This is a genomic window from Streptomyces sp. NBC_01506, from assembly GCF_045040295.1.
Taxonomy (GTDB): Bacteria; Actinomycetota; Actinomycetes; order Streptomycetales; family Streptomycetaceae; genus Streptomyces.
This window is the reverse complement of sequence record NZ_CP109422.1, coordinates 3,112,130-3,338,388: the sequence shown is the minus strand read 5'-3', so window position 1 is coordinate 3,338,388 and position 226,259 is coordinate 3,112,130. Positions and strand designations below refer to the sequence as shown.

At 69.7% G+C, this 226,259-nt stretch carries 221 protein-coding genes and 2 pseudogenes (1 of these 223 cut by a window edge); 110 read left to right on the top strand and 113 right to left on the bottom strand.

Features of this window, described 5'->3' with window-relative positions; genetic code table 11:
* Window positions 1-744: the 3' portion of a hypothetical protein gene (locus OG329_RS14395; protein ID WP_405795438.1), read on the top strand. Its footprint begins 399 nt before the window's first position; only the last 744 of its 1,143 coding nucleotides appear in the window; its start codon lies off the left edge, out of view; its stop codon occupies window positions 742-744.
* A 237-nt stretch (window positions 745-981) separates the two neighbouring features.
* On the opposite strand, the gene OG329_RS14390 is transcribed toward OG329_RS14395, so the two are convergent.
* Window positions 982-1,920: a L,D-transpeptidase family protein gene (locus OG329_RS14390; protein WP_405795437.1), complete on the bottom strand. Its 939-nt coding sequence runs from the start codon at window positions 1,918-1,920 to the stop codon at window positions 982-984.
* A gap of 379 nt (window positions 1,921-2,299) precedes the next feature.
* Here OG329_RS14390 and OG329_RS14385 point away from each other — a divergent pair, with 379 nt between their 5' ends.
* Window positions 2,300-3,937 carry a methylmalonyl-CoA mutase gene (locus tag OG329_RS14385; protein WP_405795435.1) on the top strand — a complete coding sequence of 546 codons (1,638 nt, stop codon included), beginning with the start codon at window positions 2,300-2,302 and terminating at the stop codon, window positions 3,935-3,937.
* Window positions 3,938-4,023: 86 nt separating this feature from the next.
* Here OG329_RS14385 and OG329_RS14380 read toward each other — a convergent pair whose 3' ends face one another.
* The 3 genes from OG329_RS14380 to OG329_RS14370 form a co-directional block, all read right to left on the bottom strand.
* Window positions 4,024-5,001 carry an MIP/aquaporin family protein gene (locus OG329_RS14380; protein ID WP_405795434.1) on the bottom strand — a complete coding sequence of 326 codons (978 nt, stop codon included), beginning with the start codon at window positions 4,999-5,001 and terminating at the stop codon, window positions 4,024-4,026.
* Window positions 5,002-5,187: 186 nt separating this feature from the next.
* A complete protein-coding gene (locus OG329_RS14375; protein ID WP_405795432.1) occupies window positions 5,188-6,081 on the bottom strand; it encodes a hypothetical protein in 894 nt (297 codons plus the stop codon).
* 103 nt (window positions 6,082-6,184) lie between these two features.
* Window positions 6,185-6,598, bottom strand: a complete 414-nt coding sequence (locus OG329_RS14370; RefSeq protein ID WP_405795431.1) for an ATP-binding protein — start codon at window positions 6,596-6,598, stop codon at window positions 6,185-6,187.
* A 117-nt stretch (window positions 6,599-6,715) separates the two neighbouring features.
* On the opposite strand from OG329_RS14370, the gene OG329_RS14365 reads away from it, so the two are divergent.
* Window positions 6,716-7,540: a Scr1 family TA system antitoxin-like transcriptional regulator gene (locus OG329_RS14365; RefSeq protein ID WP_405795430.1), complete on the top strand. Its 825-nt coding sequence runs from the start codon at window positions 6,716-6,718 to the stop codon at window positions 7,538-7,540.
* Window positions 7,527-7,742 (top strand): DUF397 domain-containing protein, encoded by a 216-nt coding sequence (locus tag OG329_RS14360; RefSeq protein WP_405795428.1) that lies wholly within the window; start codon window positions 7,527-7,529, stop codon window positions 7,740-7,742. The genes OG329_RS14365 and OG329_RS14360 overlap by 14 nt, the downstream gene beginning before the upstream one ends.
* Window positions 7,743-7,759: 17 nt before the next feature.
* Here the strand turns inward: OG329_RS14360 and OG329_RS14355 are convergent, their stop codons facing one another.
* Window positions 7,760-8,776 (bottom strand): GlxA family transcriptional regulator, encoded by a 1,017-nt coding sequence (locus tag OG329_RS14355; protein ID WP_405795427.1) that lies wholly within the window; start codon window positions 8,774-8,776, stop codon window positions 7,760-7,762.
* Window positions 8,777-8,925: 149 nt separating this feature from the next.
* Between OG329_RS14355 and OG329_RS14350 the strand changes: the two genes are divergently transcribed.
* Together OG329_RS14350 and OG329_RS14345 are read left to right on the top strand one after the other, a co-directional pair.
* Entirely contained in the window at window positions 8,926-9,810 is an 885-nt protein-coding gene (locus OG329_RS14350) for an NAD(P)-dependent oxidoreductase (RefSeq protein WP_405795425.1), read from the top strand.
* A gap of 64 nt (window positions 9,811-9,874) precedes the next feature.
* The gene (locus OG329_RS14345; RefSeq protein WP_405795424.1) at window positions 9,875-10,414 is read left to right on the top strand and encodes a YcxB family protein; all 540 of its coding nucleotides are present in this window, start codon (window positions 9,875-9,877) and stop codon (window positions 10,412-10,414) included.
* 6 nt (window positions 10,415-10,420) lie between these two features.
* Here the strand turns inward: OG329_RS14345 and OG329_RS14340 are convergent, their stop codons facing one another.
* The 4 genes from OG329_RS14340 to OG329_RS14325 form a co-directional block, all read right to left on the bottom strand.
* Window positions 10,421-11,029 (bottom strand): SMI1/KNR4 family protein, encoded by a 609-nt coding sequence (locus OG329_RS14340; RefSeq protein ID WP_405795423.1) that lies wholly within the window; start codon window positions 11,027-11,029, stop codon window positions 10,421-10,423.
* Between the two features lies 1 nt (window position 11,030).
* Entirely contained in the window at window positions 11,031-11,873 is an 843-nt protein-coding gene (locus OG329_RS14335; RefSeq protein WP_405801832.1) for an STM4015 family protein, read from the bottom strand.
* A gap of 122 nt (window positions 11,874-11,995) precedes the next feature.
* A complete protein-coding gene (locus tag OG329_RS14330) occupies window positions 11,996-12,337 on the bottom strand; it encodes a hypothetical protein (protein ID WP_405795422.1) in 342 nt (113 codons plus the stop codon).
* An 86-nt stretch (window positions 12,338-12,423) separates the two neighbouring features.
* On the bottom strand, window positions 12,424-13,407 hold the full coding sequence (locus OG329_RS14325; RefSeq protein WP_405795421.1) for a radical SAM/SPASM domain-containing protein: 984 nt from the start codon (window positions 13,405-13,407) through the stop codon (window positions 12,424-12,426).
* 172 nt (window positions 13,408-13,579) lie between these two features.
* Here OG329_RS14325 and OG329_RS14320 point away from each other — a divergent pair, with 172 nt between their 5' ends.
* From OG329_RS14320 to OG329_RS14305, 4 genes are all read left to right on the top strand, one after another.
* Complete coding sequence (locus tag OG329_RS14320) at window positions 13,580-14,329, top strand: DUF6879 family protein (RefSeq protein ID WP_405795419.1); 750 nt, start codon at window positions 13,580-13,582, stop codon at window positions 14,327-14,329.
* An 11-nt stretch (window positions 14,330-14,340) separates the two neighbouring features.
* Window positions 14,341-15,177: a helix-turn-helix domain-containing protein gene (locus OG329_RS14315; protein WP_405795418.1), complete on the top strand. Its 837-nt coding sequence runs from the start codon at window positions 14,341-14,343 to the stop codon at window positions 15,175-15,177.
* A gap of 173 nt (window positions 15,178-15,350) precedes the next feature.
* A complete protein-coding gene (locus OG329_RS14310) occupies window positions 15,351-16,880 on the top strand; it encodes a hypothetical protein (protein WP_405795417.1) in 1,530 nt (509 codons plus the stop codon).
* Window positions 16,877-19,270 carry a glycosyltransferase gene (locus OG329_RS14305; protein ID WP_405795416.1) on the top strand — a complete coding sequence of 798 codons (2,394 nt, stop codon included), beginning with the start codon at window positions 16,877-16,879 and terminating at the stop codon, window positions 19,268-19,270. Before OG329_RS14310 ends, OG329_RS14305 begins: the two co-directional genes overlap by 4 nt.
* A 59-nt stretch (window positions 19,271-19,329) precedes the next feature.
* On the opposite strand, the gene OG329_RS14300 is transcribed toward OG329_RS14305, so the two are convergent.
* The 3 genes from OG329_RS14300 to OG329_RS14290 all read right to left on the bottom strand — a co-directional run bounded on the left by OG329_RS14300 (window position 19,330) and on the right by OG329_RS14290 (window position 22,828).
* Window positions 19,330-20,118: a hypothetical protein gene (locus OG329_RS14300; RefSeq protein ID WP_405795414.1), complete on the bottom strand. Its 789-nt coding sequence runs from the start codon at window positions 20,116-20,118 to the stop codon at window positions 19,330-19,332.
* 380 nt (window positions 20,119-20,498) lie between these two features.
* Window positions 20,499-21,848: a polysialyltransferase family glycosyltransferase gene (locus tag OG329_RS14295; RefSeq protein WP_405795412.1), complete on the bottom strand. Its 1,350-nt coding sequence runs from the start codon at window positions 21,846-21,848 to the stop codon at window positions 20,499-20,501.
* Entirely contained in the window at window positions 21,848-22,828 is a 981-nt protein-coding gene (locus OG329_RS14290) for a glycosyltransferase family 2 protein (RefSeq protein ID WP_405795410.1), read from the bottom strand. Before OG329_RS14290 ends, OG329_RS14295 begins: the two co-directional genes overlap by 1 nt.
* Before the next feature lie 187 nt (window positions 22,829-23,015).
* On the opposite strand from OG329_RS14290, the gene OG329_RS14285 reads away from it, so the two are divergent.
* The 4 genes from OG329_RS14285 (at window position 23,016) to OG329_RS14270 (ending at window position 27,912) form a co-directional block, all read left to right on the top strand.
* Entirely contained in the window at window positions 23,016-24,341 is a 1,326-nt protein-coding gene (locus OG329_RS14285) for a DUF6716 putative glycosyltransferase (RefSeq protein ID WP_405795408.1), read from the top strand.
* Window positions 24,342-24,673: 332 nt separating this feature from the next.
* Entirely contained in the window at window positions 24,674-25,894 is a 1,221-nt protein-coding gene (locus tag OG329_RS14280) for a cytidylyltransferase domain-containing protein (protein ID WP_405795407.1), read from the top strand.
* Between the two features lie 12 nt (window positions 25,895-25,906).
* Complete coding sequence (locus OG329_RS14275; RefSeq protein WP_405795406.1) at window positions 25,907-26,836, top strand: N-acetylneuraminate synthase family protein; 930 nt, start codon at window positions 25,907-25,909, stop codon at window positions 26,834-26,836.
* Between the two features lie 5 nt (window positions 26,837-26,841).
* Window positions 26,842-27,912, top strand: a complete 1,071-nt coding sequence (locus OG329_RS14270) for a hypothetical protein (RefSeq protein WP_405795405.1) — start codon at window positions 26,842-26,844, stop codon at window positions 27,910-27,912.
* Between the two features lie 28 nt (window positions 27,913-27,940).
* Here the strand turns inward: OG329_RS14270 and OG329_RS14265 are convergent, their stop codons facing one another.
* The 10 genes from OG329_RS14265 to OG329_RS14220 form a co-directional block, all read right to left on the bottom strand.
* A complete protein-coding gene (locus OG329_RS14265; protein WP_405795404.1) occupies window positions 27,941-28,603 on the bottom strand; it encodes a hypothetical protein in 663 nt (220 codons plus the stop codon).
* A gap of 31 nt (window positions 28,604-28,634) precedes the next feature.
* Window positions 28,635-29,309 carry a hypothetical protein gene (locus tag OG329_RS14260; RefSeq protein ID WP_405795402.1) on the bottom strand — a complete coding sequence of 225 codons (675 nt, stop codon included), beginning with the start codon at window positions 29,307-29,309 and terminating at the stop codon, window positions 28,635-28,637.
* Window positions 29,310-29,332: 23 nt separating this feature from the next.
* Entirely contained in the window at window positions 29,333-29,866 is a 534-nt protein-coding gene (locus tag OG329_RS14255; protein ID WP_405795401.1) for a hypothetical protein, read from the bottom strand.
* Between the two features lie 308 nt (window positions 29,867-30,174).
* Window positions 30,175-30,840, bottom strand: a complete 666-nt coding sequence (locus OG329_RS14250) for a hypothetical protein (RefSeq protein ID WP_405795399.1) — start codon at window positions 30,838-30,840, stop codon at window positions 30,175-30,177.
* 308 nt (window positions 30,841-31,148) lie between these two features.
* Window positions 31,149-31,799: a hypothetical protein gene (locus tag OG329_RS14245; RefSeq protein WP_405795398.1), complete on the bottom strand. Its 651-nt coding sequence runs from the start codon at window positions 31,797-31,799 to the stop codon at window positions 31,149-31,151.
* Complete coding sequence (locus OG329_RS14240; RefSeq protein ID WP_405795397.1) at window positions 31,799-32,986, bottom strand: hypothetical protein; 1,188 nt, start codon at window positions 32,984-32,986, stop codon at window positions 31,799-31,801. The genes OG329_RS14245 and OG329_RS14240 overlap by 1 nt, the downstream gene beginning before the upstream one ends.
* A gap of 147 nt (window positions 32,987-33,133) precedes the next feature.
* Window positions 33,134-33,661, bottom strand: coding sequence for a hypothetical protein (locus OG329_RS14235; protein ID WP_405795396.1), 528 nt, complete (start codon window positions 33,659-33,661; stop codon window positions 33,134-33,136).
* 173 nt (window positions 33,662-33,834) lie between these two features.
* The gene (locus OG329_RS14230; protein WP_405795394.1) at window positions 33,835-34,368 is read right to left on the bottom strand and encodes a hypothetical protein; all 534 of its coding nucleotides are present in this window, start codon (window positions 34,366-34,368) and stop codon (window positions 33,835-33,837) included.
* Complete coding sequence (locus OG329_RS14225) at window positions 34,365-36,659, bottom strand: hypothetical protein (protein WP_405795393.1); 2,295 nt, start codon at window positions 36,657-36,659, stop codon at window positions 34,365-34,367. Before OG329_RS14225 ends, OG329_RS14230 begins: the two co-directional genes overlap by 4 nt.
* Window positions 36,660-36,670: 11 nt before the next feature.
* A complete protein-coding gene (locus OG329_RS14220; protein WP_405795392.1) occupies window positions 36,671-37,141 on the bottom strand; it encodes a hypothetical protein in 471 nt (156 codons plus the stop codon).
* A 326-nt stretch (window positions 37,142-37,467) separates the two neighbouring features.
* Between OG329_RS14220 and OG329_RS14215 the strand changes: the two genes are divergently transcribed.
* The 8 genes from OG329_RS14215 to OG329_RS14180 all read left to right on the top strand — a co-directional run bounded on the left by OG329_RS14215 (window position 37,468) and on the right by OG329_RS14180 (window position 46,794).
* Window positions 37,468-38,718, top strand: coding sequence for an amidohydrolase (locus tag OG329_RS14215; RefSeq protein ID WP_405801831.1), 1,251 nt, complete (start codon window positions 37,468-37,470; stop codon window positions 38,716-38,718).
* A 157-nt stretch (window positions 38,719-38,875) separates the two neighbouring features.
* Window positions 38,876-39,925, top strand: a complete 1,050-nt coding sequence (locus tag OG329_RS14210; protein ID WP_405795390.1) for a BMP family protein — start codon at window positions 38,876-38,878, stop codon at window positions 39,923-39,925.
* A gap of 179 nt (window positions 39,926-40,104) precedes the next feature.
* Complete coding sequence (locus tag OG329_RS14205; RefSeq protein ID WP_405801830.1) at window positions 40,105-41,691, top strand: ABC transporter ATP-binding protein; 1,587 nt, start codon at window positions 40,105-40,107, stop codon at window positions 41,689-41,691.
* A gap of 23 nt (window positions 41,692-41,714) precedes the next feature.
* Entirely contained in the window at window positions 41,715-42,875 is a 1,161-nt protein-coding gene (locus tag OG329_RS14200) for an ABC transporter permease (protein WP_405801829.1), read from the top strand.
* Window positions 42,872-44,137 (top strand): ABC transporter permease, encoded by a 1,266-nt coding sequence (locus tag OG329_RS14195; RefSeq protein WP_405795389.1) that lies wholly within the window; start codon window positions 42,872-42,874, stop codon window positions 44,135-44,137. Before OG329_RS14200 ends, OG329_RS14195 begins: the two co-directional genes overlap by 4 nt.
* Window positions 44,134-44,559, top strand: coding sequence for a cytidine deaminase (locus OG329_RS14190; protein WP_405795387.1), 426 nt, complete (start codon window positions 44,134-44,136; stop codon window positions 44,557-44,559). The genes OG329_RS14195 and OG329_RS14190 overlap by 4 nt, the downstream gene beginning before the upstream one ends.
* 56 nt (window positions 44,560-44,615) lie before the next feature.
* A complete protein-coding gene (locus OG329_RS14185) occupies window positions 44,616-45,893 on the top strand; it encodes a thymidine phosphorylase (protein ID WP_405801828.1) in 1,278 nt (425 codons plus the stop codon).
* Window positions 45,894-46,437: 544 nt separating this feature from the next.
* Window positions 46,438-46,794, top strand: a complete 357-nt coding sequence (locus tag OG329_RS14180; protein ID WP_405795386.1) for an STAS domain-containing protein — start codon at window positions 46,438-46,440, stop codon at window positions 46,792-46,794.
* On the opposite strand, the gene OG329_RS14175 is transcribed toward OG329_RS14180, so the two are convergent.
* From OG329_RS14175 to OG329_RS14165, 3 genes are all read right to left on the bottom strand, one after another.
* Window positions 46,781-49,276, bottom strand: a complete 2,496-nt coding sequence (locus tag OG329_RS14175) for a SpoIIE family protein phosphatase (protein WP_405795384.1) — start codon at window positions 49,274-49,276, stop codon at window positions 46,781-46,783. The two genes, OG329_RS14180 and OG329_RS14175, sit on opposite strands and share 14 nt — an antisense overlap.
* 96 nt (window positions 49,277-49,372) lie before the next feature.
* Window positions 49,373-50,368 (bottom strand): sigma-70 family RNA polymerase sigma factor, encoded by a 996-nt coding sequence (locus tag OG329_RS14170; protein ID WP_405795382.1) that lies wholly within the window; start codon window positions 50,366-50,368, stop codon window positions 49,373-49,375.
* A gap of 158 nt (window positions 50,369-50,526) precedes the next feature.
* A complete protein-coding gene (locus OG329_RS14165) occupies window positions 50,527-51,816 on the bottom strand; it encodes an MFS transporter (RefSeq protein ID WP_405795380.1) in 1,290 nt (429 codons plus the stop codon).
* Between the two features lie 62 nt (window positions 51,817-51,878).
* Here OG329_RS14165 and OG329_RS14160 point away from each other — a divergent pair, with 62 nt between their 5' ends.
* Window positions 51,879-52,880, top strand: a complete 1,002-nt coding sequence (locus tag OG329_RS14160; RefSeq protein ID WP_405795378.1) for a LysR family transcriptional regulator — start codon at window positions 51,879-51,881, stop codon at window positions 52,878-52,880.
* Window positions 52,881-52,907: 27 nt separating this feature from the next.
* Here OG329_RS14160 and OG329_RS14155 read toward each other — a convergent pair whose 3' ends face one another.
* Window positions 52,908-53,726 carry an alpha/beta hydrolase gene (locus tag OG329_RS14155; RefSeq protein WP_405795377.1) on the bottom strand — a complete coding sequence of 273 codons (819 nt, stop codon included), beginning with the start codon at window positions 53,724-53,726 and terminating at the stop codon, window positions 52,908-52,910.
* A gap of 103 nt (window positions 53,727-53,829) precedes the next feature.
* On the opposite strand from OG329_RS14155, the gene OG329_RS14150 reads away from it, so the two are divergent.
* Together OG329_RS14150 and OG329_RS14145 are read left to right on the top strand one after the other, a co-directional pair.
* A complete protein-coding gene (locus OG329_RS14150) occupies window positions 53,830-54,975 on the top strand; it encodes an adenosine deaminase (protein ID WP_405795376.1) in 1,146 nt (381 codons plus the stop codon).
* Window positions 54,976-55,119: 144 nt separating this feature from the next.
* Entirely contained in the window at window positions 55,120-55,452 is a 333-nt protein-coding gene (locus OG329_RS14145) for an ATP-binding protein (protein WP_405795375.1), read from the top strand.
* Between the two features lie 67 nt (window positions 55,453-55,519).
* On the opposite strand, the gene OG329_RS14140 is transcribed toward OG329_RS14145, so the two are convergent.
* From OG329_RS14140 to afsQ1, 5 genes are all read right to left on the bottom strand, one after another.
* Window positions 55,520-55,726 carry a PspC domain-containing protein gene (locus OG329_RS14140; protein ID WP_405795373.1) on the bottom strand — a complete coding sequence of 69 codons (207 nt, stop codon included), beginning with the start codon at window positions 55,724-55,726 and terminating at the stop codon, window positions 55,520-55,522.
* A gap of 91 nt (window positions 55,727-55,817) precedes the next feature.
* Entirely contained in the window at window positions 55,818-56,516 is a 699-nt protein-coding gene (locus OG329_RS14135; RefSeq protein WP_405801827.1) for a VanZ family protein, read from the bottom strand.
* A 136-nt stretch (window positions 56,517-56,652) separates the two neighbouring features.
* Window positions 56,653-57,273, bottom strand: a complete 621-nt coding sequence (locus OG329_RS14130; protein WP_405795371.1) for a hypothetical protein — start codon at window positions 57,271-57,273, stop codon at window positions 56,653-56,655.
* Entirely contained in the window at window positions 57,270-58,835 is a 1,566-nt protein-coding gene (locus OG329_RS14125) for an ATP-binding protein (RefSeq protein ID WP_405795370.1), read from the bottom strand. Before OG329_RS14125 ends, OG329_RS14130 begins: the two co-directional genes overlap by 4 nt.
* On the bottom strand, window positions 58,832-59,509 hold the full coding sequence (afsQ1, locus tag OG329_RS14120) for a two-component system response regulator AfsQ1 (RefSeq protein ID WP_405801826.1): 678 nt from the start codon (window positions 59,507-59,509) through the stop codon (window positions 58,832-58,834). The genes OG329_RS14125 and afsQ1 overlap by 4 nt, the downstream gene beginning before the upstream one ends.
* Window positions 59,510-59,712: 203 nt before the next feature.
* Between afsQ1 and OG329_RS14115 the strand changes: the two genes are divergently transcribed.
* On the top strand, window positions 59,713-60,510 hold the full coding sequence (locus OG329_RS14115; protein WP_405795369.1) for a SigE family RNA polymerase sigma factor: 798 nt from the start codon (window positions 59,713-59,715) through the stop codon (window positions 60,508-60,510).
* A 201-nt stretch (window positions 60,511-60,711) separates the two neighbouring features.
* Here the strand turns inward: OG329_RS14115 and OG329_RS14110 are convergent.
* Window positions 60,712-61,466, bottom strand: a pseudogene (locus tag OG329_RS14110) (uridine kinase).
* A gap of 60 nt (window positions 61,467-61,526) precedes the next feature.
* On the opposite strand from OG329_RS14110, the gene OG329_RS14105 reads away from it, so the two are divergent.
* Window positions 61,527-61,943 carry a hypothetical protein gene (locus OG329_RS14105; RefSeq protein ID WP_405795368.1) on the top strand — a complete coding sequence of 139 codons (417 nt, stop codon included), beginning with the start codon at window positions 61,527-61,529 and terminating at the stop codon, window positions 61,941-61,943.
* 92 nt (window positions 61,944-62,035) lie between these two features.
* Here the strand turns inward: OG329_RS14105 and OG329_RS14100 are convergent, their stop codons facing one another.
* Genes OG329_RS14100 through deoC form a run of 3 tightly spaced genes read right to left on the bottom strand, consistent with a single transcriptional unit; the run spans window position 62,036 to window position 65,345 of the window.
* Complete coding sequence (locus OG329_RS14100) at window positions 62,036-62,938, bottom strand: aldehyde dehydrogenase family protein (RefSeq protein ID WP_405795366.1); 903 nt, start codon at window positions 62,936-62,938, stop codon at window positions 62,036-62,038.
* Window positions 62,931-64,361 carry an aldehyde dehydrogenase family protein gene (locus OG329_RS14095; RefSeq protein ID WP_405795365.1) on the bottom strand — a complete coding sequence of 477 codons (1,431 nt, stop codon included), beginning with the start codon at window positions 64,359-64,361 and terminating at the stop codon, window positions 62,931-62,933. The genes OG329_RS14100 and OG329_RS14095 overlap by 8 nt, the downstream gene beginning before the upstream one ends.
* 6 nt (window positions 64,362-64,367) lie before the next feature.
* Entirely contained in the window at window positions 64,368-65,345 is a 978-nt protein-coding gene (gene deoC, locus OG329_RS14090; RefSeq protein ID WP_405801825.1) for a deoxyribose-phosphate aldolase, read from the bottom strand.
* Window positions 65,346-65,504: 159 nt separating this feature from the next.
* On the opposite strand from deoC, the gene OG329_RS14085 reads away from it, so the two are divergent.
* The gene (locus OG329_RS14085; protein WP_405795364.1) at window positions 65,505-66,140 is read left to right on the top strand and encodes a PH domain-containing protein; all 636 of its coding nucleotides are present in this window, start codon (window positions 65,505-65,507) and stop codon (window positions 66,138-66,140) included.
* Window positions 66,141-66,211: 71 nt separating this feature from the next.
* Here the strand turns inward: OG329_RS14085 and OG329_RS14080 are convergent, their stop codons facing one another.
* Both OG329_RS14080 and OG329_RS14075 read right to left on the bottom strand, forming a co-directional pair.
* Window positions 66,212-66,742 carry an NUDIX domain-containing protein gene (locus tag OG329_RS14080; RefSeq protein WP_405795362.1) on the bottom strand — a complete coding sequence of 177 codons (531 nt, stop codon included), beginning with the start codon at window positions 66,740-66,742 and terminating at the stop codon, window positions 66,212-66,214.
* Between the two features lies 1 nt (window position 66,743).
* Window positions 66,744-67,178, bottom strand: coding sequence for an ATP-binding protein (locus OG329_RS14075; protein ID WP_405795360.1), 435 nt, complete (start codon window positions 67,176-67,178; stop codon window positions 66,744-66,746).
* A 5-nt stretch (window positions 67,179-67,183) separates the two neighbouring features.
* Between OG329_RS14075 and OG329_RS14070 the strand changes: the two genes are divergently transcribed.
* On the top strand, window positions 67,184-67,867 hold the full coding sequence (locus OG329_RS14070) for a Scr1 family TA system antitoxin-like transcriptional regulator (RefSeq protein WP_405795359.1): 684 nt from the start codon (window positions 67,184-67,186) through the stop codon (window positions 67,865-67,867).
* On the opposite strand, the gene tgmC (OG329_RS14065) is transcribed toward OG329_RS14070, so the two are convergent.
* From tgmC (OG329_RS14065) to OG329_RS14025, 9 genes are all read right to left on the bottom strand, one after another.
* Window positions 67,785-68,978, bottom strand: coding sequence for an ATP-grasp peptide maturase system methyltransferase (tgmC, locus tag OG329_RS14065; protein ID WP_405795357.1), 1,194 nt, complete (start codon window positions 68,976-68,978; stop codon window positions 67,785-67,787). The two genes, OG329_RS14070 and tgmC (OG329_RS14065), sit on opposite strands and share 83 nt — an antisense overlap.
* A complete protein-coding gene (gene tgmB / locus OG329_RS14060; protein ID WP_405795355.1) occupies window positions 68,975-69,937 on the bottom strand; it encodes an ATP-grasp ribosomal peptide maturase in 963 nt (320 codons plus the stop codon). Before tgmB (OG329_RS14060) ends, tgmC (OG329_RS14065) begins: the two co-directional genes overlap by 4 nt.
* Complete coding sequence (tgmA, locus tag OG329_RS14055) at window positions 69,937-70,197, bottom strand: putative ATP-grasp-modified RiPP (protein ID WP_405795353.1); 261 nt, start codon at window positions 70,195-70,197, stop codon at window positions 69,937-69,939. Before tgmA (OG329_RS14055) ends, tgmB (OG329_RS14060) begins: the two co-directional genes overlap by 1 nt.
* A gap of 255 nt (window positions 70,198-70,452) precedes the next feature.
* Window positions 70,453-71,301 carry a helix-turn-helix domain-containing protein gene (locus OG329_RS14050; RefSeq protein ID WP_405795352.1) on the bottom strand — a complete coding sequence of 283 codons (849 nt, stop codon included), beginning with the start codon at window positions 71,299-71,301 and terminating at the stop codon, window positions 70,453-70,455.
* A 6-nt stretch (window positions 71,302-71,307) separates the two neighbouring features.
* A complete protein-coding gene (locus OG329_RS14045; RefSeq protein ID WP_405795351.1) occupies window positions 71,308-71,826 on the bottom strand; it encodes a DUF6879 family protein in 519 nt (172 codons plus the stop codon).
* Window positions 71,807-72,070: a hypothetical protein gene (locus OG329_RS14040; RefSeq protein ID WP_405801824.1), complete on the bottom strand. Its 264-nt coding sequence runs from the start codon at window positions 72,068-72,070 to the stop codon at window positions 71,807-71,809. Before OG329_RS14040 ends, OG329_RS14045 begins: the two co-directional genes overlap by 20 nt.
* Before the next feature lie 585 nt (window positions 72,071-72,655).
* A complete protein-coding gene (locus OG329_RS14035; RefSeq protein WP_405795350.1) occupies window positions 72,656-74,317 on the bottom strand; it encodes a phospho-sugar mutase in 1,662 nt (553 codons plus the stop codon).
* Between the two features lie 66 nt (window positions 74,318-74,383).
* Entirely contained in the window at window positions 74,384-75,214 is an 831-nt protein-coding gene (locus OG329_RS14030) for a purine-nucleoside phosphorylase (RefSeq protein WP_405795349.1), read from the bottom strand.
* Window positions 75,215-75,352: 138 nt separating this feature from the next.
* Window positions 75,353-75,790 (bottom strand): gamma-glutamylcyclotransferase, encoded by a 438-nt coding sequence (locus tag OG329_RS14025; RefSeq protein WP_031229841.1) that lies wholly within the window; start codon window positions 75,788-75,790, stop codon window positions 75,353-75,355.
* Between the two features lie 223 nt (window positions 75,791-76,013).
* On the opposite strand from OG329_RS14025, the gene OG329_RS14020 reads away from it, so the two are divergent.
* Both OG329_RS14020 and OG329_RS14015 read left to right on the top strand, forming a co-directional pair.
* Window positions 76,014-77,453, top strand: coding sequence for an NAD(P)H-quinone dehydrogenase (locus OG329_RS14020; protein ID WP_405795348.1), 1,440 nt, complete (start codon window positions 76,014-76,016; stop codon window positions 77,451-77,453).
* A 199-nt stretch (window positions 77,454-77,652) separates the two neighbouring features.
* Entirely contained in the window at window positions 77,653-78,600 is a 948-nt protein-coding gene (locus OG329_RS14015) for a DeoR/GlpR family DNA-binding transcription regulator (RefSeq protein ID WP_405795347.1), read from the top strand.
* A 25-nt stretch (window positions 78,601-78,625) separates the two neighbouring features.
* Here OG329_RS14015 and OG329_RS14010 read toward each other — a convergent pair whose 3' ends face one another.
* A complete protein-coding gene (locus tag OG329_RS14010; protein ID WP_405795346.1) occupies window positions 78,626-79,216 on the bottom strand; it encodes a TetR/AcrR family transcriptional regulator in 591 nt (196 codons plus the stop codon).
* Between the two features lie 241 nt (window positions 79,217-79,457).
* A complete protein-coding gene (locus tag OG329_RS14005) occupies window positions 79,458-81,212 on the bottom strand; it encodes an acetyl/propionyl/methylcrotonyl-CoA carboxylase subunit alpha (RefSeq protein WP_405795345.1) in 1,755 nt (584 codons plus the stop codon).
* A 348-nt stretch (window positions 81,213-81,560) separates the two neighbouring features.
* Here OG329_RS14005 and OG329_RS14000 point away from each other — a divergent pair, with 348 nt between their 5' ends.
* Window positions 81,561-82,004 carry a hypothetical protein gene (locus OG329_RS14000; RefSeq protein ID WP_405795343.1) on the top strand — a complete coding sequence of 148 codons (444 nt, stop codon included), beginning with the start codon at window positions 81,561-81,563 and terminating at the stop codon, window positions 82,002-82,004.
* Window positions 82,005-82,023: 19 nt separating this feature from the next.
* Here OG329_RS14000 and OG329_RS13995 read toward each other — a convergent pair whose 3' ends face one another.
* The gene (locus tag OG329_RS13995; RefSeq protein WP_405795341.1) at window positions 82,024-82,629 is read right to left on the bottom strand and encodes a Maf family protein; all 606 of its coding nucleotides are present in this window, start codon (window positions 82,627-82,629) and stop codon (window positions 82,024-82,026) included.
* Between OG329_RS13995 and OG329_RS13990 the strand changes: the two genes are divergently transcribed.
* The gene (locus OG329_RS13990; protein WP_405795339.1) at window positions 82,628-82,933 is read left to right on the top strand and encodes a hypothetical protein; all 306 of its coding nucleotides are present in this window, start codon (window positions 82,628-82,630) and stop codon (window positions 82,931-82,933) included. The two genes, OG329_RS13995 and OG329_RS13990, sit on opposite strands and share 2 nt — an antisense overlap.
* A gap of 174 nt (window positions 82,934-83,107) precedes the next feature.
* Here the strand turns inward: OG329_RS13990 and mmpB are convergent, their stop codons facing one another.
* The 3 genes from mmpB to OG329_RS13975 form a co-directional block, all read right to left on the bottom strand.
* Window positions 83,108-83,236: a morphogenic membrane protein MmpB gene (mmpB, locus tag OG329_RS13985; protein ID WP_405795338.1), complete on the bottom strand. Its 129-nt coding sequence runs from the start codon at window positions 83,234-83,236 to the stop codon at window positions 83,108-83,110.
* A gap of 99 nt (window positions 83,237-83,335) precedes the next feature.
* On the bottom strand, window positions 83,336-83,542 hold the full coding sequence (locus tag OG329_RS13980; protein ID WP_405801822.1) for an acyl-CoA carboxylase epsilon subunit: 207 nt from the start codon (window positions 83,540-83,542) through the stop codon (window positions 83,336-83,338).
* Window positions 83,543-83,570: 28 nt separating this feature from the next.
* A complete protein-coding gene (locus OG329_RS13975; protein ID WP_405795337.1) occupies window positions 83,571-85,166 on the bottom strand; it encodes an acyl-CoA carboxylase subunit beta in 1,596 nt (531 codons plus the stop codon).
* A 125-nt stretch (window positions 85,167-85,291) separates the two neighbouring features.
* Here OG329_RS13975 and OG329_RS13970 point away from each other — a divergent pair, with 125 nt between their 5' ends.
* The 5 genes from OG329_RS13970 to hutH all read left to right on the top strand — a co-directional run bounded on the left by OG329_RS13970 (window position 85,292) and on the right by hutH (window position 92,686).
* Window positions 85,292-86,158, top strand: coding sequence for a biotin--[acetyl-CoA-carboxylase] ligase (locus OG329_RS13970; RefSeq protein ID WP_405795335.1), 867 nt, complete (start codon window positions 85,292-85,294; stop codon window positions 86,156-86,158).
* 602 nt (window positions 86,159-86,760) lie between these two features.
* On the top strand, window positions 86,761-87,921 hold the full coding sequence (locus OG329_RS13965; protein WP_405795334.1) for an adenylate/guanylate cyclase domain-containing protein: 1,161 nt from the start codon (window positions 86,761-86,763) through the stop codon (window positions 87,919-87,921).
* Between the two features lie 57 nt (window positions 87,922-87,978).
* A complete protein-coding gene (locus OG329_RS13960; protein WP_405795333.1) occupies window positions 87,979-88,782 on the top strand; it encodes an enoyl-CoA hydratase/isomerase family protein in 804 nt (267 codons plus the stop codon).
* 79 nt (window positions 88,783-88,861) lie between these two features.
* The gene (locus tag OG329_RS13955; RefSeq protein ID WP_405795331.1) at window positions 88,862-90,004 is read left to right on the top strand and encodes a diguanylate cyclase domain-containing protein; all 1,143 of its coding nucleotides are present in this window, start codon (window positions 88,862-88,864) and stop codon (window positions 90,002-90,004) included.
* A 1,140-nt stretch (window positions 90,005-91,144) separates the two neighbouring features.
* Window positions 91,145-92,686, top strand: a complete 1,542-nt coding sequence (hutH, locus tag OG329_RS13950; protein WP_405801820.1) for a histidine ammonia-lyase — start codon at window positions 91,145-91,147, stop codon at window positions 92,684-92,686.
* An 81-nt stretch (window positions 92,687-92,767) separates the two neighbouring features.
* Here the strand turns inward: hutH and OG329_RS13945 are convergent, their stop codons facing one another.
* Window positions 92,768-93,043, bottom strand: coding sequence for a hypothetical protein (locus OG329_RS13945; protein WP_405801819.1), 276 nt, complete (start codon window positions 93,041-93,043; stop codon window positions 92,768-92,770).
* A gap of 114 nt (window positions 93,044-93,157) precedes the next feature.
* On the opposite strand from OG329_RS13945, the gene OG329_RS13940 reads away from it, so the two are divergent.
* The 3 genes from OG329_RS13940 to OG329_RS13930 all read left to right on the top strand — a co-directional run bounded on the left by OG329_RS13940 (window position 93,158) and on the right by OG329_RS13930 (window position 96,244).
* On the top strand, window positions 93,158-93,565 hold the full coding sequence (locus tag OG329_RS13940) for a hypothetical protein (protein WP_405795330.1): 408 nt from the start codon (window positions 93,158-93,160) through the stop codon (window positions 93,563-93,565).
* A 179-nt stretch (window positions 93,566-93,744) separates the two neighbouring features.
* Window positions 93,745-95,016: an Ig-like domain-containing protein gene (locus OG329_RS13935; protein WP_405795328.1), complete on the top strand. Its 1,272-nt coding sequence runs from the start codon at window positions 93,745-93,747 to the stop codon at window positions 95,014-95,016.
* 214 nt (window positions 95,017-95,230) lie between these two features.
* Entirely contained in the window at window positions 95,231-96,244 is a 1,014-nt protein-coding gene (locus OG329_RS13930) for a GNAT family N-acetyltransferase (RefSeq protein ID WP_405795326.1), read from the top strand.
* A 37-nt stretch (window positions 96,245-96,281) separates the two neighbouring features.
* On the opposite strand, the gene abc-f is transcribed toward OG329_RS13930, so the two are convergent.
* From abc-f to OG329_RS13900, 6 genes are all read right to left on the bottom strand, one after another.
* Window positions 96,282-97,919, bottom strand: a complete 1,638-nt coding sequence (gene abc-f, locus OG329_RS13925) for a ribosomal protection-like ABC-F family protein (RefSeq protein ID WP_405795324.1) — start codon at window positions 97,917-97,919, stop codon at window positions 96,282-96,284.
* A 229-nt stretch (window positions 97,920-98,148) separates the two neighbouring features.
* A complete protein-coding gene (locus tag OG329_RS13920) occupies window positions 98,149-98,892 on the bottom strand; it encodes a phosphotransferase (protein WP_405795322.1) in 744 nt (247 codons plus the stop codon).
* 33 nt (window positions 98,893-98,925) lie between these two features.
* Window positions 98,926-99,279, bottom strand: a complete 354-nt coding sequence (locus tag OG329_RS13915) for a DUF6461 domain-containing protein (RefSeq protein WP_405795321.1) — start codon at window positions 99,277-99,279, stop codon at window positions 98,926-98,928.
* 75 nt (window positions 99,280-99,354) lie between these two features.
* Window positions 99,355-100,449, bottom strand: coding sequence for a hypothetical protein (locus OG329_RS13910; protein ID WP_405795320.1), 1,095 nt, complete (start codon window positions 100,447-100,449; stop codon window positions 99,355-99,357).
* Window positions 100,450-100,524: 75 nt separating this feature from the next.
* Window positions 100,525-100,917 carry a hypothetical protein gene (locus tag OG329_RS13905; protein WP_405802237.1) on the bottom strand — a complete coding sequence of 131 codons (393 nt, stop codon included), beginning with the start codon at window positions 100,915-100,917 and terminating at the stop codon, window positions 100,525-100,527.
* Window positions 100,836-101,072: a helix-turn-helix domain-containing protein gene (locus tag OG329_RS13900; protein ID WP_405795319.1), complete on the bottom strand. Its 237-nt coding sequence runs from the start codon at window positions 101,070-101,072 to the stop codon at window positions 100,836-100,838. Before OG329_RS13900 ends, OG329_RS13905 begins: the two co-directional genes overlap by 82 nt.
* A 14-nt stretch (window positions 101,073-101,086) precedes the next feature.
* Between OG329_RS13900 and OG329_RS13895 the strand changes: the two genes are divergently transcribed.
* Both OG329_RS13895 and OG329_RS13890 read left to right on the top strand, forming a co-directional pair.
* A complete protein-coding gene (locus OG329_RS13895; protein ID WP_405795318.1) occupies window positions 101,087-101,317 on the top strand; it encodes an alcohol dehydrogenase catalytic domain-containing protein in 231 nt (76 codons plus the stop codon).
* Window positions 101,268-101,687 (top strand): zinc-binding dehydrogenase, encoded by a 420-nt coding sequence (locus OG329_RS13890; RefSeq protein WP_405795316.1) that lies wholly within the window; start codon window positions 101,268-101,270, stop codon window positions 101,685-101,687. The genes OG329_RS13895 and OG329_RS13890 overlap by 50 nt, the downstream gene beginning before the upstream one ends.
* 68 nt (window positions 101,688-101,755) lie before the next feature.
* Here the strand turns inward: OG329_RS13890 and OG329_RS13885 are convergent, their stop codons facing one another.
* From OG329_RS13885 to OG329_RS13870, 4 genes are all read right to left on the bottom strand, one after another.
* Entirely contained in the window at window positions 101,756-102,682 is a 927-nt protein-coding gene (locus OG329_RS13885; RefSeq protein WP_405795315.1) for a serine hydrolase, read from the bottom strand.
* A 155-nt stretch (window positions 102,683-102,837) separates the two neighbouring features.
* Entirely contained in the window at window positions 102,838-103,386 is a 549-nt protein-coding gene (locus OG329_RS13880) for a GNAT family N-acetyltransferase (RefSeq protein WP_405795314.1), read from the bottom strand.
* Entirely contained in the window at window positions 103,383-103,544 is a 162-nt protein-coding gene (locus OG329_RS13875; RefSeq protein ID WP_405801817.1) for a Scr1 family TA system antitoxin-like transcriptional regulator, read from the bottom strand. The genes OG329_RS13880 and OG329_RS13875 overlap by 4 nt, the downstream gene beginning before the upstream one ends.
* Window positions 103,545-103,587: 43 nt before the next feature.
* Complete coding sequence (locus tag OG329_RS13870; protein ID WP_405795312.1) at window positions 103,588-104,694, bottom strand: hypothetical protein; 1,107 nt, start codon at window positions 104,692-104,694, stop codon at window positions 103,588-103,590.
* Between the two features lie 78 nt (window positions 104,695-104,772).
* Between OG329_RS13870 and OG329_RS13865 the strand changes: the two genes are divergently transcribed.
* On the top strand, window positions 104,773-105,918 hold the full coding sequence (locus OG329_RS13865) for a cystathionine gamma-synthase (RefSeq protein WP_405795310.1): 1,146 nt from the start codon (window positions 104,773-104,775) through the stop codon (window positions 105,916-105,918).
* A 16-nt stretch (window positions 105,919-105,934) separates the two neighbouring features.
* Here OG329_RS13865 and OG329_RS13860 read toward each other — a convergent pair whose 3' ends face one another.
* The 3 genes from OG329_RS13860 to OG329_RS13850 are packed head-to-tail and all read right to left on the bottom strand — an operon-like array spanning window position 105,935 to window position 107,372.
* The gene (locus OG329_RS13860; RefSeq protein WP_405795308.1) at window positions 105,935-106,186 is read right to left on the bottom strand and encodes a hypothetical protein; all 252 of its coding nucleotides are present in this window, start codon (window positions 106,184-106,186) and stop codon (window positions 105,935-105,937) included.
* A gap of 13 nt (window positions 106,187-106,199) precedes the next feature.
* A complete protein-coding gene (locus OG329_RS13855) occupies window positions 106,200-106,664 on the bottom strand; it encodes a sigma factor-like helix-turn-helix DNA-binding protein (RefSeq protein ID WP_405795306.1) in 465 nt (154 codons plus the stop codon).
* Between the two features lie 30 nt (window positions 106,665-106,694).
* Entirely contained in the window at window positions 106,695-107,372 is a 678-nt protein-coding gene (locus OG329_RS13850) for a MarR family winged helix-turn-helix transcriptional regulator (protein ID WP_405795304.1), read from the bottom strand.
* Window positions 107,373-107,634: 262 nt separating this feature from the next.
* Here OG329_RS13850 and ilvA point away from each other — a divergent pair, with 262 nt between their 5' ends.
* From ilvA to OG329_RS13835, 3 genes are all read left to right on the top strand, one after another.
* The gene (gene ilvA, locus OG329_RS13845; protein WP_405801815.1) at window positions 107,635-108,798 is read left to right on the top strand and encodes a threonine ammonia-lyase; all 1,164 of its coding nucleotides are present in this window, start codon (window positions 107,635-107,637) and stop codon (window positions 108,796-108,798) included.
* Window positions 108,799-108,998: 200 nt separating this feature from the next.
* Complete coding sequence (locus OG329_RS13840) at window positions 108,999-110,063, top strand: ATP-binding cassette domain-containing protein (protein ID WP_405795302.1); 1,065 nt, start codon at window positions 108,999-109,001, stop codon at window positions 110,061-110,063.
* Window positions 110,060-110,866: an ABC transporter permease gene (locus tag OG329_RS13835; protein ID WP_405795300.1), complete on the top strand. Its 807-nt coding sequence runs from the start codon at window positions 110,060-110,062 to the stop codon at window positions 110,864-110,866. Before OG329_RS13840 ends, OG329_RS13835 begins: the two co-directional genes overlap by 4 nt.
* 284 nt (window positions 110,867-111,150) lie before the next feature.
* Here OG329_RS13835 and greA read toward each other — a convergent pair whose 3' ends face one another.
* A complete protein-coding gene (gene greA / locus OG329_RS13830; protein ID WP_405795298.1) occupies window positions 111,151-111,648 on the bottom strand; it encodes a transcription elongation factor GreA in 498 nt (165 codons plus the stop codon).
* A gap of 263 nt (window positions 111,649-111,911) precedes the next feature.
* Window positions 111,912-112,322, bottom strand: a complete 411-nt coding sequence (locus OG329_RS13825) for a DUF4307 domain-containing protein (protein WP_405795296.1) — start codon at window positions 112,320-112,322, stop codon at window positions 111,912-111,914.
* Between the two features lie 84 nt (window positions 112,323-112,406).
* Between OG329_RS13825 and mca the strand changes: the two genes are divergently transcribed.
* A complete protein-coding gene (gene mca / locus OG329_RS13820; RefSeq protein WP_405795295.1) occupies window positions 112,407-113,288 on the top strand; it encodes a mycothiol conjugate amidase Mca in 882 nt (293 codons plus the stop codon).
* Entirely contained in the window at window positions 113,281-113,532 is a 252-nt protein-coding gene (locus OG329_RS13815) for a hypothetical protein (protein WP_405795293.1), read from the top strand. The genes mca and OG329_RS13815 overlap by 8 nt, the downstream gene beginning before the upstream one ends.
* A gap of 49 nt (window positions 113,533-113,581) precedes the next feature.
* On the opposite strand, the gene OG329_RS13810 is transcribed toward OG329_RS13815, so the two are convergent.
* From OG329_RS13810 to OG329_RS13800, 3 genes are all read right to left on the bottom strand, one after another.
* Window positions 113,582-114,808, bottom strand: a complete 1,227-nt coding sequence (locus OG329_RS13810) for an MFS transporter (RefSeq protein ID WP_405795291.1) — start codon at window positions 114,806-114,808, stop codon at window positions 113,582-113,584.
* Window positions 114,809-114,918: 110 nt separating this feature from the next.
* Window positions 114,919-115,515: a TetR/AcrR family transcriptional regulator gene (locus OG329_RS13805; RefSeq protein ID WP_405801814.1), complete on the bottom strand. Its 597-nt coding sequence runs from the start codon at window positions 115,513-115,515 to the stop codon at window positions 114,919-114,921.
* Window positions 115,516-115,577: 62 nt separating this feature from the next.
* Window positions 115,578-118,844, bottom strand: coding sequence for a tetratricopeptide repeat protein (locus OG329_RS13800; RefSeq protein ID WP_405795289.1), 3,267 nt, complete (start codon window positions 118,842-118,844; stop codon window positions 115,578-115,580).
* A gap of 308 nt (window positions 118,845-119,152) precedes the next feature.
* Here OG329_RS13800 and OG329_RS13795 point away from each other — a divergent pair, with 308 nt between their 5' ends.
* Window positions 119,153-119,563, top strand: coding sequence for a helix-turn-helix domain-containing protein (locus OG329_RS13795; protein ID WP_405795288.1), 411 nt, complete (start codon window positions 119,153-119,155; stop codon window positions 119,561-119,563).
* Window positions 119,564-119,615: 52 nt separating this feature from the next.
* On the opposite strand, the gene OG329_RS13790 is transcribed toward OG329_RS13795, so the two are convergent.
* Together OG329_RS13790 and OG329_RS13785 are read right to left on the bottom strand one after the other, a co-directional pair.
* Window positions 119,616-120,227, bottom strand: coding sequence for an ATP-dependent Clp protease proteolytic subunit (locus tag OG329_RS13790; RefSeq protein WP_405795287.1), 612 nt, complete (start codon window positions 120,225-120,227; stop codon window positions 119,616-119,618).
* Complete coding sequence (locus tag OG329_RS13785; protein WP_405795286.1) at window positions 120,224-120,883, bottom strand: ClpP family protease; 660 nt, start codon at window positions 120,881-120,883, stop codon at window positions 120,224-120,226. The genes OG329_RS13790 and OG329_RS13785 overlap by 4 nt, the downstream gene beginning before the upstream one ends.
* A 356-nt stretch (window positions 120,884-121,239) precedes the next feature.
* Between OG329_RS13785 and OG329_RS13780 the strand changes: the two genes are divergently transcribed.
* Together OG329_RS13780 and OG329_RS13775 are read left to right on the top strand one after the other, a co-directional pair.
* A complete protein-coding gene (locus OG329_RS13780) occupies window positions 121,240-121,749 on the top strand; it encodes a hypothetical protein (protein ID WP_405795285.1) in 510 nt (169 codons plus the stop codon).
* A 106-nt stretch (window positions 121,750-121,855) separates the two neighbouring features.
* Complete coding sequence (locus tag OG329_RS13775) at window positions 121,856-122,350, top strand: RICIN domain-containing protein (RefSeq protein WP_405795284.1); 495 nt, start codon at window positions 121,856-121,858, stop codon at window positions 122,348-122,350.
* Between the two features lie 277 nt (window positions 122,351-122,627).
* Here OG329_RS13775 and OG329_RS13770 read toward each other — a convergent pair whose 3' ends face one another.
* Both OG329_RS13770 and OG329_RS13765 read right to left on the bottom strand, forming a co-directional pair.
* A complete protein-coding gene (locus OG329_RS13770; protein ID WP_405795283.1) occupies window positions 122,628-123,962 on the bottom strand; it encodes a UDP-glucose dehydrogenase family protein in 1,335 nt (444 codons plus the stop codon).
* 98 nt (window positions 123,963-124,060) lie between these two features.
* Window positions 124,061-124,333, bottom strand: a complete 273-nt coding sequence (locus OG329_RS13765; RefSeq protein ID WP_405795282.1) for a hypothetical protein — start codon at window positions 124,331-124,333, stop codon at window positions 124,061-124,063.
* 119 nt (window positions 124,334-124,452) lie between these two features.
* On the opposite strand from OG329_RS13765, the gene OG329_RS13760 reads away from it, so the two are divergent.
* Window positions 124,453-124,683, top strand: coding sequence for a hypothetical protein (locus OG329_RS13760; RefSeq protein WP_405795281.1), 231 nt, complete (start codon window positions 124,453-124,455; stop codon window positions 124,681-124,683).
* 22 nt (window positions 124,684-124,705) lie between these two features.
* Here OG329_RS13760 and OG329_RS13755 read toward each other — a convergent pair.
* Window positions 124,706-124,890: pseudogene (locus tag OG329_RS13755) on the bottom strand (Uma2 family endonuclease); the annotation flags it as partial.
* A 22-nt stretch (window positions 124,891-124,912) separates the two neighbouring features.
* Window positions 124,913-126,382: a CBS domain-containing protein gene (locus tag OG329_RS13750; RefSeq protein WP_405795280.1), complete on the bottom strand. Its 1,470-nt coding sequence runs from the start codon at window positions 126,380-126,382 to the stop codon at window positions 124,913-124,915.
* A 173-nt stretch (window positions 126,383-126,555) separates the two neighbouring features.
* Here OG329_RS13750 and OG329_RS13745 point away from each other — a divergent pair, with 173 nt between their 5' ends.
* The 6 genes from OG329_RS13745 (at window position 126,556) to OG329_RS13720 (ending at window position 136,965) form a co-directional block, all read left to right on the top strand.
* On the top strand, window positions 126,556-128,646 hold the full coding sequence (locus tag OG329_RS13745; RefSeq protein WP_405795279.1) for a thioredoxin domain-containing protein: 2,091 nt from the start codon (window positions 126,556-126,558) through the stop codon (window positions 128,644-128,646).
* 217 nt (window positions 128,647-128,863) lie between these two features.
* Complete coding sequence (locus OG329_RS13740) at window positions 128,864-130,156, top strand: glycosyltransferase (protein ID WP_405795277.1); 1,293 nt, start codon at window positions 128,864-128,866, stop codon at window positions 130,154-130,156.
* Window positions 130,153-131,901 carry an ArnT family glycosyltransferase gene (locus OG329_RS13735; protein ID WP_405795276.1) on the top strand — a complete coding sequence of 583 codons (1,749 nt, stop codon included), beginning with the start codon at window positions 130,153-130,155 and terminating at the stop codon, window positions 131,899-131,901. Before OG329_RS13740 ends, OG329_RS13735 begins: the two co-directional genes overlap by 4 nt.
* Entirely contained in the window at window positions 131,898-133,163 is a 1,266-nt protein-coding gene (locus OG329_RS13730) for a glycosyltransferase (protein ID WP_405795274.1), read from the top strand. The genes OG329_RS13735 and OG329_RS13730 overlap by 4 nt, the downstream gene beginning before the upstream one ends.
* Complete coding sequence (locus OG329_RS13725; RefSeq protein ID WP_405795273.1) at window positions 133,160-135,613, top strand: galactose oxidase-like domain-containing protein; 2,454 nt, start codon at window positions 133,160-133,162, stop codon at window positions 135,611-135,613. The genes OG329_RS13730 and OG329_RS13725 overlap by 4 nt, the downstream gene beginning before the upstream one ends.
* A gap of 326 nt (window positions 135,614-135,939) precedes the next feature.
* Window positions 135,940-136,965, top strand: a complete 1,026-nt coding sequence (locus OG329_RS13720; RefSeq protein WP_405801813.1) for an IS630 family transposase — start codon at window positions 135,940-135,942, stop codon at window positions 136,963-136,965.
* Window positions 136,966-136,980: 15 nt separating this feature from the next.
* Here the strand turns inward: OG329_RS13720 and OG329_RS13715 are convergent, their stop codons facing one another.
* Window positions 136,981-139,674, bottom strand: a complete 2,694-nt coding sequence (locus OG329_RS13715; protein WP_405795272.1) for an SMI1/KNR4 family protein — start codon at window positions 139,672-139,674, stop codon at window positions 136,981-136,983.
* 18 nt (window positions 139,675-139,692) lie between these two features.
* Window positions 139,693-140,406, bottom strand: coding sequence for a hemolysin III family protein (locus OG329_RS13710; protein WP_405795271.1), 714 nt, complete (start codon window positions 140,404-140,406; stop codon window positions 139,693-139,695).
* A 283-nt stretch (window positions 140,407-140,689) separates the two neighbouring features.
* On the opposite strand from OG329_RS13710, the gene OG329_RS13705 reads away from it, so the two are divergent.
* Window positions 140,690-142,534, top strand: a complete 1,845-nt coding sequence (locus tag OG329_RS13705; RefSeq protein ID WP_405801812.1) for a phosphoenolpyruvate carboxykinase (GTP) — start codon at window positions 140,690-140,692, stop codon at window positions 142,532-142,534.
* Window positions 142,535-142,710: 176 nt separating this feature from the next.
* Here OG329_RS13705 and OG329_RS13700 read toward each other — a convergent pair whose 3' ends face one another.
* Both OG329_RS13700 and OG329_RS13695 read right to left on the bottom strand, forming a co-directional pair.
* Window positions 142,711-143,445 carry a TenA family transcriptional regulator gene (locus OG329_RS13700; RefSeq protein ID WP_405795270.1) on the bottom strand — a complete coding sequence of 245 codons (735 nt, stop codon included), beginning with the start codon at window positions 143,443-143,445 and terminating at the stop codon, window positions 142,711-142,713.
* Between the two features lie 40 nt (window positions 143,446-143,485).
* A complete protein-coding gene (locus tag OG329_RS13695) occupies window positions 143,486-144,043 on the bottom strand; it encodes an EF-hand domain-containing protein (RefSeq protein ID WP_405795268.1) in 558 nt (185 codons plus the stop codon).
* A 359-nt stretch (window positions 144,044-144,402) separates the two neighbouring features.
* Here OG329_RS13695 and OG329_RS13690 point away from each other — a divergent pair, with 359 nt between their 5' ends.
* A complete protein-coding gene (locus tag OG329_RS13690) occupies window positions 144,403-144,594 on the top strand; it encodes a VOC family protein (protein WP_405795267.1) in 192 nt (63 codons plus the stop codon).
* A 72-nt stretch (window positions 144,595-144,666) separates the two neighbouring features.
* Window positions 144,667-145,482 (top strand): nucleotidyltransferase, encoded by an 816-nt coding sequence (locus OG329_RS13685; RefSeq protein WP_405795266.1) that lies wholly within the window; start codon window positions 144,667-144,669, stop codon window positions 145,480-145,482.
* Between the two features lie 504 nt (window positions 145,483-145,986).
* Here OG329_RS13685 and OG329_RS13680 read toward each other — a convergent pair.
* The 4 genes from OG329_RS13680 to OG329_RS13665 form a co-directional block, all read right to left on the bottom strand.
* Window positions 145,987-147,048 (bottom strand): Rieske 2Fe-2S domain-containing protein, encoded by a 1,062-nt coding sequence (locus OG329_RS13680; RefSeq protein WP_405795265.1) that lies wholly within the window; start codon window positions 147,046-147,048, stop codon window positions 145,987-145,989.
* A gap of 534 nt (window positions 147,049-147,582) precedes the next feature.
* Window positions 147,583-148,392, bottom strand: a complete 810-nt coding sequence (locus OG329_RS13675) for a class I SAM-dependent methyltransferase (protein WP_405795263.1) — start codon at window positions 148,390-148,392, stop codon at window positions 147,583-147,585.
* Window positions 148,393-148,417: 25 nt separating this feature from the next.
* On the bottom strand, window positions 148,418-148,951 hold the full coding sequence (locus OG329_RS13670; protein WP_405795262.1) for a GNAT family N-acetyltransferase: 534 nt from the start codon (window positions 148,949-148,951) through the stop codon (window positions 148,418-148,420).
* Window positions 148,948-150,207 (bottom strand): helix-turn-helix transcriptional regulator, encoded by a 1,260-nt coding sequence (locus tag OG329_RS13665; RefSeq protein WP_405795260.1) that lies wholly within the window; start codon window positions 150,205-150,207, stop codon window positions 148,948-148,950. Before OG329_RS13665 ends, OG329_RS13670 begins: the two co-directional genes overlap by 4 nt.
* Before the next feature lie 175 nt (window positions 150,208-150,382).
* On the opposite strand from OG329_RS13665, the gene OG329_RS13660 reads away from it, so the two are divergent.
* The 5 genes from OG329_RS13660 to tgmC (OG329_RS13640) all read left to right on the top strand — a co-directional run bounded on the left by OG329_RS13660 (window position 150,383) and on the right by tgmC (OG329_RS13640) (window position 153,704).
* Window positions 150,383-150,805, top strand: a complete 423-nt coding sequence (locus OG329_RS13660; RefSeq protein WP_405795259.1) for an ATP-binding protein — start codon at window positions 150,383-150,385, stop codon at window positions 150,803-150,805.
* The gene (locus OG329_RS13655; protein ID WP_405795257.1) at window positions 150,802-151,224 is read left to right on the top strand and encodes a hypothetical protein; all 423 of its coding nucleotides are present in this window, start codon (window positions 150,802-150,804) and stop codon (window positions 151,222-151,224) included. Before OG329_RS13660 ends, OG329_RS13655 begins: the two co-directional genes overlap by 4 nt.
* Window positions 151,225-151,330: 106 nt before the next feature.
* Window positions 151,331-151,603, top strand: coding sequence for a putative ATP-grasp-modified RiPP (gene tgmA / locus OG329_RS13650; RefSeq protein ID WP_405795255.1), 273 nt, complete (start codon window positions 151,331-151,333; stop codon window positions 151,601-151,603).
* Window positions 151,603-152,565, top strand: coding sequence for an ATP-grasp ribosomal peptide maturase (gene tgmB / locus OG329_RS13645; protein ID WP_405795253.1), 963 nt, complete (start codon window positions 151,603-151,605; stop codon window positions 152,563-152,565). The genes tgmA (OG329_RS13650) and tgmB (OG329_RS13645) overlap by 1 nt, the downstream gene beginning before the upstream one ends.
* Complete coding sequence (gene tgmC, locus OG329_RS13640; protein ID WP_405795252.1) at window positions 152,562-153,704, top strand: ATP-grasp peptide maturase system methyltransferase; 1,143 nt, start codon at window positions 152,562-152,564, stop codon at window positions 153,702-153,704. Before tgmB (OG329_RS13645) ends, tgmC (OG329_RS13640) begins: the two co-directional genes overlap by 4 nt.
* Window positions 153,705-153,716: 12 nt before the next feature.
* Here the strand turns inward: tgmC (OG329_RS13640) and OG329_RS13635 are convergent, their stop codons facing one another.
* Together OG329_RS13635 and OG329_RS13630 are read right to left on the bottom strand one after the other, a co-directional pair.
* A complete protein-coding gene (locus tag OG329_RS13635; protein WP_405795250.1) occupies window positions 153,717-154,118 on the bottom strand; it encodes a hypothetical protein in 402 nt (133 codons plus the stop codon).
* An 80-nt stretch (window positions 154,119-154,198) separates the two neighbouring features.
* A complete protein-coding gene (locus OG329_RS13630; RefSeq protein WP_405795248.1) occupies window positions 154,199-155,410 on the bottom strand; it encodes a pyridoxal phosphate-dependent aminotransferase in 1,212 nt (403 codons plus the stop codon).
* A 182-nt stretch (window positions 155,411-155,592) separates the two neighbouring features.
* Here OG329_RS13630 and OG329_RS13625 point away from each other — a divergent pair, with 182 nt between their 5' ends.
* Window positions 155,593-157,236, top strand: coding sequence for a choice-of-anchor I family protein (locus OG329_RS13625; protein WP_405795247.1), 1,644 nt, complete (start codon window positions 155,593-155,595; stop codon window positions 157,234-157,236).
* A 46-nt stretch (window positions 157,237-157,282) separates the two neighbouring features.
* Here the strand turns inward: OG329_RS13625 and OG329_RS13620 are convergent, their stop codons facing one another.
* Window positions 157,283-158,143 (bottom strand): helix-turn-helix domain-containing protein, encoded by an 861-nt coding sequence (locus tag OG329_RS13620; protein ID WP_405795246.1) that lies wholly within the window; start codon window positions 158,141-158,143, stop codon window positions 157,283-157,285.
* 154 nt (window positions 158,144-158,297) lie between these two features.
* Between OG329_RS13620 and OG329_RS13615 the strand changes: the two genes are divergently transcribed.
* Window positions 158,298-158,645 (top strand): DoxX family protein, encoded by a 348-nt coding sequence (locus OG329_RS13615; RefSeq protein WP_405795244.1) that lies wholly within the window; start codon window positions 158,298-158,300, stop codon window positions 158,643-158,645.
* Here the strand turns inward: OG329_RS13615 and OG329_RS13610 are convergent.
* Together OG329_RS13610 and OG329_RS13605 are read right to left on the bottom strand one after the other, a co-directional pair.
* Window positions 158,642-160,279, bottom strand: a complete 1,638-nt coding sequence (locus tag OG329_RS13610) for an amidohydrolase family protein (RefSeq protein WP_405795243.1) — start codon at window positions 160,277-160,279, stop codon at window positions 158,642-158,644. The genes OG329_RS13615 and OG329_RS13610 overlap by 4 nt on opposite strands.
* Before the next feature lie 116 nt (window positions 160,280-160,395).
* Window positions 160,396-161,685, bottom strand: coding sequence for an amino acid deaminase (locus OG329_RS13605; protein WP_405795241.1), 1,290 nt, complete (start codon window positions 161,683-161,685; stop codon window positions 160,396-160,398).
* A 238-nt stretch (window positions 161,686-161,923) separates the two neighbouring features.
* Between OG329_RS13605 and OG329_RS13600 the strand changes: the two genes are divergently transcribed.
* The 6 genes from OG329_RS13600 (at window position 161,924) to OG329_RS13575 (ending at window position 167,710) form a co-directional block, all read left to right on the top strand.
* Window positions 161,924-162,964 carry a sugar kinase gene (locus OG329_RS13600; protein WP_405801810.1) on the top strand — a complete coding sequence of 347 codons (1,041 nt, stop codon included), beginning with the start codon at window positions 161,924-161,926 and terminating at the stop codon, window positions 162,962-162,964.
* Window positions 162,961-163,761 carry an IclR family transcriptional regulator gene (locus OG329_RS13595; protein ID WP_405795240.1) on the top strand — a complete coding sequence of 267 codons (801 nt, stop codon included), beginning with the start codon at window positions 162,961-162,963 and terminating at the stop codon, window positions 163,759-163,761. Before OG329_RS13600 ends, OG329_RS13595 begins: the two co-directional genes overlap by 4 nt.
* On the top strand, window positions 163,758-164,177 hold the full coding sequence (locus OG329_RS13590) for a RidA family protein (protein ID WP_405795239.1): 420 nt from the start codon (window positions 163,758-163,760) through the stop codon (window positions 164,175-164,177). The genes OG329_RS13595 and OG329_RS13590 overlap by 4 nt, the downstream gene beginning before the upstream one ends.
* A gap of 193 nt (window positions 164,178-164,370) precedes the next feature.
* Window positions 164,371-165,849 carry a GntP family permease gene (locus tag OG329_RS13585; RefSeq protein WP_405795238.1) on the top strand — a complete coding sequence of 493 codons (1,479 nt, stop codon included), beginning with the start codon at window positions 164,371-164,373 and terminating at the stop codon, window positions 165,847-165,849.
* A gap of 15 nt (window positions 165,850-165,864) precedes the next feature.
* Window positions 165,865-166,314, top strand: a complete 450-nt coding sequence (locus OG329_RS13580; RefSeq protein ID WP_405795237.1) for a hypothetical protein — start codon at window positions 165,865-165,867, stop codon at window positions 166,312-166,314.
* Window positions 166,315-166,402: 88 nt separating this feature from the next.
* A complete protein-coding gene (locus OG329_RS13575) occupies window positions 166,403-167,710 on the top strand; it encodes an Nramp family divalent metal transporter (protein ID WP_405795236.1) in 1,308 nt (435 codons plus the stop codon).
* A gap of 126 nt (window positions 167,711-167,836) precedes the next feature.
* Here OG329_RS13575 and OG329_RS13570 read toward each other — a convergent pair whose 3' ends face one another.
* From OG329_RS13570 to OG329_RS13540, 7 genes are all read right to left on the bottom strand, one after another.
* Complete coding sequence (locus tag OG329_RS13570; protein WP_405795235.1) at window positions 167,837-168,904, bottom strand: chitinase; 1,068 nt, start codon at window positions 168,902-168,904, stop codon at window positions 167,837-167,839.
* A 91-nt stretch (window positions 168,905-168,995) separates the two neighbouring features.
* Complete coding sequence (locus OG329_RS13565; RefSeq protein WP_405795233.1) at window positions 168,996-170,732, bottom strand: chitinase; 1,737 nt, start codon at window positions 170,730-170,732, stop codon at window positions 168,996-168,998.
* A gap of 202 nt (window positions 170,733-170,934) precedes the next feature.
* The gene (locus OG329_RS13560) at window positions 170,935-171,162 is read right to left on the bottom strand and encodes a hypothetical protein (protein WP_405795232.1); all 228 of its coding nucleotides are present in this window, start codon (window positions 171,160-171,162) and stop codon (window positions 170,935-170,937) included.
* A 287-nt stretch (window positions 171,163-171,449) separates the two neighbouring features.
* Window positions 171,450-172,094 carry a WbqC family protein gene (locus OG329_RS13555; RefSeq protein WP_405795231.1) on the bottom strand — a complete coding sequence of 215 codons (645 nt, stop codon included), beginning with the start codon at window positions 172,092-172,094 and terminating at the stop codon, window positions 171,450-171,452.
* Complete coding sequence (locus OG329_RS13550; RefSeq protein WP_405795229.1) at window positions 172,034-172,333, bottom strand: WbqC family protein; 300 nt, start codon at window positions 172,331-172,333, stop codon at window positions 172,034-172,036. The genes OG329_RS13555 and OG329_RS13550 overlap by 61 nt, the downstream gene beginning before the upstream one ends.
* Window positions 172,275-172,943, bottom strand: coding sequence for a YdcF family protein (locus OG329_RS13545; RefSeq protein WP_405795227.1), 669 nt, complete (start codon window positions 172,941-172,943; stop codon window positions 172,275-172,277). Before OG329_RS13545 ends, OG329_RS13550 begins: the two co-directional genes overlap by 59 nt.
* A 16-nt stretch (window positions 172,944-172,959) precedes the next feature.
* Entirely contained in the window at window positions 172,960-174,063 is a 1,104-nt protein-coding gene (locus OG329_RS13540; RefSeq protein WP_405795226.1) for a helix-turn-helix domain-containing protein, read from the bottom strand.
* Window positions 174,064-174,252: 189 nt separating this feature from the next.
* Here OG329_RS13540 and OG329_RS13535 point away from each other — a divergent pair, with 189 nt between their 5' ends.
* A complete protein-coding gene (locus tag OG329_RS13535) occupies window positions 174,253-174,696 on the top strand; it encodes a hypothetical protein (protein WP_405795224.1) in 444 nt (147 codons plus the stop codon).
* Between the two features lie 8 nt (window positions 174,697-174,704).
* On the top strand, window positions 174,705-175,103 hold the full coding sequence (locus OG329_RS13530; protein WP_405795223.1) for an ATP-binding protein: 399 nt from the start codon (window positions 174,705-174,707) through the stop codon (window positions 175,101-175,103).
* A 187-nt stretch (window positions 175,104-175,290) separates the two neighbouring features.
* Here the strand turns inward: OG329_RS13530 and OG329_RS13525 are convergent, their stop codons facing one another.
* The 4 genes from OG329_RS13525 to OG329_RS13510 all read right to left on the bottom strand — a co-directional run bounded on the left by OG329_RS13525 (window position 175,291) and on the right by OG329_RS13510 (window position 178,461).
* Window positions 175,291-175,734: a hypothetical protein gene (locus OG329_RS13525; RefSeq protein ID WP_405795222.1), complete on the bottom strand. Its 444-nt coding sequence runs from the start codon at window positions 175,732-175,734 to the stop codon at window positions 175,291-175,293.
* Window positions 175,735-175,798: 64 nt separating this feature from the next.
* Window positions 175,799-176,221, bottom strand: a complete 423-nt coding sequence (locus OG329_RS13520; protein ID WP_405795220.1) for a DUF3592 domain-containing protein — start codon at window positions 176,219-176,221, stop codon at window positions 175,799-175,801.
* Window positions 176,222-176,231: 10 nt separating this feature from the next.
* On the bottom strand, window positions 176,232-176,903 hold the full coding sequence (locus tag OG329_RS13515; protein WP_405795219.1) for a hypothetical protein: 672 nt from the start codon (window positions 176,901-176,903) through the stop codon (window positions 176,232-176,234).
* 25 nt (window positions 176,904-176,928) lie between these two features.
* Entirely contained in the window at window positions 176,929-178,461 is a 1,533-nt protein-coding gene (locus OG329_RS13510) for a hypothetical protein (RefSeq protein WP_405795217.1), read from the bottom strand.
* Between the two features lie 447 nt (window positions 178,462-178,908).
* Here OG329_RS13510 and OG329_RS13505 point away from each other — a divergent pair, with 447 nt between their 5' ends.
* From OG329_RS13505 to OG329_RS13410, 20 genes are all read left to right on the top strand, one after another.
* Entirely contained in the window at window positions 178,909-179,787 is an 879-nt protein-coding gene (locus OG329_RS13505; protein ID WP_405795216.1) for a hypothetical protein, read from the top strand.
* Between the two features lie 148 nt (window positions 179,788-179,935).
* Entirely contained in the window at window positions 179,936-180,646 is a 711-nt protein-coding gene (gene cpaB / locus OG329_RS13500; protein ID WP_405795214.1) for a Flp pilus assembly protein CpaB, read from the top strand.
* Window positions 180,647-180,653: 7 nt separating this feature from the next.
* Window positions 180,654-181,901, top strand: a complete 1,248-nt coding sequence (locus OG329_RS13495) for a CpaE family protein (protein WP_405795213.1) — start codon at window positions 180,654-180,656, stop codon at window positions 181,899-181,901.
* A gap of 146 nt (window positions 181,902-182,047) precedes the next feature.
* On the top strand, window positions 182,048-182,407 hold the full coding sequence (locus OG329_RS13490; RefSeq protein WP_405795212.1) for a TadE family protein: 360 nt from the start codon (window positions 182,048-182,050) through the stop codon (window positions 182,405-182,407).
* A gap of 3 nt (window positions 182,408-182,410) precedes the next feature.
* Window positions 182,411-182,800, top strand: a complete 390-nt coding sequence (locus OG329_RS13485) for a TadE family protein (protein ID WP_405795210.1) — start codon at window positions 182,411-182,413, stop codon at window positions 182,798-182,800.
* 88 nt (window positions 182,801-182,888) lie between these two features.
* The gene (locus OG329_RS13480) at window positions 182,889-184,229 is read left to right on the top strand and encodes a CpaF family protein (protein WP_405795209.1); all 1,341 of its coding nucleotides are present in this window, start codon (window positions 182,889-182,891) and stop codon (window positions 184,227-184,229) included.
* A gap of 57 nt (window positions 184,230-184,286) precedes the next feature.
* A complete protein-coding gene (locus tag OG329_RS13475) occupies window positions 184,287-185,225 on the top strand; it encodes a type II secretion system F family protein (RefSeq protein ID WP_405795207.1) in 939 nt (312 codons plus the stop codon).
* 16 nt (window positions 185,226-185,241) lie between these two features.
* Window positions 185,242-186,126 carry a DUF5936 domain-containing protein gene (locus OG329_RS13470; RefSeq protein ID WP_405795206.1) on the top strand — a complete coding sequence of 295 codons (885 nt, stop codon included), beginning with the start codon at window positions 185,242-185,244 and terminating at the stop codon, window positions 186,124-186,126.
* A gap of 72 nt (window positions 186,127-186,198) precedes the next feature.
* Window positions 186,199-187,533 (top strand): sensor histidine kinase, encoded by a 1,335-nt coding sequence (locus OG329_RS13465; protein ID WP_405795204.1) that lies wholly within the window; start codon window positions 186,199-186,201, stop codon window positions 187,531-187,533.
* A gap of 74 nt (window positions 187,534-187,607) precedes the next feature.
* Entirely contained in the window at window positions 187,608-188,705 is a 1,098-nt protein-coding gene (locus tag OG329_RS13460; RefSeq protein ID WP_405795203.1) for a response regulator, read from the top strand.
* Window positions 188,706-188,938: 233 nt separating this feature from the next.
* Window positions 188,939-189,172, top strand: coding sequence for a hypothetical protein (locus OG329_RS13455; RefSeq protein ID WP_405795202.1), 234 nt, complete (start codon window positions 188,939-188,941; stop codon window positions 189,170-189,172).
* Window positions 189,169-189,834: a pilus assembly protein TadG-related protein gene (locus OG329_RS13450; RefSeq protein WP_405801808.1), complete on the top strand. Its 666-nt coding sequence runs from the start codon at window positions 189,169-189,171 to the stop codon at window positions 189,832-189,834. Before OG329_RS13455 ends, OG329_RS13450 begins: the two co-directional genes overlap by 4 nt.
* Before the next feature lie 35 nt (window positions 189,835-189,869).
* A complete protein-coding gene (locus OG329_RS13445) occupies window positions 189,870-190,457 on the top strand; it encodes a hypothetical protein (RefSeq protein WP_405795200.1) in 588 nt (195 codons plus the stop codon).
* On the top strand, window positions 190,457-191,125 hold the full coding sequence (locus OG329_RS13440) for an OmpA family protein (protein WP_405795198.1): 669 nt from the start codon (window positions 190,457-190,459) through the stop codon (window positions 191,123-191,125). The genes OG329_RS13445 and OG329_RS13440 overlap by 1 nt, the downstream gene beginning before the upstream one ends.
* A 299-nt stretch (window positions 191,126-191,424) precedes the next feature.
* Window positions 191,425-191,661 (top strand): hypothetical protein, encoded by a 237-nt coding sequence (locus OG329_RS13435; protein ID WP_405795196.1) that lies wholly within the window; start codon window positions 191,425-191,427, stop codon window positions 191,659-191,661.
* Between the two features lie 323 nt (window positions 191,662-191,984).
* Window positions 191,985-193,463 carry a Hint domain-containing protein gene (locus OG329_RS13430; protein ID WP_405795194.1) on the top strand — a complete coding sequence of 493 codons (1,479 nt, stop codon included), beginning with the start codon at window positions 191,985-191,987 and terminating at the stop codon, window positions 193,461-193,463.
* On the top strand, window positions 193,463-193,855 hold the full coding sequence (locus tag OG329_RS13425) for a hypothetical protein (protein WP_405795192.1): 393 nt from the start codon (window positions 193,463-193,465) through the stop codon (window positions 193,853-193,855). Before OG329_RS13430 ends, OG329_RS13425 begins: the two co-directional genes overlap by 1 nt.
* A gap of 75 nt (window positions 193,856-193,930) precedes the next feature.
* The gene (locus OG329_RS13420) at window positions 193,931-195,442 is read left to right on the top strand and encodes a Hint domain-containing protein (protein WP_405795190.1); all 1,512 of its coding nucleotides are present in this window, start codon (window positions 193,931-193,933) and stop codon (window positions 195,440-195,442) included.
* The gene (locus OG329_RS13415; protein WP_405795188.1) at window positions 195,439-195,951 is read left to right on the top strand and encodes a hypothetical protein; all 513 of its coding nucleotides are present in this window, start codon (window positions 195,439-195,441) and stop codon (window positions 195,949-195,951) included. The genes OG329_RS13420 and OG329_RS13415 overlap by 4 nt, the downstream gene beginning before the upstream one ends.
* Window positions 195,952-196,060: 109 nt before the next feature.
* Window positions 196,061-196,888, top strand: coding sequence for a hypothetical protein (locus OG329_RS13410; RefSeq protein WP_405795186.1), 828 nt, complete (start codon window positions 196,061-196,063; stop codon window positions 196,886-196,888).
* Between the two features lie 17 nt (window positions 196,889-196,905).
* Here OG329_RS13410 and OG329_RS13405 read toward each other — a convergent pair whose 3' ends face one another.
* On the bottom strand, window positions 196,906-197,259 hold the full coding sequence (locus OG329_RS13405) for a DUF192 domain-containing protein (RefSeq protein ID WP_405795184.1): 354 nt from the start codon (window positions 197,257-197,259) through the stop codon (window positions 196,906-196,908).
* A gap of 125 nt (window positions 197,260-197,384) precedes the next feature.
* Between OG329_RS13405 and OG329_RS13400 the strand changes: the two genes are divergently transcribed.
* Window positions 197,385-198,347, top strand: coding sequence for a prepilin peptidase (locus OG329_RS13400; protein ID WP_405795182.1), 963 nt, complete (start codon window positions 197,385-197,387; stop codon window positions 198,345-198,347).
* 71 nt (window positions 198,348-198,418) lie between these two features.
* Window positions 198,419-199,177 carry a class I SAM-dependent methyltransferase gene (locus OG329_RS13395; RefSeq protein WP_405795180.1) on the top strand — a complete coding sequence of 253 codons (759 nt, stop codon included), beginning with the start codon at window positions 198,419-198,421 and terminating at the stop codon, window positions 199,175-199,177.
* 18 nt (window positions 199,178-199,195) lie between these two features.
* Here OG329_RS13395 and OG329_RS13390 read toward each other — a convergent pair whose 3' ends face one another.
* Window positions 199,196-200,377 carry a winged helix DNA-binding domain-containing protein gene (locus OG329_RS13390; protein ID WP_405795178.1) on the bottom strand — a complete coding sequence of 394 codons (1,182 nt, stop codon included), beginning with the start codon at window positions 200,375-200,377 and terminating at the stop codon, window positions 199,196-199,198.
* A 127-nt stretch (window positions 200,378-200,504) separates the two neighbouring features.
* Between OG329_RS13390 and OG329_RS13385 the strand changes: the two genes are divergently transcribed.
* Window positions 200,505-200,915, top strand: a complete 411-nt coding sequence (locus OG329_RS13385) for a winged helix-turn-helix transcriptional regulator (protein WP_405795176.1) — start codon at window positions 200,505-200,507, stop codon at window positions 200,913-200,915.
* A 265-nt stretch (window positions 200,916-201,180) separates the two neighbouring features.
* Here the strand turns inward: OG329_RS13385 and mgrA are convergent, their stop codons facing one another.
* Window positions 201,181-202,218, bottom strand: a complete 1,038-nt coding sequence (gene mgrA / locus OG329_RS13380) for an L-glyceraldehyde 3-phosphate reductase (RefSeq protein WP_405795174.1) — start codon at window positions 202,216-202,218, stop codon at window positions 201,181-201,183.
* Window positions 202,219-202,407: 189 nt separating this feature from the next.
* Here mgrA and OG329_RS13375 point away from each other — a divergent pair, with 189 nt between their 5' ends.
* From OG329_RS13375 to OG329_RS13355, 5 genes are all read left to right on the top strand, one after another.
* On the top strand, window positions 202,408-203,172 hold the full coding sequence (locus OG329_RS13375; protein WP_405795172.1) for an isoprenyl transferase: 765 nt from the start codon (window positions 202,408-202,410) through the stop codon (window positions 203,170-203,172).
* Window positions 203,173-203,593: 421 nt separating this feature from the next.
* A complete protein-coding gene (locus OG329_RS13370; protein WP_405795170.1) occupies window positions 203,594-204,910 on the top strand; it encodes a PhoH family protein in 1,317 nt (438 codons plus the stop codon).
* 392 nt (window positions 204,911-205,302) lie between these two features.
* Window positions 205,303-206,004, top strand: a complete 702-nt coding sequence (locus OG329_RS13365; protein WP_405795168.1) for a transglycosylase SLT domain-containing protein — start codon at window positions 205,303-205,305, stop codon at window positions 206,002-206,004.
* A 147-nt stretch (window positions 206,005-206,151) separates the two neighbouring features.
* Complete coding sequence (locus OG329_RS13360; RefSeq protein WP_405795166.1) at window positions 206,152-207,582, top strand: AI-2E family transporter; 1,431 nt, start codon at window positions 206,152-206,154, stop codon at window positions 207,580-207,582.
* A 68-nt stretch (window positions 207,583-207,650) separates the two neighbouring features.
* Complete coding sequence (locus OG329_RS13355; protein WP_405795164.1) at window positions 207,651-208,385, top strand: hypothetical protein; 735 nt, start codon at window positions 207,651-207,653, stop codon at window positions 208,383-208,385.
* A gap of 10 nt (window positions 208,386-208,395) precedes the next feature.
* On the opposite strand, the gene OG329_RS13350 is transcribed toward OG329_RS13355, so the two are convergent.
* From OG329_RS13350 to OG329_RS13340, 3 genes are read right to left on the bottom strand one after another with little or no spacing between them, the layout of a single operon-like run.
* On the bottom strand, window positions 208,396-208,941 hold the full coding sequence (locus tag OG329_RS13350; RefSeq protein ID WP_405795162.1) for a carboxymuconolactone decarboxylase family protein: 546 nt from the start codon (window positions 208,939-208,941) through the stop codon (window positions 208,396-208,398).
* Between the two features lie 21 nt (window positions 208,942-208,962).
* Window positions 208,963-209,262 (bottom strand): hypothetical protein, encoded by a 300-nt coding sequence (locus OG329_RS13345; RefSeq protein WP_405795160.1) that lies wholly within the window; start codon window positions 209,260-209,262, stop codon window positions 208,963-208,965.
* On the bottom strand, window positions 209,259-210,194 hold the full coding sequence (locus OG329_RS13340; RefSeq protein ID WP_405795158.1) for an SPFH domain-containing protein: 936 nt from the start codon (window positions 210,192-210,194) through the stop codon (window positions 209,259-209,261). The genes OG329_RS13345 and OG329_RS13340 overlap by 4 nt, the downstream gene beginning before the upstream one ends.
* 265 nt (window positions 210,195-210,459) lie before the next feature.
* Between OG329_RS13340 and OG329_RS13335 the strand changes: the two genes are divergently transcribed.
* Window positions 210,460-212,736 carry a transglycosylase domain-containing protein gene (locus tag OG329_RS13335; protein WP_405795156.1) on the top strand — a complete coding sequence of 759 codons (2,277 nt, stop codon included), beginning with the start codon at window positions 210,460-210,462 and terminating at the stop codon, window positions 212,734-212,736.
* 30 nt (window positions 212,737-212,766) lie between these two features.
* On the opposite strand, the gene OG329_RS13330 is transcribed toward OG329_RS13335, so the two are convergent.
* The 4 genes from OG329_RS13330 to OG329_RS13315 all read right to left on the bottom strand — a co-directional run bounded on the left by OG329_RS13330 (window position 212,767) and on the right by OG329_RS13315 (window position 219,273).
* Window positions 212,767-214,230, bottom strand: coding sequence for a catalase (locus OG329_RS13330; RefSeq protein ID WP_405795154.1), 1,464 nt, complete (start codon window positions 214,228-214,230; stop codon window positions 212,767-212,769).
* Window positions 214,231-214,460: 230 nt separating this feature from the next.
* Entirely contained in the window at window positions 214,461-216,401 is a 1,941-nt protein-coding gene (locus tag OG329_RS13325) for a SpoIIE family protein phosphatase (protein ID WP_405795152.1), read from the bottom strand.
* Window positions 216,402-216,984: 583 nt separating this feature from the next.
* The gene (locus tag OG329_RS13320; RefSeq protein ID WP_405795150.1) at window positions 216,985-217,659 is read right to left on the bottom strand and encodes a DUF402 domain-containing protein; all 675 of its coding nucleotides are present in this window, start codon (window positions 217,657-217,659) and stop codon (window positions 216,985-216,987) included.
* A 162-nt stretch (window positions 217,660-217,821) separates the two neighbouring features.
* Window positions 217,822-219,273, bottom strand: coding sequence for a class II fumarate hydratase (locus OG329_RS13315; protein ID WP_405795148.1), 1,452 nt, complete (start codon window positions 219,271-219,273; stop codon window positions 217,822-217,824).
* A gap of 106 nt (window positions 219,274-219,379) precedes the next feature.
* Here OG329_RS13315 and OG329_RS13310 point away from each other — a divergent pair, with 106 nt between their 5' ends.
* On the top strand, window positions 219,380-220,930 hold the full coding sequence (locus OG329_RS13310) for a ricin-type beta-trefoil lectin domain protein (protein WP_405795146.1): 1,551 nt from the start codon (window positions 219,380-219,382) through the stop codon (window positions 220,928-220,930).
* A gap of 64 nt (window positions 220,931-220,994) precedes the next feature.
* Here OG329_RS13310 and OG329_RS13305 read toward each other — a convergent pair whose 3' ends face one another.
* Entirely contained in the window at window positions 220,995-222,677 is a 1,683-nt protein-coding gene (locus OG329_RS13305) for a fumarate hydratase (RefSeq protein ID WP_405795144.1), read from the bottom strand.
* Between the two features lie 445 nt (window positions 222,678-223,122).
* Here OG329_RS13305 and OG329_RS13300 point away from each other — a divergent pair, with 445 nt between their 5' ends.
* Window positions 223,123-223,791: a DUF1707 domain-containing protein gene (locus tag OG329_RS13300; protein ID WP_405795142.1), complete on the top strand. Its 669-nt coding sequence runs from the start codon at window positions 223,123-223,125 to the stop codon at window positions 223,789-223,791.
* A gap of 272 nt (window positions 223,792-224,063) precedes the next feature.
* Window positions 224,064-224,438, top strand: a complete 375-nt coding sequence (locus OG329_RS13295) for a WhiB family transcriptional regulator (RefSeq protein WP_147874052.1) — start codon at window positions 224,064-224,066, stop codon at window positions 224,436-224,438.
* A 107-nt stretch (window positions 224,439-224,545) separates the two neighbouring features.
* Here OG329_RS13295 and glpX read toward each other — a convergent pair whose 3' ends face one another.
* Entirely contained in the window at window positions 224,546-225,577 is a 1,032-nt protein-coding gene (glpX, locus tag OG329_RS13290) for a class II fructose-bisphosphatase (protein WP_405795139.1), read from the bottom strand.
* A gap of 123 nt (window positions 225,578-225,700) precedes the next feature.
* Here glpX and OG329_RS13285 point away from each other — a divergent pair, with 123 nt between their 5' ends.
* Complete coding sequence (locus OG329_RS13285) at window positions 225,701-226,246, top strand: DUF4245 domain-containing protein (RefSeq protein ID WP_405795137.1); 546 nt, start codon at window positions 225,701-225,703, stop codon at window positions 226,244-226,246.
* Window positions 226,247-226,259: the final 13 nt, after the last annotated feature.

Below are 226,259 nucleotides of genomic sequence, written 5' to 3'. Positions count from 1 at the left end.
TCGGCGGGTGACAGCCCGCAGCCGCCGGCGAGTTCTGTCTCGGACGCCGTGACACCCGAACCCCTGGTGTCCGAATCGCCGGACGGCGGCAGCCCCCCGGCCGGCCCGCACGACACTCCGGGCGGCACGGTCCCCGGGGCCACCGGCTCCCACACGACGACGGGTGCGTCCGGCGGTGCGGCGGACGGGGACAAGGAGCGCAAGGGCGAGGCGTCCTCGGGCGGCAACTGGAAGGAAGGCGACCGCGAGAACTGGTACGCCAAGCTCGTCCAGGCTTGCAACGACCACCGCGACGGCACCATCGCCGCGGAGAAGAAGTCGCTCCTGGAGGACGCGGCCGAAGGCCCCCAGGGTGTCACCGGCTTCTGCGACCGGTTGTTGAGCGACGACCCCGACGATCCGGACGACGACGAGCATCACGAGGGCGCTCCCAGCTACGGCTACGGTGGCAATGGCGGCGGTAGCGGCGGTGGCGGTGTCGACAGCCCGCAGAGCGAGGGCCCCTCCGAGGGCCCTTCCGAGGGCGGAAACAGCGGCGGAACCGACGGCGGCAGCGAGGGCGGAACCGACGGCGGTTCCAACGGCGGGTCCGAGGGACCGCCCATCGACTGGCCGGGCGGCGACTACGGCGAGACGATCGGGGTCGGCCCGCCGGAGCCCGACAGCGCGAACCCGCCGCCCCTGCTCCCGGCGGTCCCGGGCGCCAACTCCGACTCCGGTGAGTCGGCCGCTCCGACGCCGTAGGCCCAGGTCTGACCGACCGCGATTTTCGGCCAGGACCGGCGCCCCGAATCAGGGTGTGACGTTTTTTCTCACCGTGGCGCAGTAAAGAGTGAGCCGACTGGTCATCGGCCGCGTCTGAGCCGGGGTTCCCCCCGTACCTTCGGCTCGACGCACAGTTGGCGCGGGCGGGATACGTTCCCCCGGTCCCGCCCGCGCCTCTCACTCAACTCACTCACCCGCCTTGCGGGTATCGAGCGCCTACCAGTAGACGACGACCTTGTCGCCGGTCCGCACCTGGTCGAACAGCGACGCGATCTTCTTCTTGTCACGTACGTTGACGCATCCGTGCGACGCCCCCGTGTAGCCGTTGGCCGCGAAGTCCGCCGAGTAGTGCACCGCCTGGCCGCCGCTGAAGAACATCGCGTACGGCATCGGGGTGTCGTACAGCGTCGAGACGTGGTCCTTGGACTTCCAGCCCACCTTGAACACGCCCTCACGGGTCGGCGTGTACTGCGAGCCGAACCTGACGTCCATCGTCGACATCACCTTGCCGTCGATCATCCACGACAGCGACCTGCTGGTCTTGCTGATGCACAGCACCCGGCCCGTCATGCACCGCGCATCCGGCTTGGGCGCGGGCTTCTCGGCGGCCGGCGGGCGCAACTGCGCGGCGGTCGGCTTCTTCGTCATCCCGAGCAGCTTCTGCCAGGTGACGGTGTCGGTCGTGCCGGTGCGCGGCAGCCCGCGCTTGGCCTGGAAGGAGGAGACGGCGTCGGCCGTGACCGAGCCGTAGTAGCCGGTGGGGGCACGGTTGAAGTGGGCGATCTGGCGGAGCCTGGCCTGGAGTTCGCGTACCTGGTCGCCCTCGTCGCCGCTCGCCAGCACGGTTTCCGGCTTCGGCGGCGCGGGCTTCTCGGTCGCGCTCTCGGACGGCTTCGCGGACGGCGTCGCCGGCGTGGACGGTGTGGCCGGCGGCTTCGACGCGGCGGCCGGTTTGTCCGACGGTGTGTTCGACGCCGGCCCCGCCGGCTCGATCCGGACGTCGCTGCCGCGGCCCTGCTTGTCGTCGCTCCCGCCCGCGCTATCGGTCACCCCCTGCGCCGAACAGCCGACGGTCAGGGTCAGCGCGAGTACGGCACCGGTGGCGAGCGCGACGCGGAGCGCGGGCGTACGCAACTGGGTTGATGATCTGGGCAACTTCGTCCCCCTGTCTGCCACTGAGCGGTCCGATGGCGAGTGCGAGTGTCTTTTGAGCCGAGCCGTAGAGCCGAGCCGTAGAGCTGCCGATCCGTTGAACCGGCATCTATCTCCGTAAGACAGCTCAGAACCCGTTCCGGTTGCCCGGACGAGTGCGTCTTCGCGTAAAAACTTCCCGGCGGCGGAATTTCACCCCGTGGAGCCGCGAAAGGAAAGCATGTCCCGGCCGCCGAGCCTTCCTGATGAACACCGTCACGCGCAACCACACGAAATCGGAAACACTCCGGAAGGCTCATCCCGCCCCGCCGGCACCGCCCGCATGATGGACGCGACGACAACCCTGAACAGACTCTGAACAGCAACGACGGAGGCGGAGCGAATGGCGGCGCACGAGCCCGGCGACAAGGCATCCACACGGCGGACCGAGAGCGGCCTGCCGGTCGAGCCGGTCTACGGCCCCGACGCCCTGGCCGACTGGGACCCGGCCGAGCGCCTCGGCGAGCCGGGCTCGTACCCGTACACCCGAGGCGTGTACCCGACGATGTACACCGGCCGGCCGTGGACCATGCGCCAGTACGCGGGCTTCGGCACCGCCGTCGAGTCCAACGCCCGCTACCGCCAGTTGATCGCCCATGGCACGACCGGCCTCTCCGTCGCCTTCGACCTACCCACCCAGATGGGCCACGACAGCGACGCGCCGATCGCGAGCGGCGAGGTCGGCAAGGTCGGAGTCGCCATCGACTCCATCGACGACATGCGGATCCTGTTCGACGGAATCCCGCTGGACCAGGTCTCCACATCGATGACGATCAACGCCCCGGCCGCGCTCCTGCTGCTGCTCTACCAACTCATCGCCGAGGAGCAGGGCGTACCGGCCACCGCGCTCACCGGCACCGTCCAGAACGACGTGCTCAAGGAGTACATCGCGCGGGGCACCTACATCTTCCCGCCGAAACCCTCACTGCGGCTGATCGCGGACATTTTCCAGTACTGCCGTACGGAGATTCCGCGCTGGAACACGATCTCGATCTCCGGCTATCACATGGCGGAGGCGGGGGCGACGCCCGCGCAGGAGATCGCGTTCACGCTGGCGGACGGCATCGAATACGTCCGTACGGCCGTCGCCGCCGGAATGGACGTGGACGACTTCGCGCCCCGGCTCTCGTTCTTCTTCGTCGCGCGTACGACCCTTCTCGAAGAAGTGGCCAAATTCCGTGCCGCGCGCCGTATTTGGGCCCGGGTGATGCGGGAGGAATTCGGCGCGAAGAATCCCAAGTCCCTGATGCTGCGCTTCCACACCCAGACGGCGGGTGTGCAGCTCACGGCGCAGCAGCCCGAGGTGAATCTCGTCCGGGTGACGGTGCAGGGGCTGGCCGCCGTCCTCGGCGGTACGCAGTCGCTGCACACGAACTCCTTCGACGAGGCGATCGCGCTCCCGACGGACAAGTCGGCGCGGCTCGCGCTGCGTACACAGCAGGTACTCGCGTACGAGACCGATGTCACCGCGACCGTCGACCCGTTCGCCGGTTCGTACGCCGTGGAGAGGATGACGGACGACGTGGAGGAGGCGGCGCTGGCGCTGATGACCCGCGTCGAGGACCTGGGCGGCGCGGTCGAGGCCATCGAACGCGGCTTCCAGAAGGGCGAGATCGAGCGCAGCGCGTACGCCGTCGCGCGCGAGACGGACAGCGGGGAGCGCGTGGTGGTCGGCGTCAACCGCTACCGACTGGACGAGGAGGAGCCGTACGAGCCGCTGCGCGTCGACCCGGCGATCGAGGCCCAACAGGCCGCCCGGCTGGCGACGTTGCGCGCGGATCGCGACCAGGGCGAGGTGGACGCGGCGCTGGCCGAACTGCGCAGGACGGCACGGGGTGAGGGTAAGGGTGAGGGGGAGGAGGAGACAGGCAACGTGCTGTACCCGATGAAGCGGGCGCTCAAGGCGCGGGCGACGGTGGGGGAGGTCTGCGACGCGCTGCGGGAGGTGTGGGGCGTGTACGTGCCGACCGAGTCGTTCTGACGACCCGTCAATACGCACGGGGCGGGCGGTCGCGGACGGGTTCTCCGTCCCTGACCGCCCGCCCCGTGCGTGTGGGCCGAGTGTCGCTACTCCTCGTCAACCACTCCTCGTGAGCTACCGCCCTCGGCCGTACCTCTCTCGGGCTTGGTCCGCCCCACCTCCTGCGGGACGGCTCGCTGTGCCCGGACATGGAGGACGTCGCCGATGAACAGGTCGTAGATCAGCACCCCGATCACACCGCCGATCAGCGGCCCGACGATGGGGATCCACCAGTAGTGGTCGAAAGCCCCGGCCAGGGTGCCTGGCATCGCCAGATCCCCCCAGCCCGCGGCCCAGGTGAGCAGACGCGGACCGAGGTCACGGGCCGGGTTGATCGCGTAGCCCGCGTTCGCTCCGTACGACATGCCGACCGCCGCGACGATGAATCCGACGATCAGTGGACCGAGGTTGGCCTTCACGGCGGTATTACGCAGGTCGACCACGGCGACGATGAACATCACCAGGAACATCGTGCCGACGATCTGGTCGATCAGCGGTCCCCAGATACCACCGTTGAAATACGGCGCCGGGAACGTACCGAAGATCGAGAACGACGCGAGCGTGTGACCGTTCGTCTTCGGCCCCTTCGACGCGGCGTCGAAGGCGTTGATGGCGTCGTAGTAGACGCCGTACACCAGCGCGGCACCGACGAACGCCCCGGCGAGCTGCGACAGCATGTAGGGGATGACCTTCACCCAGGCGAACTTGCGGCGCACCGCGAACGCCAGGGTCACCGCCGGGTTGATGTGCGCTCCGCTGACTCCGCCGGCCACATACACGCCGAACGTCACGGCCATCGCCCAGCCCCAGGTGATCAGCAGCCAGTCACCGGCGCTGATGAAGAAGGTGGTGGGTCCTTCGGTGCGGCCCGAGCCGGGAAGGGCCGCGACGGCCATCGCCACGACACCGCACCCGAAAGCGATAAGAACAAACGTGCCGAGGAACTCTGCCAGGCATTCGCCTCCGAGAGTCGCTCGACGCCTGAATCGAGCGGGCTTGATCAGGGGTGAGATCTCTACGGCCATGGGTCCTCTTAGACTGTCGTCCGGTGCGCCGAAACGCGGCTGGGGTCCCCTCCCTGCGATCGCACCCTAATGTCAGGTGGTCGGGTGAACGCGGCAACGACGCGCCCACCCGACCAGCCGCGACGCGGCGGCCTCACGCGAACGCACCAAGCGGACGCCGCCCCGGACGACGCCTAGGAGGCCGTCTTAGGAGGCCGTGTCGTTCAGGCGGCGCAGGATCGCCATCAGGTCGTCCGGCGGGACGACGGAGAAGCTGACAGTCGCCTCGTCAATGTGGGTCAGACAGGTCACGGTGCCCTTGTGCCACCAGTAGATACGGGGCGAGAGAGGGCCCGGGTTGTCCTGGTACGCCCCGAGGCCGAACGAGGCCAGATCGTTGATCGCGCCGACCGCGTGATGGTCCTCCAGCGGGTGGAAGACGAGAAAGTGCCGACTGGGAACGGTGAACAGGGCCCCGTCGTCGGGGAGTTCGCGGCCGGTCAGCGTACGTGCCAGATCGCCCAGGACCAGCGCCTTGCTCGCGACGAACATCGACCCGCCCGTCACCAGATGCACGGTCGCGCCGCTGTCCGTCCGCGCCACGTCGTGATCGACGGGCTCGCCGACCAGCCGGGCGCGCCCGGCGGAGCGCAGCTCCTCCAGACCGACGCGGGCGACGTCCCCGTCGTGCAGCAGCCGCACCGAGTCCGGCAGATCCAGTGCGAGCGCTTCGAGCAGCCCGGTCGCCACCGGCCGCGTGTAGCTGAACGACTCCGCCGCGTCGGCCGGGAGGGCGTCGTCGGGCATGAGCCGCAGATACACGCGCCCGAGTATGTCCTCGCCGCCGGCGTCCGCCGAACGTGTCGCGTTGTTCAGGGCGTCGAAGTGGTCCGTTACGAGCTGGGGCCAGGCTCCGGGCTCGGCGCGGCGGCACTGCTCGGCGAGGTTGTACAGAGACCGGGTGCCCGGGTCCGCGTGCACGGTGTCGCCGCTTACGGTCACGGAGTCGCCCTGCCGGGCGTGGTACTGGCGCACCAACTCCCGCAAAAACTCGGCCTGTTCGGTGGTCAGCGCGGGCAGGTGGGAATCGAAGGAACTCATGCGACGAGTCTATTCACGAGTCGATCACCGGCGGCCCCGTACCGGCGGCCCCGTACCGGCGGCCCCGCTACTTGACGGCCGCCCCGTCATCCCGTGCGTCGGCTCACTCGTGAAAGGCGTGCAGGGACAGCTCGGCCCAGACTGATTTTCCGGGCCCGTTACGGTGCCTGACCCCCCATTCGTCCGAGAGCGCGGCGACGAGCGCGAGCCCTCGGCCGTCAGGCGCCTCCAGGTCCGGTTCGCGGACCTCGGGCCAGTCCGACGACGCGTCGTGCACCTCGATACGCAGGGTGTCGGACATCCGCATGTACCAGGTCTCGATCTCCCGTCCGGGCGAGACGCGGGCATGCCGCCCCGCGTTGGTCAGCAGCTCGGACAGCACGAGCACGGCCGACTCCTCCAGCGGCGCGAGCCCCCACCCCGCGAGCGCTTTCCGCAGCTCCGACCGTGCCAGGCCCACACAGCGCGGGTGCCGACTCCAGCGGAGCACCACCGAATCCCCGGGGTCGCAGTCCATCGGGCCACCTCCAAAGTTGCTCTCTGTGACATTTCACTTACAGAGTGGGGTGGTTGCCGCTAGCCTGGAAGGGGTTCGATCTTGACAACGCGTGCTTCAAGGAAGCGAGTTGATTCCATGCTGGAGGAGCGGGTACCACGCAGTCCTCGTGAGAAGTACGGCGCGGAGCTGCGGCTGCGGCGAATCGCGGCGGGCATGACACAGGAGGCGTTGGCGCAGCGGGTGGTGTGCTCGCCGACGCTGATCAGCCACTTCGAGGCGGGACGGCGACTGCCGAGCCCTACGGACGCGAAGCGGATCGACCAGGCGCTGGGGACGGACGGGTTCTTCGAGCGGTGGCTGGAGGACCTCGACTCGAAGTATCCCCAACATTTCGCTGCTGCGGCTGAGTTGGAGAAGCAGGCGGTCGAGATCCGGCACTACGGCTCCTCGCTCATCCCGGGATTGCTTCAGACGGAGGATTACGCCAAGGCGCTCTTCCGCGCGTACCGGCCGAATCACCGGACGGAAGATCTTGACCAGTGGGTCATCAACCGAATGCAACGGCATCGCATCCTTGACGGCCCGTCAAGCCCCGTACTGTGGTGCTTGCTGGATGAGTCGGCGGTACGCCGGAAGGTCGGCGGACCTCGCGTCATGATGAAGCAGTTGCGCAAGATCGCGAACATGGCAGACACAGGTCATCTGCGGCTGCATGTGTTGCCCTTCGAGGTGGGGGCTCATTCGCTCATTGAGGGGCTGCTGTACCTCATGAGGTTCGCGGACGCCCCACCGGTCGCCTATGCGGAGGGGGTGAATACGGGCTACCTCATGGACGATCCGGCTCAGGTGAGCCACTGTCAGACCGTCTACGATCTGGCGCTGAGCGACGCGCTGTCGCAACAAGAATCACTGGCCCTCCTCAGGGCCGCAGCAGAAGGATATGAACGTGAACAGCAATGAGCATTTCACCGGGTGGCGCAAGTCCAGCTACAGCGGCCCCAGCGGCGGCGACTGCCTCGAAGTCGCCGACGGCCACCCCGTCGTCCCCGTCCGGGACTCCAAGCTCGCGCACAGCGGCCCCGCGCTCGTCTTCCCCCTCACCGGCTGGTCGTCCTTCGTCGCAGCCGTAAAGACCGGGACGTTTCGCGCGCCCGTTGGCTAGCGCGCCCGCACCGGGGGTCAGACTGTCCGGGGGAACGCCTGCCGGTAGTCGCTCGGCGAGACGCCGAGCTGCTTGAGGAAGTGGTGGCGAAGGTTGTTCGCCGTACCGAGGCCGCTCAGCTCCCCGATCTTCTCCACCGGGAGGTCTGTCGCTTCCAGCAGGACCCGGGCCCGGCCCAGACGCTGGTTGAGCAGCCACTGAAGGGGAGTTGTCCCGGTGGCCGCCTGGAGCCGCCGGTAGAACGTCCGTGGGCTCATCGCGGCTCGCTGTGCCAAGTCCTCGACGGTCAGCGGGTGTTCGAGGTGGGCGCGGGCCCAGTCCAGTACGGGGCCCAGGCCCTCGTCGTCGGTGGCCGGCACGGACAGTTCGATGAACTGCGCCTGGCCGCCGCGCCGGTGGGCGGGCACCACCATCCGGCGTGCCAACTGGTTGGCGACGTGGGCGCCGAGATCGCGGCGTACCAGATGGAGGCAGAGGTCGAGTCCGGCGGTCAGGCCCGCGCTGGTGAGGACGTTGCCGTCGTCCACGTACAGCACCGAGTCGTCCACCTGTACCTTCGGATAGCGCGCGGCCAGTTGCGCCGTGTGCATCCAGTGGGCGGTGGCGCGACGGCCGTCGAGCAGGCCCGCCTCGGCGAGCGCGAAGGCGCCGGTGCACAGGGAGACGATGCGGGCGCCCGCGTCGTACGCGTCGCGCAGGGCCGTGATCAGCCCCTTCGGTATCGGTTTGCCCTCCTCGACGCAGGCGTCGGGCACCGAGGGCACGATGACCGTGTCCGCGCCGGCGAGGGCGTCGAGCCCGTACTGGGTGCTTAGCGTGAGCCCGGTGCCGACCCGTGCGCCGTCGCTGTCGCTGTCGCCGTCCGGGCGCGGCTTTCCCGTTCCGTCTCCGCAGAGCCGTAGGTCGTACCAGGGGTCGGCCAGATCGGGCTGCGGCTTCCCGAACACGGTGCAGGGGATGCTCAGTTCGTAGAGATCCCATGAGGGGACCCCGATCTCCTCGGTCACGACGACGGCGACAGAACCAGCACTCATGCCCCGAAGGGTATGGCAGGAATTTGGTGGTGGCCGTCATCGGTGTCACTGTCCCCGGCCGTCGCGCGCTGCGAGCGTGGTCCGTACGTGATCAACGTGACAACCGTCACGAACGGACATACGTACGGACGTACGAGGAGAGTTGTGGCATGAACGCCGATCGTCAGGCCGTCACCGTCATCGGACTCGGCTCCATGGGCTCGGCGCTGGCCGCCGCGCTGCTGGACCGAGGCCACCCCACCACCGTGTGGAACCGCTCACCGCACAAGGCCGGGCCCCTGGTGGACCGGGGCGCCCGCCTGGCCCCGACTCCGGAAGAGGCGGTCGCGGCGAGCCCGCTCACGATCGCCTGCGTACTCGACTACGACGCGCTGTACGCGGTTCTCGACCCCGGCGCGGAGTCTGTCGCGGGCAGGACTCTGGTCAACCTCACCTCCGGCTCCCCGGAGCAGGCGCACGAGGCCGTCGCATGGGCCCGGTCGCGCGGCGCCGACTATCTCGACGGCGCGATCCTGACCACCCCGCCCGGTGTCGGCAGCGCCGAGATGATGTTCCTCTACAGCGGTTCGCGGGCCGTCTTCGAGACCCACCGCCCGACCCTGGCGGCCCTGGGCGACCCTCTGCACCTGGGCACCGACCCCGGTCTGGCCTCCCTCTACGACGCCGCTCTGCTCGGCCTGATGTGGTCCACCCTGACCGGCTGGCTGCACGGCACCGCGCTGGTGACCGCGGAGAAGACGCAGGCGACAACCTTCACCCCCGTCGCGGTCCGCTGGCTGACGGCGGTGGCCGGGTTCATGACCACGTACGCGCCCCAGGTGGACGCCGGCCACTATCCGGGCGACGACGCCACCGTCGACGTACAGATCACGGCCATCGACCACCTTGTCCACGCCGCGGCGGCGCGAGGCATCGACAATTCCCTGCCCGAGCTGCTGAAGTCCGCGATGCTGCGGGCGAAGGCCACGGGGCACGGCTCGGACAGTTACGCGAGCCTGATCGAGGTGCTGAGGAATCCGGCGGGCGGCAACTGACTCACGGGTCGCGGTCGGGCGCGGAGCCGGTAGGATCCCCGGGTCTTTGTCACGGGGAGGGACCATGGCCGAGGGCCACCATGCCGAAGTCACCGGCAACAGCGCGGAGACGGCCATTCAGTTGGCGTACCTTCCGCAGCCCGCCGACACACTGGCCGGTCTGCGCGTCCGGGAGCGGGTCAAGCGGACGGGGCGGGTCCTGCGGATCACCATCCTCGTGGTGTGGACGGCGTACTGGCTGTACACCTCCGTGCGCTACGGGGGTATCAACGTGTACGCGACGGTGCCGTTCCTGGTCGTCCTTCTGACCGTTGGGGGATACCCGCGTATACAGGCGGCCCATGTGCAGCGGATCATCGGCTGGCAGGGCGAGTTCCGCGTCGCCGTGTCGTCGGCGGGGATCACCTGCCGCACCGACCACTGCACGCTGGAGCAGAAGTGGTCCGTCTTCAAGGGCTACCGGGAGACGGCGGACCACTTCGTCCTGCTCAGCCGGGACCCCAACATGCTGTGGGTCGATGTCCTGCCCAAGCGCGGCGCGCGTGATGCCGGGGACATCGACCGGCTGCGGGCCGTCCTGGCCCAGCACACCCCTCGCGTCTGACGCCCGTCAACCGGCGTGCGGGGGCGGGTCGTTGTCGGCCTTCCAGCGCCGTTGTTCCTCGAGCCAGTGGACGTAGCGCGGGGAGGTGCCGCGCAGGTCGATGCTGAGCGGGTAGGGCGCGTACTCGTCCAGGAGCAGTTTGCGGAGGAATTCGACCATGCCGCAGGGGAACAGGGTGAAGTCGTCGTGCGTGTGCCGGCCGCAGACCAGGACGGGCCACTCGTCGGGGTCCGGGTTGGTGGTCAGCCAGCACAGGATGTCGGCGCCCGAGGTGATGCCCCAGGCGAGGATATGGGCCGGGTCGATGTCGAGACCTTCCTGGCCGCCCAGCATCTCCCAGGTGCCGCGGGCGTTCGCCGTCTCGTCCTCGAAGGTTCCGGGGTCCCACTGGATGTACGGCTTCGGCAGCGGCATCAGGACGCCGACGTCGCCGACGTCGCCGACGTCGCCGAACGAGCCGGCGCCGTAGTGCGCCATGAAGGCCATGTAGTCACGGGGGAAGCCCGTCCCCCAACGGGCCCTGGCCGCCGACCAGTCGATCTCCTCGTCCTGGCCCGGATCCGGCGGCAGGATCGTGGCCAGTGCGGCGATACCTGTCGTGTCTTCTACGGTCATCTCAGAAGTCCCTTCCGTCCGCGACCCTGTTGTAGACCTCGTCGAAGGGGCCGTGGTCTTCGCCCATGTCATCGCCGAGGTCGACCTCGGTGGTCGCGTACGCGGCCCGCAGCCGCTCCATCATGCGGTCGGACAGGTAGTGGTGATGCAGGTCCAGTCGCTCCAGGTGGGTCAGCGGCCGGCCGTCGAGCAGGCTTTCGGCGCCCCGGTCGGTCAGCGTCCCCATCGCCAGGTTCAGCGAGCGCAGGCGGGCCACCACGGGGGCGCTCGCGAGCAGTTCGGCCATCTCGTCCTGGATCGCGCTGTTCTCCAGGCCGAGATGGAGCAGCGTGGGCAGCCTTTCACCGCTCAGGATCGGTGCCAGATCGGGTGCGTCGGCCAGGTCGGTCTCGTCGTTGCTGACGCCGATCCACAGCTCCAGACGCTCCAGCGCGGGCAGGTCGGCGGCGGCCACCGCCCGTACGACATCGGCCGGCAGACCGCAGGACTCGAACCGCAGGGTCTTCAACGCGGCGTGGTGGAACGGGCGCAGCTCCCACCCCTGCTTTCCGCGCACCTCCAGATGCTCCAGCAGGGGGAAGAGTTCGAGGACGGGGGTGAGATCGCTCTGCTGGATGTTGTAGAAGTCCTCGTTCCAGCCGCCGAGGCGCAGCGCCCGCAGTCGCGGGAACCGCTCGGCGGCCTTCACCAGATGCGTGGCGGCGGCGGGGCCGTCGAAGCCGGTGAAACCCAGCAGCAGCGTGGTGACTTGGGCGGTGTCGACGCTCTCGGCGAAGCGTTCGAAGACCTCGGGGAACTCGGGGAACTCGGGGAACTCGGGCGGCGCGGAGAACGACGCCCGCAGACGCCAGGCAGGTCCTTGCCGGATCCTGCGAGCGGGTATGTCCGGATCGAAGTCCGCCAGCGGCCGGCCGTGGAGTTCCTTGGTGCGCCGGTACGCGGCATCGGCTGTCCGTCCTTTTTCCGTCAGTGCGACCCCATCAGGAAGCCGGACGCCGCCACGACGAACGCCTCCCGCGCGGTCTTGAATCCCTTCCAGTCAGGTGCCAGCCCGCCGTCCTTGTGCATGGCAGCCAGCAGCTCCAGCACCGTACGGGCCTCCTCGACCGGCCCGACGCCCTCGACGGCGATGACGTTGAACGCGGCCCGCGTCGCGGCGTACGCCGTGTCGACGGCGGCCACCGCCGACGCGCCGTCGACGAACCGGCCGTCCAGCCGGTGCCAGGCCACGTTGGACTCGGCGTCGGCGGCGGTGAGGAACGCGGCGTACGCGTCGCGGCGCGCGAGGTAGAGGACTTCGCTGGTCATGACGGGGCTGCTCCCTGCGTACGGTCCGGAACGGTCAGTGAAAACGCTACCGGACAGGTCGGACAGCCACGCGGCCCGCGATCGGCTCAGCAGTCGGTGCCGGAGATGCCGGGGTCGTAGTACCGCACGGAACGGCCGGGCGCGCCGATCGGCTCACCCGTCGTCGCCGCCGCCGCGCGTCCCGCGTACGCGTCGTCATCCGTCGGGCCGCACTGCGCGTCCGGCGCGCAGGCGGTCTGCGGGCTGCACGACTCGAACGACGGGCCGCAGTCGGGCAGACAGGTGGGGGAGTTCGAGACGGCGGTGTCCGGGAACACGGCCTGAAGTTCCGCGCGGGCGGCGCGCATCGGTGTGCCGAGGTAGATGTCGGCGAGGCTCCGCTCCCGTACGTTGCCGAGCGGCATCCACCGCGCGAAGACGCACGGCCACACCTCGCCGTCCGGCGACACGGCGAACTTGCCCCGCCCGCAGCGCCCGCACAGCTTGTCCAGCCTCGGGTCCTTGCCGTCCGCGCCCCGGCCGAACGGACGGATGCGGTCGGTCCGTACGTCGCGGATACCGAGCTGGAGCAGATCCCCGCGCGCCTGCTCGCCGCGCTGCCCTTCGAGTACGCCGATGACGCTGCCGCGTAACGCGATGCCGAGGCTCCGCGCCTTCGCCACGTTGGCCCGGGTGCGGGCGTGGGAGCCACGGGTGAGCGTCACGTCGTCGTGGTCGGCGGGGTTGTCGCTGTAGTAGCTGAACGCGAGGCGTACGCCTGGGAGTTGGAGCGCGGCCCACACCGGGTCGCTGACGTGCGAGAGGTTGGAGAACACCTCGATCCGCATGCCGTTGGCGATCGCGTGGCGGATGAGTTCGGGCAGGGCGGGGTGCAAGGTCGGTTCCCCGCCGATGAATTGGACGTTCCGCACGCCCATGCCCTTCAACTCACCGATGACACGACGCCAGTCGTGCACGGTCATGGTGCCGTGGTCGCCCTGGGGCGAGGAACCGGCGTAGCAGTGACGGCAGTTCTCGTTGCAGAGGCCGGTGATCTCCAGCCATGCGAAGGTCGGTCGCAGATAGGCCATGAACAGGACGATAGGGATGGAGCCCGTCGAGCGTGGTGAATCATTCTCGAATATTCCGGAGCAATTTCCGGTATTCGCCATTATTCTCATGCGGCCAGGGGCACTCTGTAGTGCGGGGCCGCACGCCCGACCATGCTGGGTGGATCAGCCGTCCCTGGAAAGGATCATGACCATGGTGCGTCGACTTCGCTTCAACGGAACCGGTTCGGGCGTCAACGGGTGTCCCTCCGTCCACGAGGATCTGGACACGGGAGAGGTCATCGTGCATGGCCCGCCGCTGACCGAGACCGACGACGTCGCGCAGCTCCAGCACCTCTCCCCTGGAGAGGCGGCCATCGTGGTGCCGCGAGAACTCCTCGCCGACTTCGGCCCCAAGGATCGCGCACCGCACATCATCGATCTCGCCGCCTTCGACGGGCTGTTCACCGCCTTCAAGCACACCGCCTGGCGTCTCGAATCCCGTCGCCGGTACGGCTCGGACGAAGTCACCGACACTTTCGCCCAGTTCACCCGTGGCGAGCCCGTGCAGTGGGACGGGACCGACGTCGCATGGTGCGAAGAACGACGCGAGCAGGTCGCGCTCGGCAAGACCTTCGGGCGGGTGCGCATCGTTGACGACCCGCCGACCACGGGCCAGCTCTATCTTCTCGACAACGCCAGGCGGAACAGCGCGCTCGGCGAGGAGATCCGTATTCTGCGACGTGGTGACACCGACGGGCTCGGTCTGCCCGACGAAGACTTCTGGATCCTCGACTCGCGCCTCGTCGCCCTGCTCAACTTCGACGCCGAGGACAATCTGGTCGACGTCGAGCTGATCACGGAGCCGGCCGTGGTGCTGCGTTACGCGCAGGCGCGTGACGCGGCCCTTCATTTCGCCGTCCCCTACGAAGAGTTCGCGGCAGAGGTCGCAGCCGCAGAATAGGCAGTGACCCGGTGAGTGACTATCAGGTGGCTCGCGAAGCCCTGGGCGTGCGGCTTCGCGAGCTGCGTAAGGCAGGCCGTCTCACCGGGTTGCAGCTCGCCGAACGACTTGGCTGGCCGCAGTCCAAGGTCAGCAAGCTGGAGAACGGGAAACAGACCGCGACCGCCGACGACCTGCGTCGATGGGCGGACGCGACCGCACACCCGCAGGCGGGTGCGGAACTCACGTCGCGGCTTGCCGCCCTGGAGTCCCACACCCGCTCATGGCGTCGCCAACTGGCCTCCGGGCACAGGGCCGTACAGGACACGATCAACGCGGAGTTCGCCCGGACGAAGGCGTTCCGCGCCTGGGAAGGGGCGATGATCGTCGGGGTGTTGCAGACCGCCGACTACGCGCGGCACATCTTCACCCGCTACGCGGACCTGCACCAGTCGCCGCGCGACATAGAAGACGCGGTGCGTGCCCGTATGAAGCGGCAGGTCGGTCTGTACGAGCCGGGCGGCAGGTATCAGATCGTCATGTGGGAGGCGGCCCTGCGTGCCCTGGTCTGTCCGCCCGCGATTCTCGCGGCGCAGCTCGACAGGCTCAGCGGGGTGATCGGCATGGACACGGTGGAACTGGGAATCGTGCCGTTCGGCGCGGCGCTGCGGATTCCGCCCGCCAACGGATTCTGGATCTTCGACAGCAGGCTCGTCATCGTCGAGGACTGGCACGCCGAGCTGTGGATAGACGACGCCGCCGGTGTCGCCACCTACGAGCGCGTCTGGGAATCGCTGCGAGCCTCCGCCGTGTACGGGGCCGACGCCCAGCACATCATCTCGCGCGTGCGGCGCGAGCTGCACCCCTGAGAACCCCCGACAGCGCCGGACACACCCGACAACGCCCATATCCGGCGTGACCATGGTTCGGGCTCCGGGCGTTCCATCTGTCGACGCAGTCAGTTCACCTTCCCGTCGCGCGGGTTTCCTAGCCTGTCGCCGACCCGCAACCTGATCGCGGGCAGACAGACGCTGGGAGCACCATGACGAAGGTCCGCAACCGATGGCTCAGGCCGCGCGACGGGGATGGCCCGGTCGGGCCTCCCGACGGGGCCGGCCAGATCCCGGGTCGGGGGGACCGGATCACCACGACCGAGCTGGACGTGTGTCTGCGTGCCTGCGCCGTCCACAGCACGAAGCTGGTCGGCAGCCTCGACCGCAAGCGCACCGAGCTGGCCGAGAAGCTGCGTCTGGTGCTCGCCGCCCACGCCACCGGCGCGGGCGAGAGCGCCCCGGCCGCGCCCGCCGGGACGCCGCTCATCCGGCGGGCGGCCAAGAAGGTCGTCGCCGGGCCCACGGGCTCGTTGAGCGGTGAGCTGCTGGACGCGCTGCTGGCCGCCGGGAACAAGGCGCTGGAGTGCGGGTACGAGGACGAGTGGAAGCTGTCGCTGCTCATCAGCGACGCCGTCCTGACCCAGCGCAAGAACTCCCGCGCCGGCTGGCGGCTGCGCGCCCGCACGCTGGAGGCCATGGGCGACGAGCCGGCCACCATCGCGGCGTACGAGCGCTATCTCGCCCTGACCGAGGAGGACGGCTTCGGTGTCGCCCCCCGGATCGCCGGTCTGCGTACCGGCGGCGAGAAGCAGGACGAGATCCTGCGCCTCCTCGAGCGCGGCTGCCCGCAGGCGTCGGTGTACGCGGACGGCCCCGCCACCGACATCTGGGCCGCGGGCGTCGCGCTGCACGCGGCGGGCGACCACGCGGGCGCCGAGGCGCGCCTGATCGGCGCGCTGCTCGCGATGCGCGGCGACGGCAGCCCGGTGACGGACCTCCAGGTGTCCATCGGGCAGTACCTGGACCTGCGCCTGGCCCACGGCGGGCCCTTCGAGGAGACCCGCCAACTCGCCGCGCTCTACGGCGAGATGCGCCGCAACCGGCAGCGCGGCCCCGTCCCCGATCCGACCTTCGGCGATGTCACGTGGCTCACCCTCGGTGAGTTCCGCAACCAGGTCGCGGGCAAGTCCATCTGTCTGATCGCCAACTCGCAGAGCGTCGGGCGCAGTTCGCTCGGGCCCGAGATCGACGCGTACGACCTGGTGGTCCGCTTCAACTCGTACAAGATCGACCCGGCGGCCACCGGCAGGCGTACCGACATCCACGCCTCCATCCACAAGCACGGCTTCAACTGGGACCAGAAGGTCACCACCCGGCTGGTCTTCGGCGGACTGAGCGGCGACTGGAAGAACTCGCTGCGCAACCGGCTCGTGCCCGGCGCCCAGACCTACGTCAACGACGAGTCGCTGCGCTGGCCGCTGCGCAACATCGGCCGCGTCGGCAACGACCAGTGGGCCGCCATCCCGACCAGCGGCTTCAACATGCTCTGGCTGCTGGACTTCCTGGACGCCAGCCCGAAGCTCGACCTGATCGGCTTCGACTTCTACGAGAGCGGCGCCTACCGCCTCAAGGAGGCGATGCGCATGCCCATCACGTCCGTGCACGAGTACACCAGCGAAAAGGCGTGGGTCATGGAACGCGCCCAGAGCGTGACCGACACGAGGATTTCTCTGCGATGACCGCCACCCCCCACGCCCCGGCCGGCCCCGCCCCGGCCGCCACCGCCGCCCCGGCCGCACCTCTCTCCGCCAACGCCCTCACCGGCAAACGACGCCTGGCCTTCGCGTCCTTCGTGGACGAGAACTATCTGCCCGGCTTCCTGGCGCTGCTGCGCAGCCTCGCGCTGTCCAACCCCGGTGTGTGCGAGGACTTCATCGTCCTCCACGACGACCTGCGGCCCCAGTCCGTCGCCTCGATCCGGGCGCTGCACCCGCGCGTGCGCTTCCACCGCGTCGACGCCGCGCGCTACGACAGCTACGAGAAGGGCGACCAGGACAACTACCTGGTCCGCAAGGCGTACTTCATCCTCGACGTCTTCCGGCTGCGCGACTACGACACCATCATCACGCTCGACACCGACATGGTGGTCCTGGACGACCTGTCCGAGCTGCTTCAGCTCCGCGAAGGACTCGCCGCCGTCCCGCAGTTCTTCTACGGGCAGCACAAGCTCAACAGCGGACTGCTGGTCATCCAGCGCGAGTACTTGAGCGACGCGTTCTGCGCGCGGATCGACGCCACCGGACGCAGCGGCGACTACGAGCTGGACAAGCACGACCAGGGCATCCTCAACTCGGTGCTCGACGGCGACTTCGTACAGCTCGACTCGCGCTACAACTTCGTCAAGCGGCGGCTGTCCGGCGACAAGCCCGTCCCCGACGGCACAGCGATTCTGCACTTCACCGGGCGCCACAAGCCGTGGCAGGGCGGCGAGGCCGGATACACACAGGCGGAGGACCGCTGGCGTGAATTCGAGCTGACGGACGCGGAGTTCTACGCCGCGTACATGGCCGTGTCCGGCACCATGCACCACGACCTGGTCGTCAAGTACGGCACCGAGCACGTCGCGCTCACCGGCGACGTCGAGAGCGCCCGCAAGGTCGCGCACGCGCACATCAACTCGGGTGGGTTCCAGGAAGCCGCCGACATCCTCGCCGGCGTGCACATCCCCGTCGACGACACCTGGCCCCACGAAGTGCTGGGACACGCCCTGATGAGCGTCTCCCGCTACGAGGAGGCCAAGGTACAACTGCACCTCGCGGCGGGCTCACCCGTGCGCGCCGCGACGTCCTTCGGGCGGCTCGCGCAGATCGCCTGGATCCACGGCGACGACGCGACGGCGCACGCGTACGCCATGCAGGGCCTGGCCGTCGACCCCACGCACCGGCCCAACCGGCTGATGCGGCTGCGGACCAGGGACCACGACCTGCCCGCCCCGCGCGAAGGCGCGCCGGAGGACCAACTCGCCCATGTGGCCTTCTACATGCCGCAGCAGGGCAACGCAGGCGACAAGCTGCTGCCCGAGTCCGTACGGCTCGCGGTCGGTACCAGCACCGGCGCGGGCGGCGGTGCGGACACCGAGACGGGGCCGCGCCGCTGGCACTCGATCCACGCCCACCGCCTGTTCGACAAGGCGGCGCTGGAACGCGTCAACGCGCGCCGCGGCCTGGTCATCGGCGGCGGCGGGCTGTTCATCCCGGACACCGCGCCGAACGGCAACAGCGCCTGGCAGTGGAACGTCCCCGACGAGCACCTGACCGCCATCGACGTACCGATCGTCGTGTACGCGGTCGGCTTCAACGCCTTCGACGGCCAGTCCTACCGCGCCGGGCGCTTCAACTCCTCGCTGCGCCAACTGGTCGAGCGCAGCGCGTTCTTCGCACTGCGCAACCACGGCTCGATCGAGAAGGTCCGCGCGCTGCTGCCCCCCTCGCTCCACGACAAGGTGCGCTTCCAGCCCTGCCCGACCACGGTCACCCGGCAACTGGTGGACAACTGGAGCGACCCGGCCCCCGGGCAGCGCGAGAACACCGTCATGATCAACGCCGCGTACGACCGGGCGGGGCTGCGCTTCGGCCACGACTACGCGCACTTCCTCGCCGAGATGGCCAAGGCCGTACGGGCGCTGGGCGAGCACACCGAGGTCCAGTGCGTGGCGCACTCGCTGGACGACGAGAAGATCGCGTTCGACCTGCGGCGCGAGCACGATGTGTCGCTGCCGGTCATCCCGATGTACGACTTCGACAACGACGCGATCCGCGACACGTACGCCCGTACGAAGCTGGTCATCGGCATGCGCGGCCACGCGGGGATGATCCCGTTCGGCTGCGGGACGCCGATCATCTCGCTGATCTCGCACCCCAAGATGGCGTACTTCCTGGCCGACATCGACCGGCCGGAGTGGGGCGTCTCGGTCCACGACAAGAACCTCGGGGCGCTGCTCACGGAGCGGGCGCTGGGGCTGCTGAGCGACCACGCGGCGTCGGTGGCGGATGTGCACGGCAGGCAACAGGAGCTGTGGAAGGTGACGCAGTCCAACGCGGCGGATCTTCGGGGGATCCTGCGGGGTTGAGCGGTTCGTCAGCCGGTGCCGGACCGATCCTGCGCTGTCCGGCACCGGCTGACGCATCGTCAGTAATGCACCTGCGTGGGGAACGTGGCGGTGGGGCTGAACAGCGCCGCGTACGCCTCCTCGTGGTGTCTGCGGTGCCGGCCCGCCCGGTTCGCCTCGGCGCTCTGGGTGGACGACGGGGTCAGCATCCCGTTGTCGGCCAGGGCCTGGACGCGGAGCAGCAACGCCCGGATGTCCAGGCCCAGTTCACCGGCCACCGTCTGGAGGTCGAGGCCGGACTGCCAGCTCCAGAGCAGCACCGAGTCCATGCTCGACGACCAGACCACCGGATTGCTCTCGGCCTCGGACGTGTGGAGCACGGGCGAGGCCGAGTCCTGGTGGTAGGCCATCTCCTGGAGCGGGAGGCCGCTCTCGGCGCGCGGATGCGGCAGGTGGACGTCTCCGGGAGAACCCTGGGACGCCTGGGACCCCTGGGGCGCGGCCTGGTGCTGCTGCTGATACGTCTGTTCGGTGAAAGGTTCCTCCGTCGGCTGCGCGGGCGGCTGCGCGGGCGGCTGCGCGGGAGCCGCCTGTGCCTGCGGATAGCGTTCCAGCAGCTCGTCGGCGACGCTGCGCGCGTCGCTCTTGCCGACCGTGCGCCGCGCGAGCCGCACCTCGCGCTCGTTCAGCCCCATCAGATCCGCGACGGCCCCGTCGTTGCCGACGGTGACGGCGAACGCGGCGAGCGTACGGCTCCGCTCCGCCTGCGCCCCGTCCAGTACGGCCTGAGCCTGCCGCACCTGCTCGTCGCTGGCGCAGAAGGCTTCGGCGAGGACGCTGTTCCGATCCCAGAGTTCACGTGGTTCCACGTGACTACCAACGCGGGCGGGGTGGAAGTGAATACGACTTTCCGTCGATTTACGCCAAATGGATCAAAAGGCCACTATCGGCCAAAAGGGTGACGGGGCCCTCAATCGCCGGGCAGGCTGGGTGTTGTCCTCAATCGCCGGACGGGCTGAAAATCAGCCCGTCCGGCGCTTGAGGACACGACACGCAGCCCGTCCGGCGATTGAGGACGCCCGGAAACCCGGCTGGGGCGTGTCCGCCGCGGAGCGGCTGATGTCTCGTTGGTGCGGTGCATCGCAAGGCGGAGGGTCGGGCTCGTACTGGACGTACTTGGCCGAGTCCGGCGACGCAGGGCGGTGCCGTGCCGGGCGTCGTGGGCCGGGCGGGACTCTGCGGACGCGACCTACGCACGCAGTCGCAGCACCGCGCGCCGCAGGCGCCGCGCGCGGCGGACCACGCGCTGTGCCGCCGCGTTCTGCGGGATGCGGACGAGCTGCGGGCCCACCGCCCCCGGCAGCCCCAGCGTCGTCAGGCGGCGGCGCTTGAAGTAGCGCAGTGTGTGCGGGTCCAGGTGCGCCGTCAGGAAGCTCTCCGCCGCCGGGCGCAGCTTCGGATGCATCTGAGGCTGCATCACGAAGCCGACCGCCGCGACCAGTTCCGCGGGGTGCGGCTCCGGGCGGTACGTACCGTCGTCGTCCAGCGGCGGGACCAGCGCGTCGACCAGCGTGACCGGTACGCGGTTGCTGTTCTGGTACGGCGAGAGCCGGTCGAGCAGCATGTCCGTGCCGGTGCGGGCCACCGGGATGCCGAAGAACGCCGACGCCGTGAACAGCGCGGTCGAGAAACAGCCCACGACCAGGGCCGGCTTGAGCCGTCGGTACAGCACCTCGGCGAGCACCGGGCGCTCCAGCACGGTCAGTTGGGCGCCGAGCCGCGACGCCTCCTCCTCCAGCTTGCGCGACCAGAGCGCCGGAGCCGTGGGGTGCGGTTTGAACACCACGTGCTGATGGCCCAGTTCGACCACGCCCCGCAGCATCCGCAGGTGCAGCTCCTCCTCCTCGCGCTCGGTGATGATGCCCAGCGTGGCGAGATACTGCCCCAGCAGCAGCGCGGGAGCCTCGGCCGGGGTCTCGAAGTCCCGTGCGGTGTCGGCCAGTTGGTCCAGCACCCGCAGGAAGTCCGCTGTCGGCACCGTCTCGGACGGGACACCGAACTCGGTGAGCAGCAGCGGCACCAGACCCGGTACGAGATCGAGGTGCAGCAGCCTGCGTATGCGCGCGCCGACCTGGAGGTCGAGCCGGTTACGGGTGGGGCCGTAGCTCATCAGCCCGTCCGCGTACACCTCGATCGGGGCGGCCGTGAAGATCTCCGCGAGCGTGAGCGCCGGGCTGACCTGGATCGATTCGAGGACTAGCTCGACCGTGTCGTCGCCCAGGCCCCAGGCGAGCCGCAGATGGCGCTCCCAGATCGGCAGGTCGTCCTCACGCGGGACCCAGCCGCCGGGGTGGAACGGCGCGATCGTCTCGTTCCACGACAGGACGGAGTCGAAGCGGTGGCGCAGTCGCTCGAAGCCGGGCATCTCGTGGACGGCCGGGGTGAGTTCGGGCGTACCGGCGTTGTTGCTCACGACCAGGACGCTGCGGTCGACGGGCGCGAAGAGTCCGGCGTCGATCGCGGCGGTCAGCGTGGCGGCGCCGTACAGGGTGGAGGCGTAGAACACCCGTGTGGTGCGCGCGGGGGAGGGGCTGGTCATCAGGCCGCCGCCTTCCCGCTCGCGCCCTGACGCCTGCGCAGCCGGCGCAACTGGGTGGAACGGTCCAGGTCCATCGAGTTCAGCGCTTCTCTCAGTACGTCCTGCGGCAGCCGTTTCATGGCGGCGGCGCTCATCGTGCGCATTTTCCGTGCGACGGCCGGTTCGAACCGTTCTTTACCCGCCAAGTGGTGCGAAATGATGGCCAGATATGTACGTACAGCCTTGAGCAGGAAAAGCTCGCCCTCGCGATCCGCCGCCGTTTCCTCGACGACTTGATCGAATGCGCGGATGAAGTCCAGTTGCCGTACGTCACCGATCTGGGTGAGCGACGAGGCGACGCCGCGTCGGTAGAAGATCCCGAGCAGCCCCACGGCGGCGAACGACTCCGCCTCCCGGTGCAGCCGCCAGATCCACGGCCGGTCCTCGGCGGTCCGCAGCCCGTCCGTGAAGTGCAGCAGCCCCCGGTCGGCGAGACGCCGGTGGTAGATGCCGGCCCAGGCGTACGCGTAGTCGACGGATGTCGTCTTGTCGGCGGGCAGGATCGTCTCGCGCGGCTTCAGGACCACCCCGCGCGGGCCGACCGGGACACGGTGCACGGTGCGGGTCTTGCCGGTGAACTGGACATGGTCCGTACGGACGAAGTCGCAGGCCAGGCCCTCGACGGTGGCCAGCAGACGCTCGTAGTAGCCCGGCGCCACCCAGTCGTCGCCGTCGAGATAGGTGATGTATTCACCGCGCGAGGCGTCGAGACCGGTGTTGCGCGCGGTGGCCAGTCCGCCGTTCTTGTCGTGTCTGAGCAGGACCGCGCCGGGCAGCTCGCGCTCCGCGCGCCGCAGCAGCTCCGGCGTCCCGTCGGTCGAGCAGTCGTCGACGAGCAGGAACTCGAAATCCTTTCGCGCGTTCGCCGAGAGGCTTCGGAGTGTTTCGGGGACGTATGTCTGCACGTTGTAGAACGGCACGACGACAGAGAGCTTGACCACGCCGGTGACGCTAAGGGGCGGCCCGTGATTCGTTCCGACATCCGCGAGGACGGGAGGTGAACGACGGATGGCGGAACGGTTAATCAACCTCGTTCCCGGGCCATTTCGCTCTCCGTCGACCCGCTGTTAACCCTTTATTGCTGTTGTGTTGGGCCGCCAATCTCAATGGCTTTCTAACGTCCAACACGTGCCATCACGTACCAGCAAAGCGCTACGGGTCGCCGTGCTCGCCGACTCCGACACACGGTGGAAGTGGGGCGCGCTGACCGCGCGCCGCATCGCACCCGACGACCGCGCCATCGAGCTCAGCGGCTTCCTGCTGCGCGGACGAGCGACGCCCACCGCCCGCCAGCTCGAGGAGGTGGGGGCCGAGGCCGACGCGCTGCGCGAGATGACCGGCACCGAGTTCCTGGACGTGCTGCGCGAGGAGACGTACGACGTCGTCGTCCTGGCCCTCGTCGGCGGAGCCGTACAGGCCATGCTGCACGGGATATCCGCGCTGGGCCTGCCCGACCGGCCCGCCCTGGTCACCGGCTACGTCGGTGTCGTCTACGAGAAGCTGTCCGACGGACTCCTGCTGCGCCACGGCGCGGACATCGTCCTCGCCAACTCCCGCCACGACGCGCAGCGTTTCCGCGCCGTGTACGAGGGGGTGGGCGCCGGGTCCGACTCGGTGACCGAGGCGGCGCTGCCCTTCCTCGGCGGCGCGCGGTACGTCCCCGAGGAGGGCCGGGACACGGTCGTCTTCGCGGCCCAGCCGTCCGTCCCGCTGACCCGCGCCGACCGCGCGTACCTGCTGCGGCGACTGGTCGAACACGCGCGTCTGCACCCGCGCCGCGAGGTCCTGCTCAAGCTGCGCAGCCGCGTGGGGGAGCAGACCACGCACGTCGAGGAGTTCCCGTACCAGCGCCTCGCCGAGAAGCTGCCCGGCGGTCTGCCGCCCAACTTCCGCCTGGTGTACGGGAACATGGGCGAGGTCCTGGACGGCACCGACCTGCTGGTCACCGTCTCGTCGACGGCGGCGCTGGAGTCCTTGCACCGCCGGATCCCCACCGCGATCCTCACCGACCTCGGGATCCGCGAACCCCTCGGCAACCACCACTTCATCGGCTCCGGCTGCCTCGCCTCCTGGGACCAGCTCGACGGCGGGCAGCGGCCGAAGGCCGACCCCGTCTGGGCGGACCGGCAGGGCGTCGCCGCGGACGGCAGTTACGCCTCCGCGTTCGACGCGGCCCGCGAGCGCGTCGCGAAGCTGCTGGCCGAGGGTGAACTGCCGCCGATCACCCCGTACTACACGGCGACCACCGCGCCCGGCTATCTGCCCGGCCTGCTCGCCCGCTACCACCTGGCCCCGGACGGCACCCCGCTGACGGCGTCGAACCGCACCGCGAACGGCGGCGCGACGGGCGTACGGCGCGTGGTGCGCGACACGGTCCGCGCGGCGGCCCGCGGCGCCTACCGCCACGGCGTCCAGCGCGTGGCCCCGGTCATCCGCCGGATGGGCGAGCTGTGACGGGGCGCCGGGAGACCGCGGGCGCGGCGCCGACCGCTGCTGTGGCCGGAACCACTCCACCCCGTCCGGCGATTGAGGACGAACCGGCCCACCGGACCGACCCGGTCAGCGCCAGCGGCGACGCACGGGCGTCGGCGACCGGCGCGTCCGGGGGCGCCGCGCCCGCGCCCCCCACCCCAACTCCCGCTCCCGCGCCGCGCGTCAGCCGTCGGCCGCTGCCGGCCGATGTGCTCGCCGGTTACGGCTGGTCGGGCTGGTCCGCGCAGAACGAGCAAGCGCAGAACCCGGCCACCCTGAACCAGCAATACGCAGTGAACCAAGGAGCCCCGTCCATGACCGCCGTCCTCGCAGTGATCCCCGCCCGCGGCGGATCCAAGGGCGTCCCCGCCAAGAACCTCGCCCAGGTCGGCGGTGTCCCCCTCGTCGTACGGGCCGTCCGCGCCTGCCGGGCCGCCCGCCGGGTGACCGACGTCGTCGTCTCCACGGACGACGCGGCCATCGCCGACGCCGCCCGCGCCGCCGGGGCCGAGGTCGTCCTGCGACCGGCCGCCATCGCCGGCGACACCGCGACCAGCGAGGCCGCCGTCCTGCACGCGATGGACGCCTACGGCGCGATGCGCGGCGCCTCGCACCGTACGGACGTGGTGCTGCTCGTGCAGTGCACCAGCCCCTTCATCACCCCCGGCGACCTCGACGGCGTCGTGGCCGCCGTCACGGACGGCGGCGCCGACAGCGCGCTGACCGTCGCCCCGACCCACGGCTTCATCTGGCGCTCGGAGAGCGACGGATTCGGCGTCAACCACGACAAGTCGAACCGGCCCCGCAGGCAGGACCGCCCCCAGGAGTTCCTGGAGACCGGCGCCGCCTACGCGATGCGCGCCGAAGGCTTCCGCGAGGCCGGGCACCGATTCTTCGGACGTACCGAACTGGTCTCGACCGACCCCGAGCGCGTGCTGGAGATCGACGACCCGCACGACCTTCAGCGCGCCCGCGCACTCGCGCCGCTCCTGGACACCACCGCGCTCCCCGGCCGCGCCGACATCGACGCGGTCGTCCTCGACTTCGACGGCACCCAGACGGACGACCGGGTGCTCGTCGACTCGGAGGGCAAGGAGACCGTCGCCGTACACCGCGGTGACGGCCTCGGTATCGCCGCCCTCCGCCGCGCCGGCGTGGAACTGCTCATCCTGTCCACCGAGCAGAACCCGGTCGTCGCCGCACGCGCCCGCAAGCTGCGCGTGCCGGTGCTCCACGGCATCGACCGCAAGGACCTCGCACTGAAGCAGTGGTGCGACGAGCACGGGATCACACCCGAGCGGGTGATGTACGTCGGCAACGACGTCAACGACCTCCCGTGCTTCGCGCTCGCCGGCTGGCCGGTGGCCGTCGCGAGTGCCCACGACGCCGTACGCGCGGCGGCGCGTGCCGTCACCGAAACACCCGGCGGCGCCGGGGCGATCCGCGAGATCGCCACCTGGCTCCTCGGCCCCGGTCTCGACGTCAACACCCCCGCAGCCCCCCATGGCACCACCGCCGACATCACGACCAAGTAAGGAATCCCCCTCATGAGCACCAACTCCCGCCTGCGCACCCTCGGCACCCGTACCGCGGGTCCCGGCCGCCCCGTCTACGTGACCGGCGAGATCGGCATCAACCACAACGGCGACATCGACAACGCGCTCGCGCTGATCGACGCCGCCGCCGAGGCCGGCTGCGACGCCGTCAAGTTCCAGAAGCGCACCCCGGAGATCTGCACCCCGCGCGACCAGTGGGACATCGAGCGGGACACCCCCTGGGGCCGGATGACGTACATCGACTACCGCCACCGCGTCGAGTTCGGCGAGGACGAGTACCGCACGATCGACGAGCACTGCAAGAAGCGCGGCATCGACTGGTTCGCCTCCCCGTGGGACACCGAGGCCGTCGCCTTCCTGGAGAAGTTCGACGTGCCCGCGCACAAGGTCGCCTCCGCGTCCCTCACCGACGACGAGCTGCTGCGCGCCCTGCGCGCCACCGGCCGCACCGTCATCCTCTCCACCGGCATGTCGACGCCGAAGCAGATCCGGCACGCGGTCGAGGTGCTGGGCAGCGAGAACATCCTTCTGTGCCACGCCACTTCGACGTACCCGGCCAAGGCCGAGGAGCTGAACCTGCGGGTCATCAACACCCTCCAGGCCGAGTTCCCGAACGTGCCGATCGGCTACAGCGGCCACGAGACCGGTCTCCAGACCACCCTCGCCGCCGTCGCGCTCGGCGCCGCGTTCGTCGAGCGTCACATCACGCTCGACCGCGCCATGTGGGGCTCCGACCAGGCCGCCTCCGTCGAGCCGGGGGGCCTCACCCGCCTCGTACGCGACATCCGCACCATCGAGGCGTCCCTCGGTGACGGCGTCAAGAAGGTGTACGAGTCGGAGCTCGGCCCGATGAAGAAGCTCCGCCGCGTCACCGGTGTCGTCGCCGAGGCCGCGGACGGCGCCCAGCCCGTGGCGGTCTGACAGCCATGAGCCGTCCCTCCGGGGCGCGCACCGCGTCGCCCAGCGCCATCGCATTCGTGGAGAGCCCGGTCCAACTCCTGAACGTGCTGGAGTGGGCGCGCGCGAGCGCGACCGGTGCGGAACTGACCGTGGTCGTCCTGTCGCCGACCGACCCCATGTCGCGCGGCCAGCTCCGGCGGATGGCCGAGCTGGCCCGCGACGCGGGCTTCACCGTGCGCTGGCAGGAGGCGCGCGGCGGCGCGAGCGCGCCGCTGCGGACGATACGGGAGCTGGCTCCGCTGCTGCGCAAGGCGGAGCGGATCGTGATCGGGGACCCGTTCTCCCGTTACGTACAGCTTCTGCTGACCCTCGTCAGCAGCAAGGAGCTGACCGTCGTGGACGACGGGACGGCGACGATGGAGTTCATCGCGCAACTCGTCCACGGCGAACCGCTGGTGCGCTGGCACCGGCGCGGCGGCAGACGCGGCCCGCGCGAGCTGGCGCTCGCGCCGGTCTCCGCCGTCGCGCGGCGCCGGCTGACACCGTCGCGCACCCGCGGCGTCGAGGTCTTCACCTCGATGCCCGTGGACGCGCCGGAGGGCATCACGGTCACGGCCAACACCTTCGAGTGGACCAAGGCCACCTTCGGGCCGCCCCGGATCACCAAGGGCGCCGACATGGTGGGCACCTCGCTCGTAGAGACGGGCGTGGTCGACCTGGAGCAGTACGTGACGGCGGTCGCCTCGCTGGCCCGCACCCACGGCGCGACGCGCTACTTCGCGCACCGCAGGGAGAGCGTGGAGAAGCTGCACCGGCTCGCCACGGAGACGGGCCTGGAGATCGTACGCCCGGACCTGCCACTGGAGCTGATCGCCCGTCGCGGCCCGATCGGTTCGACGGTGCTGAGCTTCCCCTCGACGGTCGTCCACACCCTGCCGCTCGCGCTGGCCGGCACGGGCGTGCGGGTGGCGGTCTGGGACATCGCCCCGGAATGGCTGAAGGCCAACGCCTCCCCGCGCGCCCAGGGCTTCCTGTCGGGCGTCACGGGAACGGCGAAGGACGTTCACCGGCTCCCGAGGCTGCCCGCCTCCGCGTAAGGGGGCGGGCAGCCGCCCCGTCGTGTGGCTACGGGGCCGGGATGAGCGACGGCTTGGGTTTCAGCCCGCCGTTGTTCTCGCAGCCGAGTTCCTTGGCCATGGCCTGGGCGAAGGAGTGGGCGAGGGTGACGTAGGCGTTCTTCAGCGGGCGCACGTCGCCTTCGGGCTCGGTGGGCCTGCGGGCTTCGACCCAGACACTGATGTAGTCGGGTCGCGCGAGCGGATGCTCCTTGTGTGAGCAGGGGAAAGTGACGTAGGCGGTGTCGTGAGCGGCGCCGGCTCTTTCCCCCATGGGCAGGATGGTGAACTTCGGGGCGGCGGGTTCTCCGCTCCAGGGCATATTGCTCAGGTCCCATGTAACGCGCAGTTCATCGACAGGGGCCTCGGGGTAGAGCCGGCAGATGTCTCCTCTCCCGGAGGCGGCGGGCACGGCCTCGCGGGTCAACACCTCGGCCGCGTCGGCGACGGTGGAATACGTCCCGGAGGCTGCGAAGCGAGTCTCGCCTGTGATCACTTCGAGTGCTTTTGCCGCGTCCTTGGTCACTGCCCCGCCGCCGCAGAGTTTGTCGGCCGTCACGTAGTCGTCGACCGCCTTCCCGTCGTCGCTATCGCCGCAACCCGCGGCCAGGAACGCCAGGGAGCCGGCCACGGCCGCGCACAGGAGCCTGTGAGTCCTCGTGCGGGTGGTCACGATCAGTTTCCTTCTGATTGTTGGTGTTGGCCTATGAGGCCGGGATCAGGGTGGGCTTGGGTTTCAGTCCGGCGTTGTTGTCGCAGTTCAGTTCCTTTGCCAGGGCCAGGGCGAAGGAGTGGGCGACGGTTGCGTAGGCGTTTTCGAGGGCCCGCTCGTTCTCGTCCGGCACGGTGACTTTGGTGTCCTCCACCCAGGTGCTGACGTGGTCGGGTGCAGTGTTGGGCCGGTCTTTGTGGCCGCAGGCGAAGGTGACGTATGCGGCGTCATGGGCGGTGGCGGCTTCTTCCCCCATGGTGAGGAGGGTGAACTTCGAGGCGGCGATACCCCTTGGCGCGCTGCCGCTCATCTCCCACGTGACGCGCAGGCCGTCGTCGTACGAACCAATGTTCGGGTAGATCCGGCAGATGTCCCCCTTGCCCTGGGAGGTGGACACCGCGGTACGGGTCAGCTCCCTGGCCGCGGCGCCGACGGTGAGTTCCTTTCCGGAATCCTGGAACCGGGTGTCCCCGGTGATCACTTCGAGGGCCTCCGCCCCGCTCTTGTTCACGGCTCCGCCGCCGCACAGCTTGTCGGCCGTCATGGAGACATCGGGCGCCTTGTCGTTACCGTCTTCCTCCCCGCTGCATCCCGCGACAGCGAGCATCAGGGATCCGGCCAGGGTCGCGCAGAGGAGCCCGTACGTCCTCCTGCGGGTGGTCACCATCAGGGTCCTTCGACTCTCGCGCACTAAGTGGAATCCTCACAGGGGAGCGTCTTGGCCAGAGCCTCGCCGTAGGGGGCGATGAATTTCTTCAGGGCTTCTACGCTCGCTTTGCTGCCGGTTCGCACCCTTTCCTCGGCAACGGCTGAATATGCCTGCCATGTCGCATTATCGCAAGGGAATGTGGTCGCTACTATCGTTCCCCACGAGGCGATGCTGCCGTTCGCAGATGTCTGAAATTCGCCGCCGCCCGCCACATGATCCTCACCGGCCTCGAGAGCAGTGAAGCCTGCCTCCCGCCACTCGCCATTTACAGTCAGTGACACATCGCCGTCGACTGTCACGGTGCAGAGCCGGCGTTGAACCTCGTTCTCGTAACCGCTTTCCTGCACGCTGATCTCCTCCCCTGAAGGCAGGAGCGGCTCGAGAAGCTCCGGCTCGACGGGGACCCCGCAAAGCGAGGCGGGGACGGCGTAGTCCTTCTTCTCGCCCCCGCCGCAACCAGAAAGCCCGATGGACAGTACGAGCGCAACGGCTGCCAGAACCGCGGACGGCCTCATGAGGCATCACTGGCACGCTGCCAACCGGCTCCCGCGTCATGGCTGTTGCCGGCTTCGGTCTTCGCGGCTGTCAGTAGATCAGGGATGGTGTCGGGATGGACGCTGCTATTCATCAGAGCCCGGTTGACAGCCGCACCGGCGGATTTTCTGTCGGCGCCTCCGACTTCTGGCCGCTCCCAGTCGTCCCACGCCATCTATGAGGCCCTTCCCCCGAACGCGCCCTCAAGTTACTCCCGTTGAATCCCTCTGGCTCAACTTAGCAATCGGGGAAGGGCAGTTACAACGTGCCTCGGCGGATGGCCGAGCTGTTACGAGGCCGGGATCAGGGAGGGCTTGGGTTTGAGTCCGGCGTTGTTGTCGCAGTTCAGTTCCTTTGCCAGGGCCAGGGCGAAGGAGTGGGCGACGGTTGCGTAGGCGTTCTTCAGCGGGCGCTCGTCGCCTTCAGGCGTGGTGGGCGTGCCTGTGGCTTCGACCTCGGCGCTGATGTAGTCGGGCGAGGAGCCGGGCTGGTCCTTGTGTCCGCAGGCGAAGGTGACGTAAGCCTTGTCGTGAGCGGCGCCGGCTTCCTCCCCCATGGGGAGAACGGTGAATTGTGGGTGGGGAGGTCCCTTCCGAATGATGTTGTCCAACTCCCACCGCACGCGAAGCTCGTTGACAGGGGCATCGGGGTAGATGCGACAGATGTCTTCGCGTTCGTAGTCGGAGGTCATGGCCTCGCGGGTCAACTCTACGGCCGCGTCGGCGACGGTGGAATACGTCCCGGAGGCTGCGAAGCGAGTCTCGCCTGTGATCACTTCGAGTGCTTTCGCCGCATCCTTGGTCACTGCCCGTCCGCCGCAGAGTTTGTCGGCCGTCACGTAGACGTCAGCCGGCTTCCCGTCGGGGTCGTCGCTGCAACCCATGGCAAGAAACGTCATAGAGCCGGCCACGGCCGCGCACAGGAGGCTGTGCGTCCTCGTGCGGGTGGTCACCATCAGGTTCCTTGTGCGTGTTGGTGTTGGCCTATGAGGCCGGTATCAGGGTGGGCTTGGGTTTCAGTCCGGCGTTGTCGTCGCGGTCCAGTTCCTTTGCCAGGGCCTGGGCGAAGGAGTGGACTGCGGCGATCGAGGCCGCTGGACATGTCATCGGAGACGTGGTCGGCGGTACGGGGCGAGGCCGGGGCTCTGAGGTGCTGGAGGGGCAACCGTGGCCCTGCGGTCGCTTTGCGACGAATTGGCGTCGGGCCGGAGAGTGCGGCCGTCAGACATCGCCTCACCCGTGCACACCTACTCCCGCTCACCGGTTACGTGGCCGCAGGCACTACGGAGGGAATGACGGGAGGCGTTGTGCACCCCATCTCTTCCGTCACCGACTGAGCGAACGCCCTCAGCAACTCCCACCGGAGTTCCGCTCCGAGGCTCGCACCCGACACGTCGAACTGGAGCGGCAGATCGGACGACTGCGACGCAGATGCTCCGTGCACCGCGCATGCCGCGAGCAACTGCATTCGGGCCGGCCCAGGCTCCGGTGCCACATACACCAATTTGTTCACCTGACGCCACGTCCGGCTGTTCTTCGGATCATCCAGCAACCCGAGTGAGAGAACGGACCACTTCACCGTTACATCAACGGTGCCGCTGATTTGGTCTCCCTCGAACGCATCCATTCGGCAACCGGTGTAGGAGTTGTGCAGCAGATCCGACTTCTGCCACTGCTTCGCCTCCCGTACTAGACCGTCCACCAGTACATCCGCCTGAGGTGTTCCGCTCACCTCGACATCGCTTCCGCTCATCGTCTTGACGGCCGCCTCCACGTTCCCGGCACCGAGCAACGACTTGCACCGCCCTAGTTCCGGGGATTCTGCGCGGTCCTCGCCCCCGGAACATCCCGAAAGAAGACCGCCGATGACCAGAACCGCGATGGCGGTGAGTCGGTTCGGGTTGCGCAGCATCATCACTTGACCCTCCCCTGTTCGCTGGCCGCAGTTTTGCCGTTCCCGTAATAGGTCTCGATATCCAAGGCAAGCTGCTGCTTATCGCGTCCCGACATGCCGACCTCGTCCGCGTAGTTGAGCAGGGGGGTAACAGCGCCTTGCTCCCCTACAGCCTTGAACTTGTCAATCCCTGTCAGGGCGTCGTCATTGTTCTCAAATTCGCGCTGCTTCAGGTAGTCCATCGTCTCGCCGGCGTATCCGGTGTCAATTGCCGCAGTCGCGGTATCCATGACGAGAGGAACTGCCGTAGCGGCTACTACGCCTGCAGCGGGACCCAGGACTACCGCAGTACCGACACCCACCACAGCACCTACGCCTGAACTGACCCCGAATTTTCTCCACTCGGCGTCCTTTTCCATCTCAAGTATTTTGGCATCCTCTTCGCCCTTGAACTGTTGATGGATTCCGTCAATGCGCGATTCGTCGAGGATCCCATGCACCTTTGCCCCGTTGGATCCGAAGATCAATGCGGAATCCTGGTGCTCGGATCCGAATGCCTTCAGCCCGCTCGCCTCGTAGACCTGTTGTGCTGATGACAACGACTTCCAGCCCTCTTCATCGGCTGCCACCACACCCATGAACCGGCGACTCGCGGCTTCGCCGAAGTCGGTCCGCTCGGAACCATCACTGCTGTTTGCAGACAGCGAGTCACGCCCGAGTTCGTCGCCGACCGACCCGAAGTTGTACGTGGAGTAGTTCAGGTCGTCGATATATGCGGCACCCATACGCCCCAGGTTGTCCTTCAGCGCTTCGTGCCGGCCCAGCAGACTCGAATCCGAACCGTAACTGTCGATGACTTCCTTCATGATGCCCGCCGTGACCTCGTCCCGTTTCAGGGTGGGCGAGGGATCGTCCCAGGCGTGTCCGGTGGTCGCTGCCTCCAGGGCCTTCCCGAGCGCGTCAGGCATGTACCTCATGGACTTCTCCTGGTCGTCGCGGTCATGACCCACGATGTCGAAGAACGGGTCGCAGCCCTCGTTCTGGAAGAAGTCCAGGTAATTGGTGATCGTCTCCCCGTCCTTGTTCTTGCCCAGGTCGGCGCCGCTGCCCTTCGGGGTGCCGTCTTCGTTACAGGCGGTGGGATCAGCGGGGAAGAACTCCTTCGCGGCCTCCGGACTGTGCCCCAGGGCTTCCATCATGATGATCACCGGGTCATAGCCCGAACCGTTGACACCCGAGGGGTTCAGCGGATTCTCGGGCCCGCCGGGCAGCCCCCCCCAGGAGCCTGTGCGTCCTCGTGCGGGTGGTCACGATCAGGTTCCTTCCGCGTGGTTGGTGTTGGTGTTGGTCAAGGGCTACGACGCCGGGATCAGGGAGGGCTTGGGTTTGAGTCCGGCGTTGTTGTCGCAGTCCAGTTCCTTTGCCATGGCCAGGGCGAAGGAGTGGGCGAGGGTGGCGTAGGCGTTCTTGAGGGGTCGCACATCCTCCTCGGCCTCCGTGGGCACTGCCCGTGATTGCGCCCAGACACTGACATGGTCGGGGAATGCGCGAGGCTCGTCCTTCGGCGAGCAAGGGAACGTCACGAACGCGGAGTCGTGAGCCGCACCGGCTTTCTCGCCCATGGGAAGCCTGGTGAACTTCGGGGCGGTGTCTTCCTTCGGAGGGGTGCTGCTCAGTCTCCAGACGACGCGAATCTCAGCGGCCGGGCCACCGGATTCGGGACGCGGAAAAATGCTGCAGACATCTCCGGTTCCGGAGCTCACGGGTGCGGCCTCGCGGGTCAACTCCCCGGCTGCGGCGGCGACAGCGGAGTCCCCGCCGGTGGGAGCGAACAAGGTCGCACCGGTGATGACTTCGAGTGCTCCGACCGCGTCCTTGTTCACGGCTCCCACGGCGCACAGTTTGTCGGCCGACACGGACGCGTCGGCCGCGTTCGTGTCGTCGGATCCGCCGCACCCCACGGCCCCGAATCCCAGGGAACCGGCCACGGCCGCGCACAGGAGCCTGTGCGTCCTCGTGCGGGTGGTCACGATCAGTGTCCTTCGGCTCTCGCGCACTAAGCGGAATCCTCACAGGGGAGTGTCTTGGCCAGAGCCTCGCCGTACGGGGTGATGAAGGTCTCCAGGGCTTTGACGTTCGCCTCGCGGTCGTCCCGCTCGACCACCTCGACGGCAGCCGAGTAGGCCCCCCAGTCCTCGCTGCGGCACGGGAAGGCCGTCGCTGCTCCCCGGTTCCACGAGTAGACCTTGCCGTTCTCCGCTGTACCGAATGAGCCGCCGCCGACCACCTTGTCCTCGGCGGCTTGGAGAGCGGTGAAGCCTGCCTCCCGCCACTCGCCATACACAGTCAGCCACACGTCTCCGTCGACTCTTGCGACGCAAGCCGTGCGAGGGACGCCCTTCGCATATGGGTCGTTCCGCACCTCAATCTTCTTACCTGGAGGCAAGAGCGGTTCAAGGAGTTCCTGATCAACCGAGACCCCGCAGAGCGAGGTGGGGATCGCGTACTCCTTCTTCGCTCCTTCGCCGCAGCCGCTGAGCCCGATGGACAGTGCGACCGCCAGCGTCGCCAGTCCTGCCCGCCGCATCATGACGGATCACTGGTGCGCTGCCAACCCGCCCCTGAGTCATGGCTGTTGCCGGACTCCGTCCGCGCGGCCGTGCGCAGGTCGTTGTAGGTGTCCGGATGTATGTCGCTGTTCATCAATGCCCGATTGACGGCTTCCTCAGAGGAACGGATGATTGCTTCACGGCCACCGGAGTACGACTCTCCCGCTTCCTTCGCGGCGTCCGCAGTGGAATCCTGCGCAATGCTCTTCAACACGCTTGCCGTGATGTCCTCGTTGGCCCAGCCGACAACCACGCCCGCGATGGGCACACGCTCTCCCACCGCCTCCCCTCCCATGCCGACGATTCGGTTCACCCACTTCGCGTTGTCCGCCGCCGCTTCGTTGAACTCCGCGTCCGCTGCGGAGTGGTAGTCGATGACGGCATCGGCGCGGGATTCGCTCATGATGCCCGCGATGACAGCGCCCGGGGCCACGGCCCCGCGCACGCGGCCGTCAATGGAAGCCTCCGACTGGGTTGGCGCATTGATGGCTGAGTCCACCTGCTGGGAGGTGTACGCCTGCTGGGCACTCGTGATGGCCGCGTACGCGTCCGGATCCTGGCCGACGACGGCGAGGAATGATCGAGCCTGTTCCATCCGGAGGTCTGCAGGAGATCCGAATGTGGGGAAATCATCACCCGACTCCGCGTACACCACGCGTTGGAAGTCGCCCATGTATTCGGCGGTGATGTTGCCCAGGCTGTCCCGCATCGCATAGAGCGGGCCGGTATCCTCGTTTTCGAGATCGCCATTCTCATTGCGCTGAAGCAGTTCCGGATTCTCGCCGAAGAGCTCCACGATCCTCGATGTGAGCTCTGCTGCCTTCTCCGAGTGCGGGACGGCGTCAGCGCTGTCGTCGCTTCCGTACGGACGTCCCGTCGTGGCCGCCTCCAACGCGTGGCCCAGCGCGTTCGGGCCGTTGTTCATGGCGTCCAGGGAATTCTTCTCGTCCGCCAGCTTGTTGGCGGCGTTCGTGTCCATGTTCCACTGGAAGTCCTTCTCGGCGAACTTGTCCAAGTAACTGGAGAAGTCCGTCGAGCTGTTCTTGTCGACCGTGCCGTCCTCGTTGTACTTGGTCGGTACATCCGAGAAGAACTTCTCCGAAGCCTCCGGACTGTGTCCCAGCGCCTCAAGGACGCTGGTCAACGGGTCATTCCCGGAGCCCAGTTTCCCTGACGGATTGAAGCCGTAGATGTCTTCGTCGTCCGCGGCCCTGGTCTCTGTGAACCGGTTCGGATCGTCGAGATGCAACTGAGTTACGTGCTCGGCGATCGGGTTGATGAATTCCGGGTCGTAGTCTCCATAGCGAAGGAGTCCGCCGAGCACCTGGTAACCGAGCGGAGAGTGGAATTCCCCCGAACTGAGCTCGATGCGCTCCGTGCCGAGTTTGCGGAATTCGTCACCCCAACTCGCCGGCAGGTGAGACTTGTTGTCGGAGTCAGTGGCGGTGGCCAGTGACGCACCCATGGTGCGTTGCAGCTCCTGGGTGAGAGCCAGGCGTGCCTTGTCGTCCCCGGCCGTGCCGTCCCGCGACATGCGCCCGTAGAACTCAAGTGTCTCTTGTGGACCGCCCAGCCCCTTGTAGAAGCCCGTCGCGAAATCCGGGTCCTTGGCGTTGTACTTCATGATCGCGTTGAACTCGGCGAGCTGCGTGTCGGTCATCTTCGGCCCCAGCGCCGCGAGCTGCAACTGTCGCTCCACCTGGGCGTCGTCCAGGGAGCCGTAGTTCGCGTGCCCGAAGTTGTACGCGTCGTTGCCATGGGCCTTGCCGAGTGCCCGGCTCACCGAGCCGTCGATCTCCGTGGCTTGCGCGAGCAGACCGGCGATCCGGTCTGCGAGCGCCTGCGCCGCCTCGCGCTGGTCCGGCGTCCGCTCGGTGGTGTCACCCCGGACATGGGGGAAGACCCAATGGACCGACCCACCGCCGGAGTCCTCGATCCTGACCCCCATTGCGGGGGCGTCCACCTCGACAGCGGTCTTCATGCTCTTCTGGATCTTGAGGAGTTCCGCATGAGCGTCGGAGAGGAGCTTCCAGATGCTCTCGGCCTGCGCGTGAGCGTCGGTGAACTCCTTCGCCGTCTTCTTGACGAAGCCCCGGGTCACGGTCGCGTTGGCCCCGCTCCAGCGGGCGGAGTCCGACTTCGCGAGCAGGCCGGATGTGGCGTTTCCCGCGAGCGTCTTGAGACTGGCGACGGCCTTCTCCCAGTCAGAAACGGCTGTTCCGAGCTTGCCGAGGTCTACCTCGGCCACATCAGTCAAGGTGAGACTGGCCACCGTCGCGCCCCTTACTTGAAATAGGTGTCGAGTCGTGACACGGGCAGGGCGGTGCCGTCGCGGCCGCGGATCGATGCCTCGATGGCGGCGTCGTCCTTGGCGTGGGACGCCTTGGAGTAGTCCAGGTGGTTGGAGATGTGGGCGCACGCTTGAAGCAGCGACTTTTGCTGGCTGGTCCAGGTCGAGACCGTCGTCTCCAGAGCGGATCCCAGAGCGAAGTTATGGATCTTGAGGGACGCGGCGGCCTGCATGCTCGAGCCCGAGCCACTCTTGTCCGCGCCGGCGCCGGCGATGTCCACCTGCTTGCCCAGGTCGCGATGGAGGACGAAGGCATCGTGGCCCACGGCTCCCAGATCGTCCTGGTTGACCACCAGATCGCTCTCGCTGCCGCCAGGTGCCCCGGGAGCCTGATTGAGTCTCATCTCGGTGGACTGCCTGCCGGCCGCGTCCGACTTCAGCCGTTCCCACTCGTCCCACGCCATTTGTGGGGTCCTTCCCCGAACGCGCCCTCAAGGGAATCCTTTTGAATCCCTTCGGCCCAACTTACCAACCGTAGAAGGGCAGTTACAACGCGTTCCGTTCGTGGCGGTGGCGGCGAGTCGCCGGCAGCCGCATGTCCACAGCGGCCCGTCGCCGCCCGGGGCCCGTGCGCCGGGGCCATAGCGGGAGGAGCCGGACGGGTATACCCGCTGCGGCGGGGCGGCATGCCAGCCGGGACCGGGTTTCTTCCACTGAGTGGCTGAAGTTTTGTTGATCGTCGGGCAGCAGCCCCCTCCGGGGGCCTACGATGCAACAGGTGAACCAGTTGATGTCCCGCGAGTCCGAAACCGACCTCTCCGGTGAGCCCAGCGCGGCCCCGCTGCCCGGCACGCTGCCCGAGGCGCTGCGTACCGAGCTGATCGCGTTCCGTCGCGACATGCACATGCACCCGGAGCTGGGCAACCAGGAGTTCCGTACCACCACCGCGCTCAAGCACCGCCTGGAGCGGGCCGGGCTCGTACCGCAGGTGCTGAGCACCGGAACCGGGCTCATCTGTGACATCGGTACGCGCGACGGTACGTCCGCGGCCTCCGGCGTACGCCCCATGCTCGCCCTGCGCGCGGACATCGACGCACTGCCCATCCCGGACACCAAGACCGGCGTCGCCTACCGCTCCACCGTCCCCGACCGCGCGCACGCCTGCGGCCATGACGTCCACACCACCGCCGTCCTCGGCGCCGGTCTGGTCCTGGCCCAGCTCGACCGTGAGGGTCTGCTGCCCCATCCGGTGCGGCTGATCTTCCAGCCCGCCGAGGAGGTGCTGCCCGGAGGCGCGCTCGACGCGATCGGGGCCGGGGTCCTGGAGGGCGTCGGCCGGATCATCGCGGTGCACTGCGACCCGCGCGTCGACGTCGGCACCATCGGGCTGCGCACCGGCCCGATCACCTCCGCCTGCGACCGGCTGGAAGTCACCCTCGACGGCCCCGGCGGCCACACCGCCCGCCCGCATCTGACCACCGACCTGGTCACCGCCGCCGCGAAGGTCGCCACCGAGGTGCCCGCGCTGCTGGCCCGCCGCGTCGACGCCCGGTCCGGGCTCGCGCTCACCTGGGGCCGTATCGCCGCCGGCCACGCCTGCAACGTCATTCCGCAGCACGCCGAGCTGTCCGGCACCGTCCGCTGCCTGGATCTGAAGTCGTGGCGCGAGGCGCCGGACCTGGTGCACGCCGCGATCGACGAGATCTCCGCGCTCTACCACGCCAAGTCGCAGATCAACTACGTCCGCGGGGTCCCGCCGGTCGTCAACGACCTGATGATGGCCGAGCTGCTGCGTGACGCCCAGACCGCCCGCCGGGGCGCGCAGTCGATCGAGGACACCGAGCAGAGCCTCGGCGGCGAGGACTTCTCCTGGTATCTGGAGGAGGTGCCCGGCGCGATGGCGCGGCTCGGCGTACGGACTCCGGGTGACACTGCGCGGCGCGATCTGCACCGGGGGGATTTCGACGCGGACGAACGGGCGATTCAGGTCGGGGTGGAGCTTTTCACCGCCGCCGCACTCATCGACGGCGACCGTTCGTAACCGGCCGTGCCCTTTCCCGTAATCGGCCCTCACGCCGTTGTTCGCGACGATCCGATAACGGCTTCCGTACAGGGCTTTATCTGACATCTACGCGCGTTACGATCGCGGCGAAACCAGCGCCGGAAGAGGCGCTTAGGTCGCTTTGAAGGAGCCTCCCTTGCGCCGGATCACCAGGATCGCAACCGTGGGCGTCGCGTCCGCGGCGCTCGCGCTCACCGCCACCGCGTGTGGCAACACCTCGTCCTCGGACGCGTCGTCCGACTCGAAGGAGAAAAGCGTCGCCATCGCGTACGACATCGGTGGCCGGGGCGACCAGTCCTTCAACGACGCCGCGTACGCGGGTCTGGTGAAGGCCGAGAAGGACCTCAAGGTCAAGGGCAACGACGCCGAGCCGTCGGACGGCGAGTCCGACGCCGACAAGGTCCAGCGGCTGACCGAGCTGGCCCGCGCCGGCAACAACCCGGTGATCGGCGTCGGCTTCGCCTACGCGCCCGCCATAAAGAAGGTCGCCCCGAAGTTCCCGAAGACGACCTTCGGGATCATCGACGACTCCTCGGTGACCGGTAAGAACATCGCCAACCTCGTCTTCAACGAGGAGCAGGGTTCCTACCTCGCCGGTGTCGCGGCGGCCAAGGCCACCAAGACCAAGACCGTCGGCTTCATCGGCGGTGTCGAGACCCCGCTGATCAAGAAGTTCGAGGCCGGCTACACGCAGGGCGTCGCGGACACCGACCCCTCGGTGAAGGTGCTCTCGCAGTATCTGACCCAGCCGCCGAACTTCGACGGCTTCTCCAAGCCCGACCTGGGCAAGGCCGCCGCACAGGGCCAGCTCGACAAGAAGGCCGACGTGATCTACGCGGCGGCCGGTCTGGCCGGCTCCGGCTCGATCGAGGCGGTCTCGGCCGCGGGCAAGTGGAACATCGGCGTCGACTCCGACCAGTACAAGCAGGCCGGTCTCGCCGCGTACAAGGACAGCATCCTGACCTCGGTCACCAAGGACATCGCCGACTCGGTGTTCAACCTGATCCAGTCGGTCGAGGACGGCAAGCCGCAGAACGGTGAGATCCGTTACGGCCTGGACAAGGACGGCGTCGGCCTCACCGACTCCAACCCGGCCTACGTCAAGATGACCGACGTGACCGCCGCCGTGGACAAGGCCAAGCAGGAGATCGTCGACGGCAAGATCACCGTCAAGACGGCTCCGTAACCACTGCCGTGTACGGGGGCCCGGAGTGGCGGTCGGCAAACCGCCGGCTGCTCCGGGCCCCCGTTCTACGCAAGATCTACCCTCACGATTCGGCAGCGCTACGCGTGTAGACGCCCCTCCGGCGCGATAGCTTCACCTCCGCCCTGCCCCCCGCCCTGCCCTCCGCCCCGCTCCAGCTCCTGTCCGGCCAAGGAGAGTGCGTCATCAACGCGTCCAGCAGTCCCCCCGCCGTAGAACTGCACGGCATCACCAAGCGGTTCCCCGGCGTCGTGGCCAACCACGACATCGGCATCACCATCGGCAAGGGCACCGTCCACGCCCTCGTCGGTGAGAACGGTGCCGGCAAGTCGACCCTGATGAAGATCCTGTACGGCATGCAGAAGCCGGACGAGGGAACGATCACCGTCGACGGCACGCGGGTCACCTTCAACAGCCCGGCCGACGCCATCACGCGCGGCATCGGCATGGTGCACCAGCACTTCATGCTGGCCGACAACTTCACCGTCCTGGAGAACGTCGTTCTCGGGGCCGAGAAGCTGCACGGCATCGGCCAGGGGGCGCGCAAGAAGATCACCGAGATCTCCGACGCGTACGGCCTCGGGGTCCGCCCCGACGCCCTCGTCGAAGACCTCGGCGTCGCCGACCGCCAGCGCGTGGAGATCCTCAAGGTCCTCTACCGGGGCGCCCGCATCCTCATCCTGGACGAGCCCACCGCCGTCCTCGTCCCGCAGGAGGTCGACGCCCTCTTCGACAACCTGCGCGAGCTCAAGGCCGAGGGCCTGACCGTCATCTTCATCTCGCACAAGCTGGGCGAGGTGCTGTCCGTCGCCGACGACATCACCGTCATCCGGCGCGGTACGACCGTGGGCACGGCCGACCCCGCGAACACCACCACCAAGCAGCTCGCCGAGCTGATGGTCGGCAGCGAACTCCCCTCGCCCGAGACCCGCGAGTCCACGGTCACCGACGAACCGGTGCTCACGGTCGCGGACCTGCGGCTCACGGCCACCGACTCCGACGGCGTCGTACGCGAGGTGCTGACCGACATCGGCTTCACCATCCACCGCGGCGAGGTCCTGGGCATCGCGGGCGTCGAGGGCAACGGCCAGACCGAGCTGATCGAGACGCTGATGGGTCTGCGCGACCCCGACGGCGGTGTGATCACCCTCGACACCGCCGACATCTCGCACGCGCCCACCCGCGAGCGCCGCGAGGGCGGCATCGGCTACATCCCCGAGGACCGGCACCGGCACGGACTGCTGCTGGAAGCGCCCCTGTGGGAGAACCGTATCCTCGGCCATGTGACCGAACGCCCCAACAGCAGGGGCGGACTCCTCGACCCCAAGGCGGCGCGCGCCGACACCAGGCGCATCGTGGTCGAGTACGACGTCCGCACCCCCGGCATCGACGTCACGGCCTCCTCCCTGTCCGGCGGCAACCAGCAGAAGCTGATCGTCGGCCGCGAGATGAGCCACAGCCCGAAGCTGCTGATCGCCGCCCACCCCACGCGCGGCGTCGACGTCGGCGCGCAGGCCCAGATCTGGGACCAGATCAAGGCCGCCCGCCGCGACGGGCTCGCGGTGCTGCTGATCTCCGCCGACCTGGACGAGCTGATCGGGCTCTCCGACACCCTGCGCGTGATGTACCGCGGCAGGTTCGTCGCCGACGCGGACCCCGCGACCATCACCCCGGAGGAGCTGGGTACCGCCATGACCGGCGCCGCCACCGGCCACCTCGAGGCAGCCCCGGAGGACGAGGCCCGATGAGCCCGATGAGCCCGATGAGTCCGATGAAGAAGTTCGACAAGGACCGGCTGATCCTGGGCCTGGCCGGCCCGGTGCTCGCGCTGGTCGTCGCCATCGCCCTCACCACGGTGGTGCTGCTCGCCTCGGGCACCAACCCGTGGGAGCCGTACCGGATCATGTTCGAGTCGGCGAGCTACGTCGACGTACAGGTCCTGATCGTCAACCAGGCAGGTACGTACTACCTCGCCGCGCTCGCCGTCGCCGTCGGTTTCCGGATGAACCTGTTCAACATCGGGGTCGACGGCCAGTACCGGCTCGCCGCGATGATAGCGGCGCTCGTCGGTGCCAGCGTGAACCTGCCGGGACCGCTCCAGATCGCCCTCATCGTCATCACGGCGATGCTCGTCGGCGCCTTCTGGTCCGGGATCGCGGGCATCCTCAAGACCACGCGCGGGGTGAGCGAGGTCGTCTCCACGATCATGCTCAACTCGATCGCGACCAGCCTCGTCGCCTGGCTGATCCTGCCGAAGAACTTCGGCGAGCAGCCCCCGGGCTCCAACAACCTGACGACCGGCGAGATCCCGGAGGCCGGCTGGTTCCCCGGACTGTCCATGGGCGCCGAGGCCGGCGAGATCTACGGCTTCACCTTCGTCGCCGCGCTCTGCGGTGTCATCTACTGGTTCGTCCTCGGCCGCACCCGCTTCGGCTTCGACCTGCGCGCCACCGGCGCCAGCGAGAGCGCCGCGCAGGCGTCGGGCGTCGACGCCAAGAAGATGGTCCTCACCTCGATGCTGATCTCCGGCGCGGTCGCCGGCCTGGTCGGTATGCCGACACTGCTCGGCGACACCCACACGTACAGCCTCGACTTCCCCACCGGTATCGGCTTCACCGGCATCACCATCGCGCTGCTGGGCCGTAACCATCCGCTCGGCATCGCGTTCAGCGCGCTGCTGATCGCCTTCCTCGACAAGTCGTCCGCCTCTCTCGACCAGTTCGGGTACGAGAAGGAGATCGCGACGATCATGCAGGGCCTGATCGTGATCTCGGTCGTGGTCAGCTACGAGCTGGTACGCCGGTACGGGCTGCGCCGGCAGCAGCAGAAGGTCGGCGAGGAACTGGCGGCGGGCGGCGCCATCCGTACAGAGGCCGACTCCGGACCCGGCTCCGATTCCGTATCCAACAGTGACAAGGGGGCTGCCCTGTGAGTACCAGCACCGTTACCGCAGCGAGTGCGGCTCCCAAGAAGGGCGGCGGGCGGCGCAAGCTCACCCTCCCCGTCATTCTGCTGATCATCGCCGGCGGACTGGCCCTGATCTCCCTGGTCCGGCTGATCAGCGGCGCCGACGACGTCACCTCCGTAGGACAGGTCGCCGGCGCGCTCGAACTCGCCGTACCCATCGGCCTCGCCGGACTCGGCGGCCTGTGGGCCGAGCGCGCGGGCGTCATCAACATCGGCCTCGAAGGGATGATGGTCCTCGGCACCTGGTTCGGCGCCTGGGCCGGATTCCAGTGGGGCCCCTGGGTCGGCGTCCTGTTCGGCATCCTCGGCGGCGCGCTGGGCGGTCTGCTGCACGCGATCGTCACCGTCACCTTCGGCGTGAACCACATCGTCTCCGGTGTGGCCATCAACATCCTCGCCGTCGGCGTGACCCGCTACCTCTCCAACTTCACCTTCGCCAACGAGCCGGGCGGCTCCTCCAAGCAGTCCCCACGCATCGACTCGATCACCGAGATCACCATTCCAGGACTCGCCGACGGGCTGGCAGATCTCCAACAGAAACACTGGTTCCTGATCTCCGACATCGCCGGAGTGCTCGGCGGTCTGGTGACGGGCCTGTCCCTGCTGACGATCGTCGCCCTGCTGCTGATCCCCGCCACCTGGTGGATCCTGTGGCGTACGTCCTTCGGACTGCGGCTGCGCTCCTGCGGCGAGAACCCGATCGCCGCCGAGACGCTGGGCGTCAACGTCTACAAGTACAAGTACATCGCCGTCACCGTCTCCGGCGGACTCGCGGGACTCGGCGGTGCCTTCCTGGCCATCGTCGCCACCGGCATCTACCAGGAGAACCAGACCGGCGGGCGCGGCTACATCGGTCTCGCCGCGATGATCTTCGGCAACTGGATGCCGGGCGGCATGGCGCTGGGCGCCGGACTGTTCGGCTTCACCGACAGCCTCAAGCTGCGCGGCGGCGCCGAGAACGTGCACGCCATGCTCCTGCTGCTGGCGATCCTGCTGGTGCTCGTCGTGGGCTGGCAGCTCTACAAGCGCAAGTACGTCGCGGCCGTCATCTCGGCGGTCGTCTCCGCGCTGCTGTTCACCTGGTACGCCCTGACGGACCAGGTCCCGAGCCAGTTCGTGGACGCCGCACCGTACGTGACGACGCTGCTCGTCCTCGCCCTGTCCGCGCAACGGCTGCGGATGCCCAAGGCCGACGGCATGACCTACCGAAGAGGCCAGGGCACATGACGGACTCCGACACCGTGGCCGCCGGCGGCAGCGGCGTGGACTGGCAGGCCCTTCGCGCGGCGGCCCGGGGCGCCATGTCCCGTGCCTACGCGCCGTATTCGGGCTACCCGGTCGGCGCCGCCGCCCTGGCGGACGACGGCCGGACCGTCACCGGCTGCAACGTCGAGAACGCCTCGTACGGCCTCGGTCTGTGCGCCGAGTGCGGGCTCGTCTCCGCGCTCCACACGACGGGCGGCGGCCGGCTCACGCACTTCACGTGCGTGGACGGCGCGGGCGCGCTCCTGGTGCCGTGCGGCCGGTGCCGGCAGCTCCTGTACGAGTTCGGCGGCCCCGGCCTGCTGCTGGACACCCCGCAGGGGGTCGTCCCGCTCTCCGAGATGCTGCCCCAGGCATTCGGCCCGCAGCACCTCAACCAGAACTGAGAACTGAGAACCGAGAACCGAGAACCGAGAACCGAGAACCGAGGAACACCATGGCCATGGACGTCATCTCCGTCATCCGCACCAAGCGGGACCGGGGCGAGCTGAGCGCCGAGCAGATCGACTGGGTCATCGACGCCTACACACGCGGTGACGTCGCCGACGAGCAGATGTCGGCCCTGGCCATGGCGATCCTGCTCAACGGCATGAACCGCGCGGAGATCGCCCTGTGGACCGCCGCCATGATCGCCTCCGGCGAGCGCATGGACTTCTCGTCGCTGTCCCGTCCCACCGCCGACAAGCACTCCACGGGCGGCGTCGGCGACAAGATCACACTGCCGCTCGCACCGCTGGTCGCCGCGTGCGGCGCGGCCGTACCGCAGCTCAGCGGACGCGGCCTCGGCCACACCGGCGGGACCCTCGACAAGCTGGAGGCCATTCCGGGCTGGCGGGCACGGATCTCCAACGACGAGATGCTGGCCGTACTGGACTCCGCCGGCGCCGTGATCTGCGCCGCCGGTGACGGGCTGGCCCCGGCCGACAAGAAGCTGTACGCGCTGCGCGACGTCACCGGCACCGTCGAGGCGATCCCGCTCATCGCCTCCTCGATCATGTCGAAGAAGATCGCCGAGGGCACCGGCTCACTGGTCCTGGACGTCAAGGTCGGCTCCGGCGCCTTCATGAAGACCGTCGAGGACGCGCGCGAACTGGCCGCGACGATGGTGGGACTGGGCACCGACCACGGCGTACGCACCGTGGCACTGCTCACCGACATGGCCACCCCGCTCGGCCTCACCGCGGGCAACGCCCTGGAGGTACGCGAATCGGTCGACGTCCTCGCGGGCGGCGGCCCGGCCGACGTGATCGAGCTGACGCTCGCACTGGCCCGCGAAATGCTCGACGCCGCCGGACTGCCCGACGCCGACCCGGCGAAGGCGCTGGCCGACGGCTCGGCGATGGACGTCTGGCGCCGCATGATCGCGGCCCAGGGCGGCGACCCGGACGCGGCGCTCCCGGTGGCGCGCGAGCGCCAGGTGATCACCGCGCCGTCCTCCGGGGTGCTGACCCGGCTCGACGCGTACGACGTCGGCGTCGCGGCCTGGCGCCTCGGCGCGGGGCGCGCCCGCAAGGAGGACGTGGTGCAGGCGGGCGCCGGCGTGGAGCTGCACGCGAAGCCGGGCGACCCGGTGACGGCGGGTCAGCCGCTGCTCACGCTGCACACCGACACCCCCGAGAAGTTCGACTACGCGCTCGAATCCCTGGCGTCGGCGTACGACATCGCCCCGGCGGGAACGACGTTCACGGCCCCCCCGATCGTGCTGGACCGAATCGCCTGACGGGCTCAACTGGGCTCGTGCGGCGGCATTTCGAGCCCGTCGGGCGGTGGGACACTGCCTACGGTTGGGTTCAACTGGGCCCGTGTGGTGGGCATTTCGAGCTGTCCGGTGGGTACTTCAAGCCGTCTGGCGGTGCGATGCCGCCTGCGGTTGGGTTCAATTGGGTCTACGGGTTGGGCATTTCAAGCCTGTCCGGCGTTTGGGGACGCCACCCTGTCGGCTGGTGGGTTTCCGGCCGGTGCGGCGGCGTTTCGAGCCTGTCTGGCGGTGGGGCACTGCCTGCGGTTGGGTTCAACTGGGCCCGTGCGGTGGGCATTTCGAGCCCGTCCGGCGGGTACTTCAAGCCGTCCGGCGGTGCGACACCGCCTGCGGTTGGGCTCAATTGGGCCCACGGGTTGGGCATTTCAAGCCCGTCCGGCGTTTGAGGACGCCACCCACCGGCCGGTGGAATCCCGCCCGGTGCGGCGGCACTTCAAGCCCGTCCGGCGATTGAGGACACGTCCCCGCCCGATGAGTTCCGTCCCCGCCCCGGGTCTCTATCTACGTGGAAGCCACCAAGACGATCCTCCTCGCACTGCGCGGGCCGATCACCGCCGCCGATGTCCCTCAGCTCTGCGACCAACTGGCCGCACGGCTGAGAGACAGTGGCGCCACCGACGCGGTCTGCGACGTCGGCGCGCTCGGACGGCCGACCGTGGCCACCGTGAACGCCCTGGCCAGACTGCAACTCGTCGCCCGCAGGCGCGGGTGCCGGATCACGCTGCGGGGCGCGGGGCCCGAGCTGCTTCTGCTGCTGGAGCTGGTCGGCCTCACGGACATCGTCCGGGCCGAGGGACCCGGCCGCGGCTCGGTCGAAGCCGTCGAAGCGGGCCCGGATCCGCCGCTCGTCAGATCGCCGTGAGGCTCTGCTCCGCCCAGATCGTCTTGCCGGTGTACGTCTGGCGCGTGCCCCAGCCCTGTGTGAGCTGCGAGACCAGGAGCAGCCCACGGCCGCCCTCGTCGGAGACCCGGGCCCGGCGCAGGTGGGGGGCGGTGCTGCTGCCGTCGGCGACCTCGATGATCAGGTTGCGGTCGCGGATCAGCCGGAGCCGGATGGGGGCGTCGCCGTAACGGATCGCGTTGGTGACCAGCTCGCTGACCACCAGCTCGGTGACGAACACCGCCTCGTCCAGTCCCCAGGCGCCCAACTGCCGGCAGGCGTCCTTGCGGACATCGGCGACGGCGGCGGCGTCGTACGGCACGTCCCAGGTGGCGACATGGGCCGAGTCCATGGCGCGGGTACGGGCCAGCAGCAGCGCCACGTCGTCGGCCGGGCGGTCCGGGTCCGGGAGGAGAGCGCGCAGCACGGTGTCGCACTTCTCCTCCAGGGACTCGTGCGGCCCGCCCAGTACCTCGCGCAGCATTTCGAGTCCTTCGTTCATGTCGTGGTCGCGGGCCTCGACCAGACCGTTGGTGTAGAGCGTGAGGACGCTGCCCACCGGCAGCTCCAGTTGGGCGGTCTCGAAGGGCAGGCCGCCGACTCCCAGGGGCGGGCCCACGGGGACGTCGAGGAATTCCACGGTGCCGTCCGGCGTCGTCAGCGCCGGGACCGGATGCCCGGCACGGGCCACGGTGCAGCGCCGGGTGACGGGGTCGTACACCGCGTACAGACAGGTCGCGCCGATGTCGCCGGTCGGGACCTCCGTGCTGTCGGCCTCGGCGGACAGATGGATGACGAGATCGTCCAGATGGGTCAGCAGTTCGTCGGGCGGGAGGTCGACGTCGGCCAGGGTGCGGACGGCGGTGCGCAGCCGTCCCATGGCGGCCGACGCCTGGATGCCGTGGCCGACCACGTCACCGACGACCAGGGCGACGCGGGCGCCGGAGAGGGGGATCACGTCGAACCAGTCACCGCCCACGCCCGCCCGCGCGCTGGACGGCAGATAGCGGGAGGCGATCTCGACCGCCGCCTGCCGGGGCGGCCGTCCCGGTAGGAGACTGCTCTGGAGGGTGAGAGAGGTTCGGCGCTCGCGGCTGTAGCGGCGGGCGTTCTCGATGCACACCGCGGCCCTCGCGGTGATCTCCTCGGCCAGCATCAGATCGTCCTGTTCGAAGGGCTCCGGGCGCCGGTGGCGGGAGAAGGTGACCGCGCCGAGGGTGATGCCGCGGTCGCGCATCGGTACGGCCAGGACCGAGTGGAAGCCGTACTGCCGTACGCGCTCGGCACGCTCCGGGGCATGGCGCCCCCACGCGGCCAACACGGCGGGTGTCACCTCCCGGATCAGCGGCCGGCCCGTGGCCATGCACTCGGCCGCGGGCGAGCCCTCCGGGTAGACGGCCACCGCTCCTTGCTGGATGACGGCCTCGGGGCAGCCGTCCAGGACGGACTGGCAGGCGACCCGGCGCAGTCTGACGGGGCTGATCAGCGGACCGGCGCGCAGATCCTCGCCGTCGTCGATGGAGGGGAGCAGATCGACGGTGACGAAGTCGGCGAGCCGGGGGACAGCCACATCGGCCAGTTCCTGTGCGCTGCGGGTGACGTCCAGGGTGCTGCCGATACGGATACTGGCCTCGTTGAGCAGGGACAGCCGACTACGGGCCCGGCGTTCCTCGGTCATGTCCTGCCCGGAGACGAGCACTCCCCGTACCGTCCCCTCGCCGTCCCGGACGGGGACGAGGGAGATCGTCCAGGTGCTCTCGCCCCGGTGGCCCGCCAGCCGAAGGGCCACCTGTATCTGGTCCGCCTGGCCGGTCTCCAGCACCCGGCGCATGTGCCGCTCCGTGCGGACGGCCTGTGGGGCGGCGACGATCTCCGACACGCGCAGGCCCCGCATCGCCTCCTCGGACAGCGCGAGCGCGCGCTCCAGGTCCGAGTTGGCCAGCCGCAGCCGAAGGTCGGCGTCGTAGAGCGCCGTCGTGGTGGGGGACCCGGCGAACGCCCACCTCACCAGCGCGTCGTCCGGGGAGGTCGAGGTCCGAGGGGCGACGGCGGCGAACAGCGACCAGCCGCCGGCACTGTCTGTGTCCCCGTCGTTGCCGTCCCCGTCGCCGCTGTTTTCGCCTTCGCTGTTTTCGCCGTCGCTGTCCGGCTTCCGGCGGTGGGCCAGCAGATGCGCCGTGACACTGTGGCCGTCCTGGTGGCGGAGCGTCACCGCCCCGTCCCATCTGCGCGGCATGCTGGCGGACCGCAGCGTCTCGGCGGACGGCTCCTCGGCGAGCAGCCCGCGCGCGGACCGGCCGACGATGTCCTCGGGCGCGTAGCCGAGGAGGCGCCGGGCGCCTTCGTTCCACCTCGTGACAGTGCCGTGCGGATCCACGCTGACTCTGGCCGTGGCCGCTGCGGCGCCGGCGGGACCCCCCGGCCTCGGATCCCGGTCCTCACTGGCGGTTTCGGTTGGCGTCATCGTGCCCTTCCCGCCGACACCCCGATCCCTCCCACCATGGGCCGGGGCCCGGCCGGGAGCAAACGCAGCCCCCGGCCGTGGCGCCTGCCCTCGTGCTTACGCCGGGCTCGCTTCCTTCTCCAGGCGAGGCGGGAGATCGAACAGCGGGAACCACCGCTCGGTGTCCAGGAACGAGGTGATCCCGCTGACCTTGCCCTCCTCGATCTCGATGACCATGAGCGCCCACGGCACATACCCGTCCCCGTCCGGGCTCGGGTGGTAGTGCGCGAACGCGGGCGTGCCGTTGGCGACCGTCGCCACCAGCTTGGAACCGCGGCAGACCTCGCCGACACCGAGCATCCAGCCCACGATGTCGTCGTGCCCGCGCAGCCACAGGTCGTACGGGGGCATGGAGAGCGTCGCGTCCTCATGCAGGAGCTTGGTCAGCGCCTTCATGTCGTAGCCCTCGAACGCGGCCACATACCGCTCCAGAAGCTCCTTCTGCTCCTCGTCGAGCGGGTCGGCCGTGTCGGTCGAGGCCGGTTCCGACTCGGCGATCGTCGCGCGGGCCCGCTGGAGCGCGCTGTTGACCGAGGCGACCGTCGTCTCCAGCAGCTCGGCGACCTCGCTCGCCTTCCACGCCAGCACCTCGCGCAGGATCAGCACGGCACGCTGCTTGGGCGGCAGATGCTGGAGGGCGGCGACGAAGGCCAGCCGGATCGTCTCGCGCTCCACCGCCGTCTCCGCCGGGTCCACCACCGACGGCAGCACCCGGCCGTCGGGGACCGGCTCCAGCCAGGTGACCTCCGGCCGGGAGTTCAGCTTCGCCTGGGACACCGGGGTCGCCTCCGTCAGATCCATCGGCCGGGCACGTCGATTGCCCGCGTTCAGCATGTCCAGGCACACGTTCGTCGCGATGCGGTAGAGCCACGAGCGCAGCGACGACCGGCCCTCGAACTTGTCGAAGCTCCGCCAGGCCCGGACCATCGTGTCCTGCACGGCGTCCTCGGCCTCGAACGCGGAGCCGAGCATCCGGTAGCAGTAACCGGTCAGCTCCGTCCGGTGCTTCTCCAGCCGCGCGTCAAGATCCTGCGTCGTAGCCGTATCACTCATCGATGGTCACCCCAATAGCCCCCTTCGAACCCAGTCCTTCGGAAGCTACCGCAGCCCACTGACAATCGCCGTGCTACGGCGAAAACTCCCAGGTCGCGCACGGGTGACCAGCCCCGTTCGAGGGTGCCCCGGCAGGCGCTGCCGCCCGGCCGCCCCGGCTACCGCCCCGCCGCCGTCGCGAGGGCCCGCTGTTCCACGCGCGCCGCGAGCGTCCCGTACAGCGTCACCGAGACCACCCCGAGCACCGCGAGCAGTCCCAGCGCCGCCGTCGCTCCCCAGCCGCCCGTGTGGAAGGCCACAGCGCCCAGCGTGCCGCCCGCGCTGCTGCCCACGTAGTACGCGCTCTGGTAGAGCGCCGACGCCTGCGCGCGGCCCGTCTTGGCCGTACGGCTCACCGCCGACGAGGCGACGGCGTGGCCCGCGAAGAAGCCCGCGGTGATCAGGACCAGGCCGAGCAGTACGGCGCCGAGCGAATCGGCCAGCGACAGCAGCAGACCCGCCGCCGTCGTCCCGACCGCCAGATACAGCGCGCCGCGCCGCCCCAGCCGTGCCACCAGCTTCCCGGCGGCGGCGGAGGAGACCGTACCGACGAGATAGACCAGGAAGATCGAACCGATCACGCCCTGCGGGAGGTCGAACGGCGCCTGAACGAGCCGGAATCCGATCGCCGTGTAGACCGCGCCGAACACGGTCATGAACAGCGCGCCGATCGCGTACAGCCTGCGCAGCAGCGGATCGGCCAGATGACCGCCGACCGTCTTCGCCAGCGCGCGCGGGTTCAGTGTCCCCGGCGTGAAGTGGCGGGCCTTGGGGAGCAGTACGCGGAAGACCACCGCGCACACCAGCGCGATCAGCCCGACCGCCGCGAGCGCGGCGCGCCAGCCCCACAGTTGGCTGATCCAGCCGGCCACGACGCGCCCGCTCATGCCGCCGATGCTGTTGCCCGCGACGAACAGCCCGATCGCGCCGACCAGCGCCTTGGGCCGTACCTCCTCCGCGAGATACGCCATCGCGGAGGCGGGCAGCCCGGCCAGCGCCGCGCCCTGGACCGCGCGCAGCGCGATCAGCCACTCAAGGTTGGGCGCGAACGGCACGAGCAGCCCGACGACCACCGCGACCGTCAGTGAGACGGTCATCAGCGTGCGCCGGCCGAAGCGTTCGGACAGCGCGCTGAGCGGCAGGACGAACAGCGCGAGCGCGCCGGTGGCCGCCGACACCGTCCAACTGGCCTGCCCCGCCGTCACACCGAGGTCGGCGGAGATGGCGGGCAGCAGCGCCTGTGTCGAGTACAGCAGCGCGAAGGCGGCGACCCCGGCGGCGAAGAGAGCGAAGCTCATACGGCGGTAGCCGGGGCGGCCGGGGGTCAGTGAATCGGCGGGCGAAGACGCTGTGGACGCGGAGGCGAGGGCACCCGTGGTGACGGGTGCCTGGGTACTGACGGAAGGCATACGACGAACGTACGGACACCGATCTCATGCGTCCAATGCATGGAATCGTCATAATCGTTCCCATGGCGCATCAACGCAGGCCCAGGCCCCGGCTGTCATCAAGCAGTTACGCACAAGACACCGCCCCGTCGAACCACCAGGCTCCCGCCGGGCTCGACCCCGATTCCTGGTCCGCGCTGCTGGCGCCCCGCCTCGCCCAGTTCGCGGGCGTCGCGCGCCACGAGCACGTGACCCGCGCCGCCCAGGACATGAACGTCCCGCAGTCCACGCTCTCGCGCGCGATGGTCCGGCTCGAACAGGACCTGGGCGTCGCGCTGTTCGCCCGCAAGGGCCGTACCGTCTCGCTCACCCCCGCCGGCCGCGCCTTCCTCACCTCAGTGGAAGGCGCGCTCGCCGAGGTGGAGAGGGCGGCCGAATCCGTACGCGCCGACGCCGACCCCGCCTCCGGCAAGGTCGCGTTCGGCTTCCTGCACACGATGGGCTCCGAGACCGTCCCCGAACTGATCCGCGCCTTCCGCGCCGACCATCCGCGCGTGCGCTTCCAACTCGTCCAGAACTACGGCGAGGCGATGCTCGAACGCCTCCGCGCGGGCGAGCTGGACCTGTGCCTCACCTCCCCGGTCCCCGAAGCCCCGGACCTGGTCGCCCGCCGCCTGGACGAACAGCGGCTGCGCCTGGTGGTCCCCGACGACCACCGGCTCGCCGGCCGCAGACGCATCCGCCTCGCGGAGGCGGCCGACGAGACGTTCGTGACCCTCGAACCGGGTTACGGGCTGCGCCGGATCACCGACGACCTCTGTACGGAGGCCGGGTTCCGGCCGCGTGTCGCCTTCGAGGGCGAGGAGGCCGAGACCCTGCGCGGCCTGGTCGCGGCTGGCCTCGGCGTCGCCCTGCTGCCGCCCCCGGCGGTGGCCCGCCCCGGTGTCGTGGAGCTGAGCGTCACCGCGCCCCGCGCGGTGCGCGAGGTCGGCGTCGCCTGGCTCGACGGCCACCCCGACACCCCGCCCGTGGCGGCCTTCAAGCGCTTCCTGCTGTCCCGGCGGGGCCATCTGCTGCCCGACTGACCCCGGTTGACGGCCTGCGGACACGGTCTACCGGCGCAGCGACCGCCCGAAGCCGGCCGCGAGCGGCATCCGCAGCCCCAGCGGCGGCGGCGCGGCCAGCGCGTCCGTCACGGGCCGTGAGTACGTACGCGAGAGCAGCGCCCCCAGGACGAAGTCCGCCGCCAGCGCCAGGACTTCACTGTGATGCTGACGCAGCGCGTGCCCGTCCGAATGGACCTCGAAGCGGCAGGTGTGCCGGTTGGCCTTCCGGGCGCGCTCCGCCAGCTTCAGGGACAGCTCGGGGTCGCTGCGCTCGTCGTTGGTGCCGTGCACGATCAGCACCTCCCGGCCCGCGAGCTGGGTCACCGGCTCCGGTTCCACGCCCGCCGTCTCGTCGGGGAGCCAGGGCGCCATCGCCAGCACCGAGCTGACGGCCGGATGCCCGGCGGCCCGCAGCGCGGCCCGCCCGCCCATGCCGTGCCCGGCCAGACACACCGGCACGTCGCCGTAGCGCCGTACGACCTCGTCCGCCGCCCACCCGGCGTCCGCCGACAACTGCGCGTCGGCGCCGTTCCAGCCGCGCGAGCGGTAGCGGACCATATGCACCAGCAGCCCCTCGCCGGCGCCCGCGCGGGCCAGCGTCCGCGCCAGTGGCAGCATCGACGCGTAGGCGAGGGTGGAGGGCCCACGTGCGGATATCGGCTCGCCCGGCGGCAGTACGAGTACGACCCCGCCCACCTCCGGTGGTGAGGTCGGCGCGGAGACCGCCCGCCCCAGTTGTGCCCGTGCCTGTGTACGACGCCCGCGCACCCCTGCGCCACGCCCCGGCGTGCGCCCGCCGGGGCCGGGAACTGCCCGCTGTCCCATGGCAGAACAGTCTCAGAAGGTGAGGTGTACGCCACCCGTACGTACGGTCACTGTTACGTATCGGCGAGACGCGCTCTACGCGCGTAGGCGTTAGAGTGCCCAAATGACGAGCCAGACCTACCGACCGCCTACGGCCGACCAGATCCGCCGCGCCCCCAAGGTGCTCCTCCACGACCATCTCGACGGGGGCCTGCGCCCCGCCACGATCGTCGAACTCGCCCGCGAGACGGGCTACGAGGGCCTTCCCGAGAGCGAGCCCGACAAGCTCGGCCTCTGGTTCCGCGAGTCCGCCGACTCCGGCTCGCTGGAGCGGTATCTGGAGACCTTCGCGCACACCTGCGCCGTCATGCAGACCCGCGACGCGCTGTTCCGGGTCGCCGCCGAGTGCGCCGAGGACCTGGCGCGGGACGGTGTCGTGTACGCGGAGGTGCGCTACGCCCCCGAGCAGCACCTGGAGGGCGGCCTCAGCCTCGAAGAGGTCGTGGAGGCCGTCAACGAGGGCTTCCAGGAGGGTGAGCGCCGGGCCGGGCAGGCCGGCCACCGGATCCGCGTCGGCGCCCTGCTGACCGCGATGCGGCACGCGGCCCGCGCCCTGGAGATCGCCGAACTCGCCAACCGCTACCGGGACTCGGGCGTCGTCGGCTTCGACATCGCCGGCGCGGAGGCGGGCTTCCCGCCCACCCGCCACCTCGACGCGTTCGAGTTCCTGAAGCGCGAGAACAACCACTTCACCATCCACGCGGGGGAGGCGTTCGGCCTCCCGTCGATCTGGCAGGCCCTCCAGTGGTGCGGCGCCGACCGCCTCGGCCACGGCGTGCGCATCATCGACGACATCGAGGTCGCCGACGACGGCTCGGTGACCCTGGGCCGGCTCGCCTCCTACGTACGCGACAAGCGCGTCCCGCTGGAGCTGTGCCCCAGCTCCAACCTCCAGACGGGCGCCGCCGCGTCGATCGCCGAACACCCCATCGGCCTGCTGCGCCAACTGCATTTCCGGGCGACCGTGAACACGGACAACCGGCTCATGAGCGGGACGAGTATGAGCCGTGAATTCGAGCTGCTGACCGAGGCGTTCGACTACACGCTCGACGACATGCAGTGGTTCTCGGTCAATGCGATGAAATCAGCATTCATTCCTTTCGATGAACGACTGGCCATGATCAACGACGTGATCAAGCCCGGATACGCCGAGTTGAAATCCGAATGGCTGTTCAAGCAGACCGCCGCGACCAGCGAGTCTGTGGGCTGAGCGATTCGATCGACGCACCACGGAAGCGGGCCGGGACACACTGTCCGGCCCGCTTTCGGGTGTTTGCGGGCGACGTGCGGTGATGGCTAACTTGCGGGGCCGCTCGTATTCCCATTCCCCATTCCCCAAGGGACGTAATTCCTCATGAAGCAGTCCGCTGCCAAGACTCTCGGCGTCGCCGCTCTCGGTGCCGCCTTCGCCGCCACCGCCGCCGGTAGCGCGTCCGCCGCCGCGCCCACCGCTCCCGACGCCGGGGCCGCCCTGGACAGCGTCACCAAGAACCTGCCGACCGAGTCCCTCACCAAGAGCCTCCCCAACGGGACCTCCGAGGGCCTGACCGCCGCTCAGAACGCGGTCGGCAGCGGAGCCGGTACGGTCACCCGGACCGCCCCCATGGCGCTGTCCACCGCCATGGCCGCCAGCCCCCTCGCGGGGCTGCTGGGCGGCCTCCCGGTGGGCACGCTGCCCGTGGGCTAGCTCCCGCGCACACGAGCGCCGGACGGGCCGCCCAGCACGGCCCGTCCGGCGCTCGTGTGAACCGGCCCTACCAGGCGGCGGTCCGCGCCGCGTGCTTCTCGCTCGGCAGGAACACCCACAGCGCCAGATAGAGCAGGAACTGCGGGCCGGGCAGCAGACACGAGGCCAGGAAGATCACACGCATCGTGTTCGCGGAGGTGCCGAAGCGCCGTGCCAGCGCCGCGCACACTCCACCGATCATGCGTCCCTGACTCGGGCGGGCAATCGCGGACATGATGGGCTCCTTCGCGAGTCCGTGGCGGGAGCCTCTCGGTGTGCTCCCGATGACTCCATGGTGGCCCGGGGAGCCTGGACAAAACGTCGCTCTACGGGGCGATACCGACCCTGGTAATCGTCGGGGTCGTCCCCTGAGAGCCCTGGGCGGTGCCCTGAGTGCTCTGAGTGCCCTGAGTGCCCGCCGGAGCCTCTTCCCGCAGTCCGCTCTCCGATCCGGCCCCCGCGTCCCGCGCGGCCGGCGCTGATGCCGGTGCCGACGCCGACGCCGACTCCTGTCCGCGGCTGCGGCTGCGGCAGCGTCCACGCCCGCGTGCGCTCCCGCGCTCGCGCCGACGCCGCAGTTTCGCCCGTCCCGCCGGGACGATCAGCACATGCGCGAGACCGACCCCGACCGTGTTGAGCAGCAGCGAGTCCACGTCGACGACCTGTCCGGGAACGCCGGTCTGGAGCAGTTCGATCCCCAGCGAGATGAACGCCCCGGCGGCCAGCGTGCGGGTCAGCGACGCCAGGGTGGAGACGGCCAGCTTGCCCCCCACCAGCGGCAAAAGAACCCCGAGGGGTGCCAGCAGCAGAAGCCCTTCGCCGATCCGCCGGACCGCCTGGGGCGCCCCGAGGGCCAGATCGGCCTTGATACCCGCCAGTGGCTCGAAGTTCGCCGCGGTCACCCACACCACGTCCAGCGGGCGCAACGTCAGCCACGCGACGAGCAGCAGATGCACGAGGAGGAGGATGACCCCCGCCACGCGGAAGCGGAAAGCGGCACTGCCGCCCGAACCTTGGCGCTGCACGACTTCCAAGACGCGGCCACCGCCGGGAACGGTTCCGGGGAGTTCCAAAAGAGGGGCCACGTGAGACGGGTGTCACGCGGAAGCCGTCACCCGACCCCGTACACCGTCCGCGCGCGGCCCCGCCGCGCCCGCCGTCTCAGTAAGCGGACGGCGGCGGACCCATGGTCGGTACGGCCGACTCGGGGTTGCGCTTGGTGTCGTCGTCGCACCGGTAGCCGCGCGCGGCGTACGCACCCGGCCCGCCCAGCACCACCGAACCGTCCGTCGCCGTGCTCTCGGAGAGGGTGCACACGATCTGCGCCAGCGCGGCCGTCGGCAGGTCCTCCGGCTGGCGGTTCAGCCGCAGCGTCCCCAGCGGATCGCCCGAGCGCGCCTCGGAGACCGTCAGAGGCCCGCGTACGTACGTCTGGAAGCCCGCGTCCTGCTCCGTGGCCGACGGCTGCTCCACCAACTCGTCCAGGAGCGCCTGAGCCATCTGCACACGGTCGCCGAGCGCCTTGTCGGCCGGGATGGACGCCGCGCGTTCCACCGGCTCCAGCTCCGACGCGCACACCAGATACACCCTGACCGCGACCCCCGGCTGCGCCTGGGTGGTCAGATTCCCCTCCGACACCTCGCACGGCACCCGTGAGGGCGCGGCGCCCGCGTCCACCGGTACCGAGGTCGTCCTGATGCCGCAGCCCGTCGCGAGGCCCGCCACCGCGAGCGCGCCCGCGAGTACGGCGAGGGACCGGCGGCCCGTCGTTCTCGGCCTCATCGCGCCCCGCCTCCCTCTCCCCGTTCGTTCCCGTCGTCGAAGTCCCCGGAGAAGTCCCCCGAGTAGTCCTGCGAGGAGTCCTCGGATATCTCGTGCGGCAGCCTCAGTACGAAGACCGCGCCGCCTTCGGGGGCGTTGGCCGCGGTGATGTCGCCTCCGTGGATGTGCGCGTTCTCCATCGCGATGGACAGGCCGAGGCCGCTGCCCTCGGACCGAGGCCGTGACGCGCTCGCCTTGTAGAAGCGGTCGAAGACGTGCGGCAGTACGGCCTCCGGGATGCCGGGGCCGTTGTCCCGTACCTCGATGACCAGTTCGTCGCCGACCGTGCGCACCGACACCCGCACCGGTGAACCGCCGTGCTTGAGCGCGTTGCCGATCAGATTCGCCAGGATCACATCGAGCCGGCGCGGATCGAGGCGCGCCATCATGCCGCGCTCGGCGTCCAGCTCCACCGCGTCCAGCCAGGCCCGCGCGTCGATACACGCGGTGACCTGGTCGGCGACGTCGACATCGTCGAGGACGAGCCGCGCGGTGCCCGCGTCGAAGCGGGTCACCTCCATCAGGTTCTCCACCAGGTCGTTGAGCCTGCGGGTCTCGCTGACGACCAGCGTCACGGCGGGCGCGATCATCGGGTCGAGGGTGTCCGCCTCGTCCTCCAGCACCTCGGTCACCGCCGTCAGGGCGGTCAGCGGGGTGCGCAGCTCGTGCGACATGTCGGCGACGAAGCGGCGGCTCGACTCCTCACGCGCGCTCATGTCGGCGATCTTCTTCTGGAGGGAGGCGGCGGCCCGGTTGAACGTCCGTGACAGATCGGCCAGTTCGTCCGTCCCCGACACCCGCAGCCGGGTGTCGAGCTTGCCCTCGCCGAGCTGCCGCGCGGCGTCACCGAGCCGCTGCACCGGCTTCAGCACGGTCGTGGCCGCCGCCTGCGCGAGCAGCGCGGACCCGATGAGCGCCAGTCCCGTCGCGATCGCCAGCGACCACGCCAGCGCGTTGAGGTCTTCGCGCTCCTGCTCCAGCGAGAGGAAGACGTAACCGGTCGGCCCGCCGCCGACGATCCGGGTGCCGCCGACCAGATAGGGCGTCCCGCCGCGCTCCGTGCGCTGCCAGAAGACGTGGTACGGCGACGTGTTGCCCGAGGTGACCTTCTGCCGGTCGTCCACCGCGGTCCGCAGCGACTGGGGCACGTCGTCCAGCGTGAACGCGTCCTGGTCGGAGACCCCGGCCACCGGCTTGTCCTCGGCGCGCTCACCGATCAGCAGCACGCTGAACCCCGAGCCGCTGCTGTGGGCCATCTGCCGTGCCGTGTACTCCAGTTCGGGCTGGGTCGGCCGCAGCGGCAACTGGGCGGCCTTGTCCCGCATCTCCTGCTTGAACTCCTTGAGCGCCGCCGTCTGCGTACGGGAGAGCACCGACTCGCGATTGAGCCAGTACGCGATCCCCGACGCCGACACGGCCGCGGTCAGCGCGACCGCCCCGAAGACGACGACCAGCCGCAGCCGCAGACTCGTCCAGCGCAGCCCGGCGAGGAACGCCCGCTTGCGCGTACGCCCGCCGCTCACGAAGGCGCGTCCAGGCGGTACCCCACGCCTCGTACCGTACGGATCAACGTCGGCGACGACGGCACGTCCTCCACCTTCGCGCGCAGCCGCTGCACACAGGCGTCGACCAGCCGCGAATCGCCCAGGTAGTCGTGCTCCCACACCAGGCGCAGCAACTGCTGCCGGGACAGCGCCTGTCCGGGCCGCCGGCTCAGCTCGAGGAGCAGCCGCAGCTCGGTCGGTGTGAGCTGGAGGTCGTCACCGTTCTTCGTGACGGTCATCGCGGAACGGTCGATGACCAGGCTGCCGAAGGTCGCCGAATCGGTCGACTCCCGCTCCCCGCGCCGCAGGACGGCCCGGATACGGGCGTCGAGCACCCGGCCCTGCACCGGCTTGACCACGTAGTCGTCCGCGCCGGATTCCAGCCCGACGACCACATCGATGTCGTCGTTGCGGGCCGTCAGCAAAATGATCGGCAACTGGTCGGTCCGCCTGATGCGGCGGCACACCTCGAAACCGTCAATACCGGGCAGCATCACATCCAGAACGATCAGGTCTGGCCGCTGTTCTCGCAGCAGATTCAGGCCGTCCTCTCCCGTCGCCGCGGTGGCCACTCGGTGGCCCTGGCGTGACAACGAGAGTTCGAGGGCCGTGCGGATGGCGTCGTCGTCCTCGATCAGCAACAGGAAAGGCACAGAGGTCATTCTGGCCCATGGGGCGACCACAGTTCGACAGTCGGAGCGCTCCCACAGTTCCACCACATCTCCCGCCAAGATCCAGAACTGATCCGGAACCCCTGTGACAGGCCTGTGACAGTCGGCGGACAGGCCCATGAAACTGGCCCGGCAATCTCTTGGGCAGACGGAAGAAACAGACTCCAACCGGCGGGGGGCGCGAGATGAACGCACTGCACAGCACAACCTCAAGCGCAGTAATCACGCGTCTCCACGACGTCACACGGAGCACCGAGAAGTCCGGCGCCGTGAACGGGCGGGGGTGCGTTCGCGGCGCCGGGCGTCAGCACCGACCGCCGTACATCGCGGTGGTCGACGCGGCGCGCAAGATCACGGCGCCCACGGCGCCCACGGCGGACAACGCCGAGGCACGGGGGAACGAGGGCGCGGCTTACGGAGAGGCCACGGGGGAGCGCACCAAGGCGACGCGGGCCACGGACGCCGAGACGGCGTTCACCGCCTACGTCCAGGAGCGCCGGGCCTCTCTGTACGCCACCGCCTACCATCTGACCGGCGACCGCTTCGAGGCGGAGGACCTGCTCCAGAGCGCGCTGTTCTCCACGTACCGCGCCTGGGACCGGATCAGCGACAAGGCGGCCGTCGGCGGCTATCTCCGCCGCACCATGACCAACCTGCACATCAGCGCGTGGCGCAGGCGCAAGCTCAACGAGTACCCGACGGAGGAGCTGCCGGAGACGGTCGGCGACACCGACGCGATGCGCGGTACGGAGTTGCGCACGGTGCTCTGGCAGGCGCTCTCGCGCCTTCCCGAGACGCAGCGCACGATGCTGGTGCTGCGCTACTACGAGGGCCGCACCGATCCCGAGATCGCGGACATCCTCAACATCAGTGTCGGCACGGTGAAGTCGAGCATCTGGCGGTCGCTGCGCCGGCTGCGCGAGGACGATGTCCTCAGCTTCGGACGTGACGAGGAAGAGTCCTTCGGCGAGCTGGTGGCCTGAAGGCAGCGGGGGAGCAGGACCCGGGGGGGACCGGGGAGGGGCCGCCGTTTCGGGGGAAACGGCGGGAACGGACACGGGGGTTGGGGGCACGGGGGTGCACCGAGCAGGACCGGACAGGCTGGGGGGCCTGTCCGGTCTTCGCGCGTTCCGGGGTCTTCCCGCTTCCCGCTTCCCGCTTTCGGCGCGGCCCGCGCAGGCGCGTCAGCGGCTCAACGGCCGCTGTTCGCCGGGCGGATGGGCATGGATGGACGGGTCGTTCGTCGCCGTACGGGGCCTGGTGCTGCCCGCGGCGGCGTTGGCGATCCGCCCCAGCGCCTCCGCCTTCGCGCACGGATACGCCCCCAGCGCCGTCTGACGGCAGACGATGCCGCGCTCCGCGCGCATCAGCCGCCAGCCGCGCCGCAGCAGGAACGCCACCGACTTGCGGCCCTCACGCAGATCCCGCACCAGCCGGCGGCGGAACGTCGTGGACGGGCGGCCCCGCAGACACAGCGCGTCCGCCAGCACCCCCAGCTCCTCGCAGCGCCCCACGACATCGGCCGCGAAGATGCCCTCGGCGATGAACAGCCGCGTACGCCCGATGTCCAGCTCCTCGGTGTCGACGCGCGAGCTGGTGGCGATCGAGTACACCGGGACGGTCGTACGGCCCGTACGGCACAGCTCCAGGATGGCGGCGACCGCCGCGTCCGCGTCCCAGGACAGCGCGGAGTCCCAGTCGATGTCCGTGCTGCCCGCGACCAGCGGCAGCGTCGGGTCGTCGCCCTCTTTGTAGAAGTCGTCGAGACGGAGGACGGGCAGGCCCGCGCGGGCGGCGAGCGACGACTTGCCGGAGCCGGAGGGGCCCGCGAGCAGGACGACGCGCGCGGAGGCGGTTCGGTGGGGACTCACGGGACACCAGTCTGAGGCATACACCCTCACAGGGGACCCCCGCCTGCGGTGTTGGTATCCAGCGTCACATCTCAACTACTGTGCGTGTCATTCCGCTTACTCGTCTCCCTCGCCCAGGCAGGAATCCCATGGCACGTCATTCAGCTCCCACCGCCCGGCGCCGCGCACTGGTGCGCGCCGGGCTGACGTTCACCGCGGCGGGCGCGGTCATCGGGCTCGGCGGCGCCGCGGCGCAGGCGGCACCGGCCGCGCCCGTGCCCGCGTCGGGTCCCGACAGCGCGCTCGCCGAGTCCAGTGCGGCAGCCGCCGAGGGGCTCACCGGCGCGCTCGGGCACTCGCTGGCCGGGGGTGTGGGGCCGGTGAAGAACCTTCAGCTCAACCCGCTGGCCAAGACGGGAGTCGACCCGCTGGACAACGCGGTCGGCACGCAGGTGGCCGACTTCAAGCCGTTGTCGACGGCGGTGGTCACGGAATCGATCACCGAGGGCGGCGGTCTGAAGGACCTGCCGCTGGTGGGACCGGCGACGGGGCTGCTGCCCGGCTGAGCGCCGTAGCCGCATCCGTATACGTAAAGAGGCCCGGCCGTCACGACGACGGCCGGGCCTCTTTACGTAACGTACTCACGCGGGTACGGGGCTCAGTAACCGGAGCCCGACGCGCCCAGGCTGCCCGTGGGGTGCCAGACGGTCTTCGTCTCCAGGAAGGCCGTCAGACGCCCGGTGCCGGGGTCGGCGGAGAAGTCCACCGGGGACGGGCGCAGCACCCGCTTGAGGTTGTCCGCCGCCGCGATCTCCAGCTCCTTGGCCAGCGTCTCGTCGGCGCCGTACAGATCGATGCCGTTGACGTCCTGGTGCGACGCGAGCGGGGTGGCCAGCTCCGCCGTACCGCCCGAGAGGATGTTGACGACGCCGCCCGGTACGTCGGAGGTGGCCAGCACCTCGCCCAGGGACAGGGCGGGCAGCGGGGATCGCTCGCCGGCGATCACGACCGCCGTGTTGCCGGTGGCGATCACCGGGGCGAGGACCGAGACCAGACCGAGGAAGGACGAGTCCTGCGGCGCGAGGACCGTCACGACGCCGGTGGGCTCCGGCGTGGACAGGTTGAAGAACGGGCCCGCCACCGGGTTGGCGCCGCCCGTCACCTGGCCGATCTTGTCCGTCCAGCCCGCGTACCAGACCCAGCGGTCGACGGTCGCGGCCACCACGGCCGCCGCCTTCGCCTTCGAGATGCCCTCGGAGGCGGCCACCTCGGCGGTGAACTGCTCGCGGCGGCCCTCCAGCATCTCGGCGACGCGGTAGAGCACCTGGCCCCTGTTGTAGGCGGTGGCGCCCGACCAGCCGCCGAACGCCTTGCGGGCGGCGGAGACCGCGTCACGGGCGTCCTTGCGGGAGGACTTGGGCGCGTTGGCGAGCCATCTGCCCTTTGCGTCGGTCACCTCGTACACCCGGCCGCTCTCGGAGCGGGGGAACTTGCCCCCGACGTACAGCTTGTAGGTCTTGAAGACGGACAGCCGCTCGGACTGTCGCTCGGACTCAGACATCGAGATACGCCTCCAGGCCGTGGCGACCGCCCTCGCGGCCGTACCCCGACTCCTTGTAGCCGCCGAAGGGCGAGGTCGGGTCGAACTTGTTGAAGGTGTTGGCCCACACGACGCCCGCGCGGAGCTTGTTCGCGACAGCGAGGATGCGCGAGCCCTTCTCCGTCCAGATGCCGGCGGACAGGCCGTACTGCGTGTTGTTGGCCTTGGCCACCGCCTCGTCCGGGGTGCGGAACGTCAGTACGGAGAGCACCGGGCCGAAGATCTCGTCGCGCGCGACGGTGTGCGCCTGCGTGACATTCGTAAAGAGGGTGGGCGCGAACCAGTAACCGGAGGAGGGCAGTTCGCACTGAGGCGACCAGCGCTCGGCGCCCTCGGCCTCGCCCGCGTCGGCCAGCGTCCTGATCCGGGCCAACTGCTCGGCGGAGTTGATGGCGCCGAGATCCGTGTTCTTGTCCAGCGGGTCGCCGATACGCAGGGTGGACAGCCGGCGCTTGAGCGAGTCAAGCACCTCGTCGTGGACCGACTCCTGGACCAGCAGCCGCGATCCGGCGCAGCAGACCTGGCCCTGGTTGAAGAAGATGCCGGTGACGATGCCCTCGACCGCCTGGTCGACGGGGGCGTCGTCGAAGACGATGTTGGCGCCCTTGCCGCCGAGTTCGAGCGTGACCTTCTTGTCCGTGCCCGCGATCTGCCGGGCGATGGCCTTGCCGACGGCCGTCGAACCGGTGAAGGCGATCTTGTTGACGTCCTCGTGCTCGACCAGCGCGGCGCCCGCGTCGCCGTAGCCGGGAAGGATGTTGACGACACCGCGCGGCAGACCGGCCTGGCGGCAGATGTCCGCGAAGAACAGAGCGCTGAGCGGGGTCGTCTCGGCGGGCTTCAGGACCACCGTGTTGCCCGTGGCGAGCGCCGGGGCGATCTTCCACGCGAGCATCAGCAGCGGGAAGTTCCACGGGATGACCTGGCCGGCGACGCCGAGGGGGCGCGGGTTCGCCCCGTAGCCGGCGTGGTCGAGCTTGTCGGCCCAGCCCGCGTAGTAGAAGAAGTGCGCCGCGACCAGCGGGAGGTCCGCGTCGCGCGTCTCGCGGATCGGCTTGCCGTTGTCGAGGGTTTCCAGGACGGCCAGTTCGCGCGAGCGCTCCTGGATGATCCGGGCGATCCTGAAGAGGTACTTGGCGCGCTCCGCGCCCGGCAGCGCCGACCACTTCGCGAACGCCTTACGGGCCGCCTTCACGGCCCGGTCGACGTCCTCGGCGCCCGCGCGGGCGACCTCGGAGAGCACTTCCTCGGTGGCGGGGGAGACCGTCTTGAAGACCTTGCCGTCCGCGGCGTCGGTGAACTCGCCGTCGATGAACAGGCCGTAGCTCGGCGCGATGTCGACGACCGAGCGAGACTCGGGGGCCGGTGCGTATTCGAAAGCCATGGAGTATCAGTCCACCGTCACGTAGTCAGGGCCGGAGTAGCGGCCGGTGGAGAGCTTCTGGCGCTGCATCAGCAGGTCGTTGAGGAGGCTGGAGGCGCCGAAGCGGAACCAGTGGTTGTCCAGCCAGTCCTCGCCCACGGTCTCGTTGACCAGCACGAGGAACTTGATCGCGTCCTTGCTGGTACGGATGCCGCCGGCGGGCTTCACACCCACCTGGACGCCGGTCTGCGCCCGGAAGTCCCGTACGGCCTGAAGCATCAGCAGCGTGTTGGCCGGGGTGGCGTTGACGGCGACCTTGCCGGTCGACGTCTTGATGAAGTCCGCGCCGGCGACCATGCCGAGCCAGGAGGCGCGGCGGATGTTGTCGTACGTGGACAGCTCGCCGGTCTCGAAGATGACCTTGAGGCGGGCGGTGCCGCACTCGGCCTTCACGGCCACGATCTCCTCGTACACCTTCAGGTAATGACCCGCGAGGAACGCGCCGCGGTCGATCACCATGTCGATCTCGTCGGCACCGGCGGCGACGGCGTCGCGTACGTCGGCGAGCTTCACCGCCAGGGCGGTACGGCCGGCCGGGAAGGCGGTCGCGACGGAGGCGACCTTCACGCCGCTCCCGGCGAGCGAGGAGACGGCGGTGGCCACCATGTCCGGGTAGACGCAGAGCGCGGCCGTCGTCGGGACGGTGCGGTCGGTCGGGTCCGGCCGCAGGGCCTTGGCGGCGAGCGACCGGACCTTGCCCGGGGTGTCGGCGCCTTCGAGGGTCGTCAGGTCGATCATCGAGATGGCCAGGTCGATGGCGTACGCCTTGGCCGTCGTCTTGATCGAGCGCGTACCGAGCGAGGCGGCACGCGCCTCCAGGCCGACGGGATCGACGCCGGGCAGCCCGTGGAGGAACCGGCGCAGCGAGCTGTCGGACGCGGTCACGTCAGCGAGGGGGGCACCGCCCACGGCGGAGCCGGTGGGCGAGGGTGCGGTCGTGGGCATGGTCACCACATGAGCATATCTACGCGCGTAGCAGCATGTACAGGGGGTGCGGTAGCGCGTGACGCGGCCCACGTGGGGTGGTGCGGGTGCCGCTGCCGGGCGGCGGGGCGTACGGGCGGTGTGCCGGGACTGTCGGTGGCGTACGGCAGAATCGAAAGCATGACGAGTCCCGATCAGCCCTCCGAGCCGGCCTACGCAGAGCGCGTCTTCCGGTCGCCCGCCGCCATCGCCGGCGGTGTGCTGCTGCTCGCGCTCGGCGCGTGGATCGGGATCGACGCGCTGGTGCGGGGCCACGGCAGGACGCCGTGGCTCGCGCTCGCGGGTCTGCTGCTGGCCGTGCCGCTGGTGGTGGCCTTCACCCTGCGGCCGGCGGTGTACGCGAACGAGGACCGGCTGCGGATCAGGAACCCGTTCCGCACGATCCTCGTGCCGTGGGGGTCCGTGGCCGATGTGCGGGCCGGGTACTCGAGCGAGGTGTTCACGCAGGACGGGGCGAAGTATCAGTTGTGGGCGGTGCCGGTCTCGCTGCGCAAGCGGAAGCGTGCCGCGCGACGGCAGTCGCAGAAGGCGCACGACGACCCGCACAGCAGGACGACGGTGAACGCGGACGTGACGGACTCGCGCGCGCGGACCGCCAACGCGGATCACACGGTGGCGGGGCTGCGCGAGCAGGCGGAGCGCTGCGCGTCGCGCGACACGGCGCGGGGGGCGCCGCAGGTGCGTTGGGCGTACGAGGTGATGGGACCGGCGCTGGCGGGTCTGGTGGTGCTGGTGATCCTGCTCGCGACGGGGTGACGCGCGGGGCGGTCGTCGGGCCGGCGTCGGTCCGACTTTCATCCCCAGATGAAGGAGTCCGTCGGTGGACGTCAAGTCCGCCGGGTGGTGAAGCGCTCGCCGCAGATGAGGTAGGCGGTGCGCCCGGTGACCCATGCCTCGTGGGCGGAGTGGACGCGGTCGCGTTCCGGTCCGGGGCAGAGGGTGTCCGTATCCCCGGGCGTCGCCCATCGGTACGCGGTCGCTCCGGGTTCGGGCGCTGCGTCCGGCGCGGTGAGTCGGATGGTTTCGATACTGAGGGGGATCTCGCCCCCCTTGAAGACGACGTCGATGCCTTCGGCTTCGGTCACACCTCTGGGTACGTGGTCCACGACGAGGATTTCCTCGGGCGAGGAAGCGGTCGGGAGGCCGGCTTTCTCCACGACCTCACGCACATACGCCTCGTGTAGGAACTCGTCGTCCTGGATGTCGCCGCCCGGCAGTCGCCAGGAGTTTTGACGGCACCCGGGTCCGTCGTATGACGCGAGCAGGACGGTCAGTTGGCCGTTGACGTGCCGGGTGAAGAATCCGGCGACGCCGGTGCGGCGGCGGGGCGGGCCACTTCCGTCGAGTTCGAAGTACACGTCACCACACCTGTGTTGTTGAGCGGGAATGGAGCGGGCCGTCGTCGGGGTTCGCTTCCAGAGCGAAGGCCAGGCCCTTGCCGGTCATCGTTCTGACGACGGACCATCCGGGCGTGAGGAGATCGAGCAACTCCAGCCCCCTGCCGTTCTGATCCCATGTGCTGTGTGGATGGCGGACGGGTCGAGTCTCGCTCCGGTCGTGCAATTCGATCTGGATCGCCCCGTTGAACGGAGCGTGGCAGATCAGATCCAATCCGCCGTCGTCGGCGTGCAGCACGGCGTTCGTGGCGGTCTCGCTGACCAGCAGCTTGACCACGTCGTGGTCGACCCAGGGGAAGGGCGCGTAGGCGCGGGCCGCCATGGCGCGTGCGAGCGATACGGCGATCGCTGTGCGGGGGTAGTGCTGGGCTGCTGGGACGTAGCCACGTTGATCCATGACCCATGCCTTCCGGCGCGCAGGACGAGGACTACACGCTGCGGTTGTGCGAGGGGGGGCAGCAAGTGCCGCCCGATTGGGCCGCAACGTCAGGGAGTGAAGTGTCAGCGAGCGTCAACGTCAACGCGCTTACCCTCCTTCGGGATCTCGGTGACGAGCTGCGGCGCCTTCGGATGGGGACCGGTTTCAAGACTCAGGAGTTGGCTGCGGCGAAGCTCAAGTGCTCGCAGAACAAGGTGAGTTACATCGAGACCGGCAAGCGTTGGCCGGATGATGATCTGCTCAAGAAGATGTTTCGCGTGTACGGGGTTGACGCCCTCAAGCAGGCTGAAATCAAGGCCACCGTTCTTGAAGCTGCGCTGCGCGTAGTAGTCGGCAGCCCCGACGTGATGCGCGAGCAGCTTGGCCACCTGCGGGCTGCTGCCCAACGACCCAACATCACACTTCGGGCGGTGCCCTTATCGGCAGGCGCTGCCGCGACGCTCGGAGCGCCGTTCCAGGTTTACGACTTCCCAGGAACGGACAACCGCAGCATTGCCACGCGGGAGACTTCACGCAGTGAAGGGGAAGCGGACGACCCGGGCCGGTCAGGGGGGCCGTACGCGGTCAGACGCTCAGTGGCTGGTGCTGGTGATTCCAGCGGAGAGCCGGTTTCTCACCGATCCAGTAGGCGTGTGCCTCGGGGCTGACCTCCAGGTGGACAGTGCTGATGTCCGGTTCGCCTGCGTCCTGCCAGGCGGTCAGCGCGCTTTCGATGGCGTCCCAGATGGCCACTGGCCCGCCCTGCCGTACGGTCCACTCGTCTCCATCTGCGGTCAGCGCGGCGAACGCTTCGCGGCCGGTGTCGAACAGGTACACCGTCTCTCGGCTGTCGCTGACGGCACGCACGAGCTGGGCCCCCGGTGCGGCGAGCTGGGCCAGGAACGCTGGCATCCAGTCGTTCAGCACGTCGGGGGAGAGGCTGGTCTTCCGCTCGATGTCGGCGTAGGCCGCGCGGGCGGAGAGGTCTCCGGAGAATGGGACGGCTGCCTCCGCTCGGGCGGGCATGAACGAGGTTCGGCCGATGATCCGGCCCTCTGCGGTGCCGTCGTCCTTAACGGCGAGTTTCGCCAGGCCGGTGCCGTAGGACCAGGCGCTGGGGCCCACCGTGGCGAGGATGATCCCGCCGGGCTTGGTCTGCCTGACCCAGGCGTACGGGATGCGGCGGACCGCACAGGTGGCGATGGTCCGGTCATACGGTGCGCGGCGGGGGTGTCCGAGGAGGCCGTCACCTGTGACGGTCCATGTCGAGCACCCCGCCGCCTCCAGGGATAGGTCCGCCCTCTCCGATACGGCGGGGTCCACTTCCACGCTGGTGACGTTGTCCTCTCCCAGGCGGTGGCACAAGAGGCCGGTTGAATAGCCGGAGCCGGTGCCGATTTCCAGGACGCTCATGTCCTTGTCCACGTCCAGGGATTCGAGCATCCCCACGACAGTGGAGGGCATGGTGGAGGACGAGGTGGGGAAGCCGGTTACCGGGCCGTTGGTGGGGTCGGCCGTGATGCGGCCATCGATCTGGGTCACCCAGGTTTCGTTCCTGTAGATGAGGGACAGCCACTCGTCCTCGTCGGCATCCCGGCTGACGGGCGTGTACCGGGTGATGCCGTCTGGGCCACTCCCGTCCTTGAAGAACGACGGGAGGAACAGCTCCCGCGGCACGTCTTCGACGGCCTTCCGCCATGCGGGGGTTTCCAGGATGCCGCCCTCTTCGAGGTGGTCAGCCAGAGCACGGCGGAGGCGTGCAGGGTCGAGAGAGGTCACTGTGTGGCTCCTTGCTCCAGGAGGTCAGCGAACGCGGATGCGATTGGTAGCCCGGTTTCGTCTTCGAGCCAACCCCATTGGCCGTTCGGGTTCAGCTCCAGCCAGTGGAGGTCACCGTCACGGGTGATGCACAGGTCAAAGCTGCCGGAGGCAAGGCCGAAGTGTTCCAGGTGGGCAGTCAGGGCCTTTTCCACTCCGGTGGGGAGGGTCATGGGCTTGTACGTGAGGGCGCTGTAATCCGCGCGCCAGTCCAACAAGTCGGAGTCGATGCGGATTGCGAACACTCTTGGCCCGACGACGACCACCCGCACGTCTGCGACCTTGTTGACCCGCGCTTGGAACAGGTGCGGGACCACGGTCACGTTCTCGTCCACTTCGCTGGTGGTGACCGGCTCGGTCCACGTGGTCAGCCCCACCCCGTCGCTGCGCCGGTAAGGGGTCCAGCGCAGTGCCTTGTAGACGAGCTGGCCGTGTTCGGTGATGAACGCACGGATGGCGTCCAGGTCGTTGGAGATCAGGGTGGGCGGAACAGTGAGACCGAGATGTTCGGCTACGGCCAGTTGCAGGGGTTTGTGTTCGGCCCCGTAGTTGTGGAGCGGGTGGTTCACGTAGCGGCAGTTCGGCAGGGCGTACAGGGTGCCGCCGAGGCCGTGACGGACCTGCGCCGCCGCGAACCGGGCGTCCGAGTCGCCCAGGTTGTCAAAGTGGGGCCAGGTGGGACGGCGCCAGTACACGGACCGAACCCCCTCCAGGGTGGTGGTTCTGGAGGGGGTGCGGAGGTGGCCGGCTGGTGAGGCCGGACAGGCGCCGAACCGGGCCGACAGTAAGAGCCGGTCACCGACATCGGAAAGGTCGAACCGTACGACCGGAACACCGCGCTTGTTCAATTCGGTGATCACCATGTCGGCGGTTACGTCGTCCACTTCGGTGACGACCGCGACCGGTCCAGCGTCACTCATCAGTCCTGCTCGCTGTCCTGGTCGTGGTCGGTGTCGTTGCGGCTGTCCTGGTTGGTGGACTGCGGGCTTGTCTCGGTTCCCTTGCTGGTGCCGTGCTTGCCCATCTCCACGACGCCACCGCGCGCGTCACGGAATACCCCGGTCTGGGTGGTGGGGTCGATTTCGGCGGTGGCGTACGCGGGCTGGTGGACGCTCGGGTAGGGGCGCATCCGACCGATTCCCCAGGGGATGCGCTTGTGGTCCGTCGCAGTGGATTGCATGGGATTCTCTCTTTTCCCTACGGTGGTCATGTCGCCGCACCCGCGCGCACGGTCCCGGACGTTCGCCAGCTCGGTGCAACCGGCCCAGCCCGGTACCGGCTGAGGTTCCGTCTCTTCATCAGCGGCAGTTTCACCGGCTCGCTCGGGTAGGTCTTTGGCTTGCTCATGCCGCCCCCTTCGCGTCGTCCGTGTGGTGACAACGCTAAGAGCGGCGGAGCCTCAATTCCCAGCCGATTGCACGTGATTGCAGAGCGATCACCCGAGTGAGTCCATCGCCGAGGTGATCAGCGCGCGTGCTCTTGCCCCGTAGACCGCCATGTCAGCGAGCATGGTGAACGTGTCGGCGTACGTCCCTACTTCGCTGGGCTGTGTGAGCGTGAGATAGCCCGACACAAGTTCGACGTTGACCTGTGCCCTGTCGTAGATCCAGAAGCCCTCTACCGGCATCCGTGATCGGCCGAGACGGGTGGGCACCACGCCCAAGCTGACGTTGGGTAGCGAGCCGACTGTGAGCAAGTGCTCAAGCTGCTCAAGCTGTGTGCCCGGCTCACCAAGTCCGTTCCGTAGGACCGACTCCTCAACCAGGAACGCGAAGCGTCGATGCCCCTCGTCGAGCACGCGCTGACGTTCCATGCGGACGGCAACAGCGTCCGCCACGTCATCGACGGTGACCCGCCGTCGCCGCACGGCACGCAACACGTCTTCCGTGTAGCCGCTCGTCTGGATCAGCCCGGGGATGAGCCATGAGGAGTACGACCGGAACTGCCGAGTGCGTTCGAAGAGCGGGAGGACAGTTTCCTGTGCGCGACGCAGCCCGGTGCGCTCCATCCGCCGCCACTCGATCCACATGCCTTCGACAGCCCGGAGAGAGGCGATCAGGTCGTCTGTCTGGTCCTCCGCCCCACAGGCACGGCACCATGCGCGGATGTCGTCGGCGGACGGTGCGGTCTTGGCTGCCGCGATCCGGGACACCTTGGACGGGTGCCAGCCGCACGCCGCAGCGAGGGTCTTGCCGTCAAGACCGGCGTCCCCGCACATCTCCCGTAGGCGGTCGGCAAGGACTTGCCGGGCTTGCTGGACACTCGATGATCCTGAAACGGGCATGACGTGTCAGACCGGCTTGTACTCCTCGTGCGGCGTGGCTCGTTTCCACACCGCTTCAAAGGCCGAGCTGACCAGCTCCAGAACGGCGGGCTCCGTGCGCCATTCCCGGTCCACAACTTCGCCGTCCCCAGAGAAGTAGGTGAACAGCACCGACGAGCTGTCGAACATCCAAAGGTCGGTGCCCGGGAGCGCGATATCAGCCGCCTTGCGGCGCGGCAGCCAACGCACCAGTTCCCCCGCCGCCACGTTGGCGAACGTCAGGTCATGCTCATACCGGATGTACTCCGTGACCGGTTCCGAGACGATCCGAGCCCGGCGCATCACGACTCCGCGCGGCGTCATCTCGCCCACCAGGTCCCGCCAGGACCCCCACCACTCGGGCAGCTTCGCAGGATCGTTGTCGTATCGGTGACCATCCCGCCAACGGGCGAACTCGGGGTCATCCGGGGTGTAGCTGTCGCGCATCTCCAGATGCACGGCGGAGCGCTGCGCCTTTGCCAGTCCCTCACGTACGGGGTACTTCACCGTTGCCGCCTTCCGGTTGCGGGATGTACTTCAGCATGACTGCCGGAAGCCGGATGATCGTCTCGTGATCCGGAACGTCCGTGGAGTGACCAGGAATCGAGCCGATCTCCTGGCACGCCTTCACGTCTTCTTCCGTGGCCTTGTAGGACTGGATCAACAGGTCTCCCGTGTCCTCGTCCAACCAGATGGTCGGCGAGTCGTCCACGGGCGTGTTCGGGATGATCCCAAGGAAACGTAGCTTCATGACTTCTCCCTCTGTCGATCCGATTGCGCTCGATTGCACGACCATCACCCTGCCGGAGCACAGCGTCAAGACCGCCTGGTTGTAGGGAATTTGCCGGGATCCGTCACGCTGCGTCTCTCGCATTCTGAGCGCAGAGTGATCACGGCCAGGTATGGGAAAAGCCCTCCGCGCCGCCAGTGAGGCAGGGCACGGGGCCGTCGCTTTTGGGGCCACGAAACGGGGCTCAGAGGCTCTTACGCGCGGGACGCTGGGGGCTGGATCGAAGCATCTGGGCAGGTCAAAGGGGTGCGGGGGGGGGGTCCGGCTGCTCTGAGGGACCCTGGAACCCGTACAAACAGCGACCCGCTCGGTCAACAGGAGATCATCCACACCGCTGATCTGGACTGTCCGGCCACGCCGGCCGTCGCGCGGTTCGCCAGGGACGGGATTCCGGCCGGCGTGGGAGAAGCCGTACACGCCGTACGAAATCTCCCGCCATGGGGGACCGACGGCCTGATCGCCACGGTTGCTCCGAAGGAGTACGAGGGCCTCGACGTGCCGCTTCTCGACCTCAATCGCTGACTTGGGGCCGGGCCCTACGTGTGTTCAGATGCCCGCCGCCTCCGCCAGGTCCCGCTTCAGGGACGTCAGCAGCTCCGCTCCCCGGGACCGGGCCGACGGGAGGTCGGTGGCGTCCGCGACCGGGATTACCGCCTCCAGGTAGCACTTGAGCTTCGGTTCCGTGCCGCTCGGGCGGACGATCACCCGGGCGCGGTACGCGCCGGCCAGGTGGTAGCGCAGGCCGTCTGTCGGCGGGAGGCCCGACGCGCCGGACGACAGGTCCTCGGCCGACGTGACCGTCAGACCCGCGAGGGCCGTCGGCGGGTGGTCGCGCAGGCGGTCCATCGCCCGCGTGATCAGCGACAGGTCCTTCACGCGCGCCGAGAGCTGGTCCGTCGCGTGCAGGCCGTGCGCGAGCGCCAGGTCGTCCAGCAGGTCCGTCAGGCCCCGGCCCCGCTCCTTCAGCTCCGACGCCAGCTCCGCCACGAGCAGCGCCGCCGTGATGCCGTCCTTGTCGCGTACGCCGTCGGGGTCCACGCAGTAGCCGAGGGCTTCCTCGTAGCCGTACCGCAGGCCCTCGACGCGGGCGATCCACTTGAAGCCGGTCAGCGTCTCCTCGTAACCGACCCCCGCCGCCTCCGCGATCCGCCCGAGCAGTGACGACGACACGATCGACTCCGCGAACACGCCCGTCGCGCCCTTGTTCACCAGGTGCGCCGCCAGCAGCGCGCCCACCTCGTCGCCGCGCAGCATCCGCCAGCCGCTCTCGGCGTCCGCGTCCGGGACGGCCACCGCGCAGCGGTCGGCGTCCGGGTCGTTGGCGATGACGATGTCGGGGGCGGCGCGCCGGGCCGTCGCGAAGGCCAGGTCCATCGCGCCCGGCTCCTCCGGGTTGGGGAAGGCGACGGTGGGGAAGTCCGGGTCGGGGTCGGCCTGTTCGGCCACCGGTACGGGCGCCGGGAACCCGGCCCGCGCGAACGCGGCGTTCAGCATCTCCGTACCGACCCCGTGCAGCGCCGTGTGGACCACGCGTGCCGTACGGGGCGATCCGGCGCTCAGAACGGCGTCCGTGCGCTCCAGATACGCGTTCAGCACCTCGTCCCCGAGGATGTCCCAGCCGTCCTCGGGGCGCGGCACCGCATCGAGCGGGCCCACCGCGTCGATCTCGGCCGCGATCTCGCCGTCCATGGGAGGCACGATCTGGGAGCCGTCGCCGAGGTAGACCTTGTAGCCGTTGTCCCGGGGCGGGTTGTGACTGGCGGTGACCTCCACCCCGGCCACGGCGCCCAGATGCCGTATGGCGAACGCCAGCAGGGGCGTCGGCAGCGGACGCGGCAGTACGGCGGCGCGCAGCCCCGCCCCGGTCATCACCGCGGCGGTGTCGCGCGCGAAGTCGGCCGATTTGTGGCGGGCGTCGTAGCCGACGACGACGAGGCCGCCCCCCTGGCCCGTGGCCTTGAGGTACGCCGCGAGCCCGGCGGCGGCGCGGATGACCACCGACCGGTTCATCCGCATCGGCCCGGCGCCCAGCTCGCCCCGGAGCCCGGCCGTGCCGAACTGGAGCGTGCCGTCGAACCGTTCGGCGAGCGCGACCGGATCGCCGGAGTCAAGGAGCGCCCGCAGTTCGTCGCGGGTGTCGCTGTCCGGGTCCTCGGCCAGCCACGCCTCGGCCCGCGCGATGAGGTCCTGCTCCTGCTCCTGCTGCACTGTGCGTTTCCCTTCCCGGGGCCGTTCGGAGGTCAATACGGCGAGTACGGCGAGTACGGCGAGCGCTCAGATGCGCTCGAGCACCCGCGCCAGCAGGGCGCCCATCTGGGTGGCCGAATCCCGGCCCGCCTGGAGGACTTCCTCGTGGTTCAGCGGCTCGCCCGACAGGCCCGCCGCCAGGTTCGTCACCAGCGAGATGCCCAGCACCTCGGCGCCCGCCTCGCGCGCCGCGATGGCCTCCAGCACGGTGGACATGCCGACGAGGTCGCCGCCCATCACCCGGACCATGTTGATCTCGGCGGGCGTCTCGTAGTGCGGGCCGGGGAACTGGACGTACACGCCCTCTTCGAGGGCCGGGTCCACCTCCTTGCACAGCGCGCGCAGCCGAGGCGAGTACAGGTCCGTGAGGTCCACGAAGTTCGCGCCGACGATCGGCGAGGCGGCCGTCAGATTGATGTGGTCGCTGATCAGCACGGGCTGCCCCGGGCGCATGCCCTCGCGCAGCCCGCCGCAGCCGTTCGTCAGGACGACGGTCTTGCACCCGGCGGCGACCGCCGTACGGACGCCGTGCGCGACTGCCGCGACGCCGCGGCCTTCGTAGTAGTGCGTACGGCCCAGGAAGACCAGCGCGCGCTTGTCGGCGATCGCGTAGGAGCGGATCGTCCCGCCGTGGCCGGCGACGACCGGCGGGGGGAAGCCCGGCAGCTCGGTCACCGGGAATTCGGCCTCGGGTGCTCCCAGCGCGGCGACGGCGGGTGCCCAGCCGGAGCCCATCACCAGGGCGACGTCATGGGTCTCGGCGCCGGTGAGTTCGCGCAGGCGCACCGCGGCGGCGGAGGCGGCGGCGTGGGGGTCGGCGGATCCGTCGGCCGTGGCCGGGATAACAGATGCGTTCACGCGGAAGAGGGTAACCGCTCCGGCCCTACGCGCGTAGATGATCGAGCGTACGGTCTTCGGATCGTTGTGTTGTCGTTTCCGACGAACGCGCGGGTCAGCCGCCTGTGACGGGCTTCTCCATACGGAGACCGTGCCCGTTCAGCACGCGCGCTTTCGCAGTTCCATCACATAGTCGTGCGGCGCACCGGCCGATTCCGCCGCCTCCGCCAACTCACCGAGATAGCGCGCGGAGGGCAGCCCGCCCTCGTACCCGTTCAGGACGTACAGCCAGGCCGGCTCCTTGCCGTCCAGCGTGTCCACGCGCACCCGCATCCGCCGGTATATGTCGAGACCGACGCCCTCCCAGCGGTCCATCGAGTCCTCGTCCATCGGCGCGATGTCGTAGAGCGCCACGAACACCTGTGAGCGCGGTGCCTCCACGAGGGTGACCAGCGCACCCTCCCAGCCCATCTGCTCCCCACCGAAGGTGAGCCGCCAGCCGTTGAGCCAGCCGGTGCCGCGCAGCGGGGAGTGCGGGGCGCGGCGGGACATCAGCCGCGCGTCGAGGTTGCCGGCGTACGCGGCGTAGAGCGACATGGGGACGAGGGTACGGGAGGGACGCGCGTGCCCGGCGAATCCCGTGCGCGCGGTGCGAGGGCCGGTCCCCGGAGCCCCGGCCGGGCCGCCCGGAGGGACCCGGGGCGAAGCCGCTTGATGAGTGCGGGACAATGGCGTACGTACTGCATCCTCCGGGGGCTCCCCGGACTCCCGGCCGGGACGGCAGACGGGTCGGGTCGACATACGCGAGGCGGACTTTTTCGTGACCCGGATCGTGATCATCGGCGGCGGACCCGGCGGATACGAGGCGGCCCTGGTGGCCGCACAGCTCGGCGCCGAGGTGAGCGTCGTGGACTGCGACGGCCTCGGCGGGGCCTCGGTACTCACCGACTGCGTGCCGTCCAAGACCCTCATCGCGACGGCCGAGGTGATGACCACCTTCGACTCCTCCTACGAGGAGCTGGGCATCATCGTCGCCGACGACACCCCACCCCTCGAACAGGCCGCCCGCGTCGTCGGTGTGGACCTCGGCAAGGTCAACCGGCGCGTGAAGCGCCTCGCGCTCGCCCAGTCCCACGACATCACCGCGTCCGTCACCCGGGCCGGTGCCCGCGTGCTGCGCGGCCGGGGCCGGCTCGACGGCAGGCAGGCGACCGACGGCTCCCGCCAGGTGATCGTGACCTCGGCCGACGGCTCCGAGGAGTCGCTGACCGCCGACGCCGTGCTGATCGCGACGGGCGCGCACCCGCGCGAGATCCCCGACGCGCTCCCGGACGGCGAGCGCATCCTGACCTGGACGCAGGTGTACGACCTCGATGAGCTGCCCGAAGAGCTGATCGTGGTCGGATCCGGTGTCACCGGCGCCGAGTTCGCCGGCGCCTACCAGGCGCTCGGCTCCCGCGTCACGCTCGTCTCGTCGCGCGACCGGGTGCTGCCCGGCGAGGACCCCGACGCCGCCGCCGTACTGGAAGACGTCTTCCGGCGGCGCGGCATGAACGTGATGTCGCGCTCCCGCGCCTCGTCCGCCAAGCGCGTCGGCGACCGCGTCGAGGTGACCCTCGCGGACGGCCGGGTCATCTCCGGCACGCACTGTCTGATGGCGGTCGGCGCGATCCCCAACGCCGAGGGCATGGGCCTGGAGGAGGCCGGGGTCCGGGTCAAGGACTCGGGCCACATCTGGACCGACCGGGTGTCGCGTACGTCCGCGCCCGGCGTCTACGCGGCGGGCGACGTGACCGGCGTCTTCGCGCTCGCCTCGGTGGCCGCGATGCAGGGCCGTATCGCGATGTACCACTTCCTCGGCGACGCGGTGGCCCCGCTCAACCTCAAGACCGTCTCGTCCAACGTCTTCACCGACCCGGAGATCGCGACCGTCGGCTACAGCCAGTCGGACATCGACAGCGGCAGGATCGACGCGCGGGTCGTCAAGCTGCCGCTGCTGCGCAATCCGCGCGCCAAGATGCAGGGCATCAGGGACGGATTCGTCAAGATCCTGTGCCGGCCGGGCACCGGGATCGTCGTCGGCGGGGTGGTCGTGGCGCCGCGCGCCAGCGAACTGATTCACCCGATCTCGATCGCGGTCGACAACAATATGACCGTCGAACAGATCGCAAACGCCTTCACCGTGTACCCCTCTCTGTCGGGCTCGATCGCCGAGGTGGCACGGCAGTTGCACAGCCGTAAGAGCGAGGACGAGGGCTGAGCCGGGTCATGACCCAGGTCGTGGGTGTATGACCCAGGTCATGGGCGTGCGCGGGCCACGGGCCCGCGCTCCTATACCACTTGGCGCCGCCCCGTACGTACACCTTCCGCATTTCGGCGTGAAGCGCTGAAAGCCGACGGCCGTTGGGGTTACTGTCAGTTTCGTGTTCGCTGCAGAACGTCGCCAGTTAATCCTTGAAATGGTGCGCGCCAACGGAGCCGTGTCGCTCCGTGAGCTCGCCCGCGTCGTCCAGACCTCCGAAGTGACCGTACGGCGGGACGTGCGGGCGCTGGAGGCCGAAGGACTCCTCGACCGCCGGCACGGCGGTGCGGTACTGCCGGGCGGATTCACGCGAGAATCCGGCTTTCCGCAAAAATCCCATCTCGCCACGGCGGAGAAGACGGCCATCGCCGATCTCGCCGCGAGCCTCGTCGAAGAAGGCGAAGCCGTGGTGGTCGGCGCCGGTACGACCACGCAGGAGCTGGCCCGCCGGCTCGCGCGGATCCCCGGACTGACCGTCGTCACCAACTCCCTGCTGGTCGCACAGGCGTTGGCCCATGCCAACCGGGTCGAGGTCGTCATGACCGGCGGCACCCTGCGCGGTTCCAACTACGCGCTGGTCGGCAGCGGTGCCGAGCAGTCGCTCCAGGGGCTACGGGTCTCCCGCGCGTTCCTGTCCGGGAGCGGGCTCACCGCCGAGCGCGGCCTGTCCACCTCCAACATGCTCTCGGCCAGCGTCGACCGCGCGCTGGTGCAGGCGGCGGCGGAGGTCGTGGTGCTCGCCGACCACACCAAGCTGGGCACCGACACCATGTTCCAGACGGTGCCCACGGACGTCATCACCCGGCTGGTCACCGACGACCCGCCCGCGCACGACGACCGCGCGGGGACCGAACTCCAGGCCCTCGCCGACCAGGGCGTACAGATCACGGTGGCGGGCGGGGCGGCGGGAGCGGGAAACGGCGGTGACGCGGTCCCGCCGGGGAGCCGGCCCCGACGGGACACCGCACTGCCGGGCCAGCGCCGTACCCACGCGGGCGCCGGACCGGGACCGCAGTCGCTGCGCAGCGCGTCCGCGTCGTCGGCCGGGTCGCTCGCCGAGCAGCCGGGGGAGCGCGCCCGGGTCGCGGACCTGCGCCGCCGCTGAGGGGCCGGGCCGCTGAGGACAGGCCCTACTGGGGCGCTTTCAGACCGGTCAGCGTCAACGTCAGAAGCCGGTCGGCCAACTCCGGGTCGTCCGGCGTCTGTTCGGCGGCGAGCGCGATGGCGTTCGTGAGCTGCATCAGATCGTCGATGGACGTGTCCGCCCGTACGGAGCCGCTCACCTGCGCCCGTACGAGCAGCAGTTCGCCCGCCGACCGGAGCCCCGCGCTGCACTGCGTCAGGGCCGAACTCGCGTCGTGCGAGGCCGACATGAGCGCGCGGGCGAGGCCGCGGTACTCGCCCGCGTGAGCGATGAGCGCGCGCAGCCAGGCCACCAGCGCCCGGCAGGGCTGCTCGGAGTCGGCGAGTTCGCGCGAGCGGTCCAGCAGATCGGCGAGCGAGTCCTGGAAGACCGCGTTCATCAGGGCCTGCCGGGTGGGGAAGTGCCGGTACAGCGTGCCGATGCCGACCCCGGCGCGGCGCGCGACATCCTCCAGCGAGGCGTCGGTGCCGTGCTCGCCGAACGCGGTACGGGCTTCGCCGAGCACCCGCTCGTAGTTCCGCCGCGCGTCGGCGCGCATGCCCCGACTCGGCGTACGGGCACCGCTGCTGCTCGCCATCACGGTCCTTCCTGTCGCTACGGGCCAGGTGGCGGGGCCATGGCACGGCCCCTGCCCGCTGCTCCAGGATGCCACCGGGCGCGGGGCCGTGGATCGGACCGCCGGTCCTGGTCCCCGGCCGAACCCGCCACCGGCGGACGGCGAAGGCCCCGCCGGGTGTGGTGCCCGGCGGGGCCTTCGCCGTACGACTGTCGTCAGCCGGTCAGCCGGTCAGCCGGTCAGCCGGTCAGCCGGTCGGTCCTCAGTCCTTGATCTCGCAGATCGTGGCGCCCGAGGTCAGTGACGCGCCGATCTCGGCGGTCAGGCCCTTGATCGTGCCCGAGCGGTGGGCGTTGAGGGGCTGTTCCATCTTCATCGCTTCCAGGACGACCACGAGGTCGCCCTCGCTGACCTGCTGGCCCTCCTCGACCGCCACCTTCACGATCGTGCCCTGCATCGGCGAGGCCAGGGTGTCACCGGTCGCCGCCGAGCCGGTCTTCTTCGCGGCGCGGCGCTTGGGACGGGCGCCGGCGGCCAGGCCCGTGCGGGCCAGGCTCATCCCGAGGCTGGAGGGCAGCGAGACCTCCAGGCGCTTGCCGCCGACCTCGACCACGACGGTCTCGCGGCCGGCCTCGTCGTCGGTGTCCGCGTCGGCGGGGGTGGTGAAGGCCGGGATGGTGTTGACGAACTCGGTCTCGATCCAGCGCGTGTGGATCGTGAACGGGTCGGCGGTGAACGCCGGGTCGACCACGACGGCGCGGTGGAACGGGATCGCGGTCGCCATGCCCTCGACCTGGAACTCGTCCAGCGCACGCGCGGCGCGCTGGAGCGCCTGCTCGCGGGTGGCGCCCGTGATGATCAGCTTGGCGAGGAGGGAGTCCCAGGCGGGGCCGATGACCGAGCCCGTCTCCACGCCCGCGTCCAGCCGTACGCCGGGGCCGGTCGGGGGCCGGAAGAGGGTGACGGTGCCGGGGGCGGGCAGGAAGCCGCGGCCGGGGTCCTCACCGTTGATACGGAACTCGATCGAGTGACCGCGCACCGGCGGGTCGTCGTAACCCAGCTCCTCGCCGTCGGCGATGCGGAACATTTCCCGTACGAGGTCGATACCGGTGACTTCCTCGGTGACCGGGTGTTCCACCTGGAGGCGGGTGTTGACCTCCAGGAAGGAGATCGTGCCGTCCGTCCCGACCAGGAACTCGACCGTGCCGGCGCCGACATAGCCGGCTTCCTTGAGGATCGCCTTCGAGGCCGCGTACAGCTTCTCGTTCTGCGCCGGGGACAGGAACGGCGCCGGGGCCTCCTCCACCAGCTTCTGGTGGCGGCGCTGGAGGGAGCAGTCACGGGTGGAGACGACGACCACATTGCCGTGGGTGTCGGCCAGGCACTGTGTCTCCACATGGCGCGGCTTGTCGAGATAGCGCTCGACGAAGCACTCGCCGCGGCCGAACGCCGCGACCGCCTCGCGCACGGCGGAGTCGTACAGCTCGGGGACCTCCTCCAGCGTGCGCGCGACCTTCAGACCGCGCCCGCCGCCACCGAAGGCGGCCTTGATCGCGATCGGCAGGCCGTGCTCGCGCGCGAACGCGACCACTTCGTCCGCGCCGGAGACCGGGTCGGGGGTGCCCGCGACCAGCGGGGCGCCGGCGCGCTGGGCGATGTGCCGCGCGGCGACCTTGTCACCCAGATCGCGGATCGCCTGCGGCGGCGGCCCGATCCAGGTCAGCCCCGCGTCCAGCACCGCCTGCGCGAACTCCGCGTTCTCCGACAGGAATCCGTAGCCGGGGTGGATCGCGTCGGCGCCGGAGTCCTTGGCCGCCTGGAGGACCTTGCCCATGTCGAGATAGCTGGCGGCGGGAGTGTCACCACCCAGCGCGAACGCCTCGTCGGCCGCCCGCACATGTGACGCGTCGCGGTCCGGATCGGCGTACACAGCCACCGAGCCGATCCCGGCGTCCCGGCACGCACGAGCAACACGGACAGCGATTTCGCCACGATTGGCGATGAGCACCTTGCGCACGATGGCTCCCTCCTGGAAACAAGCTGAGTTTAGGGACTGCCGACACGACCGATCGACCCGTCCCCAATGGTGAGCTTGCCCACACGGAGTGTGATTCGAGGCCCGCTCAAGTCGCGAAATCCCTTGTGACGTCAGGGTACGCCGGGACTCATAGCCGCACAGTAAACGCCGTGTGTGGTCAAGGTCTCTGTCTGGGCGCCCCGGCGCGTCTCTCGAATCTTTGTGGAGTTCCCACTAACGGGTGTCGGATTCTTTGCCGCTGTCCGGGCCCTTGTCCGGGGGTTTACCGGTTAGTAGCCTTCCCGGTGCCGGACGTACTTGGGGTAACAGCGGAAGAGGGTGGGTGTCATGGCGCGCAGACCGGTGGCATGGGTGGCCGCGATCGTGCTGCTCGCGGAGGCGGCCGGCTTCGTTTTCGTCAACGGTCTGATGGCCACCGTCGTCGACAACCAGCAGATGTCACTCGCCGGACTCGACCCGGACGCCATGTCCAACGGAGCCTGGGCGGCGGGCGGCGCCCTCGGTCTCTATCTGATCGTGTGCGCGGCCCTGGTGGGGCGCGCGGCGTTCACGGACCGGGGGTTCGGCCGCGTCGCGCGGTTCGCTTTGATCGGTTGTGCCGTGCTGCACGGGGTGCTCGGCGCGCTGGCGGTGGGGCTGGTGGGGTGGACGGCGTTCGTGGTCATGATGGTGGTGCTGGGGCTGATCGTGCTGACGCTGGTGGCGTACGGCGAGTACGAGGAGAGCACCCCTTCCCGCGGGCCGGCCGAGGCCGGCCCCTCCGCCGCCTGAACGCTCTCCTGTTCGGCGTTCACGCCCACAGATCGGTGATCGCGACGCCGTGCTCGGCCAGCAGCTCGCGCAGCATCGGCATCGACAGCCCCAGCACATTCCCGTGGTTGCCGTCGATCGCGTCGACGAACGGCGCCGAACGACCGTCCAGCGTGAACGCCCCCGCCACGTACAGCGGTTCCCCCGTCGCGACGTACGCGGCGATCTCCGCGTCCGTCGGCTCGCCGAACCGCACCGTGGTCGAACCGGTCCCGGACACACCGCGCCCGCTCACCGTGTCGATCACGCAGTGCCCCGTCCGCAGCACGCCCGACCGGCCGCGCATCGCCTTCCAGCGGGCGGTGGCGGCCTCGGCGTCGTCGGGCTTGCCGTGTGCCTCGCCGTCCAGCTCCAGCACCGAGTCACAGCCCACGACCAGCGCGCCGGCGGCCTCCGGCAGAGCCGCCACTGCCGCGGCCTTGGCCTCGGCGAGCACCCGCGCCAGGTCGGCGGGTGTGGCGGCGGAGATCGCGTCCTCGTCGACGCCACTGACGATCACTTCGGGCGCGAGACCGGCCTGCCGGAGCAGTGCGAGACGGGCGGGGGACGCGGAGGCGAGGACGAGGCGGCGGCGCTGATCGGTCATGACGAGCAGGGTAGCCGTCGTCCCGAGCGCCCTTCATTTCCCGCCGGGCGCTCCGGCTGGGCGACTCGGAGCAGGGCGGGCGGCTCTTACGGGGCTGGACCAGGCCCCTGACGACTCGACGGCGGCAGACAGGCTCCAGACAACGCTGCGGGACGCCCTCGACGCGGATCCGGCGTTCGCGCAACGGCTGATCGCCCCGCTCGAAGCACCGCCGCTGCCCCCGGCGCCCCCCGCCGAGGGGCGGCTCCGCACGGTCCTCGAAGACCGTGATGTGGTGGAGTCGGTCCTTCCTACCAGGCGCTGAGCGAGAAGCTACCGCCCTCCTTGGCGCTGCCGGCCTTCGGCGACGAAAGCCCACGCCACCAGCGAAGATGAAGAGGACGGAGCCGAGCTGGTGGTGTGGCGCTCGCGGGTCAGGCGCCCACCGCACGCGCGGAGCTGTGACGACAGCCGCCAGGCGGGACTTCGCGGACACCCCCTAGCGAACCCCGGCGACGATCATCGCGAGCACCATCGCCAGCGCGAGAACGACCCCCGCGCGGCGCATCATCGCCTGCATGTCCCGCATGTCCTTGGGAGGTTCGTTCTCAGGATCGGACCACAGCATGCGTTCGATCCTGCGGGCGCGGCGGCCCGGACGCCTGAGTACCCGTACTCAAGCCGCCGCCCAACCGCCACGCGCCAGGCGGGATTTGTCAGACCCGGCCTAACCCGGCCAGTACGTACGCGCCCACGCCCGCGGACCCGGACGGCGGATCTCGCCGCGGGCTATCCGGGCCGGGTCGGACCAGCCCGGCGGGGGTGGCGCGGCGCCGGGCGCGGGCTCGGGCCCGGCCGCCGCGCGCGCCCTGACCACCGCGAGCGCGGCGGCCAGCTCCTCCGGAGTCGGATTGCCTCGTACGACCTTGATCATTCCGGCCTCCTGCTGCATCGCTGGCGGGCTAAAGGGGGATGTTGCCGTGCTTCTTCGGCGGCAGGCTCTCCCGCTTCGTACGCAACTGCCGCAGGCCCTTCACCAGATGCGCCCGCGTCTGGGACGGCATGATGACCGCGTCGACGTAGCCGCGTTCGGCCGCGACGTACGGATTCAGCAGCGCGTCCTCGTACTCCGCGATCAGAGCGGCCCGCGTCGCCTCCTGGTCCTCGGCGGCGGCGATCGTACGCCGGTGCAGGATGTTCACCGCGCCCTGCGCGCCCATCACCGCGATCTGCGCCGTCGGCCAGGCCAGATTGAGGTCGGCGCCCAGATGCTTGGAGCCCATCACGTCGTACGCGCCGCCGAACGCCTTGCGGGTGATCACCGTGATCAGCGGGACCGTCGCCTCCGCGTACGCGTAGATCAGCTTGGCGCCGCGCCGGATGATGCCGCCGTACTCCTGGTCGACACCCGGCAGGAAGCCCGGCACGTCCACGAAGGTGATGACCGGGACGTTGAACGCGTCGCAGGTACGCACGAACCGCGCCGCCTTTTCCGACGCGTCGATGTCCAGACAACCCGCGAACCTCATCGGCTGGTTGGCCACGATGCCGACCGGATAGCCCTCGACCCGGCCGAATCCGGTGATGATGTTCGGCGCGAACAGCGCCTGCGTCTCCAGGAATTCGGCGTCGTCCAGCACATGCTCGACGGCGGTGTGCATGTCGTACGGCTGGTTCGCCGAGTCCGGGATGAGTGTGTCCAGCTCCAAGTCCTCGGCGGTGGGCTCCAGTTCGGCCACCTCCGGGAAGGCGGGCGGCTCGGAGAGATTGTTCGACGGCAGATACGACAGCAGCGACTTCACGTACTCCACGGCGTCCTTCTCGTCACCGGCCATATGGTGCGCGACGCCCGACGTCGTGTTGTGCGTACGCGCCCCGCCCAGCTCCTCGAAGCCGACGTCCTCACCGGTGACCGTCTTGATGACGTCGGGGCCGGTGATGAACATGTGCGAGGTCTGGTCCACCATCACCGTGAAGTCGGTGATCGCCGGCGAGTACACGGCGCCGCCCGCGCAGGGGCCGACGATGAGGCTGATCTGCGGGACGACACCCGACGCGTGCACATTGCGCCGGAAGATCTCGGCGAACAGCCCGAGCGCGACCACACCCTCCTGGATACGGGCGCCGCCGCCGTCGTTGATACCGATGACCGGGCAGCCGGTCTTCAGCGCGAAGTCCATGACCTTGACGATCTTCTCGCCGTAGACCTCGCCGAGTGAACCGCCGAAGATCGTGAAGTCCTGCGAGTAGACACAGACCGGGCGGCCGTCGACCGTGCCGTAACCGGTCACGACACCGTCTCCGTACGGACGGTTCTTCTCGATGCCGAAATTGGTGGAGCGGTGCCGCGCGAACTCGTCCAGCTCGACGAACGACCCCTCGTCCATAAGAAGGTCGATCCGCTCGCGGGCCGTCAGTTTGCCCTTGGCGTGCTGCTTCTCCACCGCCCGCGCGGAGCCCGCGTGCGTGGCCTCCTCGATACGGCGCTGGAGGTCCGCGATCTTGCCCGCGGTCGTGTGGCTGTGCTCTGTTCCGCTGGCGATTTCCGGCTCGGACATGGGGATGCGGCTCCCTGCCTGTCTTTTGTCTGGCTCGGCGGCTTGACGTGTGGCTACCGATCCGTAGCGTATCGGCGGGCCCGGCGATCGGCAGTGCGTCGTTGACCACACCTACGCTTGCGCGCATGACCGAGCAGAATGCCGCGGGCAGCCGCTGGACCGACCTCGAACGCCCGCCGCTGAACACCACCGCGCTACGGCGCGGGCTGATCGTGCCGGGCCGCCTGTGGACGTCGCTCGACGTCGTCACGGCGACGGGATCCACCAACTCCGACCTCGCGGCCCGCGCCGGCACGCTCCCGGAGGGCGCGGTGCTCGTCGCGGAGGAGCAGACGCGGGGGCGCGGTCGCCTCGACCGCGCCTGGTCGGCGCCCGCGCGGTCCGGGCTGTTCCTCTCCGTACTGCTGCGGCCGGGACCTGACGTACCCGTCGAGCGCTGGGGGTGGCTGCCGCTGCTCACCGGGGTCGCGGTGGCGACGGCCGTCGCGCGCGCGGCGGGCGTGGACACGGCGCTGAAGTGGCCGAACGACCTGTTGGTGACGGTGGGCGGCGCGGCGGGCAAGGAGGAGCGTAAAGCGGGGGGGATCCTCGCGGAGCGGGCGGGTGACGACGCGGTCGTCGTCGGCATCGGGCTGAACGTCTCCCTCACCGAGTCGGAGCTGCCCGTCCCCGGCGCGGGGTCGCTCGCGCTCGCGAACGCGGTGTCCCTCGACCGCGATCCGCTGCTGCGGGCGGTGCTGCGCGGCCTGGAGCGGTGGTACGGGGCGTGGCGGGACGCCGGCGGGGACCCGGCCGCGTCGGGCCTCCAGGAGGCGTACGTGGCGGGCTGCGCGACGCTGGGGCGGGCGGTGCGGGTGGAACTGCCGGGGGAGCGGCAACTGGTGGGGGACGCGGTGGCGATCGACGGGGACGGGCGGCTGGTGGTCGCGACGGAGGGGGGTGGGCGGGAGTCTGTGGGCGCGGGGGATGTGGTGCATGTGCGGGCGGGGTAGCGGGCCGGGGTTGCGTTTGCCGGGTGCGGGCCGGTGGTCGTTGTCCTCAAGCGCCGGACGGGCTTGGTGGTTGCGGTGGTGGCCGGGGGCCGCTCCGGGGTCATGCCCGGACGGCATGATTTACGGCGCCCAACGGTCCTGGGAAAGCACCGGTCCGGGTTGCGCCACAAATCACGCTTTAGTGTCCGGACACGACCCCTGCGCGTCCCCCTTCAACCCGCAGGGGGTGGGGTTTGTCTGAACTGCGGGTCGGGGCGGCGTGGAGGGGGGCGGGGTCGGAGGGTGGGTGTGTTCGGACACTCAGGCTGATTTGTGTCGCGTGGACATGCCGGTCCCGTCGAGACCAACGAGCCCTGCACGCGGCGTAAATCATGCCGTCCGGACATACCCACCCGCAGGGCCCGCACCCCGCCCCCGGCAACGAGACCGCAACCACCAAGCCCGTCCGGCGCTTGAGGACAACGACCACCGGGGCGCACCCGGCAAACGCAACCCAGCCACCCCGCCGGACGGCACCCCCGCGGCCCCGACCTGCCGTATCGTTGAGGCGATCCACGACAGATCGGCAGGGCAGTGCGCAGGGAACGGGCAGGAGGCGGCTGGTGACGGTCGACGACACGACCTCCGGTGGGGACGAGAAGCCTCCGTCGGACTCCTCCGGTCACCCCACCCCGCACCACGCCGTCGACCACACGGCCGAGCCCACCGACGACCCCCTCGCCATCCGGCTCGAACAGTTGATCCTCGGCGCCGAGCGCCGCTACACCCCCTTCCAGGCCGCCCGCACCGCAGGTGTGTCGATGGATCTCGCGTCCCGCTTCTGGCGGGCCATGGGCTTCGCGGACATCGGCCAGGCGCGGGCCCTCACCGAGGCCGACGTCCTCGCGCTGCGCCGGCTCGCCGGTCTTGTCGAGGCCGGGCTGCTGAGCGAGCCGATGGCGATCCAGGTCGCCCGGTCGACGGGGCAGACCACCGCCCGCCTGGCGGAGTGGCAGATCGATTCCTTCCTCGCCGGTCTCACGGAGCCGCCCGAGCCGGGGATGACGCGGACCGAGGTCACGTACCCCCTGGTCGAGCTGTTGCTCCCGGAGCTGGAGGAGTTCCTGGTGTACGTGTGGCGGCGCCAGCTCGCCGCCGCCACCGGACGTGTCGTCCAGGCCGCCGACGACGAGGAGATGGTCGACCGCCGTCTCGCCGTCGGCTTCGCCGATCTCGTCGGTTTCACCCGGCTGACCCGCCGCCTGGAGGAGGAGGAGCTGGGGGAGCTGGTCGAGGCGTTCGAGACGACCTGCGCCGACCTCGTCGCCGCGCACGGCGGCCGGCTCATCAAGACCCTCGGCGACGAGGTCCTGTACGCCGCCGACGACGCGGGCACGGCCGCGGAGATCGCGCTGCGGCTCATCGAGACCATGACGCACGACGAGTCGATGCCCGCGCTGCGCGTCGGGATCGCGTTCGGCACCGTCACCACTCGGATGGGCGACGTCTTCGGCAACACGGTGAATCTCGCGAGCCGGCTCACCTCGATAGCGCCCAAGGACGCCGTCCTGGTCGACGGCGCGCTCGCGGAGGAGCTGATCCGCACCGGGGACACCCCGGCCTCCGAGGCCGAGGCGGCGGAGGAGGCGGCGAGCGCCGAGAAGGCGGGCGAGGAGCCGCACTCGTACCGCTTCGCCATACAGCCGATGTGGCAGCGCCCGGTGCGCGGGCTGGGCGTCGTGGAGCCGTGGCTCCTGACGAGACGGCCCAAGCCGGAGGACTGACGAGCGCCCGCCTATGATCCCGGTCAACGATCGTTAACCGGGAAGCGGGTGGGTGCGGTGGGCGCGGAGAGCGACCAGCGGTTCGGGGAGTTCGTGGCGGTGCGCAGGCAGGGGTACGTGGCCGAGCTGGTGCTCGACCGGCCCAAGGCGATGAACGCGGTCTCGACCGAGATGGCCCGCTCCATCGGCGCGGCCTGCGCGGCGCTGGGCGCGGACCGGGACGTACGGGTCACCGTCATCACCTCGACCCACGCACGCGCCTTCTGCGTCGGCGCCGACCTCAAGGAGCGGAACTCGCTGAGCGACGCGGAGTTGGTACGGCAGCGGCCCACCGCCCGCGCCGCGTACACCGGCGTCCTGGAACTCCCGATGCCGACCATCGCCGCCGTGCACGGCTTCGCCCTCGGCGGCGGGTTCGAGCTGGCGCTGTCCTGCGACCTGATCGTCGCCGACGCGACGGCGGTCGTCGGGCTGCCCGAGGTGTCGGTGGGCGTGATCCCCGGCGGCGGCGGTACGCAACTGCTGCCGCGCCGCGTCGGGGCCGCCCGCGCCGCCGAACTCATCTTCACCGCACGGCGGTTGGAGGCGCGTGAGGCGCACGAGCTGGGCCTCGTGGACCAATTGGTCGACGCGGCGGCCGACCGTGACGAGGCGCTGGCGCTCGCCACCCGTATCGCCGCGAACTCGCCGGTCGGGCTACGCGCGGCGAAGCGCGCGCTGCGGCTGGGGCACGGGCTGGACCTGCGGGCCGGCCTGGAGGTCGAGGACGCGGCGTGGCGTTCGGTGGCCTTCTCCGGCGACCGTACGGAGGGTGTGGCCGCGTTCAACGAGAAGCGGAAGCCGCAGTGGCCGGGCGAGTAGATCCGCCGGTCGTGGACGGAGAGTGACGACCCCTCGCTCCGAGTGATCAAATCACCCCAAAGCGGCCTAAGGTGGGGTGATGGGAGAGGACGTACGGCTACGCGCCGTGGTGGAGCTGGCCCAGGCCATGGCCTCGGCGCACACCTCGAACGAGTCCTGGCGGGCCGCCGCGCTCGGCGCGCGTGACGCGCTGGCGGGCAGCTTCGCCGCGCTGTCCGTGTGGGAGCGGGACCTCGGGCAGCTCAAGGTCCTGGTGAACGCGGGGGATCTGGCGCCGGGGGAGGAGGAGTTCCCGGAGGACGAGTCGTATCCCGTGCACCGGTTCCCCGAGATCGCCGAGTTCCTGCACGAGCGATGGGCGGGCGGCGGGGAACCCAACGCGTGGGTCGAGACGGTCGACGGCCCGGCCGCCGCCGCGGGTCAGCCCGGCTACTGCCATCAGCGGGTCGCCGCGCTGCGCAGACGCGGCCGGGGGTGCTGCGTCGTCGCGCCGATCGTGCTGCACGGGCGGGCGTGGGGGGAGCTGTACGTGGCGAGGCGGCTCGGGGAGCCGGTCTTCGGGCGCGACGACGCGGATTTCGCGACCGTCATCGCGTCGGTCGTGGCGTCCGGGATCGCGCAGACGGAACGGCTCGAAGAGGTCCGCCGACTGGCCTTCACGGATCCGCTGACGGGCCTCGCGAATCGCCGCGCGGTGGACATGCGCCTCGACGAGGCGGTCGCCCGGCACCGTACGGACGGGTCGGTCGTCAGCCTGGTCGTCTGCGACCTCAACGGCCTCAAGCGGGTCAACGACACGCATGGCCACGCGGTCGGTGACCGGCTGCTGGAACGGTTCGGCTCGCTGCTCTCCGTATGCGGGGCGCGACTGCCGGGGGCGCTGGCCGCGCGGCTGGGCGGGGACGAGTTCTGTCTGCTGACGGTGGGGCCGCCGTCCGACGCGGTGGTCGAGGTGGCCGACGAACTCTGCCGCCGGGCCGCCGAGTTGGAGCTGGGCGAGGGGGTGGCGTGCGGGGTCGCCTCGACGGGCGACGCGATCGGGCCGCTGCCGTCGGCCCGCCGGCTGTTCCGGCTCGCGGACGCGGCGCAGTACCGCGCGAAGGCGGCGCGGTCGGTGGGGCCGGTAGTAGCGGGCCGGGACGGCGGGGTGCTGCGCCTGGCGGACGAGCCCCCACGGCCACCGGTGGCGGGCGAACGTCGCCGCTTCCGCGGGATGACATGACCGGGTCCGCCCGGTGGTCGGGTTGTCCTCAAGCGCCGGACGGGCTTGGTGGTTGCCGGTTTTGTTTGCCGCCTGCGGGTCGGTTTCGTCCTCAAGCGCCGGACGGGCTTGGTGGTTGCGGTCTCGTTGCCGGGGGCGGGGTGCGGGCCCTCCGGGTGGGTATGTCCGGACGGCGTGATTTACGCCGCGTGCAACGCTCGTTGGTCTCGACGGGACCGGCATGTCCACGCGACACAAATCAGCCTGAGTGTCCGAACACACCCACCCTCCGACCCCGCCCCCCTCCACGCCGCCCCGGCCCGCAGTTCAGGCAAACCCCACCCCCTGCGGGTTGAAGGGGGACGCGCAGGGGTCGTGTCCGGACACTAAAGCGTGATTTGTGGCGCAACCCGGACCAGCACCACACCAACACCGCTGGGCGCCGTAAATCATGCCGTCCGGGCATGACCCCGGAGCGGCCCCCGGCCACCACCGCAACCACCCAGCCCGTCCGGCGCTTGAGGACAACCCGCCACCGGGCCGCAGGCGGCAAACAAAACCGGCAACCACCCAGCCCGTCCGGCGCTTGAGGACAACGACCACCGGGCCGCACCCGGCAAACGCAACCCGGGCCCCCCGGAGCGGCCCCGGCCACCACCGCAACCACCCAGCCCGTCCGGCGCTTGAGGACAACGACCACCGGGCCGCACCCGGCAAACGCAACCCGGGCCCCCCGGAGTCGCCCCCGGCCACCACCGCAACCACCCAGCCCGTCCGGCGCTTGAGGACAACGACCACCGGGCCGCACCCGGCAAACGCAACCCGGGCCCCCCGGAGCGGCCCCGGCCACCACCGCAACCACCCAGCCCGTCCGGCGCTTGAGGACAACGACCACCGGGCCGCACCCGGCAAACGCAACCCGGGCCCCCCGGAGTCGCCCCCGGCCACCACCGCAACCACCCAGCCCGTCCGGCGCTTGAGGACAACGACCACCGGGCCGCACCCGGCAAACGCAACCCGGGCCCCCCGGAGCGGCCCCGGCCACCACCGCAACCACCCAGCCCGTCCGGCGCTTGAGGACGAAACCGGCCCGCAGGCGCGGGTACACGCGACCCCCTAGTGACACGTTGAGTTTCAATCCGTACGCTCCTGAATATGGATATGCACACTGTCGTCGTCGGGCCCACCGGCACCACCGCCGAAGACGTCGTCGCCGTCGCCCGCGGCAACGCCCGCGTCGAGATCTCCGCCGACGCCCGCGCCGCGCTCACCGCGGCCCGCGAGATCGTCGACGCGCTCGCCGCCAAGCCCGAGCCCGTGTACGGCGTCTCCACCGGCTTCGGCGCGCTCGCCAGCCGCGCCATCGGCCCCGACCTGCGCGGGCGGCTCCAGCGCAACATCGTGCGGTCGCACGCCGCCGGCATGGGCCCCCGCGTCGAGCGCGAGGTCGTGCGGGCGCTGATGTTCCTGCGGCTCAAGACCCTCGCGTCCGGGCACACCGGCGTACGCCCGCAGGTCGCGCAGACCATGGCGGACGTGCTGAACGCCGGGATCACGCCCGTCGTCCACGAGTACGGCTCCCTCGGCTGCTCCGGCGACCTCGCGCCGCTCTCGCACTGCGCGCTGACCCTGATGGGTGAGGGCGACGCCGAGGGCCCGGACGGCGTCCTGAAGCCCGCCGGCGAGCTGCTGGCCGCGCACGGCATCAAGCCCGTGGAACTGCGCGAGAAGGAGGGCCTGGCGCTTCTCAACGGCACCGACGGGATGCTCGGCATGCTGGTCATGGCCCTCGCCGACCTCCAGCGGCTCTACACCTCGGCCGACATCACCGCCGCGCTGACGCTGGAGGCCCTGCTCGGTACGGACAAGGTCCTCGCCCCCGAGCTGCACGCCATCCGCCCGCACCCCGGCCAGGGCGCCAGCGCCGACAACATGCTGCGGGTGCTCGCCGGGTCCGGGCTGACCGGGCACTTCCAGGAGGACGCGGCGCCCCGGGTGCAGGACGCGTACTCCGTGCGCTGCGCCCCCCAGGTCGCCGGCGCGGGCCGGGACACTCTGGCGTACGCCCGGATCGTGGCGGACCGCGAGCTGGCCTCCGCCGTCGACAACCCGGTCGTGCTGCCGGACGGCCGCGTGGAGTCCAACGGCAACTTCCACGGCGCCCCCGTCGCGTACGTCCTGGACTTCCTCGCGATCGTCGCCGCCGACCTCGGCTCCATCGCGGAGCGCCGCACGGACCGGCTGCTGGACAAGAACCGTTCGCACGGTCTGCCCGCCTTCCTCGCGGACGACCCCGGCGTCGACTCGGGCCTGATGATCGCCCAGTACACGCAGGCCGCGCTGGTCAGCGAGATGAAGCGGCTGGCGGTCCCGGCGTCCGTCGACTCCATCCCGTCGTCGGCGATGCAGGAGGACCACGTGTCCATGGGCTGGTCGGCGGCGCGCAAGCTGCGTACGGCCGTCGCTCATCTGACGCGCATCGTCGCCGTCGAGCTGTACGCGGCGACCCGGGCGATCGAGCTGCGTACCGGCCTGATGCCCGCGCCCGCCTCGCGCGCCGCCGTCGAGGCGCTGCGCGCGGCGGGGATCGAGGGGCCGGGGCCCGACCGGTTCCTGGCGCCGGATCTCGCGGCGGCCGAGGCGTTCGTGCACGAGGGCAAGCTGGTGGCGGCGGTGGAGCCGGTGACGGGCCCGCTGGCCTGAGCCGGGACCGTACAGCGTATGACGTACGCGGAGGGGGCCGCTCGACAGCCGGGCGGCCCCCTCCACCTACTCGCTCCCGCGTCAGACCGCGGACTCGCCCCTGCGCACCGAGTGCGCGACGAATGCCACGCCCACGGCCAGGAACGCTGTCCCGGCGACCAGATAGGGCGTGGTGTCCACGCCCGTTCCGGTGTCGGCGAGGGTGAGCCCCGCCGTGTCGTCCTGGGTGGCTGCGGGGGGCTGCTGCTGACCGGCGCTCTGCTCGCTCGTGGCGTTCGCCGAGGGGACGAACCACATGGCGCAGAGCAGGATTCCGGCGGCTATGGCCGTCAGCAGCGGTCGGCGTACGACGGACACGTACACGTAATCGATCTCCCTTGGGAAAACGCCGAATTGGCTGGGTGCGCCGATGCTAGTGAAAGCAGCGGGTCGTAGGAAAGCCACCCGGGGCGACGGGCCTACTCTCCGGTTATGAGCACTCCTGAGACATCCCGTTTTGTCCGGCTGCACGTTGAACTGGTGCTGGAGATCAGCGACCCGGACGACCTGACCGAGGCCGCGCTGACCCGTATCGCGACGGACGATTCGATGCCCGACGAGGAACGTGACCACGCCAGGTCGGCCGTACGGGAGGACGGGGCGGAAGCCCTCGCGTATCTCGTGGAGCCGTCCGACCTGGTCGGCGAGGTGCCCGGCGTGGAGCTGGCCCAGGCGTCGTGGAGCAGCGAGCTGATCGACTACGACCCGGAAGCCGTGGAATGGGATCTGGACGAGGACGACGAGCACGACGAGCACGACGGGACGGACGGCGACGGCGACGGTGACGGTGCCGCGGAGGGCGTCCGTAGCGCAGAGATCCGCCGCCCCGGCAGGATTTAGCACGCGAGCGTGACACCCTTGGCCCCGGGACGCGGTCATCTGCGACCCCGGGGCCTTACACATGGGCCGCTCGTGTACATCCCGTGGTGCGAGTGGCGTTGCCCACATCTTCGTCCGATGTGGAACCGGGTGAACCGGTACGGGTGTTCTTAAAGGTCATGGGCAGGGAATCGGCGACGATGGAGAAGCGTGTGATGACGAACGGCAAGCGGCGCAAGGGCCTGGCGGCCGCGTCCGCACTGCTCGGCGGAGTGCTGGTGCTCTCGGCCTGCAGCGGTGGCGATGGTGGGAACAGCGCCTCCGGAGCCGAGTCTTCGAAGGATTCGGCGGCACAGGTGGACGAGGCCGCGGCGAAGGACACGTCCGAGGCCCAGATAGCCATCTCGCCCAAGAACGGTGCCGACAACGCGGGCATCAACAACGACGCGAAGGTCACCGTCACCAAGGGCACGCTCACCAAGGTCGACATGACCACCGCCGACGGGACCGCCGTCAAGGGCACCCTGGCCGCCGACGCGAAAAGCTGGAAGCCGGACGGCCAGCTCGAACGCTCCACGACGTACAAGATCACCGCCACGGCGAAGGACTCCAAGGACCGCGAGGCCCACGAGAACTCGTCCTTCACCACCGTCTCGCCGGACAACAGCTTCATCGGCAACTTCACGCCCGAGGACGGTTCCACCGTCGGCGTCGGAATGCCGGTCTCGCTCAACTTCGACAAGGGCATCACCAACAAGGCCGCCGTACAGGGCGGGATCACCGTCACGTCGAGCAGCGGCCAGGAAGTCGTCGGCCACTGGTTCAACTCGCAGCGCCTCGACTTCCGCCCCGAGCAGTACTGGCAGGGCGGCTCCACCGTCACCCTGAAGCTGGCGCTCGACGGCGTCGAGGGCGCGAACGGTGTCTACGGGGTCCAGCAGAAGACGGTCACCTTCAAGATCGGCCGTAACCAGGTCTCCACGGTCGACACCAAGGCCAAGACCATGACCGTCCAGCAGGACGGCAAGACGATCAAGACGATCCCGATCTCCGCCGGCTCGCCGGAGAACCCGACGTACAACGGTCAGATGGTGATCTCCGAGAAGTTCAAGGAGACCCGGATGAACGGTGCGACGGTCGGCTTCACGGACGACGACGGCAAGGGTGAGTACGACATCAAGGACGTCCCGCACGCGATGCGGCTGTCCACGTCGGGCACCTTCATCCACGGCAACTACTGGGGCGACGACTCGATCTTCGGTTCGTCCAACACGAGCCACGGCTGTGTCGGTCTGAACGACGCGAAGGGCGCGAACGACCCCAACCAGGAAGGCGCCTGGTTCTTCGACAACTCGATCGTCGGTGACGTGGTCATCGTCAAGAACTCCCCGGACAAGACCATCGCCCCCGACAACGGTCTCAACGGCTGGAACCTGAACTGGGCGGACTGGCAGGCCGGCTCCGCCGCCTGATCCAGTCCGGTCCAGTCCCGTTCCTCTTCCTGCTCCGTCCGTTACGCGCGCTGCGGCGGCACCCGACCCGGGTGCCGCCGCAGCGCGCGTACGCCAGACTTATGAGGATTCTGTGTACTCCCGCGCGGCCGAAGGCGCGGAAAGCCGGTCTCACTGTCCGGGAAGCCCCGTCAACTCGGGGGCGCGGACCCGGTAGTGAGCGTAGGTTCGGATCATGCTGATGACTCTGGGAACCCCGCCGTCGCAGGCGGAGACAGACGCCTGGCATGACGTGATCGCGGCGGCCCATCTCCAGGACGTGCCCGCGTCCGTCCCCGAGCCGGGCCGCACCGAGACCGCCGGGAAGCTGCGCGTGCAGTCGCCCAACGCGCGGATGGTCCATCTGGTGTCGACCACTCCTGACGGGTCGTACGACGGGGTGGCCACGCTGCTGCTGTTCACCGAGGAGAGCAGCAGGCACACCGCCTTCCTCGACGCCCTGGTCGTCCGGCCCGATGCCAGACGGCGGGGCGTGGGCGCGCGGTTGTGGGGCGCGATACGGGCCGAACTGGCCGCGGCCGGGCGCAGTTCGGTCTCCACGATGCTCGAACTGGGCGGCGCCGGTGAGGCGTTCGTGGACGGCCTCGGCTTCAGCAAGGTGCTGCCGCTGGCCTGGTACGTCCAGCGGGTCCGGGAGGCGGACGCCGAACTGCCGCCGCCGCGACTGCCCGACGGCTACCGCTTCGCGGACTGGGAGGGCGTCGTACCGGACGCGCTGGCGGACGAGTTCGCGCGGGCGCACGACGTGATGCGCGACGCCCCCGGCGGCGGCGCGGACGAGCGGACGCCGAGCTGGGACACGGAGCGGGTACGGGGCGCGGCCCGGCTCGTGGACGACCGGGGCGGGATCCTGCTCACCTCGGTGGTGCTGGCGGAGGGTGTCGCGGGCGGGCCGGGTGGGTCTGGCGGGGCCGGCGAGAGTGTCGCCGCGTACACCGAGCTCGTCCTGCGCGACCCGTCGCACACCCGGGCGCTCCAGTACGACACGGTGGTCGTCCCGGAGCACCGCGGGCGCGGTCTCGGCCGGGCGGTCAAGCGCCGGCTGCTGAGCACGCTCACCGAACGCCATCCCGGTGTACGGGAGATCAGCACCAGCGTCGCCGACGACAACGCGCCGATGCTGGCCGTGAACGCGGCGCTCGGCTACCGGCGGGAGAGACCGGCCGGGATCTTCCAGGCCAAGTTGTAGTCCAAGTTGAGCTCTCCCGCCGGTTGCTGAGTCCGTGTCAGCTCACCTGCGTAACCCTCCCCGCCCGTAACTCCAGCCGCTCGCCCGCGAATTCCTCGCGGAAGCGGCGATCGTGCGAGACCACGACCACGGCGCCCGCGTACGAGGCGAGCGCCCGCTCCAGATCCGCCACCAGGCTCAGCGCCACATGGTTCGTCGGCTCGTCCAGGACCAGCAGATCGGCGGGGACCGTCAGCAGCCTGGCCAGTTCGAGCCGGCGCCGCTGCCCCACCGAGAGCCCGGCCACGGGCACCGGCAGGTCCTCCTCGCGGAACAGCCCGAGAGCCAGCAGCTCGTCCGTGTGCTCCTCGGGGAACCCCCGGCGACCGGCGGTGAACGCGCCCAGCAGGGACAGCGGTGAGTTCGTCGTCGAGGTGTTCAACTCCTGTGCCAGATAGCCGACATGGCCCGTACGGCGGGCGGTGCCCGCGTCCGGCGGGAGATCCCCGGCCAGCACCCGCAGCAGTGTGCTCTTGCCCGCGCCGTTGGGCCCGTCGACCAGCAGCCGGGCCCCCGCCTTCACCTGGAGCGCGTCCACCCGCAGCCGGTCCCCGACCACGACACCGGACAGCTCCGCCAGCACGCCGTCCGCTCCGGTGGTGCCCGTGGTGGCCGGGTCGGCCGCGAACGTGAGCGGCTTCGGCGGCGCGGGCACCGGTTCGCGCTCAAGCCGCTCCAGCCGCACCCGCGCGGCCCTGACCTGGCCCGACAGCTTCGCCTCGTGCGAACGGCGGTGCTTGCCGAAGCCCTGGCCCGGATCCTTCCCGGTGGCCGCGAGCCGCTGCCCGGCGGCGGCGACCAGCTCCTTCGTACGGGCCAGCTCCGCCAGATACTCCTGATGGTCCTGCTCCCAGCGGTGGCGGGCGGCGGCCTTGGCCGTGCGGTAGCCGGTCCAGCCGTCGCCGTACCGCGTCACGGCCCGGGTGTCCCGGTCGACCTCCAGGATCGTGGTCGCGAAGCGCTCCAGGAACGCGCGGTCGTGGGTGACGGCGACCACCGTGCCCCGGTGCGCCCGGAGTTGGTCCTCCAGATAGGTGGTGGCCCGGAGATCGAGATGGTTGGTCGGCTCGTCGAGCAGCAGCAACTCGGGCGCCGACGCGAGGACGCAGGCCAGCGCCACCCGCGACCGCTCGCCGCCGGAGAGCGACCCGAGCGTGCGCTCGCGGCCGATGTGGGCGAGCCCGAGTCCGTGCATGGCGGCGTCGACGCGGGCGTCCGCCGCGTAGCCGTCGCGGTCCTCGTAGGCGGTCAACAGCTCGCCGTACGCGGTCAGTTCGGCCTCCGTGGGATCCGTCGCGTCCGCGAGTGCGGCTTCGGCGGCGCGGATGCGGCCTTCGAGCTCTCGCAGATCCGCGAGGGCGGCGTCCACGGCGGTCTGGACGGTCGAGCGGGAGTCGAGGCCGAGGGTCTGGGCGAGATACCCGACCCCGCCGGGGAACAGGACGGTGACCTCCCCGTTGTCCGGGGTCTCGGTCCCGGCCAGCAGCCGCAGGAGGGTGGATTTTCCGGAGCCGTTCTCCCCGATGACACCGGCTTTCTCGCCGGGCCGTACGGAGAGTGACACCTGATCGAGGACGGTCCGGTCGCCGTACGACTTGGAGACGTCTTTCAACGACAATTGGGCGCGTTCGCGCATGGGTTCTTCCCTGAAAGTGACATGCCCGCGAAGGTGCGCACGCGTCGGCGCACGGCGGGGCCGGGTGATGTCGGACGGGCGAGGAGACGGGGACGCCGGCGGTCCTTCAGAGGACCTGGGCCGGGGCGTCCGTGCCCGGAATCAGCGGAAGAAGTAGTACGAGTACAAACCCATGCGGTCGAGTCTAGACGAGGGCCGCGGGGTGGCGCCCGGTATTGATCCGCCGTCGCTACAGCTTCGCGGCCAGCTCGAAGGCGTGGGCCGACACCCATACGTACGCGGCGTGTACGTCGTCCACCACACCGCGCTCGCGCAGCGCGGTCATCGCCGGATCGCCCAGGTCGGCGGCCTTGTCGATGCCGCGCCGGCAGCGGTCCTGCCACCACAGGATCGTACGGACGATGCCGTCCCGGTCGTCCAGACCGTAGGCGTCGCAGACGAGGGTGATCCGCCGGGCCGCGTCGCCCACGTCGCTCACGCGGGGGCCGAGGTCCAGGTACTGCCACGCGAGGTGGGCGACATCGTGGATACGGTCGCCGGGGGCGGCCAGGTCCCAGTCGATGAGGGCGACGGGCAGCCCAGGCAGCCCGTCGGCATAGACCGTGTTGCGCGGCGACAGGTCGTTGTGACAGACCACCTCGTGCGCACCGGCGAGCGATGATCCGGCGGTCAGATCATGGAACTCCCGCACCAGCTCCGCGACGCGCGCCAGCCGCGCGTCCGACAGGGGCAGATCGGTCTCCCCCTCGACGTACTCCAGGACCTCCCGCCCCTGCTCGTCCACCCCTCGGTACCGGGGCGCCCCGCCCCAGCCCCGCTCCTCGAACAGCTCCAGCAACTCCCGTGTGAACGCGGCGCGTTGGGCGGTCGGCGCGGGGGAGCGCCGGACGGTGTCCCCGACACGTACGACCTGATTGATGAACCCGCCGGGCAGCGTGCCGGGCAACTCGTGGGGCAGAGGAGTCTCATCCATACCCCCAACGATGCCAGGCCCGCCCCGCCCGGCTCAGGGCAACCGCACCAGAGCGCCCACGAACGCGGAGGTGTCCAGCAGCTCGGGGGTTATCCGCACCCCGGTGACACGCTCCGCGAGCGCGAACGCGGCCTCGGTGTGCAGGCGGAAATCCCGGTCCTCGTCCTCACTCAGGTCGAAACCCACCTCCCGCATCACCGGAACCAGCCCGTCCGGGTCCTTGCCGTGACGGTCCACCCCGACGAAACGCGTCTCTTCCGTCGCGCCCAGCCGCCGCAGCAGGGCGTCGGGCGGGAGCCCGTGGATCAACGTGACGCAGTTGGCCTCGGTGAGTCCGGGGAAGCGCTCCTCGAGCCAGGTGTAGTCCTGAGCGGTCGTCGTCGACATGCCCTCAGGATGGCAGCCGCCACTGACAGTGAGGCGGGGTCGCAGGCTGCCCCTGCTCCCTCCCCCCTGCCCCCGTCAGACCCCCTTGCGGATGCGGGCGCGTGCCTCCGAGCCGCGGATCGCCTTCGTACGGGTCGAGGTGAAGAAGTCCGCCGGGTCGCGGCGGGTCCGCCAGGGAAGGGCGTTGACGTGGCTGTCGACCAGGCGGAACTGTTCCAGGGCCTCCTCGTACCGGCCCTGCCGTGTCAGGAAGTACGCCAGCAGATGCCGTACCTCCGGCAGACGGGGGTGGTCGGCGGGCGCCGCCGCCACGTCCGCGAGAGCCGCGTCGACCAGGGCCGTCAGACGCGGGTCCGCGTAGTCGCGGGAGGTCGCCGCGGCGTCGTGGTGGTCGAACCAGGCGATCAGCGGCAGGCCCCTCATCAGCGTGCCCACCGGTGCGTCCGCCGTGGCCTGGGCGGCGAACTCGCGGGCCAGCTCCGCCGAGCCGTGCCACCGCGCGCTCCAGTACTGGATCGCGGCCTCGTGCGCCCCGTACAGCGGCGCCGACGTGGGATGCGGGGTGCGGGCCGTGATCTCCGCCCACAGTTCGCGCATCTGGTCCGGGCCGTAGCCGACGCCCAGCGCGGTGCGGATCTCCACGATGTACGGCGACGGGTCGTCCGGCCCCAGCTCCGCCGCGCGGGCGGTGTCGGCGCGGGCCTCGGGCAGCAGCTCGTGGAAGGCGTCCGCCTGCTCGGGCGTGGTGTGTTCGGCGTACGGCGAGCCCCGCAGCAGCCACGCGCGCGAGACGGTCGCGGACGCCTGGACCAGCTCCGCGTCCGCGTCGGGGGACCCGTCGGGCCGGCTCGCGCGCCACGCCCGCAGCCAGGAGTCCTGGCGGGCGGCGGCCTCGCCCAGTACACGCGCGTAGAGCGCCCGCCGCTCCCAGTCCCGTTCCTTGGCGGTCGCCCCCAGCGACTCCGCCGCCGCCTCCCACCGCCCACCCCGCGCCTCCACGAGGGCCCGCTCCAGCACGGCATCCGCCCCGGCCAGCTCCGTGCCCTGCCGGTCCCTGGGCAGCAACCCCAGCTCCGCCTCGGCCCCGACGAGCGAGGCCACGCTCCGGCGGGCCTTCAACCAGAACCAGATGCCGAACGCGAAGAGGACGAAGGGCAGAACGCGTGCCATCGGATGGCCCCCAGGGGTACGGAGAACAGGTGAAGAGGTCGTGTGGGGGATCTGCGGAGTATGCACCACCGCAGGTCAGCGGGGCAATGGTGCCTTCCCGGCCGACAGCACCGGGGCGCCGGCCGCACGCACCTCGGCGAGTGCCCGCCGCGCGATGTCGCCGAACTCGTCGCCGTCGCCCGTGCCGTCGCCCGTGCCGTCGCCCGTGTCGACGGCCGTGTCGCACGAGCGCTCGTAGGCGATCTTCCAGGCGAGCGCTCCGAGTTCCGTGGCCACGTACGAGGTGAGATCGGGAACGCCGCGCCGTCTGAGCGCGTCGGTCATCGACGCGGACAGGCGCAGGCCCTTCAGCGCTTCGCGTTCGCGCAGTTCCGGGTTGGCGGCGATCACCGCCCGCCCGCGGGTGCTGAATTCGCGGCGGTCGGGTGTGAACGCCGCCCTCCCGATCGCCTCCAGGGCGTGGGCCACCGCTTCGAGCGGGGTGGCATCGGCCGGTGCCGCGGCGATCCCTCGGCGAGCAGTCCGGTCATCGTGTCCCCGCCGAAAAGCACTTCCCGCTTGTCCGGGAAGTGGCGGAAAAAGGTGCTCTTCGTGAGCCCGGCGCGCTCCGCGATCCCGATCACCGTCGTGTTCTCCCATGGACCGGCTCATCGCCTCGCTGCCCGCGGTGGCGGCGCGCTTCGGCATCACCGTGCCGGCCGGCTTCGGAAGCGACTTCGCCGGCGTCGTGGACGAGATCGGCGACGGCGCCACGGGGTTCGCCGTGGGCGACCGCGGGTACGGCGGCGTGCTGGGCAGGGGCGGTCGCCGATTTCGTGGTGGTCAAGACTCCCGTCGAGGCGCCCGACGCGCTCTTGCGTACGCCTGACGGCATCAGCGACGAGGTGGCGAGCACCCTTCCGGTGGCCGGCCACACCGCCGTCGCCGCTCTGGCGGCGATCGGCCTGCGGTCCGGCGACACCGTCCTGATCGGGGGCGCCGCCGGCGGCGTGGGTGTGTTCGCCGTCCAGCTCGCGAAGCTCACCGGCGCCACCGTGATCGGCACGGCGTCGGAGGGCACCTTCGAGTTCCTGCGGCGGCTCGGTGCCGAGCCCGTGGCATACGGTCCCGGACTCGCGGACCGGGTACGGGCACCGGCCCGCGGAGAAGTGACCGCGGCGACGGACCTGTTCGGCACTGAGACGGCCGAGGCCGCCCTAGCGCTCGGCGTACCGCCGAGCGGATCCGCGACGCCGTGACACTGCAAGCCGGACGTCACGTCCACGGCAAGGCCGTGGTCACGCGGTGACCCCGCACGGGGCTTCTTTCACCGCTCCATGACGGAGGCGGCCTCTTTCGCCGCCTTCTCCACGAGGGAGACTCCCTCGTCCATCCCGGCGTTGTCCTTCGACAGCACGGCGAGCAGACAGGGTTGGCCTCCGATGGTCACCGCGCCGATGCTGCTGACATCCCACAGGCCGGTCACGCTGCGCTCCAGCCAGCCGTTCTTGAGACCTGTGGGGTCGCCCGCCGCGGAGACCCCCCAGTCCTGTCCGGCCGATATCCCGCCCATCAGCTCGCGTATGTAGTCCTGCGAGGCGGGGCTGAGTTCGGACGTGTTCCCGAAGACCTGTGACAGAAGCGCCAGTTGGTCGGCGGCCGTGGTCTGGGTGAGTCCCCACAGGGGGCCGGCGCCCGCGGTCGTTCCGGTCAGGCCCAGACGCGCGTTGGCGGCGTCCAGTCCGTCCGAGCCGCCGATGATCTCCCACAGGGCGTCCGCCGCCGCGTTGTCGCTTTCGGTGATCATGGGGACGGCGTACGACTTCTCCCGCTCGGTGAGAGCGCGCCCGTCGTCCTGGGCCTGGACCAGCAGCGCCGCCAGTATGTCGACCTTGACGATGCTTGCGGTGTCGTAGGTCAGGCCCGGCTTCACGTTGTACTGGGCGGCGCGGTCGTCCGAGAGATCGAGCACGGCGACGGACAGCGTGGCCCCGCCCGTGTCCAGTGCGGTGAGTCGGTCGGCGAGCGCCTTGTTCCTGGCGTCCTCGGCCACCTGCTCGGCGTCCGGCGACGGCGAGGACGACGGCGTGGGCCGGGATGCGTCCGCGACGGGAACGGTGCCTCCGGTCCACCCGTCGGCACCGCGCGCCACCACGAGCGTCGCCAGGAGAAGTACGAGCGTGACGCCGGCGAAGATCATGACCCGGGGCCGGTTGGAGGTGGCGTCGTTCCGGGCCGCGTGGCGTGCGGTCATGTCGCGGTTCCGGAAAATGGCCGGGCTCCTCGGGCAGGCGTGCGGGGGCGGTGTCGGACCACCGCCGCATCACTGAACCCCGGCTGTTTAGGAGTGGGCTGTCAGTAACCTAGGAGTTCCCTGGGAACGCGCACCCGGCACACGAACCAGCCGGTTCAACCGGACGGCGTGACCGAGGACCACACGCCGAACCACTGCTCGGCGCCGTACTCCTCGAACCGCTCCACCTCGGTGAACCCCAGCTTCGCCGCCAGGCGCATCGCGCGGTCGTTGGCGGTCCGGGTGGTGAGCACCACCGGCTCGGTGGGAAGCGCGTCGGCGAACCAGCCGAGTGCCGCCGCGCACGCCTCGCCGGCGTACCCGCATCCCCACGCCTCCGGCAGGAACAGGTAACCGAGCTCGGCCTCCCCGCCATCCGGACGGACGCGAACCGGACGCTCCGCGTCGCGCCGATCGAGCGTGATCATGCCGATCATCGCCCCGTCGAGATCGATCACGAAGAGGCCAGGGCGCCGGCCGGGCACCTCAGGCACCGCGCGTTCGAGCTCATCACGTGGTCGGGGGCCACCGATGTAGGCGCCCACTTCCGGCGACGCGAACAGCTCGATGAACACGGCACGGTCTCGGGCCGCGGACTCGCGGAGCACGAGCCGTTCGGTCCTTATCGGGGCAGGTGGCCAGGCGCCGGGTCCGAGTTCAGTCATGGCGGGGAACCTATCGCGCACCGCGAGATGGGGCGGCCCCGCGGCGATCTGCCCGGCGCCACGGCGTTCATGACCGCACGGGCGTTGCCGGGAGTCTGCAACAGCCCGTGCAGAAGCTGGGGTTGGAAGTCTCGCGGAGCGACCGATCCGCTCTCGATGCCGAGGAGCGGTGAGCCGGCAGCCGGACGCGCCCCGAGCCCCCTACCGGGGCAGCGTCGCCGGGCTGCCGCCGTTCGCCTCGTAGCCCGCTACCGCCAGTGCCCGGTACAGCGCGTACATCTCCGCCGGGTCCTGCGTGTGGCTCCACGGCATCGCGCCCACGTGGCCGTCCACCCGTACGAGCTGGTGCATCGCCTCCGACCAGCGTTCCGCCCGGACCAGGAAGACGATCAGCAGGTGCCGTACATGCGCGAGCATCGGGTCGTCGGGGCGGGCCGCGTGGACCGCGAACAGGGCGCCCTCCATCGCGTTCGACACCACCGCGCTGCGGTAGAAGTCCCGTACCAGCGCGATCTCCGGCAGATGCTCGTACACCGCGAACAGCGGCAGCGCGGCCAGCAGCGAGCCCTTCGGGGCGCGCGCCGCCGCCGTCGTCGCGAAGCGGTCCGCCTCCTCGCGTGAGCCGTGCCACTTCTCGCACCAGTAGTGCAGCGCCGCGAGATGCGCGCCCATGTGGTCCGGCGCCCGGTCGATGACCTTCGCCCAGAGCTGGTCGAACCGCTCGTGCGGATAGCCGAGCCCACGGGCCACCGCCAGCTCGATGATGTACGGCACGGGGTCGCCCGGTGCCAGCAGCGCCGCGTCGGCGCAGACCGAGCCGGCCTCCTCCAGGATGATCCGGAAGTCGTCCGTGCCCGCCGCCGACGAGCGCCACGCCTGCTGGACCAGGAACTCCGCGTGCACCTGCGCGCCGCCCGCGTCCTTCGGCGACTCCGCGCGCCACGCCCGCAGCCACGCGCCGCCGACGCCGGGCTTGCCCTGGAGCTCCAGCGACGCCGCGCCCGCGAACGCCTGGACGCGCTGCCAGCGCACCTCGCCCTCGGCGGGCGTCCCGGCGAGCAGTTGCGCCGCCGCCCGCCAGTCCTGGGTGCGCTGGACGACGTCGAGTACGTCGAGAAGATCCTTGTCCGGACCCGGGAGCCGGATGTCCAGCTCCTCCTGCCGTACGAAATCGTAGGCGTCCGGGTCGGCGGCGTCGGGCGAGCCCGGCTCGACCATCCGTATGCCACCGCGGACACGGCGCCGCACGAACGGGCCGATGACGGCAGCGACCATCCCCATCGCGATCAGGAACCAGAGAATCTCCATGCGTCCCATTGTCCCGGATGCGGACGGCGCTCTCCGCCGCCGCGATAGCAGGGCCCCGGCCCGCTACCCTCGGGGCTCATGAGCGACGAGCACAGCTTCGAGACGATCGCGATCCACGCGGGGAACACCCCCGACTCCCTCACCGGCGCGGTCGTACCCCCCATCTATCAGGTGTCCACGTACAAGCAGGACGGCGTGGGCGGACTGCGCGGCGGCTACGAGTACAGCCGCAGCGCCAACCCCACGCGTTCCGCGCTGGAGGAGAATCTGGCGGCCCTGGAGGGCGGCCGGCGCGGGCTCGCGTTCGCGTCCGGGCTCGCCGCCGAGGACTGCCTGCTGCGTACGCTGCTGTCGCCGGGCGACCATGTCGTGATCCCCAACGACGCGTACGGCGGTACCTTCCGCCTCTTCGCGAAGGTCGTCTCGCGCTGGGGCGTGGAGTGGTCGGTGGCCGACACCTCGGACCCGGCGTCCGTACGGGCGGCTCTGCGGCCCCGTACGAAGGCGATCTGGGTCGAGACCCCCTCGAACCCGCTCCTGGGCATCAGCGACATCGCGGCCCTCGCCGAGGTCGCCCGCACCGCCGGGGCCAAGCTCGTCGTCGACAACACCTTCGCGAGCCCCTACCTTCAGCAGCCGCTCGCCCTGGGCGCCGATGTCGTCGTGCACTCGACCACCAAGTACATGGGCGGTCACTCGGACGTCGTCGGCGGCGCGCTGGTCACCGCCGACAACACGCTCGGCGACGAACTCGCCTACCACCAGAACGCGATGGGCGCGATCTCCGGTCCGTTCGACGCGTGGCTGGTGCTGCGCGGCGTGAAGACCCTCGCCGTCCGGATGGACCGGCACAGCGAGAACGCGACACGCGTCGCCGACATGCTGTCCCGGCACTCGAAGGTCTCGAAGGTCTACTACCCGGGCCTGCCCGAGCACCCCGGGCACGAGATCGCCGCCAAGCAGATGAAGTCCTTCGGCGGCATGGTCTCCTTCCGGATCGCCGGCGGCGAGCAGGCGGCCATCGAGGTCTGCGGCCGGGCGAAGGTCTTCACGCTGGGCGAGTCCCTGGGCGGAGTCGAGTCACTGATCGAGCACCCGGGACGGATGACGCACGCCTCGGTGGCGGGCTCCCCGCTGGAGGTGCCGGACGATCTGGTGCGGCTGTCGGTCGGCATCGAGTCGGCCGACGATCTGCTGACGGACCTTCAGCAGGCCCTGGCTTAAAGGCAGTTGACGGAACTCACCAGCCTTCGAGCGGTGGCGTCCGCTCGGACGGTGGGACCGACCACGGCTCCACGACCGACGCCCACACCGTGAAGGCGATCACCGCCACCGCGACCAGCAGCCAGAACAGCAGGCGCCCGGTGCGTCTGCGGTTCAGGATGCGGATGCCGACGGCGGTCGCGCGGGCCGTCAGGTCGACGGGGACCGGCGGATGCGGCAGATCGAGCATCCGGCGGACCTCGTCCTCCTTACGGCTGTGGCCGCTCATCGCGCGCAGCCGCTCATCGCGCGGGCTGTCGCATCGCGCCGACCGCCCGCGCGCAGATCGCGCGCACCCGGTCGACGGGCAGCCCCAGCAGCGCCGCCGTCTGCTCCTCGGCGACCCCCTCGTACAGCCGCAGCACCAGGATGAGCCGTTCCCGCGGGCTGAGCCGGCCGAGCAGGCCCTCGCCCGAGCGGCCCGAGCGGCCCGAGCGGGGACGGTGGCGCCAGGCGCCGCGCGCGTAGCGGGTGGCGATCTCCTGGCGGGCGCGGTCGTACGGGTCGCCGCCGCGCAGGTGGTCCCAGTCCGCGTACGTACGGGCCAGGGCGGCCGTCAGCAGGCGTTCGGCGCGCGGTTTGGTGTCGGCGCTCTCACCCGTCAGCAGTGTGGCGGCATGCAGCAGTCGGCCTGCCGCGCCCGCGACGAACGCCTCGAACTCCCGGGCGCGACGACGGTCCGTACTCGTCTGCCGTCGCTCTCGCACACCTCATATGAGGACAGACCCCGGCCGAGGTCAAGAGGCCGGTGGCGGCTCCGTGCCGGTGGGTTCGTCCACCGGGGCCCGGTGCGCGGGCGGTTCGGCCGACGCGGGGCCCGACTGCCGTGCGGACAGGGCGGCGTTGAATCTGGTGAGGAGGGTGCAGAACGAGTCCCGTTCGTCCTGCGTCCAGCCGTCCGTGACCTGTGACATCAGCTCGCGGCGCGAGGAGCGGACCTCTTCGAGGCGGCTCAGCCCGCGGACCGAGAGTTCCAGGACGACGGCGCGGCCGTCCTCGGGGTGGGAGGTGCGCTTGACCAGGCCGGTGTCGACGAGCGGCGCGACCTGGCGGGTGACGGTGGAGGAGTCGATCCCCATCCCCGCGGCCAGCGCCTTGACGCCCATCGGGCCTTCCAGATCAAGGCGGTTGAGCAGGAGGTAGGCGGCGCGGTCCATGGAGTTGCGCACCTGGCCGACGCCGCCGAGGCGGGTCTGTTCCGCCCGTCGGGCGAAGACGGCCACCTGGTGCTGAAGTGTGTCGAGGAGGGAGGTGTCGTCGGTGCTGATGTCAGTCGTGACGACGGATTCGGTACCGACGGAAGATGCCGGTGCGGTCTCTAAAGGTGCGGAGCCGGAGGGGTCGGAACCGGAGGATTCGGAGCCGGAGCCCGGGGAGGCCGACACAGCGGAAGTCATGTCCTGAGTAGGGGGCATGGCTGGGGCTCTCTCGTGCGGTGGTCGGTTGGTGGGGGACAGAGTACGCGGCCCCGCCCTTGGCCGTACGGGGCCCGCGTAAACCTGTGGACACCTGTGGAGGGCGCACGGTTCCGGGCGGCCGACCAAGGGCTGAGCTGCGAGACTGGCGGTCATGACCTTCGGTACGTCTCGTCCCTACGGATCATCCGCTTCCGCTTCCGCCTCACCGCGTGGCTCCGCGCCCGCGCCGATCCTCGACGACGTCCGCGGGGCACAGAAGATGCTCACCGGTGTGGCCCGGATGACCGCGATGGAGGGCAGCAGGCATCTGACGCACCTGGTCGGCGCCCCGGTCCATCTCAAGTGCGAGAACCTTCAGCGGACGGGGTCGTTCAAACTGCGCGGCGCGTACGTGCGGATCTCCGGTCTCTCCCCCGAGGAGCGCGCGGCCGGTGTCGTCGCCGCCAGCGCGGGCAATCACGCGCAGGGCGTCGCCCTCGCGTCGACCCTGCTCGGTGTGCGTTCCACCGTGTTCATGCCGCTGGCCGCGCCGCTGCCCAAGGTCGCCGCGACCCGGGAGTACGGCGCCGAGGTACGGCTGCACGGCCAGGTCGTGGACGAGACCCTGGCCGCCGCGCAGGAGTACGCGCGGGAGACCGGCGCGGTCTTCATCCACCCCTTCGACCACCCGGACATCATCGCCGGACAGGGCACGGTGGGCCTGGAGATCCTGGAGCAGTGCCCCGAGGTACGGACGATCCTGGTCGGTCTCGGCGGCGGCGGCCTCGCCGCGGGCATCGCGCTGGCGGTCAAGTCGGTACGGCCCGACGTCAGGGTGGTCGGCGTGCAGGCGGAGGGCGCCGCCGCGTATCCGCCCTCGCTGCGTGCCGGGCGGCCGATGTCGCTCCACGAGCAGCAGACGATGGCGGACGGCATCAAGGTCGGCCGGCCCGGCGAGATCACGTTCCCGATGATCAGGGACCTGGTCGACGAGGTGCGTACGGTGTCCGAGGACGAGCTGTCCAGCGCGCTGCTGCTCTGTCTGGAGCGGGCGAAGCTCGTCGTGGAGCCGGCCGGGGCGAGCACGGTCGCCGCGCTGCTGAGCACGCCCAGGGCGTTCCGGGGGCCGGTGGTCGCCGTGCTGTCGGGCGGCAATGTGGACCCCCTGCTGATGCAGCGGATCCTGCGCCACGGGATGGCGGCGGCCGGGCGCTATCTCGGGCTGCGGCTGCGGATCACCGACCGGCCGGGGGCGCTCGCGACACTGCTCGGGGTGCTGTCGGTGGCCGATGCCAACGTGCTGGACGTGAGTCACGTACGGACAGATCCGCGGCTGGGGCTGACGGAGGCGGACGTGGAGCTGCGTCTGGAGACCAAGGGCCCGGAGCACTGCGCGGACGTGGAGGCGGCCCTGCGCGAGGCGGGCTACACGATCCTGGGCTGAGCCGCGCGGTCTCGGCCGAGCGGGCCAGTCCGCGTACCGGTCTACGCACACCGGTCGTCTTTACGTAGAGCTTACGTATTTCCCTTGCCTATCGCGATGTATCGCGTTAGCGTCAGCCTCTGCTGTCCGCGACTTAAGCTTCCCACTAGCGCGAATCGCACCAATTGTTCGCATCTGACGCAACTCTGGGAGTTACCCCTATGCCAGGCGCCATCTACGCCGAAGGGCTGGTCAAGACGTTCGGCGACGTACGAGCACTGGACGGCGTCGACCTCGATGTCCCCGAGGGCACGGTCCTCGGACTGCTCGGCCCCAACGGCGCGGGCAAGACCACCGCCGTCCGTGTGCTGACGACCCTGCTCCAGCCCGACAGCGGCAAGGCCGTCGTCGCGGGTATCGACGTGCTCAAGCACCCCAACGAGGTGCGCAGGAACATCGGCCTCTCCGGCCAGTTCGCCGCGGTCGACGAATATCTGACGGGCCGCGAGAACCTTCAGATGGTCGGCCAGCTCTACCAGCAGAGTGCCCGTGCCGCGAAGGCCAGGGCCGTCGAACTGCTGGAGCGCTTCAACCTCTCCGACGCCGCCGACCGCACCACCAAGACCTACTCCGGCGGTATGCGCAGGCGGCTCGACCTCGCCGCGGCCCTCGTCGTCTCCCCGCCGGTGATGTTCATGGACGAGCCGACGACCGGTCTCGACCCGCGCAACCGCCAGCAACTGTGGGGAATCATCGAGGAGTTGGTCGCGGGCGGTACGACGCTGCTGCTCACCACCCAGTATCTCGAAGAGGCCGACCACCTCGCCCACGACATCTGTGTCATCGACCACGGTCAGGTCATCGCGCGCGGCACCGCCGACGAACTCAAGGCCCGTACGGGCGGCGAGCGCGTCGAGGTCGTCGTCCACGAACGCGACCAGATCACCCCGACCCACGACGTGCTGGCCGGCTTCGGCAAGGGCGACGTGATGGTCGCCAAGCACACCCGCAAGCTCACCGTCCCGGTCACCGGCGGAGCGAAGCTGCTCGCCGAGATCATCAGGGAACTCGACGCCCGGGGCGTCGAGATCGACGACATCGGGCTGCGCCGCCCCACCCTGGACGACGTCTTCATCTCGCTCACCGGCCACTCGGCCGAGGAGGCCCAGGAGAACGGCGACGGCCCGGCACCGGACAAGAAGGCACCGGGCGCGACAGCGCCCGCCGACACCAGCACCAGCACCGGCACGGGCACGGGCACGGAACCGAAGGAGAGCGCCAAGTGAGCGCCGTGACTGACTCGCTTGTCATCGCCCGCAGGAACCTGATCCGCATGACAAGGATTCCCGAGGTGGTCCTGTTCGGGATCATCCAGCCGGTGATGTTCGTGGTTCTCTTCACCTACGTCTTCGGCGGCTCCATCCGAGTCGGCAACAGCACCAGCGCCGACGTCTACAAGAACTTCCTGATGGCGGGCATCTTCGCGCAGACCGTCACCTTCGCCACGGCCGGATCGGCGGCCGGTATCGCTGACGACATGCAGAAGGGCCTCGTCGATCGGTTCCGCTCGCTTCCCATGGCCCGCGGTGCGGTTCTCACCGGCCGCACCGTGGCCGACCTCGCGCAGACGGCGATCACTCTCGTCGTTCTGGCGATCGTCGGACTGGTCGTGGGCTGGCGTCCCGGTACCGCGGAGCCGACCAACCTGGGGAAGATCCTGGCCGCCTTTGGCCTGCTGCTTCTGTTGGGATACGCCTTCACCTGGATCGGGGCGCTGATCGGCCTCTCCGTACGCACCCCGGAGGCGGCGACCTCGGGCGGGATCATCTGGCTGTTCCCGGTCACGTTCGTCTCGAACGCCTTCGTGGACTCCAGCCAGATGACCCCCTGGCTGCGACACATCGCCGACTGGAACCCCTTCAGCGCGGTCGTGCAAGCGTGCCGCCAACTGTTCGGCGATCCCGGCGTGTCCCAGTCCGACGCCTGGCCCATGCAGAACCCGGTCTGGGCGACACTCGTCTACTCGACGCTGATCATCATCATCTTCCGCACGCTGTCCGTTCGTAAGTACCGTCGCGCGGCCGGCTGACGAGTATCGCCGGCAGGCTTGGCCGCCCAACAGCGCCCAGGCATACCGGGAGTTCCTGATGGCGGGCGTCTTCGCGCGGACCGTGACCTTCGCCACGGCGGGCGCGGGCGCGGGCGCCGGCATCGCCGCTCGTCCTCGGCTACGCGTTCTCCTGGATCGGCGCGCTGATCTGCCGGACGTCGCGGCCTGCGGCGTACGGACACGGACGACGAGCCCGACTCACCGAGCCCGTCCCGCGACCTGTCTGTCCTCGGTCGCGGGACGGGCTCCGTGCTGTGCCGTCCTCAGTCCTGATACGGCTTCGCCGCCAGGATCTTCACCGACGCCTTGTTGCCGTTCGGCAGTTCGTACTCCGCGTCGTCGCCGACCTTCTTGCCGTTCACACCGGCGCCGAGGGGCGACTGCGGCGAATACGTCTCGATGTCGCTGCTCGCGTATTCACGCGAAGCCATCAGGAAGGTCAGGGTGTCGTCGTCATCGCCGTCGAAGGCGATCGTCACGACCATGCCCGGCTCCACGATCCCGTCGTCCGCCGGGGCCTCGCCCACCTTCGCGTGCTCCAGGAGCTGGGTGAGCTGGCGCACCCGAAGCTCCTGCTTGCCCTGCTCCTCCTTGGCCGCGTGGTACCCGCCGTTCTCCTTCAGGTCCCCCTCCTCGCGGGCGGCCTCGATCTTCTGGGCGATCTCGACGCGCGCGGGACCAGACAGGTAGTCCAGCTCGGCCTTGAGCTGGTTGTACGACGCCTGGGTGAGCCAGGTGACGTTCTCGCTGGTCTGGGTCACAGGTGCTCCTCGTAGGTACTGGGAATACAAAGCAACGCCCTACCCAGAAGCATGTGCCTTCTCGGGTGGGCGAAACCACGAGCCTAACAATTCCGTGGCGCGAGGGCAGGACGAAAGGCATCAGAATCACATCGTCGCAGGTCAGCGACGTGAACCCGGAGAGTGCCGGGGAGGGTCAGACCGGAGTCAGCCCAGAACCGGGCGGAGGGACGGGCCGCGGGAGCGACGAGGCCACAGGCCCGGCCGGACGTGGATCACGCTCGTCAGCCGCCGTCCGGCGTGCACGCGACCAGCTCCGCGCTCGTCCCGCTCGCCCGCGTACGGATGGTGACGACCCGGTCGATCCGTGTCTCGGAGCCCTCGAAACGGACGTCCTTGATGCCGACCTCGCTGCCGTCCTCGGCGCGCGAACGCAGCGTGCACGTGCCGTTGGCGTCCCGGTCCTTGCGGACTTCGAGATGCACCTCGACTTCGGTGGCGGATACCCGCTTGAATTTGATGACCTCGCCAGAAACACTCTGGCCTGCCACATAGTCGTAACCGAACCAGCCGACGAGCGCGAGCAGGCCGACGCCGAGCACGGAGCCGACGATCTTGAGCTTGCGGTCCGCGCGCTCGTCCGACGAGCGGCCGTAACGGCCCTCGGGAAGAACCGGTGGGCGTACCGCGGTCATGATCGTTCCTCTCCGGAATTTTCCCTGCCTCGATTCCGTCACTATAGAAGCCGCCCGATGCGACAAATCACTGAGGACCGAGTCTTGACTGACACGCTGCGATTGATGGCCGTCCACGCCCACCCCGACGACGAGTCGAGCAAGGGCGCGGCCACCATGGCCAAGTACGTATCCGAGGGGGTGGACGTGCTGGTCGTGACCTGCACGGGAGGCGAGCGCGGCTCCATCCTCAACCCCAAACTCCAGGGTGACTCCTATATCGAGGAGCACATCCACGAGGTCCGCAAGAAAGAGATGGACGAGGCTCGCGAGATCCTCGGCATCAGACAGTCATGGCTCGGTTACGTGGACTCGGGCCTGCCCGAGGGCGACCCGCTGCCGCCGCTCCCCGAGGGCTGCTTCGCGCTGGAGGACGTCGACGAGGCGGCCGGCCGGCTCGTGCGGATGATCCGGGAGCAGAAGCCGCAGGTCATCACGACGTACGACGAGAACGGCGGCTATCCGCACCCCGACCACATCATGACCCACAAGATCACGATGGTGGCCTTCGAGCACGCGGCCGACGCCGAGAAGTACCCCGAGGCGGAGTTCGGTCCGGTGTGGCAGCCGCGGAAGCTGTACTTCAACCAGGGCTTCAACCGTCCCCGTACGGTCGCGCTGCACGAGGCCCTGCTGGCGCGTGGTCTTGAGTCCCCGTACGGGGAGTGGCTGGAGCGCTGGAAGGAGTTCGGGCGCGAGGAGCGGACGCTGACCACGCATGTGCCGTGCGCCGACTTCTACGAGATCCGTGACAAGGCGCTCATCGCGCACGCCACACAGATCGACCCGGACGGCGGCTGGTTCCGCGTCCCGATGGACATCCAGCGGGAGGTCTGGCCGACCGAGGAGTACGAGCTGGTGAAGTCGCTCGTCGATACCTCCCTCCCCGAGAGCGACCTCTTCGCGGGCATCCGCGACAATGCCTGATATGTATGCGACCCAGGCAGTGACGCAGCTCGTCCCGCTCGCGAAGGAGCTGGACGAGAACAAGGTGACGCCCGGCGTTCTCGGCTTCATCGTCTTCGCCGTGATGGCGGGCGCCGTGTGGCTCTTGATGAAGTCGATGAACCGCCACATGGGCAAGGTCTCCTTCGAGGAGGCGAAGCCGGCGGACGGGGCGGACAGCGCGCAGGCGCGTGGCGCGTCGGTGGGCGACCGGCAGACGACGTAGGGCGTGCGCGCCCGCACACTCCCGCCGGCCGCCCCACCGGGGCGCGCGGTCAGCGGGAGTGTTCGGCGTTCCTGACGGCGGCGTCCATGGCGAGGACGGCTGCCGGTGCCGGCGCGGGTGCCGGCGCGGCAGCAGGCGCGGGCCGGGTGCGTCGTACGAGATCCGGGATGAGCGTCAGGATTCCGAGCGCGGCCATGGCCGCGCCGAGCCACAGCGGGCCGCGCAGCCCGTAGGCGTCGATGATCGGTCCGCCGGCGGACGTGGCGATGACGATGCCCAGGGTGATGAAGGACGAGTGGACGGTGTTCACCAGCGGCCTGGCATTGCCCGCGCGCTGCACGCGCGTGATCATCGCCGGGTTCATCGTGACGCCGACGAAGCCGATGCCCAGCATGAACAGCACGGCGGCCACGGGCAGTTGGGCCAGCAGCGCGAAGCCGCCCAGGAACGTCAGATTGAGCGCCAGGCCGGTGAGCAGGACCGTGACCGTGTGCCGGTCGGCGAGCCGGCCCACCACCGTGTTGCCGATGACGGTGGCGGCGCCGTACGCGATGAGCAGCAGCGGTACGGTCCCGGTGCCGAAGCCCGTGATCTCGGTGAGGATCGGGTTGAGATAGCTGAACGCCGCGAACGTGGCGCCGATGACAAGGGTGCTGGTCGCGAACGCCAGCCACAGGCGGCGGTTGCGGAAGGCGCCCAACTCCTGCCGCAGTCCGGCGTTCTCGGCGCGCTCCAGGCGCGGTATGCCCACGAGTGAGGCGAGCGCGGCCAGCACGGTCAGCGCGGTGATGGCCCAGAACGCGGCGCGCCAGCCCAGGCGTTCGCCGATGAAGGTGGACAGCGGCAGGCCGAGCAGGGTGCCGAGCATCAGACCGTTCATGGCGACGGCGATGGCGCGTCCGCGGATCTCGGGGCGGGCGAGCTGGACGCAGAGCGAGAGGGAGACGCCGAAGAACGCCTGCGAGGCGATGCCCGTCCCGACGCGGGCGGCGAGCATGACGGCGTACGAGGTGGCGGTGGCGGCCAGTACGTTGCCGGCCAGGAAGATGCCGAACAGCACGAGCAGCGCGGTTTTCTGACGGAATCTCAGCACGGCGACGGTGAGGAAGGGCCCGCCCAGGGCCATGCCGGCGGCGAAGGCGGTGATGAGATAGCCGATCTGCGGGATGGTCGCGTCGAGGCCGTCGGCCATCTGGGGCATCAGCCCGGCGACGACGAATTCGCTGGTGACCATGGCGAAGATGCCCAGGGCCAGGAGGTACACGGTGCGAGGCATGAGCCCTCTGCTCTCGTTTTGGATGGATCGGTACATAATTTGGGCATGGGTCGGCCCGAGGTGGTGTGCTCGGTGTGTTCCAAGTGCGCGGTGCGCGGTGCGTCAGTGGGTCAGTGGGTCAGTGCGTCCATCGCCGTGTCGGCGATCGCCTCCAGAGTCGGCCGGTCGCCGCCGCCCTGTCCCGTCACCCGCATCCCGCCGATCACGGCCACCAGGAAGCGGGCGAGCGAGCCCGAATCCCGCGTCGAGGCGATGTCGCCGGCCCGCTGCCCCTCCTCGATCGCCGCGCGCAGGGACGCGAGGCGCCGCGCGGTGTCCCGCTCCAGCATCCGGTCCGCCTCCGCGTCGCGGCCTGCGAGTTCGACGGTGGTGTTGACCGTGAGGCAGCCCATGCTGCGGCCGTTGCCGCGATTGTCGAACTCGGCGTCCACGATCGAGGTGAACAGGGCGCGCAGCCGCTCCACGGCCGGTCGCCGAAGGTCCTCCAGGATGGCGAGCTGGTTCGCCGTCGTGGTCTCGATGTAGCGGGCCAGGGCCCGCCGGAACAGGTCCTGCTTGCTGTTGAAGGTGTTGTAGATGCTGCTGCGGCCCAGGCCGGTGACGTCGCACAGATCCTGGGTCGAAGTGGCCTCGTAGCCGTTCGCCCAGAAGGCGCGCATCGCCGCGTCCAGGGCCCGTTCCTCGTCGAAAGTCCTCGGGCGGGCCATGGTCATGGACCGTAGCATGTTGTGTAACGTGCGGTCTATAACCATCCGGCCCGCAGCGGGGCTCAGGTCTGCGCCGCCTCCACCGGGACGCCCATCACCTCGCGCGCGTGCCGGCTCGGCACCATACCGAGGCGCCACGCCTGCCAGCCGTCCTCCAGCGTGACGCCGCGCTCCAGCATCACCGCGTACGTCTCCGCGCACTCGTCCACCTTGCCGTCGCGCGACGGATGCCGGGCAGCCGTCAGCTCGGCCAGTTCCTGCTCCGCCACCGCGGACCCGACCTCGACGCCGCCCGCCGAGCCGTACGGCAGCAGCGTGCAGCGCAGGAAGCGGGCCCAGTCGGCGCCGCGATGGTCGCCGTACGAGGTGAACAGCGCCGTCGCCTCGTCGCACAGCGCCAGCGCCTGGACCGCCTTGCTGTTGCCCGCGTCGACGATCGCCAGCTCCAGACACGTCCACGCCTCGCCGTGCGCCACACCGATGCGGCGGAAGTCCGCGCGGGCGTCGACCAGCAACTGCCGGGCGAAGCCGGAGTTACGGAGATTGCCGGTCTGGGCGGCCCGCTGGTCGCGGGTCACCCGGCCCGAGTGGTGGCGGGCGCAGGCCAGCCCGTACACGTCGCGCATCCGGGAGAACATCGAGCGCGCCCGCTCCAGCTCGCGTACCGCCTGCGCGGTGTCGCCGCACTCCTCCAGCGCCTGGCCCAGGTAGTACAGCGTCCACGCCTCGCCGCGCGCGTCCTCGTTGTCCCGGTGCCTGGCGAGAGCCTGGCGGAACTGGTCGGCCGCCGACTCCGGTTCGCTGTCCACCAGCCGGGCACGCGCCAACTGGGTCAGCGCCCACGCCTCGCCTCGGCCGTCGCGGGTACGGCCGTACAGATCCAGCGCCTGGCTCAACTCCGCCTCGGCGCGCCGGACATCGCCCATCCGCAGACACACCTGGCCGAGCTGGAAGTGCGTCCACGCCTCGCCGTGCAGCGACTCGCCCGCGCGGTGCAGGACCAGCGCCGTCGACAGCAGCCCGATCGCCTCGGTGAGATTCGCCCGGTCGCGCTCCACCGCCGCCAGCGCGTGCAGCGTCCAGGCGCGGTCGGTGCCCAGCTCGGCCGGGGCCTGGAGCTCCAGCGCCTCGCGCAGCTTCGCCGACGCCTCGTTGAGATTGCCCTGGTGGTGCAGTGTGATGCCCAGCGAACACAGCGCGCGGGCCACGCCCGCGTCGTGGTGCGCCTCGCGGTAGAGGTCGACCACGGACGTCAGCGTCGTACGCGCCTTGTCCAGCTCGCCGAGCTGCCGGGCCGCGATACCCGTACGCCACTGCACGGAACGCGCCAGCAGCCCCTGGTCCACGGCCTGCGTCAACTCGCTGATCTCACCGAGCCGGTAGAGGTCCCCGCGCAGCAGGCAGTAGTCGCACAGCGCGCCCAGCAGGCTCAGGACGGCCGCCTGGTCGACGCCCTCCGCGTGCCGCAGCGCGGCGGTGATGAAGCTCGACTCCTCGTCCAGCCAGCGCAGCGCGGCGTCGAGCGAGGAGAAGCCGTGGCCGCCGAACTGGTCGGCGCGCGTGGACGTCTTGCCGTCGACCAGGCGGATCACCGAGTCGGCCAGCTCCGAGTAGTTCTGGATGAGACGTTCCTGCGCGGCCGTACGGTCGGCGGCCTCCTCCTCGTCCAGCAGCCGGGCGAGCGCGAAGTTCCGTACGACGTCGTGGAGTCGGTAGCGGTTGGCCCGTACGTGGTCTATCAGGCCCGCGCGGGACAGCACCGTCAGCAGCCGCTCGGCCTCCTGCTCGTCGGCGCCCAGCAGCGCGGCGGCGGCAGCGGCGCCCAGCGACGCGCGCCCCGCCAGCGCGAGCCGCCGCAGCAGCCTGCGCGCCTGCTCGCTCTGGTCGGTGTAGCGCAGCCACATCGCGCGCTCGGCCGGGTCGACCGGGCCGTAAGCCTCAAGATCCGTGGCCAGTTGGTGCGACGTACGCGAACCGAGCGAGGACCCCGCGACCCGCAGCGCCAGCGGCAGACCGCCGCACAACTCGCCGATCCTGTCGATGGCCTGGGCGTCGTACGGGCCGCCCACCGGCTCCTCGCCGGCGGCGCGCAGCAACTCCTCGCAGCCCGCGCCGTCCAGGGCCTCGACCGGCAACTGGTGCACCCACGCCGGGGTGTCGGCCGCCAGCTCGACGGGCTGACGGGTCGTCACCAGTACCAGGCTGTCGGAGCGTTCGGGCACGAGCGTACGGATCTGCTCCGCGTCGGAGGCGTCGTCGAGCACGATCGTCACCGGCAGGCCCGTCAGATGCTGGTGGTACAGCTCGCTGAGGCGCCGCACCTGCTGCTCGGGCGACGACCGCTCACGGAACAGCAGTTGCTCGCGGGGCGCGCCCAGCCGGTTCAGCAGATGCAGCAGCGCGTCCCTGGTCGACAGCGGCGCCTCGCCCGCGCCACCGCCGCGCAGGTCCACCACGCACGCGCCGCGGAACTGGTCCCTGAGCTGGTGCGTCGCCCGCACGGCGAGCGTGGTCCGGCCGGACCCGGGCGCGCCGTGCAGCACGACGACGGTCGGCTTCGTCTCCGTCGACGCGCGGGCCGCGTGCACCCAGCGCGCGATCTGCCCGATCGCCTCGCGGCGGCCCGCGAACGGGCCGTCGGAGGACGGGAGATGACCGAAGGACTGCTCAAGCACGCTGCGTCTGCGGGCGGCGGCGCTGCGGTCGGAGCCGCGCAACTGCGGGACGACGGCTTTCTTCTTGGTCGTACGCCGGGTCGCCTGGGTCAGCACGCGCTGCTGGTCCAGATACGGGCGGATGCCCCGTACCTCCAGCGCCGTCAGCCACTGGAGCCGCAACTGCTCGACGTCGCCCGGCTGTCCGGCGGCGCCGGTGCGGCCGGCGGACCCGCTGGACCCGGCTGTCCCGCCTGCGCCGGTGCGTGCGGGGCGGCCCGGTGGGCGGCCGTCGGTGGCCACCTTGGCGACGGCCGTGGCCGTACCGACCACTCCGACGATCACGCCCGTGCCGACCGCCGTCCCCGTGCCCGTACCCAGGGCGACGTCCGCCGCGACCGCCGAGGCCGCGGCGACCACCGCCACCAGGGCGGGCGTCGTGAGCGCGCCCGAGCCGAACCGCTGCGACATCGGCCGCCGCGCGGCCTGCGCCTCGTCCAACGCCGCCTCGTACAGCGCGTACTCGTCGGCGGCGGACTCCGCGACGGCCTCCAACGCGCCCCGCCCGCGCGCCAGGAGGACATTGCCGTCGATCCGCCCGCCGGAGCGCCGCACCTCTTCCTCGACGGCGCGCACCAACAGCCTCTCGGCCTCGGTCCGATGGCTGTCCCGCATATGTGTCCCCCTCCGAGAGCATCCGGTCCTTCGGCGTGCCCCGGGACAGTGTCCTGCGCGGGGCGCGCGAGCGCGAGGCGGCCTGCCGGGCCCGCGGCGACCGATGTCGCCGCTCCGCGCCGGGTGCCTTCCCCCGCCTACTGATGCGTACGTGTGCTCGTACGTCTTGCCCGCACGGAGCGTGTTTACGCCCGCGGCGGACATCGCCCGGCCGGGGGAGGGGCGCGGCTTAGGCTCGGGAGGGCAGGTGTGTGGTGCCGTTCCACAACGACTGACGTACGACTGACGGACGACTGACGGAGGAATCCATGAGCGAGGGCGTCCTGCGTGCCGTTCCGGACCCCGGCCGGGGCGACGGGCCCGGCGAGCCGCTGCTGCGGGATCTCGTGGGGGCCGCGCTGCGCCGGGCCCGGCTGCGGCAGGGCCGTACGCTGCGGGACGTCGCCGACCGGGCGCGGGTGTCGCTGCCGTATCTCTCGGAGATCGAGCGCGGGCGCAAGGAGCCGTCGTCCGAGGTGCTGGCGGCGGTCTGCCGCGCCCTGGGGCTGCACCTGGCGGACCTGGTGGGCGCGCTGCACTCCGACCTGTCGGCACAGAGGGCACAGACGGCGGTGACGGTCTCCGTGACGGCCAGGGTCACCGTGGCCGCGCCCTGGGGCCGCCCGCGCCGGTCCACCGGGCGCGACGGCCGGGCGGCGGCTGTGCTGTTGGCGGCGTGACGTGGCCGGCCGCGCGGGCGTGCGCGGCCGACCCACGCACCCGGCCGTAGAACTACCGCCCGCGCTCGGCGAGTTCGCGGGTCGTGATCACGGCGTCCACCAGGCCGTACTCCCTCGCCTGTGACGCCGTGAAGTACTTGTCCCGGTCCGTGTCCTCCCGCAGTCGCTCCACGCTCTGGCCCGTGTGGTGCGACAGGATGTCCTCGATCTCGGCCCTGGTCCGCAGCACCTCCGCCGCCTGGATCTCCAGATCCGCCGCCTCGCCCTGCCCCTGGGTGGACGGCTGGTGCAGCAGCACCCGCGAGTGCTGGAGCGCCATCCGCTTGCCGGCCGCGCCCGCCGCGAGGAGTACGGCGGCGCCCGAGCCCGCCTGACCGAGACAGACGGTCGCGACGTCCGCCCGTACGAACTGCATCGTGTCGTAGATCGCGGTCAGCCCGGTGGCCGAGCCGCCGGGGGAGTTGATGTAGAGGTGGATGTCCATGTCGCTGCTCTCGTGGTCGAGATGGAGCATCTGCGCCATGATCACGTTCGCGACGCCGTCGTCGATCGACGTGCCGAGGAAGACGATCCGCTCGGAGAGCAGCCGGCTGAAGACGTCGTAGGAGCGCTCGCCGTTCGGCGTCCGCTCGACCACCACGGGGACGGTGTACTGCCCGCTCATGCCGCCGCCCCCTTGTCCGTGCCGGCCGGTCCGAAGCCGAACCCGCTCGCCGCGTCGCCGCCCAGCTCCGCCACGCCACGTACGACGCGGTCCACGAAGCCGTACTCCTTCGCCTGCTCCGCCGTGAACCACCGGTCCCGGCGCTGGTCGGCCGCGACCGTCTCCAGACTCTGCCCGCAGTGCTCCGCGATCAGCTTCTGCATGGTCAGCTTGGTGTACGCCATGTTCTCGGCCTGTACGGCGATGTCGGCCGCCGTTCCGCCGATCCCGCCGGACGGCTGGTGCATCATGATCCGCGCGTTCGGCAGGGCGTAGCGCTTGCCGGCTGTTCCCGCGCAGAGCAGGAACTGACCCATGCTCGCCGCGAAGCCCATCGCCAGGGTGGCGACGTCGTTCGGGATGAAGCGCATGGTGTCGTAGACGGCCATCCCGGCGAGGACGGAACCACCTGGGCTGTTCACGATCAGGACGATGTCGCTCTTGGGGTCTTCCTGCGACAGGAGCAGCAACTGCGCGCAGATCCGGTTGGCGATCGCGTCGTCCACCTGTTCACCCAGCACCACGATCCTGCCGTGCTGAAGGCGGCCGGCGATCTGGTCGTCGAACGGCACCGGGGCGGCCTGCGCCGCGGCGAGCCGTGGAACGGTCGAGAGCATGTTTCCTCCGTGACCCGGCCCTCTGCGGCGGGCGCTCACCCACCCCGGCCGGTCCACCCCACCCTGCGGACGGGGCGCGGGCGGAAGCGAGCGATTCTGCCGTGCGGAGATCTCCTGAGGGCAGAGCGGCGGGCGGCGGGCGGCGGTTCCCGGACCGGCCGGCGACTCGCGCCCCGTCTTACGCATCGCGCGTAGATGTGTCATCTTGGCTGCATGACCGGCGGCACCGTACGCGAGAGCATCAACTGACGCTCTTTCAGGGCGAGTTGGGATCTCGTGCGGATCGGCGCGATCGGGCATGCTACGCGCGTAGTTGACCTCCCCGTCCCCACCGAGAGGAAATTACAGTGACCACGATGAACAAGGCCCTCAGAAGCGCCGCGATCGGCGCCTCCGCGCTGGCCCTCGCGTTCTTCTCGTCCCCGCCCGCCCAGGCCGCCCCCACCGATACGAAGGCCCCCGCCGGCGCACTGGCCAAGCTCAGCCACGCCACCGCCTCCTCCCAGCTCCGCAACGCCGGGATCGGCATCTCGTCCAGCGGCGGCTGTTCGGACCGCAACAACCCGACCTGTACGTCTCTCGAGCAGGTGAACTCCGCGACGATCCAGGGCGCGATCACCCTCAAGGGCGCGAGCGGCTGCGGCCTGACCGTCACCGGCGGCACCGAGACCGGCCACGCCTCGGGCACCTACAGCCACTGGAACGGCTACAAGCTCGACTTCTCGATGTCGAGCTGCCTCACCAACTACATCACCCGCACGTTCACCTCCATCGGCGGCAGCAAGTGGCAGTCGGGCGCGGGCAACATCTACTACAACGAGGTCAACCACTGGGACGTGACCTACTACAACTGCGGCGGCTGCTGACGGCTCCGGCCTCTGCCGTACGGAACTTCGCAGGGCGCTCCCTCGTGCGCGGGGGGGAGCGCCCTGCTGCTGACGGTGTGTCAGAGATCACTGGTAGGTTGAGTCCGTGAATAGGATTTCCATACGCAAGCGCGTAATTGCCGCCACCGCACTGGCCGTAGCCTTCGTCGGCGCCTCCTCCAGCCTGTCCACCGCCTCGGGGATCAACACCCACTGGCGGTTCACCAACCAGGTGACCGGCGACTGCCTCGCCGGAGAGGCCGCGGGGGCCGTCAAGCTCGACGGGCCCTGCAACACCGTGAAGCATGAGTGGGACTGGATCACCAGCGACGCCTGGGAGGGCGGGAACCTCCTGATGAACGCCAAGACCGGGCTCTGCCTGACGACGGACAACAAGTCCTCGCTCAACGCGGTCTGGGCGAGCAAGTGCAACGCCAACGCCCCTGGGCAGCGCTGGCGTTGGGACAACAGCGACCTCGGCCTCTGGGCCGCCGCATGGGACACCCGCCTGCGCGGCGCCCCCGGCACCGGCACGACGGCTCACACGGACGTCCCGCAGGCCGCGCGTGACAAATGGTCCGTGTTCATCTTCCAGGTCTGACCGACCGACAGCTCCGATCCGCGGGCCGCGCCGACCGGTAAGACGTCCGGTCGGCCTCGCGCCGCACTGAGGGACACGGCCCGGTGGCGACGCCGTTTCCCTCCCTCTGTTCCCCCTCTCGCCCCAGCGGCTTCCTCGCCACCGCCCCCACCCGGGTGGAAGCCGCTGGTGCACGGGGCGAAGGGTCCGGTACCTGGCATTCCGTTTCGCGAACATCGCGGAGCCCGACGGCGTACACCAGCACGCCGGTGTCCAGAGGCGCCGCCGCTACTGCGGGTCACTCCTCGGAACGCTGGACGGGCCGCCCGAGTTGCCAGACCTCCCAGCCCGCCGCGACCCATGCATCCGCGTCGACAGCGTTGCGGACATCGACAAGGACCCTGCACCGAACGGCTTCCCCGGCGGACGAGGGGAACTTGGTGTCCTTGGTGAACTGCGGCCACTCGGTGGCCAGCACGACAATGTCGGCTCCATCGAGGGCCGTCGCCGCATCATCCGCATACGTGTATTGGGGCCGCAGATTCCGGGCGGCATCGGTGGACTCCGGGTCGTAGATGACAGCGCGAGCCCCGGCATCGTGGAGTCGTCCCGCCAGTCGGAGCGCCGGCGAGTTGCGCACATCGCTCGTGCCCGCTTTGAACGATGCTCCCAGGACTGCGATGCGCGCACCGTTGAGCGGTGTCCCGAGTGCGCGCTCGACCAGTGCGGTGGCCGCGTCCATCCGGGAGTGATTGACGCCCTCGACAGCCTGGAGCAGGGCGTGGGCGTGCGTGGCACCGAGGTCCCCCACGCGCCAGGTGAACGCACCGGTGTCCTTGGGCAGGCAGCCCCCGCCGTAGCCGATACCGGGCCGCATTCCGCCATGCCCGATCCGGGGGTCGATGCCGAGCCCGTAGGCGACAGTGCTCACGTCGGCACCCACGATCTCGCACACCTCGGCCATGGCGTTGATGTAGGAGATCTTCGTGGCGAGGAACGCATTGGCGGCGGACTTCAGCACCTCGGCGGTCGGCGGGTCGGTGATGATCAGTGTTACGTCGTTCCGGGCCAGGATCGGTGCGTAGACCTCCTCGACAGCCTTCCGCGCCTCGGGTGAGGTGAGACCGGCGACGATACGGTCCGGATACAGCGTGTCCTCGATGGCGTGGCCTTCGCGCAGAAACTCTGGGTTCCACACCAGCTCGACACCGTCAGGAGCCTGGGCCGAGACGATCTCTTGGAGCCGGGCGACGGTGCCGACCGTCACCGTGGACTTCCCCACGATCGTGCACGGCCGCTTCAGGAGAGACGTCAGCGAACTGACCGAGCCGACGACCTGTTCCACGTCGTAGCCGTGCCCGTCCTCGCGAAGCGGCGTACCGACCGCGAGGAAGTGGAGGTCGGCCCATTCGGCGGCTTCTGCCAATTCGCTCGTGAAGCGGAGCCGGCCGGTGGGAACGTGCTTGGCCAGTAGGTCGTCGAGCCCCTTCTCGTAGAAGGCGCCGCGTCCGCTCTGCAGTACGCGGCACGTCTCCGGGTTCAGTTCGACTCCGATCACTTCGTGCCCGAGCTCCGCCATGGCAGCGGCGTGAGGAGCGCCGAGATGGCCGCAGCCGATCACTGAAACGCGCATTGCTGTTCTGTCCTTTGGCTCGCGGGGCACACATGTCCGTGCGCCCCACGACGCTACAGCGACCCGAACGTCGCTTCGCCCAGACGCTGTTACTCGCCTCAGACGTTCAAGAGTTCGCGCAGGCGCTCCAGTGCGGGAATCGCCTCCTGGCGAACCACGACATCGCCCTCCCGCGCGCCTTCGATGGGGTACTCCTTGAAGACCCCGTTCTCCAGGAGCCCTTCGGGGTCCACGAACCGGATCGTCCACGCCCACACGCTCGCCAAGTCCGGCTTGCGGCAGGCGGCCCCCGCGAGGCGCGGCACGCGCGCGTCCTGCTGGGCGCCGGCTCCGGCGACGAAGTGCCGTTCCGGGCCCTGGCCTGGGGCCACCGGCGGGGTCGGTCCACTCGCGTACCGCGAAGGTGTAGGAGACGCTTGGCGACCGTCGAGCGGCAGCGGAGCAGTACGGCCGCGCCGCCGGCCGCCCTGCGGGCACTTACGCGCGGATCGTGGGGCTCGACCTGGTCGCCGGTGCCGAGACGCATCTCAAGCGCGGCAACATCGAGCAGGCATGCGCCACTTGGGCCCGTGCGATGGACCACATGGACGGCGTGCGCTCCGCCCGTACCCGCAAGGAGGTCACCGCGATGAGTACGGACCCCGCCCGCTTCCGCACGCGCGGCGTGCGCCGCGCGACCGAACTCGACGCCCGCGCGGTTGGCTTCCTGGCGACAACCTGACGCTCCATTCACGGCCTTTCGCTGGTTGCTGCCGACCCGGCGGAACGTCCTGGAGGCGGACGTCGAAGTCCGTGTCGGCGTTCCAGTCCGGGTCTGCTGTGGTGTCCAGGGCATTGGCCAGGATCCGGGCCGGCCGGTTGTGCTGCTGGGACACGACCGGGCTCACGATGACCATCCCGTCCCGATCTCGATCCCGGCGCACTGATCTGGACGGGAGCGGAAGCGTGCGTCAGCCTCCGTACTCGCGCAGCAGCTCGATCATGTTGCGGAGCATCGGGATCGCGGCGTCGCCGGCCTTGTCCTTGTCGTTGAAGTGCATCAGCTCGTTGCGGACCTCGCGGAGTACGTTGAGGCGGTCCGTGAAGGGTTTGCGGTCCAGCGGCCAGCCCAGCCTGTCCCACTGCCGCTGATTGCTCAGAACCTGCTGGTAGTCCCCGTAGGACAGTTGGTCGAAGGAAGTGAGCTTACGGAGCCCTTTCGGGTCGCAGAGAGCGATCACCTCCGCGAGGTCGAGCCCTTTCGAGATGACCCGGCGCAGTTGCCGGTCGAGGTCGCCGATGAGCAGGAACGGCCGGGCCGTGGTGCCGTATTCGGCGGCCACGTCGGCGACGGTGATGATTCCTGCGATCCGGTTCGTCTGGTCCTTGACCAGGAGGAAGCCGAACTGTTCCAGATAGGGCAGAACGTCGATCAGCTGTTCGGCGTAGCTGACCGCGTGAGCTCTGACGATGGCCCGGGAGAAGGGGGCCTCGGCGTCCGTGTGACGAGCCAGAGCGATGGATTTCCAGGTGACGGCCCCTTGGAGGTTCCGAGGCCCGTTCAACACCGGCAACTGTGAGTACTCGTTGAGCCGCATCGTGGTGAACGCCTCCTCGAAGCTTGCCGAGGAGGTTACCGATTCCACCCCCCGGAGCGCCGAGGGCAGGTTGCCGACCGTCTGCCCCTGGATCGGCTCGTCCTCGTCGTCTTCCTCCCCATCGGAGGTGGTGGGCCCCGGTGCGCCGGTCATCCTCGTTTCCTTCTGTTCTGTCGCCGCCCGCTGTTCCGTCGCTGGCTCCTGCTCGGCCGTCGTCTCCTGCTCGTCCTCGGTGTCCACGGACGGTCCGGTCAGGGCGACCCAGTCGTCGAGCCCCACGGCCGCGAAGTCCGGCACGGTGGACAGGCCGTGGTTGGCCAGCTCGGCCGCGACCTGAGCGGTGGCCAGGTAGCCGCGCCGGGACAGCCCCCACCAGTCCAGCAGATCACGGACCGTGAGGGCGATGAGATTGCCTGCGTCTGCTTGCTTCCTGGCGTCCTTCAACCGGGTGTGCCGGGTGGCGGACCCCTCCGCCGCCAAGCCGCCGGACGACGGCTGCTCCGCCACGGTGTCCAGCAGTTTCTGCCGCAGAACGTCCAGCGGAGTGCCGTCGTCCAGTGCCCAGGCGGTCCAGCCGTCGAAGGGACCTCGTCCCGAGGCCGCGGCGGCTGCCGCGGAGGGGGACCTGAACCGTCGGCCGTCGCTCAACTCGATTCTGCCGTCCCCCGTCACCCGGGCGGTATGAGCCATCCCCGATCGCCTACGCCGGAAGACGAGCTGTGTCCCCGGTGCCAGCAGCCCGGCGTCGAACAGGTCCGAAACCCTTACCCGTCGTCCCTCGATCAGATAGGAGGCCCGCCCGGGAGGTTCCTCCGCGCCGTCGACCATCGTGGAATCCGTCACCGAAGTCCTCCCCCTCGAAACCGTTCCCGCCCCGGAAGGATCCGATCATCACAGAGATCCTCCCGTGGCGCCCAGGAACAGGGGCGGTCTGTTCCGGGCCGCCCTCGGGTCCCTGGGCCGCCTTGGCTGTGCCGCGGGCAGGCCCCGTAGCCCTTGTGAGCGAGGATGGGGGCATGGCGAACCGACTGTCCGACGAGACGTCCCCCTACCTCCTGCAGCACGCCGACAACCCCGTCGACTGGTGGCCCTGGTCGGCCGAGGCGTTCGCGGAGGCGCGGCGGCGGGATGTGCCCGTGCTGCTCAGCGTCGGGTACAGCAGTTGTCACTGGTGTCATGTGATGGCCCACGAGTCCTTCGAGAGCGAAGCGACCGCGGCGTTCCTCAACGAGCACTTCGTGTCGGTGAAGGTCGACCGCGAGGAGCGGCCCGACGTCGATGCCGTCTATATGGAGGCGGTGCAGGCGGCCACGGGACAGGGCGGGTGGCCCATGACCGTCTTTCTCAACGCGGAGGCGGAGCCGTTCTACTTCGGGACGTACTTTCCGCCCGCCCCCCGGCACGGTATGCCGTCCTTCCGGCAGGTCCTCGAAGGCGTCAACTCCGCCTGGACCGAGCGGCGTGAGGAGGTCGGGGAGGTTGCCGGGCGGATCGTGGGGGAGCTGGCGGGGCGGTCCCTCGCGCACGGGGGCCAGGGGGTGCCCGGTGAGGAGGAGCTGGCCCAGGCGCTGCTCGCGCTGACGCGGGAGTACGACGCGAAGCACGGCGGCTTCGGCGGCGCGCCCAAGTTCCCGGCGAGCATGGTCGTGGAGTTCCTGCTGCGCCACCACGCCCGTACGGGGGCCGAGGGTGCGCTCCAGATGGCGTCCGACACCTGCGAGGCCATGGCGCGGGGCGGGATCTACGACCAGCTCGGCGGTGGGTTCGCCCGCTACTCGGTGGACCGGGAGTGGGTGGTCCCGCACTTCGAGAAGATGCTCTACGACAACGCGCTGCTGTGCCGTACGTACGCGCGGCTGTGGCGCGCCACCGGGTCCGATCTGGCGCGGCGGGTGGCGCTGGAGACCGCCGACTTCCTGGTGCGTGAACTGCGCACCGCCGAGGGCGGGTTCGCCTCCGCGCTGGACGCCGACAGTGAGGAGGTGCCGCGCGAAGCGCGTCCGCAGAAGGGCGGTGGCGGGCGACGGGAGGGCGGGGCGGGGAAGCATGTCGAGGGCGCCTATTACGCGTGGACACCGGGGCAGCTCGCGGACGTGCTGGGAGAGGCCGACGGCGAGTTCGCCGCCCAGTACTACGGCGTGAGCGAGGAGGGCACCTTCGAGGAGGGCGCCTCCGTCCTCCAACTCCCGCAGGGCGAAGGGGTCGTGGACGCCGCGCGCGTCGAGTCCGTACGGCAGCGGCTCCTCGCGGCGCGCGAGACGCGGCCCCGCCCCGAGCGGGACGACAAGGTCGTCGCCGCCTGGAACGGGCTCGCGATCGCCGCACTCGCGGAGTGCGGCGCGTACTTCGAAAGGCCGGATCTCGTCGAACGGGCGACCGAGGCCGCCGATCTGCTCGTGCGGGTGCACATGGACGAGACGGCGCGCCTCGCCCGTACCTCCAAGGACGGCCGCGTCGGCGCCAACGCCGGTGTGCTGGAGGACTACGGCGATGTCGCCGAGGGCTTCCTGGCGCTGGCCGGGGTGACCGGCGAGGGGGTGTGGCTTCAGTTCGCGGGATTTCTCCTCGACACCGTCCTCGACCAGTTCACCGGCGAGGACGGCGCGCTGTACGACACGGCGCACGACGCCGAGCCGCTGATCCGCAGGCCGCAGGACCCGACCGACAACGCCACGCCGTCCGGCTGGACTTCGGCCGCCGGCGCCCTGCTCGCGTACGCCGCCCACACCGGCTCCGAGGCCCACCGTACGGCCGCCGAGGGCGCGCTCGGTGTCGTCAAGGCGCTGGGGCCGCGTGCGCCGCGCTTCATCGGCTGGGGTCTGGCCGTCGCCGAGGCGCTGCTCGACGGGCCGCGCGAGGTCGCCGTGGTGGGGCCGCGCGGCGACGCGGCGACCGCCGAGCTGCACCGTACGGCGCTGCTGGCGACGGCGCCCGGCGCCGTCGTCGCGGTCGGGGAACCGGGCGACGATGTGGAGTTCCCCCTGCTGGCGGACCGGCCGCTGGTCGGCGGGCAGGCTGCCGCGTATGTGTGCCGGGGGTTCGTCTGCTCGGCCCCGACGAGTGAAGTGGACGTGCTGGCGGGGCAGTTGGCCGGTCGGACCGTCTGACCGCACGCATAGTTCCGGGCGGTTGTGAAGTATGCAAAATTGGACGTAATCACAGAGTTCATTGAATTCGGCCCTCTGTCGTCACACTTCCCCCTTATCTTCATCACGTAGGACACGCAAAAAATACGCATGGGGGGCATGCGTTCAGGGTGATACCCGGGGGGACCGGCGGCCAGGGGGGCCTTGCCGCCAGTCACCCTTGGCCGAGGGGGGCCATGTGGTCACGTCCGTATTCATCGCTGCCGTTTCGCTGGCGCTGTTCTGGATGGCGGCGTTCACGTTGTGGTGGCAGATGCACGCCTGGCGTACGCCGGAGACGCTGGCGGCGACACGATTCGACCGGCCGGACGGGGGGCCGGCGCGTTCGTTCTCGCTGCTGCTGCCCGCCCGTCATGAACAGGCCGTCCTTGAGCACACGATCGAGCGGCTGCTGGAGTCCAGCCACTCCCGTTTCGAGATCATCGTCATCGTCGGGCACGACGACCCCGAGACCGCGGAGGTCGCCGAGCGGGCCGCCGCCCGCGATCCCGGCCGGGTGCGGGTCGTCGTCGACACCCATCTCACGAAGAACAAGCCCAAGGCGCTGAACACGGCGCTGCCTTACTGCGCCGGCGAGGTGGTCGGGGTCTTCGACGCCGAGGACCAGGTCCACCCCGAACTGCTCACCCATGTCGACCACGCCTTCCGCTCCACCGGAGCCGACGTCGTCCAGGGCGGCGTCCAACTGATCAACTTCCACTCCAGTTGGTACAGCCTGCGTAACTGCCTGGAGTATTTCTTCTGGTTCCGCAGCCGACTGCACCTGCACGCGCAGAAGGGCTTCATCCCGCTGGGCGGCAACACCGTCTTCGTACGCACCGATGTGCTGCGCGCGGCGGGAGGCTGGGACCCCGACTGTCTCGCCGAGGACTGCGACCTGGGCGTACGGCTCTCCAGCAGCGGCAAGAAGGTCGTCGTCGCCTACGACTCCGACATGGTCACCCGCGAGGAGACGCCCGGCTCACTGGTGTCGCTGCTGAAACAGCGCACCCGCTGGAATCAGGGCTTCCTCCAGGTCTACCGGAAGAACGACTGGCGCCAACTGCCCACGCGCGGCCAGCGGTTGCTCGCCCGCTACACACTGATGACGCCTTTCTTCCAGGCGATCACCGGCGTCGTCATCCCGCTCAACGTGGCCATCGCGCTCTTCCTCGACGTGCCGGTCGGGGTCGCCTTCATCACCTTCCTGCCGGCCGTCACCGCGCTGGTCACCTTCGTGTTCGAGCTGGTCGGGCTGCATGACTTCGGCAAGCAGTACGGGCTCAAGGTCCGGCTCACGCACTATCTCAAGCTCGTCGTCGGCGGCCCCTTCTACCAGGTGCTCCTCGCCGGTGCGGCCGTACGTGCCGTGTGGCGCGAGCAACGTGGCCGCCGTGACTGGGAGTTGACCAGTCATGTGGGCGCGCATCTCACCGGACAGACCCGAGAGACCCGAGAGACCCGAGAGACCCGAGAGGACATCCGCGCGTGACCTCGACCCTCCCCGCGGAGGCGACGGAGACGGCCACCGGCCGGAGCACCGAACTCGTCCCCGCGAAGATCAGCCCTGCCCCGGTACCGTCGCCGGGCGCCGTCGGCACCGCAAGCACCGCAAGCACCGTCGGGACCGGACTCCACCGCAAACTGCCGTTCGACAAGCGGCGGTTGCTGATACGGCCCGTCGTCCGCTTCCGCACCTCACGCGCCGATCTGGTCCTCTGCGCGGCCCTGCTCCTGGTGATCATGGCCGTCCAGGGCTGGAACATCCAGCACTACCCGACCCTCAGCGACGACGAGGGCACCTATCTCGCCCAGGCATGGGCCGTCCAGCAGGGCGACGGACTCGCCCACTACACCTACTGGTACGACCACCCGCCGCTCGGCTGGATCCAGATAGCCGCGCTCACCTGGCTGCCCTCGCTGATCGCACCCGAATCGATGACGGTCGGCACGATGCGCTTCGCGATGCTGCTGGTCAGCGCCGCCAGTGCCGTACTGCTCTACATACTCGCCCGGCGGCTGTGGCTGCCGCGCTGGGCCGCCGGGCTCGCGATGGCGCTGTTCGGACTCTCCCCGCTCTCGGTCGTGCTGCAACGGGAGATCTTCCTCGACAACATCGCCGTCATGTGGATGCTCCTCGCCTTCTGTCTCGCGGCGTCGCCCAACCGGCATCTGTGGCACCACTTCGCCGCCGGACTCGCCTCCGCCGTAGGGGTGTTGACGAAAGAGACGATGCTCATCGTGCTGCCCGCCGTGCTGGTCACGATGTGGCGCCACGGGCACCCCGACACCCGCAAGTTCGCCGTCACCGGAGCGATCACCGCCTGTGCGGTCATCGGCCTCTCGTATCCTCTCTTCGCCCTGCTCAAAGGTGAGTTGCTGCCCGGCGACGGACATGTGTCGCTGTGGGACGGCGTCACGTACCAGATGAGCCGGCCCGGCTCCGGCTTCATCCTCGACACCGGATCCGGCTCGCACGGCGTGCTCCGGTCGTGGCTCTACTACGACAAGGTCCTGCTGTTCGGCGGCATGGCCGGCGCGCTCTGGCTGCTCCTGACCCTCCGCTGGTCCGTCACCGCGCGGGCGCTCGCCGGACCCGCCCTGGCCGTCGCGATACTCACCGCCATGGCGCTGCGCCCCTCCGGCTACCTCCCGGCGATGTACGTCATCCAGGGGCTGCCGTTCCTCGCCCTGATGCTCGCGGGAGGCGCGGCCGGTGTGTCGCACGCGCTGCTGCGCAGAGGGCGCCGGCCCGACGAGCCACGGGGGCTGACCGCCGTACGGTGGACGGCCGTTGTGGCGCTGGTGGCGGGCTCCGTCGCGTACGTCGCACCGCGCTGGTACGACGGCAACCGCACCGCCCTGACCGCCGACGCCAACGCCCCCTACCGGGCGGCCACTTCGTGGATGGCCACCGAGGTGCCCGACCCGGCCGGCACGCGTGTCCTCGTGGACGACGCGATGTGGCTGGACCTGGTGCACGCCGGATATCAGCCGGGGCTGGGCGCCATCTGGTTCTACAAGGTCGACCTCGACCCCGCCGTGACGAAGACGCTGCCCGGCGGCTGGCGGGACATCGACTACGTTGTCGCGTCCCCGACCGTGCGGCGCGACGCCGCCGACCTGCCACGGGTGCGCGACGCGCTCAACCATTCCAAGGCCGTCGCGGTCTTCGGAACCGGTGAAGACCGGATCGAGATCCGGCGGATCGTGAACGTCGTGGGAGGCGAACGATGAGCATTCTTCCTGTCCCTCCCCGAGATACCGGAACCGGTGAACTCGGTGAACTCGGTGAACTCGGCCATGTGGAGCTGGAGTCGACGGCCCTGGCCGAGCCCGGCGCCGTCACCGTCATCATCCCGACCTTCAACGAGGCGGCGAACGTACGCGAGTTGCTGCGGCAGTTGACTCAGTCCGTACCGTCCAGACTCCCGTGCGAGGTCCTGTTCGTGGACGACTCCACGGACGGCACCCCGCAGACGATCGCCGAGGCCGCGCAGGACTGCCCGTTCCCCGTCGCCGTCATCCACCGCGACGAACCGGTCGGGGGTCTGGGCGGCGCCGTCGTCGAAGGACTGCGCACCGCAGGCTCCGAATGGATCGTCGTCATGGACGCCGACCTCCAGCATCCGCCGTCCCTCGTACCGGAGTTGGTGGCCGCCGGAGAGCGGTCGGGCGCCGATCTCGTGGTCGCCAGCCGGTACGTCGACGGCGGCAGCCGGGCCGGACTCGCCGGCGGCTACCGCGTTGCCGTCTCCCGCGCCGCCACCTGGCTGACCAAGGCGCTGTTCCCGCGCCGGCTGCGCGGCATCAGCGACCCGATGAGCGGCTTCTTCGCCATCAGGCGCGGCGCGGTCACGGCGGACGCGCTGCGCCCGCTGGGCTACAAGATCCTGCTGGAGCTGGCCGTACGGTGCCGGCCCCAGCGGGTCGCGGAGGTGCCGTTCGTCTTCGGCGACCGGTTCGCGGGCGAGTCCAAGTCGACGGCCAGGGAAGGGATGCGCTTCCTTCGGCATCTGGTCGAGCTGCGTACGGCGTCGCCGCTGGCCCGGATGGCGGCCTTCGGGCTGATCGGTCTCACGGGCTTCGTACCGAACCTGCTCGCGCTGTACGGCCTGACGGGCGCCGGTATGCACTATCTGCCGGCCGAGATCGTCGCCAACCAGTTCGGGGTGGCGTGGAACTTCGTCCTCATCGAGCTGCTGCTGTTCCGGGGGCGGCGGGCGCACCGGCACTGGGCGGACCGGGTGGGGCGCTTCGCGCTGCTGGCCAACGCCGATCTGCTGCTGCGGATACCGCTGATCGCGCTGTTCGTCGCGGAGTTCGGGATGGACGTCATGCCCGCGACGGTGCTGGCGATGCTCGCGACGTTCGTGCTGCGGTTCGCCGGGACGGAGACGCTGGTGTATCTGCCGAAGCGGGGGTGGGGGTGGGGGCGGTCGCGTCGGACGGCGCATCCGGATCTCCCCGCCCGCACCGAGGGGAGGAGCGGCCGGTGACCCCCTTCCGCAGGCCCCCGGCCCGGCGCAGCCGCCGTACGGCGCTGCTCGCCGTCACCGCGCTGATCGCCGGGCTGCTGCTCAGCGTCAGCGTCCAGCAGCCCGCCACCGCCGGCCCCAACCTCGTCAAGAACCCCGGCTTCGAGACCCCCGGCGCCGGTGGCGGCGCCGCGATGCCGGACTGCTGGTCGCAGTCCGGCTGGGGCGACAACGACTTCACCTTCGCCACCGTCGCCGACGCGCACAGCGGCACGAGCGCGCTGCGGGTCGAGCTGACCCGGCGCGTCGACGGCGACCGCAAGGCGCTGGTCACCGAGTCGGCGGCGTGCGCGCCCGCCGTACAGGAAGCGAAGCAGTACGACCTCTCCCTCTGGTACAAGTCGACCACACCGGACACGGCGATCACGCTGTTCCGGCATGACACCACGGCCGGCTGGCAGTACTGGACCGACCTCAAGACCCTTGATATGAGCGCCGGTTACCAGCGCGCGGAGGTCCGTACCCCCGTCGTACCGCCCGGCACCGACCGGATCAGTTGGGGCGTCTCCGTCTTCGGCACCGGCAGCGTCACCACGGACGACTACGCCATGGAGGAGGTCACCGTCCCCGCGCCCGACCCCGACTGCACGGGCACCGCCGCCGACTGCGCGGACGGCCGCTGGGAGGTGCTTCAGACCGAGAATCCGGTGCGTTCCATGCACTCGGTGGTCCTCAACAACGGCAAGGTGCTGCTGATCGCCGGGTCCGGCAACGATCCGGAGCAGTTCGAGGCCGGGACCTTCACCTCGGCGGTGTACGACCCCGGGAACGGGACGTACACGACCATCCCCACGCCCGACGACATGTTCTGCTCGGGACACGTCCAACTCTCCGACGGCCGCGTGCTGGTGATGAGCGGCAACAAGGGCTATCCCTCGGCGGACGGCACCATCGGCTACCAGGGCTACAAGGACTCGTACCTCTTCGACCCGGCCACCGAGACGTACAGCAGGACCAATGACATGAACGACGGGCACTGGTATCCGTCCGCCACGATCATGGGCAACGGCGACGTGCTGTCCTTCGGCGGGCTGCGCGAGGACTCGACCGGCTCGGTGACGGCCGACCGGTGGTCGGCGGCCGAGGAGAAGTGGCTGCCGGCCTGGCAGGTCAACCAGACCTGGTCGTACTGGGGTCTGTACCCGGCGATGGTGCTGATGCAGGACGGGCGCCTCTTCTACACCGGCAGCCACACCTTCGGCAACGGCACACCCGGCACCGGCTCCTCGATCTACGACTACGACGCCAACACGATCACGGACGTGCCCGGTCTGCGGAACAAGGACGAGCGCGACCAGTCGGTGAGCGTGCTGCTGCCGCCCGCCCAGGACCAGAAGGTGCTGACCATCGGCGGCGGGAACATCGACTCCAACCCGGAGGCGAACCGGCTCACCGACATCATCGACCTGAAGGAACCGAACCCCCAGTACCGGGCGGGCCCGCCGCTGCCACAGGGCACCGTGGACCTGGGCGCCCCCGGCGGGCCGCAGCCGCAGACCGGCGACCAGGGCAAGATGTACGGCTCCGCGGTGCTGCTGCCGGACGGCAAGGTGCTGGAGACGGGCGGCGCACTGCACAACCGGGCCAACCCGGTCTTCTCGACGTCGGTCTTCGACCCGGTGACGCAGACGTACGACACGGTGGCCACCGACCCGGAGCCGCGCGGCTACCACTCGTCTGCGTTCCTGCTCCCGGACGGCCGGGTGATGACGACGGGCGACAACCCGGGCAACAACTCCTGGAACCATCAGGTGTCGCTCTACACACCGCCGTATCTCTTCAAGGGGCCACGGCCGGAGATCACTTCGCTGATCGACGCGGAGTGGAACTACGGCGACACGCAGCGGATCACGGTCGACCGGCCCATCGCCAAGGCCGAGTTGATCCGGCCGGCGGCGGTGACGCACTCCTCCGACCCCAACCAGCGTTTCGTGGACCTGCCGTTGACGGTCGACGGGAACGGGCTCACCGTCGATCTGAATGTGACGGACAATCCGAATCTGGCACCGCCGGGGTGGTACATGCTCTTCGCGGTCGACGCGAACGGGGTTCCCTCGGTGGCGAAGTGGGTGAAGCTGGGCGGCCCGGCGGCGCTGGCCGACGAGTCGGCGACCACCCACGCGCACGACTTCGCGGGCGAGTTGGCGGCGCCCGCCAAGAAGCCGGTGAAGAAGCGGAGTTCGGTGCCGGTGAGCCCGCAGATCTCGGGCTGCGACCGGCACTACGGCTCGGCGAATGTCTGTGTCCCGACGGTCTTCCCTGAGACGGTGAAGGCGACGAAGAAGAAGACGGTGACGCGGGCCCGCTGCGACTGGCTCGCGGCGAACGGCTACGGCGCGCTGAAGGTCAACGGGCAGGACGACCCGCTGCGGCTGGACCCGGACGGGGACGGGAGGGCGTGCGCGGGCTAGGTCCTGTCCGGCGGATCTTCGGGGATCAGGCCGGGGCGGCTGGTGCGGTGCATCGCAAGGCGGAGGATCATCCTCGTACTGGACGTACTTGGATGACTCCGACAACGCAGGGAGGTGCCGTGCCAGGCGTCCCGGACCCCCGAAGATCCGCCGGACAGGGCCTAGTGATCTGGTTGTGAGTTCGTTGGGCACCACGTGAGTCGCTTTGCGCACCAATTCGCGGGTTCGGCTGACGGGTGCCGGTGGGCTTCGGTCTGCTGTCGGTTGTGGGTGACAGCAGGCTGGAGCCGTTGGTCCTGAGTGAGGCCGAGCGGCAGGTGTTGAGTATGTGGGTCAAGCGCCGGACGACCGCGCAGGGTCTGGCCCTGCGGGCGCGGATCGTGCTGGCGTGCGCGGAGGGCGGGCCGAACCTGGCGGTCGCGGCCCGGCTGGGGGTGAACCGGGGCACGGTCGCCAAATGGCGGACCCGGTTCCTGCGGGACCGGCTCGACGGGCTCGCTGATGAGCCTCGGCCCGGGGTGCCGCGGAGCATCACCGATGCCCAGGTCGAAGAGGTGGTGGTCCGCACCCTGGAGCAGACACCCGAAGGCGGGACGCACTGGTCGAAGCGGGAACTGGCCAGGGCCGTGGGGATCTCCCCCGCGAGTGTGCTGCGGATCTGGCACGCTTTCGGTCTGCAGCCGTGGCGGACCGAGACCTTCAAGATTTCCCCGGATCCGTTCCTGATCGACAAGGTCCGTGACGTCGTCGGCCTCTGTCTCGCCCCGCCGGCCAACGCGGCTGTCTTCGCGGTGGACGAGAAGCCGCAGATCCAGGCCCTTGAACGGACCGCGCCGGTGCTGCCGATGGTGCCCGGGGTCCCCGAGCGGCGGAGTTTCGACTACGTCCGGCACGGCACCGTCGATCTGTTCGCCGCGTTGAACACCGCGACGGGCAAGGTGATCACGAAACTGTCCGCGCAGCACCGTGCCGTGGACTTCCGCGACTTCCTCGACGAGATCGACCGCCAGACGGAACCTGGCCTGGCGGTCCACGTGATCTGCGACAACCTCTCCGCCCACAAAGCACCGGTGGTGCACAAGTGGCTGCTCGCGCACCCCCGCTTCCACCTGCACTTCACCCCCACCTACTCGTCATGGATCAACCAGGTCGAGCGGTGGTTCGCCGAGCTGGAACGACGCTGCCTCGAACGCGGTGTGTTCTGCTCCCTCGACGACCTCAAGGCCGCACTGGAGAACTGGATCAAGGTCTGGAACGACGAAGCCCGGCCATTCAAGTGGACCAAGACCGCCGATCAGATCCTTGACCGGATCTGCCGCTACTGCTCACGCATCTCCGAACCAGATCACTAGAACCGGTCCGGCGGTTCAGGCGACGGAGAACGTGCCGATGTACTGATGGGCCGTGGCAGGGGCGAGTTGGTTCAGCCAGTCGGCCTTCGTGGTCGGTGAGTGCTCACCGTCCAGGATCGCCACCGCCAGTCGAGGCGGGGTGCCGTCGCTTGCCCACAGCTCCAGCCACTGCTCGTACCGCAGCGACAGATGCCGCAGCCCGCGCATACGGCCGAGTACGGTCACGTCCCGCGCCGCCGCCCGGGACAGGTCGAGGCCGGCCAACCGCTCGGCGGAGCACAGCGGTTCGAGGTCGACGCCGTGCGGCGCCGTCACCGTCAGGGTCCGCAGCGTGCCGTTGCCCGCGAGCGGAGAGAGGTCGACCGCGAGGAGATCCAGCTTCAACTCCCCGATGGGGACGGTGTTCAGGGGTTCCAGGTCGGCGGACTCGCAGCGCAGTTCGGCCCGGCACAGGAGCGGGGCGCCGCGGACCGCCGTGAGGTCGACGTCGGCGCCGGCCGTCACTTCGAGGGTCCTGGTGGTCGCGCAGATGCCGGCGCCGTCCACCGTGCCGTGTGTGCGGTACGTACGGTCGGGATCGTCCGCCGCGTTCCGCCGCAGATCGGTCATGTCCCCCAGGTCGATCTCAAGGTAGCCGTCCTCGAAGTAGCGGCCCTGCCGCAGCGCGTCGACGTGCCGGCGCAGCAGCGCGGTGACGGAGTCGGCGACGTACTCGGGTCGCGGACGCCGCATGCCGATGCGGATGACCTGACCCGGCCTGCCGTTCTCCGCCGGGTCCATGTCGACCGCCAGGTAGTCGAGGCCGCCGCCGTACGCGAAGGGAATCCACCCCGGGCGGTCGTGCGAGCGGCGCACGGCTCCCGGCGGCCCGCTGTCGGAGACCGCTCCGTCGAGCCAGGTGTTCTCATGGACGTCCACGGTCCACTCGCGCTCGGTGGCGTCGACGTCCAGTTCGTCGGCGGTGAGCCACTCGTAGTCGTCCAGCAGCCCGCCGAGGTCGCCCTCCCCGTCGGAGACGTCGTACAGCGCGCGCAGATCCGCGGGCAGTACGACGTCGTGGTCCTCGGCGAGCGCGGCGAAGGTGTCCGCGCGGTCGGGGTCGGGGTCGGGCAGCGTCTCGTCGTCATCGAGGATGGTGGCGCGCAGCCGGACGTATTCGCGCAACTGGCTTACGGCCTCGGCGGGATCACCGGCCTCGGCCGGGTCCTCGGGAGGCCCTGGTAGGTCTCCCGGACTGTCGAACCGTTCATCGGGCCGGCCGAGAACGTGAACGAGGCGGTCGCGGCCGTGGCTTCCACGACTGGCCGGGGCCATGAGCGCTTCGAACCAGCCCTCGGTGTGGACGGTCAGTTCGATGACCGTATACGGATAGGGCAGGCCCCGCCGTTGCAGTTCGTTCAGGAGCGTGCGGACTTCCTCGATGTTCACGTCAAGATCGCGCTTCTGGCCTTCCGCCGACGTACGGGAGATGTCGACGCGGGCGGCCCCGTCGCCGATGGTCGCGATGAGGTGGGCAGGTCGCCCGTCCTGCGTCTTGTCGGCCCCGAGAGCGGACGCCAAGGTGGCCGCGAGTCGCCGCAGGATGTCCGTCGTCCCGGCGTCCTGGCCATTGTGATCGGCGCGTACGGATGTCAGGCGCGCGAAGCGCTCGTGGTCCCGCAGCTCGGCCAGGTCGGGGTCGGCGACGATCTCCCCGGTGAGCGCGGGCCGCAGCCGGATCGCCTCCTCCAACGAGTCGAACGCCCCGTCGCCGTCGCCGGCCAGCATGCGCCCGTAGCCCAGGTAGTAGCGCAAGGTCGCGTCGTGCGGATTGGCGGTGACGCCGTCGGTGAAGACGCGGAGCACGTCCCCGGCGGGTCGTCCCCGCTCAACGAGCGTCAGCCCCCACATGCCCCATGCGTACGCGTCGTCCGGGGCCCCCCGGGTGGCCCGCTCCCACGCCGCCAACTCCCGCTCGGCATCGCCGCCGACCTGGTGGAAGGCCGCCTGTAGGCAGCGGGCGGGGCCGGTGACGCCGCCGGCCGCCGCGGCCCGGTCCAGGGCGGCAAGAGCCTCGCCCGGGTCCGTGCTCCGCAGCAGCCAGCCACGCCACAGCTCCGGGACCGCCGGATCCGCTCCGGCGGCCAGCGCGCGGTCCAGCGCGGAAAGTGTCAGGTGCGGGAAGTGCACGTCAAGGGCGGCGAAGGCGACGTCCAGCCAGCGACCGGGGTCGCGGGGCGCGGCGAGCGCGGCGGCGACAGCTTGCGGCAGTGGACCGGACGCCGGGCGCGGCAGCCGCTCCTTCAACGCGCCGGCGAGGTGGACGGGTACACCGAAACTTCGGCTGAAGACCGCCGTACATACGAGAAGGGGCATCAACACCTTGTCGGCGACGGTGTGTTCGGTCACGGTGGGCGGCAGCGCGGCGATGGTCTCCAGCAGTTCGCCGAGGCGGTCGACCGGGCCGTCGAACACACCTGCCGGGTCGGAGCTTCCCCTGACGTCGAGCATCAGGTCGGCGATGAAGCTGTCGTCCGCTTTCCGTATCCTCAGCCGGAGGATTTCCGGAGTGCTGTCCGCGTCCTCGGCGGTTTCGAGGGCGCAGGCCCATGCGGCTCCGTTCGCGCCGGTACGTTCCATGGGGCCCTCGGCGCCCGCGCCCGCCGTCCAGCCCGCCTCGCCCAGCCTCCGCCGCACCAGTTCCGCGCGCCGCGCCCGTATGTCCGTCATCGCACGCCCCGTTGTCGGTCAGGAGTGCTGGTAGGCCACCAGCGAGATCCCGACGTAGTGCACGACGAACGCGGCGAGCGTCAGTGAGTGGAAGACCTCGTGGAAGCCGAACCAACGCGGTGACGGGTTGGGGCGCTTGAGCCCGTAGATCACGCCGCCCGCGCTGTAGAGCAGTCCGCCGACGATGATCAGGACGAGGACGACGATCCCGCCCGTACGCATGAAGTCCGGCAGGAAGAAGACCGCCGCCCAGCCCATCGCGATGTAGCAGGGCGTGTAGAGCCAGCGCGGTGCGCCGACCCAGAAGACCCGGAACGCGATGCCCGCCGCCGCCGCGACCCACACCGCCCACAGCAGTGTCCGGCCGGTCGAGTCCGGCAGCAGCAGCATGGTCAGCGGGGTGTAGGTGCCCGCGATGATCAGGAAGATATTGGCGTGGTCGAGCCGGCGCAGTACGGCTTCGCCCCGTGGGCCCCAATTGCCCCGGTGGTAGACGCCGCTGACGCCGAACAGCAGACAGGCCGTGGCGACGAAGATCGCGCAGGCCACCCGCGCCCGGGTGGATTCGGCCATGGCGATCAGCACGATTCCCGCGATCAGGACGGCCGGGAACATCCCCATGTGCAGCCAGCCGCGCATCATCGGCTTGGCCGGCGTCGGCAGCCGGATCCCGGTCGGTCCCCCTTCGGGTGGTCGGGGGTTCGCGAGCGAGTCGGACGCGGGAGAAGTCATGGGCTCATGCTACCTACGGGACCGTAGGTTCCGGATAGGTGCCGGGGCAGGGGCCGGGCGGAGGGCGGAGTGGTGATGCTCACGTGGGCGGCCCTCTGGACAGATGGGCGCGGGAGTCGGATGATCAAATGAGTGCGGACGGCACCGGATGAGCGGTAACGAAGCGTCCGGGTCGCAGCCCCCACGGGGCATACACCTACAAAACCCTCATCAAGGAGTAACCGTGGCGCGCGACGCAGAGCTTTCCAGCGGCGACCCCCTCAATCCGGATCCCGCGGCTCCCATCGCCCCGACCGGCCAGACCGCCCCGACCGGCCAGGCCGCCCCGACCGGCCACCAGGAGCTGGTGACCTGGGTCGACGAGATCGTGGCTCTGACCCAGCCGGACCGGGTGGTCTGGTGCGACGGCTCGGAGGCCGAGTACGAGCGCCTGTGCGAGGAGCTTGTGGCGAAGGGCACGTTCACGAAGCTCGACCCGGTCAAACGCCCCAACTCGTACTACGCGGCGTCCGACCCCACCGACGTGGCGCGCGTCGAGGACCGCACCTTCATCTGCTCCGAGAAGGAGGAGGACGCGGGCCCCACGAACAAGTGGAAGGCCCCGGCCGAGATGCGGGACATCTTCACCGGCGAGCAGGGCGTCTTCCGCGGCTCGATGCGCGGCCGGACCATGTACGTCGTCCCGTTCTGCATGGGCCCGGTCGGCTCACCGCTCTCCGCGATCGGCGTCGAGATCACCGACTCCGCGTATGTCGCGGTCTCCATGCGCACGATGACGCGCATGGGACAGCCCGTCCTGGACGAACTCGGCGACGACGGCTTCTTCGTCAAGGCCGTCCACACCCTCGGCGCACCGCTCGCCGCCGGCGAGGCCGACGTACCGTGGCCGTGCAACACCACCAAGTACATCTCGCACTTCCCCGAGGACCGCGAGATCTGGTCGTACGGCTCCGGCTACGGCGGCAACGCGCTGCTGGGCAAGAAGTGTTACGCGCTGCGCATCGCCTCCGTCATGGCGCGCGACGAGGGCTGGCTCGCCGAGCACATGCTGATCCTCAAGCTCACGCCGCCGCGCGGCGAGTCCAAGTACGTTGCCGCCGCCTTCCCTTCGGCCTGCGGCAAGACCAACCTCGCCATGCTGGAGCCCACCATCTCGGGCTGGACCGTCGAGACGATCGGCGACGACATCGCGTGGATGCGGTTCGGCGAGGACGGGCGGCTGTACGCGATCAACCCGGAGGCGGGCTTCTTCGGCGTCGCGCCCGGCACCGGTGAGCACACCAACGCCAACGCCATGAAGACGATGTGGGGCAACTCCGTCTTCACGAACGTCGCGCTCACCGACGACGGCGACGTGTGGTGGGAGGGCATGACCGAGGAGCCGCCCGCGCACCTCACGGACTGGAAGGGCAACGACTGGACCCCGCAGTCCGGCACCCCGGCCGCCCACCCCAACGCCCGCTTCACCGTGCCCGCCGGCCAGTGCCCGATCATCGCGCCCGAGTGGGAGGACCCCAAGGGTGTCCCGATCTCGGCGATCCTCTTCGGCGGGCGGCGGGCCTCCGCCGTACCGCTGGTGACGGAGTCGTTCAACTGGCAGCACGGTGTCTTCCTCGGTGCGAACGTCGCCTCCGAGAAGACCGCCGCCGCCGAGGGCAAGGTGGGCGAGCTGCGCCGCGACCCGTTCGCGATGCTGCCGTTCTGCGGCTACAACATGGGCGACTACATGGCCCACTGGGTCAAGATCGGCGCCACGGCCGCGGCCAAGGGCGACGAGTCGAAGCTGCCGAAGATCTACTACGTCAACTGGTTCCGCAAGAACGAGGCGGGCAAGTTCGTCTGGCCCGGCTTCGGCGAGAACGGGCGCGTACTGAAGTGGATCGTGGAGCGCCTGGAGGGCAAGGGCGAGGGAGTCGACTCCCCGATCGGCATCCTCCCGGCCAAGGGCGCCCTCGACACGGCGGGCCTCGACCTCTCGGAGGCGGACCTGGACTTCCTGCTCACGGTCGACAAGGAGGTCTGGCGGGATGAGGCGTCGCTGGTCCCGGCCCACCTGAACACGTTCGGCACGCACACGCCGCCGGAACTGTGGGAGGAGTACGAGGCGTTGGTGAGCCGCCTGTCCTGACCTGTCCCTGCGGGACGTCCCCCTGACCACCCCTGACCACCCTCCGAGAAACGGCCCCCGGAGCCCATCCCTCACGGCTCCGGGGGTCTCGGTGTGTCCGCGCCGCACCCCGCGCCGACCGGCGTGATGAACCTGATGCGGCCTCCCGCTCCGCGCGGGCGCCATGCGGTTCCTCTTTACTGTGAACGAGCCAGTTCGGACAGATCGCTGTAGAGGCGGTTCAGCGCGTATGCGCCCAGGCCGAGGCCCTGGTCGATTCGGTGTCGTGCGGCCGGGTTTCCGTAATGGGGTTCCAGCAGCAGGAAGAAGTCCTCCGCGTGTTGTTCGTCGATCTCGGAGTGGAGGCCGTAGTGCGTCAGGTCGGCTTGAGCGACCCAACCGCGGTTCACAGCCGCGTTGCCCGTGATGGTCGATACCGAGGCGAACGCGTACTCGATCGCGCCCATACAGGCAATTCCCACCTGCGGGTCCTCCAACGTACACACCGCACTGAGAACGCTGTTGTACGCGTGGACGGCAGGCATCGTCTTCAGGTCGTTCAGCCGTACGGTGTCGCTGCCTATGCTGGCCAGAAATCGGCGGAAGGTCTCGTGATGGAATTCCTGAGGGCGGAATCCGCCGTGTTCTTCCACGACATTGCCGAGGATGCCGATGCGGTCCGCGGGGTGTTCGACGCGGGACACCAGCGCAGCCATCGGACGGGCGAAGTAGGTGACGGCGAAACCCAGTTGCTCCTGGCTTGTACGGAAACCCTCCAACGACATGCTTCCGTCCACCAGCGTTCGGAAGTACGGATTGTTCAGGACGCCGGTCTCGGCCACGATGTGCTTGGCCTGCGCTGTCACCAGCGGGGCCTCGGTCGTCCGCGGATGAGTGGTCACGGTCCTTCTCCTGGTGTCGTTCCTGAGCACGGCTCGATGCGGGACGGGTGGATCCCCCGGTTCTGCCGGCTCAAGAACGCAAGGCCCCCAGGAGGCGGTGACCTCGGTCGTTCGGATCAACACTGCTGTGGAACACGCGAATGGCCGCTCTCAGCTCGTCAGTTGAGATGGAGCCGGAGCTGTCGGTGTCGATGTCGGTGAACGACACGTCGATGTCCTCGTCGCTCAGCGCGAAGGAGGACTGGAACAGGCGCTTGAACTCGGACTTGTCCAGTTCACCGTCTCCGTCGACGTCGGCGGTGGCCACGAAGACCTTGGCGGACGGCGTGACGATCCGCGCGTAGTCCTCCGGCTTGTTCTCCAGACTGACGAACCCGGCCAGGAATTCGTCGCGTGAGACGACTCCGTCCCCGTCCGTGTCCATCGGGACGAACAATCTCTTCCAGTACTCCAGAATGGATTTCTGTAGCGCGTCGGCCGGGGCGGTTCCCGGCGTGAGCCTGAATTCCTGGGTCGTCCGGCCCACCCATGCGTACACGTCGGTTTCGCCGACCCATCCGTCGCGCTCGTGATGGAACACGTTGTAGTAGTGCTGGGCCTTGCTGTGGATGATGGATATTTCCGGCATGCGAAGACCTCGAATTTCCTTGTGCGGAGGGCGATTTGCATACCCACCGCGACCCGGTCCACGAGCAAACGACTCGTACCTCAGGGTGGCAGCGCTTCCCTTCCTGGACGCCGGCACCAAAGCTTCACCACTCGTTTGAGTGAGTAGTTCCGAATGGCGGTTTCAGTGCCGACAACCCGCTTCATGACGACCCGAGGCCGGGACCCGCTCCTTCCGGAGCCGGACCGGACGGCGAGGTCGCCCCCGGGCGGCGAGGAAGCGGAGGGCAGAGCTGGACACGTCGACTGGTGGAGCCTGGCCTCAACTTCACTGTGTGGCGGGTCGGTGAGAACGCGTGGGTCGTCGTTGACGATCGGGACGTGCGCGCCGAGCGAGTAGGCGGAGCCATGATCACGCTCGGCGTGCACGACCTCGATGACATCCTGGCCCGACTCGCCGCACACGGGATCGACCACGAACCGGTCGAGACCTACAGCAACGGCGTACGCCACGTCGTCGTGCTGGATCCTGACGGGAACAGCATCTCGCTCACCGAGGCACCCACCCAGTGAGCCTCTTTCGACCTGCGCGGTGCTGGATCACACCGCATCTGACTTGCGCGAAACGAGGTTGGAAAACGGTCAATGACCTCAGGAACGGGACGAGGACTCAACCCCGACGGGACGATCGCACGCGAGGGCGCCCGGGACCGGCTCCAGCCGGCATTCGTGCCCGTCGTCGACGTGGCCCGCGCCCGCATCGCCGAGACGTTCGGCAGCTCCCGCCTGCACAGTGCGTACCTCTACGGGAGCGTTCCGCGCGGCACGGCCACCCCCGGAGTCTCCGACCTCGACGTTCAACTCGCCCTCCGCGCGGAGCCCACCGAAGCTGACCGCGGCGACGCGGCGGCGATCGAGGCCGCGCTCGACCGCGCGTTCCCCCAGATCGACGGCGCCGGAATCCTGCTGACCAGCGCACGCGGTCTGTTCAGTGAGCGCGAACGTCACGACGCCGGGTTCTTCATCGCCTGCTTGTGCACCCCGCTGCTCGGCGACGACCTCGCGGAACAACTGCCCCGCTACCGCCCCACCACCCTGCTCGCCCGCGAGACGAACGGCGACCTGGCCCGGGTGCTGCCGCGCCGGCGTACCGAATTGGCCGAAGCCGCCACGGACGCCGATCGTAGAAGGCTCGGCCGCCGTGTCGCCCGCCGCACCGTCCGTACCGGATTCACCTTGGTCATGCCCCGTTGGGGCGGCTGGACCAGTGACCTGGAGGAGTCGGCCGAACTCTTCGGCCGCTACTACCCCGAGCGCGCCGCCCAGATGCGCCGCGCCGCCTCCACCGGCCGCGCGCCTGCCGGCGACCGAGCGGTACTCGGCATGCTCATCGAGGACCTGGGCCCTTGGCTCGCAGCGGAGTACACGGCGGTGCATGGGGAGAAGGCTCCGCGTTCGTGACGTGACTCGCGGGGACGTCGCGTCAGGGCCGGGGCGGGCCGTCTTGTGTGAGGCCGAACCCCGGTCGCCATCAGCTCCTCCACGGCCTTGAGGATGGACCGGGCCGGCCCCTCGATCCCGAACACCGTTACTGACTTCGGCTCATCAGGGTGATCTTTATGAAAGTCGCTTATGTGGCTGGGGTGTTGGCAGTGGTCCATGGTGTGTGAGGTATGCGGATCTGTGGCCGCACGGCACCGGCCGGTCCGCGCCCTCCCGCTCCATTCACTGTGCAAGGGCAGCCAGGCCCCCGTCCAGGCCCGACGCCTTCACGGCGTGTCCCCGGGGCCGGGGCACCCGCCAAGATCCGGACATGCTCCCGACCCCCGCCGCGGCGGACTTCTCATCGCCCGTGCCTGCCTCCTCGCTCATCCTGGCCCGCAGCCCCTTCCGGGCGCCACCGGCCCGTCCTGACCACTGAACGGAACGGAACGCAACGGTCAGCGCGACGTCCCGGCTCGGGGTTCAGATCCGGGGGCTGCTGTGGTCGGCCGCTCCGGGCGGGGGGTAGAAGCGGCGTGCCCAGTGCCTGAAAGGGCCGATCGGTCCGTCGCCGTGGGCGAGACGGGGTGGCTGCCGGTACCGCTTGTGGTGCCAGATGGGGAAGTCCGCCGCGGTGAACTCGCAGCTTGCACGGAAGATCGTACGGTTCAGCAGCCGTGCGGCGGTCCGGCTCACCGCACGGGCGAGTGGCCCCGGCAGCCGTCCCGGTTCACTGAACGCGAGCCGGTTGAGCTGCCGGAACTGCATCCGGTTGGGGCCGATCGCGGTCGGCATCACCATCGTGCACATCCGCAGCCCGACCCGCGGCGTGTACACATCGGCATGCAGACACCCCAGCCCGTATCCGTCCACCTCCACCTCGACCGTGAAGTCTCCCAGCAACGGCGCCGACTCATGTGCCCGCAGCGACACATGGAAGCCGGCCCCGTCATAGGCGACCGGCCCGCCGACGTCCGCCCGCTTCCAGCCGTGAAGCGTGGCGAAATGCCCGACGTCCACCGAGTTCTCGATCACCTCCTGCACATGCCCCGCCAGCTCCCACACCGCACTGCGGGCGGGCAGCCTGCCGATCACATGCCAGTCGGGAATCGACCAGTCCGGCGCACGTCCGTCGTGGTGCCGCCACACGAACACGGCACCGTTGGCCTCGCGCACCGGCAGCGATTCCAGCCCCGACCTGGGCGGCGGGGTGCCGTAGCCCGTCCGCACACACGACCCGTCGGGACCGAACGCGAACAGATGGAACGGGCACACCAGATCGTCCCCCTCCATCCGCCCCAGACCGAGATGCGCACCCAGGTGCGGACAGTAGGGGCGCACGGCCCGCACCGCCCCCGTCCGCAACCGGTACAGCACCACGTCCTCCCCCGCGAGCGGCCTTGTCAGGACAGCGCCCGGCCGCAGCTCTCCGGAGAACGCCAGCGCGGACCAGCCACTCGGGTACGGCAGAACAGGTACCCCCGCGCTGTCCGCCGGAGTCGGCCCCTCACTGATCCCGTTCCTGTACTCACGTGAAATTCCCACCAGTTCCCCTCACAGATTCGGCTCCGTGAAGCCTGCCCACCCAGATCCGGCATCGTCCCGGCAGACCGCGCATCACCCGAACGAGTAGCCCAGGACCACGCAGGGGGTGCCGTCCCCCGGTGCGGGTGGCGCACGTGCTCACACGGCCATGGCCTTCCTTCCCGGCTTCTTCGCCAGGGCGGCGAGCGGGTGAGCGCGACCGCACCCGACGATGGCGGGGCCGCTGACGGAACCGGGACTCGGCCCCTGCTCCCGCACCGTGTGCATGCCTACTGACTTCGGCTCATCAGGGTGGCGTCGGGATGTCGAGAGCCAGGCCGGTTCCGGCGGATACACCTTCGCCGAGCACACTCGACGTATCCGCAGTGGACTGGTCGTCAGCGATCCACCAGGCAGCGTCCTTCTCCGCCTTGCTTGAGCGGTGTCCTGAAACCGGCTGGAAGTGGGACGACTCCGCTGCGCCGACTGTCTGGGCAGAAGTTCTGCGGGCTTGGGCTTGGGCTTGTCGGCAGCGACGGAGTCGCGTTCGCCGGGTTACGCGGGCGCCTTGCCGACTGCCAGCAAGTGGGAGCTGGCCGCGAGCAGTTCGGGGTAGGGCTCGGCCAGCCGCGCCGCAGTCAGAACGGACTCGAAGAGATCTCCACTCGGGTCTGGACCGGCATGCTGCTCCACCGCCTTGAGGATGGACCAGGCCGGTCCCTCGATCCCGAACACCGCCACGTCCACGAGGCCGGCGTCGCGCAATTCATCGGCGAGTTCTTCGGCGCGGTGGAAGTAGGCGAGGGTGAAGCCGCGCTTGCCGTCGTGGACGGCCGTGCGGAGGATCGTGGAGATTGCCGTCTGCATCCGCTCGGAGTGCAGATGTGCGAAGGCGGTGTGCTCGAAGAGCGAGGCGTACCTGTTGATCGCCCCGGCAGCCACGAGTCCACCGGGCCGCACCACCCGCCGCGCTTCGGAGAGTGCCTGACGCCGGTCGGCGGGGTCGGGGAGGTGATAGAGCGGCCCCAGCACCTGCACCACGTCGTAGCTGGCATCCGTAGCCGCCAGTGCGCGAGCGTCCCCCAGCGATGCGGGGCAGACCTCGGCTGCTTGCTCGACGTGCCGCGCGACCGGATCGATCAGGTCGACGTGATACCCGTCATCGACCAACCACCGGGCATGGACGCCTGTGCCGCCTCCTACATCCAGCACGCGGGCGGGCGCCGGCGGGAGGAAACGCCGCAGGAGTTCCCGCGTTCGCAGCAGTTCGAGCCGTCCGTCGGCCGACACGCTCAGGCGGGAGCCCTCGTCGATGACCTGCGAGTAGAAGTGCTCGATCTCTGTTGCGAGTTCTGGGGTCGGCATGTATTCCATTGTCACCTTCGGCGGCTTATACGGAGCGCAGCATCGCAGCGAGTGCCGGTCCGTCCGGCGTGGGTTGCTGCTGGCTGACCTGCTCGTATCCCCAAGCTTCGTACAGCGCCTTAACCTTGCCCTCTCCGGCCAGTGGGTTCACCAGGAGGGTCACCTGCTTCTCCTGACGGTTGGCGAGCAGTTCGTCATGGATGCGAAGGGAGGTTCCGGTGCCGCGCCATGGCACGCGGAGCATGATTTCCTTCAACGCCACCGTGGGTGTGCTCGTACAAGCCTCGCTGAGAGGGGGCGTCATCCGCTGCCACCAACGGTCGCCCGTCGCAAGCGTGTTGACGTAGGCGTAGCCCACGGGACTGTCACCGTCGAATCCGATGACGGCTTCCCAACCGCGTTCGGATCCGTGCCTGGCCAGTCGTTCTCCGTAGCGCTCCACCGAGTAGTGGGGTTGATGCAGTTGGTCGGCGCGAACCTCCGCGTACACCTCGATGAGTGTGTTCCACACCGCGTTGATGTCCGTGACATGTCGCAGCTCGATGGTTCCTGTGGTCACTGCGGGTTCCTTTGAGAGGTGTGGACGTACTCGGTCCATGTGCGGGTTAACGGGCTCGTTGGTGCGGCGATGCGAAGGGCATTGCCGAAATCCGACAGCATTCCCGAGACGCGAGGATGTTGACCGATTGGGTCGGTCGGGACCGAGATGGCAGTGGCAACAGCAGGTTCCAAATCGCCTTGGCCAAGCTGGGCATGTGCGAGGCGGGTAGTGGTGATCGCCCGGGTGCGCCGCATCTCGGGGCGGACTAAGGCAAGACTTCGATGGGCGTGGGCTTCGGCCTTCTCGTAGTTCCCAAGTGACAAGTACGCCGCCAACGCCAGGCTTTCGAGTTCTGCCTGATCGTAGAAGGCGTTCATCCACATCGGACGCTGCTCGTTCGGGTCTGCCTGCTGGAGTGCGTCCTGAGCGTGGCCCAGAGCTTGACGTACGGCTCTGGGGTCGCCGGTGAGCCCGTGGATTGCGGCGTGACGCGCGTGGCCGAGCGACGCAAACATCGAGTCGCGGCGGGCGATGGGGAGGTTTCGAGCAACGTCGTTGGCAGCCAAGGCGTCCGCCGGCCGGGCCAAGTGGCGATAGAGACTTCCGGCGTGCGACCAGATGCGGAATTGGATCGTGGGGTCGCCGGACATAGCAGCCAGGCTGGAGGCCCGGTCGAAGTGACGTTGTGCGGCGTCGAATCGACGCCCGTCAATGGCAGCCCACATTGCGCTGGAGGTGAATGATGCGGCGCAACCGTAGAGGGCTCCCCGGACGCGCTGGGACGCGGTTCCACGGGCCTGAAGTGAGAGAGCTTCACCCGCCAAGGCGGACGCCTGCGTCTCGATTGTGAGTTTGCCGCCGTAGCGGTGATCGTTTGCGATGAGGACGGCGAACTTGGACAGCAACCGCTGCACATCGCTGGCTCCCACGCGCTGCCGCGCTACAGACGCTAGCGCCGCGCCGGTGGAGACGTTGATGAAGTGGCGGCGAAGCACAGAATCCTCCGGTGGTGCCATGCCCGAGGAGGAAGGCTCTCCCCTCCGGGGGACGAAGCCCAGCTCAACGGCGGGGCAGTTGAATACTGCCTCCAGCGCAGCCCGTTGCCGACGATGCGGCCACCGGGTTTTTCCGGTGAGCCAGTTGCGGACCGTCCGGTCGCTGACGGAGCCCTCGTAGCCCGCCGCCCGCAGATCGGCGTTCACCGCTTCGGCCAACTCGGCCTGGGTGAAGCCTGCCTCCGCCATGCGTCGCTTGAGGCTCTGGTTGTCCTCCATGGGATCAACGTAGCCACACCCTTCGGCCCCGGAGAACCGACCGCTCCGAAAGTTTCCGGTTCTCAGCGATGCACGCAGCGTTCGGTTTTCCTCACGCACTGTGCCGGTGGGTCGTTCACTGAGACACGGCCGCCTGTACCTGACCCCCCCCCACCGACCCGAGGCCCTGATGACCATGACCGCCACCGCTCGACCCACACCCACCGGCCACCCCGGCTACAGCCAGACCATGCCGTGCACAGCGCGAAGCGCCGGGCAGGCGCGATCGCTCGTCCGGACCGCGCTGGCGGCCTGGGGTCTGGAACGCCTCGCCGACACCGGGGCTCTGGTCGTGACGGAGCTGGTGTCCAACTCCGTTACGCACACGCGTACTTACTCGATTCGCGTGACCGTCTCCCGGCCCGGCGAGACATTCGTGCGCATCGCGGTGGTGGACAACTCGCGGACGATCCCGGCGCTTCGAACGCCACCCGGAGACCACGAAGAGACCGGGCGAGGGCTCGCGATCATCGACGCGCTGACCTGGCGATGGGGTACGGATTTGCTCCCTGGGGGGAAACGGGTCTGGGGCGAGCTGACGAGCGAGGTCGGCGAGTGACGCGGGCGAAGCCCTGGGTGGGGGACCACGTACGCGACGAAGTCTCGGGCCGCCTGGCCGTCATCACCGATGTGCGGCGAGGCGACTACGTGCTACGGCCGGTGCAAGGTCCCGGTGAGTGGATCGCGGAGGATCCCGCGCGGCTCTTCTTCATCGCGCCGGCGGTTCTGACGCGGTGTGCACGCACCGGAGAGGTTCCGGACGACAGCGCAACTGCCGCCGAAATGGACGCCCTCATCGAGGCGGGCGCCTTCTGGCGTCTGGCGCCCGAGTGGGTCCCACGCGACGGATACGCGTCGCCGAGCCCCGCTGTTCTACGGGAGTTGGAGGCCGGATTGAAGCGGTTGGCGCAGGTCTCCGTGAGCGATGTCCCTGCGGAAGCTCGTGGGACCGCCGAACGGACCAAGGAGGAGGAGTGACGACGCGCCCGTCAGGGCGAGTCGGCCGGTGTGGGACAGGCAACTGGGCCATCCGGTCGAGCAGTTGCAGTAGTCGGTACCACCATGAATCGGAGGCGTAAAACTGATGACGCAGACACTCGCACCTTGGGGCACGCAGCGAATGGGACCGTACGCGGCCACCGTCACCGTCCCGCAGTGCACGCCCGTGATCGACCCCGAAACGCAGATCGCCGTGATCGTGGACGAGTACGGCCGGACGGTCGAACTGGGCAACCACGGCACCAGCACCAGCGGCCTGACGCCCACCACGACCACTCCCGGTGACGGGTCCGGTCCGGGCGGTGCGACCGACGCGGACAGTACCGAGTCGTACGACCAGGACCGGAGTTCCGGCTGATGGACGACCGCAGGTCGGTACTGGTGCTGACCAACCCCTACGACGTGACGGCGGACATGGTGCTGAGGATTCTCGCCGACCGCCGCGTACCAGTGGTCCGTCTCGACCCCGGCGCCGACCTGTATGCGGGTGTCTCGCTGACAGCCACGTACCGTACGGGCGAGCAGCGGGGCACCCTGCGTACGGCAAGCCGGGAACTCGACACCACCGGGATTCAGTCCGTCTGGGTGCGCAGGCCCTCGCCCTACGAGGGGCCGCCCAGGTTGAGCGACCAGGACCGGCGGTTCGCCGGAGAGCAAACGTTGTGGGGCGCTGGGGGCATCCTCGCCTCCCTGCCGGACGCGCACTACGTAAATCACCCGTGGAACAACCGGGCCGCCGAGTTCAAGCCGTCGCAGCTCTCGACCGCACGGCTCTGCGGATTCCTGGTGCCCAACACGGTGATCACCAACGATCCTGAAGAAGCACGGGAGTTCGTTGCGTCCCGGCACGGTGGAGTGGTCTACAAGCCGCTGTGGAACACGCCCTACCGCGTGGAGGGCCAGCCCCACAGCGTGTGGGTCCGGGAGGTGCACGGGTCCGAGATCACCGACGCCGTGTCCGTGTGCCCCCACATGTTCCAGGCCAAGGTGGACAAGGCGTTCGACGTGCGGGTGACCGCCGTGGGCGACCGGCTGGTCGGGGTCCGGATCGACAGTCCCGATCTTGACTGGCGCCGCCGTCAGGACTTGATGACGTGCACACCGGTCGACGTACCCGAGCCGGTCGCGCGTGCGGTCACGGACTACCTCGCCGGACTTCGTTTGACCTACGGCGCGTTCGACTTCGCCGTCACCACCGCCGGTGACCGGTACTTCCTTGAGTGCAACCCGAACCGCCAATGGGCGTGGCAGCCGGCGCAGACCATCGCAGCGATCGCCCGCGCCATCGCCGACCAACTGGAGAAAGGCCCCGACACGTGAGCACAGCGACCAAGCTCCGCGCCACCCTGGCGGACAGACTCACCGAGGACGGCACCCTCGCGGATCCCAGGTGGAGCAGCGCCGCCAGGGCGGTGCCCCGCGAGCTGTTCACCGGGTCCTACTTCCTGCCGGTGCCGGGCAGCGTCCCGACGCACTACCGCCCCGTCCGAGAAGGCGAGCCCGGGTGGCTGGAGGGGGTCTACTCCGACGAGACGCTGATCACTCAACTCGACGGCCGCACCAGGCCCGACGACGTGACCGAGGGGACGGTGCCCGGCAACCCCTCGTCGTCGTCCACCCTGCCGTCGCTGGTGCTCCGCATGTGGCACCAGCTCGGTGCCGAGGCCGGACACCGGGTGCTGGAGATCGGCACCGGAACCGGCTACTCGACCGCCCTCGGCGCGCACCGACTCGGCGACGCCGATCTCACCAGCATCGAGTACGACACGGTGGTGGGCCGGGCTGCTGCCGCGTCGCTGGAGGCGGCCGGGTTCGCGCCCCGGCTGATCATCGGTGACGGGCTCCGGGGTGACCCGGACGGAGGACCGTACGACCGGCTCATCGCCACCTGCTCGGTTCGCTACATCCCGCTCCCGTGGCTGCACCAGGTGAAGCCGGGCGGAAGGATCCTGGTCACGCTGTCCGGGTGGAGCTACGCCAACGCCCTCGCTCTGCTGGAGGTGACCGGGCCCGGAGAGGCCACGGGGCGGTTCCTGCCCGGCTGCACCAGCTTCATGATCGCCCGGCCCCACGACCGGCCGCCCCGACCGGCGCTGGCCCTGCTGCCCGGCGAGGAGCGCCCGAGCCGGATCGACCCCGCGAAGCTCCAGAGCTGGACCGGCGGTTGGGTCGCGCAGCTCGCGGCGCCCTCGGCCGAACGCCTGGGGGCGGGAGCGGAACAGATCCTCTGGGACGTGTCCACCGGTTCGCAGGCCCGGACGGCACCGAATCCCCACGGCGGGTGGACCGTCGTACAGCGCGGGCCTGTCCGCCTGTGGGACCGGGTCGAACGGGCGGTCCAGCAGTGGCAGGACGCCGGCGAACCCCACCAGGACCAATTCGGCATCACGGTCTCGGCCACCGGTCAACGCGTGTGGCTCGGCGCCGAGGACGGGCCCGGGTGGGATCTGCCCGTCTGACGCACGCGAGTGTCAGGCGGTCGCCACGAGCGGCCGGTCCTCCGGGGTGCGCAGCGCCGCCGTGTGGGCGTCCATCCGTTCCGCCGCGAGAATCGCCGCCGCCGTGTCCGCCCGTGAGGCGGCCACGACCAGCGCGCGGCCCGCCAGGGCGAGCGCGCGGCGGTGCAGCGCGGTGGGGGAGTCGGGAGACGCGGGTGTGCGCGGCGGCGGGGTGCCGCGCAGGCGCGTCACCTGCTGGGCGATCAGCTCCGCCGCCTGGTCGAGCCCGAGGTCGTCGGTGACGGTCAGCAGCGCCGCGAGATGTCCGGCGAGCTGGATGTCCAGCTCCTCCTCGCGGCTGCGGTGCGGGAAGTCGGCGTCGGCGTCGGTGTCGGCCATCGAGTGGACCGACTTGGTGCGGATCGGCTCGTACATGAGGATGGCCTCCTGGCGTCGTCAGGAGACCATCCTACATTGGAATCAGTCTAAAGTTGAGCTGAGTCGAGATGTTGGCTCTACGGCTGCGAGTAGCCGTCCAGGAAGTTCCCGATCCGCGTCACCGCGTCCGCCAGCTCCTGCACCGCCGGGAGCGTCACGATCCGGAAGTGGTCGGGCTCCGGCCAGTTGAACCCCGTCCCGTGCACGACCATGATCTTCTCGCGCTGGAGCAGATCGAGGACCATCTGCCGGTCGTCCTTGATCTTGAAGACCTTCGGATCGAGCCGGGGGAAGAGATACAGCGCGCCCTTCGGCTTGACGCAGGTGACACCCGGGATCCGGGTCAGCAGCTCGTACGCCGTGTTCCGCTGCTCCAGGATGCGCCCGCCCGGCAGGACCAGGTCGTCGATCGACTGCCGGCCGCCGAGCGCCGTCGCCACCGCGTGCTGCGAGGGCATGTTGGCGCACAGCCGCATGTTGGCCAGGATCGTCAGACCCTCGATGTACGAGGTCGCGTGCTTCTTCGGGCCGCAGACCGCCAGCCAGCCGGAGCGGAAACCGGCGACGCGGTAGTTCTTCGACAGCCCGTTGAAGGTCAGGGTCAGCAGATCGGGCGCCAGGGCGGCGGTCGGGGTGTGGGTCGCGCCGTCGTACAGGATCCGGTCGTAGATCTCGTCCGAGCAGACCACCAGTCCGTGCCTGCGGGCGATCTCCGTGAGCCCGAGCAGCATCTCGTCGCTGTAGACGGCGCCGGTCGGGTTGTTCGGGTTGATGATCACGATCGCCTTGGTGCGGTCGGTGATCCTGCGTTCGACGTCGGCGAGGTCCGGCATCCAGTCCGACTGCTCGTCACAGCGGTAGTGCACGGCCGTGCCGCCGGCCAGGGAGACCGACGCGGTCCACAGCGGATAGTCCGGCGCCGGTACGAGGACCTCGTCGCCGTCGTCCAGCAGCGCCTGCATCGACATCTGGATCAGCTCGGAGACGCCGTTGCCGAGGTAGATGTCCTCGACGTCCAGCTCGATGCCCTTGGTCTGGTAGTGCTGCATCACCGCGCGCCGCGCGGACAGCAGACCCTTCGCGTCGCCGTAGCCGTGCGCGTCGCCGAGGTTGCGCAGGACGTCCTCAAGGATCTCGGGCGGGCACTCGAAACCGAAGGCCGCCGGGTTCCCGGTGTTGAGTTTGAGGATGCGATGGCCCGCTGCTTCCAGCCGCATCGCCTCGTCGAGGACGGGGCCCCGGATCTCGTAACAGACATTGGCGAGCTTGGTCGACTGGATGAGCTGCATGACGGCGAGCTTACGACCGGGTTTCGCGAGGCGCCTGGTGTTTTTGACCACGTCGGTCCGGAGTGTGAGACGGGGCGGGGCGCGAACGCCCGGCGGGGCCCGCGTTTTGTTGAGGCAGTCTTCACCGGATATCCCCGGGAGGTTCACCCAGTGAGCGGGGGTTCACATAACGCTGAGCCCTCATGAAGAAGCGCAGCACACTCCTCGCCCTGGCCACCGTCACGGTCATGGCCGCCACCACCGCACTGCTGCCGTCGGCACAGGCCACCGGCTCCCACGCCAAGCCGGGCCACGGCGGCAGACCAGGCAGCGGCGGCACGCTCGACCTCACCCTCCTCGGCCGCTACGAGAGCGGCAAGTACGACGAGGGCGGCGCGGAGATCACCGCGTACGACTCCAGGACCCGCCGGGTCTTCACGATCAACGCGCAGGCCGGCACCGTCGACATCCTCGACATCCGCAACCCCGCCGAGCCCCGCAAGACCGGGCAGCTCGCCACCCCCGGCGCCAACAGCGTCGCCGTCCACGACGGTCTGGTCGCCGTCGCGCAGCAGGCCACGGCCAAGACCGACCGGGGCACGGTCTCGTTCTTCCGCGCCTCCGACGGACGCAAGCTGAAAGAGGTACGGGTCGGGGCCCTGCCCGACATGGTGACGTTCACCCCGGAGGGTGACCGCGTCGTCGTCGCGAACGAGGGCGAGCCCGACTCGTACTGCCCGCCGGGCGGCGCCGAGCCCGCCGGCATGGACCCCGTCGGCTCCGTCAGCGTCATCGACCTGGACCGGGGACGCGGCGACCTGCGCCGCGCCACCGCGCGTACCGCCGGCTTCGGGGAGTGGGACGGCAAGAAGGAGGAGCTGACCAAGGACGGCGTACTGATCTACGGTCCCGACGCCTCCGTCGGCCAGGACATCGAGCCCGAGTACGTGGCGGTGTCCGAGGACGGCCGCACCGCCTGGGTCACCCTCCAGGAGAACAACGCGCTCGCGCTCGTCGACCTGCGCCGCGCGGAGGTCGAGAAGATCGTCCCGCTCGGCGAGAAGGACCACTCCAAGCCCGGCAACGGCCTGGACGCCTCCGACAAGGACGGCGGCGTCAACATCCGTACGTGGCCGGTCAAGGGCCTCTACAAGCCCGACGCCATCCACGCCTTCACCGCACGCGGCGGTGAGTACACCGTCAGCGCCAACGAGGGTGACGCCCGCGACTGGGCCTGCTTCTCCGAGGAGGTGCGGGTCAAGGACGTCGTGCTGAACCCGCAGGCGTTCCCGGACGCCGCCGCGCTCCAGAAGGACGGCGCGCTGGGTCGCCTCAACATCACCAGCACCTCACCCGTCGACAGCCAGGGCCGGGTCACCGAGCTGAACTCGCTGGGCGGTCGCTCGATCTCCGTACGCGACGAGAACGGGCGCCTCGTCTGGGACTCCGGCGACGACCTGGAGCAGTTGACGGCCAAGGCGTTCCCGGAGAACTTCAACACCGACCACGCGGTGAACGCCCCCGACAGCCGCAGCGACAACAAGGGACCCGAGCCGGAGGGCATCACCACCGGAACGGTGCGCGGTACGACGTACGCCTTCGTCGGTCTGGAGCGGCCCGGCGGTATCGCGGCGTACGACCTGAGCGACCCGCACCGCCCGAAGGCCGCCGGATATGTCAACTCCCGTGATTTCGCGGGCGATCCGAAGGCCGGTACGGCGGGGGACCTGGGCCCGGAGGGCGTGCTGTTCGTCGCGGCGAAGGACAGCCCGACCGGTGACGCGCTGCTGGTGGTCGGCAACGAGGTGAGCGGGACGACGGCGATCTACCGGGTCGGCAACGCGTAGGCGGCAACCCGTAGGCAGCGACCCGTAGGCAGCGACCCGTGAGGGGTCAGCCGGCGACCGCGCGCAGCGCGCCCGGCCGACGGCCCGCGAGCGCGTCCAGCGCGGTGGCCGTCGCCTCGTCGGCCGGCAGATGGACGACGAGGCGCGCCCCCGCCCCCTCGGGCAGCTCCAGGGTCTCCTCCGCCAGCCGCAGCTCACCCGCGCCGGGGTGCGTCAGCCGACGCACCCCGGCGCGTCCGGGCGCGCGCAGGGGCTGCTTCCACCGTTCGGTGAACTCGGCGCCCGCCAGCAGGGTCAGCTCCTCGACGAGCGCGACAAGGTCCGGGTCGTCCGGCAGGGAGCCGATCCTGAGCCGGGCGATCTGATCGTCCGCGACGGACTCCCACCCCGGGTACGCGGCGCGGGCCCGGGGGTCGGTGAACAGGAACCGGGGCAGGCTGGGCACGGGCGCGTCCAGCAGACCGACCGGGCCGAACAGCCGCTCGTAACCGGTCGTGCGGGCGACCACCTCGCCCAGCCGGTTCAGCAGCACCGCCGGTGCGGGCTCCAGATGGTCGAGCAGGGCGCGCAGCGTGGGCCGCACCTCCCGGTCCGGCGGGCGGACCGTACCGAGGCAGAGCTTGCTGGAGCCCATCGTCATCTTCACGACGTGCATCAGCTCGTCGCGCGCCTCGGTGGACAGCCGCAGCGCGTCGGCCAGCGCGGCGAGGATTTCCAGGGAGGGGTGGCGGTCCCGGCCCTGCTCAAGCCGGGCCAGATACTCGACGCTGATCCCGGCGAGCATGGCCAGCTCGGACCGGCGCAGGCCGGGCGTACGGCGCCGGCTGCCGGCCGTCAGCCCGACGTCGGCGGGGCTCACGCTCTCGCGTCGCGCCCGCAGGAACCGGCCGAGCTCGCTGTCACTCACCCGACCGAATGTACGCCCACGCGCTGAGCGGATCGTAGCCCTCCCACTACCAGCCTGGGCCCGGCCTTCCTCCGGGCGGTCGGCGCGGGCAGGGTGAGGGCGGCCGGAACCGTCCGGTCCACCCCCCACCCTGTTCGTCTTCCGAGAGGTCCCCGTGTTCATCGCCTATGCCGTCGTCGGCATCCTGCTCGCCGCCGCGCTCGGCGCCTCGGCGTTCGCCATGGCCACCCGCCAAGAGGCGATCGTCGCCTCGATGACGAAGCTGAGCGTGCCGGACTCCTGGCCGCCGCGGCTCGCCTCCCTCAAGGCGGCGGGCGCGCTGGGGCTGCTCGTCGGTCTGTGGGTGCCGTTCATCGGAGCGGCGGCGGCGGTCGGCGTCGTCCTGTACTTCGTCGGCGCGGTGATCTTCCACGTACGGGCGAAGGATTACGCGATCGCGCCGCCGGTGGTCCTCGTCGTGCTGGCCGTCGCCGCGCTGATCCTGCGGATCGCGACCGCCTAGGCATCTGTGGGCGTACGGCGTACCGACCGTCCCGCCAGGACGTCCGTGCGCCGCCCGTCCTCGATCACGAAGCGGCCGTCGATCAGCACATGCGGGATCCCCACCGGAAGGGTGCGCGGCGCCGCGAAGGTCGAGCCCGCCGCCACCGTCTCCGGATCGAACAGCACCAGATCCGCCCGGTAGCCCTCACGGACCAGGCCCCGGTCCTTCAGGCGCAGCCGGGCGGCGGGGCGCGAGGTCAGATGGGCCACGCACTCCTCCAGTGACAGGACGCCCAACTCCCTTACGTACCGGCCCAGATACTGCGGGAAGGTGCCGTACGCGCGCGGGTGCGGCTTCGCGCCCTGGAGGATTCCGTCGCTGCCGCCCGTGTGCACACGGTGGCGCATGATCTCCCGCACGTTCTCCTCGTGCCCGACGTGCTGGAGGATCGTGGAGCCGAGCCGGTCGTCGATCAGCAGCTTGCGGGCGGTCAGCCAGCCGCTCTCGCCGCGCAGCTTCGCCGTCTCGGCGATCGTGCGGCCGACATGCGCCGTGAGCGCCGGGTCGGCCACGCCGGAGATCTCGATGGTGTCCCATTCGATGGGCACCCCGTGGCAGCCGTCCGCGCCGATCTCCTCCATGTGGTGGCGGATCTTCTCGGCCGTCGCCGCGTCGCGCAGCCGCTCCAGGATCGCGTCCTGGCCGCCCGCGCTCGCCCAACTGGGCAGCATCGCCACGAGGGTTGTACAGCCGGGGGTGTACGGATAGGTGTCGAGGGTGATGTCGGAGCCGTCGTCCAGCGCCTGGTCCAACAGGGCGATCAGATCTGGTGCCTTGCCCTTGTTCACGCCGAAGTTCATGGTGGCGTGGGCGAGATGGAGCGCGCAGCGGGCGCTGCGCGTGAGGTCGACCATCTCCTCGTACGCGCGCAGGGCGCCCGCGCCGTAACTGCGGTGGTGCGGGCAGTAGTAGCCGTTGTGGCGGGCCACCACCCGGCACAGCTCGGTGAGTTCGGCGTCGTCCGCGTACATGCCCGGCGTGTACGTCAGCCCGGAGGACATGCCGACCGCGCCCTGCTCCAGGGAATCGGCGAGAAGTCGGCGCATCCGGTCCAGCTCGGCCGGGGTCGCCGGGCGGTCGTCCTGGCCGACCGCGTACATCCGGAGCGTGCCCTGCGGCACGAGATACGCCGCGTTGACGGCGATGCCCCGGCCGTCGAAGCCGTGGTCGAGGCGGTCCAGGTACTCACCCACCGTCCGCCAGTCGAAGTCGACCGACGTGTCGCCGGGCCCGCCGCCGTTCCAGCCGGTGATGGCCCGGCGGACCTCGGCGAGCGTGGTGTCGTCCACAGGGGCGTACGACAGCCCGTCCTGACCGATCACCTCGAGGGTCACGCCCTGCGCGGCCTTCGCCGAGTGGTCGGGGTCGCGCAGCAGCGCGAGGTCGCTGTGCGCGTGCATGTCGATGAAGCCGGGCGCGAGGGCGAGCCCCGCGGCGTCGATGACGCGCGCGCCGGAGAGCCGGGGACCGCCCGCGCCGGGCGAGGGCCGCCGTATCTCCGCGATACGGCCGTCGGTGACGCCGACGTCCGCGCGGTAGGAGTCCTGACCCGTGCCGTCGACGACACGCACGTCCCGTATGACGAGATCCATGACGCAACCGCGCTTTCCTCAAGGTGACAGGGGAGCATTGCCGGGTCCGCCCGGTCGGCGGTTCGTGGGCGGTTCGTGGGCGGTCCGTCCTCGATCGCCGGACGGGCCGCCGAGCGTCAGAAGAACGTACGGATCAGATCCGTGACCGTGCCGTCCGCCTCGGTCAGGGGGATCAACTGCCACTTGTCGAACGCCGTGCACGGGTGCGAGAGGCCGAAGCCCACCCAGTCGCCCACCTCGATCACCGCGTCCGGCGAGGTGTGCAGCTTGCCGTGCTGGTCCGACAGGCCCGTGACCGTGATGCCGCGCGCCGGGCGGATCTCGCCGGTGCGCGCGTCGCGTACGACCTGCGCCTCGGGCAGGTCGAGGTCGTACGCCGCGTCCCGCTTGCCCGCGTTGACGAACGCCTGCTCCGGCGACGGGCGCGAGATCACCTGCGCCCAGAGCCGGAAGGCCGGCTGGAGCGCGCCCTCGGCCGGGACCCGGTTGAAGGGGGTCAGCCGCTTGTAGTGGCCGTCGTCGTGGGAGACGTACGCGCCGGAGCGCAGCAGCTTCAGCACGGGGCGCGACAGGACCGGGATGTCGGCGAAGACGTCCGCGACCGCGTCGAACCACGCGCTGCCGCCCGCGCTGATCACGATCTCGTCCACGGTCCCGGAGAACCGGCCCGCCGCGTCGAACTCGGCGGCCAGCGCGGTCAGCCGGCGCAGCCAGGCGCGTACGTTGTCGTTGTCGGCGTGCGGCACCTCGCCCTCGTAACCGGCGACACCGACCAGCCGCAGCGTCCCGGTGGCGGCCACGGCGTCCGCGACCCGCGCGCACTCCGCCTCCTTGCGGACACCGGTGCGCGCGCCGTCCCCCGCGCCCAGCTCCACGACGACGTCCACGGGACGCGAACCGCCCGCCGCCCGCAGCGCCTCGTCCATCAGCTCGACGCCGCGCACGGAGTCGACGTAACAGATGAAGCGGAAGCCCGGATCGCCGTCCAGCTCGGCGGAGAGCCAGCGCAGCGCGACCGCGTCCACGACCTCGTTGGCGAGGAAGATCCGCTGGATGCCGAACGCCCGGTAGACACGCACCTGGTGGGGGAGCGCGGCGGTGATCCCCCAGGCGCCGTACTCCAGTTGGCGCGCGAAAAGCTGCGGGGACATGGACGTCTTGCCGTGCGGGGCGAACGCGAGGCCGTGCCGCTCGGAGTACGTCTGAAGAAGCGCGAGGTTTTGGGTCAGGGACTCGGCCGACAGGGCGAGCACCGGGGTGGTGAAACCGCCCGTGAAGAGGTTGCGGTGCTCGGCGGCCAGCTCGGCGACCGTGAGACCGTCGGCGTCCGGCGGCAGCCCTTTGAAACGGTGGTCGAGACGCTCGTTCCTCAGGTGCTCTTCGCTGAGTCGTCCGCCGACCGCCATAGGGCCTCCTCCATCTGTCTCGTTGCAACATGTGCAACGCCCATTGCGTATAACGCTTGACGCTGTCTAACATCCGAGCCGTTGCCGGGTCAATGACGGGCCCGGCGCCCCGGCCGACAACCCCGGCCGACAGATGAGCGAGGAGCCCCGAGTGCCCGCAACGGTAGAAGCGGACCCGACCAGGCCCGGCGGGCCCGAGGCCACCGAGGCCACCGAGGTCGTCTGCCTCGGCGAGTCCATGGTGACCTTCCTCCCCTCGCGCCCCGGCCGCCTCGCCGACGTCCCCTCCTTCGCGCGCACCATCGGCGGCGCCGAGTCCAACGTCGCCTGCGCGCTCGCCGCCGCCGGACACCCGGTGAAGTGGATCAGCCGCGTCGGCTCGGACGGCTTCGGCGACCATCTCGTGGAGGCCATCGGCGCGTACGGCGTCGACACCTCGGCCGTACGCCGCGACGCGGACGGCCGCCCGACCGGTGTCTACTTCCGTACGGCCACCGACCGCTCCACCACCGCCCACGAGGTCGCCTACTATCGCGCCGGATCGGCCGCCTCCGCGATGTCCCCGCGGACGATGGACCGCGCCGACCTGTGGTCCGGCCGTGTCCTGCATCTGTCGGGCATCACAGCCGCGCTCTCGGACGACTGTCTGGCCCTGATGCGCGAGCTGTCCGAGCGCCGGGCGGGCCGGCCGCTGCTGTCCTTCGACGTCAACCACCGTCCCGCGCTCTGGCGCGACGACTCCGGTCCGGACGTGCTGCTGGAGATCGCGCGCGGCGCGGACCTGGTCTTCGTCGGCGACGACGAGGCCGCGCAGGTCTGGGACCTGCACAGCCCTCAGGCGATCCGCGAGGCGCTGCCCGAGCCGGCGGTGCTGGTGGTGAAGGCGGGGGCGGACGGCGCCACCGCGTTCGTACGGGACCCCGACAGCGGCGTGGACACCGTCACCTCCGTGCCCGCCCTCGGCGTCGACGTCGTCGCGGCCGTCGGCGCGGGCGACGCTTTCGCCGCCGGCTTCCTGTCCGCGACCCTCCGGGACCTGCCGGCCGCCGCCCGACTGCGCCACGGCCATCTGATGGCCGCCGCCGTACTCACCGACGCGGGCGACGTCTGCGTCCCGCCCGCCCGCGCGCACGCCGACCGCCTCGCCGCACTGGACGACGCGGCGTGGGGCGCGCTGCGGCTCGGCCCCGGCTGGACCTCCGAAGCGGCGGACAGCGCGACGCCGGACAGCGCGACGCCGGACAGCGCGACGCCGCAGGGCGCGGTCCCCGCCTCATGAGCCAGACCGTCGACCGCGCGCTGAGCATCCTGCCGCTCCTCGCCCAGGGCCCCGCCGACCTCGGCCAGGTCGCCGCGCGTCTCGGCGTACACAAGTCCACGGCCCTGCGGCTGCTGCGCACCCTCCACGAGCACGGGCTCGTCTACCGCCAGCAGGACCAGCGCTACCGCCTCGGCGCCCGCCTCTTCGCGCTCGCGCAGGAGGCCGTGGAGAGCCTGGACGTACGTGAGATCGCCCACCCGCACCTCATCGCGCTGGGCGAGCAGTGCGGGCACACCGTCCATCTCGCCGTCATAGAGGACAGCGACGTCCTCTACATCGACAAGGTCGAGAGCCGCTACCCGGTCAGGATGTACTCCCGGATCGGCAAGCCGGTCGCCGTCACCGTCGCCGCCGTCGCCAAGCTGCTCATCGCCGACCTGCCCGAAGCCGAGCGCCGCGCACTCGCCGAGCGGCTCGACTTCCCCATGTACACCCCCCGTTCGATCCCGAACGCCGCCGCCTTCCTGAGGGAGTTGGCGACCGTACGCGAACAGGGGTGGGCCACCGACCTCGGTGGCCACGAGGAGTCCATCAACTGCGTCGGGGCGCCGATCCGCGGCGCGGACGGCCGGGTCGTCGCCGCCATGTCGGTGTCCGCGCCGAACGTCGTCGTCACCGCCGACGAACTCCTCGCCCTGCTCCCGCTGTTGCGCCGCACCGCCGACGCGATCAGCCGTGAGTACTCGGGGCACCCGCACCATCCGGAACCCGTACCCGTACCCGTACCCCCTGCTCCACGGAAAGAGATCTCATGAGCGACCAGACCGCGAAGACCGCAGTCGTCCCCGCCACGCACGCCGCGCCGCCGGCCAAGTTCTCCCACGGTGTCCGCAAGGGCAACATCCTCCAGGTGGCCGGCCAGGTCGGCTTCCTCCCGGCCGTCCCTGGCGAGGCCCCGACCGTGGCCGGACCGACGCTGCGCGAGCAGACGCTCCAGACCCTGGCGAACGTCAAGTCGGTTCTGGAGGCGGGCGGTTCGGGCTGGGACGACGTGATGATGCTGCGCGTCTATCTCACGGACGTGGCGCACTTCGCCGAGATGAACGAGATCTACAACACCTACTTCGAGGAGCAGAACCTCAAGGACGCGCCGGCCGCCCGTACGACGGTGTACGTCGGGCTGCCCGCCGGACTGCTCATCGAGATCGACGCGCTGGCCGTCCTGGGCTGATCCGGCCCGACTTCCCGGTCCCACGGCGCGGCGCCCGTTCCCCGGCACCGCACGGGCGCCGCGCCGCGATCCCCCCTGCCCGGACGCACGAACCGCGCCGACGCGTGAACCGCACGGACCGCGCCGACGCACCGCGGTGACCGGCTGCTCCAACGCTCGTACCGCTCTGACGCTCGAAAGCACGAGGCCCCCCATGCTGCTCGCCGCCCCCGCACCCCCCGCGCCCGAGGCCCCGCCCCACACCGGCGGACTGCTTCTGCTCATAGACGGGACGGCCGGTCTGCTGACCGTCGCCGTCCTCGGAATCGTTCTCCTGCTCGTCCTGATCATCAAGGTCAGGCTCCAGCCGTTCGTCGCCCTGCTCGGTGTCTCCATAGCCGTCGGCCTCGCCGCCGGACTGTCGGTGACCGAACTCTTCGGCACCGTCCAGAAGTCGGCCGCCGTCTCGATGATCGAGTCCGGCATGGGCGGCATCCTCGGCCATGTCGCGATCATCATCGGACTCGGCACGATGCTCGGCGCGATCCTCGAAGTGTCGGGCGGCGCCGAGGTGTTGAGCACCCGGCTGCTCAACCTCTTCGGCGAGAAGCGCGCCCCGCTCGCGATGGGCGTCACCGGTGTCGTCTTCGGTATCCCGGTCTTCTTCGACGTCGGCATCTTCGTCCTCGCGCCGATCGTGTACGCGGCGGCCAAGCGCTCCGGCAAGTCGATCCTGCTGTACGCGATGCCGCTGCTCGCCGGACTGTCGATGACCCACGCGTTCCTGCCCCCGCACCCCGGCCCCGTCGCCGCCGCCGGTCTGTTCAATGTCGACCTCGGCTGGGTCATCCTGATGGGTGTCGTCGTCGGCGTCCCGGCCGTGCTCGCCGCCTGGGTCTACGCCGCGTGGATCGGAAAGCGCCTCTTCGTCGACGTACCGCAGGACATGGTCGAGGCGGCGGCCGAGGCCAAGAGCGCCGTCGCCGCCGAGCAGGAGGCGTCGGGCGTCACCCCGCCCGAGCGGCCGGTCGCGCTCGGCACGGTGCTCGCGATCATCGGCACCCCGCTCATCCTCATCCTGCTCGCGACGTTCTCCTCCATCGCCCTGGACCCGAGCACGTTGCGGTCGGTGGTCGAGTTCTTCGGCCACCCGTTCGTGGCGCTGACGATCGCGCTGCTGCTCGCGTACTACCTGCTCGGCATCCGGCGCGGCTGGTCCCGCAAGTCCCTGGAGACCGTCTCCACCGCGTCTCTCAAGCCGGTCGGCAACATCCTGCTGGTCGTGGGCGCGGGCGGGGTGTTCGGAGCCGTACTCAAGGGCAGCGGCATCGCCGACGCGCTCGCCGACACCTTCAACGACGTCGGTCTGCCGGTCATCGTGCTGGCGTGGCTGATCTCGGTCGTGCTGCGCGTCGCCCAGGGCTCGGCGACGGTCGCGATCGTCACCACGGCGGGCATCGTCGTACCGCTGGTCGAGGGCCAGTCCATGTCGCAGGCGCATCTCGCGCTGATCATCATGGCGATCTCGGCGGGCTCGATCTTCGCCTCGCACGTCAACGACGGCGGATTCTGGATGGTGGCCAAGTACTTCGGCATCTCCGAGCGCGACACCCTCAAGTCGTGGACGGTGCTGGAGACGGTCCTGTCGGTGGCCGGATTCGTGGTCGCCGCGCTGCTCAGTCTGGTGATTTAGGTACGGTACGGCTCCATGTACCCGGAACCGAACCCGTATTTGAATCCGCCACCGCAGCCACCGCAGCCACCCCTGCCGCCACAGCCGTACGGGCAGCCACCGCCGCAGCCGAACCCCTACCTGTCCCCACCACCCCAGCCGCAGGCGAGCCCGCCCGCGAACCCGCACGCCAATCCGGAATTCCTCGCCGCCGACAGCCGCAGCGGCATCGTCGTGGACGAGACCGGCGTGACGTTCGACTTCGAGGGGCAGAGCGCCGAGTTCCCGTGGGCGGAGATCCAGAGCGTCCACTCCAAACCGGGCGTCGGCGGCCACCGGCTCATGGTGGCCGTCGTCCTGCCCGGCGGGAAGTTCTACGAGTGCGGGGTGAAGGCCCGTAACCGCGTGACGCTGGAGCACTGGTTCCGCGACCTCGGATACGTACTCCATGTCTATCTCAGCCGCCGGGACCGGCCGGCCCCCTGAACCCGGACCGTCGGCCCTCTTGCGCGATCTTCGCCGTCCCGCTTTGGTGACCCGAGTCACTGACGGGGACGAGTGTGGAGGTCGACGCATGGCAGATATCACCGACAGCGGTACGGACACCACCAAATCACAGCCACGCAAGTCGAGTTGGAGATACATCGGCCCCGGCATCGTCGTGGCCGCGACCGGTGTCGGCGCCGGTGACCTGGTCGCCACCCTCATCGCGGGCAGCAAGTTCGGCTACACGCTGCTCTGGGCCGCCGTCATCGGCTGCGTCGTCAAGATCTCCCTCGCCGAGGCGGCCGGCCGCTGGCATCTGGCCACCGGCCGTACCCTCTTCGAGGGCTGGCGCAGCCTCGGCCGGTGGACCACCGTCTACTTCGCGGTCTACGTCGTGGTCTGGGGCTTCGTCTACGGCGCGACCGCCATGTCCTCCAGCGCCCTGCCGATCGTCGCGCTCTTTCCGGACGGTCCCGGGCTGAAGACCTGGGCCGTGATCACGGGACTGATCGGCCTGGTCTTCGTCTGGTTCAACCGGTACGCCGTGTTCGAGAAGGTCATGACGGTGCTGATCGGCACCATGTTCGTCGTGGTCGTGTACGTCGCGATACGCGTCGCGCCCGATCTCGGCGCGGCCTTCGCGGGGCTCGCCCCCGTACTGCCGGACGGCTCGCTGCTGTACACCCTCGGTCTGATCGGCGGGGTCGGCGGCACGATCACCATGGCCGCCTACGGGTACTGGGTGAACGCCAAGGGCTGGACCAACACCGGCTGGATGAAGGTGATGCGCCTGGACAACCGCGTCGCCTACATCACCACCGGCATCTTCGTCGTCGCGATGCTGATCGTCGGCGCCGAGCTGCTGCACTCCTCACAGATCGCCCTCACCTCGGGCGACAAGGGCCTGGTCGAACTCGGCGGCATCCTTGAGGAGCGCTTCGGCGGCACGACGGCGAAGCTGTTCCTGGTCGGCTTCTTCGCCACGTCCTTCTCGTCGCTCATCGGCGTGTGGCACGGCGTGAGCCTGATGTTCGCGGACTTCGTCGAGCGCTGGCAACTCGACCGCAAGGGCGTCCCGGTCGAGCGGGGGACGGCGGCGGAGGTCGCGGCGGGCAGGCGGGAGCGGTCGGTGCCGTTCCGGGTGTATCTGCTCTGGCTGACCTTCCCGCCGATCACCCTGCTCTTCCTGGACGAGCCGTTCGGCCTGGTCGTTGTCTACGGCGTGCTCGGCGCCTTCTTCATGCCGTTCCTGGCACTGACACTGCTCGTGCTGCTCAACTCCTCGCGTACGCCGAGGGAATGGCGCAACGGCAAGCTGAGCAACGGGATGCTCGCGGCGGGCGGGCTGCTGTTCGTCGTGCTGTGTGTGCAGCAGGTGCGGGATCTGCCCTGGTGAGAGCCGGGTGACAGCACACGGTGGCGCCGTCGGGGTCCGACGGCGCCACCGGTCTGCGGGGGGTGGACTTACGGGGTTGCCGCTACGGCGGTTCTACGGCGGTTCTACGGCGGTTCTACGGCGGTTCTACGGCAGGGCGTGCACGTGCGGGCCGACCGTCCTGGACCAGGCGTTGCCGTTGGACGCGTCCCAGTTGGTGGACCAGGCCATCGTGCCGCGCAGGCCCGGGTAGGTCTTGGACGGTGTGAAGCTGCCGCAGTTGGTGCCGCGCGTCAGACAGTCCAGCGCGTTGTTGACGACGGTCGGGGCGGTGTAGCCGCCGCCCGCCGCGCTCGGCGAGGACGGCAGACCGAGACCGACCTGCGAGGGGTCGAGGCCGCTCTCGAGCTGGATGCAGGCGAGGGCGGTGAGGAAGTCGACGGTGCCCTGTGCGTAGACCTTGCCGTCGCAGCCGAGCATGGTGCCGCTGTTGTAGTACTGCGTGTTGACGACGGTGAGGATGTCCTTCACCGCGAGTGCCGTCTTGAAGTACTCGGTGCCGGTGTTCTGCATGTCGATGGTCTGCGGCGCCATCGTCAGGACGAAGCCGGGGCCCGCCTGACCGGCGATCGACCTCAACGCCTGTGTCATGTAGGTGGAGTTGATGCCGTTCTCGAGGTCGATGTCGACGCCGTCGAAGCCGTACTCGTTCATCAGCGCGGACACGGAGGCGGCGAAGGCGTTCGCCGACGCCTCGCTGTTGACCGCGACGGTGCCCTTCTCGCCGCCGATGGAGATGACGACCGACTTGCCCGCGGCCTGCTTGGCGGCCACGTCGGCCTTGAACCGCGCGTCGGTGTAGCCGCCGAGACCGGCCGAGTCGAGCGTGAAGTCGACCTGTCCGGGCGTGCCGGTCGCGTCCGCGAACGCGACGGCGATGATGTCGTAGTCGTCCTGGACCTGGGCCAGCGTCTGGACGGTGGCGCCGTTGTTGAAGTTCTGCCAGTACCCGGTCACGGCGTGGGCCGGTACGGCGGCGGGGGCGGGGGTGGGGGCGGCGTTGGCCGCGGGTACGGCCAGTCCGGCGACGGCGAGAACGCCTGCTACGGCAAGGACTTTGAGCGTGTGCACTGCATGGCCTCCGTGGGGGGAGATGTGGGGGGTGCGGTACGGAACGGTGGCCACCGTTTGGACGTACAAACTGGTCCAGACCATTGGTCTTGTCAAGGGCCTGGACGCGATGGCCCCGCAGCAGCGCCGCCGGGGGAGCGGCGGCGCTGCTGGTCTGTGTGTGTGGGGGGTGTGATTACGGCAGGGCGTGCACGTGCGGTCCGACCACGCCCGACCAGGCGTTGCCGGCCGTCGCGTCCCAGTTGGTGGACCAGGTCATCGCACCGCGCAGCCCGGGATAGGTCTTCGTCGGTTTGAAGTTGCCGCAATTGGTGCCGCGCGTAAGGCAGTTGAGGGCGTTGTTGACGACGGTCGGGGCGGTGTAGCCGCCACCCGCCGCCCGCGTGGACGCGGGGACGCCGAGGCCGACCTGGGACGGGTCGAGGCCGCCTTCGAGCTGGATGCAGGCGAGGGCGGTGAGGAAGTCGACGGTGCCCTGTGCGTAGACCTGTCCGTCGCAGCCGAGCATCGTGCCGCTGTTGTAGTACTGCGTGTTGACGACGGTCAGGATGTCCTTCACGGCCAGCGCCGTCTTGAAGTACTCACTGCCGGTGTTCTGCATGTCGATGGTCTGCGGCGCCATGGTCAGGACGAGCCCGGACCCGGCCTTCGCCGAGAGCTGCCGCAACGCCTTGATCATGTAGGTGGAGTTGATGCCGTGCTCGAGGTCGATGTCGACGCCGTTGAAGCCGTACTCCTGCATCAGGGCGTAGGTGCTGTCGGCGAACGCCGTCGCCGAGGCGTCACTGTTGATCGTGACGTTGCCCAGCTCGCCGCCCACCGAGATGATCACGGACTTGCCGGCGGCCTTCTTCGCGGCGATGTCGGACTTGAACTCGGCGACCCCGGAGTAGCCGAGTGCCGAGCTGAGGTTGAAGACGATCTGGCCGGGCGTGGTCGTCGAGTCGGCGAACGCCACGGCGATGATGTCGAACTGCGCCTGTACGTCGCGGAGTTTCTGGACGGTGGCACCGTTGTTGAAGTTCTGCCAGTACCCGGTCAGCGCGTGCTTCGGTACGCCGGGCCCGCCCGGATCGCCGCCGCCCGGTGCGGTCCGGCCGCTGACGGCCGCCGACTTCGCGGACTCGCCGACCGCGTTGGTCGCCGAGACCTGGAACTGGTACGCGGTGTCGGCCGCCAGCCCGGTCACGGTCGCCGAAGTCCCGGTCGCCGTCTGGACCTGCGTACCGTCCCGGTAGATCTTGTACCCCGTCGCGCCGCTCACCGCGCTCCAGCTCAGCGCCACCGACGAGGCGGTCACGGCGCCGGTCGCGAGCCCGGTGGGAGTGCCGGGAGCCTGCGGGTCGGGGTCGCCGCCCCCGCCGCCGTCCGGTCCGAAGACGGACACGTCGTCCACGACGTACGCGCTCTGCCCGTACCAGCCGTGGGTGTAGACGGTCACCGCGCGCGTCGAGGCGCCGGTTCTGAAGGTCGTGGTGAGCTGCTTGAAGCTGCTCTCGCCGGGCGTCCAGGTCGACACGTCGGTGGTCCCGGTGCCGCTGGCCCCGAGGTACGCGTAACCGCCCTGCACCCAAGCGCTCAGCGTGTAGGTCGAGTTGGGCTGCACGGCCACGGACTGCGAGCACCGGGCGTTGTCCTGCCCGGCGGGTGTCCCCTTCAGCGCGCCGGCCCCGCTGCGTACGGGAGACCCCACGACGGCCCCGCTCCCGCCGGAACAGGACCAGTTGGTGAGCCCCGACTCGAAGCCCGCGTTCTTGGCGACATTGATGTCGGCGGCCTGCGCCACACCACTGAGCCCGCCCAGACTCAGGGCCCCGGCGGCCAGGACGGCCACCGTCCCGCCCAGCCAGCTCCGTACTCGTCCCCCGAGGGGATGTCTGCGTCTGCGTCCGCCGTCGGTTACGCGTTCCACTTGATGCCTCCGCTGGGGGGGTCGGGTTGGAGGTACGGGTCAGGAACGGTGGCCACCGCTTGGCGGTAAAAATGGTCCAGACCATTCAAGTTGTCAATACCTCTGACACGACATGCCACCAACGCGGCACCACTGGGGGCGGTGACAACACGGTCGCCCGCGCCTCATGTACGGGCGCGGGCGACCGGCGGGCTCCTGTCGGTTACGGGTAGACGTACAGCGCCCACCTGGCGCCGCTGCGGACGCACGCGTGCTCGCCGACCTGTGTCTGGCCGACCTCGAAGCACTCCTCGATGGTGTCGTAGTAACCCACGAGGACAGGTGCTGACGCGACGGCCGGCGCGACGGCCGACGCGGGTACGGCGACGGCGCCGCCGGCGAGCACGACGGCCCCCAGCGCCACGCCTGAGGCCCAGATTCTGGTACGCATACGATTCTCCCCTTTTGGTCCGGTCTCCTACCAGACGGAAACCTCACACGAGGGCACAAGGCGGGCAAGCCGTTCGGCCGTCGATGGCCGGATACGGTGCCCGCCTTCCCGCGTGTCCCGCACATATGGCCGAAGTTGGGCAGGCGGGACATCGAAAACACTTCCGGACAGGGCCTAGTCGTCCTGAAGCCGTTCCCCCGCGTACCCCGACACCACGCCCACCACCAGCACCGCGTTCGACATGAAGATGCCCTCGGCCTCCAGCTCCTGCCACTGCGTCACCATGTTCAGCGCCTGCGCGGCCACTTCGGGCCCGGGTCAAACAGCGCGCCCTGGATCACGCCGGAGTTCGCGTCATGCGTACGGACGAAGCCCAGCAGGCCAGACCGGGACTCGTCCTGGTCGGCGGCGACTGCCCGCAGTGCGTCAGCCAGGGCCGACGGTCCGAGGAGCATCAGAGCCCGGAGTGCGCTGATCGCACGGCCGGAGTCCCACCCGCCTGCCGTCGGCGTGCGGAACGGCGTGACGCTGATACTGCGGGAGGTGAAGAGGTCGGTCTCCAGGTATTTCATGCCGCCGGTCCCGCACAGATATGACCTCGCCCCGGTGGCCGCGGCCAGATCAGCGAGCCGCCGTGAGCGCCCCGGCCGGGCCGCCAGCCGACTGCTACGGAGGACCTGGCCCTTCCAGCCGAGCAGGTCCAGCAGGATGTGCGTGGACGCCTCCGTGACATCGGCGGTCTTGTCGGTGGTGGTGAACAGGTCGAGCACCGGGACCAATGCCTGGTCGAGGGTGGGCCAGTGCGGGCTGGACCCGAAGTACTGCCAGAGCATCTGCGTGGTCCGTCGACGGGACCGTATCGGGTCGACGATCAGAGCGTTCCTGATGGCCGTCTGTCGGCCACCGGGAAGGCGGGTGGGGATGGAAGCCACTGCTGTTGGAGTGGGTCGCCGAGGGCTGCCAGGCGGGCCCGGTGCTGGTAGTCGCGGCGGGTGAACTGAACGTCGTCCAGGACGATCCAGTAGTCCGCCGCGAACAGCTTGGCGAGGGTGGTCAGCCGGGGGAAGAGATTGGGCTGGTGGATCGCGCACAGGCCGCCCGGCGGCGGCAGCTCACGTCGTGAGGAGACGGCTGTCGAAGCCGCCGGCGCGCAGAGATTCGTATGCGGCATGCACGTCCTCCGGGACGTACTGCTCGATGGCGAAACCGAGCTTCGGATACTCGATCACCCGCTGGAGGTCGCCGACGAGCATGTCCAGGACGAGTTTCTCGTCGCCGATGCTCTTGAGATAGTCGTCGAACTCCAGTGGCTCCGAGGCACAGATGATCTCGATCTCGGGCCACAACTTGCGGGCGGTGGCGAAGGATCGCCGCTCCATATAGGGCTTGGAGACCAGCAACACGGTCTTCGGTGTGATCCCGGCGGCGGCCAGCACCTCGCGGGAGAGGGTGATGTTCTGCCCGGTGTTCCCGGCGTTCGGTTCCAGCAGGATCGATGAGGCGGGGACGCCGAGGCCGATGGCGTGCTCGCTGAAGTGCACGGCTTCGCCGCGCGGGAACACCTTGGCGGTGGTGGGGCTGTTGCCGCCGGTGAAGACCAGGTACGGGAAGAGCCCGGCGCGATACAACTCGGCGGAGAACGCGGCCACTGCGAGGTCGTGGCTGCCCAGGCCGATCGCCACATCCACGGGCCGCACCGCGTGGTGCATCTGGTGGTAGTCCCAGATCAACTTGGCCTGCTGCCACTGGTCCTCGGTCAGGGCCTGCTGATTGTCACTCACGCGTGTCTCTCCCTGGTCACCGTTGCCGGGGTCCGGTCGGCCCCTCGCTCATGGCCTTGATGCCCTCGATACTGCGCAGTTGGTGCACAAGTCCGTACCGCGCGGCCACCTTGGCGGCCTGGCCGAGGACGAGAAGTCCATCATCGCGGGTGTCCCGGTCGGAAAGCAGGATGTGACCGTGGGCGGTATCCAGTCGCACATGTTGCATCGGTGAGTCCGTCGCCTGACTGCTGCGGGCGATGTCGATGAAGTGCAGGGCGCCGGCGAGATCGCCGGCGCCGCGGTGGGCGAGAGCGAGCTTCTGGTGGGCCACCGACCAGTCGTCGGGCTCGGCCAGATCCTCGAACTCGCGGGTCGCCGCCCGCATGACGCGGGCCGCATAGTCGTGGTTGCCGTCCTTGCTCAGCGCGGTCCCCACCCACAGCCGGGCACGGGCCCGGTCACGGCGCGAGAGCCGGTCGTCGACGGCCAGGGTCTCGTAGTGGCGGGCGGCGATCTCCAGCTTCCCGGACATCTCCGCGACCACCGCCAGCGACAGGTCGAGCTGGGCGACGCGGCGGGGGATGTCGAGCTGGGAGAAGACCGAGCGGGCCCCGGCATAGGAGTGCTGGGCCGACAGCGGCCCGAGCACGGCACCCTGGTCGCGCTGAAGGTCTCCGAGCAGGGCGGTCGAGCGGGCGAACAGATACAGGCCCTTGTCGTCCAGCTCCGGTGGTCTCCAACGGCTGATCCACCGGGCCAGCAGGCTGGAGGCGAAGGTGAAGTTCTGGCGGGAGAGCGCGACCACTGTCCGGTCCAGGTCGTCGGTCCATGACTCGTAGTCCCACATCCGGGGCCCGCTGGTGGCGACCCGCCGTCCGATACCTGTGGCGGTGGCCCTGCCCCTCTCGGACAGCAGGGTCTCGAACCGCAGGTGGGCGGCGGCGTCCGCGCGGGCGAGCGCGGTGTCGAGGATGGCCTGGGTGTCCGGGCGCGGTTCGGTGGCGGCGGCGAGCTTGTCCCACTTGGAGACCGTGCGGACGGCGACACCGAGGTGTTCGGCGAACGCACGAACGCTCATTCGCAGCGCCAGCCGCAGAGCATGGGCCTCCAGGCCGCTCCAGTGGTGCACGGTCGCCACGCGGTTGCTCCTTTCCGAGAAGTCATCGAAGCACGGAGCACGCATGGCGGGGGACGCAAGTGCAACGCAAGTACAACACCCGGTCATTTCAGGTCCGTTGGATTGCCGCCACGCTCAGTGGGAGGGGCCGAAGCCGCAGGCCACGGCCCCGTCCGCTCTCTGCCTATTTCCCTTTGGACGGTTGGAAGCATGGAACCCCTCACGGAGCATCGCCGTGTCAGCGGCCCGGTCGTCTATGGCTTCCTGCGGCTGGTGAACGTCTCCGGCACCCGGGAGATCGCCCTGACCGCATCGCTCGCCGAGTACTGCCGGCAGCACGAGCTGACGCTGTCCGGGGTGTTCACCGACCGCACGGCCACGGCCAGGCCCGTCTCGGCGGCGTTCACCGGCCTGTTGGACGTGCTCACGCTGCCCGACACCTACGGTGTCGTCCTGCCCGCCGCCTCCCACCTGGGCCCCAAGGCAATAGCGGCCGAGCGTAAGAGGCGGATCGAGACGGCCGGGGCCCGCCTGCTGCTGGTCCGCGACACCCGCCGGTCCCGCCCCGCCGGCCACGGCCACTCCGTCCCTCCCGGCGGCCCCGCCCGTCGCCGGATCTCAGGACACGCCCCAGCCCTGGACGCCGAGACATGAGGCTCGCCATGCCCGACCCCACACACCAGTACTTCCCCGCGAAGCCCGAATCAGTGGGCCAGGCCCGCGACTTCGCCCTGACCACCCTGAACTCCTGGGGGCTGTCCGCCCGCGCCGAGGACATCCGCCTCTGCGTCTCGGAGCTGGCCTCCAACGCCGTCGTCCACGGATCCGCTCCCGGTCACGGCTTCCTGGTCAGGCTCGAAGCCGACGACGGCTTCGTACGCCTGGAACTACACGACAGCCGCAGCCGGCGCCCCGCAGTCCGGCATCCCTCCGGCACCGACCCGTCGGGCAGGGGCCTGCTGATCGTCGAGAAGTTCTCCGACGGATGGGGGGTCGAGGACCGCCTGCCGTTCGGCCCGGTCGTCTGGTCGCACTTCAGGGCTGGGGACACGCCGTGCTGACCCGCCCCGCAGCGCCGGCCGCCGTCGCTCCGGTCCCGGCCTCCGGCAGCGCGTCGCCCAAGCCCTGCGCTGACACCCCATCCGGCCGCCCCTGCGCTGCACCCCAAGGCACGCACAGGGGCGGCCATGCCTGTGCCTCTCCCAAGAGCACAGCCCCGGCCCGGTTTGTGATCCCCCGGAACCGGACTCAGTCGTCCTGGAGCCGTTCCCCCGCGTACCCCGACACCACGCCCACCACCAGCACCGCGTTCGACATGAAGATGCCCTCGGCCTCCAGCTCCTGCCACTGCGTCACCATGTTCAGCGCCTGCGCGGCCACCCCGACCGTGAAGACCGCCAGCAGGTGCTGGGGAGCGGAGTCGCGGAACGGTTCGCGGTGGAATCTGCCCGCCGCCCAGGTGGCCAGGGCTATACAGACCGCGTTCGGCAGATGGACCAGCATCAGCCTGCCGTTGAAGGTCTCCAGATTGTCTGTCGTGGCCAGATGGTCGTTGACCAGCGTGGTCTGGAGGTACTCGGTCAGCAGCAGGACGACGATGCCGGCCGCCCAGGCGCGTGCGAGCGCGAACACCGCCGCTCCGCGTCCCTCGTCCCGGGGGGCGGACGCCCCCGGGTAGCCGTACCTCGTCATCGTCAACCGCCTCCGTCACCGCTCGTGCCTGTCGGTCCGGGGCGGGAACCTGAATCCCGCCCGCTCAGACCGCCGTGAGAATAAGAACCGCCGCGAAGCCGGCCGCCGCCAGGGCGCAGCCCGCCACCAGCACCCCGTACTGGAGCACCGGCGACCAGTGGCCGCGGCCCGCGACCGTCGCCGTACGTTCCGGGGCGGCGGGGTCGTACGCCACCGTGACCGGGTCGCCGACCCCTACCGACCGGTTCGCCAGATCCTCGAACTCGATCAGGCGGCCGTCCGGCAAAAGGAAAGTAAAGAAATGACGTCGTGCGTCCGAGCGGTTGTACGGCTCCTGCTCGATCCGTACGCAGGTGCCTTCTGCCCGAATTCCCTTTCGCAGCGCCCGATTCACGCCCGAAAGGCGACGCGCGTAGTGCGTTGCCAGCCAGCCGAAAAGCAGAACCATCCCGCCGAGGAATAGGTAATCGCCGCCCGGAACATCCATCGTGGACCGCCTATTCGACCGTGATCGAGTCGATGATTCTCTTCAGGTCTCCGTCGCCGAGCTTTCCCTCGACCGCGTCGATCCGCACCGCGTACGTCTTGTCGTCGGCGTCCAGACCCGCGACGATCACGCCCTCGACCCGGGTGCCGGCCTTCGGGTCCAGGGCTCCGCCCGGGGTCCCCGCCCCGGAGCCGGCCGCCGAATCCTTCTGGGTGAATGCGAAGTTGACCCGCCGCGCCTCTTCGTCGCCGTCCGGGCCCGGGACCGTGATCTCCTCCTGCTTGCCGAGCGTCGAGCCGAGCGCGATTCCCGCCTCGGCGCCGATCGCCGCCTCCTCCACCGAGTCGGCGTCCGTGAAGTCGAGCTGCACGGTGATCATGCCGATGGTCCCGCTGTCGTCCGAGAGCGTCGCCGCCGCCGCGTTGTACTTGCTGCGCTCGCCGTCGCCCTGCGCCTCGAACGCCGGCGGGTGCGCCACCGTCAGCGCCGGGGTCTTGAGCGTGCCCCAGCCCTCCGGCACCGTGCCGGACTCGGCCTGCGTGCCGCATCCCGCCGCGAGCAGGAGCGCCGCCAGCGTCGTGAGCGCGGTGGCCGCGGTGGCCGCGGTGGCCGCGGTCGTGCGGGCCGACCGTGCGGACGGGCCTGCCGTGTTGTCTCTCGTCCTGCCGTCGTTGCCGCTCATGGCGTGGGTGCTCCTGTCCCCGGGATCAGTTCGCACAGTAGCTGTACGGGACATAGCTGCGGTTGTTCCCCTGTGGCGCACCCAGGAACTGCGCGTCATTGAGGTTCTCCTCCTTCTTCTCGGTGGAGACCGAGAAGCCGAAGCTCAGACCCAGATTCAGCTCGAACCCGTACTCGGCGGCCTCGGTCTGGCCGGTGTACGTGTTCTTGCTGGACAGGCCCTCGTCGAAGAGGAGCTGCCCGAACGGGTCGTCCGCGCCGGGCCGCTTCGTCGGCGCGTGGTCGTCAAACATGTAGGCGAACGGGGCTCCGTTGTCACCGCTGCCGTCCAGCCACTTCTGGGCGATCGCGCGCTGCTTCGCACCCTCGGCGCCCGGCTTGAGTACGACGGAGTTGGTGACGACCTCGATACCGGTCTCGTTCTCGGTGCCCTTCGCGCTGCCGCTGCCGCCGCGCTTGTCACCGTCCTTCTTCCCGTTGTCGCCGCCGACCGTGACGCCGTCCTTCGTGGCGCCCTTCTCGACCGTGCGTGTCATGTCGATACGCAGCAGCTCACCGGTCGTCTTGTCGTGGCTGACCGTGATGGTGCCGGTCTGGGTCGTGGTCCCGCTCGACTCGCCGCTGACGGGCCCCGCCTCGTAACCGACCTTGCCGGTGTACTCGATGGCGGCGCTGTAGGTGTACGACTTGAGGTCGCGGTAGTTGTTGTCGGTCCACGTCACCTCGGGCGAGAACTTGAAGCTGCCGCCGAGCGTCGCGCTCAGCTTCTTCTCGTCGCCCGCCGAGAGCTTCATACCACCGGCGGCGCTGGCCTCCAGACCGACCTTGCCGTAGCTGACGTGCCGGTCGCCCAGCTTCTCGTCTATGCGCTTGCGGAGCTGCTCCTCCTCGTACAGCGGACCGCTGTTGAAGAGGTAGGCGATGGAGTTGCCGAGCCCGCCGCCACGCGAGTTGGCGTGCCGGTTGGCCAGCTCGTACGTCTTCAGGTCCTCGATGTCCTCGCGGAACTTGGCCGCGTCCTCCTCGCTGTCGAAGACCCAGGTGTCACCGTTGGTCACCTTGATCCCCGCGCCGAGTTCGACCTTGTCCGAGCCGAACTTGCCGACCTTGGCGCCCGGTTTCCAGTCCTTCTTGGCGGCGACGGACGCGGCGTCGGTGAAGGTCATCATCACCTGCTGGTCGTTGTCGTCGATCTTGCCGTCCTTGTTCACGTCGTTCTTGGACTGGAAGGTCTGCTGCTGGAAGCCGTACTCCTCGCCCCACTCGATGAACAGCAGCTTGCCTTTGGCCCCGGCCTTGTCGCTGATCGAGGAGATCTGACACAGCGGCGGTTCGTAGTCGGCGTCGGTCTTGGGGGCGGCCCGGCTCTCCTCGCCGCCGGCGGGCGAGCACGGTCCGAAGGTGACCAGGCACTTCAACTGGTCGGCGACGGTCCCGTCGACACCGGTGGCCACCAGTGCCCCGGCGACGGCCGCGACGACCACCACCATGCCCACGTACTCGGTGGCGGAGGTGCCGCGGTCGCCGCGTGGACCTTCTCTTACCGGTGCCCGTCTCATCAGACCGTCCCCCTCGGTTACCGCACACTTCTTTCGTATACGGAATCGGATTGGGAGCGTACGGACGGCCCGGACCCGGTGGCGTGGGTCCCTGGACCCAACCCGGACCCAAAGAGCACCAGTTGCCTGGTGGGCGCTGTGCGAGTCGGCTAGTTTCGGGTTCAAATGAAACATGGGTTAACGCCTGACTGCTTCGCCCGATTTTGGTGCTGCCTACGATGTGCGGGGCGGACCACTGACATCGGTGAGGTGTTCTCTGCGCCCTAAGTCGTGGATAAAGTGCAGAGGAGTACTCGAAGTCGACGCGGGTGGTGGAAGCAGCAGTTGAGCGGTTTCGAAGCGGAAGTGCGCTCAGGAGCCGCGACCAGCAGTACCCAGTGGTAACCAGCCGCAGAGAGAGAACCGCGGTCGCCGGAAACTCCGGGGCCGGGCCGAACGGGGATCCAGGTGTCAACCGCCATAGCAGTCACCAGTCATGATCTGGTGCTGCCGCCCACCGATCAGCAGACGCCCACGGCGGCCCTGCTGCAAGCGCCCGACGCCCAGCCGCTGGAGGCCGCGCTCGCGGACATGCAGGTTCTGGTGGAACAGCACGGTTATGTCGTCGCGCTCTATCCCGCCTCCATCCCGGTGGCGCACGAGCGGCGGCTGCACACGGTCCGTTCCGTCCTGGAGAGCGACCGAATCGCCCTGCTCAAGCTGGATCTTCCGCCGCTCGGTCTCGCCGTACTGGTGCGGCAGTTGCGGCAGTTGTCCATCTGTGACTTCAGCGCCGGCGTCGTCGCGTCGGCGGCCCGGCTGCTCTCCCACTACATCCACGCGGGCGCCCTGCTGAACTCGGTCACCAAGCTCGACCGGGTCCCGGTCAGTCTCAAGTCGCACGCCAAGTCCTGGGTGCCGGGCTCACAGTTCGGCGTCCTGGCCAACCCCGAACCCCAGTTGATCAAGATCGGGAACGGTGAACTGGCCGGTCCCGAATTCGGCACCCAACTGCTGGTGGCGAAGGGGCAGTTGCAGTCGGACTGGGTGACCGCGAAGCTCGCCCCGGCCTGGCGCGTACAGGGAGTGCAGGAGATGTCACTCCTCGCGGATTCCCCACGCTGGTGGGGCACGTCCAAGATGGTCGAATTCGCAGCGTTCCTGCCGGATATCTCCGTTCTCTATCAACTGGTCTCGTCCGTACGTCGAGAGGTCTGTTCCTGGTGCGGTCTCGAACTCATCGGTGATCGTTGCGGATTCTGTTCGGCTCCGCTCGCCGCGGCAGCGAACCAAACGCACGGTTCAGGTGTCTTGAATCCAGGAACACCAACGCGCCACGGGTCGTGACCCGTTCGCCGGGCGGTCCGTACGGACTCCGGACGACGGCCGGCACCGTGCGGCCCACCCGCGCAGCCTCCCCACCCGTACCCCTGCCCGTATCCCTGTCCGCCCCGTCAGTCCCCGTCCCACGTCTTCGAACGAGGTTGTCCCGCTCATGAATTCACGGCAACGCCGCGGCATCATTCTTCTGCTCCTCTCGGTCCTCTGCGCCTTCGGCGCCTTCGCCGGCGTGCTCTCGGTGATCAGCGACGTGAATTCGAAGGTCGGACCCGAGGTGGCCGCGTACCGGCTGAAGGCGGACGTCGCCCCGTACACGGCGCTGGAGGAGGGGCAGTTCGAGAAGATAGAGATGCCCAAGCGCTGGCTGTCCGACAACGCGGTCACCGACCTCGCCGTCGTCAACGGCAAGATCGCGGTCACCCAGCTCAAGAAGGGGTCGCTGCTCCAGGACGACATGATCGTCAAGCGGCCCGCACTCGCCAACGACGAGCAGGAGATCGCGATCATGATCGACGCCGCGACCGGCGTCGCGGGCAAGATCAACGCGGGCGACCTGGTCAACATCTTCGCCACCTTCGCCGCCGAGAACGACGGCGAATCCGCGCAGTCCCGGATCATCGTGCCCAACGCCAAGGTCATCGACGTCGGTTCACTGACGCCGCTGGAGCCCAAGGAGGACGACCGGGGCAGCACCGGACCCAGCTCGGCCGTCCCGATCACCTTCGCCCTCAAGACCAAGGACGCCCAGCGCGTCGCCTACGCCGAGTCCTTCGCACAGCACGTACGCCTCGCCCTGCTTCCCGACGACAGCCCCACCACGCTGCGCCCCGGGGAGAGCACCTACACCCTCGAAGGGGACAAGTGAGGGACGAATGACGACCAGAATTCTCCCGGTCGTCGGTGACGCCGACGCCGCCCGATCCATCACCACCCTGCTCAGCCAGCTCCCCGACGCGGAGCCGGCCGGGCCGGTCGGTGACTCGACCTCGCTGATCGACACCCTGGCCAGGCTGGCCACGGAGTCGATCGACGAACTGCCGGAAGTGGTTCTGGTACATGAGCGGATCGGTCCCGTCCCAGCCCTTGAGCTGATCCGGGAGGTGGCCCTGCGCTTTCCGGCGGTCGGGGTCATTCTGGTCACCGCGGACGCGAGCCCCGGCCTGTTCTCGGCCGCGATGGACTCGGGCGCGCGTGGACTGGTCGGGCTGCCCCTCAGTTACGAAGAACTCGCCCAGCGCGTCCAGGCCGCCGCGGCCTGGTCCGTGGGCGTACGCAAGCACCTGGGCCACGGCGGCGACGTGTTCACCGGACCCGGTGGCACCGTCGTCACGGTCAGCGGGGCGAAGGGCGGCGTCGGTACGACGGTGGCCGCCGTCCAACTCGCCCTCGCCGCCAAGGCGTCGGGCATGACGGTGGCGCTCGCCGACCTGGACCTCCAGGCCGGCGACGTCGCCTCGTACCTGGACGTGCAGTTCCGCCGCTCGATCGTGGACCTGGCCACCATCCAGGACATCTCGCCCCGCGTCCTTCAGGACGCGGTCTTCACCCACCCCACCGGCATGGCGCTGCTGCTCGCGCCGGGGGAGGGGGAGCGCGCGGAGGAGATCAACGACCGCTCCGTACGCCAGATCGTCAGCGCGCTGCGCAACCGCTACGAGGTCGTGATCATCGACTGCGGGACACAGACGACGAGCGCGAACGCGGCGGCGATCGAGATGGCCGACACCACCTTGCTGCTGACCACACCGGACGTGGTGGCGGTACGGGCGGCCAAACGCATGGTGAAGCTCTGGGACCGGCTCCAGATCCGCAAGGCGGAGGAGACGACGATCGTGGTGAACCGCTACATGCGCAACACCGAGATCCAGCCGCCGCTCATCGAGAAGATCACCAGCACGAAGGTGTCACGGGTGGTCATCCCGGCGAACTTCAAGGAACTGCACGCGGCGGTCGACGCGGGCAGGATGCAGGACCTGGAGTCCAAGTCGACCGTGAAGCAGGCGCTTTGGGGGCTCGCGGGAGAGCTTGGACTGGTGAAGACTCCCGAAGGCGCGGACAAGCAGGGCAAGTTCAAGGGAGACCGGGGCTCGGTCGGGATGCGACGCGGGCGATCGAAGTGACGACCACGGGGCGGCAGGGCCGACGAGACCAGGGGGCGCGTTGAACCATGAGCAATCCAGCGACGGACGCACCGGACGAGGGGGGAGCGGTGACCGGGAGATACGGTGACGTGCCGCGGCATCGCGAAGGCCCGCGCCGGGAACGTATGCGTGAGGACCGCGGTCAGGCGGCCGTCGAGTTCACCGGTGTGGTCCCGATCATCCTGGCCACGGTGATCCTGCTCTGGCAGGCCACGCTCGTCGGCTACACCTTCTCCCTCGCGGGCAACGCGGCGGACGAAGCGGTACGCGCGGCGACCGTGGCGACTCCCGGCACGCGCGAGTCGCAGTGCACGGCGGCCGTGAACGAGGACCTGCCCGGCGCGTGGGACATCGGCGACATCGACTGCTGGGCCGAAGGCGACGTGGTCAAGGCCGAGGTGACCCTCGACATTCCGATCCTCTTTCCGGGCTTCAACGTCGACATTCCCGTCACCGGTGACGCCGTCGCGGTGAGGGAGAGCTGAGACATGGTGAACCGAATGCTCCGTGGCAGGCGCCCCGTACCCGAGGGCGCACGTGACAAGGGCCAGGCGTCCATCGAGTTCGCGGGTGTCCTGTTCATCCTGCTCATCGCCGGCGTCGCGGCGATACAACTGGGCCTGGCCGCCTACTCCATCCAGCAGGCGGGTACGGCGTCCCGGGCGGCGGCCCGCGCGGCCTCGCAGCACGACGCCGGGTGGGAGCAGGTCGGAAGGTCCTCGATGAGCGACTGGCTGGCCGAGGGCACCGACTTCCCGCCACCGGAGTACGAGACCGACGCCGTCACCGTCACGGCCAAGGTCCACATCCCCTCGATCATCCCGCTGTTCGAGTTCGACGATCCCGCCGAGCGGAGCACCACCATGCCCCTGGACTGAGGCGTGAGCGGCCCGCCACGCACCCGGACCGCCCAAGACGGCACGCACCACCCGAGCATCACACCAGCACCACCTGGGAGTTGAGGACATGAGCCTGAGGGCGCGCATCAGCAGCCCCGAGCCGACGAACGGGCGCAGCGAAGAGAGCCTGCTCGTCGGCGTCTACCGGGCCAAGCTCCTCGAGGAGATCGACCTCGCGGAGATGTCCGCGCTGGCCGCCGCCGAGCGCCGCGCCAGGCTCGAACGGGTCCTCGGCCACATCATCAGCCGCGAGGGCCCCGTACTCTCCTCCGGCGAACGCTCCCAGCTCATCCGCCGCGTCGTCGACGAAGCACTCGGCCTCGGCATCCTGGAACCCCTGCTCGAAGACGCCTCCATCAGCGAGATCATGGTGAACGGCCACGAGCAGGTCTTCGTGGAGCGCGGCGGCCGGCTGGAGATGCTGCCCATGCGGTTCGCCTCCAACGAGCAACTGATGCAGACCATCGAGCGCATCGTCTCCACCGTCAACCGCCGTGTGGACGAGGCCAATCCGATGGTGGACGCGCGACTGCCGTCCGGCGAGCGTGTCAACGTCATCATCCCGCCGCTGTCCCTGAGCGGCCCCATCCTCACGATCCGCCGCTTCCCCCGGGCCTTCACCCTCCAGGAGATGATCTCCCTCGGCTCGCTGGACGACCAGATGATGATGCTGCTGTCCGGGCTGGTCCGCGCGAAGTTCAATCTGATCGTCTCCGGCGCCACCGGCACCGGCAAGACCACACTCCTCAACTCCCTGTCCGGGCTCATCCCGGACGGCGAGCGCATCGTCACCATCGAGGACTCCGCCGAACTCCAGCTCCAGCAGAAGCATGTGATCACCCTGGAGACCCGCCCCTCCAACGTGGAGGGCAAGGGCCAGGTCACCATCCGCGACCTCGTCCGCAACTCCCTGCGTATGCGCCCCGACCGCATCATCGTCGGTGAGGTCCGTGGCGGTGAGACCCTCGACATGCTCCAGGCGATGTCCACCGGTCACGACGGCTCGCTCGCGACCGTCCACGCCAACAGCGCCGAGGACGCGCTGATGCGACTACAGACCCTGGCCTCCATGTCGGAGGTCGAGATCCCCTTCGTGGCGATCAAGGACCAGATCAACAGCGCCGTCGACGTGATCGTCCAGTTGACCAGGCACGCCGACGGCTCCCGCCGTATCACCGAGATCGCCATCGTCGACTCCCACGGCCGCGAGGAGTACCGGATCGTCTCGGTCTGCCGCTATCTCGCCCAGCCCATGGCCGCCGACGGCCGGATCCACGGCCACTTCGAGTACTACCCGATGCCCCGCCGGGTCGCCGAGCGCCTCTACATGAAAAGCGAAGCCGTTCCCCCGGCCTTCGGTGTCGCACAGTCCGAGGAAGATCTCGCCCTGCGTAAGGCGGCGGCCTGATGTCCGCCCCCGACGACCGTCCCTGCCCGCCGCTCACCCAGAAGGTCCCCGCACGACATGGATAATCTCCCGCTCCTGACGATAGGCATCACACTCCTCACGTGTGTGCTCGCCGTCATCGGCGTGCACGTCTACTCGTCGGGCAAGGCCCAACGCGAGGCGCTCGTCCAGCGAATGTCCCACACGGGACAGATCCCCGCGGTCGGCCGGCGCCGCCGCTTCGGAGGAATCGACCGCCGCCTGCGCAAGACCGGCATCGGCAGACGCATCGAGCGGAAGATCGCGGTGACCGGCCTCGATCTGACACCGGGCGAGTACTTCGTGTACGTGGTGGCCGGGCTGCTCGGTCTCTACTTCATCATCGGTGCCATCTTCGCGACGTTCTTCGGCGTCCTGGCGGCACTCGCCGGCATCTGGGGCGGCAACGCGTTCCTGAACTGGCAGCGGACCAAGAGGACCGAGGCGTTCATCAACCAGTTGCCCGAACTGACGCGTGTACTGGCCAACGCCACCCAGGCCGGGCTGGCCATGCGCACCGCCCTGGTGATGGCGTCCGAGGAGCTGGACAACCCCGCCGGTGAGGAACTGCGCAGGGTCGCCGACCAACTGGCCGTCGGGCACACCCTGGACGACGCGCTCGGCGAACTCGCGGACCGCCTGCCCTCCCGTGAACTCGTCGTGCTGGTGACCACACTGGTGCTCTCGAGCCGGGCCGGCGGCCAGGTCGTGACGTCGCTGCGCAACCTCACCGAGACGCTGGAAGAACGCAAGGAGACCCGGCGCGAGGTGAAGACCGTGCTCTCGCAGATCCAGGTCACCGCGCTCGCCGTCCCCATGATCGGCCTCGGCTTCCTGCTGCTCATCAACAACATGACTCCCGGAGCGCTGGACAAGATGACCGGGGCCACGATGGGCCAGGTCGGCACGATCGTCGCGTTCGCGCTGTACGCGGTCGGATATCTCGCCATCCGGCGAATGTCCCGGATCCAGGTCTGAGAGGGGGATACGAGACATGGGACTTCTCTTCGCCGCCGTCATCGGTCTGTCCGTGTACGGCGCCTTCCACGGCGTTCGCCTGTACCGCGCCGACGCCAAACTCCCCGGCGACCTCGCGATCGCACTGGAGATCGGAGCCAGCCGGACCACCGCCGTAGGCTCGGGCATCGACCGCCTCGGCATCCGCTACGCCCCGTCCGTGCTGCGGATGATGGGACCCAAGCGCGTCGACGTACTGCGCCGCCGGCTCGACATGGCGGGCAACCCCGGCGGTATGACCGTCGACCGGTACGCGGCCCGGCGCGCGGTCTACGGATTCCTCGGCGGTTTCGCCTGCTTCGCCCTGGTGATACGCGGTCAGGCACCACTGGGGATCTTCGCCCTGGTCTACGGCTTCTTCTGGACCGACGTCATCATCCGCGTCGCCATACGCAAGCGCCGCGACGACATCGAACGCACGCTGCCGGACTTCCTGGACGTCCTCGCCGTCGTCGTCTCGGCCGGCCTCGGCTTCCGCCAGGCGCTGGAGCGGGTCGCGGAGAAGTACAAGGGACCCTGGGCGGACGAACTGCGCATCACACTGCGCCAGATGGACATGGGTGTCAGCCGTCGCGAGGCCTTCGACCATCTGCGCAAGCGCAACGACTCCGACCAGGTCTCGATGTTCGTCACCGCCCTTCAGCAAGGTGAGGAGCTGGGCGCGCCGATCGTCGACACCCTGATCCAGATCGCCAACGACATGCGGCGCACCGACTCGCAGAACGCGCGTCGTAACGCCGCGAAGGCCGTGCCGAAGACCACTCTTGTGGTCACGATGGTCATGCTTCCGGCGACCATGATCCTTATCGTGCTCAGTTTCTACTACGGTTCCGGAGTCGACTTCGGAAACATCCTCGGCTGATCGGACGGCTGATCAGACCATGGCCGACCGAGCGCGGCAGCCCAGCGACATCCGAACGGGAGGTGAGTCCCCATGACCCCGAGATTCGCCGTACTTACGGGCGGTATCAGCAGCGAACCACCCGGTTCGCCCACGACCGCGCCCGATCATGTGCCGTCACTGCCGATTCAGATCAACGCGCTCCAGGCGCTGTGCCGGCAAGTGTTCGGCTTCCGGCTGGCGATGATCGCACTCGCGTCCCCCTTCGCGCTGGAACGCACCGCGGCCGGTGTCGCCACCTGGCTCGTCGCCTCCGCGGTCATCGTCACCTTCATGGTGTCGTACGTGCTGTTCCGCGACTGGGAGCGGTTCGGGCCCGTCCTTCTGCGGCACCCGGTGGTCCTCGCCGCCGACACGCTGTTCGGGTCGCTGCTTCTCGTCACCGCGTCGCCGGACTCCACGCTCGCCTATGTCACCATCTGCACACCGCTCCTGGCGGGACTCGTCTACGGCTGGCGCGGTGCCGCGTTCTTCGCGGTGCTCCAGTCGCTGATCGTCGCCGGGGCGTACGCGGTCAACGACGACGTCGAGGTCTCGTTCTCGGCGCTGCTGCTTCCCGGCCTGTGCGTCATCGCCGGTGCCGTCGGCAGCACGCTGCGCAATCTCATGCTGGGCTTCGGCACCGCCAGCCAGGCGCTCACCGAGGCCCGCGCCCGGCTCGCCGTCAGCGGCGCGGTCGAGGAGGAACGCGCCCGGCTCGCCCGCGAGATGCACGACTCGGTGGCCAAGACCCTGCACGGTCTGGCGATGGCCGCCGACGGTCTGGCCAGCACGGCCGACCGCATGGACCCGCTCACGGTCAAGCACCAGGCGGAACTCGTCGCCCGCTCGGCCCGGCGCGCCGCCGCCGAGTCCCGGGAACTGCTGTCGGACCTGCGCCGGGAGTCCGGCCTGGACGGCGGCGTCGACGTCGTCGCCGAACTCCGGGCGCGTACCGACGACTTCACCCGGCGCCACGGCCTTCCGGCGTCCTTCCGCCAACTCGGCGAGGCGGCGACCCCGCCCATCCCGCACGCCGTGGCCCGGCACGCCCTGACCATCGCCACCGAGGCCATGGAGAACGCCAAGCGGCACGCGCACCCGACGTATGTCGACGTATCGGCGGGAGTGGTACGCGACGTGCTGCGCATCAGTGTGTACGACGACGGGCAGGGCCTGCCCGAGGGCACCTCGCTCGAAGACCTCAGACGCGCGGGCCACTTCGGCCTGGTCGGCATGGTGGAACGCGCGGCGTCGATCGGGGCCCGTATCCGCATCGGCAGAGGCCGGGCGGCGAAGGGCACCGAAGTACGGCTGGAACTCCCGCTCAACGCCCTGGGACTGTCCCAGGGCCACCCGCAGCAGCACCCCGTACCGCTACTGAACTGAACCCGACCCCCCGCACCCGGGTCTCGGAGCAGCACCTCACCCACCGTCCCCACACATGAGAGGAGGCCGCAGCCATGCCGGACGACGTCTCCCGGAGTTCCGGGCAGCACTGGACGCAGCAGTCGCACGTATCGCAGCACTCGTCCTCGCACGCCACACCGCTCAGCTCGGAGCACACCGCCGGACCCCCCGCCTCAGCACCGCCGGCGGCATCCGGAGGATTCCCCGCCCTTCCGGGGCCGATGCCCATGGCGCCACCGCTGCGTGTCGTGGTCGCCGACGACAATCCGGTCGTACGGGCGGGTCTGACCGTCCTGCTGTCGGGCCGCGACGACATCGAGGTCGCCGCGGAGGCGGCCGACGGCCGCCAGGCGTACGAACAGGCGGTTCAACACAAGCCGGATGTCATCCTGTTGGACGTGCGGATGCCCGGTGTCGACGGGATCTCGGCCCTGCCGCATCTGGTGCGGCTCGCGCCGGTGCTGATGATGACGTACAGCCGCGAGAGCGAGATCGTCCATGAGGCGCTGCGGCTGGGCGCGGGCGGCTATCTCGTCCACGGCGAGTTCACGGCCGACCAACTGGTCGCCGCCGTCCGGGACATCAAGCAGGGCCGGGCGCACTTCACCCACTCCGCGTCCAGCGCACTGCTGGCGAGCATGCGCGGCGCGGGGGCCGAGCCGGGGGCGGGACCGCTGCCTGAGGGACTGGGGACGGCCTTCACCGGGCCCGGCTACCAGCCGGCGGCGCCGGGGCCCTCGTCTGCGAACGCACACGCCGGACATGGGCATCCTGCCTATGTGTCACCTGTGAGCCGTCAAGTACCACCAGGTGAACGTGAGTTGAACGCGCAACAATTTGCACAGCCATCTTCGCTTTCGCAACCGAATATGGCACACTCGCCCCAAGGGCAGACGGCCTCGGGAGCGCCCCGGCCGTCCGGAGCGCCGGAGGGGCTTTACTCCGAGCTGAGCCAGCGGGAGGTGGAGATCATGGACCTGATCGCGTCAGGGATGACCAATCAGCAGATCGCCGCCGCCTGCTTCATCAGCCAGAAAACCGTGAAGAACCACATCAATCGCATCTTTGCCAAACTGAACGCCGGCAGCCGGGGCGAGGCCATCGCCTTCTGGCACGGTGTCGCGCGAGGGGGGTCGGCCGGTCGTGACTGAGCGTGCCGAGGGCCGGATGGCCCGTGTAGTCACCAGCAGGCCCCGGTGGGCCCGTTGGGCCCGGCGTTGGGCCCCCCCTTGGGCCCAGGGGCCCACGCCGGGGGGTGTCGTACCGTCGTATGTTGCCCCTGTCGCCCGCGACGCCGGTCGGGAGGAAGCCGGAGACGCCGGTGGCACCGAAGGCTCGTACGAGTCGGCCGGCAGTCGGCCGGCGGACACGCAAGGGGATTGCCATGTCGAACGTCACGCTGAAGGCCGCCACCAACGCCAAGCTGTACGTCGGCACGTGGGCGAACACGGCTGTCACGGCGATGAAGCGCCGGAGCGACAAGGGTCAGGGCGCGGTCGAGTATGTGGGTGTGATCGTGCTGGTGGCGCTGATCATCGCCGCGATCGTGGGCTCGGACGTCGACAACGCGATCGCCGACGGTCTCACCAACACGGTCGGCGAGATTCTCGGCAACTGACCCACTCTCACGAGGCAGGGCAGGCCGCTCCCATCTACATCACGATGGTGGCGGGCCTGCTCTTTCTCGCGCTCGCGTTCTTCGCGGTCGGTCAGGCGGGCGCCACGCGTAACAGCGCCCAGTCCGGGGCCGACGCGGCAGCTCTGGCAGCGGCCCAGGAGACCCGCGACCGGTTCGCGGAAGACCTTCTGGCCAACTTCTTCACGCCCGGCTTTCTGGAAGACGTCTTCAACGGCGAACCGGTCGGCCCCGTCCTCGGTTGTGCGGCGGCTCTGCGGCTCGCCGACAAGAACGGCATGGACGTGGTGACACCCGACGGGTGCAGGGGCCTGAACGACGGCCGTTGGGGTATCACGGTCGACGTCATATCCCAGGAGTCGATGGGGCAGAGCATCCTGCCCGACACCGAGGACAAGAAGGCCGAGGCCACCGCCACGGCGGTCATCGTGCCTCGCTGCGAGTTCAAGCCGGCGGAGGAAGACGGGAAGCCGGAAGAAGAGGATCCCGAGCCCGGCGGCGGCGGCGAGGACGGCGGGGAAGAAGCGACTCCCCTGCCCGGTGAACTCCGCTGCGACGGCCGGGGCCTTCTGGACCTGGACCCCGAGAATCTGGTGTTGCCGGACATGTCTGTCCTGTTCTCCGTCCGACTGGCCGAGGACTGACCGCGAGTGAACGCAAAGGATCAACACTGATGAATATGCGGCATGGAACGAAGGCCCGTCGGGCTGCGGGGTGCGTCCTCGCGGCCGTGGCGCTGACCGTGTCCCTGACGGCCTGCGGCAGTGGCGACGACGGCAAGAGCGACAGCGCCGACAACGCGTCGTCCTCCGCCCCGGGCGAGGACAACTCGAAGGACGACGGCGGCGGGAACACGGTGCCGGACACCAGCCAGACGCTGGCGACGATCAACGGCAGCAACGGGTTCCAGTTCACCATTCACACCGCTGCCCGTGACAGCGGCGGTTTTCTGACCGTGACCGGCACCATCAAGAACACCAGCGGCGGCAGGGAAACGCTCCCGACCATCTGGAGTGGTGAGGAGAGCCAGGTCCGGCGAACAGGCAAGTCGCTCGCCGGTGTCACGCTCGTGGACAAGACGGAGAAGAAGCGCTACTACGTGCTGCGTGACACCGACGGCAATCCGCTGACCACCACGGGAATTGTCGGAATGGACGACGGCGCCACGGAGAACTTCTTCGCCCAGTACCCGGCTCCGCCGGACACCACCTCCGAGGTCGACATCCAGGTGCCGCTGATGCCCACCGCGACGATTGAGATCTCCTGATGGGTGCCTTTACGTCGCGCCCGCGACGTGCCGCCGCACGCCCGGCGGTGACGGCGCTCGCCGCCGCCGTCCTGTTCGCCGGCGTGCAGTTCACCATGGCGGGGAGCGTGTCCGCGGACGAGGCACCCAGCACACCACCGGGCACCGAGTCGACCTCGCCACCACCGGAGGTGGACGGCAACGCCCCCGGCCTCAAGATCCGCGACGGCGCCACCCTCGCCCCCGCGAAGGTGCTGCCCATCATCTCGGTGGTCGAGTCGGAGGGCGGCGAGGAGCGTCGCGAGGAGACGAGCGAGACTCTGAAGTTCGCGCTCCAGGCCGAAGTCCTCTTCGGCAAGGACAGCGCGAAGCTCTCCAGCGCGGCGGACTCCCGTATCGCCGCCGTGGCGGCGGAGATCGAGAAGCAGGGCGCCACGAAGGTCCGGGTCTTCGGCTTCACCGACAATCTCGGCTCGTCCGCGCATGGAGACGTGCTCTCCAAGCAGCGCGCCGAGGCCGTCCACGGGGTCCTGGAGAAGGAGCTGGCCCAGGCCGGCATCACGTACGAGATCCGGGGCTACGGCGAGGAGTTCCCGATCGCGAGCAACAGCACCGAGGAGAGCCGCAAGAAGAACCGCCGCGTGGAGATCTCCTTCCCGCGCGGTGAGACCGACACCGCGCAGAACTGAGGCACAGCGAGGCGCGTGTGCTTACGGCCGTTGTCGTATGGAAGTCGCATACGGCAGCGGCCGTCCGCGTTCGCCGCGTTCTCCGGGCCCCGGCCACGTCCATTCCCCCACCGGGCGGGCCCAGTCCGCCGGTTGGGTCTGGAGTTGGGTCTCGGGACCCATGCCCGCGAGCCGGTGGCGTCGTACTTTTCTCATGTCGCCAGCGAGACCGGCCAGGAGGAAGCCGGAAGCGCCAGTGACACCAACGACTCGTACGAGTCGGCCGGTTGCCGGCCGGCCGACATCAAAAGGGGAAGCTCATGTCGAACGTCACGCTGAAGGCCGCCACCAACGTCAAGCTCTACGTCGGCACCTGGGCGAACACCGCTGTCTCCGCGATCAAGCGCCGCAGCGACAAGGGTCAGGGCGCGGTCGAGTACGTCGGTGTGATCGTCCTGGTGGCGCTGATCATCGCCGCGATCGTCGGCTCGGAGGTCGACACCGCGATCGCCGACGGTCTCACCAACACGGTCGACGAGATCCTCGGCGGCGAGTAACCGACCCGGACCCACTCTCACGAGACAGGGCAGACCGCATCCATCCCTGGCCAGGATGGTGGCGGACCTGCCCTTCTCGCGTTCCCGGCCCACGCGGAGCCCCCACCTCCGCCCTCGCCCCCCACCCCTGCCCCGACCGCCCGCACCACGGCGGTCGGGGCAGTTCAATGCCCCGCTTTTCAGGCCCCGGTTGGGCCCCCGGACCCATGACCGTTCCCACTCGGCGTCGTAGCGTCGCGGGTATGTTGCCATCGGGGGTAGTACGTCGGGTTCGTCAGATCCGTCGTTGTACGAGGCGGGCTCTGCCGCGTACCGACGCACGGTTGTTGGGCGCGTTGCGCCGGTCGCAGCGGGGCCAGGGGGCGATCGAGTACGTCGGTCTGGTCGTCGTCGTGGCGGCGATCGTGGGTGCTCTGGTCGGTACGGGTGTCGGGCCGGCGCTGGCCGACGGGATCAGTACGCAGGTCTGCAAGATCACCGGCGGCGGGAACTGCGGTGGTGGCAGCGACTCTGTCGCGCAGGACGACGAAAGCGTCGAGGATCCACCGCCCGGTGAGCCCGCGGCGGACGATCCCGCCTCCGACACCGGTAACGACAGTGGCGAGAAGTCGCAGGCGGAGTTGGATTATGACGCCGCGTTGAAGGAGCTCCAGGACGCTCAGGCGGCGGAGAAAAGCGACTCCGACAAGGCCAAGGAAGCCGCGAAAGAGCTGGCGAAGATCCTGGCCGACGAGCTGGGGATCACGGACGCGCTGGACTGCATCACCAAGGGCGACATGGGCGCCTGTACCGAGACTCTGATCAATGTGCTGCTCAGCATCGTGGGCGGCGCGGTCGGTAAGTTGGCGGCGAAGTACGGCGCTCCGTGGAAGTGGAAGAAAGCCGTCGAGCTGGTCAAGAAGCTCAAGAAGCACGGCGGGGATCTGTACGACGGTCTCAAGGGGCTGATCAAGAACCGTAAACGGGTGGACGACGCGGAGGACAAGCTCGCCGACGCGAATAAGAAACTCGACCAGGAGAACAAGGACAAGCCCGAGGACAAGCCCGACGACAAGCCGGAATCCTGCGCCGTCAAACACAGCTTCCTGCCCGGAACTCCGGTCCTGCTCGCGGACGGCAGCCGGACGGCGATCGACAAGCTCCGCGCCGGTATGTACGTCGTCGCCACCGATCCCGTCAGCGGCCGGAGCGAGGCCCGCCCGATCGAGCGGACCATCACCACGCACGACGACAAGGACTTCACCCGGCTCACCGTCCTCACGGACGCGGGCACGGACGTCCTGACGGCGACCGACACCCACCCGTTCTGGCTGACGGACCAGCGTCGCTGGGCGGACGCGGGCGACATCAGGGCCGGGGCCGATCTGCGTACCCCCGCCGGAACATCGGTGCGGGTCACGGCCGTCGACCGCTACACCAAGCGGCAGACCACGCACGACCTCACCATCAACGGCATCGCCACGTACTATGTCGTCACAGGTGACACACCGGTCCTGGTGCACAACAACGACTGGTGCACCGACGAGGAGCGTCTTGAGGACGCGGGCGACATCGCCAAGGGACACGCGGACAACAAGCACGCGACCGACTTCCCCGGTCTGTCGGCGGACGACCTCGGCAAGCTCGCCACCGACGTCATGCAGAATCCCTCGCGGACCAAGCCCCTCGGCAGCGGCCGGAAGGCATATCTCGGCAAGGACGGCACGACCATCGTGATTCATGACCCGATGCACCCGGACGGCGGCACCATCTTCCGCCGGGACCCGGCATCCCTCGAAGACTACTGGGCGGGACTCAACTGATGCCGGGCGGCGAAGTGGCGGCGAGCGCACTGCTCGCCCAGGACGAGACCGAGCTGCTGCGGCGGGCGCTCCTGGAATGGGGCGGGCCCGCCCGGTGCTCCGATCAACTCGCGGTCGGCATGGGCTTCGAGAGCGCGCGCGATCTGCTCGACCAGTGCCCACGGCTGCGGCGCGCGCTCGCGGACGACGTGCCGCTCGCCCCGGTCGACTGGGCGCGGATCCTGCTCGCCGTGGAGATCGTCTTCGTCAGCGATCTGGCGGGCACGGGCTTCGAATGGTCCACGACCACCGGACTCAGTGACGAGGCGACGATCAGGACGCTGCGGTCCGTCCAGCGCAAGCTCGGCCGAACCGTCAGGCCGTACTACGGGAAGACTCCCGGCGACGCATGACGTTCCTGCGGGAACTGCCACGGCCCATTCCTGAGTCCTGTACGAGCAGAGGCTGACGTACAGGGGGAATGGGTCGTGCTTCGTTGGCGGTTGGGGTTGCGCACCGACGCGCGGTTGTTGGGCGCGTTGCGCCGGTCGCAGCGGGGCCAGGGGGCCATCGAGTACGTCGGTCTGGTCGTCGTCGTGGCGGCGATCGTGGGTGCTCTGGTCGGTACGGGTGTGGGGCCGGCGCTGGCCGAGGGAATCAGTACGCAGGTCTGCAAGATCACCGGCGGCGGGAACTGCGGCGGTGGCAGCGACTCCGTCGCCGATGGCGGTGATGAGGGCGACCAGGACCCTCCGCCGGCCGGTGAGCCCGTGGGTAATGCCAGTGGTGGGAAGTCGCAGGCGGAGTTGGATTATGACGCCGCGTTGAAGGAGCTTCAGGACGCTCAGGCGGCGGAGAAAAGCGACTCCGACAAGGCCAAGGAAGCCGCCAAGGAGTTGGCGAAGATCCTGGCCGACGAGCTGGGGATCACGGACGCGCTGGACTGCATCACCAAGGGCGACATGGGCGCCTGTACGGAGACCCTGGTCAATGTGCTGCTCAGCCTTGTGGGCGGGGCCGTGGGCAAGTTGGCGGCGAAGTACGGCGCTCCGTGGAAGTGGAAGAAAGCTGTCGAGCTGGTCAAGAAGCTCAAGAAGCACGGCGGTGACTTGTACGACGGTCTCAAGGGGCTGATCAAGAACCGTAAACGGGTGGACGACGCGGAGGACAAGCTCGCCGACGCGAAGAAGAAACTCGACCAGGAGAAACCGAAGGACCCCGACGACAAACCCAAGGACAAACCGGTCGGCTGTACGCCCGAACACAGCTTCCTGCCCGGCACCCCGGTCCTGCTCGCCGACGGCAGCCGGATGGCGATCGACAAGCTCCGCGCCGGTATGCGCGTCGTCGCCACCGATCCCGTCAGCGGCCGTACGCGGGCTCGCACCATCGAGCGGACCATCACCACGCACCAGGACAAGGACTTCACCCGGCTCACCGTCCGCACGGACGCGGGCGCCGAGGTCCTGACGGCCACCGACACGCACCCGTTCTGGCTGACCGACCGTCAGCGCTGGGCGGACGCGGGCGACATCGAGGCCGGGGCCGACCTGCGTACCCCCGCCGGAACATCCGTCGAGGTGACCGCCGTCGACCGCTACACCAAGCGGCAGACCACGCACGACCTCACCGTCAACGGCATCCACACGTACTATGTGCTGGCCGGCGAGACGCCGGTCCTTGTGCACAACACACCGCCCGGAACCTGCTCCATCACCACACCCGCGGACGCCCCGGTGATCAACAGCAAGACGGTGTACACCTCCACCGACCGCTCGTTCCGCGTGGACATCGAGAATCAGAACCCCGGTAAGCCGGGCGCGGGAATCCATGTGCAGTTCATGGGCCGTGGCGCGGACCCGAAGAAGTACTACTTCGATCCCGCGGACGGCAAATTCCGTACGGAGGCCGGTGACGTCCTTTCGTCGAAGCTGGCCAAAAAGGTTCCGAAGAGTGCGATCGACAAGGCATACCAGTACTTCGGAATGAGCGCACCGTGAGAATGAACGCCTTGATGCTGCCGCTCTGGAAGGCCACCGAGGTGGCCGATCCGCACACCCTCCCCGCCGAACTGCGCGATCTGATCGACGGCGGATGGCGCACCGGACCGGCCGGTGCCCTGTTGCTCAACGGCTGTTACGGCGACGGGTCCGGCTGGCGAAGTGACTGGCGGGCGGGCGACATCGCCGAGCACGAGCTGGCCGTGAACGACGTCGGCATCCCCTGCGACGATCTCCCCGCGGAACGCGAGCCGTTCCTGCGGGGCGCCGTCGCCCGGTCGCGGGCATTCGCCGACGCCGCGCTGCGAGCCGCCCACGGCCTGCCGGCGTCCGACACGCTCGTGGCGATCGTCTCCGTCGGCGTGGACGACGACTTCCGTACGCATGGCGCCACCGTCAAGTTCGCCACCGAACGCGGCGGATTCCCGCGGACGTACGGGGAATTGGAGCGATTCCGGTTCGAGGCGATGGCCGTGCTCGACGGCCCCGGGGAACGTGACCGGGTGTGAGGCATGGTCACCGACGTGGTGGCGCGGATGGGCCCATGGACCCATGTGACGCGGCGCGAGCCGCTGTTAGCGTGCAATACCGGTCAGTAGAGAGCGAGATGGGATTTCGATGAGGACGCGCACCGCAGGTACGTCACGGCGGACCGGCACGGTCGCCGCACTGGCCGCGCTCGTGCTGGGGCTCACCACCGCCTGCGGTGGCGGGGACAGCGGCGGCGGCGACGCCGACAAGCCGAAGAAGCCGGACGCCACCGCCAACGCCACCTCGGAGTCGAAGGATCCCAAGGACCCCGGCCAGGTCTCGGACCCGCCGGCCCTGGAGGAGCAGCCGAAGACGGTCGACCCGAAGGTGAAGGGCGTCGGAGCCGGTGGCGGCAAGGAGCTGACCAAGGCCGAGCTGGACACGGCGGTGCTCGCCACCGGCGACGTGTCCACGTTCACGGTCGGCCCGATGGACGCGCCCCCCGCGCAGGGCGAGACCGCCGACAACCCCGCTTGCGCGCCCCTCACCGCGATGATCAACGGCAGGCCCGAGCCCGAGGCGTCGGCGGCCGTCTACCGTCAGCTCGTCGGCGCGAAGACCGGCCGCCCCGCCATCTCCGAATTCCTCACCACCCACGGGACGCAGGGCGCCACCACCCTCCTCAGCCGGCTGAGCGACGCCGTCAAGACCTGTGAGGACGGCTTCAAGGGAAGCGGCGCGGGCAGCCCGTCGACGTACTCGGCCGTGCGGCGGCTCGACACCCCCAAGGCGGGCGACGACACCCTCGCGTACCAGGTGACGGGCGACTTCGAGGGCGATCCGGTGCCGCTGGTGTTCCATGTCGTACGCGTGGGAGGCACCGTCGCGACCTTCTACACCGCGAACTTCGAGGGCGCCAAGACGCCCGAGATACCGTCCATCCTGCTCGCGACCCAGGCGGCCAAGCTCAAGTAGCGGCGCGGCACAGGACGTTACGTGTCCACGCTCAGCCGTACGCCCGGACGCACCCCCCACCCCTCCATCGCGCCCGCCTCCGCCTCCAGCACATGCCGGGCCCGCAGCCGGGGCAGCGGCATCCGGCCGGGCTTGAGCGTATGGACGTGGACGACCTTCAACTCCTTGTCCAGATAAGCCACATCGATCGTGAAGCCCATCCGGAACGTATGAACGCTGCTGCACGGTGTGATCAGCAGCGCCCCGTCGAGCCCGGTCCGCCCGAGCAGACCGCGCCGCCGGGTGTTGTACGAGGCCGCGATCTCCAACTCCACCGGCTCGTCCCGGCCCTCGACCGTCAGCGTGCCCTTGCCGTTCTGCCATTTCCCCATGGCGCAAGACCCTACGACCGCGCCGCACCCCGTCCGGCCCCGGCGGCCGGATCTGGGCCCTGGAGCGGTCCGATCTGGGCCCCAGGACCTATGACCCGCGCCGTCGGCCGCCCTAAGGTCGACCTGTGTACGCCACGCTGATCGTTGTCGCCGTCCTCTGGGGCTCAGCCACCGGGCTTCTCCTGCCACGCGCCGCGTACCGGCTCTCCGTCGAGCCGGAGGAGCCGTACCGCGACAGTTGCGAGGCCGGGCACCCGATCATCGGGCCCGCGCGCGGCTGGCTCGGCACGGCGGGCTGCGCGTCCTGCGGGGCGGCGGCGGGCGGAGCCGGGCGTACGGACTCCGTGGCCACCGCGTCCGCCGGGCGGCGCACGGAGACCGGCGAGGCCGCGACGGTACGGGAAGGGGACACCCCTGCCACCGACACCCCTGACAGCGACCCCCCTGCCACCGGCACCCCTGTCAGCGGCACCCCTGACACCGGCACCCCTGACACCGGCACCGCCGGCACTCCCGCCGCCCCCCGGCCCGTTCTGCGCGGCGCGCGCTACGTTCCCTCCGTCCCCGTCACCGTCATCACCGTCCTTGTCTGCGGCGTGCTCGCCGCCGCCACCGGCGCCCGACCCGAACTCGCCGTATGGCTGCTGCTCGCACCCTTCGCCGTACTGCTCGCACTCATCGACCGCAATGTGCACCGTCTCCCCGACCAGTTGACGCTGCCGCTCGCGGCGGCCTCCGCCGCCCTGCTGGGGATCGCCGCGCTGTTCCCGGACGACGGCGGCTCCTGGTCGACCGCGCTGCTCGGCGGACTCGTGCTCGGCGCCTGCTACTTCGTCCTCTTCCTGATCAACCCGAACGGCATGGGCTTCGGCGACGTCAAGCTCGCGCTCTCGCTCGGTGTCGTACTCGGCTGGTACGGCTGGCTGGTGCTGTTCGTCGGCGCGTTCGCCGGGTTCCTGCTCGGATCGCTGTACGGGCTGGGGCTGATGATCCTGCGCCGCGCGAACCGTAAGTCCGCGATCCCCTTCGGTCCCTTCATGATCGCCGGGGCGCTGCTCGGCGTACTGCTCGGCGCCCTCGCGGCCTGACCAGCCCTCTCCCGCAGCGCACGCGCGAAATGCGTTCGCGGCCCGTACGGGGCTCCTGCCACCATCCCCTCATGCGTACCTTCGAGGACTTGATCGCCGAGGCCGACACCGTCTCCGTCGACGGCTGGGACTTCTCGTGGCTCGACGGGCGGGCGACCGAGGAGCGGCCCCCGTGGGGCTACGCCCGCGCCATGGGCGAGCGGCTGGGCCGGGCCACCGCCGCCCTCGACATCCAGACCGGCGGCGGTGAAGTGCTCGCCTCCGTACCGAAGTTGCCGCCGCTGACCGTGGCCACCGAGTCATGGCCGCCCAACGTCGCCCGCGCCACCGCGCTCCTGCACCCGCTCGGTGTCGCCGTCGTCGGCGACCACGACGAGCCGCCACTGCCCTTCGCGGACGCGGCGTTCGACCTGGTCGTCAGCCGCCACCCGGTGCGGGCGTGGTGGACGGAGATCGCCCGCGTCCTGCGGCCCGGCGGCACCTACTTCTCCCAGGAGGTCGGCCCGGCCAGCGTCTTCGAACTGGTCGAGTACTTCCTGGGACCCCTGCCGTCCGACAGCTACACCGCTCGCGACCCCGAACTGGCCAGGGTGGCGGCCGAGGCGGTGGGGCTCGACGTGGTGGATCTGCGAACGGCCGCGCTGCGCACCGAGTTCCACGACATCGGCGCCGTCGTCTACTTCCTGCGGAAGGTCATCTGGATGGTGCCCGGCTTCACCGTGGAGCGGTACCGGGACCGACTCGCCGCCCTGCACCGCCGTATCGAGACCGAGGGCCCCTTCGTGGCCACCACGACACGCTTCCTGATCGAGGCGGTCAAGCCCGGCTGAGCCGGGCCCCGCGGACGTCTACGCGTGCGCCCCGACCGACACCGGCCCGACCGTCAGCCGCGGTGTGCCCTGAAGGATCTCGCCGGTGCGCTCCACCTCCTCCGCGAGTTCCTTGTGCCGCGCGGCGGTCAGCGTGCCCAGCGGCTCCACCGTCACATCGAGCCACTTGCCGCCGCGGCGCTGGTGCCACACCCCGGCGACCACCCCGTCGATCAGCAGCACCGGGAAGTTCCCGGCCTGCCCGCCGCCCAGCGCCCGCTCGTACGCCGCGCCCGCGAACAGGTGTGTCCGGGGCTGCGAGGCGATGGTGAACGCGTCGAAGTAGGGGAGCAGCCGTACGCCGGGCACCGGGTGCTCCGCCGCAAAGTCTGTGTCACCGGCCACCACCCACGCCGGACCGCCCTCGAAGCCGACCTGCTCGGTCCGGCCCGCCCCTTCGAGTGAGCCGAACAGCTCCTTGGCCCAACTCACCGGCATGGCGAGCCACTTGGCGAAGTGCTGCGGGGTGGCCGGGCCGTACGCGTACAGATAACGCTCCACGAGCCCGGCGAGCGCCGCCCGCCCCGCCAGCGGGGTGAACCCGGGCAGCAGCCGGTGCGGGTTGGTGTACGTGACCTTCCGCCCCCGGTTGGGGCCGAAGCACAGCGCGCCGCGGTGCGCCGCCGTGTGCGTCATCTGCCGCCAGCGCGGCCACTTCGTCTGGAACGCCTCCATGACCAGGTCACCGGCCCACGACCCGGTACGCGCCACGATCGCCTCGGTCAGCTCGTCGACGGTGAGGTCGTCGTCCGCCAGCGCGTCGGCGATCGCGGCGACGACCTGATCGGTCTGCTCCTCGCTCATCCGCACGCCCCCGGGCATGGCGTTGCGCCCGGCGGGCAGCGCGGAGAGCGCGCCGGTCCACAGCGGCAGGTCGGCGGACGGCAGCAGATGGACGGTGCCGCGCGGCCCGAAGGTCTTCACCAGGGTGCCGTCCGTCCACAGCGCGGCCCGTACCGCCTCGCGCGTCGCGCCGCCGTCCAGCCGTAGCGCCACCGACAGCTCGGCGGCCGACAGGACCTGCGCGTGGGCGCCGGCCATGGCGCGGGTGACGGCGGCGGGGCCGCCGCCGATCGGCACGGTCAGCCCCTGCCGGGCCAGCCGCCGGGCGTTGGCCGCGGCCCAGCTCACGCGCGGACTCTCGGTGTTCTTCGTCGTCATGCGGCCGACCCTAGGAGTCATTGAGGACAGTTTCCGTCCGCATTACGGCGGTCACGCCCGGCCCCCTCGTACACTGCCCTGCGGGGAAGTACCACCGCATCGGTAAGTATTGGCATCTGGCGAGGAGTTGACAGTGGTACGACGGCCCGGATCCTTTTTCGTCTGCGGTCTCGACGCGGCGGTCGATGTCGTCGGCGGCAAGTGGAAGCCGATGATCCTGTGGGCGCTGGACGCCGAGGGCGTACTGCGCTTCGGCGAACTGCGCCGGCATATCGACGGCGTCAGCGAGAAGGTCCTCATCCAGCAACTGCGCGAGCTGGAGTCCGACGGGATCGTGCGGCGCGAGGTCTACCGGGAGGTACCGCCGCGAGTCGAGTACTCCCTGACCGAGTTGGGCCAGAAGCTGAACGCGGCACTCGTCCCGCTCGGCCGGTGGGGACACGACCATATGGACGTCATCGTCGCGAACAAGGAGAAGAAGGAAAAGGCCGCGGAGTCCGCCGCGGCGCCGGTCGCCGGGAAGCGCACCACCGTCTGAACCCCCGACGCCCCGTCCCGACTACTCCTATCGGGTGGCGACTTCTCGCCATTCCCCGGACCCGAACAGCGCGCTCAACCCCGCTGTCCTGGGCCTTTTACGTGTCAGCCGCACCAATCCGGCAACTCCGGAGCGTAACGACGGCCGTGCGTGGCACGCAGCACCACTTACGAAGGGTTATGGTGGAAACCCCCCCTCGGGCCGGTCCGTATCCCCCCCACGGACCGGCCCGTTTTTCTGTCCGACCCACCGTCAGCCGGCCGTGTCAGCCCCGCCCGGCCCAGATGTTGGTGCCCTCGGTGTCCACGGCGAAGGTGTCGATCTCCTTCAGCTCCTCGGCCGACAGCGCGGCCCCGGACAGCGCCGCCACGTTCTCCTCCAATTGCTTCACGCTGGACGCGCCGATCAGCGCCGACGTCATCCGCTCGTCGCGCAGCACCCAGTTGATGGCCAGTTGCGCCAGCGACTGACCCCGCCGCCGCGCGATCTCGTCGAGCCCGTTCAGCCTGCGCACGACCTCGTCCGAAAGCAGGTCGGGATTCAGGGACTTGCCCTGGGTGGCCCGCGAGCCCTCCGGAATCCCCTTCAGGTACTTGTTGGTCAACAGGCCCTGCGCCAGCGGCACGAAGGAGATACAGCCCATACCGGCCGCCTCCAGCGTGTCGAGCAGACCGTCGTCCTCGATCCAGCGGTTGATCATCGAGTACGAGGGCTGGTGGATGAGCGCCGGGACACCCATCTCCTTCAACAGCCCGGCCGCCTCGGCGGTCTGCTCCGCCGTGTACGACGACACACCCACGTACAGCGCCTTGCCCTGCCGCACCGCGGACGCCAGCGCGCCCATCGTCTCCTCAAGAGGCGTGTGCGGGTCGAAGCGGTGCGAGTAGAAGATGTCGACGTAATCGAGGCCCATCCGCTTGAGAGAGGCGTCCAGGGACGACGTCAGATACTTACGGGAACCCCATTCCCCGTAAGGGCCCGGATGCATCAGATATCCGGCCTTGGTCGAAATGACCAACTCGTCGCGGTAGGCCGAGAAATCCTGGGCGAAGATTTTGCCGAAATTCAACTCGGCCGATCCCGGCGGCGGTCCATAGTTGTTCGCCAAGTCGAAGTGCGTGACACCGAGGTCGAAAGCGCGGCGCAGGATCGCGCGCTGCGAGTCGAGGGTCCGGTCGTCACCGAAGTTGTGCCAGAGGCCGAGCGAGAGGGCGGGCAGCTTCAGGCCGCTGCGTCCGCTGCGCCGGTACTCCATGGAGTCGTACCGGTCGTCGGCTGCGAGGTAAGAGGGGAAGTCAGTCACGAGTCCTTGCCTATCACGGACTTGTGACAGACCGGGTTGGGCCGTCACCCCGCCCGCGCAGTAATGTGACGGCTTCGGGTGCCAGGGGCGGTCCCCCTTTTTCCGTGGACGGCCCTCCCCGCGGTGGACGGGCGGCCCCGCGGGCCGCCTGGCGGGCGGTCCCCATCAGAAATCGAAGAGGTGGACTCAGTGAACTTGCGCGACCTGGTGTACAGGCTCTACGCACGCCGGGTGGAAAGGCGCCTCGATCACACCCAGGTGCTGCCCAAGCACATCGGTGTCGTTCTCGACGGGAACCGCCGCTGGGCCAGAGCCTCCGGGGGCACGACCGAACAGGGCCACAAGGCCGGCGCCAGCAAGATCCAGGAGCTGCTGGGCTGGTGCGACGAGACGGACGTCGAGGTGGTCACCCTGTGGCTGCTGTCCACGGACAACTTCGAACGCGCCGACGACGAGCTGATCCCGCTCCTGGGCATCATCGAGAACGCCGTGCGCGACCTCGCGGAGGACGGCCGCTGGCGCGTCCACCACGTGGGCACGATGGACCTGCTCCCCGCCCGTATGCAGACCGTCCTGAAGGAGGCGGAGCAGGCCACGCACGACAACACCGGAATACTGGTCAACGTCGCCGTCGGCTACGGCGGCCGGCAGGAGATCGCCGACGCCGTCCGCTCCCTCCTCGTGGACCACGCGAGCAAGGGCACCTCCTTCGAGGAGCTGGCCGAGATAGTCGACACCGACCTGATCGCCTCGCACCTCTACACCCGTGGCCAGCCCGATCCCGACCTGGTGATCAGGACCAGCGGGGAGACGCGGCTCTCGGGCTTCATGCTCTGGCAGAGTGCCCATTCGGAGTACTACTTCTGCGAAGTCTTCTGGCCGGCCTTCCGCAAGGTCGACTTCCTGCGCGCCCTGCGTGACTACGCGGCGCGCCACCGGCGCTACGGCTCCTGAGCCCCGTCCCCGTAAGCCCTCCGATACCCCTCCCCGGAACCCCGCGGAATTCCCCCGGACGCCACGCCGAACGGCGTTCGCGGGCCGCCCGGCCGTCCCGTCATCCCAGGTTCACGCGCTGTCCGTCATATGCCGTGGCATGGCGGCGGGCGTTCGAGGGAAGACATATCCCAGGTCGACGTCCGAGCAGAACCGTCAGCGATGACGGCGGGCGTCGAATCTCAGCGGTCGGCCCAGCCGTCCGCCCGGGAGGCCCTTTGCACCAGGACGATCGTACGGTGACACGTACGGGCGCCGTGGAGGGCCGGTCCTCGGCCCGCGCACTTGGGCCCGAGTCCGGTCCGCCGTCCGCCGCCAGGCGGGCGACCACAGCCCGTGACGCCGTCGCATCCCGACCTCGTCCGAGGGGGTACGTCCTTCCGTGGTGACCAGCACAAAGCGCCGCATGCCCGACAGGCGCACCTATGTTCTCGACACCAGCGTCCTGCTGGCCGATCCGCACGCCATGTCCCGCTTCGACGAGCACGAAGTCGTGCTGCCGATCGTGGTGATCACGGAGTTGGAGGCCAAGAGGCACCATCCGGAGCTGGGATACTTCGCCCGGCAGGCCCTGCGCCTGCTCGACGACTTCCGTATCCGCTTCGGCCGCCTCGACGCCCCCATCCCGCTGGGCGACCTGGGCGGTACGCTGCGCGTCGAGCTCAACCACTCCGATCCCGGCGTCCTTCCCGCCGGCTTCAGACTGGGGGACAACGACTCGCGGATCCTCGCGGTGGCGCGCAACCTCCAGGCCGAGGGGTACGACGTCACCGTCGTGTCCAAGGACCTGCCGCTGCGCATCAAGGCATCGTCGGTCGGACTCCTCGCCGAGGAGTACCGCGCCGAGCTGGCCATCACCGACTCCGGCTGGACCGGTATGAGCGAGATGGCGCTCTCGGCCGAGCAGGTGGATCTCCTCTTCTCCGAGGAGACGCTGTACGTGCCCGAGCTGACCGAGCTGCCCGTGCACACCGGACTGGTCCTCCAGTCCGACCGCGGCAAGGCGCTCGGCCGCGTCACCCCCGAGGGCAATGTGAAGCTCGTGCGGGGCGACCGGGAGGCATTCGGGATCCACGGCCGCAGCGCCGAGCAGCGCATCGCGCTGGACCTGCTTCTCGACCCGGACATCGGCATCATCTCGATGGGCGGCCGGGCGGGCACCGGCAAGTCGGCCCTGGCCCTCTGCGCGGGCCTGGAGGCGGTCCTGGAGCGCCGTCAGCACAAGAAGGTGATGGTCTTCCGGCCGCTGTACGCGGTGGGCGGGCAGGAGCTGGGCTATCTGCCGGGCACCGAGGCCGAGAAGATGAGCCCCTGGGCGCAGGCGGTGTTCGACACCCTGTCGGCCGTCGCGGGCCGTGAGGTGATCGAGGAGGTGCTGGGGCGCGGCATGCTCGAGGTGCTGCCGCTGACGCACATCCGGGGCCGGTCGCTGCACGACGCGTTCGTCATCGTGGACGAGGCCCAGTCGCTGGAGCGGAACGTCCTGCTGACCGTTCTCTCCCGCATCGGGGCCAACTCGCGTGTGGTGCTGACCCATGACGTGGCGCAGCGCGACAACTTGCGGGTGGGCAGGTACGACGGAGTGGTCGCCGTGGTCGAGAAGCTCAAGGGCCATCCGCTTTTCGCGCATGTGACGCTCAACCGCTCGGAGCGCTCGCCCATCGCCGCGCTCGTGACCGAAATGCTGGAGGAAGGTTAGTTCTCCGCCTGAATGCGGTAGTTGGCGCCGCCCGGCAAGGCCGAAAGACCTTAGCCGGGCGGCGCTGTGTCGCGCCGCCATTTCCGTGAAACTTGTGAGGCAAACGGGGTGTGAGCTATCCCACGCAACGAAGAATTGCCTTGCCGCGTCGGCGTCGGGCAGAGTCTTGCTTCCGTCAGGCCCCGCATACGGCACCCACGCATCCTCAGGGATACGGAACCACCACAACTCAACACTTGACGTCGTATGCCGCCCGCGCTTCATCCGGTGCTTCCGCCATGGAAGTTGCCGACGGGCCCGTGTCTCCCGTGACGTGCGGTACGGAGACCAGTGCCAGGGGCACGATTGCATCCGTGAGGTCACGTACACGGACGCTGCTGGAAGGAAACCGTGTGAGCCGGATCTCGGTCCGGGGATTCGCCGTGGCATCAGCTACAGCGGTCACCACCGTCGGCGCAGTCGTGGGAGTCGCTTCGGGCGCTCCCCAGGCCTCGGACGACAATTTTGAGGCGACCGCAGCCGACACGACGCTCCTCGCAGACATCCCCGCGGGCCAGCACGCCCAGGTCCAGACCGCGTCGTTGACGCAGCAGGCCGACGCGCAGGCCAATGCCGCCGACGTGGCAGCGAAGAAGTCCGCCGAAGAATCGGCTCGTGTCCAGGCCGCCAAGGACGCCAAGGCGAAGAAGGAGGCCGCCGAGGAGAAGGCGGCCGAGAAGGAGCGCCAGGCGAAGCTGGACGAGGAGCGCGCCAGCCGCGACGAGGCGCGTGACTCCTCCGACTTCACGGTGCAGAGCTCGTACTCGGTCTCCGAAGTGCAGGCGATGGCCCGCCAGATGATCCCCGGCGACCAGTACCAGTGCTTCAGCAACATCGTGGACCACGAGTCCACCTGGAACTACAAGGCGCAGAACCCGTCTTCGGGCGCCTACGGTCTCGTCCAGGCGCTGCCCGGCTCGAAGATGGCATCCGCCGGCGCCGACTGGCAGACCAACCCGGCCACCCAGATCAAGTGGGGCCTGAACTACATGAACGACCGCTACGGCAGCCCGTGCGGTGCCTGGTCGTTCTGGCAGGCCAACAACTGGTACTAGACGTACATCGGATCCCTCGGATCCTCCCCCGGCGGCCCGTTTTCGGACCGTCGGCGCTCAACCTTGTGAAGCCCCTCGCCGTCCTACGGTGAGGGGCTTTGCGCGTGTACGGTCAGGCGGTACGACTCCGGGGAAGAAGGATTCAGCATGTCGAAACTGCCGGGGTGGCTCGGCCGGGTCGGAGCCGAACTGACAGAGCTGGGTGAGCGGTTGGGGGAGCGCCGGGCCGAGGCCGCGGGGAACGAGGGCGCGGGGGACGCCGGCGGGGGGAACGGGGGCGGGGGGAGCGACGGGGCCAAGAACGGTCCGGTACGGGAGTCCGTCCCGCCGCCGCCGGACTACGCGCCCCTCGTCGCCGCCAAGCCGGAGCCGGTGGCCGCCATCCCGTGGGGTGTGCGGGTCGCCGCGGAGGCCGCCTGGCGGCTGCTCGTACTGGCCATCCTGCTCTGGGTGTTGATGAAGATCATCAGCGCCGTACAGCTTGTCGTGATGGCCTTCGTCGGCGCGCTGCTCGTCACCGCGCTCCTTCAGCCCACGGTCGCCAGGCTCAAGCGGTGGGGTCTGCCGCGCGGTGTGGCCACGGCGCTCACCGCCTTCGCGGGCTTCGTCGTCATCGGCCTGGTCGGCTGGTTCGTGGTGTGGCAGGTCGTGGACAACATCGACGTGCTCTCCGACCGCGTCACCGACGGCATCGACGAACTCAAACGCTGGCTGCTCAACAGCCCGTTCCATGTGACCGAACAGCAGATCAACGATCTCGCCAAGAGCCTGAGCGACGCGATCGGCACCAACACCGAGGAGATCACCTCCGCCGGTATCCAGGGCGTGACCGTCGTGGTCGAGCTGCTGACCGGCATCCTGCTCGCCGTGTTCTCCACGCTGTTCCTGCTCTACGACGGCCGGCGGATCTGGGAGTGGTCGCTCAAGCTGGCGCCCGCGGCGGCGCGTCCGGGTCTCGCCGGGGCCGGACCGCGCGCCTGGCGCACGCTCACCGCGTATGTGCGCGGCACCCTGATAGTCGCGCTCATCGACGCCGGCTTCATCGGCCTCGGGCTCTACTTCCTCGATGTCCCGCTGGCGGTGCCGCTGGCCGTCTTCATCTTCCTGGGCGCGTTCATCCCGCTCGTCGGCGCGGTGATCTCCGGCGCGCTCGCCGTCGTCGTCGCGCTGGTCACGCAGGACGTGTTCACGGCGCTGATGGTGCTGATCGTCGTCCTGGCGGTCCAGCAGATCGAGGGCCATATCCTCCAGCCGTTCATCCTCGGCCGCGCGGTGCGGGTGCATCCGCTGGCCGTCGTCCTCGCGGTCGCGACAGGCGGGCTGGTCGCCGGTATCGGCGGAGCGGTCGTCGCCGTCCCGCTGGTCGCCGTCACGAATACGGTCGTCGGTTATCTCCGCGCGCACAGCCAGGAGCAGTCGCTACGCGGCGGTCCCGGGCCGCACGGCGCGACGGCGCACGACATCGCGCCGACACCCGCCCCGGGCGCTACGCCCGCGACTCCTGGCGCCACACCGACGCCGTCGGCCGCGCCGGTCTCCGACGCGCCGCCCGCCGAGCCGGGGAACGGCCAGGAATGATCTCCGAGCCGGAGCTTGAGGGCGAGCTCCCGGCGCCGGGGCCTGGGCCAGGGCCGGCGTCGGCGACGGTGCCCGCGCCGAGAGACCCGGAGCACGGGCCCGAGACGCTGGCCGCCGCCGGATCGCCCTTCGTATCCGGTACGCCGCTGCGACAGCGCCCCTGGGCGTGGGGGCTGGCCGGGGTGCTGGTGACGTCGGCGGTGTGGGCGGGCGGGCTGTGGGCGTACGACAGGGCCGGACCGGACCTCCAGGGATACGAGGTCAGCCGCAATCTGTGCCTCGACGCCGAACTCCCGGCGCTGTCCGCCTCCGTGGGCGAGAAGTCGGAGCCGTACGCGAACGTGCGGGAGGACCAGGCGCTCGATCAGGCCACCTGCATGGTCACCTTCGAACCGAAGGGGCAGCCGAAGCTCAAGGACTATCCGGGGCTGCGCAGGGCCTGGGTGTACGCCGAGATCAGGTACACGCTGCACAAGAAGACCGATCCGGGGCCGCAGTTCGACGCGTCCCTGATCGAACCGGGCGACCGGGGGAGCGCGGAACAGACCCTGAAGCTCGTCCCCGACGTGGGGGAGCGCGCCTATCTGGTGAGCCGGCCCGGCGGTGAGAGCCCGGCGCTCGAAGTCCTCGACGGACAGGCGGTGCTCTCGCTCTCGGTCGGCCAGGTCACCAACTACGAGAACGTGGACCCGCTGGACCCGGACCTGGCGAGCGACGAGAAGCCCGTCGTACATCTGGCCGGGCTGGAACCGGCCATGGTCGAGGACATGCTGGCGCTGATGGACGCGCTCAAGAAGAGGTGACCGGGGTGCTTCAGACGTCGTCGAGACCGGCGATGACGGCCTCGGCGTCGAGCGTCGTCGCCAGGGCCTGGATCACGGCAGCGATCTTGATGCCCTCCTGGATCGTCTCGCGGTCCACCTCCAGCCCGCGCAGCGCCCGTTCGTGCGCGTCGAGGCAGAGCGCACAGGCGTTGATCGCGGAGACCGCGAACGACCAGAACTCGACATCGGCCTTCCCGGCGCCCGGATGACCGAGCGCGGTCATCCGCAGACCGGTGCGCAGGTCGCCGTACGCGGGGTCGGACAGCAGATGGCGGGTGCGGTGGAACACGTTGTTCACCGCCATGATCGCGGCGACCGACTGGGCGGCGGTGAAGGCGTCGGCGGACAGCCGGGCGCCGGCCTCGGGCGCCACCTCGCGCAGCACCCGCGCCGAGCGCGCGGCGATGGCGCAGGCCAACACCGTTCCCCACAGCCGCTGTTGGGTGAGTCCGCCGTGCTCGACCACCGCGTCGAGATTGCGCCGCAGATCCCGGGCGTAGTCGGGAACGGCGGCTTTCAGCGCGTCGAGTGACATCGGGCTCTCCTGGGACAGGGACTACGGTGCGTCGTCGTCGGGGGTGTGGGGGGTGTGGGGGGTGTGGGGGGTGTTGTGGGTCCGCGGGTCCGCGGCGGGTGTGTCCCCGGGCCGCTCCGGTGGCTCCGCCGCCTTCGGGGGCCTGCCCCGGCGCGGGATCGGCCGTACGTTGCCCGGGAGCCGGCCCCCCTCCGCCAGGGCCCGGCGGAGCAGGAACTCGATCTGCGCGTTGGCGCTGCGCAGTTCGTCGGACGCCCACCGGGCCAGGGCGTCGTACACCGCCGGGTCCAGACGCAGGAGGACCTGCTTGCGTTCGGTCACTGGTAAAGGGTGCCTGTGTTCACGACCGGCTGCGCGGCCCGGTCACCGCAGAGCACGACCAGCAGGTTGCTGACCATCGCCGCCTTCCGCTCGGGGTCCAGCTCGACGATGTCCCGCTCGGTCAGCCGGGCGAGGGCCGCCTCGACCATCCCGACCGCGCCGTCCACGATCAGCCTGCGCGCCGCGACGACCGCGCCCGCCTGCTGGCGCTGGAGCATCGCCGAGGCGATCTCGGGAGCGTACGCGAGGTGGGTGAAGCGGGACTCGATGATGTGCACACCGGCCGCCTCGACCCGGGCGTGCAGTTCGACGGCCAGCTTCTCGGTGATCTCCTCGGCGTTGCCGCGCAGCGAGAGACCGTCCTCCTCGTGGGCGTCGTACGGATACTCGATCGCGATGTGCCGTACGGCGGCCTCGGTCTGGGTGGAGACGAACTCCAGGAAGTCGTCCACCTCGAACAGCGCCTGCGCGGTGTCCTCGACCCGCCACACGACGACCGCCGCCAGCTCGATCGGGTTGCCGTAGGCGTCGTTGACCTTCAGCACGGCGGTCTCGTGATTCCGTACGCGCGTCGAGATCTTCTCGCGCGAGGTGAGCGGGTTCACCCAGCGCAGGCCGTCGATACGGATCGTGCCCCGGTAGCGGCCGAACAACTGGACGACACGGGCCTCGCCCGGCGCCACCATGTTCAGCCCGGACATCGCGAAGCAGGCGACTATCTCGAGCAGGACGCCGAGCACGATCAGCGCCACCTTCCCGCCGGTCGCCGCGAGCGTCGCACCGGCCAGGATGAGGGCGATCCCGGCGGCCACACCGAGCAGCCCGAGCAGCAGCGCGAGGCCGCCGCCGATGCTGCTCGCCTGGAATTCCCGGACCCGTGGCGTGGGCATCTCGGGCAGGTCGTCCACCACAGGTGTGCTGGTCGTAGGCATGTCTGGTCCCCGTTTCCGCTACTGTCGCGCCGCTCGACGCAGCTAGCATTGTGATTACACATTAACGTGCTTCGCAACCCTTGACGCCTCTCGTGAGTCGGTTCCTCTGAGACAGGTGCTGATTGTCACGTCGGATAAGACCGGATCGGGGCTCTTTGTCACAGGGGACGGTGTTAGCTTTCTGAGCTGATTCCGGCAACTGGGACAAGCGGATAAACGGATGAGGCCCCGGCGGGACGAGACCCGAGAGCGGAGCGACTGAGGGATGGGCCGAGCGGAAGCGCGACAGGCCCGGCAGCGTGGAACGCGCCGGGCGAAGAAGTCCGGTGGCATACGCGGCTTCTTCACGTTGAAGAAGCTGCTGGGCACGTTCCTCGGGCTGTGCCTGCTCGGTATCGGCGCGTTCGTCGTGATCTATTTCCTGGTCCCGGTGCCGACGGCCAACGCCCAGGCCGAGATGCAGAGCAACGTCTACAAGTACAGCGACGGCACGGTCCTGGCGCGGACCGGCGAGATCAACCGCGAGATAGTCGGGCTGGAGAAGGTCCCCAAGGACGTCCAGCACGCCTTCGTCGCCGCCGAGAACAAGTCCTTCTACAAAGACTCCGGCGTCGACATCAAGGGCACGGCCCGCGGCCTGGTCAACACCCTCTCGGGCAAGGGAAAACAGGGTGGTTCCACCATCACCCAGCAGTACGTGAAGAACTACTACCTGGACCAGGACCAGACGGTCACCCGCAAGCTCAAGGAGCTGGTGATCTCGCTCAAGGTGGACCAGCGGATGACCAAGAGCGACATCCTCGCCGGCTATATGAACACCAGCTACTACGGGCGGGGCGCGTACGGCATCCAGGCGGCGGCGCAGGCGTACTACGGCGTCGACGCGGCCAAGCTGAACGTCGAGCAGGGCGCCTATCTCGCGGCGCTGCTCCAGGCCCCCAACCAGTACGACTGGACGCTGGCCTCCGAGACCAGCAAGAAGCTCGTCACCGAGCGCTGGAACTACGTCCTCGACAACATGGTCGAGGAGAACTGGCTGCCCGACGCGGAGCGCGCCGGGCTGAAGTTCCCCGTACCGCAGAAGCCCAAGCCCGCCCCCGGCGCGGAGGGGCAGGCGGGCTATCTCGTGGAGGCCGCCAACAGCGAGCTGGAGCGGCAGGGCATCACCAAGGCGGACATCGACGCCGGCGGCTGGACGATCACGCTGAGCGTCGACAAGAAGCGGCAGAAGGAGCTTGTCGGCGCGGTCGAGAAGCAGTTGGAGTCCAAGCTCGACCGGAAGGACAACAAGGTCGACGCGACCGTGCAGGCCGGCGCCACGTCCGTGGACCCGAAGACGGGCGCGGTGGTCGCGCTCTACGGCGGGGTCGGTGCCACCGAGCACTGGATCAACAACGCCACCCGCACCGACTACCAGCCGGCGTCGACCTTCAAGCCGGTGGTGTTCGCCTCCGCGCTGGAGAACAAGTCGAAGACGCAGGACGGCGACCCGATCGGGCTCGGCACCGTCTACGACGGCACCAGCAAGCGGCCCGTGGTCGGCAGCGACACCCCCTTCGACCCGCAGAACGAGGACGACGTCGACTACGGCGACATCACCGTCCAGGAAGCGGCGAACGACTCCGTCAACTCGGTCTTCGCGCAGATGGTCGTGGACGTCGGCCCGGACAAGGTGAAGAGGACCGCGCTCGATCTGGGCATGCGCGACAAGAACTTCCCCGAGCGGCCCGCGATCACGCTGGGCACGATGCAGGCGTCCACCTGGGACATGGCGGGCGTCTACGCGACGCTCGACAACCACGGCGAGAAGGTCACGCCGTCGATCCTGAAGTCCGCCGAGCACAAGGACCGTACGGTCGAACTGCCCGAGCGGATCGGCGAGCAGGCGATCAGCCGCGAGTCCGCCGACACCGTCACCTCGGCTCTCACCGGCGTCGTGAAGAACGGCTCGGCGCACGAGGCGAACACCGACGCGTACGAGGCGGCGGGCAAGACCGGTACGTCGGAGAACAACAAATCGGCGTGGTTCGCCGGCTACACGCCCGAACTGACCACGGTGGTCGCCCTGTTCGGTGAGTCGACCGCCGAGGGCGGCGGCCAGGTCACCCTGACCGGCACGGCCAACTCGGGCCGCGCCAACGGTGGCGGCTTCCCCGCGAAGATCTGGGCCGACTACACCCTGGGCGCGCTGGGCGGTGGCTCCGACGCCTCGTTCGACCTCGACGTCGCCGAGGACAACTACTTCCCGCCGCCGCCCCTCCCGGACCCGACACCCTCCGACGAGCCGACGAAGGACGACCCGTCGACGCCGCCGCCCGACGAGCCGAACCCGGGCGACACAGGCACCACCCCGCCGGCGTCCGAGCCCCCGCCGTCCAGCGAGCCCCCCGCCCCGCCGCCCGAGCCGGGCGACGACTCCGGCGGCGGAGGAGACACCGGCGGTGGAAGCACCGGCGGCACCGGCACGGATGGCGGCACGAGTACGGGCGGTGCGGGCGGTACGGGCTCGGCGGGCGGCGGCGATCCACCGCCCGCGCCGTAGGCCGTATCCGCAGGCCGTCCGCAGTGCCGTTCAGCCGCCGTTGACCTTCGCGGCGATCCGGTCGCCGATGTTCTTGTCGACGTTGCGCCAGTACTGGAACGCCCGGTCGAGGACCGGGCGGCTCACGCCCTGGAGCAGATGGCCGGAGACGTTCGACACCAGCCGGTCGCGCTGCGCGTCGTCCAGGACGTTGCGGACCTGCGTGCCCGCCTGGCCCCAGTCGTCGTCCTCGCGCCGCTTCGTGTACGCCTCACGGACCATGTCGCCCGCCGCCGCCCAGCCCGCCGGGTCGCCGTAGCTCTGCGTCTCGGCGGCCGGGCCGCCGTAGGAGTTCGGGGCGTACGGCATCGCCGCGTTCGACGCGACGTAGCGCATCGGGCCGTCCTTGGCGTACGAGTTCACCGGCGAGTGCGGCCGGTTGGGCGGCAGTTGCGCGTAGTTCGGGCCGATCCGGTACCGGTGCGTGTCCGGGTACGAGAACAGCCGGCCGAGCAGCATCTTGTCCGGCGAGGGGCCGATGCCCGGAACCATGTTCGACGGCTCGAAGGCGGCCTGCTCGATATGGATGAAGAAATTCTCCGGGTTCCTGTTGAGCGTCATCCGGCCGACGTCGATCAGCGGGTAGTCGCCGTGCGGCCACACCTTCGTCAGGTCGAACGGGTTGAAGCGGTAGTCGACCGCCTCCTCGAACGGCATGATCTGGACCTTCAGGCTCCAGGTCGGCGCGTTCCCCGACTCGATCGACTCGTACAGATCCCGGCGGTGGTGGTCCCCGTCCGTGCCCGCCATCTCGTCGGCGTCCGCCTGGCTGAGATAGTCGATCCCCTGGTCGGTCTTGAAGTGGTACTTGACCCAGAAGCGCTCACCGGCGCCGTTCACCCACATATAGGTGTGCGAGCCGTAGCCGTTCATATGGCGGAAGGACTTCGGGATGCCCCGGTCGCCCATCAGCCAGGTCACCATGTGCGCGGACTCGGGTGACAGCGTCCAGAAGTCCCACTGCATGTCGTTGCTGCGCAGCCCGGTGGCCGGGTGGCGCTTCTGCGAGTGGATGAAGTCCTGGAACTTGATCGTGTCGCGTACGAAGAAGACCGGCGTGTTGTTGCCCACCAGGTCGTAGTTGCCCTGCTCCGTATAGAACTTCAGGGCGAAGCCACGGGGGTCGCGCCAGGTGTCGGGCGAGCCCAGCTCACCGGCGACCGTCGAGAAGCGGGCCAGCATCTCGGTGCGCTTGCCGGGCTGGAAGAGGTCCGCCTTGGTGAACTGGCTGACGTCGTTGGTCACTTCGAATACGCCGTACGCGCCCGCGCCCTTGGCGTGGACCACCCGCTCGGGGACCCGTTCCCGGTTGAACTGGGCCATCTTCTCGATGAGGTAGTGGTCCTGGAGCAGGATCGGACCGTCCGGCCCCACGGTGAGCGAGTTCTCGTCGCTCTCCACCGGGATGCCGGCGTTGTCGGTCGTGTACGGAGCCTTGGGGGTCGACTCGGTCACGAGTGTGCTCCCGTCGTTAGGGGTTCCCGCGACGGGAACCCCGCGCCACGGGACGACAGCGGTCTGACCGGCCGCCTGCCCCAGTGAAACCCGCCGACACATGGTCGGCAACATTTGTCGGCGGTCGCGAGCGGGCACGGGAACGGGCCGGTTCCGGCGCCGGAGCGGGCACGGGAACGGGCCGGTTCCGGCGCCGGAATTCGACGCCCGAACCGGCCCGGCCAACGTCCCTACGGGCGCGTCGAGATCTCGAACCAGACGACCTTGCCGGTGGACAGCCGCGTCGCGCCCCAGCGCCGCGCCAGCCGGTTGACCAGGAACAGGCCCCGGCCGCCCTCGTCCGTGTCACGGGCCCGGCGCTGCCGCGGCAACTGGGGCGAGTCGTCGCCGACCTCGCAGCGCAGCACGTCCGTCCGCAGCAGCCGCAGCGTGACGGGCCGCTCCGCGTACCGCACGGCGTTGGTCACCACCTCGCTGATCAGCAGCTCGACCGAATCGCTCAGCTCCTCCAGACCCCAGCGCGAGAGCGCGCGTCGGGCGAGCCGTCTGGCCCGTCCCGGCGCGGCGTCCTCCGGTTCCAGGAACCAGTACGCGACATCGCTCGGCGCGATCCCGTCGAAGCGGGCGGCCAGCAGCGCGATGTCGTCGTCGCGGTCGCCGGGGCCGAGCACGTCCAGCACGTCGTCGCACAGCGCCTCCAAAGGAGGCGAGTGGTCCGGGCCGGTGAGCTGGGCCGTCGCGGCAAGCCGCTCCCGCAACTGCTCGATCCCCGTCCACACGTCACGCAGCCGGGACTCCACGAGGCCGTCCGTGTACAGGAGCAGCGTGGCGCCGGCCGGCGCGTCCAGCTCGACCGCCTCGAAGTCCACCCCGCCGACCCCGATCGGGGCACCGGGCGGCACCCGAAGCACCTCGGCCCGCCCGCCCAGATGCAGCAGTATGGGCGGCGGATGACCGGCGTTGGCGATGGTGATGCGGTGCGAGACCGGGTCGTACACCGCGTACAGGCAGGTGGCCATCCGGTCGGTGCCCAGCCGCTGCGCCTGCTCGTCCAGGTGGTGCAGGACCTCCTGCGGCGGCAGGTCGAGACCGGCCAGGGTCTGCGCGGTCGTGCGCAACTGGCCCATGATCGCCGCGGACGTCATGGAGTGGCCCATCACGTCGCCGACGACGAGCGCGACGCGGCTGCCGGGCAGCGGGATCGCGTCGTACCAGTCACCGCCGACACGGGCGGTCTCGGCGGCGGGCAGATAGCGCGACGCGAGCCGGACCCCCGTGGGCTGCGGCAGCCCCTCGGGGAGCATCGTGCGCTGGAGCTCGTCGGCGATGTACGCCTCGCGGCCGTACAGCACCGCCTTGTCGATGCCGAGCGCGGTGTGCGTGGCGAGCTGCGCGGCCACCAGCAGGTCGTTGGGCTCGAAGGCGGGGCGGTCCGGCCTCCGTAGGAAGACGGCGGCGCCGATGACGCGCCGCCGGCCGCGCAGCGGGGCCAGGATCGCGCGCCGGCCGCCGGGCACGGCCATGTCGCCGCCGAGCAGTTCCGGCAGCGCCGCGCGGGCGGCGGCGGAGTCGCCGAAGACCGGCCGGACACCGCGCAGGACCTCGGAGAGCGCGCCGCCGGACGCCACCTCGCAGAGCTGCGCGGCGGGCATCACGTCGGTCTGCGGGTCCAGGACCGGCACCCGGCCGGACTCGGACTCCGGCAGTTGGATGCCGATACCGATGGCGGCGGCACCGACCGTGCCCGCCAGCTCGCCGTCGTCGTCGGTCAGGCGCAGCCGGTCCGTACGGCGCAGCCTCAGTACGAAGGGCGAGACCGGGCGCTCGTCGCCGACCGGCAGCGGGTCGCGGAGGTAGACGAGGATCGCGTCGGAGAACGTCGGGACGGTCGCCCGGCACAGCCCGAGCACGATCTCGTCCAGGTCGATGCCCCGCGCGATACGACGGGTGGCTGCCCCCACGAAGCGCAGCCGGTCGCCCTCGCGCCGCGCGGCGCCGACCGGGTCCTGCGGAGGCGAAGCCGAGGGCACGGAAGCCTGCGCGGTGGCGGGCGTGGGCACCGACGGCTGCGGTACGGCGGTGGCGGACGCCTCCTGCCGTGGCCGGGTGCGTTCCTGGGACCGGGCAGCCACGGGCTGCCGGCCTTCATGGGAGGTGGGATGCTCCGTCACGCGTGGGATTCCGTCCGTCCGGGCCGGTGGTGCGAGACAACCGATTCGACTGGCGATGCCACCCTTGTGCAGGGTGCCCCGGGTCTGTGCCCACAGGGGCCTTCGCGGCCGGACCGCCCGGACACCGGGACCTTCCGCCGGAAACTGCCCGCGCGGGCGCCGTGAGCGCGGGCGTGAGGGTGGCAGGCGTCCTGCACGGCTTCACCCCCTCGGTCGATGTCCAGCGGCTGGTGTGCGGCTGTCCTGCGTGTCCTGCGGCTGTCTGCGGCTCGTTGGTCGTGCGAGTCGTTCTCGCGTGCTTCGTGCGTCGTGCTTCGTGCGTCCTGCGTCGTGCTCGTTGGTCGTGTTTGGTACGCGGTGCTGGTGTTTGTGCTTGGTACGCGGTGCCTTGTACGTCGTGCGGGCTCGACGGTCCAGCCATATGACTGTAGGTCAGCTCCGGTGCCCCGCCCGCGCGTTGGTCGCGCGCGGCCTCGCGGAGGACGATCCTACGTTTGAACCCCTGGGACGCATCAAGGGTCTCACGACGTCGGCGAACCCGCCCCGGTGATCACCAGGTAGGTGCGGCGACCTGCCGTTCGTCTCATCTGGTCCGGACCTTCGCCGGAGCGGGGGCCCGGTCCCAGCCCGTCGGCAGCTCGGGCACCGACCAGCGCGGATCGGGCCGCCAGTTCTCCCACCCCGCGGAGAACGGCGCCCCCCACGCCTTGATCATCTCGACCGCCGCGCTCCCGGCCTCCCGCACGCGCAGCGCCTGCCCGGCGTCCAGCAGCCCGGCCCGCTGGGCCTCGGCGAACTCGTCCTCGTCCCGCCAGAGCCAACTGCGGTCCGGATAGACCGAGATGTCCAGAAAGTGATCCTCGGAGTCAACACCGCCCGCCCAACGCAGGCGCGGCTCCTCCAGGTTGACGTACCAGCTCCGGAACTCCCAGCCCGGCTCCCAGAACAGCCAGACGGACCACGGCTCGCCGGGCCTGGCCAGCTTCAGCACACCCGTGCCCTCCCAGTGGGCACGGGCCGTCGTGCGCGGCGCCGTGTACCGGGTGGCCAGCGGTTCGTGGTGCACGGGAGTGCCGTCGGCGAGCACCGGCTTGACGCACTCGGTGCCCGGCGCCATCCACACGGCAAGCAGCTCGTCGGTGTCCTGGACGACGGTCACCGGGCGGCAGATGTGCACATGGCCGGAGCCGTTGTCCCGGTAGCGCCAGAGGATCCGCTCGCCCCGGTCCCAGTGTCGAATGCCGTCCGTACCTGTCATGCGCAGATCTTAGGGCGGGGGCGGCGCGGGCGCTGTGAGGTACGTCCGGACGGCTCGATCTTGTCGGTTCCGGTCCAGGTCCCGGCCCCCGTCCCGGCCCCCGTCCCGGCCCCGTCCCGGCCCCGGCCCCGTCCCGGCGGCCACCAGGCACCCGGACCGGGCCTACGGCCGCGTCATCCGCAGGACGTCGAGCGCCTCGTCCAACTGCTCCAGCGTGAGATCGCCGCGCTCCACATAGCCGGCCTCCAGCACCACCTCGCGGATCGTGCGCCGCTGCGCCAGCGACCGTTTGACGACCTTCGCCGCCTCCTCGTAACCGATGTACTTGTTCAGCGGGGTGACGACGGACGGGGACGACTCCGCGTACAGCTTGGCCCGCTCCACGTTCGCCGTGATGCCGTCGACGGTGCGGTCCGCCAGCAGCCGGGACACGTTGGCGAGCAGCCGTACGGACTCCAGCAGGTTCCTGGCGATCACCGGCAGCATCACGTTCAGCTCGAAGTTCCCCGCCGCCCCGGCCGTGGCGACGGTCGCGTCGTTGCCCGTGACCTGGGCGGCCACCATCAGCACGGCCTCGGGGATCACCGGATTGACCTTGCCCGGCATGATCGACGAGCCGGGCTGGAGATCGGGCAGATTGATCTCCGCCAGCCCGGTGCGCGGCCCCGACGCCATCCAGCGCAGGTCGTTGGAGATCTTCGTGAGCGAGACGGCGACGGTACGGAGCTGGCCCGAGGTCTCCACGAGCCCGTCGCGCGCGCCCTGCGCCTCGAAGTGGTTCCTGGCCTCGGTCAGCGGCAGCCCCGTCGTACGGGCCACCTCGGCGATGACGGCGGCCGGGAAGCCGGGCGGCGTGTTGATGCCGGTGCCCACCGCCGTACCGCCCAGGGGCAGCTCGGCCAGTCGCGGGAGAGCCGACCGAAGCCGCTCGATCCCGTACCGGACGGCCGCCGCGTAGCCGCCGAACTCCTGGCCCAGCGTGACGGGCGTCGCGTCCATCAGATGCGTACGGCCCGACTTCACGACGTCCGCGAACTCCCGCTCCTTGCTCTCCAGCGCGGCGGCGAGATGGCCGAGCGCCGGGATCAGATCGGCGGTGACGGCGGCCGTCGCGGCGATGTGGATGCTGGAGGGGAACACGTCGTTGGAGCTCTGCGAGGCGTTGACGTGGTCGTTCGGATGTACGTCACGGCCCAGGCGCTCGGTGGCGAGGGTGGCGATGACCTCGTTGGCGTTCATGTTGGACGAGGTGCCCGAGCCGGTCTGGAAGACGTCCACCGGGAAGTGCTCGTCCCAGCGGCCCTCCGCGACCTCGGCCGCCGCGCCGCGGATCGCCTCGGCGATGTCCGGGGCCAGCACGCCGAGTTCGGCGTTGACGGTGGCGGCCGCGGCCTTGATACGGGCCAGGGCCTCGATATGGGCGCGTTCGATGGGCCGGCCCGAGATGGGGAAGTTCTGTACGGCCCGCTGGGTCTGGGCGCGCCACTTGGCGTCGAGGGGGACCTGGATCTCGCCCATGGAGTCGTGCTCGGTGCGGTAGGCCGCGCCGGTGGCCGGTGTGTCCCCAAATGTGTCCCTGGGTGTGTCCCCGGGTGTGCTCGCGTCGCTGGTCATCGTGGTCGTACCTCCTACAGAAGTTGAGCAATTGTCTTGTTCGGAGTGTTCCCAAGTCCCTTACCCGCCAGTAAAAACCCTTGGTAACACTGAGATCGGGGAGGCCATGCACCGTACGAGACCCACGTTCCGAAGTACCGTCGCCACGCTCGCCGCATTCGCGACCGTCGTCGTCGGACTCGTCGCACTTACCCCCACGGCCCAGGCGGCGGCCCCCACCGGCGCGCCCGCCGCCGTCCGCGCGTCCACCCCGCTGCCGCCCGCCCTGGAAACGATCCGCGCGGCCGAGGCCACCCGCCTGTACGGCGACTCCGCCGAGCGCCCGCCCGACCAGCGCAAGACCGGGCTCATCTCGCTCGGCGACAGCGAGATATCCGGCGAGGGCGTCGGCACCTACGAGCCGGGCACGAACGGGCCCGACAACTGGTGCCACCGCTCGCCCGACGCGGCGATCCACCGCACCGGCATCTCGGCGGACGTCACGTACAACGTCTCCTGCTCGGGCGCCTCGACCGTCAACATCCGGGCCGGCGGCACGGCGCAGTACGCCGATGAACTCGTGCAGAGCGACAGCCTCGCGATCAAGGCGCGCAACACCAGGATCAAGATGGTGGTGCTGGTGGCGGGGGCGAACGACGATCTCCAGTTCGGTCCGGTGATCACCGACTGCGTGCTGCGCTGGTTCACCCTCCAGGGGCCGTGCGCCGGTAAGTACCAGGCCGGTTGGCAGGCCCGCGTCGACGGCCTCGTACCGAAGGTCGAGTCGACCGTGGCCGATCTGCGCGGCGTCATGCGCGACGCGGGCTACGCGGACGGCGACTACAAGCTCGTCGTGATGGGCTACCCGGGCCCCCTCACGCCCGACTACGGCGACAACCCGAACTTCCCCGGCAAGATCCCCGGCGGCTGCACCGGCTACGACGAGGACGCCGCCTGGGCCCGCGACGGTGCCGTCCCCGCCTTCCAGAGCGGTGTGCGCCGGGCCGCCGCGAACTCGGGCGCGGTGTACCTGGACAACTCGCGGCTGTTCCACGGCCATGAGGTGTGCACGGACGACGACTGGGCACGGGGTCTGTTCATCGACCTCGGCAACCCCTTCCCGCCGAGCGAGAATTCGGTCCGCCAGTCCTTCCACCCGAACGCCGCCGGACACGTCGCCTTCGCGTCGTGTCTGACCCAGTTGTACGACTCGGGCCTGAACGAGGCCAGTTGCGCCGATCCGGCGAGTACGGGGCGGCCCGTACTCCAACCGGGCGGCTGGGACGACGCGTTCCGGCCACTGAAGAACGCGGCGACCGGGACGTGCGTCGACGTGAGCGCGTCGAAGACCCGCAACGGCTCCAAGGTCACCGGCTACAACTGCCACGACGGCCGTAACCAGGGTTGGTGGTACGACACGAGCACGGGTGCCGGCGCCCGCTCGCTGCACAGCGAGCTGAGCCATGACCGCTGCCTCGACGTCCCGTCCGGCACCTACCGCGCGGGCACCGCGCTCACGCTGTGGGACTGCCACGGCGGCGAGAACCAGAAGTTCGTACGCGAGGCGGGCACCATCCGCCCGGCGTCGGCGGGCACGCTCTGTCTGACGCTGGCGTCGGCACAGGACCCGCTGCGGCTCCAGAACTGCGACGGGTCGGCGAACCAGCGGTTCGTCTGATCCCGGGCGTCACGGAGCCCCCGACGGTACCGCTCCGCCGGGGGCTCCTGCGCGCTGCCGCTGCTTACGCGAGGCCGGGACCCCGCACCGGGATGCTGGTGAACGTCGGCGCCGGCGCGGGCTCCGTAAAGAAGTCGTTGCCCTTGTCGTCCACGACGATGAACGCGGGGAAGTCCTCGACCTCGATCTTCCAGACCGCCTCCATGCCCAGCTCCTCGTACTCCAGGACCTCGACCTTGCGGATGCAGTCCTGCGCGAGCCGCGCCGCCGGGCCGCCGATCGAACCGAGGTAGAAGCCGCCGTGCGTGCCGCACGCGTCGGTGACCTGCTTCGAGCGGTTGCCCTTCGCGAGCATCACCTTCGAGCCGCCGGCCGCCTGGAACTGCTCCACGTAGCTGTCCATCCGTCCCGCCGTCGTGGGGCCGAACGACCCGGAGGCGTACCCCTCGGGCGTCTTGGCGGGCCCCGCGTAGTACACCGGGTGGTCCTTCAAGTACTGCGGCATCTCCTCGCCCGCGTCCAGCCGCTCCTTGATCTTGGCGTGCGCGATGTCGCGCGCCACGACGAGCGTTCCGGTCAGCGACAGCCGGGTCTTGACGGGGTGCCGGGTCAGCTCGGCCAGGATGTCGTCCATCGGCCGGCCGAGATCGATCCGTACGACATCGCTCTCCTCGGCACTGTCCAGATGCTCGTCGGTGGTGTCGGGCAGGAAGCGCGCCGGGTCGGTCTCCAACTGCTCGAGGAACACGCCCTCGGTGGTGATCTTCGCGGTCGCCTGGCGGTCCGCCGAGCAGGAGACGGCGATCGCGACCGGCAGCGAGGCGCCGTGCCGGGGGAGCCGTACGACACGCACGTCGTGACAGAAGTACTTGCCGCCGAACTGCGCGCCGATACCGATCTTCTGCGTCAGCTCGAAGACCTTCTCCTCCAGCTCCTTGTCACGGAAGCCGTGGCCGGCGGGGGAGCCCTCGGCGGGCAGCTCGTCCAGATAGTGCGCGGAGGCGTACTTCGCGGTCTTGAGCGCGAACTCGGCGGACGTGCCGCCGACGACGATCGCCAGGTGGTACGGCGGGCAGGCGGCCGTACCGAGTGAACGGATCTTCTCCTCCAGGAACTTCATCATGGAGGTCTCGTTCAGGACGGCCTTCGTCTCCTGGTAGAGGAACGACTTGTTGGCCGAGCCGCCGCCCTTGGCCATGAAGAGGAACTTGTAGGCGCCGCCGTCGGTCGCGTACAGCTCGATCTGCGCGGGCAGGTTCGAGCCGGTGTTCTTCTCGTCCCACATGGTCAGCGGGGCCATCTGCGAGTAGCGCAGGTTGAGCTTCGTGTACGCGTCGTAGATGCCGTGCGACAGGGCCGCCTCGTCGCCGCCCTCCGTAAGGACGTTCTGTCCGCGCTTGCCCATGACGATGGCCGTGCCGGTGTCCTGGCACATGGGGAGCACACCGGCGGCTGCGATGTTGGCGTTCTTCAGGAGGTCGAGCGCCACGAACTTGTCGTTGGACGACGCGTCCGGGTCGTCGACGATCCTGCGCAACTGCGCGAGGTGGGCGGGGCGCAGATAGTGCGAGATGTCGTGCATCGCCTCGGCGGCGAGCGTACGCAGCGCCTCCGGGGCGACCTTGAGGAACGTACGGCCGTCGGCCTCGAAGGTGGAGACACCGTCGGCGGTCACCAGGCGGTACGGCGTGGTGTCCTCTCCCAGCGGGAGCAGATCGGAGTACGCAAACTCTGGCATTTCGGCCATTCCTCACTCGGCAGACGGCGGCTGACCTTCGTCGGACAGCGCACCACTCAGCGTAAGACGTGGCACGCGGGCGGACGGGGTGAGGTGAGACTCAGTAGGAGGCGGGGTCGAGTGCGGGCTGGGGGCTGCGGGCTGCGGGCTGGGGTGCTCGGGGTCGGCTTCGGCCAACCCCGCCGGTGTCGCCCCCCAGGGGCTGTCGTCCGGATCTTGCCGGGCTCGCGGTCCCTGGCACGCACGCTCTCCCCCGTAGCCCCCGAGGGGGCACGGGAGGTACCCCCTCCGTTGTCGTCGGTCGGCATGGCTCCGCCATGCCTCCCTCCTCCGCCTTGCGATCGCACGCACCAACGTGACATCAGCCGCTGCGCGCGGCGGGCGCTCCCTGATCCGGCCTGATCCGGACGACAGCCCCTAGTCGCGATCTATCGCGTTTCGCTACTCTGGTGCCGTGGACCTCGAAAAGCACCCCCAGAAGCCGGTCGCGCCGGCGGAGCCCCACGCCGGTATCCGGGCCTCCGACGCCGATCGGGACCGGATCGCCGACATCCTCAGGGAAGCCCTCGCGCTCGGTCGCCTGGATGCCGAGGAACACTCCGAGCGGATCGACGCCGTCTACCGCGCCAAGACCATGGGCGAACTGGAGCCGCTGGTCAAGGACTTGCCCGATACGCCGACCACCGGGCGCCCGACCACCGCGGGGCACACGTACGGTCCCGACAACGAGGCCGAGCCCGCCGAGACGATGGTCGCGATCTTCAGCAGCTCGACCCGCAAGGGCCGTTGGCGGGTGGGCCGCCGTACGAACGCCTTCGCGCTTTTCGGCAGCATCGAGATCGACCTGACCGAGGCGATCTTCGCGCAGCGCACGACCGTGATCAACGCCACCGCCATCTTCGGCTCGGTCGAGGTCCGGGTCCCGGAGAACATCTCGCTGCGCGGCGGCGGCACCGGCATCTTCGGCAACTTCGAGGTCAGCACGTTGGAGGGCACCGACACGGACGCCCCGGTCGTGGTCGTCAACGGTTACTCGGTGTTCGGCAGCATCGAGGCCAAGCCGAAGCGCGGCAAGTTCATCGCGGACCTCAACCGGCGGCTGCGCAAGCACCTGGGTCACTGACCGCTCGCGGCGGTGCGCCGGCGCGCGGGGTGGAACCGGTGCGCCGGTGTCGAGGGGCAACTGACCGCCGTCTTCGGGTTGTTGATCCGTTCCGCTTCCGGTCCCGTCTCCGGTCCGGGACGGCCTTCGGCCTGCCGCGCGCGGCGCGTGCGCCGTTCCGTACGGCGTTCCGCACGTCGCATCCCAGTGCCACTCAGTGCTTAGGCGCGCGCACAGCGGGTAGGGACTGCTGCATCGTCTCTCGCTCGCGAAGCCGTCGTCAGGAGTGGACCGTGCTGCCATTGCCGCATCAGCCCCTGCAGGTCGCCGCCGTACCGCCCCAGCGGAGTCCCGCTCGGGAGGATCAGGCCGGACCCTGGCATTCGGAGGCGGTGTGCCGCCGGGACGAAGCCGGATTGTTCTTCGCCCCATCGAAGGAGCCGACGGCCGCGAGGCTGGCGCGTGAGGAGGCCGCCAAGCGGGTCTGCGCCCGGTGTCCGGTGATGGTCGACTGCCGCGAACACGCGCTGCTCCAGCCGGAGCCGTACGGAGTCTGGGGCGGCCTGACCGCCGCCGAGCGCCGTGTGGTCCTGGCGCGCCGCAGGCGCCGTGAGGTGGAGTTGCGGAACGCGGCGTCGGCCGCGGGCCGGATCGCCGCCGCGGGCTGACCGCGGGTTGTCGTTTCGTCCGGACGTGACCGGGGCGCCCCTGCCGCACATGAGGAGCGCCCCGGCTTCACGCGTACGACGCACCGCGTACCGCGTACCGCGTCCAGCTACTTCGCGCGGTCGAAGTCGATCGTGCTGTACGCGCGCAGCTTCGACAGCCGGTGCGTCGAATCGATCTGCCGGATCGTGCCGGACTTGGAACGCGTCACCATGGACTGGGTGGTCGCGGTCTCCGAGCGGTAGCGCACCCCGCGCAGCAACTCGCCGTCCGTGATGCCCGTCGCGACGAAGAACACGTTGTCGCCGCTGACCAGGTCGTCCGTCGACAGCACCCGGTCCAGATCGTGCCCGGCGTCGAGCGCCCGCTGCCGCTCGGCGGCGTCCTTCGGCCAGAGCTTGCCCTGGATCGTGCCGCCCAGGCACTTGATCGCGCACGCCGAGATGATGCCCTCGGGGGTGCCGCCGATGCCCATCAGCAGGTCGACGCCCGTGCCTTCGCGTACGGCCATGATCGAGCCGGCCACGTCGCCGTCCGAGATGAACTTGATCCGCGCGCCCGTCTCGCGGATCTCCTTGACGATGTCGTCATGGCGGGGGCGGTCGAGGATGACGACCGTGACGTCCTCGGGGGACGACTTCTTGGCCTTGGCGACCCGGCGGATGTTGACCGAGACGGGGGCGTTGATGTCGACGAAGTCGGCGGCCTCGGGCCCGGTCACCAGCTTGTCCATGTAGAAGACCGCCGACGGGTCGAACATGGTGCCCCGGTCGGCCGCCGCGAGTACGGCGATGGCGTTGGGCATGCCCTTCGCGTTGAGCGTGGTGCCGTCGATCGGGTCCACGGCGATGTCGACCTCGGCGCCGGTCCCGTCGCCGACCCGCTCGCCGTTGAACAGCATCGGGGCCTCGTCCTTCTCGCCCTCGCCGATGACGACGACGCCGTTCATCGAGACGGTGGAGACGAGGGTGCGCATGGCGTTCACGGCCGCGCCGTCCGCGCCGATCTTGTCCCCGCGTCCGACCCAGCGGCCGGCCGCCATCGCGGCGGCCTCGGTGACCCGTACGAGCTCGAGGGCGAGGTTGCGGTCCGGGGCCTCGGGAGAGACCTCCAGTGGGGACGGGAGTTGATGCTCGGTCATCGGAACGCACCTTTCTGCACGGCGACGGCCGGAAATGAGGGTGCTGCGACTCTATCGGTACGTCGACAAAATGAGCAGAGGGGCCCACGTATGAGCGTGAACCCTTGATGGGACGATGGGGAGGTGGCAGCGAAGCGAGGCAACCAGACGGTGTGGAACATGATCCTGTCGATGGCGTTCATCGTCGCCGTCGCCGGGATCTTCTATCTGACCAATCCCCAGGACGAGAACGCGGACGCCCTCCAGGCGGTCGACTACCGCGTCGAGTTGGCGACGGCGCAGCGAGCCGCGCCGTATCCGGTACTGGCTCCCAAGGGACTCCCGAAGGACTGGAAGCCGACCTCCGTGTCGTACGAGCGGAAGGCCGGTCACTCCTGGCATCTCGGCTTCCTCGACCCCGACCGTGAGTATGTGGCGGTCGAGCAGTCGACGGCCGCGCCGGGGAAGTACATCGCCAAGGTGACGCACGACGCCGAGGACACGGGAAAGACCGCTGAGGTGGGCGGCGAGACGTGGCAGCGGCTGGAAGGGTCGAAGTACGACGCCTTCGTGCGCACGGAGGACGGGGTGACGACGGTCGTGACGGGCACGGCGCCGTACGAGCGGATGATCGAGATGCTTCGGGCGCTGGAGTCCGACAACGAGCCGCAGACCTCCGGGGCGGCCTGAGCGAGCGGTCCGA

What these genes read in the sequence shown, in the direction of transcription:
- OG329_RS13575 (WP_405795236.1), top strand. Translation starts at nt 166,403, where the DNA reads ATGGCAGATATCACCGACAGCGGTACGGACACCACCAAATCACAGCCA.
- OG329_RS14220 (WP_405795392.1), bottom strand. Translation starts at nt 37,141, where the DNA reads ATGGCGTGGGACGAGTGGGAACGGCTGAAGTCGGACGCGGCCGGCAGG.
- OG329_RS14200 (WP_405801829.1), top strand. Translation starts at nt 41,715, where the DNA reads ATGAAGAAGTTCGACAAGGACCGGCTGATCCTGGGCCTGGCCGGCCCG.
- OG329_RS14130 (WP_405795371.1), bottom strand. Translation starts at nt 57,273, where the DNA reads ATGAGGCCGAGAACGACGGGCCGCCGGTCCCTCGCCGTACTCGCGGGC.
- OG329_RS14160 (WP_405795378.1), top strand. Translation starts at nt 51,879, where the DNA reads ATGGCGCATCAACGCAGGCCCAGGCCCCGGCTGTCATCAAGCAGTTAC.
- OG329_RS13490 (WP_405795212.1), top strand. Translation starts at nt 182,048, where the DNA reads ATGCGTGAGGACCGCGGTCAGGCGGCCGTCGAGTTCACCGGTGTGGTC.
- tgmA (WP_405795353.1), bottom strand. Translation starts at nt 70,197, where the DNA reads ATGCAATCCACTGCGACGGACCACAAGCGCATCCCCTGGGGAATCGGT.
- OG329_RS14340 (WP_405795423.1), bottom strand. Translation starts at nt 11,029, where the DNA reads ATGACCGTAGAAGACACGACAGGTATCGCCGCACTGGCCACGATCCTG.
- OG329_RS13975 (WP_405795337.1), bottom strand. Translation starts at nt 85,166, where the DNA reads ATGTCCGAGCCGGAAATCGCCAGCGGAACAGAGCACAGCCACACGACC.
- deoC (WP_405801825.1), bottom strand. Translation starts at nt 65,345, where the DNA reads ATGCCCACGACCGCACCCTCGCCCACCGGCTCCGCCGTGGGCGGTGCC.
- OG329_RS13840 (WP_405795302.1), top strand. Translation starts at nt 108,999, where the DNA reads ATGCCAGGCGCCATCTACGCCGAAGGGCTGGTCAAGACGTTCGGCGAC.
- abc-f (WP_405795324.1), bottom strand. Translation starts at nt 97,919, where the DNA reads ATGCGCGAACGCGCCCAATTGTCGTTGAAAGACGTCTCCAAGTCGTAC.
- OG329_RS13590 (WP_405795239.1), top strand. Translation starts at nt 163,758, where the DNA reads ATGAGCGACCAGACCGCGAAGACCGCAGTCGTCCCCGCCACGCACGCC.
- OG329_RS14150 (WP_405795376.1), top strand. Translation starts at nt 53,830, where the DNA reads ATGACGAGCCAGACCTACCGACCGCCTACGGCCGACCAGATCCGCCGC.
- OG329_RS13435 (WP_405795196.1), top strand. Translation starts at nt 191,425, where the DNA reads ATGTCGAACGTCACGCTGAAGGCCGCCACCAACGTCAAGCTCTACGTC.
- OG329_RS14025 (WP_031229841.1), bottom strand. Translation starts at nt 75,790, where the DNA reads ATGTCGCTCTACGCCGCGTACGCCGGCAACCTCGACGCGCGGCTGATG.
- OG329_RS13520 (WP_405795220.1), bottom strand. Translation starts at nt 176,221, where the DNA reads ATGGATGTTCCGGGCGGCGATTACCTATTCCTCGGCGGGATGGTTCTG.
- OG329_RS14320 (WP_405795419.1), top strand. Translation starts at nt 13,580, where the DNA reads ATGGTGCGTCGACTTCGCTTCAACGGAACCGGTTCGGGCGTCAACGGG.
- OG329_RS13800 (WP_405795289.1), bottom strand. Translation starts at nt 118,844, where the DNA reads ATGCGGGACAGCCATCGGACCGAGGCCGAGAGGCTGTTGGTGCGCGCC.
- OG329_RS14015 (WP_405795347.1), top strand. Translation starts at nt 77,653, where the DNA reads ATGGTGCGCGCCAACGGAGCCGTGTCGCTCCGTGAGCTCGCCCGCGTC.
- OG329_RS14165 (WP_405795380.1), bottom strand. Translation starts at nt 51,816, where the DNA reads ATGCCTTCCGTCAGTACCCAGGCACCCGTCACCACGGGTGCCCTCGCC.
- OG329_RS13320 (WP_405795150.1), bottom strand. Translation starts at nt 217,659, where the DNA reads ATGACAGGTACGGACGGCATTCGACACTGGGACCGGGGCGAGCGGATC.
- OG329_RS13895 (WP_405795318.1), top strand. Translation starts at nt 101,087, where the DNA reads ATGGACCGGCTCATCGCCTCGCTGCCCGCGGTGGCGGCGCGCTTCGGC.
- OG329_RS13480 (WP_405795209.1), top strand. Translation starts at nt 182,889, where the DNA reads ATGAGCCTGAGGGCGCGCATCAGCAGCCCCGAGCCGACGAACGGGCGC.
- OG329_RS13525 (WP_405795222.1), bottom strand. Translation starts at nt 175,734, where the DNA reads ATGACGAGGTACGGCTACCCGGGGGCGTCCGCCCCCCGGGACGAGGGA.
- OG329_RS13635 (WP_405795250.1), bottom strand. Translation starts at nt 154,118, where the DNA reads ATGTACGAGCCGATCCGCACCAAGTCGGTCCACTCGATGGCCGACACC.
- OG329_RS13850 (WP_405795304.1), bottom strand. Translation starts at nt 107,372, where the DNA reads ATGCCCCCTACTCAGGACATGACTTCCGCTGTGTCGGCCTCCCCGGGC.
- OG329_RS13955 (WP_405795331.1), top strand. Translation starts at nt 88,862, where the DNA reads ATGGGAGAGGACGTACGGCTACGCGCCGTGGTGGAGCTGGCCCAGGCC.
- OG329_RS13795 (WP_405795288.1), top strand. Translation starts at nt 119,153, where the DNA reads ATGAGCGAGGGCGTCCTGCGTGCCGTTCCGGACCCCGGCCGGGGCGAC.
- OG329_RS14295 (WP_405795412.1), bottom strand. Translation starts at nt 21,848, where the DNA reads ATGACCAGCCCCTCCCCCGCGCGCACCACACGGGTGTTCTACGCCTCC.
- OG329_RS13940 (WP_405795330.1), top strand. Translation starts at nt 93,158, where the DNA reads ATGAGCACTCCTGAGACATCCCGTTTTGTCCGGCTGCACGTTGAACTG.
- OG329_RS14260 (WP_405795402.1), bottom strand. Translation starts at nt 29,309, where the DNA reads ATGGTGACCACCCGCAGGAGGACGTACGGGCTCCTCTGCGCGACCCTG.
- OG329_RS13560 (WP_405795232.1), bottom strand. Translation starts at nt 171,162, where the DNA reads ATGCGTACCAGAATCTGGGCCTCAGGCGTGGCGCTGGGGGCCGTCGTG.
- OG329_RS13825 (WP_405795296.1), bottom strand. Translation starts at nt 112,322, where the DNA reads ATGACCGCGGTACGCCCACCGGTTCTTCCCGAGGGCCGTTACGGCCGC.
- OG329_RS14140 (WP_405795373.1), bottom strand. Translation starts at nt 55,726, where the DNA reads ATGTCCGCGATTGCCCGCCCGAGTCAGGGACGCATGATCGGTGGAGTG.
- OG329_RS13715 (WP_405795272.1), bottom strand. Translation starts at nt 139,674, where the DNA reads ATGACGGACATACGGGCGCGGCGCGCGGAACTGGTGCGGCGGAGGCTG.
- OG329_RS13995 (WP_405795341.1), bottom strand. Translation starts at nt 82,629, where the DNA reads ATGACCGATCAGCGCCGCCGCCTCGTCCTCGCCTCCGCGTCCCCCGCC.
- OG329_RS13595 (WP_405795240.1), top strand. Translation starts at nt 162,961, where the DNA reads ATGAGCCAGACCGTCGACCGCGCGCTGAGCATCCTGCCGCTCCTCGCC.
- OG329_RS13600 (WP_405801810.1), top strand. Translation starts at nt 161,924, where the DNA reads ATGGTGACCTTCCTCCCCTCGCGCCCCGGCCGCCTCGCCGACGTCCCC.
- OG329_RS13515 (WP_405795219.1), bottom strand. Translation starts at nt 176,903, where the DNA reads ATGAGCGGCAACGACGGCAGGACGAGAGACAACACGGCAGGCCCGTCC.
- OG329_RS13610 (WP_405795243.1), bottom strand. Translation starts at nt 160,279, where the DNA reads ATGGATCTCGTCATACGGGACGTGCGTGTCGTCGACGGCACGGGTCAG.
- OG329_RS13305 (WP_405795144.1), bottom strand. Translation starts at nt 222,677, where the DNA reads ATGGCCGAAATGCCAGAGTTTGCGTACTCCGATCTGCTCCCGCTGGGA.
- OG329_RS14175 (WP_405795384.1), bottom strand. Translation starts at nt 49,276, where the DNA reads ATGACGCCAACCGAAACCGCCAGTGAGGACCGGGATCCGAGGCCGGGG.
- OG329_RS14380 (WP_405795434.1), bottom strand. Translation starts at nt 5,001, where the DNA reads ATGGCCGTAGAGATCTCACCCCTGATCAAGCCCGCTCGATTCAGGCGT.
- OG329_RS14215 (WP_405801831.1), top strand. Translation starts at nt 37,468, where the DNA reads ATGTCCCGCGAGTCCGAAACCGACCTCTCCGGTGAGCCCAGCGCGGCC.
- OG329_RS13990 (WP_405795339.1), top strand. Translation starts at nt 82,628, where the DNA reads ATGACGAGCAGGGTAGCCGTCGTCCCGAGCGCCCTTCATTTCCCGCCG.
- OG329_RS14190 (WP_405795387.1), top strand. Translation starts at nt 44,134, where the DNA reads ATGACGGACTCCGACACCGTGGCCGCCGGCGGCAGCGGCGTGGACTGG.
- OG329_RS13570 (WP_405795235.1), bottom strand. Translation starts at nt 168,904, where the DNA reads ATGGTCTGGACCAGTTTGTACGTCCAAACGGTGGCCACCGTTCCGTAC.
- OG329_RS13465 (WP_405795204.1), top strand. Translation starts at nt 186,199, where the DNA reads ATGACCCCGAGATTCGCCGTACTTACGGGCGGTATCAGCAGCGAACCA.
- glpX (WP_405795139.1), bottom strand. Translation starts at nt 225,577, where the DNA reads ATGACCGAGCATCAACTCCCGTCCCCACTGGAGGTCTCTCCCGAGGCC.
- OG329_RS13455 (WP_405795202.1), top strand. Translation starts at nt 188,939, where the DNA reads ATGTCGAACGTCACGCTGAAGGCCGCCACCAACGCCAAGCTGTACGTC.
- OG329_RS14280 (WP_405795407.1), top strand. Translation starts at nt 24,674, where the DNA reads ATGACCGCCGTCCTCGCAGTGATCCCCGCCCGCGGCGGATCCAAGGGC.
- OG329_RS13930 (WP_405795326.1), top strand. Translation starts at nt 95,231, where the DNA reads ATGCTGATGACTCTGGGAACCCCGCCGTCGCAGGCGGAGACAGACGCC.
- OG329_RS13665 (WP_405795260.1), bottom strand. Translation starts at nt 150,207, where the DNA reads ATGGAGGACAACCAGAGCCTCAAGCGACGCATGGCGGAGGCAGGCTTC.
- OG329_RS14270 (WP_405795405.1), top strand. Translation starts at nt 26,842, where the DNA reads ATGAGCCGTCCCTCCGGGGCGCGCACCGCGTCGCCCAGCGCCATCGCA.
- OG329_RS14245 (WP_405795398.1), bottom strand. Translation starts at nt 31,799, where the DNA reads ATGATGCTGCGCAACCCGAACCGACTCACCGCCATCGCGGTTCTGGTC.
- OG329_RS13720 (WP_405801813.1), top strand. Translation starts at nt 135,940, where the DNA reads ATGTGGGTCAAGCGCCGGACGACCGCGCAGGGTCTGGCCCTGCGGGCG.
- OG329_RS14230 (WP_405795394.1), bottom strand. Translation starts at nt 34,368, where the DNA reads ATGATGCGGCGGGCAGGACTGGCGACGCTGGCGGTCGCACTGTCCATC.
- OG329_RS14250 (WP_405795399.1), bottom strand. Translation starts at nt 30,840, where the DNA reads ATGGTGACCACCCGCACGAGGACGCACAGCCTCCTGTGCGCGGCCGTG.
- OG329_RS13780 (WP_405795285.1), top strand. Translation starts at nt 121,240, where the DNA reads ATGAACAAGGCCCTCAGAAGCGCCGCGATCGGCGCCTCCGCGCTGGCC.
- tgmB (WP_405795355.1), bottom strand. Translation starts at nt 69,937, where the DNA reads ATGAGTGACGCTGGACCGGTCGCGGTCGTCACCGAAGTGGACGACGTA.
- OG329_RS14325 (WP_405795421.1), bottom strand. Translation starts at nt 13,407, where the DNA reads ATGGCCTATCTGCGACCGACCTTCGCATGGCTGGAGATCACCGGCCTC.
- OG329_RS13510 (WP_405795217.1), bottom strand. Translation starts at nt 178,461, where the DNA reads ATGAGACGGGCACCGGTAAGAGAAGGTCCACGCGGCGACCGCGGCACC.
- OG329_RS13865 (WP_405795310.1), top strand. Translation starts at nt 104,773, where the DNA reads ATGAGCGACGAGCACAGCTTCGAGACGATCGCGATCCACGCGGGGAAC.
- OG329_RS13660 (WP_405795259.1), top strand. Translation starts at nt 150,383, where the DNA reads ATGACCGCCACCGCTCGACCCACACCCACCGGCCACCCCGGCTACAGC.
- OG329_RS14310 (WP_405795417.1), top strand. Translation starts at nt 15,351, where the DNA reads ATGACGAAGGTCCGCAACCGATGGCTCAGGCCGCGCGACGGGGATGGC.
- OG329_RS13460 (WP_405795203.1), top strand. Translation starts at nt 187,608, where the DNA reads ATGCCGGACGACGTCTCCCGGAGTTCCGGGCAGCACTGGACGCAGCAG.
- OG329_RS13495 (WP_405795213.1), top strand. Translation starts at nt 180,654, where the DNA reads ATGACGACCAGAATTCTCCCGGTCGTCGGTGACGCCGACGCCGCCCGA.
- OG329_RS14185 (WP_405801828.1), top strand. Translation starts at nt 44,616, where the DNA reads ATGGACGTCATCTCCGTCATCCGCACCAAGCGGGACCGGGGCGAGCTG.
- OG329_RS14115 (WP_405795369.1), top strand. Translation starts at nt 59,713, where the DNA reads ATGAACGCACTGCACAGCACAACCTCAAGCGCAGTAATCACGCGTCTC.
- OG329_RS14100 (WP_405795366.1), bottom strand. Translation starts at nt 62,938, where the DNA reads ATGTCTGAGTCCGAGCGACAGTCCGAGCGGCTGTCCGTCTTCAAGACC.
- OG329_RS13625 (WP_405795247.1), top strand. Translation starts at nt 155,593, where the DNA reads ATGAAGAAGCGCAGCACACTCCTCGCCCTGGCCACCGTCACGGTCATG.
- OG329_RS14010 (WP_405795346.1), bottom strand. Translation starts at nt 79,216, where the DNA reads ATGGCGAGCAGCAGCGGTGCCCGTACGCCGAGTCGGGGCATGCGCGCC.
- OG329_RS13315 (WP_405795148.1), bottom strand. Translation starts at nt 219,273, where the DNA reads ATGACCAGCGACGCGAGCACACCCGGGGACACACCCAGGGACACATTT.
- OG329_RS13675 (WP_405795263.1), bottom strand. Translation starts at nt 148,392, where the DNA reads ATGCCGACCCCAGAACTCGCAACAGAGATCGAGCACTTCTACTCGCAG.
- OG329_RS14355 (WP_405795427.1), bottom strand. Translation starts at nt 8,776, where the DNA reads ATGAGTGCTGGTTCTGTCGCCGTCGTCGTGACCGAGGAGATCGGGGTC.
- OG329_RS13585 (WP_405795238.1), top strand. Translation starts at nt 164,371, where the DNA reads ATGCTGCTCGCCGCCCCCGCACCCCCCGCGCCCGAGGCCCCGCCCCAC.
- OG329_RS13410 (WP_405795186.1), top strand. Translation starts at nt 196,061, where the DNA reads ATGAGGACGCGCACCGCAGGTACGTCACGGCGGACCGGCACGGTCGCC.
- hutH (WP_405801820.1), top strand. Translation starts at nt 91,145, where the DNA reads ATGCACACTGTCGTCGTCGGGCCCACCGGCACCACCGCCGAAGACGTC.
- OG329_RS13710 (WP_405795271.1), bottom strand. Translation starts at nt 140,406, where the DNA reads ATGACTTCTCCCGCGTCCGACTCGCTCGCGAACCCCCGACCACCCGAA.
- OG329_RS13695 (WP_405795268.1), bottom strand. Translation starts at nt 144,043, where the DNA reads ATGCCGGAAATATCCATCATCCACAGCAAGGCCCAGCACTACTACAAC.
- OG329_RS14255 (WP_405795401.1), bottom strand. Translation starts at nt 29,866, where the DNA reads ATGAGGCCGTCCGCGGTTCTGGCAGCCGTTGCGCTCGTACTGTCCATC.
- OG329_RS13550 (WP_405795229.1), bottom strand. Translation starts at nt 172,333, where the DNA reads ATGCCGCATACGAATCTCTGCGCGCCGGCGGCTTCGACAGCCGTCTCC.
- OG329_RS13445 (WP_405795200.1), top strand. Translation starts at nt 189,870, where the DNA reads ATGCGGCATGGAACGAAGGCCCGTCGGGCTGCGGGGTGCGTCCTCGCG.
- OG329_RS14170 (WP_405795382.1), bottom strand. Translation starts at nt 50,368, where the DNA reads ATGAGTGATACGGCTACGACGCAGGATCTTGACGCGCGGCTGGAGAAG.
- OG329_RS14385 (WP_405795435.1), top strand. Translation starts at nt 2,300, where the DNA reads ATGGCGGCGCACGAGCCCGGCGACAAGGCATCCACACGGCGGACCGAG.
- OG329_RS13475 (WP_405795207.1), top strand. Translation starts at nt 184,287, where the DNA reads ATGGATAATCTCCCGCTCCTGACGATAGGCATCACACTCCTCACGTGT.
- OG329_RS13810 (WP_405795291.1), bottom strand. Translation starts at nt 114,808, where the DNA reads ATGCCTCGCACCGTGTACCTCCTGGCCCTGGGCATCTTCGCCATGGTC.
- OG329_RS13360 (WP_405795166.1), top strand. Translation starts at nt 206,152, where the DNA reads ATGTCGAAACTGCCGGGGTGGCTCGGCCGGGTCGGAGCCGAACTGACA.
- OG329_RS13910 (WP_405795320.1), bottom strand. Translation starts at nt 100,449, where the DNA reads ATGGCACGCGTTCTGCCCTTCGTCCTCTTCGCGTTCGGCATCTGGTTC.
- OG329_RS13405 (WP_405795184.1), bottom strand. Translation starts at nt 197,259, where the DNA reads ATGGGGAAATGGCAGAACGGCAAGGGCACGCTGACGGTCGAGGGCCGG.
- OG329_RS13785 (WP_405795286.1), bottom strand. Translation starts at nt 120,883, where the DNA reads ATGCTCTCGACCGTTCCACGGCTCGCCGCGGCGCAGGCCGCCCCGGTG.
- OG329_RS13885 (WP_405795315.1), bottom strand. Translation starts at nt 102,682, where the DNA reads ATGACCGCACGCCACGCGGCCCGGAACGACGCCACCTCCAACCGGCCC.
- OG329_RS14000 (WP_405795343.1), top strand. Translation starts at nt 81,561, where the DNA reads ATGGCGCGCAGACCGGTGGCATGGGTGGCCGCGATCGTGCTGCTCGCG.
- OG329_RS13770 (WP_405795283.1), bottom strand. Translation starts at nt 123,962, where the DNA reads ATGCGCGTTTCAGTGATCGGCTGCGGCCATCTCGGCGCTCCTCACGCC.
- OG329_RS13310 (WP_405795146.1), top strand. Translation starts at nt 219,380, where the DNA reads ATGCACCGTACGAGACCCACGTTCCGAAGTACCGTCGCCACGCTCGCC.
- OG329_RS13535 (WP_405795224.1), top strand. Translation starts at nt 174,253, where the DNA reads ATGGAACCCCTCACGGAGCATCGCCGTGTCAGCGGCCCGGTCGTCTAT.
- OG329_RS14145 (WP_405795375.1), top strand. Translation starts at nt 55,120, where the DNA reads ATGAAGCAGTCCGCTGCCAAGACTCTCGGCGTCGCCGCTCTCGGTGCC.
- OG329_RS14075 (WP_405795360.1), bottom strand. Translation starts at nt 67,178, where the DNA reads ATGGATCAACGTGGCTACGTCCCAGCAGCCCAGCACTACCCCCGCACA.
- OG329_RS14155 (WP_405795377.1), bottom strand. Translation starts at nt 53,726, where the DNA reads ATGGGACAGCGGGCAGTTCCCGGCCCCGGCGGGCGCACGCCGGGGCGT.
- tgmB (WP_405795253.1), top strand. Translation starts at nt 151,603, where the DNA reads ATGGACGACCGCAGGTCGGTACTGGTGCTGACCAACCCCTACGACGTG.
- OG329_RS14345 (WP_405795424.1), top strand. Translation starts at nt 9,875, where the DNA reads ATGGCCGAGGGCCACCATGCCGAAGTCACCGGCAACAGCGCGGAGACG.
- OG329_RS14305 (WP_405795416.1), top strand. Translation starts at nt 16,877, where the DNA reads ATGACCGCCACCCCCCACGCCCCGGCCGGCCCCGCCCCGGCCGCCACC.
- OG329_RS13920 (WP_405795322.1), bottom strand. Translation starts at nt 98,892, where the DNA reads ATGGATGAGACTCCTCTGCCCCACGAGTTGCCCGGCACGCTGCCCGGC.
- OG329_RS14095 (WP_405795365.1), bottom strand. Translation starts at nt 64,361, where the DNA reads ATGGCTTTCGAATACGCACCGGCCCCCGAGTCTCGCTCGGTCGTCGAC.
- OG329_RS13730 (WP_405795274.1), top strand. Translation starts at nt 131,898, where the DNA reads ATGAGCATTCTTCCTGTCCCTCCCCGAGATACCGGAACCGGTGAACTC.
- OG329_RS13340 (WP_405795158.1), bottom strand. Translation starts at nt 210,194, where the DNA reads ATGCCTACGACCAGCACACCTGTGGTGGACGACCTGCCCGAGATGCCC.
- OG329_RS14370 (WP_405795431.1), bottom strand. Translation starts at nt 6,598, where the DNA reads ATGGACTGCGACCCCGGGGATTCGGTGGTGCTCCGCTGGAGTCGGCAC.
- OG329_RS13805 (WP_405801814.1), bottom strand. Translation starts at nt 115,515, where the DNA reads ATGGCCCGCCCGAGGACTTTCGACGAGGAACGGGCCCTGGACGCGGCG.
- OG329_RS13880 (WP_405795314.1), bottom strand. Translation starts at nt 103,386, where the DNA reads ATGACTGAACTCGGACCCGGCGCCTGGCCACCTGCCCCGATAAGGACC.
- OG329_RS14375 (WP_405795432.1), bottom strand. Translation starts at nt 6,081, where the DNA reads ATGAGTTCCTTCGATTCCCACCTGCCCGCGCTGACCACCGAACAGGCC.
- OG329_RS13580 (WP_405795237.1), top strand. Translation starts at nt 165,865, where the DNA reads ATGTACCCGGAACCGAACCCGTATTTGAATCCGCCACCGCAGCCACCG.
- OG329_RS14275 (WP_405795406.1), top strand. Translation starts at nt 25,907, where the DNA reads ATGAGCACCAACTCCCGCCTGCGCACCCTCGGCACCCGTACCGCGGGT.
- OG329_RS13935 (WP_405795328.1), top strand. Translation starts at nt 93,745, where the DNA reads ATGGAGAAGCGTGTGATGACGAACGGCAAGCGGCGCAAGGGCCTGGCG.
- OG329_RS13915 (WP_405795321.1), bottom strand. Translation starts at nt 99,279, where the DNA reads ATGTCGACGACGACCGCTCAGGACTACACCTGGCTCGAGGAGCGCTTC.
- OG329_RS13815 (WP_405795293.1), top strand. Translation starts at nt 113,281, where the DNA reads ATGCCTGATATGTATGCGACCCAGGCAGTGACGCAGCTCGTCCCGCTC.
- OG329_RS14105 (WP_405795368.1), top strand. Translation starts at nt 61,527, where the DNA reads ATGGCACGTCATTCAGCTCCCACCGCCCGGCGCCGCGCACTGGTGCGC.
- OG329_RS14050 (WP_405795352.1), bottom strand. Translation starts at nt 71,301, where the DNA reads ATGCCCGTTTCAGGATCATCGAGTGTCCAGCAAGCCCGGCAAGTCCTT.
- OG329_RS13980 (WP_405801822.1), bottom strand. Translation starts at nt 83,542, where the DNA reads ATGATCAAGGTCGTACGAGGCAATCCGACTCCGGAGGAGCTGGCCGCC.
- OG329_RS13470 (WP_405795206.1), top strand. Translation starts at nt 185,242, where the DNA reads ATGGGACTTCTCTTCGCCGCCGTCATCGGTCTGTCCGTGTACGGCGCC.
- OG329_RS14330 (WP_405795422.1), bottom strand. Translation starts at nt 12,337, where the DNA reads ATGACCAGCGAAGTCCTCTACCTCGCGCGCCGCGACGCGTACGCCGCG.
- OG329_RS13630 (WP_405795248.1), bottom strand. Translation starts at nt 155,410, where the DNA reads ATGCAGCTCATCCAGTCGACCAAGCTCGCCAATGTCTGTTACGAGATC.
- OG329_RS13350 (WP_405795162.1), bottom strand. Translation starts at nt 208,941, where the DNA reads ATGTCACTCGACGCGCTGAAAGCCGCCGTTCCCGACTACGCCCGGGAT.
- ilvA (WP_405801815.1), top strand. Translation starts at nt 107,635, where the DNA reads ATGCTCACCGGTGTGGCCCGGATGACCGCGATGGAGGGCAGCAGGCAT.
- OG329_RS13485 (WP_405795210.1), top strand. Translation starts at nt 182,411, where the DNA reads ATGGTGAACCGAATGCTCCGTGGCAGGCGCCCCGTACCCGAGGGCGCA.
- OG329_RS13605 (WP_405795241.1), bottom strand. Translation starts at nt 161,685, where the DNA reads ATGGCGGTCGGCGGACGACTCAGCGAAGAGCACCTGAGGAACGAGCGT.
- OG329_RS13335 (WP_405795156.1), top strand. Translation starts at nt 210,460, where the DNA reads ATGGGCCGAGCGGAAGCGCGACAGGCCCGGCAGCGTGGAACGCGCCGG.
- OG329_RS13685 (WP_405795266.1), top strand. Translation starts at nt 144,667, where the DNA reads ATGACCTCAGGAACGGGACGAGGACTCAACCCCGACGGGACGATCGCA.
- OG329_RS13390 (WP_405795178.1), bottom strand. Translation starts at nt 200,377, where the DNA reads ATGACGACGAAGAACACCGAGAGTCCGCGCGTGAGCTGGGCCGCGGCC.
- tgmA (WP_405795255.1), top strand. Translation starts at nt 151,331, where the DNA reads ATGACGCAGACACTCGCACCTTGGGGCACGCAGCGAATGGGACCGTAC.
- OG329_RS14040 (WP_405801824.1), bottom strand. Translation starts at nt 72,070, where the DNA reads ATGAAGCTACGTTTCCTTGGGATCATCCCGAACACGCCCGTGGACGAC.
- OG329_RS14070 (WP_405795359.1), top strand. Translation starts at nt 67,184, where the DNA reads ATGCCTTCCGGCGCGCAGGACGAGGACTACACGCTGCGGTTGTGCGAG.
- OG329_RS13530 (WP_405795223.1), top strand. Translation starts at nt 174,705, where the DNA reads ATGCCCGACCCCACACACCAGTACTTCCCCGCGAAGCCCGAATCAGTG.
- OG329_RS14365 (WP_405795430.1), top strand. Translation starts at nt 6,716, where the DNA reads ATGCTGGAGGAGCGGGTACCACGCAGTCCTCGTGAGAAGTACGGCGCG.
- OG329_RS13745 (WP_405795279.1), top strand. Translation starts at nt 126,556, where the DNA reads ATGGCGAACCGACTGTCCGACGAGACGTCCCCCTACCTCCTGCAGCAC.
- mmpB (WP_405795338.1), bottom strand. Translation starts at nt 83,236, where the DNA reads ATGCTGTGGTCCGATCCTGAGAACGAACCTCCCAAGGACATGCGGGAC.
- OG329_RS14350 (WP_405795425.1), top strand. Translation starts at nt 8,926, where the DNA reads ATGAACGCCGATCGTCAGGCCGTCACCGTCATCGGACTCGGCTCCATG.
- OG329_RS13970 (WP_405795335.1), top strand. Translation starts at nt 85,292, where the DNA reads ATGACCGAGCAGAATGCCGCGGGCAGCCGCTGGACCGACCTCGAACGC.
- OG329_RS13425 (WP_405795192.1), top strand. Translation starts at nt 193,463, where the DNA reads ATGCCGGGCGGCGAAGTGGCGGCGAGCGCACTGCTCGCCCAGGACGAG.
- OG329_RS13440 (WP_405795198.1), top strand. Translation starts at nt 190,457, where the DNA reads ATGGGTGCCTTTACGTCGCGCCCGCGACGTGCCGCCGCACGCCCGGCG.
- OG329_RS13395 (WP_405795180.1), top strand. Translation starts at nt 198,419, where the DNA reads ATGCGTACCTTCGAGGACTTGATCGCCGAGGCCGACACCGTCTCCGTC.
- OG329_RS13790 (WP_405795287.1), bottom strand. Translation starts at nt 120,227, where the DNA reads ATGAGCGGGCAGTACACCGTCCCCGTGGTGGTCGAGCGGACGCCGAAC.
- cpaB (WP_405795214.1), top strand. Translation starts at nt 179,936, where the DNA reads ATGAATTCACGGCAACGCCGCGGCATCATTCTTCTGCTCCTCTCGGTC.
- OG329_RS13870 (WP_405795312.1), bottom strand. Translation starts at nt 104,694, where the DNA reads ATGGAGATTCTCTGGTTCCTGATCGCGATGGGGATGGTCGCTGCCGTC.
- OG329_RS13860 (WP_405795308.1), bottom strand. Translation starts at nt 106,186, where the DNA reads ATGAGCGGCCACAGCCGTAAGGAGGACGAGGTCCGCCGGATGCTCGAT.
- OG329_RS14085 (WP_405795364.1), top strand. Translation starts at nt 65,505, where the DNA reads ATGACGAGTCCCGATCAGCCCTCCGAGCCGGCCTACGCAGAGCGCGTC.